We start from the raw sequence: 230686 nt of genomic DNA on the forward strand, positions 1-230686 counted from the left end.
TGGGAGGTCAAGTTGGATCTTTCCAAAAAAGAATCTGAAATACAAACACTCCAGACTGAAAATACTATACAGCAGCTTCAGCTTTCGAAAAAAAGAAACACCATTTTTGCGTTGATTTTATTGTTTGCGTTGATAGCTTCAAGCTTGATCCTTGTATTGCAAAATGTAAGAGAAAAGAAAAAAATCTCTGAGCAGGAATTGAAAATTAGCAAACAAGAAATTGTTCGCCTCGAACAGGAAAAACAAATCGCTGCAGCAGATGCAATATTGCGTGGACAAGAAGAAGAAAGAAGTCGCCTTGCCAAAGATCTTCACGATGGTTTGGGAGGTATGCTCTCCGGAATAAAACAAAATCTCAATGTAATGAAAGGAAATCAAATTTTATCAGAGACCTCAGCTACCGCTTTAGGACAGGTGATCGGAGATCTGGACAAATCAATCAACGAATTGCGTCATATTGCGCGCAATATGATGCCTGAAGCCTTACTCCGCTTTGGCTTGATAGATGCTTTAGCAGATTACTGCGATCATCTGCAACAAGACGGAAGGCTGCAAATCAAATTTCAATCTTATGGATTTGAGAACAGATTATCCCAGGATATGGAAGTGGTCATCTTTAGAATTGTCCAGGAGTTGTTAAACAATGTGGTCAAACACTCTGGCGCCAACCATGCTTTGGTGCAATTGATCAGGGATGGTGAAAGGATCAGTGTGGATGTGGAGGACAATGGTAAAGGAATGGATACAAATTTCTCCAACCATGGAATGGGAATCGGCTGGCTCAATATACAATCCAGGGTGGATTTTCTAAAAGGACATTTGGATCTTCGCAGCGCGCCCGGTGAAGGTTGTTCTGTACACATAGAGTTTAAAGAGAAATGATTCGTGTATTGATCGTGGATGATCACATGATGGTCATTGAAGGTATAAAATCCTTATTAATGGGTTCTGCCATCATCCAAATTTGTGGAACTGCGATGAATGGATATCAAGCCTTGTCTTTAATCCCCACCGATTCTCCGGACGTCATCTTGATGGACATCAACCTTCCTGATCTGAATGGAATTGATCTATGCGCGATGGTCAAAAAACAATATCCCAAAATTGGGATCCTGGGTTTAAGTACTTTTAAAGAGAGAAGCTATATCACCCGCATGATGGAGGCCGGAGCGATGGGATATATTTTAAAAAACGCGGACAAGGAAGAACTGGAAGAAGCCATACTAACGGTTCATCGGGGCAGAGTGTATATGGACAAAGAAGTGGCTTCTGTTTTGGCCGAAAATAAAAAAAATGAGATTTCTCAAACCCTTCTTACAAAAAGGGAAAAAGAAGTTTTGCAATTGATTTGTGATGGTTTGACCAATCAGGAAATCGCCAGTCAACTTTTCATTAGCATCCTCACCGTCGATAGCCACCGCAAAAATCTACTGACCAAGTTGGGGGTAAAAAATACTGCCGCCATGGTCAAAATTGCACTGGAAAATCATCTGATAGACTAAATCCAATCGGTCTTTTATAGCGCCTCCAAATCCCAATTATTCGTTAAAGACACTCACATCATTCCTTGAGACCGTTCAGCTTCTTCCCCACTCATTTAAATACTTTACCTTTGCGAATTATACACCAGCTATGCAGATTACAATTACTTTTCCAGACGGAAGAAAGCAAAATTACGAGAAAGGTGTCAGCAGCATGGATATTGCCAAATCCATCAGCGAGGGTCTTGCCAGAAATGTCTTTTCAGCCAAGGTAAACGGAAAGGTCATCGACGCAAATCGCCCCATTGAAGAAGACGCAACGGTCCAGTTGCTTACCTGGAATGACAAAGAAGGAAAAAGCACTTATTGGCATTCATCAGCCCACCTGATGGCAGAAGCTTTGGAAGCATTGTACCCTGGTACAAAATTTGGCATTGGTCCAGCCATTGAAAATGGATTTTATTACGACGTCGATCCGGGAGACCATACTTTGTCAGCTTTGGACCTCAATAAAATTGAAACCAAAATGCTGGAGCTGGCAAGGAATAAATCACCTTATGTTCGTAAGGAAGTTTCCAAAGCCGATGCCATCCGCTATTTTGAGGAAAGAAAAGATCCTTATAAACTGGAACTCCTGCAGGATTTGGAAGACGGACAAATTACTTTTTACAGCCAGGGAGGATTTACTGATTTGTGCCGGGGGCCTCATCTTCCAGATACTGGTTCTATTAAAGCTGTAAAACTACTCAATTTGGCAGGGGCTTACTGGCGCGGTGACGAATCTAGGCCTCAGTTGACAAGAATTTATGGCATTACCTTTCCGAAACAAAAGGAACTCGAAGATTACCTTGTTTTATTGGAAGAAGCCAAAAAAAGAGATCACCGCAAATTGGGACAAGAACTCGAACTCTTTTTGTTTTCAGAAAAAGTAGGTGCAGGATTGCCCATCTGGTTGCCAAAAGGGACCGCCCTACGACAGCGTTTGGAAGATTTTCTAAAAGCTGAACAAATAAAGCGGGGTTATACACCTGTTATTACACCCCACATTGGACACAAAAACCTTTACATGACCAGCGGACATTGGGAAAAATATGGTCAGGATTCCTTCCAACCCATCCGAACACCCAGAGAAGGAGAGGAGTTTATGTTAAAACCAATGAATTGTCCTCATCACTGCGAAATCTTTGGCCACAAACCCCGATCTTACAAAGAGCTGCCAGTCAGAATCGCTGAGTTCGGAACGGTGTATCGATACGAACAAAGTGGTGAATTGCATGGACTCACAAGGGTGCGGTGTTTTACACAGGATGATGCCCATATCTTTTGTACACCCGAACAAGTCAAGGATGAGTTTTTGAATGTATTGGACTTGACCATGCTGGTCATCCGTAAACTGGGTTTTGACAGTTTTACCGCACAGATCAGTCTAAGGGATCCGGACGATAAAGAAAAGTACATTGGATCGGATGAGAATTGGGCCAAAGCAGAACAAGCCATCATAGACGCCACACGGGAAGCTGGACTTGAGACCACAACAGCACTCGGGGAAGCAGCATTCTATGGACCAAAACTTGATTTCATGGTGAGAGACGCCCTTGGCAGAAGTTGGCAACTCGGGACCATTCAGGTGGACTACAATCTTCCGGAAAGATTCCAACTGGAATACATTGGTTCTGATAACGCAAAACACAGACCTGTCATGATTCACAGGGCGCCGTTTGGATCCATGGAGCGGTTTATCGGAGTCCTTACGGAACATTGTGCAGGAAAATTCCCTTTGTGGCTGACCCCTGATCAATTTGCCATCCTCACGGTAAGCGATCGATTCCAAAATTATGCTGAATCTGTCTTGGGAGAGCTGGAATCCCATGGATTTCGTGGATTTATTGACGATCGCACGGAGTCCATTGGCAAGAAAATCAGGGACAACGAGGTCAAAAAAATTCCTTTTATGTTGATCATTGGTGAAAAGGAGGTCAGTGGGAACGCAATCTCAGTGCGCAAACAAGCGTCAGGGGATCTTGGATCTATGTCTGTATCAGAATTCATTCAACAGCTAAATGAACTGCTTTAAGTTGATTTTATAAAACTTTGTTGGCTTTTGCCTCCATATATAATTTGTTTAAATATTTATAAAGTCTTTTTTTTCAAATATATATTCGTTAATGCCTTCTTAATTTTGTGATTAACGAAGCATTGACGAAAGATTAATCAGGCTTAACATGCACAAAATTTGGTCATCTTACCTTTGTGGAAAATTTATAAAAACATAAAAAATGAAAAACTTAGTTATTCTTTCCACGTTCGTTCTTTTCGTATTTGCTTGCAAAAACGCAGATCAATTCCGTGCTCCAATCGAAACCTTGGTAGCTGATTGGGCCAAAACAGCCACCATGGTTGGTGAAGTTAGCGCTGAAGTAAACAATACCATCAGCGGTCTTACTTCAATGACTGACAGCATGGTTGTTGCTCCAGGTACTAAATTGGCTGCAGATGCAACTACAATGTTGGATAGTTTGAAAAATTCTTACACTGCACAAGTTCAGGGATTGGGTGCTTTAACCACTGAAATCAATGCATTCAATGAAAAATGGACTGCAATGACTGCTGATGTTGACAGCTTGAGCGCTGGCTTAAAAGCAGGTAACCTTACTGGTGATGTTATGGCAAAAATCAATTCTTTGAATGAAGCCATTACAGGCGCAAACACTGCCGCAGAAACATGGAAAAGCACTGCTGCTGCTACCAAAGAAGCTGCAATGGGACTTTACAACATGTACAAAGAAAAAGCAATGGGTAAGTAATTTCCCGTTTCTTCTAAGAAAAAAGACAAAAGGCCTCACATGAGGCCTTTTTTATTGGTCTAAGTTCCTTCCATTCATTTTCTTTTGATCTGTTTACCTTTGCTTTTTCTCAAAAAATCGATTATGCAAGATAGACACGCCGACAGGGAGCAATATTTCAGAGAACAGGGAATTACCACGGAAAAATTTGTCATACCCTATATTGAGCAGATTAAAAAGATAAGCGATGATTCAAAAATTCTGGAAGTAGGTTGTGGCGAGGGAGGCAATCTCCTTCCGTTTTTAAACAAAGGCTGTCTTGTTACCGGAATTGATATCAGTGCAGAACAAATTCGTCTCGCACAAAAATATTTTCAAGATCATCCACAGCGCAATCGATTAAACCTGATTTCCTCAGACATTTATGAAGTAAAACCATCTGATTTGCCTGCCTTTGACATCATTTTTTTGAGGGATGTCATCGAACATATTCCAGATCAGGCAAGATTTATGAAATACATCCAGCAATTTATGGCTCCTGATGCTGTTTTGTTTTTTGGATTCCCCCCTTGGCGCATGCCTTTTGGCGGACATCAGCAAGTTTGCAGAAGCAAATATTTGTCGAAGTTGCCTTATTTCCATTTGTTGCCAAATTTTCTATACATGGGTCTTTGCAAATTTTTTGGAGAATCAAAGGCACTAATGGATGCCTTGCTTGAAGTGAAAGAAACTGGAATCAGCATTCGACGTTTTCACCAATGCATCCATCATGCACAATTTCAGATCCTAAAGGAAAGCCATTATTTCATCAACCCAAACTATGAGACCAAATTCGGATTAAAGCCGCGTTTGTTGAAGTCATGGCTTAGAATTCCCTGGTTAAGTGATTTTTATACAACGGCGGTTTACAGCCTTGTTGGAAAAAAAACCATCTGAGCACCATTGAGTCTGCTTCCATTTTCCAATTGGAATAAATAAACTTAATTTGCATCCTCAAACATCTCTTTTCCTACTTGGCAAAACTTAAAACCATATACGTCTGTAATTCCTGCGGCAATCAGGTTCCAAAATGGATGGGTCATTGCAATTCCTGTGGCAGTTGGAACAGTTTTGTAGAAGAAGTCATCGAGAAAAAAAATTCAGGTACGGATTTGGATACCTCTCAGATATGGAGAAAAACCAGCAAACAAGCTCTCTCTGCATCGACTGCATTGGAGGATGTCCATGCTGGACAAATCAGCAGAAAAGATACCTGTGATCCGGAACTCAATCGTGTTCTTGGCGGTGGTCTGGTCCGTGGATCAGTTACTTTGATTGCAGGTCAACCCGGAATTGGAAAATCCACCCTTCTCTTACAAATGGCCATGCAGTCGAACATGGGTAAAGTGCTATATGTCTCCGGTGAAGAAAGCGAAGAACAAATAAAACTCCGGGCCAACCGCATCCAGAAAAATCAGTCGGGAGTGTTTCTGTTTTCTGAAACAAGAGTGGATCTAATCCTCGTTGAAGCCACAAAGCTGGAAGCAGGATTAATCATTGTGGATTCGATCCAAACCATTGTCTCTGCCGATGTGGACTCTTCACCGGGCACCATCAGCCAAATCCGCGAATGCACGAACGAGCTGGTGCGCTATGCCAAAGAAACTTCTACACCGGTCATCATCATTGGTCACATCAACAAAGAAGGTGATATTGCAGGTCCGAAAATTTTGGAGCACACTGTGGACACCGTTTTGCAGTTTGAAGGAGACAGGCATCATAGTTTTCGCATTTTGCGCACCCTCAAAAATCGCTTCGGAAGTACCGACGAACTGAGCATGTATCAGATGGAGGAAGACGGATTGCATCCCGTCAGCAATCCAAGTGAATTATTGCTTTCTCAACACAGCGAGAGGCTCAGTGGCAGTGCTGTGGCTTGTACGGTTGAAGGACTTCGGCCTCTTTTGATAGAAACGCAAGCACTTATTGGTCCCTCAGTCTATGGCAATCCACAAAGGGTTGCCACCGGTTTTGATCAAAGAAGACTTGCCATGCTTTTGGCAGTCCTCGAAAAACGCTGTGGTTTTAGCCTGGGTATGCAGGATGTGTTTTTAAATCTGGCAGGAGGAATTCGCATACATGATCCGGGTTTGGACTTGGCTGTCATTGCTTCGCTCATTTCTTCCTTACAGGATCACCCACTCCATCGACAAATTTGTTTTGCCGGAGAGGTGGGTTTGTCAGGAGAAATCAGAGCCATTAGTCGGGTCGATCTTAGAATTCAGGAAGCAGAAAGACTGGGGTTTAAAGCAATCTGCATCTCAAAATACAATGGAAAAACCGACGCTTTAAAATCTTCCGGAATTAAAATTGTTGCCCTCGGTACCGTCAATGAATTTTTTGAAAAAGTATTTCAAGCATCATGAATCAAACATACAAAGCACTGGTCATCGACCCAGACTTAAAATCCTGGATTCAGTATTCCGAAAATACAGATTTTCCAATCCAGAATTTACCCCTAGGAGTTTTTTCCCATCAGCAAAATCCAAAAAGAATTGGTTCGATTATCGGAGATCAGATAATAGATCTATCCACACTTACCGGTTTGTCAGAAGCCCTGGGGATTTCAAATTCATTTTTTACGAACGACCAGCTAAATCCTCTATTGACCCTAGGCAAAGAAAAATTAAGGGGAATCAGAAGATATCTGTCGGAGGTTTTTTCAATTCAAAACCATCACCGAAGTGAGTTTGAAAAAAGTTTGATTCCTTTACATCAGGTGAAGCTTCATCTTCCTGTACATTGTGGAGATTATACAGATTTTTACAGCAGCAAAGAACACGCCACCAACGTCGGCATCATGTTTCGGGATCCAGCCAATGCTTTGCTACCCAACTGGCTTCACATTCCTGTTGGATATCATGGCCGTGCGTCTTCCATTGTGGTGAGTGGAACTCCCGTTGTGCGGCCGGCAGGTCAGATTGTGACAAAGGAAGGAGAAGCTCCCATTTATTCCAAATCAAGACAACTCGATTTTGAATTGGAAATGGCATTTGTCATCGGACAAGGAAATGAGTTGGCACATCCAATTCCGATTTCCAAAACCAAAGAATACATTCATGGACTCATCTTATTCAACGACTGGTCCGCTCGTGACATTCAAAAATGGGAATATGTGCCACTTGGCCCTTTTCTAGGTAAAAATTTTTGCAGCACGGTCTCTCCGTGGCTGATCGACCTCGATGCACTGGAACCTTTTATGGTTTCAGGTCCTGATCAAAATCCTCCAATTTTGGAGTATCTTCATCAAGCTGGAAAAAACAATTACAACATCGAATTGGAGGTCCTTCTCAATGGACATCCGATTTCACACTCAAATACAAAGTATTTATACTGGAGCATGTTTCAGCAATTGGCCCACCATACTGTCAATGGATGCAACATGCGCATTGGTGATATTTGTGCATCGGGAACCATATCCGGACCCACACCTGATTCCTACGGATCGATGCTGGAGCTTGCCTGGAAGGGCACTAAACCCATTGCACTTCCCGATGGAAGCACGCGGGTTTTTCTACAGGATGGCGACGAATTGGAGTTGAAGGCCTTTGCCCGGGGCAATGGTTACAGAATTGGATTTGGTGAGTGCAAGGGGATGGTGGTTTCGTAAGTTTGAAATTCTGTTATTGATTATGTAACCCTTTAAAAATTTTATGCGTCAAATGGCCACTATAGGCTGCAAACAATTTTGATCCAAAATATGGAACAAAGAATTTCACTTTTTACAAAGGGTCAACAACTATGATATTCTATTTAGGTGTTACGGATCTAAGTTGGTTCAGGTATTTAAGTGCTATCAATCCAGAGGATATTAATTTTTGGCAACCAGGAGGAAATGTTAGTTTCAAAGTTTTGCAAGCCGGCGCTCCTTTCTTATTCAAATTAAAAAGTCCGATAAATGCCATTAACAAAGGATCTAAAAGTTGAGGTAAGTTCAAGAATAAAAGAAGAGTTTCACAATGGTAAAGAATAGGATCAATACCACGGTAACACCTTATCGGTTCTTCCAGACAGGTCCATCGATCGACCAAATATCAATTTTATTGAATGGCACAATTCAAATATTTACAAAGGATGAAATCTGAAATCGGCGAAATTATTGAAAGAATAAAAAGATTTCGTGACGAAAGAGATTGGGAACAATTTCACGATGCAAAAAATCTTGCTATTTGCTTAAATATTGAATCCGCAGAACTACTCGAACTCTTTTTGTGGAAGAATTCTGAGGAAGCAAATAAGGAAAAAGTAAAAAATGAACTTGCAGATGTCTTTTATGCCGCATTTTTAATTGCGGACAAATATGACTTTGACGTAAAAGAATTAATTTTTGAAAAATTAAAAAGCAACGAACTGAAATACCCTATTGATCGATCCAGGGGTTCAAATAAAAAATACACCGAGCTTTAATTAAACCCAGAATAATACATTTAAGATCGTCATGATGGTATAATTGGCAATAAAAGGAGGGCTTTTGATAAGGAGCCTTTGTTGTCATATGCTGACGAATCAAATAAAATGCAAAGAATTCATTTTGAAGCCATTTTTGATGGTAATAGAATCTCTATTGGATCATTTGAGAGAATATCTTATCAAGCTTACTTTTTGCTTGTCTTCCTCTCCACTATGTACTCCGGCCTGCCTTTGACTTCATCAAAAATACTTCCGAGATATTGTCCGAGCAAACCTATACTCAACAATTGTATGCCGCCAAAAAATACAATGGTTATCAGCAAGGAGGACCAGCCTCCCACGACTTGATGGTAGTAATACTTCGACACCAAAACATAGGCCACCAAACCAAGACCCACAAAAACACAAAACAGTCCGATGTTCGTCGCCAATTGCAAGGGTTTTTTTGAAAAATACGTCATTCCTCTCAAAGCAAAACTGATCATTTTCCACCAAGAGAAATGGGTATGTCCGGCAAATCGGGCTTCCCTTTCGTAATGAAATGGAATTTGCTTGTAACCCACCCAACTCACCAACCCTCGGATGTATTTGTTTTTTTCTTTGAGTCCATTAAACTGTTCAATGACGCGTCTGCTGATCAGTCGAAAATCTCCCGTGTCCAGTGGTAGAGCCACCTCAGAAATACGGTTGAGAAGTCGGTAATAAATTTCCGCCGTTGTTTTTTTAAACCAACTTTCTCCGGATCTTTTTAGGCGAACGCCATACACCACATCTGCATTCTCTTTAAGGGCCAGCTCCAACATATCCGGTATTTTTTCCGGCGGATCCTGAAGATCTGCATCAAGGATGATTGCATAATCCCCTTTGCATTCATGAATTCCTGCTGAAATTGCGGGTTGATGGCCAAAATTTCTTGAAAAATGCAATACCGTAACTGAGTCATCCGCTGCCGCTATATGATCCAGAATCGAAGCAGTCTGATCCATGCTTCCGTCATTGATAAATACAAGGTCAAGCTGAAGACCGAAACTGTCTTTAAGTGCTCTGATCCTCCTATAGGTTTCTGGGATGACCTTTTCCTCATTGTGACATGGGATGATCAGAGACACTAGTCCGGTATAGGACATTATTGACAGTTTCGTTTAGAGACGATAAATCTTATTTTATGCCAAACGCTTTGCGCAGGGGCTTGACCATATCAAGTTTCTCCCAGGTAAAGAGTTCTACTTTCATTTTTTTAACCTTTCCTTCCGGAGAGACAAAGGTTTTTTCCACCACTTGATTTTCACGACCCATGTGGCCATAGGCTGCAGTTTCACGGTAGATTGGATTGCGCAATTTAAGTCTTTGTTCGATGGCAAAAGGTCTCAAATCAAACATTTTTTCGATCTTCTTTGCAATCGCGCCATCCGACATTTTCAATTTTGAGCTTCCAAAGGTATTGATGTACAAACCACAGGGCTTTGCAACTCCGATTGCATAAGATACTTGCACCAGCACTTCGGAACAAATGCCAGCTGCTACCATGTTCTTGGCAATGTGACGGGTGGCATACGCCGCAGAACGATCCACTTTGGACGGATCTTTTCCGGAAAAAGCTCCGCCGCCATGCGCTCCTTTGCCACCATAAGTGTCCACAATGATTTTTCGACCTGTTAATCCCGTATCTCCATGAGGACCACCAATCACGAACTTCCCGGTAGGGTTTATATGGTAGGTGATATATTCATTAAATAATTTCTGTATGCTTGTGGGCAATCTTCTTTTCACCCGAGGAATCAGGATGGTCTTTACATCTTCGGCAATTTTACCCAACATCTGTTTGTCTGCCCTGTCCTGTGCATTGACCGCTTTGCCTGGTTTGACAAATTCATCGTGTTGGGTAGAAATTACAATACTGTCAATTCTTTGGGGTCTGTTGTCATCGCTGTACTCGATGGTTACCTGACTTTTTGCATCTGGTCTCAAATAGGTCATCTGCCTTCCATCTTTTCTGATCTTTGCCAATTCCTCTAATAGCATGTGCGCAATGGTTAATGGCAATGGCATGAAATTGGCTGTTTCATTGTTGGCATAGCCAAACATCATGCCCTGATCTCCCGCTCCCTGATCTATTTTCTTCTTCCGGTCCACTCCTCGGTTGATATCAGCAGACTGTTCGTGAATGGCAGAAAGAATTCCACAACTGTTGGCCTCAAACATGTATTCACTTTTCGTATATCCGATGTCTTCAATCACTCCTCTGACAATTTTATGAATGTCGAGGTAGGTTTTGGTTTTTACCTCACCTGCAACGACCACTTGACCTGTGGTAACAAGGGTCTCACACGCCACTTTGGACTCTTTGTCAAAAGCGAGAAAATGATCAATCAATGCATCCGAAATTTGATCTGCAACTTTGTCTGGGTGTCCCTCTGATACGGACTCTGATGTAAATAAGTAAGCCATTTTTTTAAAATAAGGCTGCAAATATATTGCTTTTATTTAATTTAGCCCTTACACCTTCCGTTTATCCGCCTAGTCGATGTATTCTATGATTTGAAGAAACCGAAGATAGAGACTGATTTCAATGGTGAGGTTTCTGATGCTTTGCTCGCTTTGCGGACTAACCATATTGGTTCTTGGGTCAATAAATCGGACTCCCCGAACCCAGATTTGTCTGGATATATCCGGTGCTACGTTGACTTCCAATCCGCCCATGGTAAATTTTCCAAATTCAATTTCAGTTCCGACCCTGACATTGAAACCATAGTTAAATTTTTGGACGAAAGGCTCATATTGCTGATAAAAAAATTGCATTTGTTTTTTGGCCGTATATTCCGTCCTGATCCCAATACCGTAATAAGCTTTGAGCTGTTGCTTTAGAAAAAATTTTTTCATGCCGGCTTCCAAAGCAATGTTATGAAATTTCATCCCAAAAAAACCGCCCGGAAAATCATTGCCGTGAATATCAAAAAAACGCAGTACGCGCTCGCCTGAACCTCGGATATGATACCCCAATTGCCCATAAATCACGTTTCCTCCCTCTGATTCAAAATCGATCCCAAGTGCTCCATGGTGCGCGAGTACAGGACTTCTGCCACCACTCCCTCCTTGCCATCTTTGGGTGGCCAAACCTGTACCCCCCTTTATGGTATATCCATACTTTTGTGCCGTCGCCAATAACGGGATACAAATAGCGATAAGGAAAAGTTTTTTTCTCATACGCACAAAACTAATCGTTAAAAATTTCTGATTTAAAAATCTTTTAAGGTCATCAATTGTTTAACCCATTCACAAAATAATCAAAATGGACTTAAATCAATTGCTCTCAAAGTATTTACCAGATGAAACCCTGGCCAATCTGGCTTCTCAAGCTGGTATTCAAGATCAACACCAAGGTATTGCTGCCGCGAAAAGTATTATGACCACGCTGATGCAAGGCATGTCCAACAACAGTGCATCCTCTGAAGGGGCCGGTAGTTTGCTCAATGCTTTGGATAAAAATCACGACGGTAGTATTTTGGACAACCTCGCCGGTTTTATAAATATGGGCAATTCTGTTCCATCAACTCCGGCTTTTAACGCCGGCGGAATCCTGGGTCATATTCTTGGTTTTAAACAACAAAATGTAGCCAATGGCATCAGCCAGGTTTTTAAGTTGGATCTACCGACAGTCCTAAAGCTAATGGGACTGATCGCACCGGTGGTAATGGGATTGTTGGGAAAAGCAAAATCTGCACAGCAAATCAATCCGGCCAATGTTCAGCAAGTGCTCGGTCAGACAGTACAACAAACACAACAACAAAACAGTGGCTATGGTATTTTTGGAAAATTACTTGATTCCAACAATGATGGCAAAATTTCAGATGATCTTCTCAAAATGGGAATGAATCTTCTTCTGAAGAGGTAGTTTGTTTTTATTACTTTACCACCAACAGTCTGTAGAATATTTTCACACAAATTTTATTTCAGAAAGAGTTGAGTTAACCAAGAAAGACATCAAAGCCTTTGATTTGAGTCTTTTTAATTCCAATGGCGATTCTTAAAAGAATTGGTTAGGTTTGCATCTTGGATGGCAGGATCCTGCGAATTAAACAAACAGGTGGTCTAATCCATCCTTTAGATTATGTCAAGAAAACAAGCCATCCTGTTTTCTCCCCATTTGCTTGCATTTGCAGTATTTTTCTATTTGTGCCTGCGTTTTGAAACTTTGTCTGGTCTTTCTTCTCATTGCTTGAATTCTTTCAAATCGTCAGCAACCTGTGGTCTGTCCATTGATAAATTGGTTATTGGCGATTGTGAATATGGTGTCCGAACAAATAATCAATCCAAATTCATCCTTGCAGTTTTTCTGAGCTGGACCAACCCGCCTACCAATTCCTTGATAGAAGTTAAAGTCAACGGCCAAACCAAATTATTCGATCCATTTGAAAAAGCATGTCCTCCTTATGTACAGTTTATACTAGACCCCGATGGAAGTAATCAAATGGTAGAGGCATATTTCACAGGATCTGGCTGTTTGGCCAATCCTGTACAACTTAATTTTCCGGGTCCTTGTGATCCTCCGGTTTGTTCAGGAGTCCAAACGCTGGGTGGTAAGGTTTTTCAGGATTTTAACAACAATGGGACACAAGAAAGTTCTGAAATAGGAATTCCAAATATTGAAGTCAGGATTTACGATGACAGCAAAAATTTACTGAGTTCTACCAGCTCAAAAACTAACGGATATTGGGCCATTCAAAACCTGCCGATTGGAAGGAAAGTGAGAGTAGAATATCAGGTTTCTCAAGATCTTTATGATTCTAATCCGGGACCGGATAATAAAACCAGAACTCAAAAAACGCAGGTCGGTGATTGTAGAGCAGATTTGGGCATTTTTTCCAGGCAGAACCTAATTGAAGAAAATCCATGGATTGCAACCGCAATGTTTTCTAAAGGGGATGCCACCCAACCAACGCATTCATCCTTCAACAATCCTACCATTGTAGCGAATTTGTTCAACACAACCAATGGTGGTCCAAGGCTTGGACCCAATGGCAATCATTTTCTTGCAAGTGCTGGAGAAACTGGATCTATCTGGGGGCTTGCGTTTCAAAAAGAAACAAAGTCTTTGTTTTCTGCCGCCTTTTTAAAGCGGAACGCCTCTTTGGGACCACACGGACTTGGCGCCATTTATCTGACTGATTTGAGTAGTTTTTTACCCATTCCTAACCCTGTTCCGGGATTCCGTTATTATGGAAACACCTCACTCTTTCTGAATCTGGACAGCTTTGGAATTCTGACTGGACCAGAATCCATGCTTATAAGAAATTTGCCCGTAAATCCCCTGGACGGATCACATGATTCCCTTGTTTTCGATTTGGTGGGCAAATGGGGCTTGGGTGATATGGATCTCAATACCAGTGGAGACACATTATTTGTTGTAAACATGTACAACAGGTCTTTGGTCCGTATTGCAATTGGCAATCCCATTTCATTGCCTATTACAGCAGATCGGATTCAGGAAATATCGATACCTGATCCTGGTTGCAATCAGTCTTCGGATTGGAGACCCTGGGGACTTAAATTTGCGCATGGCAAATTGTACCTTGGGGGTGTTTGTTCTGCAGAGTCCACCGGCGTGGATTCAGACATGAAAGCTGTGGTGCTCACTTTTGCCAATGATCAGTTTGATGAGTTGTTGCGATTTGATCTGCATTATCAAAAGGGATTCCTTGAAGGAAACCTCTGCGGATCCTTTAGACCCTGGTCAAATCATTTTTACAATTTTTACAAGGGTGGTGATGTAGTATGTGGACCTGTGCCTGTCTTGTCTGACATCGAATTTGATTCCGAAGGAAATTTAATTCTGGCACTTGGTGATCGTTTTGGATACCAATCTGGCGGTCGTGATTTTGGAACACGCAGAACTGATCCTATTGCATACATTGCCTTTTCCGGTGGTGATAATTTAAAACTATTCAAACTCAAGGATGAATTTTTACTGGAAAAAAACGCCACTGCCGGTTTTTACACCACCAGAGGGGCTAACAATGGTCAGGGAATCTGTGGGGGTGAATATTATTACGAAGATGGATTTTTTAGTCATCAGGAAAGTGCCCAGGGGGCACTGGCTTTACACCCGAGCTATAACACCATTTTATCCACCATGATGGATCCTGCCAATATCTGGTCCAATGGATGGAGTCAAATCGACAATTCTTTGGGTACAAAAAGATTAAACTACAACCTGTTCACCGGAGAGAGGGGTACTTTTGGCAAATCTTCCGGATTGGGTGATATCGAAATATTGAATGGCTCCTCAACGCAAGAAGGGATTGGCGTTTCCATTGGTAATTATATCTGGTTGGACCGCGATGCAGATGGGTTACAGGATCCCGGCGAAGACCCTATTATTGGTTTACCGGTTCTCTTGCTTGATAGTACAGGAACTCTGGTCTCTGAAAGCGTCACCGATATCTCTGGTCTGTACCTGTTTAAATCTTTGTTTCCGTCCAGTCAATATTATCTTCAACTGGGCCGCGACAGCAGTTATAACAATGGGAAATTATTTTTGAACAGCATCCCTTATTCTACAAGCATCTTGCACAACAGGATGAACTTTGGAAACAAAGAAAATGATTCGGATGCAAATAAAATCGATTCAATTCTGACACCTTCACAAGAAAAAATTATTCTGCCATACTTCACCGGAAAAGATGGGGAAAATGATTTTTCGCTAGACTTTGGTTTGGTTTCTTGTGCCAATCTGAAATTAGATACTCTAATCATTCCTTTGTGCGCGGGGGATTCTATACAAATTGGTAATGAATGGTTTTCCAAAGAGAAAAGTGATGGCAACATCGTGTTTCCTGGTAAGGGTCTGTTCGATTGTGATTCAAGCCTTTTCGTCAAAATTGAAATTCTCGAACCCTCCAATTCAAGGATTGATACGACCGTTTGTGAAGGCGGATTCTTAATGATTCATGGCAAAAGATTTGATAAGGACAATTTACAAGACAGCATTTTGTTAATTGCGTCCAACCAGTATGGCTGTGATTCAACCCTTGTAATTCATCTGACCACGCAACCCGTGAGTCAATTTGTGCTGGATACTTCCATTTGTGCCGGATCAAAATTAATTCTGCACCAAAAAATATTTGACGAAAACAATCCCTCTGATACTGTGATTCTTCCAATTGCAAATCAATTCGGCTGCGATTCTGTAATTATTATCCATCTTAAATTTATTCCTTCTTCTTTGGCGGTGCTTGATACTTCTGTGTGCCAGGGTCACAAACTTGTTTTACATGATCGAACTTATGATGTAAATCATGTGGAAGATACCATTTTGTTATTGCAAAAAAATCAATTGGGCTGTGATTCGATTCTTCATGTCAGATTGAGTTTTCTTCCAACATCAAATTTTAAACTCGATACATTTACCTGCGAGGGATCATTTGTGCAGATTCACAATCAGGTCTTTGATGTCAATACAAATTCAGGTCCAATTGTGCTGAACAGTGCCAATCAGTTCGGATGTGATTCAATACTCAATGTTCAACTTCATTTTTATCCAAAGTCTGCATCCATTTTAGACACTGTAACCTGTCCCCGACAATCCGTGGTCATCCATGGTCATACTTTTCATGAAAATCATAAATCTGACCGTTTGTTATCCCCATTTCCTGATATGAATGGTTGCGATTCTACGATATTGGTTCAGTTAAGCATTTTACCGGAGTATTTTTTTATGGACACTGTTCGAGAATGTGGTGAATTCTTTTGGCCTGTAAATGGCGTTTTGTACGATCGGGGTGGACGGTATTTTTATCAGTCGAACACAATGGATGGTTGTGATTCGACCCACACTCTGTTTCTTGAAATTCTGCCTGAATATCAGTTTTATGACACCATTTGCACCATTGATCGATACACCTGGTCTGTCAATAACACAAAATATGAACACAGTGGATTTTATCAAGCCTCCCTGCGATCAAAAGATTTATGTGATTCCATTCACTACCTGGTCTTGGAAATCATCAGCACCGGAGAGATTTATATTCCCAACGTTTTTTCTCCCAATGGCGATGGTATAAATGATTTGGTCAGCGTGTTTTCCAACCCTGATGTCAAAATGATTCAGCACTTTAGCATTTATGATCGCTGGGGAGAGCGAATGTATGAGTTAAATAATTTCACTCCCAATATTCCTCATTTAGGTTGGGATGGTAGCTTTCAATCAGAACTAGTGAAGCCTGGCGTATTTGTTTACTTGGTGGTGTGGGAGGATAAACTCGGAGGTTTGCACAAGCAATATGGCGATGTGACTCTAATCCGGTGATTTTATTTTTCAACAAGGGCTCTGCAACGGTATTTTTTTATCTTTGCCTCTGACTTAATTTTGAAATACTCGGTTTTTTGTGGTTACCGTTTACATAACTTTTATGACCTTGCATTCTCAGATATGATGAGGGAGCAGCGCGCTAGATTGTTTTATGTGGATACTTTCGGGACGTGGCGTCCCCAAGTTGACTTGGGGAGTAGCGTACCAGATGTTTTTTTAAATGGTGTGTTTTTTTCGGGACGTGGCGTCCCCAAGTGGACTTGGGGAGTAGCGTACCAGATGTTTTTTTGAATGGTGTGTTTTTTTCGGGACGTGGCGTCCCCAAGTGGACTTGGGGAGTAGCGTACCAGATGTTTTTTTAAATGGTGTGTTTTTTCGGGACGTGGCGTCCCCAAGTGGACTTGGGGAGTAGCGTACCAGATGTTTTTTTGAATGGTGTGTTTTTTTCGGGACGTGGCGTCCCCAAGTGGACTTGGGGAGTAGCGTACCAGATGTTTTTTTGAATGGTGTGTTTTTTTCGGGACCTGGCGTCCCCAAGTGGACTTGGGGAGTAGCGTACCAGATGTTTTTTTGAATGGTGTGTTTTTTCGGGACCTGGCGTCCCCAAGTTGACTTGGGGAGTAGCGTACCAGATGTTTTTTTGAATGGTGTGTTTTTTTCGGGACCTGGCGTCCCCAAGTTGACTTGGGGAGTAGCGTACCAGATGTTTTTTTGAATGGTGTGTTTTTTTCGGGACCTGGCGTCCCCAAGTGGACTTGGGGAGTAGCGTACCAGATGTTTTTTTGAATGGTGTGTTTTTTCGGGACCTGGCTTCCCCAAGTTGACTTGGGGAGTAGCGTACTAGATGTTTTTTTGAATGGTGTGTTTTTTCGGGACGTGGCGTCCCCAAGTGGACTTGGGGAGTAGCGTACCAGATGTTTTTTTAAATGGTGTGTTTTTTCGGGACCTGGCGTCCCCAAGTTGACTTGGGGAGTAGCGTACCAGATGTTTTTTTGAATGGTGTGTTTTTTTCGGGACGTGGCGTCCCCAAGTGGACTTGGGGAGTAGCGTACCAGATGTTTTTTTGAATGGTGTGTTTTTTTCGGGACCTGGCGTCCCCAAGTGGACTTGGGGAGTAGCGTACCAGATGTTTTTTTGAATGGTGTGTTTTTTCGGGACCTGGCGTCCCCAAGTGGACTTGGGGAGTAGCGTACCAGATGTTTTTTTGAATGGTGTGTTTTTTCGGGACCTGGCGTCCCCAAGTTGACTTGGGGAGTAGCGTACCAGATGTTTTTTTGAATGGTGTGTTTTTTTCGGGACGTGGCGTCCCCAAGTGGACTTGGGGAGTAGCGTACCAGATGTTTTTTTGAATGGTGTGTTTTTTTCGGGACCTGGCGTCCCCAAGTGGACTTGGGGAGTAGCGTACCAGATGTTTTTTTGAATGGTGTGTTTTTTCGGGACCTGGCTTCCCCAAGTTGACTTGGGGAGTAGCGTACTAGATGTTTTTTTGAATGGTGTGTTTTTTCGGGACGTGGCGTCCCCAAGTGGACTTGGGGAGTAGCGTACCAGATGTTTTTTTGAATGGTGTGTTTTTTTTGGGACCTGGCGTCCCCAAGTTGACTTGGGGAGTAGCGTACCAGATGTTTTTTTGAATGGTGTGTTTTTTCGGGACCTGGCTTCCCCAAGTTGACTTGGGGAGTAGCGTACTAGATGTTTTTTTGAATGGTGTGTTTTTTTGGGACCTGGCGTCCCCAAGTTGACTTGGGGAGTAGCGTACCAGATGTTTTTTTGAATGGTGTGTTTTTTTCGGGACGTGGCGCAGTTTGGTAGCGTACTAGCATGGGGTGCTAGGGGTCGCTGGTTCGAATCCAGTCGTCCCGACTTTTTTCTGTTTTAAAAATTACGATTTTTGATCCTTCCAGAGTCCTATTACCAAAACGAAGATGTAGTCTGGATGGCACAGGACCTCCTTGGTAAAATTCTTCTAACAAATATAGAAGGCAAACATTGTTCAGGCATTATTGCCGAAACTGAGGCGTATCGCGCTCCGGATGATCGTGCCTGCCATGCTTATGCAAATCGCCTGACTCCCAGAACAAAGACCATGTTCGAAACCGGTGGCACAGCGTATGTTTACTTGTGTTATGGGATGTATCATTTGATCAATGTGGTTACGGGACCAGCATCCATCGCTCACGCTGTGTTAATTCGAAGTTTGATACCGCTAGATGGTAAAGAGCATATGCAAATGAGAAGGAATTTGGCAAGATCCGAGTCTCAGTGGACCAAAGGCCCTGGCGCTTTATCTATTGCGATGGGTGTAAATTTAAATCACAATGGACTGCATTTTTTTGATTCTCAATCAGCGGTTCAGATTCACAATAAGCCAATATCTGGACCTGAATTACAAATTTCAATCAGCAAAAGAGTGGGCGTTATAAATTCGGGAGAATGCGCCAATAGGATGTGGCGGTTTTTTATCAAGGATAGCCCCTATGTAAGTCATTGGAGACCTTGAATGGTTTTTTCGAATGAAACTTTGGAGGCCAATAATAAAAAGCGATACGCCAATTTTTCAATTTTGGAATTGGCATTGCTTTGATTGGCCAGCACGATGATGGCTATTTGTTTTTTAGGAAGAATACCTATGTAAGAACTGAATCCACCTGTTCCTCCATTGTGCCAAACGATGTCACCAAAATTGAATAGATACTTGGATCTGCTGTCTATATGCCAGCCTTTTGAAATCTGTCCTCCCGGAATGGCGCCAACCGGTTTCCTGGTGGCTGTAAAAATCTCTGACATTTTTCCCATGGCAAGCTGCGCTTTGCCAAATCTCACCAAGTCTTTGATATTGGATCTTATCGCACCAGCAGCCCCCAATACGGGAAAGTTCCAATAACAAGTGGGCTTTCCATTTGCATCATACCCCTGTGCCAGATTTGAAGACACAGAGTCTCCAACTCCAGTGGAATTCATGTTAAGGCTGGCTGTTATTTCTTCTTTAAGGAGTTGATCAAATGATTTCATACTGACTCTCTCCAGTATCATTCCCAAAATTCCAAAGCCCAAATTAGAGTATTGGTAATTTTTATCTGTTATTTCTTCAGGTTTTTGCAAATAGTCCAATAAATCTTGTTCCGTCAAAGATTCGTATGGTCTGCATTCATCCTTCATTTTGTCAAGAAATACTTTTGGTAATCTGGGTAGTCCTGAATGATGGCTCGCCAGATCCAACAAAGTAACATGGCTGAATTCCTCTTGCTTACAATCTTCCATCATATAATCTGCAACTGATTTCTGCCAGTCAATGATCCCTTTTTGTGATAAAATTTCTGCCAGTTCGGCGGTAAATATTTTTGTAATGGAACCTATTTCAAATACCGTCGAACTGTCAACCATTGTCTTTTTTTCTCTGTCTGCAAATCCAAAACCCCTGAAAAATGCTGTATCCTTTTTAATAACCGCTATCGCCAGTCCCAGCTGATGATTTTTATTTACAAACACCACACTCTCCTGATCAATTCTTTGTGCAAGATTTCCTGTGTCTTGGATTTTTTGAATTCTGTAATACAAAAATCCTGCTGTTGCAATAACCAAAAAGAAAAATGCCAGCAAGACAATCATCAATATTTTAAACATCTTTCTCATGATTGTTTTTTTCCAATTTACTTCTTGAGCGTTGCAGCGAAATGAAAAATATAGATCCTGTTATAATCAAAGAAAATCCAAAAAATGAGATGTACAGAATTTTCCAAATGGATTGCCATTGTGGAAATGCTGCTCTTATAACCATTGCATCGATATAAACCAGTAAAAGTGTAAGCAGAACCAGAACAACCACCATCCCAAAATACTTTCGAAATGAAATCAGATTGTTTTGAAAATACAAACCAAAAAGTATTCTTTTTATGGCTATGTCAGATTTATCGATTCGGTTCAAATCGGAATAAATCCTGATTCCGTCTTTCAGACGTTTTTGATCTATTTGATATTTTGCTTTGAGCATCAAGACTTCCTTGTACACGGATTTCAATTCTTCATCAAATGTCTCGTGATTTATAATTTCAAGAATCATCTGCTCTGCCGTGATATCAAATGCCTTGTTTTTCTCCAAATGGTACAATGCCGAAAGATATCCTAATTTGATTTGGATGTATTCATGGAAAGGAAGGGTTTTGATCTCTTTAAAATAATAAGAAAAGTATGCCAATTGATCATAATATCCTTTGTCCGGCAATTGCTTAAATCGTTGAAATATCGATGAACTACTTTTCATGCTCCGATCTCTTTACCAAAGGATAAATAACAGGACGGGCTGGCGCAGCATCTAGATCAATCGGCGCCAGTTGCAGATACATGAGGTAATTACCATCCCGGATTTCTTCGGGGATATAGATCAACTCTGTGATGGTACAATCCTGTTTTCGTTCTCCATTCCAAAATATCCTGTGCGCTACCAACTTTCCCTCGTCTTCCTCGCGATCGACGGAAGGTAGGTCAACCAACAAGTGCTTGACTTTAAGAGATACAATATACTCCATTGCCTCTTTTGAAAAATAGGCCGGGTTTTGCCCGGAGTATTTCTTAATTTTCTTATTGTCGGGATTGGGTAATGTCCTTATGGCAAGTGCTTCAATGATCTCATCTTGAAGCAGTGATTGAAGTGTTTTCCTTTCTATCACATAATCTCCTTCATGGGTTTTGGTGGGATAGAGACTGCACACATGGACTGGGAACCAAAATTGCTTTAACACATTTTGTATTGAGATTTTGTCCTTGGACAAATGACCATAACATTCTGTGTGGGTTCCATTTCCATGAACATTGTATTGCAGGTTCAAAAAATTGACAGGACCGCCCTCTGCAACAGATCCTACAAATGAACCCATTCTGACCGGTTGGGTGCTAAACAATGGTGCATAAAAGCAATTGGCCTGTTCTTCTCCTTCCCGAATGTAAATGCTTAAATCATGTCCCTGGGTTAAGTCTGCCAGCATCTCGGGATCGCCAAAATCAAACATTCCTTTTTTCATTCTTAATAGTTTCTTTGATCCAGGCCCCAACTTAGTTTGCTGTGTATGGTTTTCAAAAAGCTAACCGGTTGCAATTGGACCAACTGGATGGTGTAATCGCATTTGCGAATCGCCAATTGGTCTTTTTGCTGAATAATGGATTTTCTGGAATCGAGTGTGCACAAAAAACTATCTTCCCTTCCTTCCACTTCAAAACTTAAAATGGAATCATCTGGTATTACAACCGGTCTCACATTCAAATTATGCGGAGCCACTGGTGTAATGACAAAACTTGCATTGTTGGGAAATAAAATTGGTCCCCCGCATGAAAGAGAATATCCTGTGGATCCGGTTGGACTGGATACAATCAACCCGTCTGCCCAATATGAATTCATAAAATCTCCATTTATAAAAGTATGAATGGTGATCATGGATGAGTTGTCTCTTTTAGAAATGGTAAAATCATTCAGTGCGATGGGTATATCTCCAAAAAGCTTAGACTCACTTTCCAGTTGAAGTAAAGTGCGATTTTCTAAAAAATAATTGCCTTCAAGAATTTGGTATATTGCATCGGGTATAATTTTTTTTTCGATACTCGCCAGAAATCCTAGTCTTCCGGCATTTATTCCAATAATCGGTATTCCACCGTGTCTGATGTGGGTCACTGCATGTAGGATTGTCCCATCTCCCCCAAAGCAAATCATAAAGTCTGGTTTTTCTCTAATGATGTCTTCATGACTTGCCCAAACATCTGATTTCCACCTGGACTTCAATTCTAATGACAATTCATCATGGAAATATTGATAAATGGCAAATTGAATTTTATTCTCTTTGAGTTGATTGATCAAGCCAATCAGATGGGGAAGGTTCTCCTCCTTCACTTTCTGGCAGTAAATAAATATTTTCATCTGAAGGCGGATTTACTTTGAATAAAAAACCCCGATTGACCCAAGTGGTTTAAACTATAATTAAACTGTATTTTGAGCGATTGATTTACCAATAAGTCTGTTCCAATCGTAACACTTCTCAGAAGAGTGTTTGATAGTGTGTTTGATACTGCGGCCCATGGATTGACTACATAAGCTGTGTTGCCGTTTATTTTAATATCTCCAATTAGATTTATTTTTAACCTTGGCTCAGATCCTAAAATTTTAAAGAAACTCCTTTTATACTGAAAAATCCGGTAAAACAATCCAGTACTTGCATGGATAAAGTGAATTCCGTCGATGACATAATATTCATACCCTTCCGTATCATACAAATATCCCAGCGCCCTGGACATTAGGTATGGTGGTCTTTTGGAACCAATCGTCTGACCAAGATGCATATCTACCACCCACCTTAATCTTTTACCCATACTTTGAGCATACAATAATTCCTGGGTAAATTGAGCCATGTTTACATTTCCATTGGATATGGAGCTGAAATAGCTTAAAGACCCCGCCATCTTTAACCCGGTAGTTGGTCGCACCTCAAGATCTATCCCGGAATATTTTATAAAAATTGTGTTTTGCAGGTAATCCAATTGATCGTATCCCAGTAATAAAAAATCCGGGTTGCTTTCTGCAATATCCTTGTGTATTCGGTATCGGTGAAACTCTGTGGTGAATACATGGGTATAGTATCTGTCAGGCCTATATTTTATTTGTGCAAACAATGATGTGCGATACTGAAGTATTTGTTGTTCATTTCTGTAAAATACTTGCCGGTTGTTGTGTGTTTTTAAATTTAATTCACGTGTTGTGGTATGTAAGCCCCCAATCCAAAGGCCAAGGTTGTTTTTTCTGCTGATGTACGGATAATCATAGCTTAGTTCGTATTTATTGGTAAATCCTGTATGAATTTTCATTTTAAGCCTGTCCTTTCGCCCAGTAAGATTGTAGTGAAATACCTTAAATCCGTAATTGACCCGATCCAAAGATTGATCATATACATCCCACCAAACTGTAAAATTTTTATCCGCCAATTCAAAGATCGGAGACGCCATCAAAAGCCAGCTTTCATCCACATGACAGTGAATCCTTACAAGACATCGTTCTTCATCAATTATTTCATGATGACATCTGACGGAAGCAAATAGATTGGTGCGAATTAAATCGGTCTGAATTTCTTTCACCCTGTTGTCCAAATTCAAATAGAGTATTTTTTGCCCTTTCTCTACTCTTGCCTCCTGCAACATGACCCAAACCTTTGTTTTTTCTTTTCCGTGAATGATAATTTCTTCTACGGTGACACTATCACAGGCATTCAAGCAAATGCCATATATTAAAAAATTCAAAACCAATAATCCCGTTTTTAACCAAAAGTCAAACATTGAGATAATGCATAAACTCTTCCAATTTCTGATTCCACAATTCTCCGTTCTCTTTGGAAGTAAAAGACTTTAATATTTGGTAGTTCTCAGAAACCGGTTCTTCAAGATATTCCGGATTCCATTCTGCTTTCAACAAAAAAGTAATGTATTCATTTCCTGATTGGCCGGATGTGCTTCTCATTACTTCAACAATGTCCATATCTACAAATCCAGCAATCATTTCCTGAAGACTTAAGCTCTCTTTGTTTCTCTTCAATATCAGGATTTGTGTTGCCCTGGGACTGCTCAAGTTGTTCAGATACCAGTTCAACAGATCTTTGGTGTGCAAAACTCCCAAAAATTCTTCTCTATGATTAACAAAAGGAATTTGTTCGGTCATGTTTTCACAATAAAACAACCAGAAATCTGCAAATCCTCCTTGGTAGTCACAAGGTTTTGCTGTGAGCATTTGAATATTTCTTAGTTTGGTAGGATGATCATACTTCAACAGCAGTTCTTTTGTAAAATATCCTTTGTAAAACTTGCCCTCCACAAGCACCAAATCCTTTACATCGTGCAATTCCATTTTTTCCAATGCTTCGATTGCCGTATGCTCTGGTGATATGGTATATCCATTCTCAATTTCGGGAAACGGTATCATTTGAATTCATCTTTAAGTTTTTCCTGAAACATTTGTCCATAGGTGCCGCCGACTGGTGCTAGTACACTTTTCTCCTTTTGTTGACGGATGGATTCAAGTATTTTATTTTGCTCTTGTTCCACTTCTCTGTAAATTTCAGAATTTAGCCGGAATTGGTTTGCTTTAAACTTTTCAAAGGGCGGCAATATCCTGATAAATGCAAGTGCTTCGTGTGTCATTATTTTGCCAAAGTCTTTGAAACCCAATGCGACCGCCTGGTCCAAATGTTTAAACGAATCCAGTCCCCTTTCTTCAATTGATAACGCGCATGCGATGTGAAAATGTGTAATCGGATCTTCTGGATACAATTCCAGAGCCTTGGTAAAATCTTCAATGGCTCCTGTTATGTCAAAGTTTTTAAATTTTCTGATTCCAGATGATTTGAAGGATTCGCTTTCTTTCTTTCCTTTTCGCAATTCATACCAGGATGATGATCTTTTCTTGGTTGTCGTATCTTCATCTTCTATTACAATATAGCGACTTGAGGGCCGCTGTGGCGCTTGCCTCCGATTGCCATACCGATCTCTGAAATTTTGACTGTTGTACTTTCTGTCAAATTCATTATCATCCATCATTAAATATCTGTAAGCGTCCACCCAACCTAAAATCCGGCTCACGGGAATTCCAAATGAAAGAAAGAATCTGAGCCAAAAGTGTATAATTAAATACAATATACCCATCTCTGGTTGTCTTAGATAAAAGCGATGCACTCCAAATCCACCCAGAAAAACCGCCAGAAAAACTGCAATCCATTTTTTTTTCATCTGTTGTAATATTTAAAGATTAAGATAGCCACATCATCCGGAAGTTCACTTCCCTCTCCATGCTCCATCAAATCATCCATCAAACGCAAGGCCAATGCTTGTGCTTTGTGTTCTTTATGGCTCAAAATAAAATCACTGAGCTTTTCCATGCTATAATTTTTGCCCAATCTGTTTTTAATATCGACAAGACCATCTGTAAATGCCACCAGGACTACGTCATCATCTAAATCAACGACTCCCTCCTTGATCTCTGGTAATTCAGGAAAATGGCCGATGATGGTACAGCTGGCTTTGAGCTCTATGATATTGCCCTTTTTGAGCAAAATGGGAGGAACGTGACCTGCGTTGACGTAATAAAGTTTTTTCAATTTTAGATCAGCCATCGCTATAAAAAATGTCAGATATTTTTCTCCCCCGGTGATGCGAGAAACGGTTTGATTCAATGCAATGACCAATGTCTCCAAATCTCTGTATTGCATCCCCATATTCTGAACGAGTGCCTGAAAATTGGCCATAATCATAGCCGCCGCCATTCCTTTACCCGACACATCTGCGATACAAAAACAAATCTTGTCTTCAGAAAATTTTAAAAAATCGATGTAATCTCCTCCCACTTTATAATGGGGTCTATACACATTTGCGAGCTCAAATTGTTTTCCCTGTGGCATTTCGGCGGGTATCAACATTTTGGTAACCTCCGTTGCAAATTCCATTTCTTTTTCCTGTGCTACTTGTGTTCTGACCAATCGTTTGTTTTCAATGGCAACAGCAATTATGTTTGTGATGGAAGTAATCAACTGAATATTATTGAAAATATCTTCCCCTCTTTTCACCCCCTTCACCAGCGAATAAGCTATTGGATCTTTTTTGTGGTACACCGGTATGATAAATTCAAACTCCTGCAATCTTTTTTCATCTGATGGTTTTACAGTGTGAATTCTATTATAATGCATAAATATTTTGGGCAGCTCCTGAATTTCTGTTTCATTTTCAAGATTAAAGCTGGCGGAAAGTTTCCATTCTTTATCTTCTTTGATAAACAAAGCAATTTTTTCGATGCTGAGCTCCCAAGTTAAAAAGTCTTTATACATTCGAAATAAATCTTCCTGGGGTAAGTTTTCGTTAATCGCCTGTGTGATGTTTAACAAAGAAGTTATTTGAAGCTGCTTAAGACTCAACTCATTTTCCAGTCTGTTTAATATGCTGGTTTCTCTGTTCATAAATTTCCTACAGCTTCTTTCGTTTTCGTATCCATTCGTTCCCTTAAACTTTGAGTTATGATATGAAAGGAAACTATCAGCAAAACTAATACAATCACCGGAATAACTGCGAGTATTAAATCTCCCCCATAAGCAAGGGTATATTGCTCTTGCATGATATTTCCAAGTGTGGGTATGGGAGGCTGTAAACCTAGGCCTAGAAACGAAAGTCCGGATTCTAATAAGATAGCCAGGCCAAAATTAGCCGAGATTTGGATCCATACAGGTCCCATAATGTTGGGCAAAATGTGCAAGAATATGATTCTATAATGATGGAATCCCAAGGCCTTGCTGGCTGTGATATAGTTTAAAGCCCTTGCCTGTAAGGTCTGCCCCCGGACCAATCTGGCCATATCTCCCCACATGGTGAGTCCGATGGCCACCATAATTGAACCCAAATTCCTCCCAAATACCATGAGGATGACAAAAGCCAACAAAACAGTGGGTAAGGACCAAAACACATTTATGACGAATGAAATAATCTGATCCGTTATACCGCCAAAATAACCCGACAACGCACCCATTCCAATACCTAATATGATTGAAATCATTACAGATAAAATACCCACCAATATGGTATATCTCATTCCTACCACGATTCTACTGTACAGGTCTCTGCCAAAACGATCCGTGCCAAGAAAGTATCTTTTGCAATCCAGGTTTTTGCCGATATCCGATTTCTCAGATACAAGTGTTTTTGGGCTGATGATCTTCCTTCCACCAAGCCATATACTAAAAAGGGACTCTTCAGGTATCGAATCCTTTTGAAAGCAAGCTTTAAATCCTGGTTGTTGTAAAGCAAGGGTTGGAACCTGGGTGTTGCAATATTGCGTTTGGTCCGTGCATACGAGGTATCCAAAAAAGGCAAGGGTCAAACTAATTAGGATATAAATGGATGAAATATATAGGATCCATTTTGACTTTTTAGAAACCATTATTTGAGTTTTTCATTCATTAAATGTCTTCTTTGATCTCTCTCTGTTTTTTTTTGCAGGTTTTTCTGCAATTCGATTTCTAAATCAATATTCATTTGATTGGCAAGACAAATACACACGAAAATAATATCTGCCAACTCTTCGGAAATTTTTTCTTTGGAATCTGAAGATTCCTCTGTTTGCTTAAAGGATTGTTCACCATACACCCGGGCCATCACCCGGGCGAGTTCCCCCACCTCTTCCGTGAGTAAGGCCAGATTGGTTAACTCATTAAAATATCGCACTCCATAAGTTTTAATCCATTGATCAACTAATTCTTGCAGTTCTTTCATATCACTCTTTGTTTTTTGAATCAATGATAATCGTTACAGGACCATCGTTGATCAATTTAATTTTCATGTCCGCACCAAACACTCCTCTTTTAATCACAATCCCTGTCTCATTTGCAAGTTTTACACAGAATTCATCATATAGTTGTAGCGCCTGGTCCGGTCTTGCGGAATCTGTAAATCCTGGTCTGTTTCCTTTTTTGGTGCTTGCAAAAAGTGTGAATTGACTAACCACCATAATTTCTCCATTGATTTGCATAAGGTCTAAGTTCATCTTTCCCTCTGTATCTGAAAATATCCGGATTGAACTTATCTTTTTAACCAACCAGTTTATATCTTCTTCTTGATCCTCTTTGTGAATGCCCAACAATATAAGCATTCCGGTACCAATAGAACAGTGTTTTGTGTCATTGACCCACAATTCTGCTTCTGTTACTCTTTGTAAAACTATTTTCAAAGGTTCTTTTTTGACAAATGTATCATCTTTTGTTTAGAATGGAATGTACAGATTTTTCCTACCAATAGATAGAATGTTTATCTTTCTGATCGGTATAAGTTTTTCCAATTTGATCTGGATAAGGAGCAGAATTTATTCACATTCATATTTAATTATATATTTAATATAAAGTAAATCAGTATGGGAATTTTTTCACTGAAAATATATTTTCACTGGAATTTTAGACTTATCAACGGTTGTTTTTTTTATGATGAATTTTAATAATGTTTAATGTCTTGATTAATTTTTGCTGTTTCTAAAAAAGCTAAATTATTCACAATTTTTCTACAAGGACATTTCAACATAGGTATATTTATTAATAAGTTAATAACTATCGCAAAATACTCTTTGACAAGGAACAATATTCTACTTTGATGTGAATTAAATGTTGATAATTTAATATTAGTTTTTATTGAGCCATTTAACATGCCTATCTAATATTCAATTTATTTTTATATATTTAAAATACATATATTAGGTATGTGTAAATCAAAAAAAATATTTATTCATTGAATAGGCAGATCTTTGCAATATGAATTATGGAAAATGGCAGAAGTGGATTTATGCTTGGTTGCTGACTGGATTGATCATGATTCTGGTCCAAATATTTCTGGGTGGGGTGACTCGTCTCACAGGAAGTGGATTGAGCATTACCCGTTGGGATATTGTAACAGGGATCATCTATCCTTTATCGGAGGAGGATTGGGATTATCAGTTTGGATTGTACAAGCAGACACCTCAATACCAAAAAATCAACCAAGGCATAAGTATAGATGAATTCAAGTATATTTTTTTTTGGGAATATACCCATCGATTATGGGCCAGGATCATGGGATTTGTTTTTGTCATTCCGTTTCTCTTGTTTCTGGTGAAAAGAGTTTTGTCAAAGTCCTTGATTTTTGATTTGATGATGATTCTTTTTTTAGCAAGTATCGTAGCTTCCCTTGGTTGGATCATGGTAGCCAGCGGTTTGTTAAATAGACCTTGGGTCAATGCCTATAAATTGTCGTTTCATTTGATGGCTGCGATTGCCTTGGTGAGTTACTTAATTTGGACCATTTGGAAACTGGGAAAAAAACCTTCAGACGTAGTACCAATCACATCAAAGCGTTTTTACAGTTTGATTGTTTTATTTCCTATTTTGTTGTTTATTCAATTGTTTTTAGGAGGGATTATAGCTGGTATGAAAGCTGCAATGGTGGCACCTACTTGGCCCGACATAAATGGTTTCTGGATTCCAAGGGAAATCGTTGAAATAGGAAATTATTTTCCATTTTTATTTGATCAATATGAATCCAATGCTGCAGCAGGAATTATCATGCAATTCTTTCACAGATCTGTTGCCTATTTATTGACCTTGTTGGGCTTTATCCTCTTTCTGTGTAGTTACCAATTAGGGAATCTCAAAATTTTCAGAAACTCTTTCGTATTGTTCATTTTGTTGATCATTCAGATTATTCTTGGTGTGATCACTTTATTGGGTTCTGTTGGAGAAATTCCGATATGGTCCGCGGTGGGCCATCAGCTGGTTGGGGTACTTTTGTACTGCATGGGATTGTATAATTTGTTTGGTGCAAAAGCCGCTTTTTCAAAATAATTTATACTTTTGACTCTAAGTACAAAGAATATGTCATACGAGATACAGACTGAGGGCAGATTTAAGTTTATTGAAACTAAAAAGGAAGGACCGGCAATTGTTCTTTTACACGGACTTTTTGGAGCCCTCTCCAATTTTAAGGATCTTATCGAACATTTTGGAGACAGGTTCAGAGTGATAGTTCCGATCCTTCCTATCTATGAATTGCCAATTACACAGGTAGGATTAACGGGACTTGTCAAATATGTCTATGAATTTGTGCGCTTCAAAAATTTGACCGGTATTCATCTTTTGGGAAACTCTTTAGGTGGTCATGTAGGAATTTTATACACCCTGGAGGATCAGGAACGTGTGGCAACATTAACTTTAACAGGTAGCTCTGGTTTGTATGAAAGTGGTATGGGCAATACATTTCCAAAAAGAGGAGATTACGAGTTTATAAAGAAAAAGACGCAGGATACTTTTTATGATCCAGCTGTGGCCACAGATGAATTAATTGATGAGGTATTTGGGATTGTAAATGACAGAAACAAGGGGATTAGAATTGTAGCAACGGCCAAATCAGCAATTAGGCACAATGTGGGTGAAAAGCTTCAACAGATCAAAATTCCTGTATTATTGATTTGGGGAAAAGAGGACATTGTCACACCACCGTTCGTGGGAGAAAAATTCAAGGAACTATTGCCAAATGCAAGATTGTTTTTTTTGGATAAATGTGGCCATGCTCCCATGATGGAATTGCCAAAAGAGTTTAATAAAATATACGATGAATTTTTGAAAGAATTTGTCTCTTGATCAATTTCGTTTTATAGCATATCGCAGGCAACGTTTTTTATAGACAGAGTGTCTTATTGTTCAGGCGATTCCGGAATGGAAATCAACCAAGTCATAGAAGCTTGTATTTCAGGTGACAGAAAATCACAGAAAGAATTATTTGAACTGCTTTCAGGTAAAATGATGGCGGTTTGCATGCGATATGCCCGGCATAAAATGGAAGCAGAAGATTTATTGCAGGATGGATTTGTCAAAGTTTTTCAGAACATGAAGCAATACAAGTTTGAAGGTCCTTTTGAGCAATGGGTCAGAAAAATTATGATTCACAATGCCATTAAAAAGTACCACAGAAAAAGCAATAAAAATGAACTCCTTGTTATAGATGAAATTCCAGAACACGGAGACGATTACAATGCAAATAATTTATTGTATTATAAGGAATTATTAAATATGGTTGAGGAATTACCTGACGGATATAGAATGGTGTTTAATCTATATGCCATCGAGGGATACAACCACAAAGAAATTTCTGAGATGATGGGAATTGAGGAAAGCACTTCTCGCTCACAACTGGTAAAAGCTAGGAAAGTGTTGCAAGACAAATTATTAAAAAGAGAAAAACTAGAAATATGAGTTTCGACAATAGGGACCACATTACGGACCGATTATTTAAAGACCGTTTGGATCAACTGGATCTTGGGCCACAGAAGCATTTATGGGATGGAATCGAAAAAGCTTTGGATGCAGAACAATCCAATCGCAAAATTTTTGGTTTACCATGGTTTACCAACCTAATCATTGGTTTGAGTTTGGTTAGTTTCAGCCTTTTGGCAGCGTATAAGTATGGTTATCATGCCGCCACCAAAAAAATGGAATCAATTCATCAAACGAAAGCAGAGCCAGTTGCCAATGAGATTGATCCCGAAGCCACGATGGAAATTATACCAACCCAAAGGGAAACAGAAAATGGGCCAGACTCAAAGGAGTCATCTTTGGACATTGGCATAGAGCAGGAAAAACTGGGCATTGTTAAGGATTTAATGGCTACGGGTCAAAAGAAAACCCCTAAAGGCTCTTTAGAAAAAACAAAAGCTCTTGATAATGATTCATTTAAAGATATTTCGGATACCGAAAAAGAAATCAATGTCTCAAACAAGGACAATAAAGCTTTGGCCTTGGGGGATTTGAATGAGAACAAAGACGACTTAACCCATTCGTTTTCAAAAGAAGGTGAGATGATGGAATCCGGTTCTATTCATTGGAATACAACAGCTTCCAGAGAAAAAATCGAAACAGTTGAAAGTATTCCAAGCAGACCCTGGATGGTAGGTAATTCAAAAAGAAAGAAGCCAGTATTGCGAGGCCATATTAAAGACGACCCATGCAATTTGGTTCAGCGATTTGTAAAAAGAGATAAAATTTATCTAGATTTCTACTATGCCCCTGAAATTTCGAAAAGAACGATTGAAGCGGTCTATCCAAACTCACTTGAATATGCAGACAAAAGAAACACAGATGAGAAGTTTATAAAAGCATATTCAATGGGAATCAGAGGTTCCTACGCCTTTAAAAATGGTCTTGCCCTCCGAACCGGTTTTAATTATTCAGAGATTAAAGAAAGATTTGATTTTGTATCAGAAACCCAACTTATTCAAATTATTAGGAAAGACGATCAGGGCAATCCCATCGATACTGTCCATCAGGAAGTGGACATCATTGAGAATATTTACAATAGGTATAAATTTTACGATGTTCCTTTTGTAATGGGCTATGAAATGGACTTGGCAGATTTTCTTTTTTCCGTAAATGCCGGCGTGGCGGTTAATTTGATGACCCGGAGATCTGGATTTATTTATATGCCCAATGGAAAGGACCGGTTAAATCTGGAACATGGAGCATCGGAGGGTAATCAATATTTTAAGAACAATGTTGGAATGAGTTTGGTCGGTTCTTTTGGCCTTAATTATAAAATGTCCAGAGGCCTTATGTTGTTGGCAGAACCATCTGTGAGATACTATTTGGGATCCATCACAACTGACAAATATCCCCTAAAACAAAACTATATTCAGTTTGGTCTGATCGCTGGATTGCGATATCAATTTGTCCGGTAATCAATAAAGAAAATTAAATAAAAAGGGATTGAGGGTTTTACTCAATCCCTTTTTTGTTCCACGTGGAACATTTGATAAGATAAGTTCCTGACCTCTGAACTGTTCCACGTGGAACAATTCACAGAGGGCTTTCATTTGGATTTGGAGTAAGAACCACACGCGCAAAAAAGCCTATGCTTCTTGTAAAGATTAGAGCACTGGTCATTTGTATTTGAATGAGTTCGAAAGCCGAGCAGAGCCGTACTCAAATTAGATTTTGGGTTTAACTCTTTAAAAGGGCCTATTCTCCAACCCTTTTGCTTTCACTTTCAATTCCTGTACTCCTCTTTCTGGATTTGATATTTTTGTTTCCAAGATCATAATTCAGACTTAATGCCACCCGACGACTATCCCATTTTCCATAACCCGTCGTGTGAAGACCATTGAAAGAAGAATACCCGCTCCACCATGCCTGATAAAATATATCATTGACCGTAAGTCTCGCATTAAGGCGTTCGCTCAAAAACTTTCTTTGGATACCCAGATTAAGACTGTAGCAGGGATCAAAAAGAAAGATACCACCCCAAACACCAGGTCCGGAATACCAACCGGATACCTCCGCTTTCCATTTTTTACCCAATTGAAAAGTCTGTTGATGAAACAAATTGAAGTTATAGGCTTGTACATCTACCTGCGCATTGCCACCATAATTTGCCTGATTGTTGGTAAGATTAAAATTGAAAGTAAAATAGGCATTCCACCACTTGGTAAAATCCATGGGAAGCGATACATTCAAACCATAGATTTCTTGTGTGGCCAAATTGTCCCAGCTAATATAATTTGCCCTGGGATCTATAGGGTCTGGACTCATAAGACGAGTAATCTGATCCGTTGTAAGACTATAAGCCAGTTTGACAGAATATTTGAAATTATAAGTATAGCCCAATTCAATATTGTTGACGATTTCTGGTTTTAGAAACTTGTTTCCACTGCTATAAGAAAGCTCACTTAACTGTTCTTTAAATGGATTTAAGACATTGTAATCTGGTCGGTTAATCCTTCTGCCATATTGCAGAGAATAACTGTGTTTTTTAGCAGGTGAATAGCTAATGCCCCCCGAAGGAAATAAACTCAAGTAATTAAAAAGAACAGCGGGCTCTTCCAGTTCAGGGATAAAAGCACTTAAGTCTCCAGAAGCATCTGTGTATTCTGTTCTTAAACCGGCTGAAATATTCCAGCGTTCGCCCAATTTTTTCTTATAATTTAAATAGCCGGCATACACAGACTCACTGTAATCAAATAAATTTGAACGTCGGTCATTTCTTACCGGAATGGCATCGAAGACATTGTAAAATAAAAATTGGTTAGCGGTCTCTACTTTGGTCCATTTTGTGCCTGCACCAAGTTTGCCTCCCAATAAATCTTGTTCGTAATCTGCTTTAAATGAAAAAATGTCAATGTCTGCTCGGGTTTGATATTCAGTTAAATTGCTAGTGAGAATGGAGATTAAATCAGCTGTGTAATAATTATTTGGTTGGATGTAGTCAGATTGGTTGCGGAATAAACCGTAATCCAGATCCATGTTAAAGCTTTTTGTTTTATCGGTCCAGCTATAATTCAAATTTGCTGCTGTGTGTCCCCGATTTGCATCCGAACTATTGTTGGCAATAAGGATGCTGTCTATATTATTTATATCTATTTGTTTGGCAATCAGTGTTTTATTAATAGAACCATGGTCCGAAACATTGTACAACCCACTGATCAATATGCCAAATGTTGATTTCTTATTAAGGTAATAATCTAGCCCTAGCCTGCCGTTTACACCGTTGAATGAAGAGTTGCTGAGATGAGATTCTTCTAAAAAGATTTGATTCTGATAGCTTTGAAAAAACAAATCATTAAACCTCGTTCCTTTATTTAAAGCCGCATTGCCGAATATGTTTATTTTTTTATTTCTATAATTGCCGTTTCCACTAAGATTACCTGTAGCATAGCGTCCTTGGGAAACGGTCGAACTGATGGATCCACTGCCGCCAACATTGCTGTCCTTTTTTAAGCGAATATCTATGATACCTGCGTTGCCTTGTGCTTCGTATTTGGATCCGGGATTGGTGATAATATCGATCCGGTCTATTTGTTCAGCATTCAGGTTTTCCAGATAATTGCTCAACTCTTGCCCGCTCATAGGAATTCTTCTTCCATCTATGTAAACCAAGACTCCGGATCGACCCAACACGCTGATATTGTTATTGTTATCCACCATTACACCAGGAGCCTTCCGGAGGAGGTTGAGTCCATTGTCTCCCACTGCATTGATTGTACCCTGAACATTAAAGACCGTTTTATCTGCCTTCACCTCGACGATGGGCCTTAAAGCGACAACACTCACTTCAGCAAGCTGAGTGCTGTTTTCTGATAAAACCAATGTTCCCACATCCGCATTATTGTTGATAAGCTCAATGGAATTTGAAAAAAAATCTGTGAATCCAATGTATTTGACATGAATAAAATAAGTTCCTGGTGAGATGGATAAAAAGGAAAAAGATCCATCGTCCTGACCAACTGCGACTTTTACAAGACTGCTGTCTATCGATTTTTTTAACAACAAAGTTGCAAAAGAAACCGGCTCATCTTTCTTGTTTTTGATGGACCCGCCTACAGTATATCCCTGACCCAACAGACACAATGAGAAACCGAATAATACCGGGATGAAAAGGAATTTTATCATAAAGTAGGAGATTAAATTGAAAGCAACAAATGTCACAAGCTCCTCTCTAAAAAAATCAATATTTCGACCAATTGGTCGAATTCATCTACTTTACATACTGATCAAATATACGATTGAGCCATTTAAGCATTGCCAATAAGACCAAAGTTGCACCCATTAAAAGCCCAAAATTGATCCAAAAGAAATTAGCCTTGTCGTCATAGGTATCCCACATGCTGGCCAAAACACCACTCAATCGATTGCCAATGGATGTGGACAAAAACCAGCCCCCCATCATAAGGGCGGTAATTCGGGGAGGGCTTAGTTTGGAGACAATGGACAAACCCATTGGGCTCAGGAACAATTCACCCAAAGTAATGACACCATAACTGCCAACCAACCACCAGATTGATACTTTTTCAGCACCGTTGTTCCCTGCCTTCACAGCGGCCACCATTACCAAAACCGATAAACCCGAAATAAACAGTCCCCAGGCAATTTTACTGGGCGTACTGGGTTCCTTTTTCCTTCTTTTTAAAAAAGCAAACATGGCCACCACAAGAGGGGTTAGCAAAATCACCCAACCTGGATTAATGCTTTGACTCAGATTGGTGGACCACACACTGATGCTTCCACCTTCTACGGGTTTTTTGGAATCCGCCATGTTTCTAAAATAAAGCGGATAATTGTATTCCATTTTAACCACCCCATTTGATTTTTGCAATCGAAAAGCCTCGTCATAAAGTGCGACACTATCCTTGGAATGGTTTATTTTTTTAGATTGTTTTAAAGCAGTAAAAACCAATTCTGTTTTATCTGTGACTTGTCTATCTGTGTATCGATCCGCCCAGGTGTTGAGGGCAGAACCATTCTGTTTAAAAACAGCCCAAAACAAAATGACAACAGAGAAAATAGCAAGTAAGGCTAGAATTGGTTTCTTTTCTTCCGATGCAGCTTTGCGGTAAATATCAAAGTAAAAATACAAAACAGGCACACAGGCTAAAATAAAAGCATCGGTAGAATCGCTTCCAAACACATTGGAAGGAATCAACCAACCAATCATACCAAACACAAATGCAGGCAATAAAATTAAGTAAACAATTTTCAGAATGGGCATATCATTGGGACCCGCAGGTTTCAAAGTATCAAAACCACGATAGTGTTTTTGTCCAAGAAGAAAGATGACAACACCCAGGATCATGCCAACACCGGCAGCCATAAAAGCATAAGCCCAGCCCAACATGATCTGCAGGGCAGCACCAAAAAAATTGCAGATAAAAGCGCCAATATTAATACCCATGTAAAAAATATTATAACCTTCGTCCTTGAGATGTTTGTGCTGTTCAGTGTTGTATACATTGCCCAATAAAGTAGAAATATTGGGCTTAAAAAACCCATTGCCCAATATGACCAAGGTCATTGCAATGTACAAAACGGTAATGTTGTGAACACCCATCAAAAAATATCCAGCTCCCATCATCAAACCCCCAATGACAATGGATTTACTTAAACCCAAATAACGATCGGCCAACAACCCGCCGATAAAAGGAGTGAGAAATACCAAACCAATGAAAGTGCCATATAAATCAGCACTTTCAGCTTCAGTCATCGCAAATCCATCTGCTACATCTTTCAGATAGAGGGTAAAGATTCCAATCATTAGATAATAACCAAATCGCTCCCACATTTCTGAAAAAAACAGGTAGGGCAAGGCAACTGGATGTTTGGATTTGAATAGCATCTTGAGTTGAATTTAAATTTTAAGTGAAATGAATTTTATAGAAAGAAACTAATGATCACTATTAAAAATTCTTTTTTCAACAGCCTCTTCAATTTCTTTTACCGCTATGGAGGATTCAGCAATCAAGCGTTCTGCTTCGACGATGTATTTTCTTTTTTCATCTTCGTTCTCCAAACCAGTGGAATTTATTTTCACATTCAAACCGGCTCCTTTAATAGCGGCCAACAGACAAAGTGCACCAACACCGGCATCACTAACAGAGTTTGGATTTCCCTCTTTCACCATTGCAAGCACATGGGGCAGCTGTTGAAAAGCCAGCTGCATAGTCTTTAAAGGTACCTCAATGGCATGTATGGTTGCTTTTTGAATTTCCTTTTTCCGGGTCTTCTTTTCCTCCGGACTGTTTTTGGGAAGACGAAATGCGTTCATGATCTGATTAAAGGCTCTGGTATCTTCGTCCACAAGAAAAAGCAATTCCGAATAAGTTTCCTGTGAATGGACGGCATGAGAACTATAAAAATCAATTTTATCTTCATAGCCTTTTTTATGAGCGGTCAAATTTGCCACCATTGCGGTTAAGGCAGCGCCCAAAGCACCCATATAGGCACTCACCGAACCACCTCCAGGAGTCGGTGTATCAGCAGCAGTTTCCTGTATAAATTTTTGGAGACTCATTTCTGCCAAAGTATTTGAAACATTTTCAATCATAAATTCAATAATTCTTGTTTTTGGATCGAATAAGCCCAGGGAATTAAGCCCCAAAGATTGTATCGCTACCATGATAAGTTCTTGCTCAGGGACCCCAAGGGATCTTTTTTGCTTTTTAAGAAAGTACCGACCGGCCTCTAACAATGCATTTTTAGGAATCAGTCCAACCAATTCAGATCCGGTTACCAACAATCCATATTTTTCAGCAGATTTCCTGCATTCTTCAAAGACTTGGTGTAAGGAAGACTGACTGAGATTTGTTAAATTCATGGAGACCTGTGCCATACCATATTCTTCTATATACCAACCAATGGCTTTAACAGATTTGCAGGCGCCAGCTTCTCGCAAAACTTCACCGTTCTCATCGCGCAATAATTTTTGGGTAACAGGATCTTTTTTGACGCGTCCGTTTTCTCTAATATCGTAAGCAACTTCATTCGCCCATCTGACAGATTTGGTATTTAAATTAATGTTGTAAGCAATTAAAAAACCACGGGCGCCAATCACTGTTGCGCCAGATTGAGGATTAAATTCTGCAGGTCCGTAATCAGGAACCCATTCAGGATTGCTCATTTTTTGTTCCAGACCTTCATATTCTCCAGACCTTATGTCTGCCAGATTTTTTCTTTTTGGATTGGTGGCAGATTCTTCGTATAGATAAACAGGAATTTTCAATTCATTGCCCACCCGTCTAGCCAGTTTATGCGCAAATTCATTGGTTTCCTCCATACTAATTCCGGATATTGGCACCAAAGGACAAACGTCGGTTGCGCCCATTCTTGGATGAGCACCCTTGTGTTTGCGCATATCTATGTTTTCAGCAGCGGTTTTTATTGCCCAAAAAGCGGCCTCAATAACAAACTCAGGCTCACCTGCAAAAGTAAAAACGGTTCTATTGGTACTAGCACCTGGATCAATGTGAAGCAGACTTACCCCGTCAATGGACTTTATGGCGTCAGCAATTTTTTGGAGAACCACTTGGTTTTGTCCTTCACTAAAATTGGGAACACATTCAATAATACGCTTTAAAATCATCCTTTATTTCTTAAATTTGCAAATGTATCTATAATCGCCCAATGCGAAACATCAATTTGCTCTTTTTGTACGCTCTAATCGGGGCAATGGTTTTAACAAAGGCCTCTGCTCAGAACTATAGAATTTCACCTGAAATAAATATGCGAAATGATTTTGCATATTATTTGATCCCCTTTCAGAACACCTGTGTGCTGGTCAGGGACAAATCTTATCGAACCACTTTTCAAACGCTAAGAGAAGATTTTAATTGGAGTGTTGAAAAAGATCTTGAGCTAATTGGTAAAAAATGGAAGGTTCTGGATGCATTTAGTCATGATCTAAAAATTGGAATTATCTATTTGGCAAAGACAGAAGAAAAAACCCATTTGGTATATTCTACTTTTGATCAGAATGGGATCCCGGATCAACACTGGGTTCCTGATCTGCAATTCGATCCGGACTTTCAGGCAGAAGTGAATTTTGTAAATTCTGAAAACAAAAAATATGTATCTGTTGGGATTAAAGACAAACACGGAAAAAGATGGATTGTCTCTTTTGACAGAATGAAGCAAGGAAAAGCTTTTTGTAAACCTGCGAAAGAGTTATTTAATTTTGACGATTACACAGCCTCTTTTGCTGTCTTAAGCAACGAAGGTTTTCTCTACTTGTTGGGTACGGAGAAACACAAAGTGAAAAGAAAACAAACAGCCACTATTAAAGTACAGGGTATTGGACCAAGCGGAGAAAAAGTATTTAGTAAAATTGCCAGCTTGCATGAAGCCGATTTTTATGACATTGAATTTAAAATCAACAATCAAACTGGCGAACTTATCATGGCAGGATTGTATAGTGAAGAGGAAGAGAGCCAGGCTGAGGGATATATTTATTTCAATTTCACAAAAGGGGAGGAATTAATTATCACACCATTTGATAAAGAGCTTATGAAAAGCTGGGGACTAAAAGGAAATGAGTTGAAGCAAAGCCAAATAAATTTATCTGTTCGGGAATTAAAATTTAAAGAAGATGGGGGCTTGTTGGTTTTTTTTGAAAACAGCAAGGAACTCATGAGAAGACCTTATTTTAACAATGCCATGGATCCAACAGGGATTGGATCGGTCAGGTGGGTAGACTATTATTACGACGACATACTCGCATTGTCTTTTGATCAGAACGGAAAAAAACAATGGGAAGAGATCCTCCGAAAAAGGCAATTTTCACAAGACGATCAGGGACTTTATTCATCCTTCTACATCGTATCAAATCCGTCTTTTCTCAGAATTTTGTTCAATGATGAAATTAAAAACGAATCCACGGTATCCGAATATATCTTATTACCCGATGGCAAAAACTACCGAAAAAGTATTCTGAACACCGGCGCACTCAGTCTGAATTTAAGAATACAGGACGCGCAGCAAATTTCATCCAACACAGTTTGGGTTCCTAGTGAATCCGGGGGCAAAATGGTACTTGTGAAAATAGATCTGTAAGTAAAAACTGCTAATCAATCTTTTACATATTAAAGTAATAAAATTTAATACCAACATCGTGTGTATTAATACAACTCATCTATATTTGCAGTCCTTTTTAAAGGCATAATCAGATGTCTTAGTAATAATTAGGGAGCTTAGCTCAGCTGGTTCAGAGCATCTGCCTTACAAGCAGAGGGTCACTGGTTCGAACCCAGTAGCTCCCACAAATGAGAAGAGTTATGTCATATCACATAACTCTTTTTTTATATCGGGAGCTCAACTTCAATTTGTCATACGTTCTTATAAAAGATATGAAATTTAAACTGGAAAGGATTTTGTCATTGTCAGGAATTTTTCTTATCATCTTTATTGGAATGAGCTGTAATCCGGCCAATCATAAGGAGACCAAACCCACCGAAGGCAGGATGAGTGTTTATGTGGACAAAAGTCTGGCAGACCTGATCATCCAGCAAAAACAAATTTTCGAAAGAAATTATCCCAACGCCATCGTTGATTTAGAATTCTCTTCAGAACAAGAATTGAAGAGAAAATTTATGAAAGACTCTGTTGGCATTGTCATAGGATATCTAAAACTCAACAAGGAGGAAAAAGATTTTCTATTTAAAAATCAACAAAGCCAACCCAGGGAATTTGTTGTAGCCGTGAGCGCCATTGCATTTATTGCATCACCAGAGGCGGAAGACTCAAGCTTAACCTATGAATCGATCATAGATCTTATCAGGGGTAAAAGTGACCATGCAGCATCATTCAACAGTTTCGTAATAGAAGACAATCAATCTGGGATTGGGCCTGCCTTGTTACAGCTTGCCGGAGTGGAAATTGCGCCCGCAAAAATGTATGCTCTTCCATCAAAAGAAAAGATCATCGAACAAATCAATAACAATCCCCGTATTCTGGCTGCCGTCGATTGGACAGAATGGAGTGACTCTGACCGCACAGATTTATCAAAAACCTTAAATGGGCTCAAGGTTCTTAAGGTCTCCAGACCGAAGGATTCATTGAATGCAGGATATTTTGGACCTTACCAATATCATTTGGCCGAGGGATTCTATCCTTTTACCAGAGAAATAACCATTCTGACCAGAACAGGGAAAACAGATGTTGGACTAGGTTTTGCTTCTTTTATTGGTGGAGAAATAGGCCAAAAGATAATTTTGAAGTCAGGGCTTCTTCCCAAATTTCAATCTGATCGTTGGGTGGAATTGGTCCCAATATCTGGGCTGAAACTGGAAAAATAGACAAATTAATGATAATTTAACCAAAAGCATTAAGCCAATCAGGACAAAAGACGGTCGAAACCATTAATTGTTTAAACTCTAAATCTAAAAGTCGTTTACATGAAAAAAGCTAATTTTGTCGGCTTAAAATACAAAGTGGTTTCCATGAACAAATTAATCATCTTTTGCATAAGCTCTATCATTATTGCCATTCAATCTCTTAATGCACAGAGCCTGCAGGAAGGTATTCAAATGCTCCAAAATGAGAATTTTAACGGAGCCTTACAAACTTTCTCAAAACTGAACGCAACCGATCCGAAAAACCCAATTTATCCATACTACATTGGAGAAGTCCATTATGCGATGGACAACCCACAAGCTGCAAGAGTAGCCTATCAGATGGGCCTGGACATTAGTAATAAGTGTGATGAATGTAAAATAGGCCTTGGCAAATTGGAGCTGGACAAAGGAAATGAAGCAGAAGCCAGAAAATTTTTTGATTCAGCATTGAAAGGAAATTCGAAAAATCATCGAATCATTGCAATGGTTGGGGATGCGTGGCTGTATGGGAAAAAACCGAATCCGGAAGAAGCATTAATACACCTCACCAAGGCCCGCGATTTAGATCCAAAAATTGCGACGTATTGGATTCATATGGGTGATGCACATTACGTTAAAAGAGATTTGGGTGCTGCGATGACGGCCTATGAAGTAGCCGTTGAAAAAGATAAAAATGATCCGGAAACTTATTTGAAAATGGCCAGAATTTGGGCGGCTGGAAACAAATACGATTTAGGAATCGAGAGACTTCAAACAGCAATCGAAATAAAGCCTGATTACGCATTGGCGTATAAAGAACTTTACGAGCAACTGATCCGAAATAAAAATTATACCAAAGTGCTTCCGGTTTTGGAAAAATATGTATCATTAACAGGAGACGATGTTGATGCAAAAGTCAGGTTGGTCAAATTTCTTTGTTTTCAGGCGAAGGATTATGACCGGGCCATCACAGAGGGTTTAAAGGTTATCAAAAATCATCCTGAGCAATACACGATCCATCGCTGGCTTGCATGGTCCTACGGCGAAACCGAAAAGTATCAAGACTCTTATGATCATAGTATTTTGCTCATGACAGAGACTGCAAAAGATACCAGCAGAAAAGTTTATTCTTCAGATTTTGAATATCTCGCCAAGGCAGCCATGAAACTCAAAAAATACGATGAAGCCGAAGCAGCATACACAAAGGTCCTTGAATTTGATCCTACCAGAGCTCCTGAAATATATGGCGTTGTGGCGAAAGCTTTTTATGATGATAAAAAGTATGCCAAGGCTTCTCAATGGTATCTCAAGAAAGAAATTGCACAGCCACTTAACAACACAGAGCAATATTACTTGGGATTGAGCCGATATTATAACAGTGAATATAACTTAGCGGATTCGAGTTTTGCAAAAGTGGTCACATCAACACCGGCTTACGCACAAGGATGGCTTATGAGAGCCAGGTGCAATACTGCTCTGGATTCAGCTCAGCTCAATGGATTTGCAAAACCTTTCTACGAAAAATACGAGGAAATCGCTTCCGCTGATCCGGAAAAAAACAAAAAAAATCTGATAGAGGCATTCAGATATCTGGGTACCTATTTTGTTCAAAGAGATGATTACAAATCCTCGCTGGCCTATTTTGAAAAAATTATTGCCCTAGATCCTGCAGATAAAGAAGCAGAAAATGCGATCAAAATTTTGAAACAACGATAAGAGATCGCAGACAAGAGAACATATTATCTTTTGGATTGAATCATTAATTCAAAAATCTTTATCAATTTGTCGGAGGAGTCATTGACAACCTTTAAAACAGATTCGATGGTTGTTTTTTGATAGGCTTGGTTTTCCTTTGACTGATTGGAAACAATGGAAGCTGCCAATATTTTCATCTCACACTGATGCGCTACAATTACCTCTGGAATAGTAGACATTCCCACGATATCACCTCCCAATAAACGGATCATTTTATATTCAGCAGGTGTTTCCAGACTTGGACCTTGCAAACCAAAATAAACTCCAGTTTTAAAGGGCAATGACAGCGAGTGGCAGGAGTTTTGGGCCAATGCCAACAAGTCTTGATTATATACGTCTCCCATGTCAGGAAAGCGCTCTCCTAATCTTTGATCAAACAAACCTCTTAATGGATTTTCAGGGTGAAAATTGATATGATCTCTGATAAAAATCAAATCACCTGCGCTGAATTCAGGATTTACAGAACCGCTGGCATTGGTAAACCAGATTTCCTTTACTCCCAGAGCTCCAAGCACCCTTATCGGATAACAGACCTCATGCAATGAATAACCTTCGTAATAATGCAATCTTCCAGAAAGGAGCAAAAGCTCTTTTCCGAACCACTTTGCATGGATCAGCTTGCCGGAATGGCTCTCCACGGTTGTTGGAACAAATGATGGAATTAATTTGTATGAAATTTCCTTTATGATTTCGACCCTGGATTCTAAAACCCCCATCCCAGTGCCCAAAACGATGGCCATGGAGGGAAGGTGCCCCAACCGGTCTCCTATAAACCGGGCACTTTCCTGGATGTCATCAAACATACTATTGCTCATTTCTAGCCCTTAGTCAACAATCATACTCTTAGAATCCAACATTTGTTGTTCCAGCTCCAATGGAAGCGGGATGTGTTGGTATTGCTGGTTTCTCAATTGTGGAATATAACCGGCTTCCTTGATGGCCATTTGGATGCCATTTGCCGTAAACCGATGAGCAGCACCGGCTGCAGACACAACGTTTTCTTCAATCATAATGCTACCAAAGTCGTCTGCTCCGCCGTCCAGACAAATTTGGGCGGTGCCTTTACCAACGGTCAACCAGGAAGCTTGTATGTGAGGCACATTTGGCAACATCATTCTAGAAAGTCCTATCATCCTAATATACTCATCGGAAGTGCATTGATTTCTTGCCCTCTTGAGTTTGCGAAGCATGGTCCCTTCATCCTGAAACGGCCAGGGAATGAAAGCCAGAAAACCGTTAAACTCAGGGGGTTTTTGAGACTGTAGGTCTCTGATGGAAACAAGATGTTGCATCCTTTCCAGATTGGTTTCGACGTGGCCGAACATCATGGTAGCCGAACAAGTTATTCCTAGTTGGTGGGCAGCGCGCATTACATCCAACCACTCTTGTGCGCCACATTTACCTTTAGAAATAAGACGCCTCACCCGGTCATTTAAAATTTCTGCACCCGCTCCGGGTAAAGAATCAAGTCCTGCGTCGACCAGGGCAGACAAGACTTGATGATGGGATTTCTTCTCCAGTTTTGAAATGTGAGCGATCTCAGGAGGTCCCAAAGCGTGTAATTTAAGATTTGGATACAGGGCTTTTAATTCTCTAAAAAGCTTCACATAAAAAGAAAGCCCGAGATCAGGATGATGACCCCCTTGCAGGAGCAGTTGCTCTCCGCCAAGGCGAAACATTTCTTCTATTTTAAGCTTGTATTCCTCAATTGAGGTAATGTAAGCCTCAGCATGACCAGGAGGTCTATAAAAATTGCAAAACTTACAATTTGCAATGCAAACATTGGTCGTATTGGAATTGCGGTCAATGATCCAGGTCACCTTTTTGCCGGGAACGGCATCTTGTCTCAAGCGGTTGGCCACCCACATTATCTCTGCGGTGGGTGCTTTTTCAAAAATAAGGAGGCCTTCTTCGGCCGTAAGTTCCTTTTTGTCCAGGGCTTTTGTTAAAAGCTGTTCAATAAACATAGCTTAATCTAGAAAAACTATTATATTTGCGCTTGTTTTTCAGAGAAGGGAACAGAAAGGTTCCCTTTTTTGTTTTCTGAGCCACATGTTGTTAACAGAAGAGATTCATCAGAAGTTAATTGAAAAGTTTCAGGAAGAGAGCTTTCTGGATTGTTTTGTAGTTGCCATTGAAGCGAAAGGGAAGCAGGTGTCTGTTTTTTTGGACAGTGACAGCGCCATTACCTTCGAACGCTGCAGAAGCCTTAGCAGGTACCTGGAGAGTTGGTTGGATGAGAAAAATCAACTTGGAGAAGATTATGTGCTTGAAGTATCTTCCGCAGGCGTGACGAGACCCCTTATTTACCCCAGACAGTATGTAAAAAATAAAGGAAGAGGATTAGAAGTTAAAACCATGGAAGGGGAAAATCTGGAGGGGATTCTCGTCGAGGCAAACAATGAACAGATTGAATTGGAATGGATGGAAGAACGCAAAGAAAACAAGAAGAAAATTAAAGAGGTCAAGAAAGTTATAATACCTTATCAAAATATTAAAGAAGCTAAAATCATCATCAGGATATGAAATTGGTAGATTCTTTTGCAGAGTTCAAAGCTGGAAAAAACATTGACAGGCCCACCATGATGCGGGTATTGGAAGACGTTTTTCGGTCATTGATCAAGAAAAAATACGGATCGGATGACAATTTCGATGTGATCGTCAATCCTCAGAAAGGAGATCTTGAAATCTGGCGCGTCAGAATGATTGTCCCTGACGGAGAAGTCACGGATGATTTGAAGGAAATAGCCATATCAGAGGCCATGGTCATTGACGAGGACAGCGAAATAGGTTCGGAGTGTTATGAGCAGCTTGACATGGAAGACTTTGGTCGTCGTGCAATTATGGCCGCCAGGCAAACTTTGGTTTCCCGAGTGATGGAATTGGAAAAGGACGATGTGTACAAAAGGTATGCGGAAAGAGAAGGCAATCTTGTTATAGGCGAAGTCAATCAGGTGTTGAAAAAAGAATTGCTGATCATCGACGATGCAACCAACAATGAATTGCTTTTACCAAGAACAGAAATGATTAAAGGAGATCACTTTCGTAAAGGAGACATTGTCCGCTCAGTGATCAAAAAGGTAGAAATGAAGAACAACACTCCATTTATTACTTTAAGCAGAACAGATCCCAGTTTTCTTCAGAGGCTGATGGAGCAGGAAGTGCCTGAGATTGAAGATGGATTAATTGCCATTAAAAAAATTGTTAGGATGCCTGGAGAAAGAGCCAAGGTAGCGGTTGAGTCTTATGATGACAGAATTGATCCGGTCGGAGCATGCGTGGGAATGAAGGGTAGCCGAATACATGGTATTGTTCGGGAATTGAGGAATGAAAATATAGACATTGTCAATTTCACCAACAACTTAAATTTATACATTCAACGTTCTTTGACACCTGCAAAAATAAATAACATCGAGATCGATGAAAAAAACAAAAAGGCCAGTGTTTATTTAAATGCAGATCAGCTTTCTCTTGCAATAGGAAGGGGAGGAGCCAATATTAAACTGGCTACCAAATTGACTGGTTACGAAATCGATGTATACAGAGATCAGATAGGGGAAGAAGTGGACGATGTGGATTTAGACGAATTTAAGGATGAAATTGAAGAATGGATAATTGATGCACTTAAAAATATAGGATGTGATACGGCAAGAAGCGTTCTAAATTTGAGTGCTGAAGAATTGATCCGAAGAACAGATTTGGAAGAAGAAACCATTCTAGAGGTCATCGAAATATTGAACAAAGAGTTTGAAGAATAATTTTGAAACAATTATCTTTATCACAGGAAAATACAGAAAAGGAATAAAGGCCAAGTTTTAATGACGAGATTATTAATTAAAGTAGCAAAAGAATTCAATGTCGGCGTGAGCACGATTGTCGAGTTCCTACAATCAAAGGGGTTCGAGATTGAAAACAAGGCCACCTTTAAAATTTCTGATGATATGTTTGCAGAACTCCAAAAGGAGTTTCAATCTTCATTGGTAGATAAGGAACAAGCCAATCAGTTGGCTAAGACTGCACAAGCAGCAACACCGGTCAAGGAGAAAGTTTTACCCAAGCAAGAAATAAATCTTTTTGGCACGCCTAGCTCTACCCCCACAACAGCGGTCCCGTCTTCAACAACGTCTAAAACTGAGGTAGAGAAAGAAGAAGTGATCAAGGCAAAAATTGAAGAGTCGGACAAGCCCAAATTAAAAGTTGTTGGTAAAATTCAACTTGAAAAACCGGAAGGAAAAAAGAAGGGCGAAACAAAAAAAGAAACACTACCTGAACCAGAATCAGAAGAACAAAAACCAGCAGAAGAAGAAATCATTACTTCTGAAGAAGAAATTACAAGAATTGAAGCTCCAACACTCAAAGGACTAAAAATTCTTGGAAAAATTGACACAAACAAATTTAAAGATAGCCCCAAGAAAAAAGAAGAGCCTAAAAAACAGACAGAAGGTACTGGTAAGTTGGTCGTTGGGCCCAAAATCGTAGAATCTGCGGAAGACGCCCAAAAGAGAAAGAGGAAACGCAAAAAAGTAAATACGGTTGATTATCCATCCGACTCCAGAACAGTTGGTGCCAATAGGGGAAGAGATTTCAGACCCACCCAAGAGCCAGTTAAGGAGGTTAGTAAAAAGGAAATAGAAGATAAAATTAAGGCCACCATGGCCAGGCTTAATGTCGGTGGAAAAAACAAGAGACAAAAAATCCGCAGAGACAAACGAGAAGAATACCGAGAAAAAGCTGAATTGGCAGAGTCTCAAAGAGATGGTGGATCCATTCAACTTACTGAATTTATTACAGTTTCGGATCTTTCCAGTTTGTTTGATGTGCCGGTCACTGATATCATTATGACTTGCATGAATTTAGGCATTATTGTCTCTATCAATCAAAGATTGGATGCTGAAATTATCGAAATTCTTGCAGAAGAATTTGATAAGAAAATCGAGTTTGTTTCTGCAGAAGAGGAAGTAGATGTTGTCGAAGAAGAGGAAGACAATATAGAGGATCTCGAATCAAGGGCTCCGATCGTCACTGTAATGGGTCATGTGGACCACGGTAAAACTTCATTGTTGGATTATATCCGCGAAACCAACGTAGCATCTGGTGAAGCAGGGGGAATTACCCAGCATATTGGAGCGTATGAAGTAAAGGTTGGCCCTGAACAAAAGAAAATCACTTTTTTGGATACCCCGGGTCACGAAGCATTTACTGCGATGCGAGCCAGAGGTGCAAAAGTTACCGATGTGGCCGTTATCATCGTTGCAGCGGATGATCACATCATGCCCCAAACCAAAGAAGCCATTTCACATGCTCAGGCGGCAAATGTTCCAATTGTTTTCGCAATTAATAAAATTGACAAACCAGGAGCGGACCCAGAACGGATTAAAAATGAGTTGTCGCAAATGAACTTTCTTGTGGACTCATGGGGTGGAAAATATTCTTCCCAAGAAATTTCAGCAAAAAGTGGACTTGGTATTGATCAATTGCTTGAGAAAATATTGTTGGAAGCAGAAGTTTTGGAATTGAAAGCAAATCCAGGAAGACTGGCGACAGGTACAGTCATCGAAGCCTCTTTGGATAAGGGAAGAGGATATGTTGCCAAACTATTGGTCCAGAATGGTACTTTGCATACAAGTGATGTGGTTTTGGCCGGCGAAAATTCCGGTAAAATCAAGGCAATGTTTAACGAAAGAGGGCAGAAAATAAAAGCAGCAGGACCTTCTACGCCAGTTATGGTGCTGGGACTTACAGGAGCACCCACCGCGGGTGAGAAATTCAAAGTCATGGAAGATGAGGCTGAATCCAGGTTGATTGCCACCAAGAGATCCCAAATATCAAGAGAACAGGCCAGCAGAGCGACCAAAAGAATATCCTTGGATGAGATTGGAAGGCGACTTGCCCTTGGCAATTTTAAAGAATTGCGACTCATTATTAAAGGTGACGTCGATGGCTCTGTAGAAGCATTGTCAGATAGTCTTATTAAGTTATCTGTTGAATCCATTAAGGTGAGTATCCTTCATAAAGCGGTTGGACAGATCATTGAATCAGATATTTTGTTGGCGTCTGCATCGGACGCCATTGTGATTGGCTTCCAGGTCAGACCCTCACCAGCCGCAAGGACTTTGGCGGAAAAGGAAGGAGTTGAGATCAAAACCTACTCCATCATCTATGAAGCGATCGAAGAAATTAAGCTGGCAATGGAAGGAATGCTTGAACCCACCAAAGAAGAAAAAGTGATTGGCCAGGTTGAAATACGGGAAGTGTTTAAAATCACAAAAGTCGGTACTGTGGCAGGGTGTATGGTGATCGACGGAAAAATAACAAGGAACAGCCCTATCCGCGTGATCAGAAACGGAATTGTGGTCTATCCAAATAAGGAAGGAGGATTGGCAGAACTTCAATCTCTCAAACGATTTAAGGAAGATGCAAAAGAAGTGAAGGAAAACCTGGAATGCGGATTGACAGTTAAGAATTTCAATGACATCAAAGTGGGTGATATCATTGAGGCGTATGAGATCACAGAAGTAAAGCAAAAATTATAAAGCAATCTTCCTTAATTGCATCCAGTTAAAAACCGTTCTATCGTTTTTTCAAGGAGGGATTTGTCGGTACAACTTTCATATTTATTCTTTTTCTTCTGAATCTGTGTAGATGACGATCGTATCATTTCTAAACAATTGTTCCAATTCGACACTGTCTGTGAATTCCGAATGTCTTCTGAAATAGCCATTCTTCTTGTCATCTTTCATTTCGGCTGTAAATTTGATCCGTCCATTTTTATAAAACACAGTGTCTCCCAATTGCTGTAATCCAAATTCAAAATACTGCACCTCTTCAAGCTCACCGGATTTGTAGTATCTCGTAGCGCACCCATGCTGTTTGCCATCTTTAAATAAATAGATCGCTTTTAACTCCCCTGTATTGTAAAACTCTCTCATGGTATCCTGGACAAGATCATTGATCTTATAATATCTGCGTTTAATATTGCCATTTTCATATTTTTCTTCGATCCATTTTTTGGAATCGGAACTACAAAAATCAAAAAACACCAGACACAAAATGAAGAGGTATGGAAAATTAGATAAGATGTTTTTCATCGCTAGAACATTAAGGAATAAAAAAGCCGGCTAAATAATTAACCGGCTTAAAAATATACAGAATAATTATATTTTCTAAAAATTAATTTCTCCAAGGTAAGTTGGCAACTCTACGGGCTACCTCTTCTCCTAGCCTCACACCTTCTTCACAGTCCTGACGAATGTGAACACCCAGCGGTATTCTGGATATTGCATCTTCTCTACCCATGACAGAAAAAGAGTAATACGGTCTTGGAGTACCAATAAATTCAGTTCTTCCTTCGTGGCATCTATCAACAAAATTAACATTGTTGCCCCATACCGCAGCAAGCGCCCAAGCACCTCCACCACCAAATGTAGAATGGCCTGAAGGGTAAGCAGGGAAAGCCGGGGTGACTCCTTTCGCACCTGTGTAGGGATGATCGAGCATAGACTCCCAAGTTGGATCAATAAAGTCTTTAATATAGTGTTCTGGTCTTTCTGTGTTGTACACCCATTTGGAGTTCCAGCATACTACTGCACAATCATTTAAGGTAATTCCCATCAAGGCATTTGCATATACTGCTTCTTCCAGATTGGAATTTTGAATCTCAAAAACCTGATCCATAATGGCAAGCAATCTTGGGGGAGGGGCAAAAGTCAATCCAAACAAATCATCAGACCAAAATTCAGCGATCCATTCGTCTTCGTAGGAACGACCCGTGGTGGTGCTATAAACTTCTAAGTTTTCAGCATGCCATCTGGGATTAAGTTTACCGTCTGGAGTATGGTATGGAACAGGTGGTTTTGACAATTTTTGGTTGTTGTTCGTGGCAAAAGTTCTTACATTACCCCAAAATGGGAACATACCTCCATCCGGATTGTCATTGGTAGGGGTCCATTTACCAGGAATTCGATTGCCATTGGCATCAAGACTTTTTTCCCGCCAATTATAGTATGGAAATCTTGCCGGGTCGTTGTTGAGTGGGTTTAGATAGGCCTCATGTCCGTATTGATCAGTGGTAGACCATTGCCAGACTGCGCGGGCAACTTCTTCACCCCATGCTTTGCTGTTGTTAAATCGATTGGAGTTAGTCTCTTGCTTATATTCTGCTTCAAGACTATTTTTCAAGTTTTCAATCAGTTGTTTTGCTTCCGCGTTGGTCAAATGTTTACCGGGAGAGCCGGGCGCGGAGAAGAACTCCACTTTGTCAAAAAACTGAGTCATCAAATATGCATAAGAAGCGTTGATGGCGGTGGGATAATGCAATTCTGCAGAACCAGTATATTCCGGAATACCACATCCCTGAAACTGGGGCAAATTCTTGAGGCTTCTGTAATTGGGCATACCTGGAATACAAATTTCATAAGCGGCTATTCCTAAATAAGCCAAAGCCCTGGGACCAGGTCCGGGTCTGAAAGCAAGAGCATCTTTGTCAATCTGAAGGAATAATTCATTCCATTTGTGGATGACATCATAAGAATAATGTTCTACTCTTGGAAATTCTGTTGTAGGGGAGGGTTTACTACACGATGAAATAATTAAAACGCTGATAGCCAGCGCTATAAATTGGAAATTAATCCTAGGCTTCATAAAGATTAAAAATGAGTTAACAAATAGTAAAAACAGCTGAAAATTTAAACAATTAAAATTTCAACGTGCAAATGTAGTGATTTCAAGCAATTTAGCACTAAAATTCAAGCCGCCAACACATTTTTTTTATAGATATTCATTTCAATGTGTAAATGAACAAGATCAATATCAGGTTCTCAAATTTGGAATATCGGCTTTTGAATATTCATAGTACTTGTTGGCTTCATCTTCCTTGTACTTTTTGATGAGCTCCAGAGAATTGGTAATATCGTCGCTACTTACTACGATTAATGCGCCCTTGCTTGCTTTTTCTATGGCATAACCAATGGCTTCCTTCTCATCCGGGATATCTATGCAGGGTTTGTTCGGATCCGTTTCAAAAATTCCTTTTTTTACCAAAGCCAGCAATTCATGGGCCGGTTTGCCCCGTAGATTTTTATCCTGTCTGATGATGATCTCATCAAACATCTCTGCAGCGATTTTTCCAATACCAATGTTGTCTTCATCCCGTCTGTCACCAATTCCCGCGATAATTCCAATTTTTGGATGACCCTCCATTTTGTCGGTCAGGTTTTTCAAGGCTGAAAGACCAGCAGGGTTATGGGCATAATCAAGCAAGAGGTCAAAATCTCTAAAGTTAAACAAGTTTAATCTTCCCGGGGTCTGAGCGGGCGATGGGATGAAACTTTCAAGAGAACTGCTTAGGTCAGCTAAAGAAAATCCATGTAAATATCCGGCAAGTGCAACAGGAAGCACGTTTTGAATCATAAAGGATGCTTTGCCTCCAAAAGTCAACGGCACATTGACTGCTTTAATAACCCTCAATTTCCACTCGCCTCGACAAATGGTGATAAATCCATTTTCGTAGATGGCGCAAATACCTCCGGATAACATGTGTTTTTTGATTCGGGGATTGGATTCATCCATCGAAAAAAGCGCAATCTGGCAACTCGCTTTTTCTTTCATTGCATACACCAAATCATCATCCGCATTGAGAATTGCATAACCATCCGGAACAACAGATTCTACCAAAACCGCTTTCACCTTGGCCAATTGTTCTAAGGTATGAATCCCTTTCAGTCCCAGATGATCCGGGGCTATATTGGTGACAATCGCAGTATTGCAGTTTCTAAAGCCCAAGCCAGCCCGAAGAATTCCTCCCCTTGCGGTTTCAAATACGGCAAAATTTACAGTCGGATCCTTGAGTACAAATTCCGCACTCCCTGGTCCGGAACAATCACCAGACATCATTTTGTGATTTTGAATGTAAATTCCATCCGTGGTCGTGTACCCGACGGTATAGCCCATCATTTTCACCAGATGTGCCATAAGTCTTGTGGTAGTCGTTTTGCCATTTGTACCGGTTACCCCAATAATGGGAATTCTGGAAGGGACCCCGGGTGGAAACAACATATCGATGACGGGAGCTGCTACATTTCTAGGTAAACCTTCTGCGGGAGCAAGATGCATTCTGAATCCCGGACCCGCATTAACTTCAATGACAGCGCCCCGGGTTTCTTGCACAGGAGCACTTATGTCAGTTGTCATAAAGTCGATGCCGCAAATATCTAAACCGACAATTCTCGAAATCCTTTCGGCCATAAAAACAAGACTGGGGTGAACAGAATCAGTAACATCTACCGATGTACCACCCGTGCTGAGATTGGCTGTGTCTTTTAAGACGACGATCTGATCTTTTGGAGGAACTGAATCAAGGGTTAAATTTTGCAGATGGAGCTGTTTGATGGTGATATCATCAATGTGGATACTTGTCAAAACTTTCTCATGACCATAACCCCTCCGTGGGTCACTGTTGATAAGCTCAATCAATTGAGAAACATTGTGAATGCCATCGGCCATGACCTGTGCAGGTAAGCGTTTTGCAGCTGCAACCATCCGGTGATTAATCACTAAAATTCTATAATCTTCTCCTCTGATGTATTGTTCTACAATAACAGCAGGTGATATTTTTTTTGCCAAATCTAATCCCAGTAGAGCCTGATCCCAGTTTTGAATGTCTGTGGTTACTCCTCTCCCGTGATTTCCATCGACGGGTTTGATCACCAAAGGATACCCCAATTCTTTCACCACTTCTTTGAGACCTGCTTCTGTTCTTACAATGTCTCCTTTGGGTACTGGTATTTCCGCTTGCGCCAGAAGATATTTGGTATCTTCCTTGTCTTTTGCAATGTCAACACCAATGCTTGAGGTTTGACTCGTTACTGTCGCTTGGATTCGCTTTTGATTTCTGCCATAACCCAGTTGACACAGGCTGTATTTATTGAGACGAATCCAGGGAATTCCTCTGGATTCTGCCTCTTCAATGATCGAACCGGTGCTTGGTCCCAATCTTGAACTTTCGCGCAATTTGCGCATTTCGAGAATGTCGTCATCCAAAATATATTGCCTTGATTCCACCAATGATTCAGCGATTCTGACGGCGGCCCGGGCAGCAAAAACCCCTACTTTTTCTTCGATGTAGTCAAAAACTACATGGTAAACTCCGGGTTCGCCATAACTTCGGGTCCGGCCAAATCCAACTTCCATTCCTGCCAGACTTTGAATCTCTAAAGCAATGTGCTCAATCACATGCCCCATCCAGGTTCCTTCCTCCACACGATGGTAAAATCCCCCCGGTCCGGACTCTGAACATCTGTGTTCGTACATTCCGGGGAGCAGAAGTTTTAATCGATCCAAAAATCCAGGAATCAAATTGGTTGGTTTTTGCTCCAGATCTTCTAAATCAAGAACCATAACGATTAATTTCCTACGGCGAATAGACCAGTAATTTGGCCCACGCATAACATTGATTTCTCTGATGCGCATACTTTTCTTCTGTTGATTGGAAGGCCAATATTAATTAAAACTTATTGATTAGATAGCTTCTAATTAGTTTTGCAACTTGAAATATGGATTATTTGAGGAATATTAAAGGAACCCTGATTCCCATAGGAGGCAACGAAGACAAAGGAAGTGGTCCCAATGAAATGTATACCCATGATTTTATCCAAGAAGGGATATTGGCCAATGTCGTCAAAGAAAGCGGTGGCTTAGAAGCAGAAATCATTGTAATTACAACCGCATCGCAAATTCCAAAGGAGGTAGGAAAAAACTACCTCAGCGCTTTTAATGCATTGGGCTGCCGCAATGTAAGGATATTGGATATCAGGAGTAAAAAAGAAGCTGAATCACCTGAAGTGATCCAGTACATTGAAAGTGCTGATTGTGTCATGTTTTCAGGTGGAGATCAATCTGAAATCATAAAGCAAATAGAGGGAACCATCCTACATCAACTGATTTTAAATAAATTGGAGAATACATCTTTTGTTTTGGCCGGAACGAGTGCAGGCGCAATGTGCATGAGCCATGAAATGATTGCAGGTGGGTCATCTCCGGACGCTCTCAAAAAAGGGAATGTCAGGATGAAAAAAGGGATGGGTTTTATCCCACAGGCCATTATTGATTCTCATTTTATTCAAAGGGGACGATTTGGAAGACTTGCAGAAGCCATGGCTCAATTTCCGGAGTTGCTTGGAATTGGACTTGCTGAAGACACCGGGATTGTGATCAAGAATTCTGATCAATGCAAAGTAATAGGTTCGGGTATGGTTATTTTATTTGACGCCACCCATTTAAGTCACAATAGATTTGATGAACTTGGCCCGGACACCCCATTGTCGATAGCCAATTTGACCACACATATTTTAGCACACGGAGACCGATTTAGTTTGCAAAACAGAACCATTGATATTTTCAGATCAGCCAATCCAGTGACCTTTGTATAAACCCATGGATCGTCCATTTGAACAGGATAATCATCAATAGATGTTTTTTGGAAATAACCCGGTAAAAAACCAGGATAATTGCTTGTTTATAATGCAATATATTTATAAGGCGGGCTGTCTCAAGCCAGCTTTACCGGACCCATCTTAGATTGGATTCAGTCAAACTTTCATTCCACAAAAAAGTACTGGGCTAAATATTGATGCCAATGCATTTGGCAAACACAAAAGCATTAACTGCCACAATGACATGCCATCGACAACAAAACAAGACAAAGTGACAGGCGAATTATAAGTAAAAATGACATTTTATCTAATTTTTTGGCATGGTACGCGATTTGATCTGTTGAAATTATCAATTAATAAAAAACTAAAAAATTATGTGGAATCAAGTTATCAAATTCAGAAATCCTTACACTTGCAACACCGCGGTTTATAATGCTCCTTCAGAGGGGGTCCATTCCGAAATCATCAACATTCTACCCGTCAATGTTTTTGAAACGGAAAATCAATATCACTATCAATTTTTTGTTCCAGGATTTCAGAAGGAAGAAATCAGAATCAAAGAAGAAAATAAGATGTTGGTGATTACAGCAACTCCTGAATCCAACAGTTCTTCTGACCGAATGCTCAGAGAGGAGTTTGGTAAAAGCAAAATGAAACGGACCATTCGATTGCCAAAGGACGCAAACATTCAAAGTATTCAGGCGCAATTGGCGGATGGTGTATTGAAGATTAGTGTTCAAAAAGATGAAAATTTAAACAAGAGCATTCAAATTATTTAAGTAAACTAAAAAATAAAAATTATGAAACGTAATGTATTTTTTCCAATGTCACCAGTGACCAATCAAATTGGAACCATGGTTGAAGATTTGTTAAACAGAGGGCTCAATGATATTTTTGGAGGCCAGGTTTTTCAGAGCAGTGTTCCAGCGGTCAATGTAAGTGAGAATGATCAATCTTTTCTAGTGGATGTAGCAGCTCCGGGTCTTAAAAAAGAAGACTTCAAGTTATCTCTTGAAAAAGGATTCCTCAATATTTCTGCTTCGAAAGAGGAGAAAAAAGAAGAGACCAATGAACAGTTTTCAAGAAAAGAATTTAATTACAGTTCTTTCAGTCGCTCCTTTAAGTTACCCGAACATGCAGATGCATCAAAGATAACAGCTAGTTACAAAGATGGTGTCTTACACATCACCATTGATAAGAAGACGGTGGTAAAAGAGGAAAAGACGATAGAAATCCAGTAAAAGCAGAGTTTGAGTTTGTTTTCATAAAGGGGATTATTTTGAAGAAAAGGCCGGTCGTATGCAAATGCGGCCGGTCTTTTTATTGAAGTGAACCAAGAAGAATTCTTTCGAAGCCAGAAAATCAAAAAAGGGATATCAATCCAATCTGTTTTTTTTAATTAAACTATGGAATGAATTCGCCTTGAGAATTATCAAGCCTTAGAATGAGGTTTGTTCTGAATTTATTATTTTTCAAAAAACAATTTGTAATTCTGAATTTCTGAAGATTGATTGGAAACCAGAATGATGCTCAGATCGCAAGAGCCAAACTTAAGTAAATGCAATGGTAGTTCTTGCGAATCATAATGAATCAGTTTGTAAAGGAAAGTAAGAAAAACCCACCCCAATTCTTGAAAGTTGGATGTACCAATAAATCCACCAAAAAGAGGATTTTTACAAATGAAAGTTGGTCAATGGCAAACGAGTAAATTCATTTGGCAATTAAAACTTATATTATTGTATATATAAACAAAACATTTTCAACCAGATACACATTAATTATTTTTAATTAACTCATTTTCAACCAGTTTTACAATTTATTTGATAAAATTGGTCAGATTTTTCAGAACTTTGCTCTCCAGCCCATTGAAGGTCAACCACTAAAGCAAGTTTTTATTCGTTAATGAAGCATGCCAAATAAACCGTCAATTGGGATCATGTGAGGTAATCAGACAGACGAAATATGCAGGTTCAAAATTTGTTTAAAGTAATAATCCAGGGCAAACTGGATTTTGGAAATGAGAGATCGTTCCAAAAAGCACTTCAACTATACAATCAGCGCCTGGAGACTTTATATAAAAAAGAACTTGTTTTCAAATTGCCCGAGCAGCTTTTTGCTGAGACAGATCACACTTTGATTATTCAAAGGTTTATTGGCAATATTTCTGAAAAAGTCTGGAAAAATACCATTTCATCTTTGGAGCATACCGCACAATTTAGCATTTCTGGTAGCATCAATTGTTGGATGACCGACAACGGTAAAATATTGCATCATGTGCATATTGAACCACTGGGAGAAAAAAGCAGCGTGATGTTGTTTCAGGAAGGAAAAAAAGTGATGGATGAAGGTGGTTCAAAAGAAGAAGCGATAAAGCTATTGTCAGAAGTTATTGAAAAGTATGAAAAACATTCTCAGGCTTATGAGAGACGCGGCTATGTCAATTTTACCCTGAGAAATTATGAAGATGCCCTCTATGACTTTAAGAAAAGTATAGGATTTGATCACATGAATGCATCTTCCTGGTATGGAGTTGGGCGATGCTTGATGTTAAAAAAAGAATACTCAGCTGCTGCGGAGGCATTTGATGAAACCACCAAACAATCCATAGCCCTCCAACCCATCTATTGGGCGGCAAGAAGGGTGAAAGGTATGGCTCACCTGCAGTTGAAAGAATTTGACAAAGCGGCAACAGAATTTAAATATTTTACCACCCGTCAATATGGCAAAGAGGATCCTAATTTTAAACACTTATCCAATGTGTGGTTTAATTATGGAAAGGCTTTGTTTGCTCAAGGCAAAATAGATGAAGCCATTCAGGCATTTGACAAAAGTGTCGCATTGGAAATTAATCCAAATTCAGGTGCCAAAGCAGAAGCATTAATGCACAGGGGTCTTGCAAGAAAGGCGCTTGGAAAAGCGGATTTTATTTTGGACATTCAATTGGCTTCAGAAATGGGACACGAAGCTGCCACTCAGCTTCTCACAGAGATTCATTTGTCCTGATACTTCAGCTTGTTCTGATTTCGTTAGAATTATTATGAGATACCAGCTTTTTACTGTGGTGTTATTTTTATTTGTGCTAAAGGCATCGGCTCAAAACATCTATATTCACAATGCCAAAAAGAATCTGAAGATCCAGTACAGCAAAGCCTTAAAACTCTACCAAATAAACGAATTTGAGTCATCGAAGAAGGCGTTTAAAAAAATTCTTGCCAAAAATCCAAAATTTGTTGATCCATACATCCTTCTTGGATCAATCGGTTTTGATCAAAAGAATTTTGATGAAGCTGAGACATGGTTTCAAAAGGCCCTTGATTTGGATTCTTTTTATCAGATAAAAGTCTATTATACTCTGGCTCTTTGCCAGTTTGAAAATTATCAATTCACAAGAGCAAAATTAAATCTGGAGAAATTTTTGGAGTTGGAAAAATCAAACAAAGATTTGATTCAAAAGGCAGTTCATGTCTTACCAACATACCGCTTTGCGGATTCTGTCTATCGGATCACATTGGATATTAAATTGGAGGCGATTGCATCTATCAACACTGAGCAATCGGAATATTTACCAAGCATTACGGCAGACGGCAGGACCATGCTTTTTACAAGACGGATCGGAATAAAAAATGAGGATCTCTATTTGACGAATCTCGATGAAAATGGCAACTGGAGCGAACCAAAGGCTCTAACAGAAATAAATTCTCCATACAATGAAGGTGCACCCACTATTTCACCCGACGGAAACGCTATCCTATTTACAAGTTGTAACAGGCCAGAAAGCTTTGGAGGTTGTGATTTATTTATTAGCCATTTTAAAAAGGGAAATTGGACAAGACCGGTCAATTTGGGAGACAAGATCAATACACCTGCTTATGAATCACAACCCTGTTTAGCCCATAACGGAAAATGGCTCATTTTTACCAGCAACAGAAAAGGAACTTTCGGAGGAATGGATTTATGGCAAACAAGTTTTACCGATGAAAAAGGTTGGTCGATTCCAAAGAATCTGGGACCTGTGATCAACACAGTTGGACACGAGTCCTGTCCTTTTCTGCACCCGAATGGTATCACGCTCTTTTTTAGTTCCACCGGCCACACTGGAATGGGTAACAATGATATTTTTTATTCCAATTTGGATTCAAAAGGAAATTGGACAAAACCGGTTAATTTGGGATTTCCAATCAACACCCCACTGGATGAATCTTCATTTATAACAGACTTCACAGGAACCTTGGGATTCATGGCAACGGATAGACTTGCCAACGAAAGGCCAGGATCAAAAAATCAGTTGGATCTTTATACTTTTCAAATGCCACCACATTTGCGACCGATGCCCGCCGAGTATTTATCCATTCAAGTATATGATGCTGCAAGCAATCAAAAGATGGAGGCAAGTGTTACCATTTTCGAGCTAGAGAATTCAAAAACTTATTATAAAAATACATCGAGAACGGACGCCAGTTTGCTGGTCACTGTTCCCATTAAGCAAAAATATGCCATCCACATTGAAAAGGAGGCTTATCAACCCTATTTTGAACACATCAACACCTCTGAAATTCCTGGAAGTTTTTTAAACCCAAGAATTTTAAATATCTATTTAAATCAAGTCAAACAATTGACAAAACCCGTTGTGTTAAAAAATGTATTTTTCGAATTTTCTTCTGCAGAACTAAAACCAGAATCACATTACGAATTGAATCAATTAAAGAATTGGTTGTTGGCCAACCCAGGCCTCAAAATAAAAATCACAGGTCATACAGACAATGAAGGGGAAGATGAATATAATTTTAGATTGTCTTTTGCCAGAGCAGGGGCTGTAAAAAAATATTTATTGTCCATGGGAATCGCAGAAGAAAAAATTGCAGTAGAAGGAATGGGCTCCACCAAGCCGGTGCGAAGCAATGATACTGCAGAGGGAAGAGCACAAAACCGCAGAACAGAATTTGAGATCATTCATAACTGAGCATTATGCCAAAAATTAAAAAACCGAAACAAGTTGTTTTAAATATTCACAGTATTGGTCATAAAGGGCATGCCATCGGAAAGACGGAAGAAGGTATGGTGGCTTTTATCCGGGATGCTGTACCAGGAGACCAAGTTTCTGCTTTGTTGAACAAAAAGAGCAAAGGAGTCTGGCAAGGAAGGATGATTGAAATTATCAAGGCTTCAGAACACCGCACCAACTCCTTTTGCAGTTATTTTGGAATTTGTGGAGGTTGTAGCTGGCAGGAGTTAAACTATGAAGAACAGGCCAAACAAAAGGAAATGCAAGTTAAAGAAGCTGTAAAAAGAATCGGAGGATTAGAACCCATCTTATTTGAATCCATTTTAAAAGCTAAAGAAACTCGTTGGTATCGCAATAAACTGGAATTTACTTTTTCCAATCATAGGTGGCTTACCAAGGAAGAAATGAATTTCAAAGAGGAAGAAATAACTACAAAAGCATTGGGATTTCACAGACCCGAGTCCTTTCAGAAGGTCATTGATATTGAGATCTGTCACCTTCAAAGTGACACCAGCAACCGAATAAAAAACTGGATAAGAAGCAAAACATCCGGTCGGGAATGGAGCTATTATGATATCAAATCGCATGGAGGGCTCATGAGAAATATGATAATCCGAAGCAATCTGAAAGGAGAAGTGATGGTAGTGATCGCGGTGTATGATCGCGCTGATAAAAAATTGCATGAATTGTTTGAAGAGCTGCAAAAGGAATTTCCGGAAATCGTAAGTTGCTACGTTGCCGAAAATAAAAACCTGAATGACGCCTGGTCTAATTTGGAATGTCATAAAATTTTTGGAGCGGATTATCTCGAAGAATACATCGATAAAATTTGCTTTAAGATTGGCCCAAAATCCTTTTTCCAAACCAATACAAAACAAAGCGTCGCGCTGTATCAAACAGTAAAAGAGTATGCAGATCTTCATGGAAGTGAAACGGTGTATGATCTTTATTGTGGGGTGGGAAGCATTGGATTGTATTTAGCAGATTCTGCAAAGAAAATAATTGGGATTGAGGAGATAGAGGCCGCCACAGGGGATGCAAGAATTAATGCAGACACAAATCAAATCAGCAATGCACAGTTTATCTCAGGAGACGTAAGAAAAATATTGAATCATGAATTGACGGATCATTATGGTCATCCGGATTTGATCATAGTAGATCCTCCCCGCACAGGTTTGCACCCGGATGTTTGTCAAACGATTCTAGAATTCCAGCCCACAAAAATAGTTTATGTAAGCTGTAATCCCGCAACCCTTGCCAGAGATCTAAAATTGTTTTCTGAAAAGTACCAATTGATGAAGCTAAGACCCGTTGATATGTTTCCTCATACCAGCCATGTAGAAGCGGTGGCTTTGATGCATTTGAAAACTGTATAAAATTAGCAACGAAAACAATATTTAACTATACCTGTTTGAGGAGTATGGAAAAACCCAGCATAGGAAAATATCTTGCTCTGGAGGAAGATTTGCGACGCTACCGCAAGGCCATGAATGATGCACGGGAAATTATGTTAACACAAGAAGTAAGCATCTATCCTATTTTTATTCTTCATCAGCAGAATCTGGAAATGGGAATTCCTTTGATAGAAGCTTCAGAAAATACTGGCATTTGGTCTGTTCATGCCTCAAGTCTCGAAGAGTTTGTGGTAAAAAATATCATTCATCAAAACAAGATTGACGAATTTAAAATTTTGTACAAAAAACACGACAGACATTTGTGTTTGTTTGTGTTATCTGAGTTGGGAGCCCAGTTTATTTTCTATCCAAGACAGGAGGAAATATACAAGGAGTACGGAAGTCTGAATTAATAAACTTCAACCCTATAAGGCCAAGTGAAAATGGAAAAATTGGCTTTTACATCATTCTTTGAGTCTGATTTTTGAGTTTTGTTGACAAATCTACGGATGTCAAACTTGAATTGAATGGAATCGGGTATTTAAAATTTAGAATCTATGAGCTACATTTGTGTAAATTTCCTTTTTTGAAAACTGTATTCCTGTTAACACCTCCTTTTACACAATTGAATACACCTTATCCGGCAACAGCATATCTTAAAGGATTTTTAAATACAAAGGGAATATCATCGTACCAGATGGATCTTGGAATTGAAGTTATTCTTCGCATTTTTTCAAAAAACGGATTATCCCAAATCAAGCCAGCTGAAATAAATCCATCATGGTCTCCAAATGCCAAACGGATATACTCACTTTGGGAAGAGTACTTACACAGCATTGATTCTGTCATTGGGTTTCTGCAGGGTAAGCAAGCAAGTCTTGCAGCCCGTATTGTCCAGGGAAGCTTTTTGCCCCAAGCTTCGAGATTTGAAGATTTGATAGACCTTGAGTGGGCGTTTGGCAGAATGGGAGTTCAGGACAAGGCAAAACATTTTGCCACCTTGTATTTGGAAGATCTCTCAGATTTTATAAAAGAATGCATTGACCCTCACTTTGGCTTTAGCCGATATGCTGAAAAACTGGGACGCTCAGCAAACACATTTGATGAAATGCATGGCTACATGGAGAAGAGTGTAAGTCAAATTGATAAATTGAGCCTTCAGATTCTTGCCGATCGTCTGGATGAGCAAGGTGCTGAATTGGTATGCATTTCTGTACCATTTCCAGGAAATTTGTACTCAGCTTTCCGATGTGCGCAATTTATCAAAAGGCAATTTCCCAATATGAAAATTGCACTTGGAGGTGGATTTCCCAACACTGAATTAAGAGAATTGTCTGAGTCAAGGGTCTTTGATTATTTTGATTTCGTTTGTTTGGATGATGGGGAACGGCCATTGGAAAATCTATTGAACCACATACAAGGAAAGATAGGTTTGAATCATCTCAAAAGAACTTTCCACAGAATAGACAATCAGGTAATTTATTTTAATCAATCGCGGGACAGAGATTATCACCAGCACGAATTGGGAACTCCTGATTATACAGATTTGCCTTTGGAGCATTACATTTCTGTCATCGAAATAGCCAATCCCATGCATAGCCTTTGGACCGATGGAAGATGGAATAAGCTTACGATGGCACATGGTTGTTATTGGGGTAAATGTACTTTTTGTGATATTAGTCTTGACTACATCAAGCTGTATGAACCAATCGCTGCCAGTTTGCTGGCAGATCGCATGGAAGAGATGATTCAAAAAACGGGTACCACTGGATTTCATTTTGTGGATGAGGCCGCTCCACCGGCTTTGATGAGGGAATTGGCCTTGGAGATCCTTCGGAGAAATATGTCTGTCAGCTGGTGGACCAATATCCGTTTTGAAAAAAGTTTTACATTGGAATTGTGTCAACTTTTAAGTCAATCCGGATGCATAGCGGTCTCGGGTGGGTTGGAGGTGGCATCAGACCGATTGCTTCAGTTGATTCAAAAAGGAGTAAGCGTTGCACAAGTGTCTATGGTGGCAAACCATTTTAGTGCAGCAGGAATCATGGTACATGCTTATCTGATGTATGGATTTCCCACGCAAACGGTGCAAGAAACGGTCGATAGTCTGGAAATGGTCAGACAGATGTTTGCAGCTGGAATTATTCAATCCGGATTTTGGCATCAATTTGCGCTCACTGCACACAGCCCGGTAGGAATGAATCCTTCGGAATATGGATTGGCAGTTGAGAAAGTTGACATCAGCTTTGCCAACAACGATCTTGCTTTTAAGGACAAAACAGGAATAGATCACAATCGATTTACATTTGGATTGAGAAAATCGATCTACAATTTTATGCATGGAATCGGATTGGATTTCTCCTTGCAGGAATGGTTTGAATTTAAAATTCCCAAAACACAAATTCGTCCATCTTTTGTAGAAGATAGTCTTTTAGAAGAAGACCCTGAAGTCATCAAACCACATGCTAAATGGGTTTGGATTGGAAACATTCCCATCGTCGAAAATGAGAACACCGGGAAAACAAAGGATGTAAAGGAGAAACAGATCTTGCATTTTCATAGCAAACAAGATGAGTATTCGCTTCGATTGAAGAAGCACGACGCGGAATGTCTGATGGAGGCCCTTGATAAAATCTCATTCAGAAATTCTGGAGAACTAAAAACCTATGACGAACTAAAAAAATGGATGCAAGTGAAGTATCCGGATTTTGAGTTGTTGTGGTTTTCGAATCCAATCCGGGAATTGAGAAGTTACGGGTTGTTCTGTCTATAACGAAGATATTAAACCCAGATTATGTATTAGATAAAGAAAGGGTTTCATTTTCAATCCTCAAGATAACCTGTAAACCGGTAAATCAAATCCACTTTCACATTTTGCAGAGATGTCCAAAGTGATTTCGCCGGATTGTTTTCAAATCAAACATTCCAATGTTAAGCAAAGCACTTGGATCTAAGGATACTTGTATCGCGCTGTATTTTAATTTTTAACTCAATAAGGCGGATCTATTCACTCACATCCCGATCACCAAATTCAAATTGAATTTTCTTTGATATTTTTTAATTTTCGCTTTTCTAACTAAGAGTAAAATTATTTTCCATAGATAATACCGTCCATATTGTGCATAATCTTGAAATCATTAAGAGGAAAGCAAAAGCAGGAATATGAATTGGTCACTATTGCATCCAATGACAATGCTCTTTCTTTCAGACTGGGACTAGCAGGTCATTTTAATTGCTAGTTTAAGCGTTTTTTGGAAAAACCCACTTCAGTCATTTCCTTTCACATCAATGACCAATCCGCTTGGTTTTTTAAATCCTTTGAGATTGTAAGCGATTCCCAGTAAAAAATAACGACCCAGGACATTGGATTGAATAATGTCGGAGTAATTTGCCTGAGCAAGGCTGCGAATACCCTTGTTTTTATTTAGAATATCAAAACAACTGAGACTTATCCTCCATTTTTTATCCTTGGAAATGATAGTGGTCAATGAGGCCGTCCAAAGGGGAACAAAAAATTTCATATCAGAAAAAGTGGATTGTATCAATTGGTAATCGAAATTCGATTTAAACTGAACCCAGTCTTTAAAGTTTAATCCCATTTCTGCATAGACTGTTTGATCATTGAAGGATTGATTTAAATCCTTGTTTTGGGTCGATCGGGACTGTGTTTGGCTGATCCGATAGCCCACTATTGCATCCACGATGTCTTTGTTTCTATTTTCGATGGCAAGATGAAATCCATAAGCCATCCGATCGGTGGGAAAGGAAAGTTGATTGATGACAGAGATGGCCTTGTTGTAATTTCCCTTCAGCACCGTTCTAATTTTAATTTTCATGGGTCTAATGGGAGTGTCAAATTCCAATCTACCGGAAAGGGTAGTTTCATTGTTTGTGTTAACCGGTGTGAGATATCTAACGAGAGCACTGTCAATAATTATAGACTCTTTTATTTTTTGGCGGGTGTAATTCATTTGCATACTTGCGTACAACATTGTAAAATTGAACGCTGAGTATTTCATATAGGATAAATTGGCCATGTGCATCAGTTCGGGACGGAGATTCGGATTCCCCTGATATATGGCGAGGGGATTGCTATTGTTGACAATTGGCTGAAGTTGGCGCAATGCGGGTTCATTAAGTTCTGAGAAATAGTTAAAGTTTAAATTTTCTGAAATTCCAAATCGATACGTCAGAAATGCATTTGGCAGGAATGCTTTGAATTGGTTGTTGATGTTGTTTTTATTTTCATTGATCACCCCCGTTAGACTGGAATATTTGTATCTACTGCCGAGGGAGAAATTTAATTTTTCTCTGTTCAGACTGTAATGAATTCCAAGGTTACTTTGGGTATAATCTCTTTGAAAAAGGGTAGATAAAATCTGATTGCGAATGGGATGGTCATTGACAATGTCGAAGTAATCGCTGCTTGTTTTGTTGGATTGATTGGCAATGGATGTTTAAAATTCTAGATATTGTTTTTTACCCAGAGGCTCGGTATAGGAGCCTTCGGTCTTGTAAAAAAAACCATCGTCGAGACCAATTTGATTTTGTAAAAGATCGTTTGTTTGGAGCATGGGTTCAAAAATCCGGTAAGTAGAACTTATGTCACCCTCTGAATTGTTTTTTGTGAAATTGATTTGTCCATTGAAGCTATAGGTTCGCCCCGGTTTTCTTGTTTTTTTTTGCCACAATACATTCGTGTTCATCCGAAACATCTGGTCAGCCATGTCAATGGTATTTTGATTGTCGTTTATTAAACTTAGATCATTGTTATACACCATGCTTTGTCCTACAGATTTCGCAAAATTAATACCAAGCGCTCCTGTCGACCGGATGGTTATCATTTGGCTGGAGTCAAATCTGTTTTTCCATCGCAGAGAATAACTTCCAGAACTATTTCCCGAAAGTTGCTCATCATTGTTTTTATTGCTAAATCGACGATCCGTCAATAAATTTTCTCTAATGGATGTTTGACGAAGATCATTTTTAAAGTGATTGCCAAAGACAGATGCTTCTATAGTAGATTTCTTGGAGAAATCTTTGTTAATATTTAGACCGCCAGCATAGGAATTCTGGATCCCCTGGTTGTTGTCCATGCCAATTGGAAGTCCGGCGTTCTGATCAAGATCAATCGTAAATCCTCCAGAGCCTCCACCGTTCATAAAAGATCCCATCCCACCCATAAAATCAATGTAATCTCTGATGGAGAAATTTTGCTCGTTGATGTTGTTGGCCATTCCAATAAATGATGATCTGAGATTGGGAGTAAATCGATTGAGATTTGCCCGGCACTTTATTCTTTTTGAACTTCCGGCTGCGATTTCTGTGGTTCCAAAATATCCAACCTTTTTGTCTTCTTTTAATTTGAGATTGATGGATCTTTCTCTTTGTCCATCATCAATTCCGGTAAATTCTGATTTGTCAGATTTTCTATCAAAAACCTGTACTTTATCGATGGCATCCGCATCCAGATTTTTTGTGGCAATTTTGGTGTCTTTGCCAAAAAATTCCTTTCCATCCACCAAGACATTCTCTACTTTTTCACCAAGGGCTTTGACAGATCCGTCCCTTTCGACTTCAATACCTGGAAGTTTGCGCAATAAATCCTCTGCGACATCTCCAGGTTTTACCTTAAAGGCTGAGGCATTGTACTGAATGGTGTCTTTTCCAAAACTCATTGGACTCAAAAAATCTTTAACTTCAATTTCTTCCAACAAATGCGAACTCGTCTTTAACACAATTGAATCCAAATAAGTATCTTTGTCTATGTCGTGCAGGACTAACCAAAATTGTTCATACCCAAGATAGGAAATCTGCAGTAACAAATTACTTTTTTTATCAGTAGAAAATTCAAATTCACCTTTGCGATTCGAGTGCTTAAAATGGATTACGGTAGAATCGAATTGATTTAGCAGCACCACAGATGCGTACTCTATTGGTTGCAGATTTTCATCCAGGACAATCCCATGGATTTTTTGAGCAGTCACCTTGAAAAGACTGAGGAGGACAATAACATAAAAAACGAGATATGGACGCATGTTTCAGAATTAATGTCTCTCTTCTGTGATTATCATTTTTATGCTGCCATTCTTTCCATCTGTGGCCCCCATTTCTTTCATTTTGGCCTCTCTGATTTTTTCATATTCTGCTTTGCTTACTTTTTTACCTTTTGTTGGTCTGGTAAATTGGAAAGACTCGGGTAAATTGTCAATGGATGTTGCTATCGTCATACGGTCGCCATTGTCTGTTTCCAGGGCAAGTATCATGCCTGGCAAACCCGTCATTCCCGATGGTCCGAAGTTAACAGGTATTTGTGGTGTAAACCACGCGACCACGTTTTTTGAAGTATCCTGAAGGATTGCTTTCTGGCAAGGATAATTTAGAATTGATTTCTGCTCTCCTGTCATTTTCCATTTATTTTTTGGAAGTTTGTCAGTAATCAGAAAATCCTTTCCCATTAGATCCTGGGATTGAATAAATGTATTCTCAACCGGGTTAATGTAGATGATGCTTTCAGGAATTTTCATCACAATTTCAAATGTGCCACCACCTTCTTCATGTTTCAATTCCAAATCTTTTGGATTTTCATGGTTTTTATACAAGGATTCATCTTTGGTAAAATAAAGGACCTTATCCACTGACTGAGAAGCAGGCATCATTTTGGCCATTTGAGGATTATCATCTCCCAGGTCAAAATTTAGTTTGATGGTTTCTTTAAATATAATCTTCCCGGAGTGAATGTTCTGGGAAAAATTCGGAATGGTAATGGCTGCAAAAGCAAGAATAGTTACAATTAATTTCATTGTTTTAATTTTAGTGATGAAAGAATGGCACAAAAGTAGATCTAAGTTTGACAGCCACAGGTTAAACAAAGTTGATGCAAGGTTAAATAAGGTTAATGGAGGAACAGGGACCCTCAAAAATGATTAATTTTGTGAAGTTAATATAAGAAATGAAGGAAAAATCATTTCATAAAAATCATCAGATATCGGCAGGGATCAGTCTTTTGCTGCTTGCAGTTTTTTTGGTTTATTATTTAATCAATAGCTACAAAAACGAGAAAGCTCAATTACAGAAGGAAGTACATTATCTTCTCACCAATGCTTTCAAAACCGCGGAATCAGAAGTTTTGGATCAGATGATTTTTGAGTTGAAAGGTGTTTCATGGATCAACAAGGAAGAACATTTGCGCTTAAATATGGACAAGCCGGAAACAGAAATCCTAACGGTCGATTCTATAGGGAAGCACAATGGAGTGATGAGCCGAACATTGGTGATTTCAAGCAAAGATCATTCTTTGCAACACACAAAGGATTTGAAAGTAAAGGTCGAACTAAGAAGCGATTCAATTAATCTTGACTCCACAACCCGATTATTTAAATCAAATGAGTCATCAAGTTTTGAGGCTGTTGAGAAAATTTTTAAAGATAACCTCAGAAAATCAAATCTCAGTATAAAATATCGCATCCAGAAAGACACAGGGTTAAGTGAATTTAAGAATGGAGAAAGCTACAAAGATGTGTTTACCCAGGATTTTTACAGTATCGACACAGATCACAATCAAGTATATATTTTGAAAGAAATTTTGCCTGAACTCATTTTTTCAATATTGCTCTATCTTGTGGTAATCTTTGCATTTGTAAGTATTATACGCTCCGCTAAGAAAGAGAAGGAGTTATATGACATGAAGAATGATTTTATGAGAAACATGACACATGAGCTAAAGACGCCCATAGCGACCATAGGTGTGGCTCTTGAAGCCATCCAAAGTTTTCATGCTGGTCATGACAAAGAATTGAGAGATGAATATTACCGGATTGCTGAGGCAGAAAACAAAAAGTTGAATGGTTTGGTGGACAAAGTTTTGCAAGTTTCACACCAAATGGATTCGAACCGAATGGATCTGGAAAAGCTTGATATCTGTCAGATCACTGAAGAGATATTGGGTTCTTTTCGATGGAGGGCTGAACAAAAAGGGATTCATTTGCAGTTGGAATGCAGTGAAGACAAGCGAGAAATATGGATCAATGCTCAAAATTATATTTTGATTTTGCACAATCTTATTGACAATGCAATGAAGTACAATAAATCACAAGACGCGCAAGTAGTCGTTCAGATTATTCGAACGGATGATGAACTTAATGTTAAGGTAAAAGACAACGGAATTCCTATTCCTGAAGATCAGAAGAGTAAAATATTTGAAAAATTTTATCGGATTCCTCAAGGAGATGTACATGACGAAAAAGGACACGGACTTGGTTTGTATATTGTGGCTCAGCTTGTCAAATCAATTCATGGCAGAATTCAATTAAAGACTTCAGAGAGGGGCAATACGTTTGAAATTGCGTTTCCGTTTGAATTAGTACAATGATCAAGATCCTTTATATTGAAGACGAACCATCACTGGCGAAAATTGTAAAAGAGTCCTTACAGAGTAGATCTTATGAAATCTTGCACCTGTTGGATGGCATGAAGTTGCTTGAATCTTTTCAATCTTTTCAGCCCGACATCTGTCTGTTTGATGTGATGTTGCCGGTCAAGGATGGATTCACTCTTGGTAAAGAATTGCGCATTCATTACCCAAGCATACCTATTATTTTTATTACCGCAAAAAATCAGACGGCAGATGTACTGCAGGGATTTCAAGCAGGAGGGAACGATTATATTAAAAAACCATTTAGCTTGGAAGAGCTAATTGTTAGAATCAATAATCTTTATCAATTGTGTTATCAAAGTCAAACTCCAGCAGGGTCTGAAAATATGATCTCAATAGGTCGGTATAAATTTTCACCCACAAGGTTGGAGTTAATTTTGGAATCAGAAGTTAAGCGTTTATCCTATAGAGAGGCACAGCTTTTGGTGATGTTGATTAATCACAAGAACGAAGTGGTCAATCGAAAGTACATCTTGGATACGGTGTGGGGTGATGATCATTTTTTCAATTCTCGCAATTTGGATGTGTACATTACAAAATTAAGACAATATCTTAAAGAAGATAAGCGGGTGCAGATCCTTACTTTGAAAGCAGTGGGATACAGACTTGTGGATGGATGATTGTAAAGAGAAACCAAACGATAGAATTATTTTGTGTGATTTTAGAGGTGAAGTACAAATAAAAAGGATGGATCAATCTAAACTCAGCTGATAAATGCAACAAATTAATTATAAAATTGTCCTACTTAGCATTAAAAAATGACTCTATCCAGAAACATTGTTTAAAGCATTTTTTTCCTTATCCAGTTAAATTCAAATTATGAACAGAATTGCAATCGTTTTCATGATCCAATTGACCTTGGTTTCAGTTGTGACAGAATTAAACGCCCAGGCTTTGAGAATTCCCTATTCTACCAACCATGCCTGCATTTCAGGTAGAAAAATTGGAGTCACCGATATCCTCATCACATGGAATGCTCCTGGGGTAAAAGGAAGAGAGGGGAAGATTTGGGGAACCGAAATCGCATATTATGGTACTCAGGTGTTGGGTTTTGGATCCAATGTCCCATCCCCATGGAGAGCCGGTGCAGATGAGTGCACCACCATGTCATTCAGTACGGATGTAACGATCAACGGAAGAAATTTGGCTGCAGGTAAGTACGGATTTTTTATTGAATTGTATCCCGATTCTTCAATATTAATCTTTCATAAGAACCACCATAGTTGGGGAAGTTATTTTTACGATTCTACGGATGAGGTATTGAGAGTGGTGACCAGACAGATTAAGGACCAGAAGAATATGGTGGAAAGATTGGATTTTACCTTTCGAAATCAGACCGATCGATCCGTGGAAATATCCCTGGAATGGGAATATTGGAGAATTCCTTTTTTGTTGGAAGTAGACCACAAAGCAAACACATTGAAGTATATTAAAGATCAAATGAGTGGGGAGTTAGGTTTTGATCCACCCAGTTTGCAGGCTGCTGCCAATTGGTGTCTGCGCAATGAAATCAATTACGAGCAAGCGCTCGATTGGATCATCTCTTCGACCAATCCCAATTTGGGCGGCTTGCAAACTTTTTCAGCCTTGTCAACAAGATCTGGACTTTTGGAAAAGTTGGGCAAAAAAGAGGAAGCGGTATTATACATGAACCAAGCCATGGACAAGGCGACTGCGATCGAACTTCACCAATACGGAAGACAATTGCTGCAGCAAAGAAAAACAACAGAAGCAATGTCTGTATTTGAACTCAACTTTAAGAAAAACAAAGGAGTCTGGCCAACTCATGTGGGCATGATGCGCGGATTGTCTGCCACAGGAAATCTAAAAAAAGCGCTCGAACACGCCAGACTTGCCCTTCTACAAGCCCCGGACGAAATCAATCGGAAGAGTCTGGAGTCCGCGATTAAGAAACTTGAAGCAGGTGAAGCATTGGGAATTTAATTTATTGTATTATTAAAGATTTGAATTCCCAATTTTCAAACCATAACTAAGCTAACAATCATACATACTTGCAGGGTATATACTTTTTGAGTGTCTATGAATCAGGCAGAATTTTGTAAGCCATACCTATTTTGGTTTCAATCCATTTTCAATTTTCAAAACATCCGATCTATTCTGCTGTTTCCAACCGATATCCAATGCCGTGGACACCAACAATGTTGACACCAGGATCTGAAGCCAATTTTTTTCTCAATCGGGAGACAAAAACATCGATGCTCCGACCCACTAAAACGCCTTCATCGGCCCAAACTTCCTGAAGAATAAATTCCCGATCAAGAAGTTTATTCTTGTGCACAATAAACAAATGAAGAAGCTTGGCTTCGCGAAAAGTAAGGGACACTGTGATTTGATTGCAACTCAGTTTTTGATTGATAAGATCTAGTTTTGAATCTCCAAAATAAATCCAGTTTTGATTTTGGACTTCAGTCTTTTTTGGTATTGCTCTCTTTATTTTGTAAATCAATACACCGATAAAACCCATAAGGGCAAAAAGCAATACAGTCTCTTTAAGTCGCCAGACAGATGTAGATTGAGCAGAGGGCAAAAACTCAAGATCAATGTAATGACAACCATCTGGTGGAGTTCTTCCCGCACATGGAATTTCGGAGTTTATTGTTAAATCTAACTTGTGAAATCCCAAATCGATGCTATCGTCAGCACAACGTTTAATGCTCACGGTATAGCTGGAAGAAATACCGTAAAGATCCAGTGATGATTGTAACAATTCCGGCAGAGCCTCATACGAAAAAGTGTGGTTCAATTGAATGCGCCAGTTGGATGTTGCTTTTTGCTGAATGGCGGGTATCCTGCTCATGCTATCTCCGGATAAGCGCAAGAGTTGATCTGCCGTTCTTCTCAATGCCAAATTGATTTTATCGTTTTCTTGATTATTTTTCTCAGAATAAGCATTTAACTCACCAAGTAGAAAAACAGCTATTAACCAAAAATATTTTGATTGACTTACTTTGAAAGAATGCAAAAACATGCCATAAAAATAGCCATTTGGATCAACATCCATTGAATTTGATGCGTGCCGCAAAAATCCGGTTTTCAGAGACGGCCAATTGGAAAATATAACCTTCGTCTGCAGGTAATACCAATTGCCAAGATTTACCAAGGTCTGACGAGCGGAAAATACCAAGATCAAAACTACAGAACAAGTATTGACCTGCCTGAACCATCTCATACAGATCCTTTGATTGAGAAAGGTCTTTTTCAAAAATTAATGGTTTACAATTGGTTTTCAGACTTTTGTCCATTCTGGACCAGCTTCGACCTCCGTCCATCGATAGTCTAATTCTGCTGGTTATTCCTTCAGGATTCAAACTCGAAACGTCCTTGGCTCCTAGAATTGCTACCAAACCATTTTCGATCTTACTGGTGTGTTTAATCAGTGTATTTTCATTGAGCAATTCCTCCCAATCTTCTCCGCCATTTTTCGAACGGATCACCCCGTTCCTACCACCGGCAATGATGGCTCCATTGGCTTCGAAAATGTCAAGAATCAAGCCTTTGTTGTAAACCAATGACCACGAATTTCCCTGATCGGAAGACTTAAAAATCCCCTTATCACCTGTGACAAAAAGATGACCAGATTTGGATTCCAGAATCGTATAGATCGTTTGGGTTTCTAACCTGGGAAATTTTTTGGTCCAGATTCCGGTACCGGGAATGGATTGATAAATCCCATGGTTGTAGCAAACAGCATACAGACCATTTTTACCAGACACAAGATTGAATACAGGCATTTTCAAACCCAATTCTTTTTTCCAGGCCGGACTCGATAAGGCGGTACTTGTTTTGTATATTTCATCTTGGTGAGCGACAATGAGTGTATGGTCTTTGGCATGAATGCAATTAATTTGGATGTCAGTTGGCAAACCATTGCTGATGTCCTGCCAATGATCGCCAAAATCATTGGATTGATAAACCCAGTTAGAAGTATGAGGTAGAGTGGACAACTCGATACCCTTGATAAAAAAAGCCTGGCTTAGAAATAAGGCCAAAATCAATTGAATTTTCATCTTACAGTTGTTTAAGTGAATGAATGGCCCAAAGGTATTTGCCAATATTTTATGAGGCTTCTATTGGAGGTAAAACAATGTAAACGAAATGTAAAATACTGTTATGAGATTGGATTTCGAGTTTATCAGGAAGAAAAAACAGGAAGTAAATCCAGTTTTCTATTGATTGGAGAAAAATCGATCGGCGTAATATTCCATGACCGGCGTGAGGAATTATAGCTTACAATGGAGAGACTAATAAAAGAAGATTAAATTTATCAATTTATAAGTACTAACAAACTTTAGGCTTAATAAAAATCAATTAATTTTTAACGCACCTGCAACTTAATCCTACATTAAGCTCTGGAAAATTAAATTTTAGAATCTGGTTGTTGCTGAGTATAATGATAACATTGTTCAGATTGCTATCTGCCTGTGAAGCCCAAAACCCCGCATAGGAACCAAGTCCAATAAAACTCGTCGCAGCTCCAGGTTGTCTCCGGCCTCCGGGTAGTGCACTAAAACCACTAGAATTGCTTGCCGGCGAACCGGGGCTCCATAAATTATCCAGTTTTCTCAGACTTGCTCCAGCTTCATTGTATCCTCCCAAATGCGAGATCAACTTTTCCCAATCAGCCATCGTGGGAATATGCCAGCCATCCGGACATAATTTTATTTTGTTGATCGCATGCCGGTTGTACAATTTTCCAAACAAGGGGCCATTGTTTATATCATTTTCGTAATAACACCATGCAGGACCTGATGCTGCTTCCCATTCCTGGGTATTGGTTAATTTTTGCATACCCGCCTCCAGGGATAAATTGGATTGCATCCAACATTGAGTACCAATGGTGACGATGTCATAAAGGTTATTTTCACTGTCCTGCACCGCTGTAAATGAACCGCAACCATTTCCAGCGGATACAGTAAAATTATATGAAGCGCTACTTGTACACAAATTTTGATGATCAGTAACGGTCACCGAATACAGTCCTGATTCACTTACCGTGATTTTTGGAAAATCTCCAATACCATGACTCCATTCATAGGAAAAGGGTCCCAATCCATTTTCCTTATTAACTTCGAGTTGATCTGTACCAAGCTGGACAATAGTCACTTTAAAAGCATTGCACTCATCCGTTGATCCTAGTCTGCAGGCATGTATGATAAGTATTGAACCCAGCAAGGTCAGCCAAAAAGGATTGAAATTTTTCATCATAAGAAATATTCAGTTTTAGAAATTCCACATTACAAAAATAACAATTAATTGATAACTCTGAATAAAAGTACTACAAGGCAATAATAGAATTGAATGATTCTAAAATTATTCTAACCCCCCGGTTGAATCTGCATATAATCCTATAAGAATTGCGACTCCACCACTCCGGAAATGCATGCTGATATGATGTCCCGAAAAGTATTCATATAAGATACTTTGAAGAAAATCAAAAAAGGCTCATCCAAAATTTGTTTAGAAGCAATATTCCTGAAAACATAAATACTAATTTTTGCGGACTCGTAAGCCTATACCGCTGCGATTTACTCAATCCGAGTGCCAATGACCATCCAAAAGAAAATGTATGACTTATGATTTTTAAAATCAAAATCCAATCAGATCAATTTAGACCTGTTGGGTGATGGGATTTATTGCTTGAGCAACATCTCCGCAGCTTCGTTTCCAACCAAAGTACCTATTGCGATGCCCATACCACCCATCCTCACAGAGACACCTACCCTTTGACTTTGCATTTGGATGATGGGTTTTTTGACCGGGCCAAGCCCCATTATTCCTACCCATGAATCACAGATTTCATACCTGTTGTTTTCCAGCAGATGCTGCTCAGCAAATTCGATTAGAGAATGTTGTATTTTTGGATTGTATCCAATTTGATCGGTGTACTCGTTTTCCAAATCCAAATGTCTTCCCCCACCTATCAACAATCCACCTTTCACCGGTCTAAAATATACATAGCCCTTATGATGGTGGTAGGCTCCAGTTAATAATAGAGGATTTTGGGTTTTCAAAACCAGGACGTGGTTTCTGGCAGCTGTAAGCTGGAGTTCTGGCATCAGTTGTTTGGCAAATCCATTTGTGGCCAACAAAAGTTTTTGCGCAGAAAAGGTAAATCCATGGTTGCAAGATATGGTCAATTGTTCTGTTTCCTCCTGCCATTGGAGAACGCTCGTATTAAAATAAATTTGACCTCCCAATGCATAAAATTTCTTCATCAAAGACAAGATCATTTTCATTGGATCGAGCAGAGATTCATGTTCTGTTTTAATCATGCCCGCTACATTGGTAAATCCATGATTCGAAATTTCATCGTGGGCCATTGAAAAATAATTTTTCAATCCAGTCCACTTTTGGATTTCTGCATTGATTTGCTGCAATTGCTGATCAGATGGACAATCCATTTTGTTTTCATCCGTGAAAACTTCATATCCGCCTGCGGAATTCCAGCCTATATCTTCGTTTGGTAGTCGTTTTCTCAATGCGCCGATTCCATCATATCTCTTTTTAAAAAGCGCAAAAACCTCTTCAGCTGATTGGTTTTGCAGGTCATCCAGCAATTCACCCGCACTGCCAAAACAAGCAAATCCTGCATTTTTAGTACTTGCCCCATCAGGCCGCCAGCCTCTTTCTAGAATACACACCCTGGAATTTGGCTTATTCTCTAAGTAACTGATTCCCGCATTAAGTCCAACGATACCAGAACCTACGATGCAAAGATCATATTGAGTCTGAAGACCGATTCTTTCCCAGTAACTAATATTGAATGGAAAAAGCTGGTCCATCAACCGTGTTTGATTTGATTATTTTCTCGGATAATGACAACACTCGTGTAAGGCATTATAGGTTTCATCATTGGCCCTGTATTTTGGTGTATCATAACCTGCAGCAGCAATTCTGAGTTGAATTTGATCCAAGCTGATAAGGCTGGGGTTGTAGTAAAGATTGAGCAGTTTGGTGTTCACATCCCAGTTAGCTTTTTTTACTCCCTTTATTTTGATGGCTTTTTCAATATTTTTTTTACACATACCGCAGTTACCTCCTACCTCAAAGCTGGTCTGCTCAAAATTCTTAGATTGAGCGCAGACGATGGTCCCTAAGAATAAACACAAGAATAAGACCCATAATCCTTTCATTTCAATTTATTTTCTAAAAGAACGGGTGGAGTGGGTAATGAGTTTAAAACTGCAAGGACTATATGCAAATTACACAGGCTAATGGGCATTCAATAACGAAGGATCGTGTTAAAAAAAGTTGGTATTTTGCCCCTTAAAACCAAGCACGACATGATTCAAAGAATTCAAACCATATGGTTGTTTCTGGCATCTTTGGCCTTTTCTGTAGCATTGTGGCCCTCCATTTCACTGGTTAGGACACCGGTTTTGGAGGAATCTGTGCTTGCTGACGGCAGAATTCAAATCTGGGAAAGCCATGTCCTGAGTTCAGGAGCGGTGATTTCCCTGATCTTAACAGTGGCTGCCATTTTTTTATACCGTAACCGCCCCAATCAGGTTTTGATTGCGAGCCTGGCAGCCCTTGTTCAGATTGTATTGGTTTTATTGTCAACATTTTATACGACATATAAGCTTGGGCAGTTTGATCAAATGGGTTTGGATCTGGGTGTTTTCACAGGCTTTGCAGGCGTGTTTTTGGTATGGTTAGCCGCCCGCGCCATCCGTAAAGACGAGGAAATAGTCAAATCCATGGATAGACTTCGATAAATTTTTTCAGAAAAGGGTATTAATAATCATCACTTGCCTTATCTTTGCACTCCTTAAAAGAAAAAGCATGGCAAATCATAAATCTGCGCTCAAGAGAATACGTCAAAACAAGGTGACAAGAATGGCCAACAGGTATTACAAAAAAACAACCCGTACGGCTGTTCAAAAACTCAGAAGTCTTACAGAAAGCTCTGAAGCCAAGAAGTTATTGCCAAGAGTCATCAGTATGATTGACCGTCTGGCAAAGAAAAACACCTGGCACAAAAATAAAGCATCCAATTTGAAAAGCAGCCTGACCAAACAAGTGGCCAGGATCGCCTGATCCAGTGATCAGAGCTTCTCAATTCATTCATAAAAATCGTGCAAGGAAATAAACCACTTTGCACGATTTTCATTTTAAAGGTACAAATCAATCATTTTTTCGGCTCATGAGAATTTCAGTGTATCGCAAGGCCCATTTTAATTCAGCCCACAGATTGTTTAATCCAGATTGGTCCGAAGAAAAAAACAAGGAAATTTTTGGAATTTGTTCCAGCCCTAATTTCCATGGGCACAACTATGAAGTAGAGCTAAAGGTCACCGGCGAATTGGATAAAGAGTCGGGTATCCTCATTGATCTTAGAAAATTAAAAGACTTATTGAAGGAAAAGGTAGAAGATCGCTATGATCACAAAAATCTGAATGTGGAGTGTCCTGAATTTAAAAACAAAGTCCCTTCCGCAGAGAATCTGTGTATCGAAATTTATCAGCTTGTTCGCCCGGAAATACCTGCAGCCATGGACATTGCCGTCCGGCTGTATGAGACTCCCCGCAATTATGTCGAATTTCCGGCTTAAGGCCTTTCAGACCTTTTGTACAGCTTGAGGGTTTTGACTACTTGTTGGTTCTGGCCGACCAGTCTCACCATATAGATGCCATCTGTCAACATGGAAATATCATAAGATTTTCCTTGAATCGCATTAAAACCCAACAGCTTTTTACCCATGATGTTATAAATTTCGATTCGGCTCAAGCCATAATTAAAATCTACGGTAAAACTATTTTGGGTGGGATTGGGGTACATCCGGATAAGTTGGGTTCTGGCCGGACCTTTGGTACTTAAGGATTTATTAAATAGGTAGTCGACTTTGAGCTTTTGGGTGGTATCCTGACGTTCAAACACATAGACTTCCACGTGGGCGCTGCCCTCTATTTCATGGTCAGCGACGTGCACATCCAGATTCATCAGTGCATTTGGCTCTACCGCATTGTAATTTTCCTCAGGACATCTGGTCACAAAACTGGGATAACAATTGAGATTGTCGCAAACGTAAGCTTCCCAACCTTCTGTAAGGGATACATCAATCCGTTCCCATAGCAATTCGATGGAACGGGTGTGGCGATTGGCCACTTTATTGTAGCATACATGCTCAAATACATTGGGGTCTGTAATAAATTCGATTTTGCATGGATTTTCTAAGGCCTCAAATTTGGTAATCTGGGCGGATACCATCTTAGAAACCATGAAACAGAACAAGGTGCAGTAAAATATCTTCATGACCATCCTATTTTAAGTACAGGATACAAAGATAATGTGAAAATCAGACAATTGGCCAATTTGTAAATCTGAAAATTGGAAAATTCGAGAATTCAGATGAACCCATGAATCAAATGATACAAATTAGGGGGTTAAAAACTCCGAGTGGAGCAACCGGACGGATGGTCAGTTAAATATAAGAAAAACCACCAGCTTAGAAAGTCTGTATTGAAATGCTCAGATATTGGGGGAAAAAGAAAAAGCCTTCTGGAGATGACAGAAGGCTTTTTAAAAAGAGGTTTTGTTTTAGATCTGTTTATTAGAAAACAGTGATTTTTTGTGTTTGAAGCCCCTTGGCTGTGCGAACTTCCACAGAGTACACTCCGGACTCAAGGTCCACAGCATAACTGAGGTTGTTAAGACCAGCCTGAAGACTCTGTCCATTCGCAAGTTGAGACACAAATCTTCCCTGCATGTCGAACAATCTGATATCCGCTTTGGCGCTCTCCTCCATTCTGACATCCATGTTGATCCTGTCTGAAACTGGATTTGGAAAGACTTTCATCGATTGAACGATACCGGGATCTTGTGTGCCTGAAGTTCCGTTTTTAATATTGACATCGTCCAGGAAATAAGCCCAGCCATTGCCTCCGGTTCCTCTGAATTGAACAAGAATTTCCGGGGTACCATCGAAAGCTGACAAATCAACTTTCTGGGCTTTCCACTGATCGGGTAGAGGCAGCCAAAATCCAGGAATGTGGCTATTGACCACATCCACTACTGGTACTGAAGCCATGCTGCTTCCAAAATCTGAATAAACGGTAGTCCATGTATCTCCGCAATCTGTGGAGATGAGAAGTTCCATTTTATCATTGCTATTTGCATCTTTCACCGCATAGGCATAATTCCAGCTGGCCTCTGTATTGATTCCTTGTGAAAGATCAATTTTGTCAAAATACAAAGAGGCCACCAATCCTCCCGATCCAGCATCGGAAAAGGCAAAAAACATGTTCCAGGCAGATTGGCCAAAGCCCCCCATCATGTGTGGGAAGTTATTACCCTGTGCAGCACTCGCTCTAAAGATTCTAAGTCCATTGGTTTGGACATAGGTTTTTGCGACGGGTGTAGTCCCGCTGCCTGTTTCAAATCCTTCATTTAAAGTATTGCCATTGGTAGCATTTGGAAAGGTTAATAATCTAAGCTGATCTTCAAAATTATTCACCACATTGCGGTCTCTGATTGCTCCTCCATTGATTCGATCGATGTAAATGTTAAAGGTAGCAGATCCGAGGTTTAATGGGAGGTTGTTAAAGGTATGGCTTGCCTTGTCACCGGGAAGCAAAGATCCGCTCCAGTTGATGCGGGGTCTTGCGACACCTGAATTTAATTGTACAAAATCGATGGAAGTAATCGGAGTAGAATCAGTAGAAACGTTTTCAAATTCCAAATCATAGGATACGGAATTATCACATTGGTCCACCCGGTTTTTCATGGTACCGGAGATTAAGTTGATGTCGAAATACCCACCCTGCGCCTGTTTGGGGGCAGAATAAGCAGCTTGAAATACTTCCCTGGCGCCTGCTCCTGAAACCACTGCATTTTGGACAAATGCCACTACAGAAAGTTCGTTGACAGAATATATGTAAGAGGGCACCGGCACTCTGAAACTAAAGCTTTTGGTTTCTCCCGGAGTGATGGCGGTCGTCAAACGAGTACCTGATTGGTTAGGGATCATTTTACGCATTACATGGGAAAATTCAATTTCTCCATTGGTAGCGGCCTGTCGCGGGAATCTGATTTTGCTTTCTGTAATTACTGTATGAAGAACATAGTTAGTTCCAGTGAAATCAACACTGCTCACGTTCTTAATGTCCACATTGATAGACATACTGTCCTTGCCGGCATCGAGGGTCACTTCGTGATTAACATTGAGTTCGATCGGCGAAGTAACCGCCATTCTGCTGTCCAAAGGAGCAGAATTAATTACCAGATTGATCGGATGCCCGTTGTGAGGAATGGTACCATCCAATCTACAAGAAGGGGCAGAGTTGATTCCGTAAAACTGATGTCTTGCCTGTGATTCAGGTATATTATGTCCATACATTGGATCACCTGTTGTGGGGATGTAACTTTGATATTTAAGCGCAATTACATTGGGTCCTCGTGATTCCAAAAAAGGGTCAAAAATCGGATTGGTGGATGCACATGGTGGGCAGGTTGCACTGGTGTATTCCTCAATGAGGACTTTGCGCACGGCCTGAGCGTCCAGGCTAAAAAAAGCAACGAACGCCAACAGAATGAGTAAGGTAAATTTTCTATTCATTTTGATTTGATTTTGTGATTTTATTTTTTCAAACTGCAATATTAGCGATTTATTAAATACGGATTTGGATTTAATTTGATTTTTCGACGAGATTTGGAGATGAATTGATCAAAACTTCGAGTACGATTGATGAAGTTATTCCTACTCCATTATTTATCAATTTTTTAAACATTAAGATTATTTTTATGATTATTTCTGATACAAGTTTGCTTCTCGAAATTTATCGACCGATCTCTCACAGAACAACGTTTAATTTTGATTTTTGTAAATTTGTGAGTTTATCTTCCGGCCTTAAAACGCACCAAATTGGCTAGAATCTGTATTATTGGCAATGGTATTTCAGGAATTACAGCAGCCAGACATCTCAGAAAAAAAACGAATCACGAAATCCTGGTCATTTCTGAGGAGAGCGAATATTTTTATAGCAGGACGGCTTTGATGTATGTCTATATGGGGCACATGCAATGGAAGGATCTGATGCCCTACCCGCCCGATTTTTGGACTAAGAACAGGATTGAGCTGTTGAAGACAAGAGTTAAGACCGTAAATTTTGGTGCAAAGAAAATTCATACGACCGAAGGTCAGGCTTTGGACTATGAACATCTGATTATTGCCACCGGCTCCGTTCCGACAAAATACAATTGGCCGGGTATGGAGCTCAACGGTGTTTTTAGTTTATATCACCGCTGGGATCTGGATGCCATCGAACAATGGTCTAAAAATATGCAGGAAGCTGTCATTGTAGGTGGTGGATTGATTGGAATCGAACTGGCTGAAATGCTAAATAGCAGAAAAATCAAAGTCACCATGTTGGTCAGAGAATCGGAATATGGGTCCTACGTGCTTCCCAACGAAGAGGCTAAGATGGTCTCAATGCACATCCGAAATCATGGAATTGATCTTCGCTTGGGTACTCAATTGGAACAAATTTGCGGAAAGGATCAGGTGGGTTCAGTTATTTCGGATCAAAGAGAGGAAATCCCATGTCAAATGTTGGGTATTTGCATTGGTGTGCGACCAAACATTGATGTGTTTCAGGAAAGCGGACTGGAATGTGATTTGGGTGTTTTGGTGGACGATCAGTTGAGAACCAACTTTCAGGATGTCTATGCGATTGGAGATTGTGCGCAACTTAGACATCCCCAGCCTGGAAGGAGGGCCATAGAACCACTCTGGTACACAGGAAGAATGATGGGAAAAACAGCGGCAGCCAACATCGCAGGAGAGCACTCGTCCTATCTTCCTGGAATTTGGTTTAACTCCGCTAAATTTTTTGACATCGAGTACCAGGTGTATGGTCAGATCCTGCCCAAAACACCAGAAAATATCCAAAGCATTTACTGGAGACATCCCACCAAAGAAAAGTCGATCCGGATCAATTATGAAAGGGAAAGTCTGGTGGTTACTGGATTTAATCTGATGGGATGTCGTTTCAGGCAAGAGGTTTGTGAGCTGTGGCTGCAAGAAAAAACAATAATTACTCAAGTCCTTCAAAATATTCGGCTCGCTTTTTTCGATCCTGAATTTTATGAAGATGTTGCCGTAGAATTTTTGAAATCTGCAACGAATCAAACCGGTATAGAATTGCAAGCGCAGGCAAACTGGAAACTCAATGAAGTAATTCGATTTCTGGAGAAAACAACAAAATCATGATCGCGGATTTGAATAAAAAAATAACTGAAAAATGGATTTCTTTATCCGCTTTGGCTTCAGGAATCGCAGGGCTTCTTATTTTGATTTTGTGCACTTTCCATTCTTTAAAGCCTTCGCTTTGGAATCTTTTTCTTTCATTCTTTTTATTGACTTCAGGAGTCATCTTGTATGCTTTTCATTTGTACAAAGGCAAACTCCCCGGTATCAAAAACAATCAACTCTATACTTCTCCATTGACCTCAAGAGGATGGCTGGCATGGATTCTTGCATTTTTACTCACCGTATTTTATGTTTTGCTTTACTGGTATCCACAATATTTGGGCTTGAGAGAATCCAGCAATTCCGGACTTATCGCCTTGTTTGATCCTTTGAGCCGATTTTTAAAAAATCAGGATGCAAGTCAGTGGTTTGTTTACGGTGTTCTTTATACATGGGCAATTTTAATATTTGGAATCAAATATATTTGGAAGTACAGACACTCAAAGTACCAAATTGTCAGAACGATATCTGTGATGTTTTTTCAGTTTGCTTTTGCATTTCTATTACCAGAACTCATGCTAAGACTCAATCTTCCTTACAATGATTTAAAAAATATGTGGCCATTGAATTATTATTTTTTTGATGGTTGGCGCCTCAATGAATTATTGCAAGCTGGGAATATTGGCGGTTGGATGTTGGTGTGGGGCATTCTCATGGTGGTTTTGATCTCACCGGTCCTGACTTATTTGTATGGTAAACGGTGGTATTGCAGTTGGGTCTGCGGTTGTGGAGGACTTGCTGAAACAGCCGGAGATTCATTTAGACAACTTTCTGACAAATCAATTAGTGCCTGGAAAATAGAAAGATATTTGGTCTATTCGATATTGGTCATTGTGCTGATCATGACTGCAGGAGTTTTGTATTCTTATTTTACAGGTCAGGAAACTTTTCTTTTTATTCAAACTGCTGCGCTTAGAAGTTGGTATGGATTTTTAATCGGTGCTGCATTTTCGGGTGTCATTGGTGTGGGATTTTATCCTCTGATGGGAAGCAGGGTCTGGTGTCGGTTTGGTTGTCCAATGGCCGCTCTATTGGGTATCCAGCAAAAGTTTTTCTCCAGATTTCGCATCACCACCAACGGAGGACAGTGTATATCTTGTGGCAACTGTTCTACTTATTGCGAAATGGGTATTGACGTGCGTGCCTATGCGCAGCGGGGACAGGACATTGTTCGCGCCGCATGTGTCGGTTGTGGTGTTTGCAGTGAGGTATGTCCACGCGGAGTTCTCCGATTGGAAAACGGAAGTGTGGATATTTTTGAGCGAGCGGTGAAAGCAAGGAATGAGGAATGAATATTCAAAGTCTTCACATGGTCTAAAAATAAATAACTACACTTTGCTAAAAATTTGAACAGGTCAGATGCCCAGCTCAATTGGATAATTTCACAAACTATCGTTGGACAATGATCAGTTTTCCTTTTTTATTTTCAACATCCAGAATGTAAACGCCAGCTTGAACATGTTGAAGGTCCACCTTGATTGATTTGCCTCTAAGGATTAGCCCTCCATTGCAATCAAACAATTGGTAACCTGATTCTTTATCAAAAATAATTTGATCGGTCGCAGGATTCGGGTAGAAGTAAGCTGTTTCCTTGTTAGTATTATTTGTGGAACTAATGTTGCAAAATTCTTCGATAAACTTCATCGTGAATCCATGAAACTCTGCCTTTACATTGTGCTCTGCATTTGTCACATCGATTTGGTTTTCCAAATCATTTAACTGGGCAGGATTTAATGTAACAATAGACGGAAACGCGGATGGGTTGGCCAATAAGATTATTCGCAATGAATCACTAAAGTATTTTAAAAAATTGTTTTCATCCAAAAGATCATTGTTTTTAAGATCTTGAAATATATTTTTTGAAAGCGTTTCAGAAATTAAGGAAGACCGGTCGAATCTTTCCGGAAATAGCGGTGATTTTTTGTGTTCCAATAAATGAGCACACGCACCGCGATCCCGATAATTTTTTAAATTGGTTTTAGCCTGGCCATTCCCAACTGGGCCAACGCCAGGATTCCGGTCGTTCTCGCTGATAGAAACAATGTACGGTATTTTGGCGAGCTGGGATAAGATTTCACTGCCTGACGAATTGTGATTAATGGCAGCCTTCCATCCCATTGCATTGACCAGAAACTCTGTAAAAGCACCACCGGCTGAGTATCCAAAAGCAAAATGGTCGGTTTGGAAATCAAATCTTCCGCGAGCGATCAAAGTGTCTCTAACCGCTCTGATGTTTGCAAAATCAATAAGATTTGTATCCAGGCCATAACTCCATCGGAAATTTCCATCGTTGTCGAAATCGATGTCAAATTCACTTTCTTCACTGGTGATTCCAATAACTCCATAGTCTTTTGACATCAGACGGTCCACAAATTGTTTAACTTCTATATCATACATCATGTTGGTGGCGTTTCCATTGGTCCCGTGCAAGAACCAAACAACTCCTTTCAGTTTATCTTTGGACGGTAAATAAATTTGGATTCTCTTGTTATTTTCTTTGGCCTTGATGATCGTTGGCGTCAATCTCATATCATCTTCCAACACAGCATAGTTAGCACGAATGCTGATATTTTTACCAGGCATGGTACATACTGTATGGTATTCTTCTGGAGACTCCAGGTTTTCCACATCACCCGACCAATGGGTAAACACCATTCCATCTTTCTGTGCAGCCCAGACGTGCACAACCTCAGCTTCCTGATAAAATCCGTCTCCATATCCATCTTGTACGACCAGTTCAAAATCTTGGGCTCCATGATCTTCAAGTGTATATTGTTTCATCCATTCCCAATGAAATCGAGGTGAATCAAACGGATGGTTATCACCATTGGGATAGCTGTGGGCAAGACCTCTGACAAAAATATATTTAAACTCGTAACCCTTTTTCGCTGTATTGGTTTTTGGCAAGTAGGTCGCGACCATTACCCGATTGGTGTCTCCCTCTAAAGAGAAGGTATCCTGCAATTCAAAATATTTTTTGTGGGCTTCTGCAATTTGGTACAATCTTCCATTTTTATAAGGGAGACCAGGAGTACTGATTAGATAGGAGAACAGAGAGAGCGGAGCCGGTTCTCCATCCACTCCGGGACCGTAATCACGATCACCTAGCTGATAGAGCACGGGCAATTTTCTGATTGGGGTATAGTTGGTATCTATAAAAAAGCTAGAGGCATTCTGTGCTACCGCCGCCAAAACATCCCCCATTTCAATGCTGCATTTGGCAGCCATGTTGCCACCGTTTGAAAAGCCGTTTAGGTAAATTCTCTGTGGATCAATATTGGCTCTTTGACGAATGAGTTCAATGATCTTTCTTAAGAACAGAATATCGTCCTTTGGATCTTGCCCCGACTGAAATACAAATGAAGCATCCGGAGGGGTATTCCATTTGGTGGTGACCTTATCTCCTTCGTTGTCTGTAATTCTATATCGCAATGCGGAAGGAAAAACTGCAATAAAATTTTCTTCTTCCGCAAGCTCTTTCCAACCATGCGCATTGTAAAAGACTTCTCCATCTCCACCTGTCCCATGGAGCATAAACACCAGGGGAACAGCAATATTTGATTTATAGCTTAGGGGCACATGAACAAAAAACTCTCTTTCTACTCCTTCAGACATCAGGGTAATACGGCTTTTGCCATAGGGTATTTCCTGAGAAAAGAGCAGTAATGAGGCCCAAAGTGAAAACAGCGCGGTAGTGATGGTTTTCATTGTATTTTAGTTTTATAGATAGGTCAAAGTTAGTGAAAGAAAATAAGGAAAAGTATTTTTATTGAATTTTGGCTAAATATCCAAAATTGTATTTTTTAAACACTCCAAATGAAATTTCGATTTGATTTCAGATGATGATGAGTTTCTAAAATTGATATGGCATGCCACGGCATCGCTTTTACCAAAAGCAAGGATGGCTTTTGGTTCATCCTAAATTTTGAATGGACAGTTTTACACCTTAAATCTTCCTCAATAAAACTTTAATCTAAGGAATCTAATTTTTTAAAAAGTTTGAAACTGAATTCACAAATTGATCCTTCTGATCTATATGGATCCAATGGCCTGCTCCATTAAAAATTTCAAGTTGCGATGATTGAATATTTTTTTTCAATTGTTCATTGATGCATTGACAATGGTTGTAAAGGACCCATCGGTATATCAGTGAAGTGGAGAAGGTGAGTCCTGAGAAGCAACAATCACTGGCCAAATCATCCATCCATAAAAATATGAGAAAGTTTCATCTAGACATAACACCTGTAAAAAAGCGTAAGATTAAATCCAGTTAAGCTCTAAATGATAGACCTGAATTATTTCATTGCTCGAATGATCAATTATACTTGAAGTAATTATATTATTTTCTCACTCGATTAAAAATGACGGGTCAGAACTTAAATCAGAAATAGGTATTGCATGAATTTTGGGCAAAAGTCTTCCTCGATAATCTTGGTTTATGAATATGGACTTGATTAAATCAATATTTTAGACCAATTAGCCGGAGAATAGAGATGTTTTAATGGATGAACACATATCTCCATTTTCATCATCTTCTCATTCCAATTCTCCACGAACTCTAAAATCCATCAGCCGATTTTCACCGAAGTCATCGTCAATGAACCAGCAATTGCTTTGTCATTGAATAAACTAAGCTCCTCATTTTTATTTCTTAAAGCCAATGAGTAGAGCAAAGGCAGGTAATGTTCGGGAGTGGGTATGGCCAATTCGAATGCTCTGCCCTGTGAGCGAAACTGAATCAGCGAATCATGGTCGCCATTCAGTATAAATTTGTTCATTTTTTCTCTTGCTTCCATTGCCCAGTCAAAACCGTATTCAGAGTCATTGAGTCTATCCCATGCCACCATCCGAAGATTGTGCACCATGTTGCCGCTTCCGATCACCAATACACCTTTTTCACGAAGCGATTTTATTTCCTGCGCCAATTCGTAATGATATCGCGCGGGTTTGTTGTAATCCAAACTCATTTGGATCACCGGAACGTCTGCATTCGGATACAAGTGTTTGATCACACTCCAGGCCCCGTGGTCAAGTCCCCATTTATCATCCAAACCAACTTCGGTTTTTTTAACAAGCGCCTTGGTATCCTTTGCCAATGCAGGACTGCCTGGAGCAGGGTACCGCACCGCAAAAAGTTCTTTGGGAAAGCCACCAAAATCGTGGATGGTTGGAGGATTCTGCATGGCAGTTACAAATGTGCCGTTTGTTTCCCAGTGGGCTGAAATACATAAGATGGCATTGGGCTTTGGAATTTCTTTGGCGACATTTCTAAAGCCTTTTACAAATTCGTTTTCTTCAATGGCATTCATCGGACTGCCGTGTCCAAGAAACAATACAGGCATTTTGTCTGTATGGCCCATAGGTTCAGTCATTTTGGAAAGTTCATATAGTTTCATGGTTGCTACTGTTAAGGGTCCCGCTGTAATGAGCGGGACCAATGATTTTAAAAATGTTTTTCTGTTCATTCCTTTTTTCTTTTGAATAAGTCAAATACTCAGCGGATTTTATTTTTCCGCCTGCATACGCTCCATTTTTGCTTAAGTTTAATTTGAATGTTTGATAAGTTCACCATATTTGCCGGCATGAAAATCTCTGAAAGCCTCAGCAATTTCAGCTTCCGAATTCATCACAAAAGGGCCATGTGCAACAATTGGCTCGGTGTATTTTTCTCCACCAAATAAAATTAGATCGACAGCTGAATCGAAGGGATTGTTTATTTCAATGATTCCCTCTTCTCTTCCAAATTCAATAAATTCACCAGATTTATAATTAGTATCGTTGATGACAACATCGTGCTCAGGTAGAAATGCAGCGTATTCCAAATCATTTTCAGTAGAAATTGAACATTGCTTTCCTCTTTCCAAATGAAGATGATAAACAAACTGTTTGGAATAATTAGGAATTTTTGACTTTAAATGTTCGAATTCACCAACAATTACTTTCAACCAGGATCTTTCATCATCTATAATGTATTTTGGAACTTCCTCGGCTGCTATCGAAAGATATTCAGGTGGCTCTGCTTTTATTTTGGCAGGCAGATTAATCCAAAATTGAAAACCGTGGGTCATTCGATCGTCTGTTTTGGAATCCACTTTAAATGTTTCATCGTGGACAATTCCGTTTCCTGCTTTCATCCACTGAGCACCACCTGAATGTACTTTGGCATGATTTCCTCTGCTGTCAAAATGTTCACCTTCACCTTGCAATATATATGTCAGGGTGGCAATTCCCCTGTGAGGATGCGGTCCTGTACCTGAATTCATGAACTCTTTATTATATGGGTGTTTGACGGGAGCAATGTGATCCAGAAATACAAAAGGGCCGACAGCATCCGCATATCTGTTGGGTAAAATACGTAATATGCGAATGTCGCCAATGTCGGCTCTTTTTCCCTGGGCGGAGAAACTTATTTTCTTTTTATCCATGACTTTTCAATTTTATACATTCTAAATAAATCAACACCTAAACAACTTAAATATTTCCATAAATGTTTGATTCACCTCCATCAATTGCAATAGTCTGTCCACTGACATAGCCATTGTCTTCACTCAGTAGGAAGGAGACCAGTTTGGCCACCTCATGCGGTTGTCCTAATCGTTTGGTAGGATTGCGTTGTGCGTACTCATTTTCTGCAGCTTTGGGGTCAGACGGATTTACTTGCCTGAAGGCTTCAGCCACCATTGGGGTGAGAATGGCTCCGGGAGCAATGGCGTTTGTAAGTATTCCATCCCTGCTGTATTCCAATGCTGCGTTTTTTGTCATACCTGATACAGCGTGTTTACTTGCCACATAAGGCATCTGATTGAGAACACCGCGAATACCACCCACAGAAGCTACATTCACGATACGACCATACATTTGTTTTTGCATTACAGGAATGACATATCGCAGACCATAATAAACACCCATGAGATTGATGTCGATGACCTTCTTAAAGATGTTAACATCGTATTCAGTGATGCTAGCTTGTTTGCCTTCAATTCCGGCGTTGTTGTATAGTCCGTCAATTCTGCCAAAGGTTCTAACTGTCTCATCCACATAATTTTTGACAGACTCTTCGTTTGAAACATCTGCTACAAAGGTGATAATTTTTACATCAGGAAACTCTTTTGAGATTTCCATTTTGGCTGTTGCAAGACTTTTTTCATTGTAGTCCACCAGAGCCAGATTGGCTCCTTTGGAAGCCAATTCTTTTGCTGTTGCATATCCAAGTCCTAAACCGGCGCCCGTAATTATAATTACTTTATTTTTCATGTTTTTTAATTTTTATTGTTGATTTACAAATTGAAATTCTCCTGCTATTTTCACTTCTTCACTGACTAAAACACCACCTGTTTCCAAAGCGGCATTCCAGTTTAAGCCCCAATCTTTTCGGTTTATGATTCCCTGAATGGAGTAACCCGCTTTTTGATTTCCCCAGGGGTCTTTGTGGATGCCTCCGTATTCCACATCAAATTCGACTTCTTTGCTAATTCCTTTGATGGTCAGCATGCCCTTCAATCGAAAATCTCCATTTTGTTTTTTTGTAAAGGAAGTGCTTTTAAACTTAAGTTCCCTGTGGTTTTCCACATCAAAAAAGTCCGCTGACTTAAGGTGTCCATCCCTTTGTTCGCTGTTGGTGTTGATGGACGATGCTTCTACCCTTGCAGCAATGGATGATCGCTCGAGATTGTCATCCTTTAAGTCGATCGAGAAATTATTAAATGACCCTTTCACGTTGGAGATCATCATGTGCTTTACTTTAAAAGTAAGTTCGGAGTGGGTAGGGTCTAAGACCCATTTTGTTTTTGATCCTGTTGCCATCTTTTTTTGTTTTTAAATGAATAAAATAATTGACAATGCAAAGATGGGGGCATTGAAAAGCCAAAAGGTATCGGTATTTGGAAAATAGGTTGTAAAATCAGGAAAGCAGGGTTTTCATCTCTTCCCGAAATTCAGAAGGGGTCTGCCCCGTTCGTTTTTTAAATACGTTGGTAAAGTAAGCTTTCTCATTAAAGCCCAGATCAAAACCAATTTCTGAGATGTTTTTGTCGGTATGCGTCAGTTGGTTTTTGGCTTCGATGAGCTTCCGGGTTTCAATGATTTCGCTGACAGTTTGGTGAAGTATGTTTTTGCAAATCAGATTTAAATTTCTGGAGGACATAAATAGTTTTTCGGCATAAAATTCAACCCCAAGCGGTCGGTGATAGTTCTCTTCCAAGATTTTGAGAAAATTTTGAAAAGTGTTGTTTTGTGTGAGATTCCACGGCTCCTGATTGACAACCATTTTTTTTCTTTCCGATTCGATCATGATAAAAAGGGCACTCAGTAAATGCTTTACCACACCGAGGTCCGGGTTTACTTGTTGCATTTCTCCATCAATGATCTCACAGAGGATTACAAGACGATGGAAGCAACTTCCGGCTTCCAATTTTAGACTTGCGTGGTCGTGATAGTGTGCGTATAATTGGAAAGTGATTTCCGGAATAAACTCGCTTTTAAAGCGGAGCACCCACATAGCGCATTTTCCTTGGACCGGCTTTGGGATGACCCGATGTACCTTTCCTTTGGTCACGAAACTGACCAGAGGTGCCTCCAGACTGGTGGTTTTGAAGTCTATAAAGTGCTCCAGTTGCCCTTCTGTTCCAATGATCAATTCCTCAAATTCATGTTTATGCGGTTCGTCCGGACTGGCCGATATTTTGTTTGCTTCCGCTACATCCACTTTAAATATTTTGAAAAGTTGGTTCATTGATTTAATATCGTTCTTTTTTTCAATAAAATAGTCATTGTACAGCAAGTGCAGTTTTTACCAGGAATAGATCGTATTTGTACAAATGTACAATTTCAGAAAACATTGCGCGAAGAATGTAGCAGAATAAAAACTGGAAAGAAAAAATGTTAGCTTATTTATTTTACATTTAACTGTCTATTCGATCGTTGGATGTAATTTAATCTTAAAACACGCATCTATATAATTTTGCCATTGTCACCTGCTCAGATTAGTAACACCCTAATTTAAAAACAATTGAATCTTAAAAGGAGCAAATCCAATGAAGGGTTCATTTGATGAAATACCAGTCTTTCGTGAAAATTCAATACATTCACTATTCACTTTTCTCCTCTCCTTTGAAGGTATATTGGATGTCGTCTTGTCCGGCTTTTATCCAGACATATTTACCGCTGATTGAGCTTCCAGCTACCTGACCTTCCCAATCCATTTTGCCTTCTTTTTCACTGGTAAGTGTAAATTTGAACATACCAGATTCATCCACTGAGTATGGAGCTTTTCCAAAACCCCACTGGGTGCAGACGTCATTTTCGACCTGACCTTCGGCAAACATCATGTTTTCAGTGCCCTCCATTTTTCCTCCGGTAGAGGTTTCAATTTTGAATTTGCGACCGTCCAGGCTCATTTTGGCTTTTGAATTTTGGGAATTACAGGAAAAGCCGAGTAGCAATACCAGAAATAAAATCAGATTTTTCATTTTGCTAAGTTTTAATTAAAAAAGAAGAAAGATACAACTTTTAGAAAATAGAATTGAAATATAAATGAGATGGACATTTTCCCGCGGTATTTGCCAGAATAAAGTTTATTATGATTTGACAAGGGAGCTATCTCAGATTAAACAATTCTAATTATTGCATGAAGCTCATTTTCAAAGTTGGGGTCCTTTGTCGACAATTTCGATTTAATCTTAAAATGTACCCAAATTCCATTCACTTTTTTTTCAAATTCATTTCACTTCGAAATGGGAATCTTTTATTTGATGTAGGAATTCCGTTTAAAACTATTTAGCAGCCTGTGCAATGACAATTGCATGTACCCTAGCGGCAAAACATGTTGCAAGCTCTTTACTTTCAATCATTTCAATGTGTATTTGCCATTTCTGTGGGTATTAAATTCCTATAACATTAAAAGCATGGAGAGACTCATGGCTATCATTAAACCATCTTCAATGATTGTAACTGTACTCATTGGCAGATTAAAGACTGCTCCCAGACAGGCACATTGAATTTTCTTTTTGTTAAGTACCGTTTGCAACACGCCAATTATACTTATCGACATTACCACCGATGTAACCAGGTTGGTTACAAAAGGATTGAAGTTGACCAGATATGCTATTCCTAGACTCAGTTCAATAAAAGCATAAACGTAGGCCCAGGAGGGTATTTTTCTTGCGATCACATCATACATGGCATAGCTTTCCGCAAAGTTTTTCAGATTTAGCATTTTAAAGAATGAAAACACCAAAAAGAAACCAGCCATAAAGTGTCGCATCCACTTCATGTAATCAAAATCTTGACCAGCTATCTGAATGATGAGGCTTACTGCTAAAATATACAAAAAAATGAGCAAGACAGGTTTGTAACTTTCAAACCAGGATTTGGCCATCTCAAAAGTCTCGTTGTGATCAAAGGAGGAAATTTGATACTTGCTGTCCAGTGCCTTTTGCAAATCAGCCAGTGCGATGTGTTTATCCATGGTGACGATGGCTGAGTTGTCTAAAACAGATACTTCCACGGCCGACACATTTTCTACCATCAACAAGGCAGATTTTACTTTTGCTTCGCAACTTGTACAGGTCATTCCTGTAATCTGATATTTGTGAGTCATATTTGAATAGAACATTTTTGTCGGTACAAAGGTCTACCTCCATGTTAAAGCAGTTGTTACACTATTTTGGGAAAGTGTTGCAAGATTTACAAATGGTCAATTTGTCTGCGCTTTTTGACTTTAAGTTGTTTAAAATAGCTGGGTGAAAAGCCTGTCACTTTTTTAAACTGATTGCTTAAATGAGCCACACTGCTATAATTGAGAAGATGGGCAATTTCATTTAGAGTCATTTCATCATACAATATAAGTTCTTTTACCCTTTCCAATTTCTGATGGATGAAATACTTCTCAATGGTAATGCCCTCCACCTCAGAAAACAAATTGCTCAAAGTGCTGTAATCCTGATTAAGTTGTTGAGCAAGATAATCAGATAAATTGATATTGATTTGATTGTTCTTTTTATGTACCAGATCAATGATTAGATGTTTTATTTTTTCAATAACCTTGCTTTTTTTATTGTCAATGAGATCGAAACCCACCGATTGAAGATTGTGCAACAATTCTGATTTTTTATCATCTATGTTGCTTTCCTGAATTTCCACTTCGCCCAATTCCACAGAAAGAGGGTGCAGTCCCGATTTCAACAATTTTGATTTCACCACCATTTTGCAGCGGTCACAAACCATGTTTTTGATGTAAAGTTTCATTCTAGCAAGATAGAGAATGGGATAACTATCAGTTCTTAAAAAAGTTTTCTCCAAAATATGACAAGGACTCGTTTAGGTAAGATCAAAAGAATGGAAACATCGCGCCTGACATTAAATATTTCAATTCAATATATTTTAAAAGTGAATTTTTTTATTGGACATTTATTTGGAAATCGCAGCATCAAAACTTAAGTTTTAAATGTTCCAAAGTATGATGATCCAATACAGCTATTTTTCATTTAGACAATTTTAAGGAATCTTAAAAATCCTTTTAATTCCCTTGGTCTTTGCTTTATTTTCAACGGTTACAATCCCTTTTTCCAGTACCTGCTTGTCACAAACACACTCATGTATTCTGCGGTACCGTAATGAGATTTTAAGGCCAAGCCGGTTGCGAGGTATATTGGTTGCAAGAAACGGAGGGGAATGTAATATTGAACACTGAGGCGGCTGAACAAAGGGACATTGGTGAGCACTACATTTTGCAATAGTTGATAACCAAGTCTTGCTTCCAACCCAAGTCTACCCACCAGCCATTCGTGCGAAGCAAAGACTTGCAATCGTGTGCCCAAAGCCCAGGCAGACCGGATATCGGTTCGCAATTCGGTGTGTGCCGCAAAATACGAACCCAGCCGATGCTGTTCTCCCTCGAGACCTAGTCGTATCAATTGATATTGCCTGTAATGATAGGATACATCCAGAGCCAAGATCTGAACCGGAAATCTGGGGCCCCCCGGAATCCTAAACTCCCTGTAAGCCTTTCCCCAACTCAGACCATAACTCCACCGGGAGATTATTTTTGGTTTTGGGAAAGTTTCAGCGATAGGTTTTGTCCAATGGCGGCTGGCTCTCCAGCCCGCCATAACACCAAGATAATTGAGACCCAGGTTGGGGAGTTGAAAGCCACCGTTGGACAAATGGTCAAGACCAATTCCGGTGAAAATAGCGCCAAGCTTTTTCATTTGTTTTTCATACCTGATCTGAAAGGATACATGGTTGTTGAATGGAAGGCTGATGGTCGTGTTTAATGAATTGGAAATCGGATCGTATTTTTTTAAATGATAACTCAGCCCACTTCCTACGATCAGCCGCAAGGACTGTTCTCCAAAATGTTTTAAACCAAAATCAACATAGGGTATGATGCTATAGGCCATACCGAGTATCTCAAACGGATGACCCAGATGCATGATGTTGATTCGGGCTCCCAACCTGGGGTATCCGTATTCCCTGTGCCAAGCCAATGTGCCGCGGGTCTGATATTCCAATCCTGCCTGTATCCAAACGCCGATACCTTTTGGTTTAAATAAAAAGCTTTGGGTGTGCGGACGCAAATGAACCATTTGGATGGATCCGGTCCCTGCTATTTGACATTTAGAGGACAGTGATGATGACACTATCAATGGTATAAGGACAATAATTCGGATCATCAAGCACAAAAGTATCTTTTAATTTTTATTTCTTATCACATGGTTTCAGAATTCCATAAAGAGCTTTGATGGATGGTCGTGGAATGCAGATTTTACACCAAAATTTTACTTACTTTCTTATAATCGCGAAGTTAAGATCCATAAAACAATTTTGATCAAACGTTAAAAAAAGGATCTCTTTAACCGAAGTCATGAAAGAGTCTCCTAACAGACAGGAACAGAGATTGGGTTTTATCCATCGACCCAAACAGTCAGAATCTTAGAGTGGTCAATCTTTAAACAGAATAATTGATCATTTAAAAAATTCATTGATAAGATAAATGTCCGTTTTCTCGCCAATGAGAATACAGGTATCGATTGGAAAAGTGCAGCTACTTTTCTAATAATAGTTTTTCTTAACAACAAAAATTAGAAAGAGAAAATTATATTGATAACCAATAATTGTAAAGGAATGCAAATTCATTCATCTGTCAATCAGAAAAATTAAAAATAGGATTCTGAATACAGATGTATCCTCATGAGGGTACCCAATTATTCTTGAAAAAATTAAAATAAAGTAAGGTAAAAATCAAGTTTACTTTATCGCCCTCTCCAAAAAGTCAATCGTAGATTTAAATTGATCAGAAGGAATGTGATCCTCCTCAATAAAAGGAACCTCGTTTAAGTAAGAATCTACCAAAGTTTGTAGTTGCATTGGCAATTTCCAACTTGGTCTATATTGCCAAGCACGAACAGCCGTCATCCACTCCATCGCCAAGACCTGACGGACGTTCTGCACCAATTCCAAACACTTTAAACCCGCGTTGGCTGCCATGCTGACATGGTCTTCTTGTCCCTTGCTGGTGACAATCGAATCTACACTTGCGGGAGTGGCCAGTTGTTTGTTGGCACTGACCAATGCAGCAGCGGAATATTGCACAATCATATAACCAGAATTCAATCCGGGTTGGGAGGTGAGAAAATCAGGTAAGTCACGACTTCCGTTTATCAACTGGTATATTCTCCGCTCAGAAATATTGCCTATTTCCGCCATCGCAATGGCCAAATAATCAGAAGCGAGGGCGAGCGGCTGGGCATGAAAATTTCCACCGGACAGGACTTTGTCGTCAGATAGCAAAAGGGGATTATCAGTCACGGCATTGGCCTCTCTTTCTGCAATCGAATGAATGTATTCCAAGGCATCTCTGCTGGCTCCATGCACCTGAGGTATGCAGCGAAAACTATAGGGATCTTGTACGGATTGTCGGATCCGTTCTGGCAGTTCTCCATTGGATAAAATCTCACGTAGCCTCTGGGCTGTTTGAATTTGGCCTTTTTGAATTCTGAGGGCGTGGATTTCAGGATGCAAAAAATCCATCGAACAATTGAAAGCTTCCATTGATAGGGCAGAAATCCAGTCCGATTGAAGCATTAGGTTTTCGGATTGTCTGAGGGCAGCTACCAGTAAAGCAAGAGAATATTGACTGCCATTGAGCAAAGCGAGGCCTTCCTTGGCCGCCAAACCTACCGGTATAATGTTTTTCTCAGCAAAAACTTTCTGGCAACTTTCAGCAGCGCCATCCTTCCAGATGGACCCTTCCCCAATAAAGGGGAGCGATAGATGGGCCAATGGAGCCAGATCGCCGGAAGCCCCCAGCGAACCATACCTGGGAATTACCGGAATCAAATCATCATTGTACATCTTAATTAAAAATTCCAGACTGCTCAAACGAACCGCTGAATTTCCTTTGGAGAGAGAAAGGATTTTGAGAAGCAGCACGAGACGGGTGATTTCCTTTGAAATGGGCTGACCAGTGCCACAAGCATGAGATTTGACCAGATTGAACTGAAGATGGGTTAATTCGCTATCAGGAATGACCTGGTTACACAGAGACCCAAATCCGGTATTGACCCCGTAAATAGGTCGATCGATAGATTCCATGCGTTTTTCAAGACGTTGTCTTCCTGATTTTACTTTTTCAATAAGTGGATCAGATAATTTCAAAACGGAAAAATGGGTCCAGATCTTAATTATCTCATCCAGCCCAAGCTGCTCATCCATTAAAATATATTCCTGCTTCATCATTGCAAAGATAGAGGAGTGATTGGTTTTAAATGACGGCTTTCTTTACTGCAACTAAGGGATGGACAAGTTTGCTGGTGGATGATTACAAGCTGTAAAGGCAAACTTTTAAGCAGTTGCAATTAATTACATCGGATAACTCAGGATCATATTACATTTGTGCAAAATATTTAAATCCATTAAAACATGTCAAAAGAACGCGATGAAAAACTAAAAGCACTCCAGCTTACCATGGACCGGTTGGACAAAACTTATGGGAAAGGATCAATCATGAAGTTAGGAGACAAACCTGTCCTGGATGAAGTCCCAGTGATCTCTACAGGCTCTATTTCACTGGACGTTGCCCTGGGAGTGGGAGGATTTCCAAAAGGAAGAGTGATTGAAATATATGGCCCCGAAAGTTCTGGAAAGACCACCCTTGCCATTCACGCCATTGCAGAATGTCAGAAAAAAGGCGGTATTGCTGCATTCATTGATGCCGAGCACGCCTTTGACAGGACTTATGCAGAAGGACTTGGGGTCAAGACAGAAGATTTGTTGATTTCTCAACCAGACAATGGGGAGCAAGCACTTGAAATTGCCGAAAATCTGATTAGATCGGGAGCCATAGACATTATCGTCATTGATTCCGTAGCTGCCCTAGTGCCAAGAAGTGAAATCGAAGGGGAGATGGGAGATTCCAAAATGGGATTACAGGCAAGACTGATGTCTCAGGCTTTGAGAAAACTCACAGGGACCATTGGAAAAACAGGTTGTTGTTGCATTTTTATCAACCAGTTGAGGGAAAAAATTGGTGTCATGTTTGGAAATCCTGAAACCACCACCGGAGGAAACGCTTTAAAATTCTATGCTTCCATGCGCCTTGACATTCGCCGCAGCGGTACCGCCATTAAAGACAAAGACGGCAATGTCACAGGCAACAGGGTGAAGGTCAAAGTTGTGAAAAACAAATTGGCCCCTCCTTTTAAAGTGGCAGAATTTGACATCGAATACGGAGAAGGAATCTCCAAAATCGGAGAAATCGTTGATCTTGGTGCAGAACTCAATGTTTTGACCAAAAGTGGAAGCTGGTATGCCTATGAAGGAACAAAAGTGGCTCAGGGGCGTGACGCTGCAAAACAATTTATGACCGACAACCCCGAACTAGCTCTTGAAATTGAAAATAAAATCAGGCAGAAACTTGCCAATTCCAAGGTGGTCAAAGTGGAAGCAGGTGCTGACGAGGAATGAAGTTGAGTGGATAAGGACTGTTTATATATCGCAAACTTGAGCAATTTACGATTTGGTTTGGCTATAAGGAAATTGAAAAAAATAGATAATTAATTTATTTACAATAGTTTATAGCATTTCAAAGCCTTTGTAACGGAAAATTAAATTATTTTAACGCAAAAAAATTTGTTGAAAAAGATATTTCAGTACTTTTGTTGCAGAAATCTTCAGGGCCGACAATGAAAGGTAGGCCGCATAGCATGAATCTTACCGATGTCCGATGATATTTTCTGTTTTTAGCAGAAGGTGTAAATCGAATCAGCGGATGTCTTTTTTCTTATCCTATTTATATATCTGATAGCGGGATTATTTATAATCTCGCTATTTTTTTTGATAGGTCCTGGCTATGCTGATCTTTGAAAAGAACAGCTTTGAGTGGCAAGTCTTGAAAGCGGTGTTTACGCTTTACCCAATACGACGGTTATGTTTAACAGGTTTCAAGTATTTTTCCATTGCAAACATGCCTGTTCGGTAAATTGATCTGATCGGATCCTTCATCTCTCCATTTTAGTATCGAGACAGCGGATAGAAGCTTGTGATTTAACCCATTGAAATCGAAAATATAGAATCTGCTTCAAAATCAAATACTTCAACAAACATTCAGAATATTTTCCTGTATTTCAATCCATTGCAACTATTTTTTGAAAAAGTTTGTTTATATTGTGAAATAAAAGTAGTATCTTTGCGCTCCATTTTAGAAACGAAGTAAGAGGTTTAATGAGCAAGAAAAAGGTTTTGTACATCACACAGGAGATTGACCCCTTCGTCAACCATGACGGATTTGGCGAAATGATTCAGAAACTCCCGGCTTTTGCCCAGGAGAGCGGAATGGAAATCAGGATTTTAATGCCGCGTTTTGGCACGATCAACGAAAGAAGACATAGACTTCATGAGGTTGTTCGATTGAGTGGTATGAACATCATCATCGATGATGACGACTATGCACTGATCATCAAAGTTGCATCTCTTCCGGGATCCAGAATACAGGTTTACTTTTTGGACAATGACGAGTTCTTCAAAAGGAAATTTGTGTTTGAAGACGAGGAAGGAAGACCATATGACGACAACCAGGACAGAATGATTTTTTTCTGCAAAGGCGCATTAGAAATTGTGAAAAAATTTGGATGGCCGCCTGACATTATCCATTGTCACGGCTGGATGACGAGTTTGATACCATTTTATCTAAAAACAGTGTATAAAAATGATCCGGTATTTAAACAGTCCAAAGTCATACTATCACTTTATGAAAAATCGCTGGAGTCAAGTTTTACAGATAGTTTTTTTAAGAAAGCCGCAATCAACAATCTGAAAGCAGATCAACTCAATGTTTTTAAAAATGGGACAGGAATTGCTTTGCAAAAGGGGGCCATACCCTACGCTGATGGAATCATCAGGGGTTCGGGCAACCTCAGCGAATCACTGATTCAGGCTGTGGAGGCCAACAACAAACCCAACATACTCACCCAGGAAGAAAATTTTCTTCCTGATTATATCGACTTTTATAAGACTATTATCTCATAATCAGCGTTTGAGTCTGATGATAAACCGATCGATAAAAGCCTCTGCCAGAATTTTGGTAATTAATCATTTCTTGTCCTGTTTGCTGCTGATGTTTTCAATATCTGCATGCGACAAAGGATCAAATCTGGGAAGTGATTTGATCAGTGATGAGTGGATTAATGCGAAGGGAGTTGACAGCTTTGATTTTGACATTGATTATTACAAGGTGGACAGTCTCCTTTTATCTTATGGTGGACTTCCGGTCAATTATTTTTTGGGAAAAATAAATGATCCCATATTTGGTCATTCTGAAGCTGCCATTTATACCCAGATCAGGTTTATCAATACCAAAAATTTTGAATTTTTGAGGGTACCCATCGATTCGGTTGTACTTGCACTTAGATATGATCAAACTGGGATTTACGGAGATACTTTATTGCCGCAGACCGTTGAAGTTTACCCGCTTTTGGATACACTTGGAGTCAATGTCCGCTATTACGAAGGCTTCTCGGCCAATGTAGGCAATACTTTGTTGGGCAAATTGGAAAACTTTGTTCCCAATCTCAGCGACAGTGTCAAAGTTCAGATAAATTCCGTGACCAATGCTTTTGGTCCTCAATTAAGGATACCTTTGGATACTGGACTGTTTATGGACATTATGCGGAATTTACCGGACACCCCTTTTTCCAATGTGGACACTTTTGTCAAAGTATTTCCAGGAATTGCAATTGTGGCAAAGCAAAACGCTTCTATGCTCTCCCTGATTCCAGCGAGCGAACAAAGTAGAATCACCATCTATTACCACATCGATACCGTGCAATATGAATTTATTTTTAACATGGGCACCAACGCCGCAAAAGCTCCCTACATCAAGGTGGATCACAGTGGAACTCCTGTTCAGCAGTTTGTTGAGGGACTGGTAAATGGCGATAGCGTATTTTATATTCAGGGTTTGATAGGTCCGGATGCCAGGCTTCTGATGCCGTATTCCACAGACTGGGATAGAAAATTTTTAAATTATGCAGTGATCGAATTGGATGTGGTGATACAGGACGAATCCGATACCACCCATTTTAAACCTGTAGATTTATTGTTTGTCCAGGATCTTTCTTCTGGAACTCCCAAGGACATCAGGGATTTTGAAATCGCCAGGAGTTATAGCAGCCAACTGGCCAATCTCAGTGATTTTGCCGCGATCTTTGGAGGTATTCCCAGGAAAATAGAAGTTGATGGTCGAAAAGTGATTAGATATAGTTTTAACATTACAGCACATTTTCAAAGCCATCGCAAAGAAAAGAAAGACCTTGATTTACTAATTAGCCCTATTTTTAAGACAGAAATTGCCCAAAGGGTGGCGCTTTACGGACGCAAGCACGGAACTCAGCCTGCGAGACTGAAGCTAATATACTCTGAGTAATAAGACAATATACGATTTTAGATATGTGTGGAATAATAGCCTACATTGGCCCAAAAAGAGCATACAATGTTCTCATCGAAGGTCTAAGCCGGCTGGAGTATCGCGGTTATGACAGTGCCGGAGTAGCTCTTCTCAATGGAGAGATGAACATTTATAAGAAAAAGGGCAAGGTTCAGGAACTGGTAGATTTTGCCTCTACCAAAAACACAGAAGGTCATATCGGTATGGGTCATACCCGTTGGGCAACGCATGGCAAGCCGGATGACATCAACGCGCATCCTCATTTTTCAGGATCCAAAAGCCTTGCCATAATCCACAATGGAATTATTGAAAACTATTCTACACTCCGCGAAGCACTGAGTCGTCTCGGCCATCAATTTGAATCAGAGACAGATACAGAAGTGCTTATCCACCTGATAGAAGAAATTCAAAACAGAGAAAATCTTTCATTGGCAGATGCTGTAAGACAGGCACTCAGCAAGGTGATCGGAGCGTACGCCATCGTTGTTATGGATAGAAACAATCCTGATTTGTTGGTGGGTGCAAGAAAATCAAGCCCACTGGTAGTAGGTATCGGCAACGATGAATTTTTTATTGCCTCTGATGCGACCCCGATTATTCAGCACACCAATAAAGTCATTTATCTCGAAGACGAGCAGATCGTTGAAATTTCACTCAAAGATGGAGTAGAAATCACCTCCATCGAGAATGAACTCCAGACTCCTGTCATCCATGAATTGGATCTCAACATCGATCAACTGGAAAAAGGAGGGTTTCCTCATTTTATGTTGAAAGAAATCTTTCAACAGCCACAGACCATTTCTGATTGTATGCGGGGAAGATTGAGTGCCACAGAGGGATGGGCAAGGTTGGGAGGATTGGAAGAGCATTCCAATAAAATAATCAACGCGAGCAGAATCATCATTGCAGCCTGCGGAACAAGCTGGCATTCTGCATTGATTGGAGAATATTTGATCGAGGAATTGGCAAGAATACCCGTTGAGGTAGAATACGCATCTGAATTCAGATACCGCAATCCCATTCTTGGTCCTCAGGACATCGTTATCGTGATTTCTCAATCAGGAGAAACCGCAGATACCCTTGCAGCAGCTGAACTCGCCAAACAACGAGGCGCACTGGTGTATGGTATTGTCAACGTGGTGGGTTCATCCATTGCGCGAATGACAGACGGAGGTTCCTATATTCACTGTGGTCCTGAAATTGGAGTGGCTTCCACCAAGGCGTTTACAGGACAGGTCACATTGCTATCGCTGATGGCCATTGTACTTGGGTTCAAAAAAGGAGTGCTCAGCAATAGCTATTACCATCAGTTGATTGCAGAACTCGGCCAGATTCCGGACAAAGTCAAACAAACCCTTGCCTCCGATGATCTCATCAAAAGCCTGGCGTCGAGATTTGCAGAAACGAACAATGCCCTGTATCTCGGAAGAGGCTACAATTTTCCGGTGGCACTGGAAGGAGCCCTTAAACTAAAAGAAATCTCATACATCCATGCTGAAGGATATCCGGCAGCAGAAATGAAACACGGACCCATTGCTCTGATTGATGAAAATATGCCGGTCATTGTCATCGCAACCAACCAAAGCGCTTATGAGAAAATTGTATCCAACATCATGGAAGTAAAAGCAAGGAAAGGGATTGTCATTGCAGTGATCGATACGTTGGATCAGGAAATCAGAAAGATTGCAGACTACTGCATCGAAATACCGGGAACGATCGAACCACTAACTCCTTTGTTGTCTGTAATTCCGCTGCAACTGCTGTCTTATCACATTGCAGTGCTCAGATCTTGTGATGTCGATCAACCCAGAAATTTAGCCAAATCAGTAACCGTCGAATAAAATAAAAAAATGCAAGACATTAGTTTTAGCTACAATACACAAGAAGAAGAATTGATCATGCCGGAATATGGCAGAAGTGTTCAGAATTTAGTTCAATATTGCAAAACGGTTGTGGATCCTGTATATCGTCAGGCGGTCGCCGAAGGGATTGTAGAAATCATGCAAATCATGACGCCTTACAACAAGAATTTTGAAGAGCATCGTAAAAAATTATGGCACCATCTGTTCAGAATTGCGAAGTATGAAATTGAAGTGGTTCCGCCGGGTGGACAAATTCCCACACCGGATCTCGATGTGGTCAAACCCGAAACGGTGGAATATCCTGCGGCTGTTGAACGCAATCGTCATTATGGTGGTTACGTCAATGCAATGATTAAAAAAGCAATGGAATTGGAAGACAAAGCCAAACAGGAAGCTTTTGCGGTGATCATTGCTTCTTATATGAAGTTGGCTCATAAAAACTGGAACAAGGATAACTTCATCAGCGACGAACAAATCAGAGAAGATCTTTCACACATGAGCAAAGGCATCTTGAATGTTCCCGAAGATGCTGTTCTGGATATCAGCTCAGGTTTTACAAGACACCAACGCCAAAGACCACCCAACCAGTACAAAGGAGGAAAGGGCAGCAAACACAAAAACCGCAATAAAGGGAGAAATCAAAGTCAGAAAAGATATTACTGATCATACCCTTCCAACAAATTTCCTTGCCAGAGTTTCATTCTTTTTGTCTGAAAGAATAGATACCGTCCTAATGGATAAAACAGCTTATAAAAATTTGAATTACATTTGGGCATTAATCCAAATACAATATGGCTTTATTAACAGGTAAAACTTCCATCGTCACCGGAGGAAGCAGAGGTATCGGAGCTTCAATCGTTGAGAAACTGGCTTCCGAGGGATCCAACATAGCTTTCACTTATCTCAGTTCACCAGACAAAGCGGCCCAGCTCATCGAAAGGCTGGCTGTGTATGGGGTCAAGCTTAAAGCTTATGCATCCGATGCCTCGGATCATACCGCAGCAAAAGATCTTGTAGCCAAAGTGCTGGAAGATTTTGGATCCATAGATGTATTGGTCAACAATGCGGGTATTACCAAAGACAATTTAATTCTTAGAATGACCGAAGAGCAATGGGATCAGGTCATGTCAGTCAATTTGAAGTCCGCATTTAATCTTTCAAAATTTACAGTAGGACCCATGATGAAACAACGTTCAGGTTCTATTATCAACATTACTTCTGTGGTGGGGGTTTTTGGGAATGCTGGCCAATCCAATTATGCGGCATCCAAAGCCGGAATGATTGGATTTACAAAGTCCATTGCCAAAGAGCTGGGTCCCCGTAACATTCGTTGCAACGCCATTGCTCCCGGATTTATCGAGACAGAGATGACCCATGTATTGGATGAGAAGACCAAAGAAAACTTCTTAAAGGGAATTCCCCTTGGCCGACTGGCTCAGGCTTCTGAAGTGGCGAACCTCGTGGGTTTTTTAGCATCTGAGCAATCCTCCTATATTACCGGACAGGTTATCAATGTATGCGGAGGACTCAGTATGTAAACTAAATTACAAATGATGAATTTACAAGAAAAGGAGCATTTTCTCAAAAATGAGTTGATTCATAAATTACACCAATTGGATCCAGAAGCCAGAGGATTGTGGGGAAAAATGAATGCCCATCAGATGGTAGAACATCTCGTGGATGCTTTTAAAATAGGAAATGGAAGAACTGTTGTGAAAGATATTCTTACCCCGCTGGACAAAATCGAAAAAATTCAGGCATTTGTTTTATCAGATATCCCGTTCAAAGAGAACACCAAAAATGTCTTGCTTTCAGAAGAACCAGAGCCCATTCGCAACCCCAACTACCAGGAAGTGATCCATTCACTTGCATTTGAAATAGAAGAAGTTTTTCGGGTCTATGATCAGAATGAAAAACTCTTGTTGCGCAATCCCATTTTTGGAGACCTCGGCCGCCAATTGCAAATTTCGCTATTGCACAAACACGCATCGAATCATCTAAGACAATTTGGTGTTATGGAGTGATCATACCCCATCACCTATTTTAGTTTTTTCAATGCTTTTCTAAATTCTATTTCTTCAGGATTCAAACCAATGGCTTTTTCATAGTCCTTACGGGCATTTTCAATCTCGTTTCTCTTTTGATAACACTCTGCTCTTGCAAAATAAGTGTAAGCTTCTTCCGGATTGAGTTCAATGGAGCGACTGAGCATTTTAATGGCCTGAGGTAAGGAATCTAGGTTTTTGTACAGAATGCCTAGATTGTAGTAGCTGAGTTCAAAACTGCTATCCGCAACAATGTTGCTTTTGTATTGTGCGATAGCTTCATCCGTTCTTCCCAAATTTTGTAAGGCAAATGCTTTGTTGTGTCTGGTTTCAAGATCAGACGAATCGAGTCGGAGAGCGTTGTTGTAATATTGGATTCCCAGGGGATTATTCATGTGACTCAATAAATCACCAAGTTGAACCCAACCTACTCTCAATTCAGGATCAAGGTCAACCGCCTTCTGATAACTATTGACGGCTCTTCCGGTATCTTCGGATTCAATGAATACATGTCCGGCCAAATAATATCCGTAAGCGTTTTGTGGGTCCAACATAAACAAATGGTCCAAAGACGCCATGGCTTCCATGTATTGCCTTAGGATAATCTGAAGTCTGATTTTTTCTTGAATAATCTCGATCTTGTTTGGAAAAAGCAACAGGGCAGAATCGAGAATTTCGATGGCTTTTTTTGACTCATTGGCCAATAAATAATTTTCTGCAAGAAGGGTATAGTGAGAATCGTTTTCAGGGTCAATTCTTATCGCAGTTCGGATGTCAGCCACCGCAGAGTCATGGAGAGAGGCAAGCATATAGAGATTGGCGCGCAGAATGTAAAAACTGTCGTTGTTTGGATTATTTTCAATCAGTTTGCTGATTCCGGAAAGATCATTTGCAGTTATTTCAAGCGGTTTGTTTTCTACCTTGGATTTGTTGCATTGACTATTCAACAAAATCAGAAAAAATAACAAACTGTACAAATGTATTTTTTGACGCATGACCGAAACTTAGAATGAAATGTCTTGAATATTTTTTTGAAGTCTGCTTTTTTCTGCAGCAAATCCCATGAGATGACTTTCGATTGAAGCCTCTATGGTGGATGTGAGCAGACTGGCATCTTGTCTACTGACCGCAGCCACCCAGTCGTGCATCAATCGGAAATCACCGCTGCCATGTCCGGAATTCTTATAAATGCCAGTCTCGTCGACATGGATATCCCAATCCGTCGAAATACCTGTCCTAAAATCGGTATAAATGAATTTTTCCATATCGCCTACGATGTCTCCCATACTGCCCATCACTCGTGTTCTTCTTCCACCATAAGAGGTGAGGGCCTCCATATTGAAGCCGGCAGTGATTCCATCTTCAAATAAAATGGAACTAACAACGTGATCGGGTTGATCATTTTCCATCTGGTAAACACATCGACCGTAGTTCGTGGTTTTTAAATACTGAAGTATGGCGTCTCCATGTTCTTCCTTGTTTTCCGGTAAATCAAAAACATAGGTCCAGCTTCGTTTTCGGTGGTATATTTTTAATGCAGAATAAGGGCAATCAGATTCAATCTTGCATCCATCGGTGCATCTAAGGGTGCTTCCGGAGGGTGCATTCTCTTTTTTAAACCATTTAAGTCCTCCAAAAGCTGCAATGCTTTTTGCATTTTTTCCTACCAGCCAGCGCAGAATATCGAGATCATGACAAGATTTTGCCAAAATAATCGGAGTTGTTTTTTTTGAATCGTGCCAGTTGCCTCTCACAAAAGAATGTGCCATGTGGACATGTTCAATGGGTTCCAGATGCTGAATGCTGACCAAGGTGCCCACTGCACCACTGTCAATCATGCTTTTGAGTTTTATGAAATATGGTGCATATCTTAGCACATGACACACTGCGACAATGCGCTTTGTTTTTTGAACCCTCTCAAGAATTTGACGGCATTCCTGTTCTGTTGGAGCGATTGGTTTTTCCAGTAGAACATCGTATCCCATCTCAAGTGCTTTCATGCAGGGTCCAAAGTGTAAATCATCCGGTGTGGTGATGATCACAGCATCTGCCCATTTTGGCCGGTCAAAGACATGCTCCCAGGTAACCATCCTGTTTTCTGCCTGTATTTGGTGTTTGGATGCATATCTCTCGTTTCTCAGAGGGATGGGTTCTGCAACCCCAATGATTTTAATCTGATCCGGATTTTGAAGTGCATACCTACCATACGTATTTCCTCTTGCGCCGGCACCAAGTGTAATGGCTGTGATGCCGCGCGGATTACAGGAATGATGATCCGGCGATTTACTCAAATACTGATCGACATGTGCTTTGAGTTTTTCAAAAGGAAATGCAGATGCGCCAAGCGACCATCCAATTATTTTAAGCAATTCTCTTCTTGAATATTCATTGGACATAAAAGGATGAATTTTATAAACGAATGGTAATTAAAAATATCATTTGGCTGAAATTATTGGTATTTTATGGATCAAATGATGAAAGTCAATACACACAAGAAAGTGCAATAGAATTTTATTCAAACGATTTAAAAATTTTTCAGCATTAAAAAAAATTATAAATTAAGCCATACAGAAAACCCATTTTAGCCCATCATTCATTGGATGGATATTTTTTGGAATATTTTCGATAAAGCTGTTTATGTACATCGTCGAGTTCAACCGGACATCCCTGAATCCATGCGTGGATGATCTCCTGGCTGCGCATGTCCAGCGCTTTCCCTTTGCTGATAAACAGGCTTGCGTCTTTCCCCACTTCGATGGAGCCCATCCGGTGGTCAAGTCCGATGATTTTCGCGGGATTGAGCGCAATGCTTGCCAGTGCCTGTTCTTCTGACATACCATACCCAATGGTATGACCAGCCTGAAATGCTAAATTTCGCTGTTCCCAAAAACCACTTTGACTGATGGCAAATAAAATCCCGGCATCTTGCAAAATTTTAGGCGTCTTATAAGGTTGCCAAACATCTTCATCTGTTCGACTTGGGAGGCTGTGTGGTTTCTGTAAAATGATTGCAATTGATTTTGCTTTCAAGAAATCAACAATTTTCCATGAGTCAGCAGCTCCCACCAACACGGGCTTAATTCCCAACTTCTCCATCAACTGTACACATTGAATCATTCCTTTGGCTTCGTTAACCCTTACATACAATTTCTTTTGTCCACTCCACAAAGCCCTCATGCTTTCATAGGCCAAATGGGTTTGTAATAAAGCAGAATCTTTGCCACTGAGGTAGGCCCTGGCTTTGTGGAAATATTCACTGATGGCTTCTGTTTCTTTCTTGTATTTATCATTTGGATTTGATCGTTCAGGTTCAGCCCACCACCCTCTTTGCTGATTGACCTGCGGCCAATTGAGCCAGATCCCATCATCCGCCAAAACAACGGCATCTTCCCAATTCCAGCCGTCCAGTTTAAAGACAGACGATTGTCCGGACACGATGCCTCCTTCCGGAGTTGATTGGACCACCAGAACACCGTTTGAGCGCAGGGTTGGAATAATCTTAGAATCTGTGTTATAAGCCACCATGCTGCGAATGTTGGGGTTAAAGTTTCCCAATTCTCTTTTGTCAATGGTTGCTTTAACCTGAGAGATTTCTTCCAGTCCTACTTCCGTATTCAACGCAATAAAACCAGGATATAAATCCATTCCTTTGGCCTGAATTCGCACCGCATCATTGATATTTGAGCGGACTGGTTCCTGTCCAACATAAGCGATTTTTTGACCCTCGATCAAAAGATTTCCCTCTTCGATGATTTGACCGTTTCCGACGTGGATGCGGACTTGCTCGATGATGGTTTTTTGATTTTTGGGAATGCATGGAACCTGTGATTGCCCGGGTGGGATACAAGCAAGAATCAACCATAAAAGTGAGCAACTTTTATTCCACATGTTAAATTTATTTCGAATGCATTTCATTTTAATCTTTTGTTTAATACGGATTAATGTGAATCTTCGTGATCATCTTCAACAGTATCACAGTGGTAGAGTCTTCTTCTTTGAGATTTAAAAGGAGAAGTTTTGACTCCGCTCTCTTTTAGTTTGAGCATTTTCTGAACGATTCTATTGCGTTCTGCCTCGATCATTTTGCGAATGCCCTCTTGCGCATGGACGTCAAAATATTTAATTCCATCAACGAAAGTCATGTCCGGTCTGCTGCTAACGGATAGAGGATGTCCATTCCACAATACCAGATCTGCATCCTTTTTGACTTTGATACTTCCCACCCGGTGATCGATGTGTAAAAGTTTTGCAGGATGAAGCGTAACAAATTTTAATGCGTCTTCTTCACTCACCCCACCATATTTTACAGCCTTTGCTGCTTCCTGGTTAAGACGGCGGGCCATTTCTGCATCATCGCTGTTGAAAGCGGTAACCACTCCTTGCTGGTGCAGCATGGCACCGTTGTATGGTATGGCTTCGTAAACTTCAAATTTGTAGGCCCACCAGTCTGAAAAAGAAGATCCGCCGGCTCCGTGATTTTTCATTTTATCCGCGAGCTTATACCCTTCGAGAATGTGGGTAAAAGTGTTGATTCGGAAGTCAAATTTTTCTGCCACTTTCATCAACATATTGATTTCTGATTGCACATAAGAATGACAAGTGATAAATCTCTTCTTTTGCAAAATTTCACCAATCGTTTCCAGATCCAGATCCCTTCTTACATTGGCTGCGCCTTTTTCTTTGATGTCTTTCAAATATTGTCGACCTCGTGTAAAATAATCCATGTACAGCTGCTCCACACCCATCCTCGAATCCGGATATCTAAGATTCGAACTGCCACTTGATCGTTTGACGTTTTCTCCAAGTGCAAATTTGATAAACGGATCTGCACCTTCAAATTTCATTTCTTCCGGAGATGATCCCCATCTCAATTTAATCAATGCAGATTGTCCGCCGATGGGATTGCAGGAGCCATGCAACAATTGTGCGGTGGTAAGCCCTCCTGCCAATTGCCGATAGATATTGATATCTTCAGAATTTACCACATCTCCTATTCGCACTTCTGCGGTCGAAGCTTCTGTACATTCGTTGACACCCCGACTGATTGCAATGTGGTTGTGTTCGTCGATCAAGCCGGGAGTGAGGTGTTTGTTCAGTCCATCGATCATTTCTGTGTTGTTGTCTGGAGCCACCAGGTTTTTTCCAATTTTTTCAATTTTGCCATTCATCATGAGCACATCAGTTTGTTGGAGAATCCCTTCTTTTTCGCAGGTCCAAACTGTCGCATTTTTGATGAGATAATTTTTGAGTTTTGGTTTTTCTGTCCACCCATAGGCCATAAATGGATATAGGATTGAAAAGGATTCCGGGTTTTCCTCTTTCGATGTATTTTTAATTTCCCCTGTTTCCAAAGACCCGATGTAATTCATTGCAAATGGAACTCTTGATCCATTGGATAAATTGGCAAATCCTGTCCAGTTTTTACCGCTGGCCGCAGCATAAATCAAATGGATTCTTTGTTGCCTGTCTCTCCATCTTCCGTTGAGATAATCGTTTTCAAATTTTACAGAAATTTGCGGAGGAATGGAATCTTCTGTCAGAATTTTTAGCTCGTATTTTCCGTCTTTGCGAGAAAGGTCACCCATGTACTCATCAGTTCCCAATGCTATACGAAACTTGCCCATATAATCTGTTGGATCTAAACCGTGGACAGGATATGGTGTGCCCTTTACCCATGTTTCCAAAATTCGTCCACTGTCAGAAAAAATATCCGATTGTGTAATCAACAAATTGGCCCATTTGCCGATGGCTATGGTTCCTGTTTCATGATGGATTCCCAACCATTCCGCGGGAGTGGTCGTAAGTGATTCAAGAGCCCTTGTTTTGCTGAGGCCCGATTTGATTGCTTTTCTCAGATTTCCCCAGAAATCTTTCGGATCAGTTAACCCGTCCATTGTAAGGCAAAAGGGAATTTTATTTTCTTCAAGAATTCTCGGATTGTAGGGAGCCAGTTCCCAATGTTTTAAATCAGAGAGATCAATTTGTTCTGCGTCAAATGGATCTTCAACATCATATAGTGCTGGAAATTTGAGGGGCACTATCAATTTGGCTTGGATTTTTTTGAGCTGCTCTATATTTTGATATTCAGAACCATTGCTTCTGATTAGGTAATTTTTTCCAAACTCTCTGGCAATCTTGTCTGCTCGCAAAATATCCAGTTTGTCTTCTACCGCAAAAATCTGCAATAGCGTTTGCAGCTGATTCCATTGTTGTAAAGAGAGATTTTTTTCTTCCGGCCTGATGGTTTTTTCATAATACATTCCGTCCAGATAAGTTTGTCTCAGAAGCGCAATACTTCCCATGAGACTACCGGGATAATCCTGAGCCGAACTTCCTTTCTGAAAGCTCAAATGATGTGCAGACTGTTCTTTAAAAACCATCTCGTGCTCAGGACCTTCACCTGTAAATACCACAGAAGAACTTCCTCTGCTAATTCCATCCGGCATATGTGTGTTGACCATGGCAAATCCATTTTCTCGAAGCACTTTGCCTTCTGCAGCTTTGGTTTGAAAAAGAATAAAGGCAGATTGTTCCGTTTTTAGGGCATCGTTCCAACCATAAGAACCAGGTCTTGATTTGTCAAACTGACCCCTACCCTGATTGCGTCTATCTGGCAAAGCAGGCATTCCATAAGAGGAATATAGATCAATAAAAGCAGGATATACAAACGATCCTTTCAAATCCTTCACTACGGCGTCTGCCGGTTTTTTTAGCGCTGTCCCAATGGCTTGAATCTTTCCATTTCTGATGATTAGTTCAGCAGCTACTGGTTCAGAAATAGGATTGGCAATCAACTTTGCGTTGATCAATAGATAACAAGATTGATCCGGATGTCTGACACCATTGTATGGAAAGGTGATCTGGGCATAAAGCTGAAAGCAACAGACAAAAAATAATAAGGAAACTATAAACCTGATTTTAAAAACCATTTTATTGTATTTTGCGTGAAAATAGGACTTATTTTTAGAACCAGACATTTGGAAATCAAACCCATTTTCCACTTGTTTGAAAAAATTGACGGGTCTCTCGCCCAAAGCCTTGGATAATAACTACCTTTGAGCCTGATCTTATGAAAACGATAACCGAACTCAAACAAATCGCTTCTCAAGTGCGAAGAGATATCATCCGCCAAACATGGAAAGCCAAAAGCGGCCATCCGGGAGGCTCATTGGGTTGCGCTGATTTCATGACGGCACTTTACTTTCACTTTCTCAATTTTAAACTGCCATTTAAAATGGATGGACAGGATGAAGATATGTTTTTCCTATCCAATGGCCATATTTCCCCGGTTTTTTACAGCGTGCTGGCAAGAAGTGGGCACTTTCCGGTCAGTGAGCTGGCTAGTTTCAGACAACTTAATTCAAGATTACAGGGTCACCCGGCCACCCATGAGGGATTGCCTGGTGTACGAGTAGCCAGTGGCTCCTTGGGTCAAGGGCTGAGCGTAGCCGTTGGTGCTGCCATGGCAAAAAGAATTCAAAGGGATTCTAATCTTGTATTTGTGCTGACGGGAGATGGAGAGTTGCAGGAAGGTCAGAATTGGGAGGCCATTATGGCTGCTGCTCATTACAAATTGGACAGACTTATTGCAACAGTAGATTGGAATGGACAACAAATAGATGGACCCAATGAGAAAGTAATGTCTCTTGGGGATCTCGATGCTAAATGGAGGGCTTTCGGTTGGGAAGTTCTGCACGCCAATGGCAATTCGATGGAAGAGGTGATCAAAGTCCTGGAAATTGCCATCTCCAAAACGGAAAATGGCAAACCAGTGGTGATACTGATGAAGACGATAATGGGCTTTGGAGTAGATTTTATGATGGGTACACACAAATGGCATGGTGTTGCACCGAATGATGAACAGGCACAGATAGCACTGTCACAATTGCCGGAAACATTGGGAGATTATTAGAACATGAGTCATTGGGATAAATATCAAAGTACAGTAAAAAAGGCCACCAGGAACGGTTTTGGGGATGGATTGCTCGAAGCAGGTAGATTAAATGAAAATGTAGTTGCCTTGTGTGCTGATTTGGCGGGAAGTCTGAAAATGGACCTCTTTGAAAAAGAGTTTCCTGATCGATTTGTTCAGGTAGGAGTCGCTGAGGCCAATATGATGGGAATGGCTGCGGGGATGGCCACCTGCGGTTTGATTCCATTTACCGGGACCTTTGCCAACTTTAGCACAGGTAGGGTATTTGACCAAATCAGACAATCCATCGCTTATTCGCACAAGAACGTAAAGATTTGCGCTTCTCATGCCGGACTTACGCTCGGAGAAGATGGTGCCACCCATCAAATCCTCGAAGACATCGGATTGATGAAAATGCTACCTGGAATGACCGTCATTAATCCAGCTGATTATGCCCAGACCAAAGCTGCTACCATCGCCCTCTCCGATCATCGAGGTCCGGCCTATTTGCGTTTTGGCAGACCCGATTGGCCGGTGTTTATGGAGGGACAAAGCTTTGAAATCGGGAAGGCCATCCGACTCAAAGAAGGAAGTCAGGTGAGTATTTTCGCCACCGGACATCTTCTATGGCAGGCGGTAGAAGCCGTCCGCATTCTCGAGAAAGAAGGAATTGATTGTGAACTCATCAATATACACACCATTAAGCCGCTCGATGAGGAAGCTATTCTGAATTCAGTACGAAAAACTAAAAGAGTGGTGACCTGTGAAGAGCATCAGCGCAATGGAGGATTGGGAGACAGCATTGCACAATTATTGGCCCGAAATTTTCCGGCACCAATGGAATATGTTGCAGTGAATGACAGCTTTGGAGAAAGTGGAAGACCCACAGATTTATTGGTCAAATATGGATTGGATGTGCCCGATGTGGTGACTGCGGTTAAAAAAGTTTTGTAGCGAACTTTAAGCTCGGCAATTCATTCGTTGATTTTTATGATCCTCACCATTAATGCAATTATGTTTTTAAACATTTGGTCTATTTATTGCTTGAATTAAGTGCTCATTGGGGTACAGATTTATAGAAAACCCAAACATTATTTTATTTATAGCAAAACAATATTAGTAAAAAATGAAATTCGCCACCAAAGTCATACACGCAGGGGTTGAACCGGATCCATCTAGCGGAGCCATCATGACCCCTATTTTTCAAACATCCACTTATGTGCAGGATGGTCCGGGAAATCACCAGGGCTATGAATACGCCCGCACCCAGAATCCCACCCGCACAGCACTTCAAGAGAATTTGGCGGCCCTGGAGAACGGAACCGATGCCATTTGCTTTGGTAGCGGTTTGGCTGCCATGGATGCAATCATCAAGCTTTTACAATCAGGTGATTCTGTACTTGCAAGCAATGACTTGTACGGAGGTTCTTTTCGATTGATGGAAAGGGTTTTCAAACAATTCGGAATTCAAAATAAATTGATTCCGATGCAAGACATTCAATTGATTTCAGACAGTATTCAGGAAAACACCAAAATGATTTGGGTGGAGACACCAACGAATCCTCTCTTGAATATTGTGGATATCGAAATGGTGTGTCAGTTGGCTAAACAAAAAGGGATTCTTGTCTGTGTAGACAATACTTTTGCTTCCCCTTATCTTCAAAACCCTCTGGATTTGGGAGCTGACCTTGTCCTACATTCTGCCACCAAATATTTGGGGGGTCATTCCGATGTAGTCCATGGTGCAGTCATAACAAAAACCAAGCACTTAGCAGAAAGACTCTATTTCATCCAAAATGCTTCAGGAGCTGTCCCGGGTCCAATGGATTGTTTTTTGGTGTTGAGAGGTATAAAAACCCTGCACATTCGGGTCCAAAGGGCTTGTGAAAATGCAAAGGCCATCGCAGAATTTCTCAAAACCCATCCTAGGGTATCAAGGGTTTTGTATCCTGGTTTTTCGGATCACCCTGGACACGAAATTGCAAAAAAGCAAATGAGAGGTTTCGGTGGAATGGTTTCTTTTGATCTGGTAGGGGCTAGCGAGGAGGAGGCCAGAACAGTCCTTTCTAAAACAAAACTCTTTGCTTGTGCAGAATCTCTTGGTGGAGTTGAATCCCTAATAGGTCATCCCGCTTCCATGACCCACGCTTCACTCCCCAAAGAAGAAAGACTCAAATCAGGTTTGACCGATTCCCTCATGCGACTCAGTGTTGGCATAGAAGATGTGGAAGATTTAATTGCAGACCTGGACCAGGCTTTGTCATAAACCGGATCCTTTTTATATTTGCTTCATGAAAAAACATTTTATCCTGATGTTGATCTGCGGGTTATCAGTTGACCTGCCTGCTCAACACCTGCTCAAAGATCTAAACCCTGGAAATGAAAATGGAGTTCAATCTTCTAAAAACATTGTTTTTAAAGGAAAACTTTATTTTCATGGTTCCGATAAGCCCAACAATGCAGGCACAATATGGACGACTGATGGCACCAGTGAGGGTACGATTGCCTTGCCCAATTTGTCCCTTGTCAATAATTTTGATTTTATGACAGACGCAGGATCCAAATTATTTTTTCAGGGATTTGGATTTGTAAAAGTACTCTATGTGACGGATGGCACTCCTTCTGGCACCCTCAATCTGATTGGATTGGAGACGATGCCGATGACTCAGATGCTAAAATTGGATGAGGGAAGGGTGTTGATGTTGATAAAAAGCAATACAACATTAACCCATCCCGACCAGCTGTGGGTTAGCAATGGTACCCTCGCTGGAACTTTTAAAATTCGCGATATTCTGACCAGCTCATCTGATACCTATATCAGTTCGAATTTCAACGGCAAAGCACTTATTTATGATTTTAGCAGCAACAGCACTTTCGAGCCTCTCATTACAGATGGCACCGTGGAGGGAACCAAGCCCTTGTTGGATGAGTTACTGAGTAAAAATGTGGACGAGCTTCAATCCATTAGCAATTGCTATGGCCTGAATGACCTGTTGATTGTTGGAGGAAAGACAAAAAATGGTGCAGAAGAAGCGATTCTTCTGAACCAACAATTTCAAAAAATAAAGGAATTGAAAGCGCCAGAATTCAATCTTTTTGGAAGAGTCCGACTCTATTCTCTCAGTGGGCATTTGTTGATCCAAAGCGGTAGTCACCTTTATAGCTATGAGACCGCCACAGGAGATTTAAGCAGACTTAGCACTTTCTTAATTGCTGCAACAGACAGCAAAATTTTGAAGGACAGATTTTACGCTTATTTCAAGGAGACCAGCGGTATAAATTACTTCGCCGTGACCGATGGAACCCAACAAGGAACACATAAAATTGATGGATGGCAATCTTCCGTCATATCCGAGTACAACATACAATTCCGCGGAGATTCTATTTATTACCTAACTGAGACCAATACGCAGATAAAAGAAATTTATACTTGTCATATAGATAGTCTAACGGGTAGGTATTTTTCTGATTTTGGGGGAAGATTCAGACCAACGGTAATGAATGTAGTGAATGATATTTTTGTATTTTCAAGAAATACCGCAGAGGAAGGCGTAGAGCTCTACAGATTTCCCATGGCTGAACCATCGTCTAGCCGCGAAGAAAAAGAATTGGGATCAGAGTGCAGGCTCGTACAAAATCCGGTCCGAGATTATGTACAATTGGAGTTTGGAACTACCATACCGACGAATGGAAAATTGACACTCATCGACGGCAATGGGCGTACAATCCGTCAGATGAATATCAATGGAGAAAGCAGGTATTTTATTCCAGTAACTGATCTTCCTTCAGGATGGTATTATATAAAAATCTATACGACAAATGGACAGGAATCAAAAATAATTTTCAAAGAATAACAATATCATTACACCATGACAACACCACCTTTAAAAAACTCCATCAAACTTTGGGCAGAAGATGACAGACCCAGAGAAAAGCTCGCTGCCAAAGGAAAAGAGGCCTTAAGCAATGTAGAATTACTTGCCATTTTGCTTGGTTCAGGAAGCAGAAATGAAAGCGCGGTAGATCTTGCCAGGCGCATTTTATTTGGATGTCAAAACAGCCTATTGGAATTGAGCAAGCTGGGAATTAACGGACTTAAAAAGTACAAAGGAGTCGGCCTGGCCAAGGCCATCAGTATTGAGGCCGCATTGGAACTAGCCCGCAGAAGACCGCTAGAAGAGGCGATCAACAGATATGCGGTAAAAGCCAGTGTGGATGCTTACGATCACCTTCGACTGAGGATGGAAGATTTAAAAATCGAGCAATGTTGGGTGATTTATCTCAATCGCGCTTCTGCGATCATTCATTCCGAATGCATCAGTACCGGCGGTCTTTCAGGAACTGTGGTGGATCCGCGCATTGTTTTCAAAAAAGCACTTGAGCTGAGCGCTTCTTCCATCATTCTGGCGCACAACCACCCATCTGGCAATCTGCAACCCAGTCAACAGGACGATCGACTGACTGATCAGGTCAAAAGTGCGGGTGCTTATCTTGACATCAGAATGACAGATCATCTGATTATCTCTGAAAAAGGATATTATAGCTATGCAGATGAGGGGAAATTGTAATAACAGAATTAAATTCTGATATTATTGATTTTGACATTATTTATTTTTATAAAATCTAATATTGATTTTTTAATTCTAAAAATTATTGTCTTTCAATATTATATTAATAATCAATTACTTTTGAAAAGCCCGAGAAATATATTTTCAGTATAACTTCTGTTATTTGGACTAAAGAAAAGTTCAAAATAATTTGGATTATTTGATCTTTAGCCTTCACTTTGTACTTTTATTCAAATCTAAATCCCCAATAATGATACACACAACACAAAACAAGCCAGCGCAACTCCCATCCAGTTTCTTTCTGGAGAACAATTGGTATTGCATTATTCAAATCCAAATGTCATTTTTGGATATGAATATTTAAATGGTATTTTTACAGAAGTTAAGACGGGTACATCTACTGACAATAATGCAGGAATAATGGAAAGGTACGCCTGCCTCATGAATAGGATTGATGTCTATGAAGAGCTCAATCCCAAGTTCCAACCAAGTGTTAAGGAAGTTTGCCCCGGACTCGGGACATTTGATGTCTGTTTAGAAATGGATATACCCAATCAGGGTCGGCCAATGCAACCAGATTACTATTATGAATGGGCATGGAATAACAGCACAACATTTCCCAATCCCAATGAGCAGTTTAAGTTTTTTTCCGGGTATGAAGAATGCAACACCCTATCCGTCTCACAAATTCTGACAAGTCAGCCATTTCATATTATTGTCAGAGTCTGTTCAGAACACGATCAGAATGATTGTATCACATGGGTTTCAAAACAGATCACAAAGAATTCTGATCCTCAATGTTCTGATCATATCAATTATTTGAAAAGGCAACTTGCAGATTTTGATGAAGAAAATTGGTCATCAAATGGAAGTGTTATAGAAGATGTTGAAACCAGTAGCATAGAAGAATTTAGTATTCGATCTATATTCAATCAATTTGGCCAACAGATGTCATTGAAAAATTTGGATTTAACGAATCTTTCAAGTTACACAATGCAACAGTCACTGCCAGCAGGACTGTATTATGTAAATTTTAGTAACAATAATAAAATAGAAACACGCAAATTTCTTGTTTTGCCCAAATAAAATATGCAATATGAAAAATCTAATTTCAATAGTACAGGTTATTATTATTCTCTTTTCAATTTTATCATGCCAAAAAGGCATTGACATTCCTATACCACCGTCAGATCCTGATCCTGTAGACAGCACGCAAAAAGAACCTGAAGAAAACTTACCTTATGCCAATGTATTTTACCCGAAGGACACCTCCAAGGGTGCAATGTATGCGGTAAAAAACAATCATCCCAAAAAATTTGTGGCAACTTGTAATTGTTATTTTTATCCCAAGGAAGTACCAGCTAAAATTTATATTGGAGGATCAACATCATTGGACCCTTGGCCACGGGTTTATAATTATGAAATATTCACTTTTGGCGGATACGAATTAAATTATAATATAAACCAAATACCAACAGTTTATTACAATAACAATAAGGTTGTTTATAGAACATTGCAGCACGACACTTTTGAATCGTATTATCTACTTGATACTAGTTATAGAAGGAATGTTTTTCGTTTTATCAAGTTAGATACCAGTTTAGACATAGCAGAAGGGGAATTTAATGTACAATACAAACTTGATCGATTATATGACTCGACTGCAGTTAACCCGCCATCTGTCATTCGTTTGGCCAATGGCAGGTTCTGGTGCAAGTTACAGAGAAGATAAAACTACATCCATCTATTTAACTCAAAATTGTCATTAGAATCCAATTACCAGCCAAAATACCTTCAAATATTGTCCTCTTCTCGAAATTTGTCCTCAATGAAATTATACTGGCCAAACAATGTTTTGTTTGGTTCTCTCCTTAGCGAGTGAAATCATTCACTCGCTTTCCGACATAATCGGAACCGGTCGGCCATGGGCAAATTTCTTGCGAGGAGTCCAGTCTTTATTGGTATTTTGACTTTCATAACGAATCCTAATGACATTTTTGGGTTTAATATGAAGCGTAAGTTGCTTTGCTTTATTCCAAATGCACCATTTCTTTAAAATAAATATGGAGATCCTGTATTCAAAGGATAAATGGTTTGACCATTCACCCTAACTTTGCGCCATGATGCCATCTGCCCAGACCAGCCCGAATGGTTCCATTCTCAATAGATTGTTTTCGTTTACAAGGCCCTATCGAATGCTTTTGGCTACATCAGCAGTTCTTGCTGTGGTGCTCGCACCCTTGGGCGGTCTTACCCCCTGGCTCACCCACATCATGGTGGACGAATACATCATGAGGTCGGATCTGCCCGGTCTCCAAAAAATGGCATTCATATTTATGGGGATCCTGATCATCACAACGGTGCTCCGGTATTATTTTGCCATCCTGACAAACCGGCTGGGTCAAAGTGTGGTGAAGGATATCCGTCTCAAAGTTTTTAAGAAAATCATTTCTTTCAGACTGAGTTATTTTGACAAATCGGCCGTTGGCACCAACACCACCAGGACCATTAACGACCTTGAGTCAGTGCAAGTCGTCTTTTCTGAGGGCTTGATTACCATCGTGGCTGATATTTTAAGTTTGCTGATGGTGTTGCTTCTAATGTTTTACACCAGTGTGATGCTTACCCTGATCACCTTAATCAGTTTTCCCCTGCTATTGATCGCAAGTTATATTTTTAAAGAAAAAGTAAAAGAGTCCTATCAGAGGGTGCGCAATCAAGTGGTCCGCATGAATACTTTCTTGCAGGAACATATCAGTGGCATGAAAATCGTGCAGGTATTTACATCAGAACAAAAGGTAGGTCGCAAATTTAAAGAGATCAACCGCGAATACACACAAGCCAACCTGGACGGAATCTTTTATTACGCTGTTTTTTTTCCGGTGGTTGAGATCATCTCTGCGGCTTCATTGGGATTTATGATATGGTGGGGGGCCCAGGGTGTTTTGGATGATAAAGTGACTGTCGGACAACTGATCGCATTTCCCATGTTTTTAGCAAGACTCTTCCAGCCAGTGAGGATGTTGGCAGATAAATTTAATACTTTACAAATGGGTCTCATAGCTGCGGGGAGAGTATTTCAATTATTGGACAAGGATGAAACCGAACAACTGTCAGAGGAAAGATTAATCCAAAAGTTAAAAGGCAAAATTGAGTTCAGAAATGTTCACTTTTCTTATGATGGAGAAACCCCGGTCTTGAAAAACATCAGTTTTACCCTGGAGCCAGGACACTCTTTGGCCATTGTCGGCCCAACAGGATCCGGTAAGTCAAGTATCATCAGCATATTAAACCGTCTCTATGAGATCAAGGAAGGAAAAATCCTGATGGATGATCAGGATATTTGTACATACCCATTGTCTATGCTACGTCAGAGAATAGGGTTTGTTTTGCAGGATGTTTTTTTGTTCAATGGCACCATTCGTGAAAATATCAGCTTGTATGATCCAGAAATTGGTCTCGATAAAATACAAGGAGCTGCAAAATCCATCGGAGCTGATGAGTTCATCACAAGACTACCCGGAGGTTATAACTTCAAATTGGCAGAGAGGGGAGCCAATTTGTCTTTGGGACAAAGGCAATTAATTTCTTTTGTGAGAGCTTTGGTTGCCGAACCCGATATTTTAATTTTGGATGAGGCGACCTCCTCCATAGACACCCAAACAGAAAAAATAATTCAGGAGGCCATTCCCAAGATGATGAAAGGGAGGACTTCCATTTTAATTGCTCACAGACTTTCTACCATCCGTAATTCAGATCAGATTATCTACCTTAAAAATGGTGAAATTAAAGAAAGTGGTACCCAGCAGGAACTTTTAAGCCTTTCTGAGGGTTATTTTAGACGACTTTACGAATCCCATTTTCAGTTGGCTCAGGCAAATTAGTGTTTGCTTCCAATACTGTTGTTTACAATTGATGATCGGCATTGTATTCAAAAAACAGCTTGGTGCACAAATTCTGATGATTCATTGATAAAAAATGAAAAATTGAGAATTAACACATTATTAATTTGTTTAATGTATAAATTTATTGTAAATTTGCTCCTCTGAACATGATCCAGCAAAAAACTTTTTCCATGCATTCCGGAAGAAATATCTTCCAAAGGATTTTGGGCTCCCTGGCCCTTGTCACCATTGTGGCCTTGGTGTTTTACCTCTTTTACCAAATCTATAAGTTACTTTACCTGATCAGTCCTGTCTTTTTATTGATTGCTGTGATCTTATACCCCAGAGTCATTCTTCACCATTTGAAGGTTATCCAAAGGACCTTCCAGACAAGTCTGATGGGTGGACTTTTGACGGTAGGCTTGCAGGTTATTGCTTTACCATTTGTGGCCATAGGTTTGATCTTTAAGGCCTGGGCTTATCGTAAATTTGGGAATTTGCAAGAAGAGGGTTTGAACGATCAGAACACCAATTTTAGTTCTTATGAAGAAGTTCTTGAAAGGTCAACTGAAATTCCCAACAAAACAGAACAGCGCAGGAAAGAAAGTGAAAAGCTCTTGTCCACCTATGATGATTTATTTGAATAAGGTCTTGGTTTGGAGATCTATCTTTTCATAATCGATGTTTTTTTTGGAATAGCTTATGTATTTTTATTGATTTGGCTATTCCGTAATTGGCGCCTAACTCCTAATCTAAATCCTTCTGATTTTGACCAAATCCCTTTTAAGACAAGGCTGAGTGTAGTCATTGCTGCCCGAAACGAGGATAAAAACATTAAATCCTGCATTGAATCTGTCTTGTCACAGAACTATCCATCAGAATTGATGGAAGTATTGGTGGTGGATGATCAATCAGAAGATGATACACCTGAAATTCTGGAAGACATCAAGGATCCTCGATTGAAAGTAATGCGTTTGGGTGTTTACAAAAAGACCACCATCCAGGGATCCAAAAAGAAAGCGATTGCCTATGGGGTTATTCATGCGCAAGGAGATTTAATAATTACCACAGATGCAGATTGTATAGCAGGCAGTCAATGGGTCAGCACCATTGTTCGTTATTATGAGACCTATCCGGCTCCACTCCTCATTTTACCGGTCGAAATCGTCGGTTCGTCATCATTCCTCTCCCTTTTTCAAAAATTGGATTCAATGAGCACCTTTTTTATACAAAAAACAGCACACGATGCTGGTTTTTTTCAGTTGGGGAGTGCAGCCAATCTTGCCTTTGAAAAAAAGGTTTATCTGGAGTCGGATCCTTACGGCGACAATATGCAAATTGCTTCTGGAGATGATCTGTTCTTAATCAAAAAAGTAAACCAATTGTACAAGAAGCAAACAGTAGTTTTGAAATCAACGGATGCCATAGTTCAAACTTCGTCGGTTCAAACTTTAAGTGAATTCATATCCCAAAGATTGAGATGGTCCTCCAAAGTAAAAAAGGCTGGAACCCTAAGCCTTATGGTTGTTTCTTGTTTTGTTTGGTGTTCAAAATTTTTCACTTTTTTATCACCTGCATACTTCTACATAGTGCAAAATATGCAATTTTTTTGGGCATCCATTGCATTGCTGGTCCTTCATCTGATCGCAGATTTTATGGTCTTGTATGAATCAACGGGTTTTTTCAAGAAGAGAAAATACCTGTGGTATTTCTTGCCCATGGAGATAATGTATTTTGTTTATTTATTCACCATCGGTTTACTCTCATGGATTCCGTTTCAACTTGAATGGAAGGATCGCAAAATCAATGTTTGATCCTGAGAATAGGATCTATTTTCAATCTTCTCTTTTCTCCTCCTCTTTTTTGTAATCTGTCGAAGGTGGTGCTGGCGGTTGAGGGCTACTTGGCTCTGTGATCACTGGTTGCTCAGTTGGAGCTGGCACATCAACCTGCTTTTGTTTGTTTGAATTATTCCAAAAGAAGTAAAGCAATAGCAAAATTACAATGAGCGCAATCCACCACCAATTAAATCCCTGGTCATTATTTTTATGGTTGGTTCCTGATTGATCTTCTAAACTTGGACCTGTTGAATGTACTACCATTGGTGTAGGTCCGAATGCGGGAGCCAAAGGATCTGTGCTAACCCCGCTTTCATTGGTCCAAGAACTTGTCGCATTAGAAGAATTTATGGAAGCTTCGGATTTAGATTCTGTAATTGCCACTCCTCCAATTAAATTCCAAAGGGAGGCTTCATCATTTTTTGGACAGGATCTGCCTATTTCTTGGTGATTGGCAGCCCGGAGGGTCAGAAAATAGGCACCATGACTTTCAATCATGAGATAACGTTCCTTTAGAACACGATTTTGCAAGACCGACTCCATTCCCCGGTCTCTTGAATCAGCTGAAGGATAAGCTTCACTCCGTAATACAATTTGATCGACTTCATTAATCCAGGCAAAATAATACTTGCCGTTGTGGTGCTGAAAAGTAATCATGTCCGGATATTTCTCAGAACGCATCCTAATTTGTTCCTCGTATTCTCTACAAATCAGGTAATCATCATTTTTATGCTCAGTAGAACTCATTTTTTGATTTTTATTGGTTCAAATGTAAAGATATTCAATTAAATTTAGATCAAGAAATGATTGGTTCTATTGAATTTATTTTTTACCCAACCCCCTAAAGCTTTATTCAATGCACTGCTGGTTTCATTTATCTCAATCCAAGCTGAGTATGGATTAAATTGATATTTAAAACTTATTTGATCTATTGCATTATATGTATTATTATTAAGCCTCTGCGAATTCTGAGAAACGGGTTATTTGGTCCCGCTGTCCACAACAATTAGTTCAGAGTAATTGGATCTTTTTCCAGCAGGATGAATCAGAGATAAGCGCAAAATGTAATTACCGGAAGGTAGAATTCTTTCCATATTGTCGTCTCCAGCCCAGATCAACAGATCTTGGGTACCAATAATTTCATTGGACAATGTTTTTACCAACTGTCCCGAAGGGGTAAAAACTTCTGCCCTGAGTTTGTATCCAGCCTGATCCAAATCAAATTCTATGCTGAGAAAGTCCCTGTAAGCATCTCCGTTGGGACTGATCACCCGGTCAAAGTCCTTGTAGGGTTTTTTTGAATCACCCGATATGGTATCCAGGTATTGGCTATTCTTCAATCCTGGTGTGCCGTAATTTACCCGTGATGAAGCAGATTGCCAGTGATTTTTTTCCAATGAACTCAACACCGGTCGGATTTTTTCAAGACTGACGCCATTCTCGTCGCGCACCAGCGGATGGTGCCACGAATTGGAATAGGAAAAAGAATCAATCAAGACCTGCCTTCCTCCAATGGGGGTACTCATTACCAAATCGCCTTCCTTGTCATCAAAGCCTGGAAGACTGATTTGAAAAATTTTAAAGCTGTCTGCGTATGGGAAATTATCCAGTATATTTTTTCGGTCTGGTGTAAAAACCAAATAGTCATCGGGAGCTATGGTCAGATCGAGATTTACCTTATAAAGCAAAGTTGAAGTCCTTGGATTGGAAATAAAGATATCCTTCACCAAAACTATTTTTTGACTCACGTTGACAATTTCCACATAATCACTACCACCTGACACCGGATTAAAAAGAACTTCATTCCAAAGCAGATCTCCAGCTGATGGTGCAGAAGGCAATTGAAATTGTACTGTTTGAGTGGGAGCCATATTTCCACTACAATCTTTGGCATCTTTAAAGATCAGACTGTACTGCACTGAATCCAATAAAGCTTGATTCAACAACAATAAAACACAATGCGGATTATCAGGATCCACATCTGCTGTCGCAATGGTGATCCCCTGATCGATCATGTACAGATCTGTGACATGATTCAAATCTGCATGCAAAGCTTCATTCAACAAAAGCTTGATTTCCCATTTGCTTACAGCGGTCACATTGATAATCTCAGGACCATTTAGATCAAAACTTTGATCAAAGACAGAATTTATTTGTCCGGGTGTACCACCAATGTTACTTTGCGTCACTGCCCAGCTGGAAGATCCCTTGCAATATTGATTGGGTTTTTGAAGTTCAAGGGAATAACCACCCTCTTTTTTTGGAGTATTCCCGTACCAATTTTGATCAAAATTCAGCTGATGCAAAATCATTTTACTCGAACTAAGCAGTATAATTTCATCACCTGTATTGTTGAGTGCGGGTAGCGATCGGATACCAAGGGTATTACCATACTGTTGAAAGCTCGTGGTATCTGCCACATTGCATAGAATCAAATATTCGCCTGGCCCTATAAGGTAATAAGGAAAAGGAGAGGATGATGAGGAGGCATCTGCAATGACAAAGTTGCTTATATCAAAGATACGATTAGAGTTGTTATATAATTCTATAAACTCTGCATCAGGAAGACCTGCTGAAGGGGTTGGGTCCGCCATAAATTCGCTGATCAACAAATCTCCGATACCCGGCAGATCTGGCCATTCAGATCGAAAAGCAATTTCTGCATCATCGGTTTGTTTGTTGCCATTTTTATCTTCCAAATTTTGATATTTGAGAATATAATTTTTTGAGTTTTCGAAATCAGATTGAAAAATTAAATGATATATTTTGTTTGATGCCGCCTCTTTTATTATACTGGAGGGGCGTCCAAAATCCACCACCCAATAATTGTCTGATTTGAGGGCTGCAGAGTCAATTGGTTCTTCATCGAATTCAATTTGCAAACGGTTTCTTTCTACCGCCTGGGCTCTAATAATCCTAGGAGGAAGAGTATCCAGCGCCGGAATAGCAATTCCCAGATCATCCAAAATAAACTTGTCTTTTCTGGTTTCAGTATAGGTACATAAGATCCCCATGAACGATTGATTGAAATTCATCTGAATGGTATCCACAAAAAGTCCTTCAAGTGAAAACGATTTGTGTCCGGAATAATCAGATTCGACCATCCAATTTAAATCTTCATTTCTTTTGATTTTTAACCGCACTACTGCCGGTTCTGAAGCAAGGACGGATTTGACACCTTCACCGAGAAGTCTCGAATTATTGCCCGATTTGACATACAGCTTCCAATTGTCTTCGCTGCCATTTTCACCAATTTCAATATAATAGCCATCTGCTGTCATTGGGTCTGCCTGATTCATCGACAACCACCAGCGAAATTTATTGGTATTGGATGGACTAAAATCGAGTTTAAGATAGACAGTCCAAACTTGTTCAGATGAAATATAATCGTAGCTACGGTACAAAAAGCTGCTTCCAGCGCTTGGAGCAGAAAGCATGAGTTGTTGGTTTGAATTAATGGTAAAATGGTTTGTATCACCTGACCAATGACTCAAATCCATTTCAAAAAAGTCAATCCATTGAGCGGACAATCGGCTGACTGAGCCACCAATTACTACACCAGTCAAAGAAATCAATAAGAAAATACATCTCAAATAAAATGTTTTCATAGTTTCCAAAAATGATGAAATTCGATCTTAAAGTTAATTTATGCCATATATTTGGTACACAAAATAATTAATTTCCCGGATTCAAAGATAGAATTGTTTTATAAAGCCTTTGTTAATTTGTTCAAGGAGCAAAGAGTAGCAACTATTTTTGCAACAAATCAAACGATATGCCTAAAATTGCCATCGTAGGAGCAACCGGAATGGTGGGACAGGAAATGCTCAAAGTACTGGAAGAATCAGGAATTAAACCGAAGGAGCTGTTATTGACTGCATCAGACAAGTCGATCGGTAAGAAAATAGATTATCAAGGTCATTCCTATACGCTGCTTGGGATAGACGAAGTGATTCGATATAAACCTGACATCGCAATTTTTTCAGCAGGAGGATCTACTTCCTTGCAATATGCTCCTCAGTTTGCCAATTTGGGTTGTTATGTCATTGACAACAGTTCAGCATGGCGCATGGATCCTCAGTGTCCTTTGGTAGTTCCGGAAATCAATGCCAATGCCATTCACCCCGGTAGTTTTATCATTGCAAACCCCAATTGCAGTACCATCCAAATGGTGATGGCTCTGCATCCATTGCATCAAAATTTTGAAATAGATCGAATTGTTGTTTCTACTTACCAATCATTTACAGGTACCGGGATGAAGGCAGTAAGACAATATGAGTCTGAAAAGAATGGTCATTTATTGGTTGAATTACCGGCATACCCACACCCTATATTCGAAAATTGCATTCCACAATGTGATGTTTTTCTTGACAATCTCTACACCAAAGAGGAAATGAAATTGGTCCACGAAACCCGAAAAATTCTGGATGCACCTTCATTGCGAATTACTGCAACAGCGGTAAGGGTGCCTGTGTATGGCGGTCATTCAGAATCCATCAATGTGAGTTTCAAAAAGGACATTGATTTGGGACAAGTCAGACTGCTTCTAAACAATACAAGAGGATTGAAGCTATTGGATGATCCCAATCAAGCCATTTATCCAACCCCCTTACAAGCCAGAGGAAGAAATGAAGTGTTTGTAGGCAGAGTTCGGATGGATGAATCACAGGCAAATACTTTGAATTTATGGGTCACTGCAGATAATCTCAGAAAGGGAGCTGCTACCAATGCAATACAAATTGCTGACTATTTAATTAATAATTCATATATAAATAACTGATTAGGTTTTGTTTAAATATTTTTTATTCCTTCTTGTTTTTTTTTATCCTTAAATAGATTGAAATTTGAAGAAATGATCGGATTTTTGCAACCCCTTTACCAAAAACCGGAATTAAAAACTGCCTGACGTTTTTTCTTTTTCGGCTTACATTTGTAAAAAAGAAGGGGTCTAATTTAGAAGTAATTGAAATGCGCAATAGGATTGTAGTTTGGGGTGAAGATGCAGAAGAAAACAAAGTTCTGTTAGCCATCGCGTTGGATGCCGACGAGAATAAAATTCACATTTGGTCGATCGCTGATCGCGACTGTACGGAAGAATTTTACAACCAGATGATGGCTGATTGGAGAGAAGGCAAGGATCTTGAATTTCCAGGCAATACAAAGCATATTATCAGAGAACTTACAATGGCTGATAGTATCTTGCCCGATGACCTTAAGGTAGAAAAATCGGATGTTATTTCAAGAGCGCAAATGGAATGGCACTTTGCGGTTTTGACCGCAAAACTTTATCGAAATTTTAAAAATGAAATGGAAGAAATTTCTGATAAAGTAAAAAGATTAGAGGTTTTTGACATTGAGGTATGGGATGAAATGAAAAACTTATGGTCCAATGTGCAGAAACAAATTCTCGACAAGAATTTATTCCGCGATCACATTGACAGCCTTCGGAAGAAATCCGATTCCATTTTTGAAGAACTCAAAAAGTTAAGGGAAAGTCAAAAAAATGAAACACTTGAAAAATCAAAAGAAATACTAGATCAATTCACTGAAAAGATTCAAGTACTTGCCGAAAGATTAGACTCTGGTGGTGTTATTAAAAATATATTTGACGATCTTGTTAAAATACAAAACGATATCAAAGGAGTTGATCTGTTGGACAGAGCGCACATCAGAAAGCTTAAGGTCAAGTTGGATCATGTGTTTCAGGCTATAAAAGCTAAAAGAGAAGCCAAATCCAACCAATCTTCCTCTCACCAATGGAAGGACCACGTCAATCAAAGAATGGAGGGTATCAATCAAGCCATTCAGAGAATTGAACACTCTCTTGGCCTGGATCAGAAAGACATTGATTTTGAAAATAAGCGAATCGCGAGTACAAATGGGCAATTGGAAGCTCAAATCAGGGTTGCCAAAATCAAAATGATCGAGGAAAGGATGCGGCAAAAGCAAGAAAAACTAGATGAGCTACTCAAAGTTCGGGAGGGTTTGGAGAAAAAGCAAGAAAAATTGCAGGTTAAAGAAGAGAAGGAAAAAGAAAAACAGGAAGTCAAGCGAAAAGTAAAAATTGAAGAAAAAAAGATAAAGGAAAAAATCAGTCAGGAAATTCAGCAACATCAGGTAGAACTCGCTGGTTCTGAAGATAAACTCCTGAAAGCAGCGGAAGAAATCATGGAATCTAAGAAAACAATAGGGAATGTCAATGAGACCAGCCTTGCTGAATCAGATGATTTGCTTCTTCAAAATGACATTCCAGGGCCTGCTGATCCTGATTCTGACAATCAATCCCAGGAATCTTTTTTAGAACCACAGGAATCTAAAGACACGGTTGCTCAGGATCCTGATTCCGATAAATCGGAATAGGTATCAGATTTCATTGGATTGAAATTCCAATTCTAATTTTAATTATTTAAGCCAATTGCAAAACATCCAAAAACAGGATATTTTGGGATTCAAAGATTACTTACAATTGATACGAAAATCCCTTAGGGGGGAAGATTATGATTACACCAAGGGTGATCTTAAATCTGCCATTGTATTGTTGTCCATTCCAATGATTTTAGAGCTGTGTTTGGAGTCTGTTTTTGCTGTGGTGGATATGTTTTTTGTGAGCAAACTAGAAAACAGTCAGGTAGCCATTGCAACAGTGGGATTGACAGAATCCATTTTGACTTTGGTGTACACTTTGGGAATAGGTTTGAGCACGGGTGCCACCGCCATCGTTGCCCGCCGAACGGGAGAGAAGGACATTGAAGGTGCTTCCCATTCAGCAGTTCAGGCATTGATGGTCACCGTTGCACTCTCCATTTTAATTTCAATACTCGGAATCATATATGCGCCACAATTGCTGACCATGATGGGGGCAAGATCTGAGGTAGTTTCAGAGGGAGTTGGATTTACCAGGATCATGATGGGTAGTAGTATCTTAATCATATTATTGTTTATGATCAATGGGATTTTCAGAGGTGCAGGAAATCCACTCATTGCTATGAAGAGTCTTTGGTTGGCAAGTATTTTGAATATTTTACTGTGTCCAATCATGATTTTTGTTTTGGATTTTGGTTTGGAAGGAGCCGCAATTGCCACCGCCATCGGTAGATCGGCCGGTGTCATGTATCAATTGTATTGGCTAAAAAAAGGATCTTCACAGCTCGATATCAAAACGTCCTATTTTCAATGGGACAAAAAGCTTAGTTTGGATTTTATCCAATTATCCTGGCCGGCAACCCTTCAATTTTTTATTCAGAGTGGATCCTGGGTATTTATGGCATATTTGGTGTCGAGAACAGGAAGCACCGAAGCGACTGCCGGCTATCAGATTGCCATTCGAAATATTGTCTTTTTCATATTGCCCGCTTGGGGATTGTCCAATGCAGCGGCTACCCTTGTTGGACAAAATCTTGGTGCAAAACAGGCGGATCGGGCCGAAAAAAGTGTCATACTCACCACCTGGTACAATTCATTTTTTATGGCACTTGTGATGTTATTGTTCTTGTTTTTTTCACAACCAATTGTAGGTATTTTCTCCACAGATGCGCAGGTTTTAAATTACGCGGTACAGGCTCTGCAAATCATTGGCTCCGGATATATTTTTTACGGCATTGGAATGGTGATGGTACAAGCTTTAAATGGAGCAGGTGACACAAGGACTCCCACCTGGATTAACTTAATTGGTTTTTGGCTATTCCAGATTCCGCTTGCCTGGATATTGGCGGTGGAGGTCAATTGGGGTCCCACAGGCGCGTTTGTTGCAGTGCCTGTTGCAGAAACGCTCGTGGCACTGCTAGCATGGTATTATTTCAAACTTGGCAAATGGAAAGAGGTCCAAGTCTAAGATTTTTACTTTAACCCAAACAAAAATTTTCTCATTTTATGGTAGAGTGCGGTATTCTCATAGATACCGGAAAAGTTTTCTGCGCCTGGCCCAAAAGCAAAAACCGGAATTAATTCAGCCGTATGGTGCGTTGTGCTATAACTTGTCGACAGTTGTCCCATCCTTGACCCAGGATTGATGGCCATTCCACCGGTTTCGTGATCACCTGTGACAATGACCAGGGTATTTTTATCTTTCTCAGCAAAATCAAGTGCCACTTTAACCGTCTTATCAAAATCAAGCATTTCAGCCACCACATACTCAGTTTCGTTGGCATGTCCTCCCCAATCAATCTGTGAACCTTCAATCATTAGAAAAAATCCATTGGATGGATGAATTCTATCTAAAAATTCGATGCTGTGAAGACTTGCTTTTGGTAGATAATCTCTTCCCTTATTGACAGGTAAAGGATCTCCATCCGCAGTAAAATAGACCATTTTGTCTGATTGGGGAAAAATATATTGCCTGAAATCACTTTCAAAATAATCTGTGACCACATACCCATTTGAAATCATCAATTGGGTTAAATTCAAACTGTCTGAAATCCTTCTGTCAAAATATTTTTTTCCACCACCAATCATTAAATTACAGCCAGATTGGCTCATGTTCATTGCAATGTTCTCATACATATCCCTGCTTGGTTGATGCGCTGCAAATGCAGCTGGAGTAGCATGAACAATCGAAGAGGTAACTACCAATCCTGTCACAAATCCCTTTCTGTTGGCTTCTTCCAAAATCGTCTCAAGCTTTTGACCGTTTGGGTCCATTCCTATGCTTCCATTTTTTGTCTTTTGTCCCGTACTAAAAGCAGTAGCGCTGGAAGCAGAATCAGTGATCAGGTCATCGGCTGCATGGGATTTTTGCAATCCAACATGGGTGCAGCGCTCAAGTGCCAATTGGTTGTTGTTCATATAAAGGGCGGCGCTGATTTGAGCAATGCCCATTCCATCACCGATAAGAAGAATAATGTTCTTCTTTTTTTGGATTGATTCGGATTCACTCTGAACAGACTTGGTGCTGTCTATCTGTTTCTTTGCTGTGGAACAAGATCCCAGAAGGAAAAACAAACAATTTATAAATACGAAAAAGCGAAAGACCATACGCAAATTAAGATATAAGACTATACACTTTACCCGGTAATTCTTTGACCAGTCCTTTCATTTGTAGCTCCAATAAAATTCCTGCAAGCATTCCCGGGGTAAAGGTAAGTGAATGATGGAGCATATCAATGTGAACTTTTTGTTTATCTTTTAAAACATCCAACAGACATTGTTCTTCGTGCGAAAGTTCTAAAAAAAGTTGAGATTTATGAGATACCAATTTGTCCAAATCTGTTTTGTTCCAATTCATTAATTCAACCAGATCCTCTCCGGATTCAATGAGATGGGCTTTGTGATCTTTGATTAATTGATTGCATCCGGAAGAATTGATATCTTCTACCCTCCCTGGAAATGCAAAAACATCTTTGTTATAGTCATTGGCCAATTGTGCAGTAATTAAACTTCCCCCTTCTTTTTTACTTTCGACTACGACCACTGCATCAGTCATTCCCGCTACGATACGATTTCTCATGGGAAAATTTTGTTTATCCGGACGTGTTTGCACATTGTATTCGGTCAACAATCCACCATGAAGACACATTTTTTTGGCAAGAGATTTGTTTTGTGACGGATAGAGGATATCTAGCCCATGACCCAAAACACCAATGGTGGGTATTTGTAAACCAATGCTTGATCTGTGGGCTAATGTATCCACTCCATGGGCAAGTCCACTGACAATGGTCACATTGTATCCCTGCAAAAATGAAACCAGGTTTTCAGTAAGTGATATTCCATATTCGCTGACCATTCGCGTGCCAACGATGGCTATCATTCTGCTTGCGTTCAAATCTGCATTGCCCTTGTAATACAAGAGAAGTGGACTGTCATTGTAATTTTTTAAACGGCCAGGGTATTCCTGATCGGTGTAAAACAAAATCTGGATTTGGTGATTTTCACAAAACTTCAATTCTTTTTCAACTTTTTCCCAGGCTTTAAAATTTTTAATAGAATGAGCGACACTTTCTCCGATCCCGGGGATCTTGAGAAGTTTTGCCTTTGGTGTTTTAAAAACCAATTCGGCCTCCCCACAAAAAGCCATGAGAGATCGTGCAAGAATAGGCCCAACCAGATCAGCCTGGTGCAGGGCTATCTGATAAAATTTATTGGACATTATTTATTCAGGTGAATTTCAGAAAGTGGATCTCTTAACTGATTTGCCTTCTCAATAAATTCTGCTTTTTGTTGTGTTGATACACTGCTTCTTCTGGACCAGGCTTCGTATATTTCTGCAAGCTCATTGGAGTATTCCTGATTAAATGGCCTAAGCTCTTTGGCCATGGACATATACAAGATACCCATATCGTACCGCAACTTTTGTTTATAGAAAATATCATATCCAATCTCTCTGCAAAATGTAGCCAAAGCGTGTTTATTGTTTGGGTCTTTCATAATGTATCGGAAATATTCCTGAATAAAAGCCAAATCAGGTTTTTTAAGTATAATCTCTCTGATGTTTTCTAAAAACAAGCTTAAGTCTTTGTCCATTTTATGGTATTCTGCGAGGATACCAGCTTTCATGTTGAGGGCTTGGCCATAATTGGGAAAAATAAACAATGCCCTGTCAATGTATCTCAATGCCTGATCTAAATTTTTTCTTTTTGTTTCCAGATCCGAATCCTTCTGATAGAGTTGAAAATAACTAACACCGGTAAATAAGTTGATTCTGGCACTGTTTTTTGAAACATTGACCCCTGCCAGATTAAGGGTCATACTATCTTTCCAATCTGGAACTCTGGTCATGGTTCTTCCAACATAGAACAATAACAATAGAGTTGAAAAGATCAATGCGATTCTCCTTTTCAAGCTGGATAATCCAAAGAGGTAATGATGTAAAATGTAGACAAGTACAAGTACAAATCCAAAGGAAGGCATAAACAAAAACCGCTCATTCATAAAAGTACCAACAGGAAAAATGAGGTTGCTTACAATGGAGATGGTGAACCAAAAATACAGAACAGCAAACCAAACGGGCTTGTTGTTTTTTCTTTGTCTATAACCAGCTATAGTAACAGTTACTAATAGGATCAATGAGATCAAGGTCATGATGTCCGTAGGATTCATTTTGGGTACGTGATAGGGATAGTAATCATGGGTCAACGGATGTGGGACAAAAAGCAACTTAATGTACCAGGCAAGTGTAAGTAATATGGTCGAGAATTTTTGACCTGCATTCATACCTACAAAAGGATTGTTCATTAAGTCTGTTATTTTTTGTCCGTTGTCAAAGAAAAATCCAATCACAGAGCTTCTGATTATCAGAAAAAGAACGGCGGGAATAAAAAGCCATAAGCAAGATCTGATAGACGTCCCAAGACTCATATTTCTAAAAAAGACAAATACCAGGGGCATAACTGCAAGAAAGGTGATGGCGTTTTCCTTTGACAACAGAGCCAGGAAAAACCACGCACCAGACTGATATTGGTCTCTGGTGGAAGGACCATCAGGTTGGCGAACAAGACCAATCACACTCAGTAATGAAAACAGCATGCACATGATTTCATCTCTTCCTTTAATATTGGCCACAGCTTCAGTATGGATTGGATGTGCAAGGAAAAAAATGCCTGCCAGCAGAGCCATCCATGGAATTTCACTGGATTCTCTTTTGATTTGAAGCAGTTTTACAAGCAAAAAGACCAACCAACAGCAAATGCCATACAACAGAATATTGATGAGATGACTAAGCCAGGGCAATTTGCCGAAAATTCCCTGTTCAATGGCAAAAGTGACAATGGACAAAGGCCTGTAACGCGCTCCGGCCACCAGCTGTTGTTGTTCTCCAAAATAACCGGTAAAACTCTCTGTGGACAAAATGTCCCAAATTCCGGCAAAACCTTTGGCTACAAACTGATTCTGGTCCAAAACAATGGTATCGTCCAGAACATAACCAAATCCAATGCATTGAAAATACAGGGTCAAGCTTAAGAGAGAGAACAAGACAGGATAAAAAAATCGACCTTTTTGCAATTGGGTTAAATCCATATCGTGTAATTTTCGTGTGAAGCGGCAAAATTAGTTTAACCAAGTTAATTTACCGGAAGATACAATATATAAATCTTAGTTATATGTATATATTGCTGTTAATCTTGTAAACCCATGTTTTTAGTTGCAGAACCGGATTGTAGAGAAGGCATATAAAATCATTTTCGTCCCATTGGTGTGTAGTTTTCACCGTCTTTTGACTCAAAAAAATGTAGAAAAAATTTGGATTTCAAAAACTAATGATTACCTTTGTGGAACTATATGTTTAAATGTATTGTTTTATCCTGAGAGTTTGAAAAGCCCTAAACCATATTTAATCACTTCGTAATTTTTTTTATTTCTAATATTTTTTATCATGAATCTTTATGTAGGTAACCTGGATTATACAATCAGGGAACAACAAATTTCCGACCTCTTTTCAGAGTATGGTGAGGTATCATCAGTTAAAGTCATCACAGACAAAATGACTGGTCGTTCCAAAGGATTTGCTTTCGTCGAAATGCCAAATGACGAAGAAGCAACTGCAGCCATCAACAATCTGAACCAAGCTTCCGTCAGAGATCGCAACATCTCTGTCTCAGAAGCCAGACCACCAGAACAAAGAGAAAGAAGGCCTTTCAGACCTTCCAATCACGGTGGAGGCGGCGGCAACAGGTTTAAAAGAAACTGATGCTACCCGCTATAAATCTTTAGGTCAAGTCTTGCGTTTTTTCTTCTTCTTTGTTTAAGTAGTTCGGAAAGAATTTTAAGAATTTCATTAAAAGATTTATAAAATGGAAGACCTGCCGTCCAGAGGCGGCAGGTCTTTATTTTTTTAATTGCCTCTGGGAAAGTCGCTTTTCAGCAATTGCGGTCAATGAGACCGGTTCATGATGTGGGTGCTGATCAGTGATGCGTGTTTATCATTTTATTAACTGATCAATTTTAGCCAATCAATGAATCCTTTTTTAACCTTGGGTATTGAGCCCCGTATTTGTAAAGCCATAGAAGAGCTTGGGTTTGAAAACCCAACCGACATTCAGCAGAAAGCCATACCTTTATTTTTATCTCAATCTTCCGACCTGATTGCCCTTGCTCAAACAGGTACAGGAAAAACTGCTGCATTTGGATTACCTATCCTGCAGAACATCCAATCAGAAAATAAAAATACGCAGGCACTGATCATTTCTCCTACCAGGGAGCTGTGTATGCAAATAGCCTCAGATCTGAAAAAATATGCAAAGAATTTACCAGCAATGGGCATCGTGGCTGTTTATGGAGGCAGCAGCATTACCATGCAAATCAAAGACATCAGAAAATCTGCTCACATCATTGTGGCCACCCCCGGTAGATTAATTGATTTAATGGAAAGGAAGGTCATCAGATTGCAAGATGTCAGAACTGTGGTATTGGATGAAGCAGATGAAATGCTCAATATGGGCTTTAGGGAAGACATGGAAACCATATTGGCCCAGACACCAGAAGATAAAATCACTGGACTATTTTCAGCAACCATGTCACCGGACATTCGCAAAATAGCTTCCACCTATCTCAACAATCCCACTGAGGTGACCATTGGGAAAAAGAACACAGCACAGCAAAATATAAGTCACCAATATGCAGTGGTGCAGGCCCGTGACAAATTCACCGCATTAAAACGCATAATGGATTTTCATGAAGATTTTTATGGCATTGTTTTTTGTACCACCAAAGCTGAGACCCAGGAGCTTTCAGATCATCTGGTCAGAGATGGTTACTCAGCCGATTGTCTGCACGGTGATTTGGCTCAGGCGCAAAGAGACAAAGTGATGCATCGCTTTAGGCACAAAGCCATTAAAGCACTTTTGGCTACAGATGTGGCAGCCCGGGGAATCGATGTAAAGAATATCACCCATATTATACACTACCATCTACCGGATGATATTGAAAATTATACCCACCGAAGCGGCCGGACCGCCAGAGCAGGGCAGAAAGGAATTTCTATTGCGCTGCTGCATATCCGGGAAGCCTATAAATTGCATCAAATCGAAAAACTCGCTGGTGTAAAATTTGAAAGATATCTGATACCCAACGGAGATCAGGTGATCCATTCAAGGATTAAAGCCTTTATTGATTTTTTTAAAGAAAATGTGTCTGATGATGTTCATATTCCAAAATTTAAAAATGAATGGATTTGGCCATTGATGGAAATGGAAAAAGAAGAATTGGTTCAGAAATTGCTCCAGGCAGAACTTATGAGAATGGGAATCAATTATAAAGATTCAACCGATATAAATGTAGATGAAACAGTCAGATCTGGTAGATCAGACAGTGGACGTTCTGAAAAATGGGAAGGAAAAAAATCCGGTGGCAAAACAAGGTCCGGCAGATCTGATCGGGCATCTCATGGTAAAATGCACCGACTCTTTATCAATGTTGGCAAGAAAGATGGAATGAAGTACGACGAAATTAGAGAATTGATTTTTAAGCATACCAGAGTGAGTGGAAGAGCTGTGCGGGATATTGAAATGAAAGGTGTTTATTCTTTTTTCATCACAGACGGAGAATCTGCTGAGCAAATGAGAAAAATGAAAAATGCAAGCTTTAATGGAAGACCACTCAGAATCGATCTTGCCTCTGAGCAAAAGGAGGGCCGCAAATATGGAAAGGAATAGGAGTGGTTGGATGGATCAATAATCCTTTCTCAGTGATTTGATTTTTACCCTCCAATTGGTTATTTGCAATTTGGCAATAGACGAAGGTTTTGAACATTATAAAAGTAAAGCTTGGGCTTTGCATTTCCGATGAATACTTGGTTTTCATTTGTCCTGAAAATTTAATTGATCCTCAGATACAAGAACAAACAGTCACAAAACTGTATTGATAGATTCAGCTTTCATACTTTTTTGATATATTTACACCAGAATCAAAAGCAGGGAGATGAAAAACAGTTTTTTAATCTTTAGTTTTATTCTGGCCGGGTTAAGCTTGCCACTGATTGCCCAAACCAATTTCAGTATTTCTGATCCATTTTGTTTTAAATTGCTGAAAGGCGAATATCCACGCGATACATTTGCTTCTGGCAAATCAAAGATTGGCCCTCAAACGAAATTCTTGCTTTCACAGCAAATTCAGTCAGACTCGCTTTTCCAACATTTAGAGTCCATTACCGCTTTTCGCAACAGAAATACCATTTCTGATTTTCCGGAGTGGCCGGAATTTGGAATACGGGGTGCCAGAAATAAAATTAAAAACACTTTAATCCGATGGAATCAAATACCAGGAAACACCATTTTTCCCTGCGAGTTTGAATTTGATTACACCATGTGCGGGAAAACCAGGCATACACAATTGCTTGCCATTCTACCTGGAAGTTCTGAAATTCAAGATGAAATAGTTCTTGTGGAAGCGCATTTGGATAGTCGTTGTGAAGCGCTTTGTGACACTTCCTGTAGGGCTGAAGGAGCTGATGACAATGGTTCCGGATCTGCATTGATCATGGAACTCACCAGAGTCCTCAGCCAATTTGAAATGAATCGCACCATTGTTGTTCTTTGGACAACCGGAGAAGAGCAGGGTCTGGGAGGAGCAAGGGCATTTGCTTTGTTTTGCAAACAGAATGGTATTAAGATCAAAGCTGTTTTTAACAACGATATTGTGGGTGGTATAGAATGTGGCAACACCAGCTCTCCTCCCAGCTGTCCCGGACCCGGACAATTGGACAGCACTCGTCTCAGAATATTTTCATCAGGCACTACCAACAGCATGTCCAAAAATCAGGCAAGACTCACCAAATTGATCATTGACCAGACCATTAGAAACGAATCGATACCCGTTCCATTCATTGATGTGATGTTTGCAGAAGACCGAACAGGCAGAGGAGGGGATCATATTCCCTTCAGAGAACAGGGATATACCAGCATCCGTTTTACCTCATCTTATGAACACGGAGACGGAAATCCATCACAGGCCAATTATCATGACCGACAACATACGACCAGAGATCTTGTTGGAAAAGATCTCAATGGGGATGGTCAATTTGACAGTTTGTTTGTAGATTTCAATTACCTGAAAAGAAATGTTTTCGTCAACGCATGGACAGTATTACACGCTGCAACGACGAAAGCCCAAGCACTTCAGCTGTCTGTGATCCCCGGAAGTGGTCATATCAAAATAAATATAGAAAATCCCCAGGGATTGAGCAGGTTTGTCTACGCCATTCGTCGGATCAATTCTGCCTATTTTGATACAGTGATTCTTTCAGATCAAACCCATTTGACCGTTGAAGGATTGGCTCCAAGTTTGTATTATGTTACAGCCGCCGGGATTGATGAGCAAGAATGGTATTCGATGTTTGGCAATGAGTATCAGGCCAGAGTCACCACATCCACAGAGGACAATGTTTCACAACACTTTATTGAATTGTTGCAGAACAAACCGAATCCTTTTGATGAATTTACCCTTATTCCAATCATCGTACACCAAGCGGCAAAAATACAGGCAGCCATCCTCGAAATAAGAGATGAGCGAGGTTTGATAGTCCATTCCACTTCTCTTCATTTGAAGGATGGAGTCAATGAGATTTTGTTGAACATGGGCAATTGGGTTGAGCCCCAAGGAATTTATTTCTATACCCTGGTCATCAATGGTAAGCCTTTTACCACCCGCAAAATGTTTATTCATTCTTATTAAACCAGGCCAGCTCGTGAACTAGCAAGCTGCCTTGCTTTACAGAAGGCCCCATTGCATTTTGAATTCCTGTTGGTGTGGAGTATGGACCAACGAAACCAATTTACCAAGTAACAAAGATTTGGCTGCTTTTATATGGATTTAGCCACTACTTTTGTGACCAATACATTGGATTTATGCAGGTCATTTCTAATCAACTCATCCGACAGATCGTACTCATTGGATTGATTCTTTTGTTATTGGGAATTGTGTTTTGGGAACTGAAGATGTTTTTGCCTTCTTTTTTAGGAGCATACACGCTCTACATTCTTTTGAGGAGACCCCATTTTTATCTGACGGTCAGAAAAAAGTGGCCTCCATTATTGTCTACACTGACTTTAATTCTTGGGACACTTATAGTCTTGGTTTTACCGGCACAAGCCATGCTGAGAGTTTTCAGTACCCGACTCTTGCCCCATTTGCAGAATTCAAGGGAAATCTTTAGTTATCTGGAGCAATTTTCCCGTGACCTGGAGCTGCGAATTGGAATTGATGTGGTGTCCGAAGAATCCATTGTTTCAGCAAGAGATTGGTTGGTCAAAGAAGGCGGCAATATAATTTCTGCCACTCTTAATAGCATTGCCATTCTGCTCATCATGTATTTTATTCTCTATTATTTGCTCATGAATACCAAGAAAATTGAAAAGAGAATCACCCATCTATTACCCTTGGATCAAAATGTTGGCGAGCAGCTAAAAAAGCATCTGAATAGTATGGTCTTCAGCAATGCGGTGGGAGTGCCCTTGGTCTCTTTATTCCAAAGCTTGGTGGCCATGGTCGGTTATATGATTGCCGGAGTTTCGGAACCTCTGTTATGGACTTTTATGACATTTCTTACATCTTTTGTACCAGTGATTGGCTCCATGTTGATATATATTCCATTATCGATCATGTTGATGTACAATTGCAATGAATACTATGGCATTTTTTTATTTCTGTATTGCTTTTTATTGGTGGGGTCCGTGGACAATGTGTTCCGTTTTTGGTTGCAAGATAAGATTGGGAATACGCACCCACTGATCACTATTTTTGGTGTAATCATTGGGATAAAAGTGTTTGGATTTTTGGGTTTGATTTTTGGTCCAATTTTAATTTCTTCCCTTATCTTGTTGATTGACATTTATTCCAAACATTATACGGGTAGAATGCCCACCTGACCAAATGACTTTGAGTCATTTCTCTCTCATTGGATTTGTTGATTTTTGTTATATTTTAAGGCTTCTTTTTCATAGTATTATTCTTTGAAAATAAGCGTTCAATTCAGTATCTTTGCAGGCATTTTTAAAAAATACAATGACAGCTCAGAAAGGAAGTGAATACAGTGCCAGTAGCATTCAGGCACTCGAAGGATTGGAGGCCGTTAGACGGAGACCGGGAATGTACATTGGCAGTACCGATGTAAAAGGATTGCATCACCTTGTCTGGGAGGTGGTTGACAACTCCATCGATGAGCATTTGGCGGGACATTGCAGCCATATTTATGTGGTCATAAATAAGGACAACTCCATCACGGTCAGTGACAATGGGCGAGGTATTCCGGTGGACATCCATGAAAAACTGGGTAAATCAGCCCTAGAAGTGGTAATGACGGTATTGCATGCGGGTGGAAAATTTGATAAAGATTCCTACAAAGTATCAGGTGGTTTGCATGGTGTCGGGGTTTCTTGCGTAAATGCTCTTTCTTCATACGTCAAAGTTGAAGTCAGAAGAGAGGGTAAAAAATACATGCAGGAATATGAAAGGGGAATTCCAAGATCAGAAGTAAGCTTAATTGGTGAAGCCAATGACCGAGGCACAACCGTTACATTCCTGCCCGATGAACAGATATTTGAAACTTTAATATTCAACTATGATACTCTGGCTCATCGTTTAAGGGAGCTTTCATTTTTGAATTCCGGTTTGCACATCTATTTGAGAGATGACAGAGATGAAAATTCAAAAGATGAGTTGTTCTATTCGGAGGGTGGACTAAGAGAATTCGCTCTTTACCTGGATCAGAGCAGAACTCCACTGACAGAACAACCGATTTTTGTTAAAGGGAAGGAAGACAATGTAGAAGTCGAAGTAGCATTGATGTACAATACAGGCTATCAGGAGAATGTTTTCTCCTATGTCAACAACATCAATACCAGAGACGGGGGTACCCATGTGTCAGGTTTTAGAAGAGCACTTGCAAGAGTGTTTAAGCAGTATGGCGATGACAATGGTCTGTTTTCAAAACTCAAAATGGAAATCAGTGGGGATGATTTTAGGGAAGGGTTGACGGCAATCATCTCCGTCAAGGTGCCGGAACCACAATTTAAAGGTCAAACCAAAGGAGAATTGGGGAATTCTGAAGTGGTTGGAATCGTATCGAGAATCCTGGGTGACGCACTGAGTTCTTTTCTGGAAGAAAATCCAAGAGAGGCCAGAAGAATCATTGATAAAGTCATCCTGGCAGCGACGGCCAGAGAAGCTGCCCGAAAAGCCCGCGAATTGGTCCAGCGTAAGAATGTTTTGAGTGGTGGTGGTTTGCCCGGCAAACTGGCTGACTGTTCATCAAAGAATGCAGAAGAATCAGAACTGTTTCTGGTGGAAGGGGATTCAGCAGGTGGCACGGCCAAACAAGGCCGTAATCGGCACTTTCAAGCCATTATGCCGCTTAGAGGTAAAATTCTGAATGTCGAAAAAGCCCTGGAGTACAAAATTTACGAAAACGAAGAAATCAAAAATATCTTTACTGCCTTGGGGGTTTTCATTCAGGAAAATGAAGAGGGCGAGAGAATATTAAATACCAGCAAGTTGAGATACCACAAGATTGTCATAATGTGCGACGCTGATGTGGATGGCAGTCATATCGCGACATTGATCCTCACATTTTTCTATCGGTACATGAGACAATTGATAGAGCAGGGATATCTGTACATTGCCAGACCTCCATTGTACCTGATCAAAAAGGGCAACAAATCTGAATACGCCTGGAATGAGAAAGAAAGAAAAGAAATTACAGAAAAACTCTCAGGAGGCAAAGAGGACTCGGTCCATATTCAACGTTACAAAGGTCTTGGAGAAATGAATGCCGAACAACTTTGGGAAACCACAATGGATCCATTAAAGAGGTCTCTGATTAAAGTTGCTATAGAAAGTGAAATGGAAGCAGATCAATTCTTCAGTATGTTAATGGGGGATGACGTGCCTCCACGCCGTGCATTTATTGAGAAAAATGCGCAATATGCAAGAATTGACATCTAATCTGCTCCGATATCAGATTTGGATTTTGTAAGTTCAAGTTTCAAATAGTAATTCTTTATCCATTTTACACAAGCTTCCATATTTTCAAATACATTGTCATCGCTAATTAAATCAGGGATAATGTTAATGGATCTAAACCTGGCTTTGGGTTGGGCTTGTAATCCCACCAACAGGATGTCCACACTTTTGGTTTCGCTGCTTAATATGACTTCCTCCATGGCGTACAAACCAGATTGATCCACAAAAGGCACTTTTTCCATATTCAGGATCATAAATCTGGCCTCGGGGACTTTGGCAAATTTCTTTTGAAATGAATTGGCATATCCAAAAAACAAAGGCCCATCTAGATAATCAATTACTATATTTGGCAAATGCTGGCTTGGAATTTCATTGCGTATCAGAAATTGGTCTTCGGGATGGGCTGAATCAATGGATTTTAAGGTGCTCCTTTCTTCCATTAGTTCACCCAGCTGAATCATAAAAAGGATGCTCGACATGACGACACCAATACCCACAGCCACCAATAAATCCAAAAAAACGGTTACAATGAAAACCAGCACCATTACGATGGCATCATGTCGTGGTACTTTAAAAACATGGCGGACTCCCTTGTAATCCAATATTGACAATCCCACCGCAAATAGAATTCCAGCAAGAACCGATTTGGGAATTAATGCGGCATATTTACCCAATCCCAATAAAATCAACAAAAGAACCAGACCGTGGATCATCCCTGAAGATCTGGTTTTGCCTCCGGAGCTCACATTGACAAGTGTCCGCATGGTTGCACCCGCACCGGGTATTCCTCCAAACAAGCCAGCAAGGGAATTACCGATTCCTTGACCAATCAACTCCTGATTGCTGTGGTGACGTGTCCTCGTCAGATTGTCTGCCACCACAGAGGTCAGGAGAGAATCGATGGCACCCAAAGCAGCCAGTGTAGCAGCGGAATTAATGATCAATAACCATGCATGAGAAGGAATATCGAACCAACCACCCATTCGGGGTGATGGAAATCCATTTGGTACTTGCCCGATGATTGGTACCTGCCAAAAAGTCAACTGAGCCAGGCAGGAGACCACGACCAATGCCACAAGACTACTGGGCACTCCGGTTTTTAGTTTAGGGAAAAGATAGATTATGACAATGGTCAGAAAAGTGTAGAATATGGCATAAGGGTTAAATCCATTTGGGATCTGGGAGATTTTTTGAATAACCTCAACCGTGGTCTGTGGAGATTCCATTCCAAATGCCGGAAAAATTTGCAATAAAATGATAATCAAACCTATCCCGCTCATAAATCCGGAAATGACCGGATATGGAATGTACTTGATATAGTCACCAAGTCGGATCAATCCCAAAATGATTTGTATTAGGCCTGCTAAAACGAAACAAACGATGATAGCGGGTAAGGCTTTCTCAACACTTCCGACTAAACCCACCAGAGAACCAATCGTAGCAGCAGTAATGACAGTCATTGGACCCGTGGGCCCACTAATTTGAGCCGGTGTGCCACCTAACCAGGCCGCAAAAAACCCCAAAATGATAGCTCCGTACAAACCAGCGGCAGGGCCCAAACCAGATTGTACCCCAAATGCCAACGCCAATGGCAATGCAACTATTCCGGCAGTCAGACCGCCGAAGAAATCTCCTTTAGAAGGTATTGGAAATAATAACTTTTTCAATTTTAAATAATCCTGGATAATCACAAAGAACAGACCAAATCAAATGATTCAAATAATGCCTTGATTTGAATTCCCAAAGATAAAGAGGATTCTATTTAAATACTTTCATGATTGTTTGGGAATTGCTATGGATGAGAAACTTGGTTTGGTTTTTTCAGATTACTTTTGCCATATATCAATGATGCAATGGAGTTGAAGAATTTAAAAATTGAATTTAAGTGGGCTTTGCTTTTTATTTTTATGACCTGGATCTGGATGTTTTTGGAAAGACTTGCCGGTCTGCATGATCGTTATATTGATGTCCATCCAAGGATCACGATGCTGATAGTTGCACCCTCATTGTTAATTTATTTTCTTGCTTTGAAAGAGAAAAAACAGAATATGCTCAGCGGCAAAATGACTTTCATGGATGGTTTTATTTCTGGATTATGGATCACGGGTTTTATCACCCTTTTGACGCCTTTGAGCCAATACATCATTTCAGTATGGATCACTCCAGCATATTTTCAAAATGCCATTGAATACAGCATTGGAAAAGGAACTTCCCGCACGGACGCTGAAGCGTATTTTAATCTCAAAGTTTACATGTACCAGGCTACATTTTCAACTCCGGTGATGGGAACTTTGACATCCGCCGTATCGGCATATTTTATGCGAAGCAAATAATTTTATTTTCCTTTGCAGCAATCTGATCAAAAAGAAGGTCCTATTTAAAAATATCCAATGATGAAAAACACAATAATCCTTTTTTTAATTACTAGTTTCTGCTGTAAGAACTCAGACCTTCTGGCTCAAACAAACATCCTCACCTTGGATTTTAACAGACGCCTGCACACCATTGATGGATTTGGAGCTCACCAATCTGGTGAGGTGCTCAATCAAAGTTGGTGGAACCAGTTATTTTTCGAAGACATGGATTGCAGTATTTTTAGGGTGGATCTTACACCTGTGCTTGTGTCGCCTTACTCTGATCTCAGTTATTATTCTCCTTGGTTTATGGGATCTCAGACACGTTCGGTTTTTAATCTGGAAGATCCAGCCAATCCAAATGGACCTGAAGGAAACAGGGTCAGAACTTATACCAGCGCACAGGATTATGGGAGAACTTTTGGAGGCAGATCAGCTCCAATAGCAGTCATGGGACCAGATTTAGAAAGGAATATTCCTTTGTTCAGATATCAAAGCAATCAGGCTCTCCTCAAACTTTCGGAAGAACAAGCGGCTGGGAATCCAAGAATTCTGACAGGATCTATTTGGTCTCCATTACCTTGGGTAAAAATATCTTCGGGCAATCGATACAACCAAAATTGGTGGCCTGGTCCGGTACAAAATACACCCTGGCCTTTTGTATGGGGAGGTAATTTTGCAGGAGGAAGATTGGATGTGTCCAATACACCATTGCAAGTATTTAATGATCAATCCATGGGAGGCAGTGGTCCAACCAGTGCGTTGACTCAATTTGCCCGAAGCACCGCAGCTTATATTGCAGGATACCAAAGATTTCACAAGGTAAAATTCTATTCCATCAGTATTCAGAATGAATTGAATTTTGAACAATTTTACAACAGCGCTACGTATCCACTTTCTTCCCAATATATCGCGGCATTAAAGTTGGTAAGAACTGAGTTTGACAAATACCCGGAATTGAAAGACATTAAGATCATGGGCCCGGAAGACCTATTGGGTGGAGATGCGTACGGTTTGTGGGAATACGGTGGCCCAATCCACAAAAATCTTCAATATCTCAGAAATATTGACAACGATCAGGAAGCAAAAAATGCACTCGATTTTTTTTGTATTCACGGGTATGCTTCAGATGGTGTTAGTTCGGCCGGATCTGACCCGAGAACCTGGCAATGGTGGGCCAATGGTTGGACCAGCAGTCCTGCAGCCGGAATCCCGTCCAATGTAAATGGCTTTACCCATTTTGGCAAGAAAAGTTGGATGACAGAGACCTCCGGAGAACATTACGATTGGATCTTTCCTAAAACTGGATTCCCCGGGCAAGGAGGATTTAGCATAGCCCTTAAAATTCATCAAGCGCTGACGACAGGGGTGGAAAGTGCATGGATTTATTGGACTTTTTCTGATGTAGATGCCAACGGCAATGTTTCTGATCAGGGCCTCACCAGTCCAACTCTCAGAGAAAACTCACCGAAATATGTGGCGGCAAAACATTTTTTCAAATTCATAAGACCCGGTTCGGTATTATTGGGTTCCCAGCTAAACGCAGCACAAGGGATCCATTCCTCCAGTTATTACAATGAATCCTCCAAAACTTTAGTTACCGTAATCATAAATGCAAGTTCTACTCAGCAGGCATTGAGCATCCTTTGGCCTGCCAACTTTCACAATCCGAGGGCTTTTTATTCTTCAGAAAACAACTATTGGCAATCTAGAACGGTAACTTTACAAAATAACGAATCACGTATAATGATCGACAGATATTCTGTGATGACTGTGCTTACTGAGCTATCACCCAGTGGCCAATTAGAATGGTCTGGAAAAAAGAAAGCCGGATTTCATTCTTGGATTGGATCAACAGGCACAAGCAACAAAATATTGATTCATGCAGAAACTTCTCAAATCTGCCATATCACTTTGTTGAGTCTTGAAGGAAAAACATTATTCACAAGCAATCGGTATAGCTTGAATCAAGGATTGAATGAACTGGATTTTGATCTACAAAAATTAGGGGGAAGTACAATACTTCTTTCGATTCAAGGCCAGGATGAAAAATATATCGACAAAATCGCAATACCTTAAGGGCTTGACTCAATTATAATGTAGTTCTTAATCTAGTTTGTACCTTTGTACTGATGTACGAGTTTGAGTCAGGTCCTGTAATACCGGATGCTGTTTTATCTGAATGGATTCATATCATGCTGCCTTTTAAAATATGGTGTCTCGAATCAAATCTTGGAGGTGGAAAAACTCATTTGGTCAGACAGTTTGGAAGGATGATTGGCTTTGAACACGAAGTGAGTAGTCCCACTTTCTCCATCGTGAATCAATATTCCTGTAAGCCCAATCCTTTTGGATTTGAAACCATTTATCACGCTGATTTATACAGACTAAATAGCTTAGAGGAGGCACATGACTCCGGATTGATGGAATATCTATTTGCGAATAGCCTTATCATTATTGAATGGCCCGAGTTGATCCGGTCATACCTGCAACATGAAAAATATGCCTGGATTCAAATTTCCCCGGTTGGAATTGACTCTAGAAAATATACTTTAAACTTGATATCATGAGTCATCCAGTTTATTTTCCGGTTGAAAAGAATTTTACCCAGACACAAGTAGAAATGAAGGATTTTCTAAAGGCCAAAAATTCAATAAGCATCGGTATTCCTAAAGAAAGTTTTTACCACGAGAATAGAGTGGGCTTGGTACCGCATTCGGTTCACAATTTGGTGGCAAGAGGCCATCAGGTCTGGGTGGAAGCAGGGGCAGGCGAAAAATCCAATTTCAGCGATCACAATTATGCGGAAGCCGGGGCAGAAATCTGTTCATCCAAACAGAAGGTATTTGAAGCCAATGTGATACTTAAAGTTTCTCCTCCTACCCTGGAAGATTTGAATCTCTTCAAAACAAATCAAATTCTCATTTCCCCTTTGCATCTTCCAATGATTCAACCCGATTATATACAAATTCTTCGGCAGAAAAGAGTCACAGCGTTGGCGATGGAGTATATGCAATCAGAAGACAATAGTTTTCCTTTGGTTCGTGTTATGAGCGAAATTGCAGGATTGGCGGTGATTCACACTGCGGCAGAACTACTCACCAATACCAATAAGGGACGCGGGGTATTGTTAGGAGGAGTTAGTGGTGTGCCTCCATCCAAGGTGTTGATCCTGGGTGCCGGAGTGGTGGCAGAATTTGCCACCAGGGCAGCGTTGGCCCTTGGAGCCTCGGTGCGTATTTTTGACGACGAAATACACAAGTTGACTCGTATTCAAAGCAGAATTGGAATACCCTTGTACACTTCATCCTTAAATCCGGTTTCATTGCTTCAACAACTGGTTTCAGCCGATGTAGTGATTGGTGCCATCCATTCGAAAATAGGTCGCACTCCTGTCGTGGTCACTGAAGAAATGGTCATGCAAATGAAACCAGGTTCTGTCATTATTGATGTTTCCATAGATCAAGGTGGCTGTTTTGAAACAAGTCAATTAACCACGCATGACCAGCCCACACGAGTAATGCATGGAGTGATTCATTATGGAGTTCCCAATATCGCTTCAAAGGTATCCCGCACCGCTTCTATTGCCATTAGCAATATTATAACACCCATTCTGCAAAGAGCCGGAGATGCAGGTAGTATTGAAGAAATACTGTATCAGTATAAGGGCTTGAGAAATGGAATCTATACCTACAAAGGATGTTTAACCAATGAATACCTGAGTAAAAGATTTGGAATTAAATACACCAATTTAGAACTCTTGCTTACATCCATTATTTAATCTTCTTCCGTTTCAAAATCAGTTTCGGGAAGACTAAGTTTCTTTTGTTGGTAATACCGACACCATACACAATCTTCCTTCCCGCATCCCGGTGTAAATATTCCATTTTTTATTTTGTCGTAAGTTTCGCTTATCAAATTTCCCACCAAGGCAATATCTTGTGCACTGGGCGCTAAATGCGCGCTGTGATATTCACCGTATTGGTCAGGTGCAATGTTGTAGAAAACTCCATCCAGCAAGGATGGATACAAATGAGATTCTGTTTGGAGAAGAATTTTGTAAAACACCATTTGCAACCAGTAGTCACCGCCATGGGGATTTTTTTCATTCGGTGCTTTTATTTTAGATTTTAGATAATTGGGGTTACCGGTTTTGTAATCCACAATGCGAACACCGCTTGGTAAAAAATCAATACGGTCTATTTTTCCCGATATTGGCACAGACAAATGTCTTCTGTTCTTAAAACTTAATTCGATGGAATGGCGTATCACACCTGTCCAGTCAGATGACTTTTTCTTTAAAAATCCGGAAAGATGCACAATTCCTTCTTGCAGATACTTCACATATTCAGAATCCGTAAAGTGAGATTTGTATTTTCTCATGGCGTTTCCAAATAGAAATTTGAGTCTCTCCTCATTGAGATCTGACCGTTGTAGATTTTCAGCGAAGTACTTTTCAAGAGTCTGATGTACAGCATTGCCATATCCAAGATAAGCTGTCCGCGCACCGGGAATTCTCAATACTGTTTCATGGTAAAATTGCAATGGACAATTTAGATACTTTTGCAAAGAAGTAGCAGACATCTCGTATTTCTCTAAAAACCGGTCAAGCAATGCTCTTTCGATCTGCTCAAAATTTCTGTGATGGTACTGCAACTGCTGTCCTATGTGATCCGTGAGCTCTTCAGAAGAAATGGTCTCCTTCCTCAATTCCACCAAACCAGATTCCAAGAGTTCGTTGACAAACCTGGAGGGGTTGCTTGTTTTATCTGATATGTTTTTGTCTGGAAAGGAAATGTAAAGCTGTCTCTCAGCTCTGGTCATTCCCACGTAAAATAATCTTCGGTCATCTTCTGCTGAATGCGTCTCTTCCCATAGATATTTATCGGGCAAAATAAAATTTTTATTGGGCAAAGGTTTCCAGGAAGCTTCTGTCTGATTAACGATAAATACGGTATCAAACTCAAGGCCTTTGGCGCTGTGCATCGTACCTAAGAAGACACTCTGTGATGATCCTGAAAAATAAGATACTTCAAGAGATATATTATAGGAAATGAGTTTTTGAAAAATCAGGAGCAATTCTTTCAAACCAAGGTTTGTTTGCTTTGAGCTTATTTTTTTTACAAAATCAAAGATAGCATTCAAAACTTGCAAAAGATGCTGTTTATCTTCATTGGCAAGAATGTACTCCAGGATTTTTAATTCATACAAAACTTTTTCTATCAATACCTGTACCGTGCAAATATTTTTTTCCGCGATGAGTTTTTCAATAGATCGTGAAAAGTCAAGAACAGTTTGAGGGAATTTCAATTGAGCAGATCTAAGAAAATCTTCTTCCGCGATACAGAGTCTTAAACTGAGCGGCTTGTTATCCTGCGATGGATCGGCATAAGTTTCTTCCTTGAGTTGGTTGAATCGCCAGAATAACTTGGCAAGATCAATCGTATCCAGTCCTAAAAAAGGCTGATGCAGCAAATGGGATAAAATGTGATCATTGGTTAAGGGAGTATTTTCTTCATTTTCGATGTATTGTAGGATCTGAATGATGGACCCGGTCAAAGGTTCTTTTAATGCATCGATTGACCTGCTGGTTTGGTAGGGAATACCCATGGAACCAAGTGCTTTGGCATAGGCTTCTGATTCTGCATTCTTTCTATACAGAACAGCAATGGCATCAGGAGAGATTCCTTTTGAACTGATTAACTCCTTAATTTTTCGGCACACCAGATGAACCTCAGAATGCGGATCTGTATTTTGCAGAATCACGGGCTTGTGCTCAATGGATTGGTATTTGCCGGATGCTGTCAAATCTTTACTAAGGTCTTGGATGTAATTAACCAATCTTTGATGATTGTGAGAAATGCAATGAGATGCAGCGTCCAGAATCGTTTGAGAGGAACGGTAGTTTTCTTGCAATACGATGAGTTGGGCTTGATATTGTTTGATAAATTCGGACATGTTGCTGAGATTGGCCCCTTGAAAGCGAAAGATGGCCTGATCGTCATCACCTACCACAAAAACATTGGGCGAGTCCCAATATGAAGCCAACAAACGCACGATTTCCATCTGCGAACCATTGGTGTCCTGGTATTCATCTACCAGAATGTATTGGTATTTCTCCTGATAATCCGCCAATAGGTCTGGGTTGGAGCTGAATTTTTCAATAACCCATAAAATCATGTCGTCAAAATCGTATAGATTTTTCTTACTCAGCGCATCTTGATAATGAATATAAAGGTCCACAGCAGCAAGTGTTTTCTCGAGATCGAGCCGGGCTTTTTTATATCTGGATGGGTTGAGTTCGCCTTTGGCAAATTCTTGATGTTTTCTCTTGTATTGTAGATCTGGATTCAGATGTAAAAGTTCTATGGTGTTCTCCAGATTTTTTTTCATTTCTGTCGCATTCCAGTTTTCTTTTTTGATTTCTCTGAATAGATTTTTTAATTTTTTAATCGTGTCATGGTAGTTTTCTTTCAATGAGTACAAAGGGTTGGATGATGGAAGCGCATTTAAGAGTTCCAAAAACAACTCAATGATATCCAAATCGTCAGCCAACGCGTGATCCCCATACAAATTAAAAAGATGTGGATTCTCTACAATCACCTTATTGCAGAAAGAGTGATAGGTAAAAATACCGACATCATAAGATTCAGGTCCGATCATTGCATTTAAGCGTTTTTTCATATTGCCTACTGCAGCATCGGTAAAAGTCAGGCAGAGAATATTGGATGGCAAAACGGTATTATTCAAAAGGATGTTGGCGATGCGACTAGCCAGTATCTGAGTTTTACCGGTACCCGGTCCGGCAATCACCATGACAGGACCTTCTGTGGTATCCACTGCTTTTTTCTGAGCAGAGTTCAGCTTCGCATATTCCCTTTCAAAATTCTTCAGATGTTCTTCGCGGCTTCTCATTGAGTGATTTTGTGGTCTATCTTTCTCTTTCAAAGATAAAATCCTTTACAATGAATTTTAATTTTTCACCAGCATCCAAAATCATATTTTCATTGGAAGGAAATGGCATCGCTCTGCCGCGCAAAATTTTTTGAACTTCTTCGTGGATCTTTTCTCGGTCTCCTTTCATTAGCCTTCCAAATTTATTGTCAAATACAGCTTCAACATTCAGGGGTCTTGTAAATTCAATGTTTTTATTGCTTAGATTAATCCATTCCAATCTTCCTCCCAGAATGGCAGATTTGAGTTGGGTGATTTCTTCAACAGTATAGGGATATTTCACTTTAATTTTGGTGTATTGTTTCTTACCGAGACTATCCAGGATGGGTTTGCCTTTTTTATCAACAAGCAACTCTTCCTCTTCTATTTCAAATACATCTTCTATTAGTCTTATTCTTTCTCTTTCCGGGCTAAAATCTAGATTGGTCAGATTCATGATAATATGATAGTCATATTTGATATTGGGGTTTGGTCTCATATCAAATTTTTTCCAGTTTTTATCCAGTTCAGCCACAGATATATTTAATAAAGCATTTTCCATCTGTATCGGCATCACCGTCTGAGTATTGTTGAGCATTCTGACCAGGTAATAATTGGTTCCCAATTCTTGTGCTTGTCTTTTAATGTTGTTGACATCTTTGTAATTGGAATACAGATTTTGTATTTTAACCGCAAAATCGTATGCTTCCCTGGCTGACTGCTTATCTCCAGTATTTTGGCTTTCGGTGAGTAGCCTCACCGCTGATTTGTAAAAGTATTCCGCAGAATTTGATTTTGATTCTTTTTTTCTCTCGCTGGTATTGATAAAATGAAAACCAGCTTTGTATCCATCTTTGGAAACAAGAGGAACCAGAGCTTCTACCTTTCGTTGCCTGTCTTCTATTCTCGTATGGATGTTATAAATCTTCTCCCATTTTACATCATCGTCCTCCAACAAGAATTCAGACTCCAGATTGAGATCCCTTTCCTGTGCTTTTTTAAAAGCAAATTCCAAATCAACCACATCCTCCCTGCTTTTATTTCGGCTCCCGGCCAGTTTTTTACATAGCTTCTGGATGGCTTGATCATAATTACCCGTTTCGATCAACTTGTGGGCTGAGGTGCAGGCACCAAAAAATAAAATGAATGAAAAATAAAGGATTACAAATCTCATGAATAAAGTATTTCAATTAAAGGATAGATACAAAGGATTAGATCTGATTAATTCCAGTTTGGTTACATCAAAATGGAAGTCAATTTATTTAAAAATACATTAAAATTGGAAATTGTACCCGGAACAGGACTTGAACCTGCAAGCCTCGCGGCATACGCCCCTCAAACGTACGTGTCTACCAATTCCACCACCCGGGTAAGCAATGAGAAATGCAAAGTTATGGCATTTGGGCAAATCCCACAAGAAAATGGAAAACCAAATCCAGAATGAACCCGCAAACGCCATCGCCCTAAGAAATACATGTAATATATTGAATATCAATTATATATATACATTATGGTTTATTGTTGAACAATATGCACAACATATCAATTCTTTATATATAAATTTTTTTTAAATATTTTAGTCCAAATGCTTGTAAATTTGAGCTGCGTGACATACCTTTACGCCAAATCCCAATACAGTGTCTTTAAACGTAATGGACACCTCCCCGATTTTCAAATTTATATTAGACTTAATTAGAGGTTTTGGTCACAAGCCGAAACCATAAAGAAATTATTCCAATGGATTCATTTCCTGGATAAAGATCGTAGTTTTCTTATTTTGAGACCTTAGTCGAAAGAGCCTGAATTTGCGCCGTGCAAATTTGGGCTTTTTTTTTGCAGGTATTAAGCTGCCACTGATACGAAGCTTATGCTAAAATGGTCAGACGATTGAAAATTCCTATTTCAATCAAATTTTATGGAAGGATGCAAATAAAGTGGGTGAAAGGCTGCTCCATTGTTCTTAGCCTTTCTGGAATATAATTTGTATCCCACCAATTTAGAGTCAATGGTAAAAAGATGTCATGGCCTGGTGCTTGGAATAAAAGTACTTTAAGCCAAAATGGCCATTCAAATATTAGAGTTTTGGGAAGTTGCTTCGGTTTAGTAGGCCAATTATGGAATAACAACAGGATTACAAATCAATAATTTGGTGCTGTCACCTTTTAATGTGAGGGTTTTGAGATCAAGCACTTTATAGCCTTCTTCTCCCTCCGTAATGGAAATAAACTGATTGGGTTGAATATCTTTCAACTTGAGGGTCTTTTGGGTCTTTTGCCAGGTAATTTCTATTTCATCGATCATTTTCGCTTGCCCAATACCAATCTCCCTTCGAATGGGACTGCAGCCAAAACTACCACCGGTATTGACATCTCTGTAAACAGACCTTTGTTTTCCTCTATCTTTGAAGGTCAATTTTATTCTGGACCCAACTGCGGAGGCATTGGTTTCTTTTCCTGTAAGCTGGATTTTAATCCAGTTGTTTTTATTTTGTCCTGGATTCGTATACAAGGCACTGAAATAAGCATCTCCCGGATAAGCTCCACCAATTTCATGAAAAATATCCTGATCTCCATCATTGTCAATATCCGCGATAGATACCCCATGACCTTTTTGAAGGTTTCCAAGTCGGGTCGCGTAAGTGACATCTTCAAAGGTCTCATCCCCTTTGTTTCTGAATAATTTGTTGGGCGTCAGTGAAGTCAATCCTGGATTTCCCGTGGTCAAATACATGTCCAAATGTCCATCATTGTCAATATCTCCAAAATTTGCACCCATCGTTAAAACAGTTTTATGTAGATCTGCCTTTTTTGAAATATTGGTAAAAGTACCGTCTCCATTGTTTTTATATAAATACAAATGGCTTGCTTCGTTGGGAATCTGAAGTGCTTCTGTACAAGCAGCATGTGCAATGTTTATTCCAGGTTCATATCCACTAATAAAAATATCCAACCAGCCATCGTTGTTAAAATCCCAAAACCAGGTGGGGAAACACCGAATAACGATATCAAGTAAACCTGCTTCCTTTGCCACATTTGTAAATTGTGGAATACCATCTTGAATTCCTGTATTTTTCAAGAGAAAACGCTCACCATAAGCGCTGGATAGAAAGATGTCCATAAGGCCATCGTTGTTATAATCTCCGGCAGTAGTGCCTTTAATGAAATGAACTATATCGCAGCCTGCTTTTTTAGCCACTTCTGTAAATGTACCATCCCCTTTATTGATAAATAACTCACACGGTTGGGGATCGTCCATTTGAGAAGATTCATTTCCAATAAAGAGGTCAAGAAATCCGTCATTGTTAAAATCCTGGAATACACCTGTCTGAGTAGGATGAAAAGATAAAATTCCACTTTCGACCGTGACATCTGTAAATGTATTGTCGCCATTATTTCTGACCAGTGAATTGGGAATTTTGCCTAATTTTTCATACCAGCCGCCACGCAAGACCAATATATCGGAATCTCCATCATTGTCATAGTCCGCACACAACATATTCAAGCCCCCTGTTATTTTTGATAAACCAGATGACTCCGAAACTTTTGTAAAACCACCGACACCATCATTTATAAAATATTCCAGTTTACTATCCAATCCCCAATCTGAAAGCACAATATCCAATAATTTATCATTGTTAAAATCCTCTATGATGACTCCCCCGGCCATATTTCTTCTATTCAAACCAAGTTCCGGCGCTACATTTTCAAATGCCTTCAGTGGTGTTTTGGATAGATTTTGGTCTAATCCCGGCACCAACCATTTTTTCGGAACATTGTCCGGATATTCACCAATGGTCATATAGGCAATGTTTAATAACCATCTGGAAGCATAATCTGTCGGATTTTGCTCTAGTAATTTAAGAAAACTTTCAATCGCAATTTTGTTGGCAGACTGGTCTTTATGAATGCCCTCTCCCATTATTGGAAGAATACAGGATTCATTTGAATGGTTATTGAGACAATTCTGTTGTTCGGCAAGACGCAGGTGTGCCAAGGCATACATCTGACCAATCACCTGGTATTCGGGTTTATATGGATCCTTAATTTGTTGAATAATAAAATTCAAGGACTCAATGGCTAAATTGTTGAGGCCTTTTTTTAAGAGTGCATCAGCCCGATTCAATTCCATTTGTAATCGATCCTGCATATTCAAATTGGTGAGTAATTGGGCGTCACAGTGGGCTATAATAGCATCTAATGCATAGGTATTTGACTTGTGGTTAAATTGATTCCTGACTTCAGAAATATATTGCTCGATGCTCTTCGAATCTTCCTTTTTCTTGTCTTCCAGCTTGCAGGAACCACTTGTTATAAAACAGGCAGATACAAAAATGAGTAGTTGTTTTTGAACCATCAAACTCATTTTATTCGATCCGATAACATTTGTATAAGATGTTTGCATTTTTTTGTAAGCTAAAATTGAATTATTAAAACTGATAATATTTAAAAACCATTCTTGTCAAAATGGCACAATTCATTGGTAAAGTTTGAATAACTTAAAATAGGTCCCATAAAGTAGAAAAACTTTCAAAATCACTTAACAAGAATATCGAAAATTGAGGTATAAATATCAAAGGTACAAAGAAATAAAAATAGATCTGCGGTGGTTGGTTCTAATTTTAGTACAAATCCATGAAATCCCAAAACTGAAGGATGAAATGGGATTTTTGAAAGTTGAAATTCTTTCAATGCGTTGACTTCAGACGAGATATTATTTAAATTCTTCATGGGATTGAGTTCTCGCTGAATGGAAAAATACAATCACTCGTTGGAATGACTTAGCTCCTGCCAGTATTCAGCGGCCCTTCGGGTATGTGGAATGCAAATAGATCCTCCCACCATGTTGGCAATTGAAAATACCTCGTATATCTCTTTTGTTTGGACTCCCAATTCAAAGGATTTACCAAGGTGGTATTTGATGCAATCGTCGCATCGCAAAACCATGGAAGCCACCAATCCAAGCAACTCTTTGGTTTTCACGTCCAGTGCCCCTTCCTGATACATTTGATGGTCCAAAGAAAAAAAACGCTTAAGTGCTAGATTATCCTGCGATAAAATCAGATCATTCATTCTTGATCTGTATTCGTCAAATTCTGATTTTAATGACATGTTTTAAATTTTATTGACCAATCCCGTAATCACGCAATGCATCATTCAGGGAAACCTTTTTATCGGTGCTTTCTTTTCTTTTACCGATAATTAAGGCACATGGAACCTGAAAATTACCAGCTGGGTATTCCTTGGTATAACTACCAGGTATAACGACTGATCTGGAAGGCACTCTTCCCCGATAATGCACCGGTTCATTGCCAGTGACATCAATTATATGGGTGGATGCAGTGATAACAACGTTGGCCCCAAGCACTGATTCTCTTTCGATGATGGTACCTTCCACAATAATGCAACGTGAACCAATAAAGCAATCGTCTTCGATGATATTGGGCTGAGCCTGGGGGGGTTCTAGTACACCTCCAATACCCACCCCACCTGCGAGGTGTACATTTTTTCCAATTTGGGCACATGAGCCTACCGTTGCCCAGGTATCTACCATACTGCCACTACCAACATAAGCACCTATATTGACGTAAGACGGCATTAAAATGGCTCCTTTCTCTACAAAGGAACCATACCTGGCGATGGCGTGAGGTACTGCGCGTACACCCAATTGATCAAAATCAGTTTTGGTGCAGATTTTATCATAAAACTTCAAATCACCTGCATGAATAATCTTGTTTTCTGAAATAGGAAAATACAAAAGGATGGCTTTTTTGATCCATTCGTTGACTTCCCATACACCAGTATCCTTTTGTTGGGCAACCCTTACTTGCCCTTTATCCAAAAGTTCAATTACCTCGCGGATAGAATTCTTTGAATCGTCCTGATGCAAAAGACTTCTGTCCTCCCATATTTTTTCAATGCTCTTTTGTAAATCTTTCATATTAGCTCCAATGTGAAAACCCCAGCAAAATTGCAATTATTCCGGATACGAATCCCAAATAAATTTCCATCCTGTTATGGACACCCAAATACAATCTCGAACTCAAGACCACTCCACACATCAGGAGCCAAAAGGAAATCCAGTGATTTAAATGAAAAACGCTGATTGAACTTTCATTGAAGCGAAAATAATGATCTGCCAAAAAACCTTCACCCGTTCTAATTTTCCACCAGAAAGTCAAAGTAGCTCCCATGACCAGGGCATGCAGGCTAATTTTAATCCAGTTGTTGATCACAAAAGCCAAACCTATGGCAATAATGCATCCCAATAAAAAAGCCAAAAAAGCAGTTGGTTGGGTCGTGTCATTTTTTAAATTAATGTACATCCAGAGGTAAAAAATGAAGCATACCATGAGGGGAAGTATTCTCTCCGTTTTTTCCACCATCTCAAAACTTTTGACCAGCCCAACAAATTTCATCAATCCTATGGATATCATTGGAATAAAACAGGTGTAGATCAAAACCAAGAAAAACAAAAGACCTGCTTCGCTAAAATGTCTTATGCTAAACCAGTGTGGTTTTAAACACAGAAGCATGAAAAAACTGAAGGGAAAACCAAACAATGGATGAAACAAATAGGAAAATAATTTGGCAACAAACTTCAATGTCAAATTTTTGCAAAAATAAAGAGACTTGGGAGATCATAGCCGGTTCTTTCTAAACGATTAAAATCTTTGATCCAAATTTTAGTAAATCCAAGCATGCCTTAGGGATGAAAATTAATCATTTGGCTGATCCTCAAAGCTTTCTGCTGAGCAACTAATTGCCCTTTTCAAGATCTTTATTAATACCTTTGCGCGATAATCAAAGTACCATTTTTTCGTTATATGGCTTGTTTTAATTGTGAATCTATGAGGATTGTTGGTTTTTTAACTCTTTTAATAAGCTGCAGCTTTGCAATGGCTCAGGAAACAGAGTTTTTGGATTACAATAAAAAAACCTATGAAATTACCAGTGTTTTGGTCAAGGGCAATAACTTCAGTGATGAAAAAGCAATAATTGCCATCTCAGGCCTTCGACCCGGGCAAAAAATAAGTGTACCTGGCACAGAAATTCCTCAGGCCATCAGATCAATCTACAAACAGAAATTATTCAGCAATGTAGAAATTGTCTTTTCAAATATTACTGGCGAATCGGTTATAGTCGAAATAAAAGTCACCGAAAAGCCCCGATATGTAAAACATTCTTTTAAAGGCGTAAAGAAAGGTGCTCATGAGGAACTTAATGAATTGGTTAATAGTCAATTATCAAAAAATAGCATTGTTACAGATGATGTAAAGGAAAACATTGTGTACCGCATTAAAAATCACTACATCGACAAAGGATTTTGGGACTGCAGGGTGAATATTTTTGAGTTTAACGATGAAAAGAAGGACAATGCAGTCAGGTTGTTGATCGACATCGACAAAGGACCAAGGCTTAAAATTTCAAACATCAGCTTTGATGGAAATGAGAAAATTAAATCCTGGAGACTTCGAAAACAACTGAAGGAAACCAAAAGAATTTGGCAGGTTTTTTCAAAATCCAAGTACAAGGAAGATCTCTATCGAGAGGACAAGCAGAAACTAATCGACTATTATCACAACAAAGGATATCGGGATGCCCGGATTATTAGCGACAGTGTTTGGAGAAAAAGCCGCAAGAGGCTTCGCATTCATCTCTCTTTGCATGAAGGTCACAAGTATTATTTTCGCAATATTGTCATTAAGGGAAATTCCCTTTATTCGGAAGACCAGATACGCAACGTGCTTGCCATTCAAAAAGGAGATGTGTACGATCAGGAACTCTTAAACAAACGATTGAGTTTTAGTCAGGATGGTCGTGATGTGAGTAGTTTGTACATGGATGAAGGTTATTTGTTTTTCAGAGCAGAGCCATTTGAAAGTGGAATAATAGGAGATTCGGTAGATGTGGAAATTAGAATTACAGAAGGTCCGCCGGCTACCATTGACCGCGTTTTAATTTCAGGGAATGATCGGACCCATGAGCATGTGGTTAGAAGAGAAGTGAGGACCCGTCCGGGACAAAAATTCAGTCGGTCAGATATCATCCGTTCTCAAAGGGCTATTATGGCCCTGGGTTTTTTTAATCCTGAATCCATGGGAATCAACACACCGGTAAATCCAAGAAGAGGGACTGTAGATGTGGAATACAAAGTGGAAGAAAGACCCTCTGACCAATTGGAATTATCAGCGGGATTTAGTGCCTTTGGTTTGATCGGAACGCTTGGAGTCGTTTTTAATAATTTTTCCACCAGGAATATTTTCAAGAAATCTTCCTGGAGACCTTTGCCACAGGGTGATGGACAAAAGTTATCTTTGAGAGCCCAGAGCAACGGGAAATTTTTTCAAACCTACAACTTCTCATTTACAGAACCCTGGCTGGGAGGTAAAAAACCCAATTCTTTCACCATAGCGGCCAGTTATTCTTCCTTTGATCAAACCACCATACAGGGTGGAAAATTTACCAGCATGAGACTTACCTCGGCACTGGGTTCACAATTGCGTTGGCCAGATGACAATTTTATCCGATCTACTTCTGTAAACCTGGAGCGAATTAGCTTGGTGGACAATCCTCAATTTGGAGTAAGCGATGGGACATTTTACAACCTATCTCTAAAACACAATATTACAAGAAGCACAATCAACGAGCCCCTTTATCCACGGACAGGTTCCAGAATTAGTTTATCCGCACAATTGACCCTTCCATATTCTTTGTTTAGAAAAACCACCAATTACGACGATCTTCCACTGGAAGAAAAATTTAAATTTGTAGAATATCACAAATGGAGATTTGATGGTGAGTGGTATTACAATATTATTGATAAATTGGTTTTTAGTTTTAATGCCAAGATGAGTTTTCTTGGCTATTACAACAAAAAATTAGGTCCTCCACCCTTTGAAAGAGTTCAGATGGGCGGAAACGGATTAAACAACCAGGCTTTCGGTCTATTGGGCCGGGATATTGTGGCCATGAGAGGATATTCGATTGAAGACATCGCTTATCGCACCACCAATGATTACAATAACAGAATCGATCGGGGTTTTGCTACCATTTTCAACAAATTCACTGCAGAGTTAAGATATCCTCTGTCACTCAATCCCAGTGCTACCATATTTGTAACAAGCTTTTATCAGGCAGGAAATTCCTGGTATTCTTTCAAAGAATATAATCCATTTGATTTAAGAAGGGCTGCTGGATTTGGGGCAAGGGTGTTTTTACCCATGTTTGGCTTGTTGGGTTTTGATTATGGTTGGGGCTTTGACAAACCCTGGCTGACCGATCAAAATTCATCCATCAAAAGCTACGCGCAATTTAACTTTATTCTTGGCTTTGAACCAGATTAATTTGCATCGATTAGCACAAAATCCGAGCTATCAATTTCAATTTTTTCCAACTCTGCAAAATAGTTTTCTAATTCTAAACTATCCTTGTTGAGTTCATTGTTGTGATGAATTTGTGAATCCATTTTGGTAAGTTTCAAATCCACTAGATCCATGGAATCCGCCAGCTCTTTGGTATTTGTACCAGATGGATCTTTCACAACATATTCTTTGGATTTTTTTGTAACACTCTTTTTTACTTTATGAACTGCTACAGTCTGGCTCTTATCGTTACCTTTTATAGCATTGCCATGATTTTGAGATTTTCTGGTGCAGAATGTCAACAAGGTAAATGAACCCGCCCACAGCAAGAGAATGTATAATCTTCTGGTGGAATTAAGGAACGACTTTTTCATAAGGAATTGCATTTGAGACTTTGACAAAGCAGATAATCGTTTGTCCAATCCTTTTTGGTTAAAAAGGGCTTAAGAAATTTTAGCCATAGAAAACATGAAAGTCTGAAACTGGAAATTTTTAAAAATAGAAAGCCGGTTTAAACTATAACAAAACAATTCCTATCTTTGCCATCCGTTTTGAACTATTAAACTATTAAGCAGTTCATTATCAGGTCTTTAAATGGCGTGGTAGCTCAGCTGGTCAGAGCGTGCGATTCATAATCGCAAGGTCGGGAGTTCAAGCCTCCCCCACGCTACATTTTTACCTCCGCTAGATTGCTTTCATTTTCCTTGACCCTGTTCCAAAACTTAAGTCCTCTAGTTACAATTGGAATATATAAAATATTTATTTTCAACGGTTTTCAAATAGAATGGTGGTTTCCTTAGCCCTTTCGGAATAAAAAATTATATTTGCACAAACAAAACAAAAATACCATGGACAAATCAAATTTGACCTTAGGCGAAGTGCTGCCATCTGACATGAGATCCCAATATCCTTCTGAAGTTCTGGACGTCTCTATGGAGGAAGCCATTAATATCGCCAAATACGATATGCCACCTAGTTCTGATCTCAGTGCTTCTGATATTGAAGATATCAAATCCATCTATTCAGCCTATATGGCCAATCATGATGACCACTCCAATTCTGCATATTGGAATACGACTCCAGACAAGAATCAGGCATATTGGAATACCACCACCTGATACTTTCCAATTTATCATCCTGACATCTCAACCATTGAGTTGTTTTGGAAAAAAATACTTTACATAATACAAGTAGTACTCTATGCGACGATCTTGTTCTTAAGGACATTATCCAGCATTTTAGATTCTGGGGTCCCTTCGCTCGCATCCAGGATGATTATTTTGCCCATGTTCATCTATTGTTGAAGGACATACCGTGCAGTGTCAGCGATTATTTCGGCTTCGAATTCCATTTAACAGAAGGAAATTTCACTCCTGACTTATTAATTTGTATTCACAAACCTGATCAATTGATCCAATGGATTCAAACATTTGAAAATAGGACCTTACACGAAGATAAATTTGTTGTAAATTTACAATCACTTGCTAGTTTGCATCGGTATTGGAATCATAATTTGAATGGGGTCATTCAAAATATATGGTTTGAATTTGATGCAAAAGATCTTCAGACCAAACTTATACCATACAGTTTTTTCTTTGGCCCTTCCCTCTCATCCAACAGGTTGGAAATATTATTGGCCTGTGAAAAAATATTTAAGATGATTATGGCTGAAAACATTCAAAAGGATTGTTTGCAAAAATTGTTGGATTGTTATTCTCTTCTGGATGGGGTAGGAATCATTTCTCAAATTGGATTCATGAAAGCAAGAAATCAAGCAGGCTTGAGACTTTTTATCGAGAAATTGAATCCTTCAGATATTGTCTCATTTTTGGACAAAGCTTCTCATTCAATTGAGCAATACAAAGATTTGGAATCAATTCTTCAACTTGCCACAAATTGTAATTCAATTATTGCATTAGATGTGGATATTACAGAAAAACTCTCTGAAAAAATAGGTTTGGAATTTTATTTTAAGAACGTAGATAAATCAAAGGAATTTCTTACGCAGTGTATGATTAACAAGCTCTGTGATGGTATATTGGCGCAAGAATTTTTAAAATTGAATGCGCTCCATTTTTTAGAACAGGACAATCCTTATCATATTTGGTTTAGCCATTTTAAAATTGTTTTCCACCCGATGAATGGGGCTAAAATGAAAGCTTATACTGGATTTAAATTCAAGAATGATTTTTAAAATATATTTGGAATGACAAAAATTATAAACATTTATCACATCGCCATTTCAATTTTTATGGCCATTGTGATTCTAAGCCAATGCAAATTTGAGATAAAGGAAAATCAACCCAATGTCTTAGGAACACAGAATCCATTTTATGGCATGTTTGAGGTGCCTACGGATTTAAAACTTCCCCTCATCCAGAATGTACCTAATTTCAGAAATCAGGACAGCCTAGTGCTCTATTTACAAAACAACGCAGATGAATTTTCATGGAGGACTTTTGTTGCGATTTGCTGGCCTTCCAATGAAAATGGGAAGCCAGATACCAATTCCAGTTTTGCCCTTGAATCAAATCATGTTGTATTTGAGTATTGGATGCCCGGAGCAAAAGTCTATCCAAAGGATGGTAGAATACCTCAGAGTTGGGAGGAGCACATTGGATCAAGGGGGAATAACATTGTTGCTTATGTTGCCTCTGAGTTAAGAACAATCGCAAAATTGAATACTTTTGAGAATAAGGAGGCAGACCATCATTTACTGACAGATCAAAATCATAACCATACCCTTTATCAAGTTTTTTACAACAGGGAGGCATTCGAATATGTGGTTCGGGCTAAATTGTACAACTTAGATGGACAGAAAGAATTTGTTAAAAATTGGCCCTCGGCCACAAGAGGATTAAAGGTAATTGAAAATGGAAAGGAGATTGGAATAGAAGAGAGATACAAGAGAGCTTATTTCTCTATTGGAAATTCAGTAGACTCTTCTTTTAAATTGTTGGGTGGAGATTATTACTTTTTGAAAAACCCCAACTCGTCTATCATTAAATCTGCATGGAGAATCATGACTCCAAATGACGACAAAAGAAGGTATTTTATTCGAAAAGTTTTTAATGACTCAAATACAATCATTGAGATCGGACTTGTTGGTATTCATATTGCACAGAAAGTATCTGAGGCTACCCAATGGGTGTGGAGTAGTTTTGAGCACATCGACAATGCACCATTATTAGGTCCCGATGGAAAGCCTATGGTGGTTGATTCAATGAAATACAGCTATTATAACAAAGAAAATTTGGATACTTCAACATATAACCAAGCCTTCACGATAAAAATGCACCAGGATGTTCAAAAGAAAACACCAAATCAGGTAGTCAGAATCAATCCGATCGCTGCAAGTACACAAGAGATCACCCAAAAATACTGGGAAAAAATAAGAGCTGTCAATCCAAATTCTCCCTGGCAATATTACCAGTTGGTGGGGACTCAGTGGCCCTTTGATCCTACTTTATTTACCTCCGGTGATCGCTATACTCCAACACTCATGGCCAATACTGTATTGGAGACTTTTGATCAAAAGACTTCCAGCTGTATGGGTTGTCACAGCCAGGCCAGATTTATGACATCAGATACCTCAACAAATGGCTATGGTTACAACGCTGATTTCATCTGGGGTCTCACCAATGTAAAATAGAAAAGACCAAATCACAAAACTTACACTTAGAGATCTAATGACTTTTGCCGATCAGGTAGTACATCTCTATATCACCCAATCCTTTGGCTGGTAACTTACCCCTTGATTCGCAAATGAAGGATGTATTTACCAATTCATAAGTGGTAGAAGAAAGGTTGACCCTTCCGGCTTGAGAGTTTTGTTCCATTCTGGCAGCTACGTTTACGGCGTTTCCCCATATATCAAACTGAAATTTCTTGATACCAACAATTCCCGCAACAACAGAACCCGTATTGATTCCAACTCTTATTTCAAAGCCTTTCTGACCATTTTTATTTCTTTCTTCAGCTCGGTTTTTGGTAAATTCCACCATTTTCATTGCCGCATTAACCACATCTGTTGCTGTTGCTTTGTTGTTATCTGGCAGCCCTCCAACGGCAAGATAAGCATCACCCACTGTTTTTATTTTTTCCAATCCATATTCGACAATGATCTCGTCAAATTTTTTAAAACAGGTATCCAATTCTAATACCAATTCCTCAGGTTCCATCCACTCTGAAATTTCAGTAAAATCTTTTATGTCTAAAAATAGTATAGTGACTTTATCATATTTCTTGGCCTTAAAACTACCCTTTTCTTTAAGCTCAATGGCAATTTCTTCAGGCAATATATTTAACAACAACTCTTCTGACTTATTTTTTTCAATGGTCAATTCTTCGTTTTTTTGCTGAAGCTGAGAAGTTCTCTCGATCACCTTATCCTCCATTCCTTCATAGAGTGCAACATTTTCCATTGAGATGGCAAGTTGTGATACAATCGTTTTGAAAAACTCTACTCTTTTCTTGTCAAAAGCATTTTCAGTAAGGTTATTTTCAAGATAAATGGCTCCTAAGATATTTTTATTGAAAATTATGGGCAGACACAAGACAGAAATGGGCTGTGTAGCGTTCACGTATGGATCCTGGTAATATGGTTTTTCATTGCTCAAATTAGGACTAACAAATTCATTTTTGGAATGAGAGACATACATAATAACAGATTGAGGAACCTGCAAGGTCAATTGATGAATATTGGGATCCAAAATATTGATTTCTTCTTGTACGGCTTTAACGTAAGGAATAAATTGTCCATGTTTATCCTTGTACAAAACAACTACTTTGCTGCAGCTTGCATTGGTCATTACAAGTTCCACCATTTTAAAGAGAAGTCTGTCCAGATTATTTTCAGAGGAGAGAATTTGATTGGATTTGATGATGGTGTTTAAATCAAAAATATTTTGAAAACTGGCAATGGAATTTTCAAATCCGGAATCTGCAGGGTTGCCTAAAATGGCTTTGTACTCATCCAGCATTTGAAGACATTTGTTTCTGGCACCCCAATTGTTATAACATTGGTAAGCTGCATTGATCATCATTTCACCATATTCGATTTCTCCACTGGCAATAAGATGATTTCCAAATAATTCTCTGCAAATAGCCTCTTCACCTATGAAACCTGAATTTTTAGACAGCTGAATGGCTTCTAAGAAGAAGCTAAATGCATCTTTGTTTCGCCCTTCAAATTTTGCCATCAATGCCTCCAGGAGACGCAATTTATTTTTGTAGTTTTGAGGAGCATCGGAAGAATGAGAATGAAGAATTTTCAACTTTTTACGAATGTTTTTTATTGCTTTCGTTCTCAAAGAAGCTTCTTTGTTGGAAAGATTCATCATTTCAACGATACCGGAGTAGAATAAGTAGGATGAGTAGTTTATTTGTCGCGATGTGGACTCGTCCTCATAAGTAGATGCAAATTCAAGAAATTCTTCAGCAATATCATATCGGTTAAAGATACATGCGATCACCAATTTATTGTGAAATAAGCCAAATGTACTTGCTTTGTCACCTAAATTTGCCAATTCCTGAATGGCATGTTTTTCATCAAAACCCTCGCTATTGAATACCCATGGTTCATCAAAGGGTTGAGTAAGATTGATAACCAGTTGCCTCTGATACTCAGCAATGATATAAACCAGGTTTTGTTTTAAGTTTTTAATCAGCAGACAATCATTTGATTGATCGGTTAATAATTGGGAGAGGTGATCGCCTATGTAAAAGCGAATTTCATTGTGAAAGGCCAAAGCGAAAGAAGCATAAAGCAAATCACCTGTTTGCCTTCCGAGCAGATAAGCTTCCTTGAGTGGCGCTTTGCTGGCCACGATTGGGTTTTTCCAATACGAAAGAAAGCCATAATATATCACCATCACCCTTGCCTTGATCAACAGTGCATCCGGTCTTTCTGTCATTTGCAAAGCGGTTTTTGCCAAATCATGTCCTTTTGCCAAATCACCCATAAAAACGGTAATGGCGAATCCATGGGCTGCCAGTGCATAAGGTAAGTAGGGTGAATTACCATATTTGAGAGAAAGTGAAACCTGCTTGAAGTTTATGATAGGAAGGATGTCCGGAGCACTTCCGAAAATAGCAACTTGAGCCATTCCGGTCAATTTGATAAATGCCAATGGCTTTTCTTCCTTCATTTCAGGCAAGTGTATCAATTCATCTACTTGCTTTCCAATGAAAAACCATTTGACATAAATAAATTCTTTGAGGATTTCTAGCTTACTGGGGTTTCTCCGTACCCGATAACCAATTTCTTTTAAGACATCCAGTAAATATTCTATGGCTGAAGGAAATTGATGGGTTTCACAAAAATGCAATAGTTTTATTTCATGTGCGAGAATGCGATCCATTGGATCTTTTGAATTGTTCAGGGATTCATCCAAGAACTGATGTGCTTGCTTGTACTTGCCGATCTTCATTCCGGATTCTGCGGCAGCGTGATGTACCGATAAACAGAATTCATAGTTAGTTCTCCAATCGGACTTACTAATCAAACTGGTGGAATGAAGAAAAAAATTGAACGCCAAATCAAAGTCAGTTGCTTTTTTGGCAATTTGTCCCGATTGGAAATTCAACTTTGCAACATTGATTTTCTCAGCAGATTGTAAAAGACTTTTGCATTGATTGTACTGATTGGTCAACTGGAAAAGCATGGTATCTGAGGTATTTTCTCCCAGATTATTTTTCCATTTTGAGGCAATTTTGTAATGAATTAATTCCTTTTTCTTTGGTTCCAGCAATTCGAGTGCATTTTGAAAAATAGACTCATGTTCAAAATGATATTCATCTATGGAATAGTCATTTAGTAAATTGTTTTCAACCAGTATTTTTAAAATTCGGTTAATTTCAAAAGGATCTACTTCCGAAAATTCAATTAAATCTCGCTTTTTGAAATGATATCCAAGACAGGATGCTATTCCAAGAATTCTCATGCACTCAATGGGCAATTTTTTTACCTGTTCGTTGAGATAGGCAATTACATTTTCAGCCCATTCTGCATCTTTAATGGATTCTGTTTGAACAGACCACTTTTGCGTTTTGCTATTGAAGCTAAGATACTTTTTATGAAATAGACTGTCCAGATAGTTTTGTAAATAGAATGGATTTCCGTGTGTTTTGCGATAGGACATTTCCACCAACGAAGGAAGATCTTCCAATTCAAAAGAATCTGAAAGAAAATCTTTGATTTCTTCAGGAATCAAATTTTTTAATTCAATCAGTCTGGGATCTACCTGATCCTTCAAGAGTCGTGTTATATTTTCTTTGAACTGGGTTTCATTTTTTAATTCACCGTTCCAGAAGGCTCCCAACAGCATTAGATGAGGAATACCTTTTCCATTCAATAAAATTTCTAAATTTTTCCAGGATGCATTATCAGTCCATTGCATGTCATCAATAAAAAGGACGACCGGATGATCTTCGGCAGCAATGGTTGAAATTATATTGTGAAATAGAAAATTAAGCCTGCTTTCTGATTGAGTGATACTCAGTGCAGGAAGAGGATCTTGATCACCAATGATCCATGAATATTCAGGTACCAATTCAATCAACAATTGACCAATATCCTGTACAGAATCTTGAATGATGGATTTCCATTCAGACATCGATTCATCTGATTGTGACAAAATATAGCTTGCTAAATTCTTTAAGATGTCGACGACAATCTGATTGGGAATCGGAATTCGGTGTTGGCTTAATTTGCTGCTCAGGAATAAACCAGACTCTTGTATGACGAACTTCGAAAACTCGTTCGCAAGTCTAGATTTACCTATTCCGTTGGGTCCTGTGAGAAATGTAACAGCATCTTCCTGTTGACCTGAACGAATTTTTGTAAAAATATTAGTCAGTTCTTGCCATTCTTTTTTGCGACCATAAAATCCCGTAGAAATGCTTAAGTAGGTAGGAACGTCCAATTCTCCCGGAGTAAAATCGATGCCGGATTGTGAAGATTGATGGAATTCATAGGATTGATTTAAATCATGCATCAATCCTTTTGCACTCTGGTATCTCCTATCCGGATTTTTTAACAACAATTTCTCGATGATGAGTTGAAGAACTTTGGGCGTTTCTGATCGAATTTGTACAAGTGGAGTTGCGTTTTTAACGAGATGATCATGCACCATGTCAGGAGCATTTTCACTGGTAAAAGGAAGTCTCCCAGACCACATTTCATACAAAATGATCCCAATGGAGTAAAGATCAGTTCTTTCATCAACTTTTTTGTTCAGATGTCCTGTTTGTTCAGGCGCGATGTATGCCAATTCTGATCCCCATTCTGCAAAATGAATGGACTTGACTTCTTTTGTATAACTGGCAAGACTGAAATCAATGATGCAGGTATTCAAATCATTTGGATGGATTAGAACATTATGGTTATTTAATCTTAAGTGAATAATTCCTTTTTCATGGATGGAAATCAAAGTTTCAATCAAATTTTTGGCAATTGCATAAAAGGATTCAAAATCCAGTGTTTTTGTTTTTATAAACTCTGACAGGGAACAACCTTCCACAAATTCATAGACAAATGCATCCTTGTTTAGATAAACCGTTTCTTTAATGGCTTTTCTGACATTGGAAAGATCTAATTTTTTACATATTTCAAACTCATTGACCAATTCAGACTTGGATTGTCTGGCAGAATTGCAGGTTTTCACCAAATAAGAATGTGGATCATTGTGCTCTTTCTGGATGAATAATTTAGATCGAACACTCTCATTTAATAATTGGTACATATATTAAATTATACGATTGAGGCTTCGGAATTTAGCTGGAACATGCAAATATAATAAATGATTACCTATATTTTGAATGATTTCAAAAACCGTTCATGGAAATGTATGGTTGATTTTTAAGGTATTTATCAATTAAGATTTACGTATTTAATCGTGATTTCGGTCCTGCAATGAAAGATTTTGATGGAATATGATTTAGTATCTATGTAATCTTACTATTTTTGCTTATTATACTGAAAAATGAACTATACAGGAATTTTGGGGCTATTGTTGACGATTCAACTGGTTTATTCATCTTCAAATTTGATTTTGGCACAGCATACCTGTCTTTTTGATAGCGCACATGCCCAACTTATTTTAAAGAACCCTGCTTATCGCAATCAAGTAGAGCAATTAAATCAACAAATTTATTTGCGAACAAAGGAAGGGATAAATGCAAGATCTTCCGGACAAGTTATGTATGTTTTGCCTGTAGTGATCCACCTGGTCATTCCACCTGGAACAAGCATTGGTACTGGCAACAATCTCACAGATCAACAAGTGGAACAAGGAATGCAATTTCTCAACCAGGCTTTCTCCAATTCTGGCCCTTTTGCTGCCGCTAAGGGTGTTGATGTTGGTATTCAATTTTGTCTTGCCAAAAGGGATCCGTTGGGCAGACCTACCAGTGGTATCACGCGTACGGAGAGTATGCTTACGAATGATCCAATGTGTTCACCCGGTACGAATTCATCCTCTGATAATTTGATTAAGCAATTGGTTTCATGGGATTGCAGGAAGTATATAAATATTTGGTTGGTCACCGATCTTTTTAATGGAACGTTTGGTTGCGGATTAGCAGGTTATGCCTATTTTCCCGGTGCACCTTGTTCTGTTGATGGGATCGTACAAGAAGCACGATATTGGAATACCGTTGGCGGTACTGTGGTCACTGCCCATGAGATGGGTCATTACCTGGGACTTCACCACACTTTTAATGGAGGATGTAATAACCAGGATTGTCTCCTGGATGGAGATCGGGTGTGTGATACTCCTCCGGACAATTCTGCTTCTTTTGCAGCATGCAATACCAATTCGTGCAATACAGACAACCCTGATTTACAAGATGACAACGACAATTTTATGGACTATTCCAATTGCAGACCCGCACATTTCACATCAGGTCAAGCATCGAGAATGATTTCTGCATTGGAAATTTCAAGAAATGGTTTGATTGGCTCTGACGGTTGTTTGTTGGTAGGAGAATACGATGCCGTCATACATGAGTTTAATATTTCTGGTGATTATTGTCTGGATACAGTTTGCCCTTCTCTGATTTTTGGAAACGCCGGTTTGAGAAATATCAGCAGCTTACGAATTTATTATTCTGTAAATGGATCGCCAGAATTGAATTTAAGCTGGAATGGCCTTGTTGCACCGGGACAGAAAGACAGCATTTCTCTTCAATGTTTCTATTTACCCTATGGTACACATTCCATCAAAATTAGAATCGAACTTCCAAATCCTTCCGATGATTTATATTCAGACAACAATGAGAAAGTTTTGAGTTTTTCAAATTTTCCAAAACCGGAAATAAGTCTTCTTGCTACAACACCAACAAACTGCAGGAGCGACGGAACCATCACTGTCGAAACGAGAAATGGTAGTTCACCCTACTCCTATCGTATTTCCAATAGAATCTTTGCCCAGAATGATCCCTATTTTCAATTGTTAACTGCAGGTGGATATACCATTACAGTAACTGACTTGAATGGATGTACCGATACCATTAGTGTGTTTGTTCCGGATAGCTGTAAATCTACCACCAATAAAAATTTTATTCTTAACAATGATGCAGTGAGTACCGGGGGAGATTGTTACAGACTTACCCAAGCTTTGAACAATCAGGCAGGCTCAATGTGGTATGAGGACAAAGTAGATTTTACAAATAGCTTTGATGTCTTTTTTGATTTCAATTTGGGTTGCATTGACCGGAATGGTGCGGATGGGATGGCTTTTGTTTTACAACCCATTTCCACTTCCATTGGAATATTTGGAGGTGGAATCGGTTACCAGGGGATAGTCCCAAGTCTTGCCGTTGAATTTGATACCTGGGACAACAATGAATTTAATGATCCTTTTTACGACCACCTGGCCATCATGAGAAATGGCACTGTAGGACACAATACACCAGACAATCTTGCAGGACCAGTTGGCATTTTTCCTACTTTGGCCAATGCAGAAGATTGTATGTGGCATAAAGGTCTAATCCGATGGAATGCAATCAGTAAAACCCTGGAAGTATATGTGGATTGTAACCGTAGATTGAGCTTAAGAATTGATCTGGTTCAGGATATTTTTCGCAATGACCCCAATGTATTTTTTGGATTTACTTCTGCTACAGGTGGTGCAGTAAATGTGCATCAAGTCTGTCTCAATTACATCACAGGCATCAACAACATTGCAGATCAGGTAATTTGTGCAGGAGAATCCATTCAGTTGTCTGCCCCTTCTGTTTTTAATACCTACCTATGGTCTCCGACGAATGGAGTCTCTGATCCATCCTCCAGAAATCCCATTTTTACACCGGACAGTACTACCACTTATTTTTTGAGGATGAATGACCAATGTGGCTTGATCTATCTCGATACTGTTACTATCGAAGTAAAACAGGCTGACCTTAAAGTCAAAGCAAGTTTGCAGGATTCATGTAGCTCATTGGATGAAATTATACTCGAAGTACTCAATCCGGAAGATTTTCCCGGTGCGGAATATTCTTTAAACGGTCAGGAATTTGGTCCTGAATACCAGTTTAGGGTTAGGTCACTTTCCAGTGTCACTGTTTATGCCAAAATAGGAAACTGCATCATACCCCGCATTTTGGATTTAAGGGATCAAAGAATTCCACTAAGAGATAGCATTATATTTACCCAATCACTTACCTGCAAAGATTCTGGAATTATTGTGATTCAAGGCATTGGTGGGCTGCCTCCCTATGAATTTAGTTTGGACAGAACAAACTGGAATACTGATGGTCATTTTGAAAAATTAAGCCCTGGCCTTGTTCGTGTTTACACCAGAGACGCATTGGGATGTGAAGTATTTAGGGATGTGGAAATAGTAAATTTTGGAAGGAAAATAAATCTAAAGGTAGATTCTTCAAAATTGTCGGTCAATTGTTGTGATCGAACAAACTATATTTCTGTTTCTGCATCCGGAACCTTCCCGTTTTATTATTATAGTTTAAATGGGCAACGTTGGGTCCATGAACCGCTATTTTCTAATCTTGAACCTGGAACTCATTTTATAGTGGTCCGGGATGAGTTTGGTTGCACTTCAGACAGTCTCCATTTTATCGTAGAAGATTTTCAGCAAAAGGATAGCACGGCACAATTTGTTGAGATTTGTGCAAGAGACAGTTTTCCATTTAATGCCAATGTATATTTTGAATCAGGTGTTTATAAAGATGTGTTTCAGAATATTCATTGTTGTGATAGTGTAGTCCATACTTTTCTGAATGTTTTACCGGAGATTGTTGTACCAAATCCGGTAAGTCTGTGTAGCGGAGCTTCTTATCAGATTCATGGAAAAGAGTATTCTGTGGAGGGTTACTATTGGGATACCTTAAAAAGCTCATTGGCCTGTGATAGTATCGTGGTCACCCATCTTCAATTGTTGGCTGCCGATTCCATTTTGCAAAATATTGCACTTTGTGAAGGAGAATATTTTGAGGTAGGTACGAATCGGTACGAACAACTAGGTGTTTACCGGGATACCCTTCAGACCATCATGGGTTGTGACAGTGTATTGATCACTGAGATTGAGATAAATCCAGTGGATAGAATGAATCAAAATTATCTTATTTGTGAAGATGATGTCATACAAATTGGAAATAAAGTGTATCATTTGCCCGGAACTTATATTGATACCATTTCTAACCGATTTGGTTGCGATAGCATCATACAGACCCATTTAAAAAAGGACAGCATCCATTTTAATCCACTGCTTTTTCCACCCAAGTGTTATGGCATCAATGATGGTGTCATTGTAATTCAGGTACTAAATGGATTGGAACCGTTTGAATATTCCATTGATCCAAACCAAAATTGGGTCAACAATGTGCGGTTTGATCAACTTTCTCCGGGTTCTTACCGCATTCAGGTTAGAGATTCTCTCGGTTGTATAAAATCATTGTCTGCCATCTTGCCAGAACCATTTATTCCTTTGGTCTCTATTGCTCCGGAAATCCAAATTTCTTTGGGTGATATGGTAAAACTAGAACCCACTGTCAATTTTGTTCCAAGCTTGATAGAGTGGAGTCCTGCTGAAGGATTGAGTTGTACGGATTGTTTGGAACCCTATGCAAGTCCTTTACGCGATATGCTGTACAAATTAAAACTCTTGGATGAGAATGGATGCGAAATATTTCTCGAGATTGCATTGAAGCTGGACTTGGATGGACAAATCTATGTGCCCAATGTTTTTAGTCCGAATGGAGATCTGGTCAATGACAGAATAACGGTTTTCGGAACGGAAGCCTTTAAGGAAATCGAAAATTTTAGGATCTATTCCAGATGGGGCGAATTGATGTTTGAAAACAGCTTCTTTCCTCCCAACGATCTTAATTCGGGATGGGATGGACAAATGAATGGCAAACCAGTCAATCCCGGTGTTTTTATATATTTTGTAAAGGCAAAAAGATTGGATGGAACAATCATTGAATTAAAGGGTGATCTCAGTCTGATCAGGTAAATGAATGGATATAATTATTTACTTTTTGAGTTCGGTTAAAACTATGTTAAATTGAAATAGGTACAAAACTGATTGAAAAGTGTCTGCGTTAAATGGAGCATTAAGTTAGAAAAAAATACACTATTATGAAGAATATTTTTTCAAATTTATTGGCTGGATTGATCGGAGGATTATTGGTCGCAGCCACGGCCTATTTTTATCTTCCTGAATATTTGACCATGCATGAAAATCCGAATGAAAAGGCGATGCATGTCAACAATGAATCTTTCGTAAATAGATTGCCTTCCCCGAATACCGGACCGGATTTCACCTTGGCTGCCAGTAAGGCATTGGAGGTGGTGGTTCAGATAAATGCCCAGGAAAGCGAACAAAAAGTGAGACAGAAGGAACAAAGGTATTTTGGAAACGATCCTTTTTTTAATCACCCGATGTTCAGAGATTTTTTCGGTTATGGTTTTCAGCCTCAAAAAGGCAGCGGTAGCGGGGTAATTATTTCCAATGACGGATACATCGTTACCAATAATCATGTGGTGGAATTTGCGGATGACATAGAAGTTATTTTAAAGAGCGGTAAAAAATTCAAAGCGAGTAAAATTGGGACTGATCCAAGAACAGACCTTGCCGTACTTAAAATAGAGGAGAATGGACTTCCAGTACTTCCCATGGCCAATTCTGATTTGTTGAAAGTCGGAGAGTGGGTTTTGGCGGTTGGAAATCCATTTGGATATCTGACCTCGACCGTTACAGCCGGTATCGTTTCTGCCAAGGGAAGAGATCTAAATATAATCGATGATAACCGGGATTATTCCCCTTATTATGGAAATCCAGCAAACCCTTCCCAAAAAGGCATTGAAGAATTTATTCAGACTGACGCAGCCATCAATCCGGGCAATAGCGGAGGTGCTTTGGTGGATGGCATGGGAAGATTGGTAGGTATTAACTCTGCGATTGCCACGAAAACTGGCTATTTTAATGGGTATTCATTTGCCATTCCAGTCAACCTGATGAACAAGATTGTGAAGGAGCTGATCGCCAATGGAAATTTCGAAAGGGGCAGACTTGGTGTGGTGGTTTCTGAGATTGATGAAAATTATTTAAAAGAATTAAACCTTTCTTCGAAAGATGGTGTTGTGATAGAAGAACTTGAGGATAATAGCTCTGCAAAATACGCCGGATTGCGTCCCAAGGATGTGATTATAGGTGTTAACGGAAAGTCGGTGAAAAATTATGATGACCTCATAAAGGAGGTTGGCCTGACCAAAGTTGGTGAGACCATTCAAGTGAAGATTATCCGAGATGGAAGCTCCAAAGAGATTCCAGTTAAGATTCGGAAAGGTTTGTAAACCAAGGTTTTTGTAGCTTTCTATAAAGTTGGTTTTTCGTTTTGTTTGAAGATCCTTCCCGAAAGGGAAGGATTTTTTTTTGTTGGAATTTATGAGAATTAAATCACTCCTGGATTTTGTGAAGTACAATTGCAACGCCTTCTTAGATTTGGTTTATCCAAGTTTGTGCCTTTATTGTGGTCTTAAGAATGACTCCGAATCAGATATCTTTTGTCTTAATTGCCGGAGCAAAACCACTCCCACCGATTTACATTTACGTCAACCCAACGAATTCACCCGCCATTTTGATGGGAGAATTGAAATTGCAGCTGGTTCAGCCTTGTATTATTACAGCAGAGAGGGTATTATTGCCACCCTTATAGAGTTAATCAAGTACAAAGACAGAAAGGATTTGGCCCTACAGCTGGGGAGTTATTATGGGAAAATGCTCAGAGAATCTGTATTTTTTCATGAGGCTGAGCTCATTATTCCTGTTCCACTTCATGAATCGAGATTGAGGGTCAGAGGCTTTAACCAAAGTGAGGAATTTGCCAGGGGGCTAGCTGGATCAATGAATCTTCGATATTCCCGGGATCACTTAATACGGACTGGTTTTACAGAGACACAAACAACGAAGGATAGACAAGAAAGAATACAAAACATACAGGGTGTCTTTCAACTTCAAAACCCAAAGGAACTAAGCAATAGACATGTATTGTTGGTAGATGATGTTCTGACCACCGGAGCAACCCTGGAGTCTTGTGCGATGGAAATCTATAAAGCCAATCCCGCTTCAATCAGGATGGCAACCATGGCCATGGGATTTTAAAGCGTTCAGCAAGCCTTTCGGATCAGATAATAACCCAACAAACTTGCCAGCACTGAAGCGATCAGAATGCCTAGCTTCGCGGTATTCACCAAATCATCAGAATTAAATGCCAGACCACTGATAAACAATGACATGGTAAATCCTATGGACGCCAAAAAGCCAATCCCCGGCAAATGGGCCAATTTCATACCTTCCGGAAGCGATGCTAGTTTTAATCGAATGACCAGCCAGGAAATAAATGCGACCCCGACCACCTTACCCAAGAGCAATCCCAGCATCACCCCCAAAGTCACAGGATGGGTTAAAATTGAAGAAATCTCCAAATCAATGGAAATTCCAGCATTGCTAAATGCAAATATGGGCATTACGATAAATGCAACAAATGGGTGCATTCCGTTCTCAAGTCTTTGCAAGGGAGTGAGGGCTTTAAGTGAAAGATCTTTAATTTCTTCTAATATTTGAAATTGATTGTCACTGACGGTGGGTAGATTGTTGGGTTTTTCTGAGTCAAATCTTGCGATTAATTTAGAAAGATGGAGGCTGAAATTATTTTCATCCAACTTTACAGAAGCTGGAATGGTGAATGCGGCAAGTACTGCAGCGATGGTAGCATGCACACCAGAAAGGAGAAATGCCACCCAGAGACCTCCTATTCCAATGATGCCATAATAAAGTGTGTTCCTGACACCCAGTAAGTTGGAAGCAACCAATATCATTAAAAAACCCGTTGCAAATACCAAACTTTCGGTATTGATATTGGAAGTATAAAAAAATGCGATGACCAAAACTGCACCCAGATCATCAGCAATTGCTAATGCAGTAATAAAAATTTTAACAGCCGCAGGGACCCTGTTACCAAGGAGATACAAGACCCCTAAGGCAAAAGCAATGTCCGTAGCCATAGGAATTCCCCAACCATTGGATTCCTCTCCGGTCGGATTGAAGAGCAAGTAGATGCATGCTGGAAAGATCATTCCACCTACAGCTGCTATCAGTGGCAGAATTGCATCTTTTGGTTTGCTCAAAGCTCCAGCGACGATTTCTCTTTTGAGCTCTAGGCCAACGACAAAGAAAAATACAGCCATCAGACCGTCATTGATCCAGTGATGTAAATCTTTGTCAATGACAAATTGATCAAAACCAATGACAAAGCGATGCTTCCAAAATGAATGGTATCCATCCGCCCAGGCTGAGTTGGCCAATACCATTGCAATCAATGCCGATCCAAAAAGAACGATCCCGGAGGTGGTGCTGTTTTGAATAAATTCGTTCAATGGTTTTATAAGCCATTTATCAACGGGAGTCAGGATTTCGCCCTCGAAAAAAGTTTGTTTCTTTTTGTGCGACATTGAAATAAATTGAACTAAATAAAATCAAACAGAACTCAATCACCCAGGTTTAAATGCAAATCAATTTCATCCAGCCCAACCCTCTCGATCCAGACTTCTGAAATGGATGGCCTCTGCCAAATGTTCTACTTTAATTTCTTCACTTGCATCTAAATCTGCAATTGTTCTTGACAGCTTGAGAATCCGATCGTAAGCTCGCGCTGATAATTGCAACCTCTGCATGGCAGTTTTGAGCAGTTGTAATCCGGCCGGGCCAATCTGGCAGATCTCGTCCACCATCTTAGCGGTCATCATTGCATTCGAATGCACACCTGAATAATTTTTATAGCGGATCTCTTGAATTTTTCTGGCCCTTATTACCCTTTCCCTGATTATTTGAGAACTTTCTGTGCTTTTGGGACTGTCCATTAATTCGGTACTGGAGACCGGAGTTACTTCAACATGGATGTCAATGCGATCCAACAAGGGTCCGCTGATTCTTGACAAATACTTTTTCACAACTCCGGGGCCGCAGACACAATCTTTGTCCGGATGATTGTAAAATCCACAAGGACATGGATTCATTGAAGCAATCAACATAAAACTCGCGGGATAATCCAGACTTAGTTTGGCACGACTGATGGTAACTTTCCGTTCCTCCATGGGTTGGCGCAAAACCTCCAATACGGTTCTTTTAAATTCTGGCAATTCATCCAGAAAGAGTACCCCATTGTGTGAAAGGGAAATTTCGCCCGGAGATGGGTGGCTGCCACCACCAACAAGAGCAACATCGCTAATGGTATGGTGTGGAGCACGGAAAGGGCGTATTGAAACGAGCCCGGATCTGCCGGGCAATATTCCTGCTACGGAATGAATTTTAGTAGTTTCAAGGGCTTCATGAATCGTCAGAGGTGGCAATATGGAAGGCATTCTCTGAGCGAGCATGGTCTTTCCGGCACCCGGAGGCCCAATGAGTATCACATTGTGACCACCAGCAGCTGCAATTTCCAGGGATCTTTTGATGTTTTGCTGACCTTTTACATCTGAGAAGTCTTTTGCAAATTGATCGTTTTGGAGTGAAAATTCTTCCCGTGTATCAAATACTGTGGGCGATATTTTTCTTTTGCCTTGAATATATTCAACGGCTTCATGAAGATTGTTGATGCCAATAATATCCAATTGATTGACTATGGCTGCTTCTTTTGCGTTTTGTTCCGGAAGTAAAATCGCTTTAAATTTTTCCTTTCTGGCTTGAATTGCGATGGGAAGTGCCCCTTTGACAGGTCTTATTCCACCATCAAGAGACAATTCCCCCAGAATTAAGAAATCTTTCAAATTTTCTCCGTTAATCTGTCCGGTTGCTGCAAGAATGGCCAATGCTATGGGTAAATCATAGGCAGAACCCTCCTTTCTCAAATCAGCCGGAGCCAGATTAATAATCAATTTGACTCTTGGAAACTGGAAACCCGAGTTCTTAAAGGCTGCTTCGATTCGTTGGTATCCTTCGCGGACGGCGTTGTCAGGCAGGCCGACTAAAAAGTAATTGTTTTTGCCAGCCACAACGATACCTCCTGCATTGACCTCAACTGTAATGGTGCGCGCATCGACGCCATGCACCGCGGCGGAAAATGATTTATAGAGCATTGTATAATGTTACAGACAAAAATACATTGCTTTGGCCTGATCGGTGAGAAAAGGCAAAATAAATTTTGAATTAATTTTTATTAATATATTTAAAGTTCAGAGTACTATTTTGTAATTTTATCCCTCAAACAAATTATTCTTAACCAACTAAATTAAATTTTATGTCAACAAAAACAATGATCGCAGGTCTTTTGGGCGGAGTGGCCAGTTTTTTAATAGGCTGGATTTTGTATGGTTTCGTTTTCAAATCGACTATGGCAGGAATGGAGGGTATGGCAGGTGTGACTAAACCGGATGAAGAAATGATTATGTGGGCTCTTGTGGTCGGTAATCTTTCCCTGGGGATGATGTATGCCTATATTTTTGGAACCTGGACCAACATCAGCACTTTCATGGGTGGACTTAGAGCCGGAGCCATTATTTCCTTTTTCATGGGCTTGGGTTGGGACATGGTAGGATACGCAACTTCAAACGCCTTTACTTTAAATGGAGCCTTGATGGACGTGGCCATCTGTGTAGTAATGGGTGGAATAGTCGGGGGTGTCGTTGCGTGGTGGCTAGGTAGAAACTAAAGAACTAAAATTAATTGCTCGAATAGTGTCCGGGATAGATTCCCCGGGCACTATTTTTATTTTGGTCTCAACGACTACCAATATCTCGATATTTGGATTGCGGGTTTTCGGTCAGATGCAGGCAATACGTCCGGTGCCCAACCCATGTAATAAATTCCCAGGCACTCTTCCGTATCCCTCAATCCCAACAACGGTCCCATGGCTTTGATTGCGACAGGTGTACTCCAATATGAGCCGATGCCCAAAGCAGTACAGCTCAGCCAAATATTTTGGACAGACATCGCCAAAGCGCTGGTTTCCTCCCAGGAGGGTATGAGATCGGCTGGACTTCTTTCAATGCAGATGGCCAAGATATAAGCGCTTTGCAATGGTTTTTCACCAGCTTTGCGCCACTTGAGCTCAGAGAACTGATCCGGTGGAGTGTTATTTTTATAATAATCTGAAAGGAAAGCAGACAAAACCACCAGCTTCTCTTCCTTAATTCTAACGAATCTCCAGGGTTGGGTTTTTTTATGGGTAGGAGCCCATATTGCATTCTCAATTATTTGATCAATCAATCTTTCCGGTATCAAACCAGGTTTGTATTGATTGGGAAATACCGACCTGCGGGTACGGATAATTTCTGAAAGCAACTCAAACTTTACATTCATTTTTAAACTGGTTTAAAAAATATTTTAACTTTGCTTAAATTTTATCATGCAACTTACCAACACCGAAGAAAATTACCTGAAGGCTATCTACAAAATTTCTGAACGAACGAGCGACCAAAATAGTTCCACCAATGCGATTGCTTCAGAAATAGGTACCACTGCGGCTTCAGTGAGCGACATGCTTCGTAAGCTGGCTGACAAGGGTTTGGTTCATTATGAAAAATATTACGGGGCCAGTCTGACCAAGGAAGGTTTGAAAAATGCCCTTCAGCTAATCCGCAAACACAGAATCTGGGAGGTCTTTCTTCACGATGCACTTCATTTTAGTTGGGATGAAATTCATGAAATGGCTGAAGAGTTGGAGCATGTCCGCTCCGAGGAGTTGATCAATCGCCTGGAAGTTTTTTTGGGTCATCCTAAATTTGATCCGCATGGTGATCCCATTCCCAGTCAAAGCGGAAGTTTTACCTACAGACCTCAGGTGCCTTTGTCCAATATTAAATCCAAGGATATTACAGTTTCCATTCTCGGTGTAAAAAATTCAGATCAGGAATTTTTAAAATTTTTGGATAGTTTGGACATCAAGCCGGGAGTTGTCCTCAGAGTCATCGACTACACGCATTTTAACAAATCAATTACGCTCATCAACGAAAACCACAAGACAATGACACTTGGATTTGAAATCACCAAAGACATCTTGGTTAAAGAAAGTGGATCATGAAGATAAAGTGGATCATAATATTTCTGTCCTTTGGTATGATTTCTTTTGGCCAGTCTGACAAACCGAGGGTTCTGGCAACTTGCTCAATATGGGCAGATATGGCAGCCGTAATAGGTGGAGAATTGATCGAATTGGATTATATTGTGCCCATCGGATCAGATCCTCATTTGTACGAACCCACACCTTCCGATTTGGGGAAAGTGACCAATGCAGATTTGATTCTCATCAATGGTTTGACATTTGAAGGTTGGTTGTCCAAATTAATCAAAAGCAGTGGGGCTCGTTCAAAATCAGTTTTGTTGACCGAAGGGATTATTCCCATTCAAAACAAAGAACATCAAAATGCCACAGACCCGCACGCCTGGATGGATGTGCGCAATGCGAAAATTTATTGTCAAAATATTTTTAGAAGTCTTTCAGAATTCGATCCGTTGCACAAAGAGGAATATAAATTTAATCTGGATATTTATCTGCGGGAATTGGATCAGCTTCATGAATATATTACAAAGGAAATTGACAGAATTCCCAAAGACCAGAGAATTCTGATCACCAGCCATGATGGATTTCGTTATTTTGGAAATGCCTATGGTTTAACATTAGAACCCCTTCAAGGTACATCCACTGAGGGAGATGTTCAATCTGCAACAATGATAAGAATCAATCAATTGATCCGCAAATCAAAGATCCAGTCAATTTTCGCAGAGAGCACGATCAATCCAAAATTGATCCAGCAGATCCGACAAGAAAACAAGATCCAAATAGGAGGAAAATTATACGCGGACTCATTGGGAGATCCGAAAGGAGAAAGCGGATCTTACATCGGAATGATGAAACACAACGCAAGAACCATTGTAAGTGGTTTGTTGCTGGAAAGTAAAATGGCAGATACGGGTTCAAAAAATAATGCAAAGTTTATCTATTTTGGTATCGGACTATTTTATCTGATCACCTTGTCGCTCCTCTATTTCATTAATAGAAAATAATGTCTTGATCTGATGCACAATTTACCTACCATCGAGATTAGTGGACTTACAGTAGCCTACGGCAATAAACGAGTACTGTCCAATATCTATTTAAAAATTGAACCCGGACATATCTACGGATTAATCGGACCGAATGGTGCAGGAAAGTCAACCCTTTTTAAATGTTTGTTGGGCCAAATTGAACCCAATGCTGGCAACATTCGGATTCTCAACAATGATCTACATGCTTCCATCACCGGCATTGCCTATGTACCTCAAAAAGATCATGTGGATTGGCAATTTCCGGCGACTGTTGAAGATGTTGTTCTCATGGGTCGATACGCACATTTGAAATGGTATCAAAAACTGACTTCAAAGGATTATCAGTTGGCAGAATCTGCCATGAATGAACTAAATATTCTAGCTTTTAGAAACAGGCAAATTGGTGAATTGTCCGGTGGACAACAACAAAGATGTTTTTTAGCCAGGGCCCTGTGTCAGGATGCAGAAATTTATTTGATGGACGAACCTTTTGTGGGAGTGGATGTCAAGACCGAAAGTAAAATTATTCAAATTCTAAAATCCTTGGCATCAAAAGGGAAAACCATTTTGGTGGTACATCACGATTTGGATTCAGTCCAGAATTATTTTGACAAAGTGATCCTGATCAATCAGCGTTTGGTGGCTCATGGCTCTACTGCTGATGCATTCACTAAGGAAAATATATCGGCCACCTATGCCAGTCAATCGCATCTGATACAGAAAAATTTTTAATGAATTGCTTGCTTATAATTTGGAAATCAATTTTCCCTGTAACTTTTCTGCTGCCTGGAGAATGGTTTCTTCTTTTTTAGCAAAACAGAATCTGAGCATTCCCGGATCATAGCAATCATGATAAAAAGGTGAAAGCGGGATTGCAGCGACACCACATTCTGTGACCAATTTTATAGCAGCTTCTTCATCGTCACCCTGAAACCAGGACTTAAAATCAGCCAAAGCAAAATAGCTACCTTGTGGTATGTGAAAATGGAGCGCTAATCCTTCCATGCATTTCAGAAAAAAATCTCTTTTGTCCTGATAGAATTTTGGAAGATCATTAAAAAATCTTGGATGGGCTGACATAAATTCAGCAATGGCTTGTTGGGCAGGGGTGTTCACAGAGAACACTGTAAACTGGTGTAATTTTTTAATTTCTTTTGCGATCTCTGGGCTAGAAACAGTGTAACCAACTTTCCATCCAGTATTGTGCAGTGTTTTTCCCATGGAATAAATCACCACACTTTTTGTCATCAAATCTTCGAACAATAATGCGCTCTGATGTTGCAAATCGTCATACACCAAATAATCATACACCTCATCCCAAACAATGATACCCTGGAATTCTGCAAGAATAGTCCTAAGTGATTCCATTTCTATCTTACTCAATACACAACCACAAGGATTGTGAGGATTGTTGATCAAAATCATTTTGATGGAATGTCTTTCAATGCTGTCTTTCAATTCTTGTAATGGAAATTTAAAATCAGGTGATTTGAGAGATATAAAAACCGGTTCTCCACCATTGGAAATTACGGCAGGCACGTATGAATCATAAGCTGGTTCTATGATGAGCACTTTGTCATTTTTAGAAATGAAAGCGCTGATGACAGTAAATAAGGCTTGGGTGGCCCCTGCCGTAATTACGATATCACTGTCAGGGTTCGCCTTGAAATGATATCTATCCAGCAAACGTTCACAAATAGAATTTCGCAGACTTAAAACCCCGGGCATCGGAGCATATTGATTAAAGTTTGAGGAAGCGGCGTTGTATAAATTTTCAATCAGTTCTTTCGGAGGGTTAAAATCAGGAAAACCTTGTGCCAAATTGGTGGCTTGATGTCGATTGGCCAAGGCTGTCATTCTGGCAAATACGGATTCTTTTACATTGGGTAATTTTGAAATAATATTCATGCTTGGGTCCATTAAATTAATCTCAAATTTAGACTCTATTTATCTATTTTCGTCTGATTATTTTTTAAGCAATTGATCAAGTTGATCCATTCATTTTGAATAGTTTTTATTTCATCCAAATTGGGTTCAATCTTAGCATTTCTATTTTTTAAAATATAATCAAGTATATTTTTCACACGAGGTTCTGATATATTAATATGACATATTTTCGGATAATTTTCCAAATATCTTTCAATGGCTAAGTGGTCTTCATATTTAAAATTGAGAATTGGTAAACCTGTAGCCCTGTATTCGGAAAGTTTGCTCGGCATTCCCGGATAATTTAAATTTGCAAAATTCACCAGAAAACTTGCTTTTTGATACCAATGGATAAGTTCTGACTCAGGTGAATGATTAAAAAAAATGATGTCTTTATGGTCTTTGAATTTCTCCTTTAATGATATGTGCTGATCACCCAATAGAATAAATTTGGCGTCGTAATCCTGTTTTTTTAGTTGATGGATAATATCCAGAATAATCTGAGTTTCTTTTATTCCTTCTCTGATCGGAGTATAGCTATTGCCGGCATAAAGGAATATAATATGATCCGATGGATTGGAAATTACATTTTTAAAATCGATGGAAGGACCATTGTAAATGGTGCTAATTTTGTCCGGAGGAATCTTGTATTTTTGAATAAAATGTTCTTTAATGGACAAGGAATTCACCACGATCTGATGTGCAGATCCGAGAATTTTAGTTTCTAATCTAAAAGCCCATGTTTCCAGGAACTTAAAAAAATGATTGCCGGGGTTGTGGTGAAAAGGATCTCCAATATCTGTAATCCAGATGGCTTTGGGCATCCGTTTTTGAATCAAATAGAACATCCAATGTGTACTAAATGGTGGAGAAAAGCTAATAAATAGGCAGGGTTGATTTTTATATTCATTCCAAATTCTAAGCATTAAAATAAAGTTCTTAAAAATATAGCGATCAGGAAATACAAATAATCTAAGAAACGCAAGAGTCGTTCCAGATCCTTTTATGGATTGAAGAAAAGCGGGCATTCCGGGAACTCCACTTTTTAACCGTACTTTCGCCTTATTAAACCATATAACATCATATTCAGTTTTTAAACAATGGTATATATTATTCATTCTGATCAATCTGGGATTTCGCTCAGATCTGACGATTGGACTGATCAATACAATTCTATTGGATTCTATCATGGTAAATTCCAATCAATTCATTTTTAGTGATTTCTCCTTCTAACTTCAATCGAACGGATTCGAATGCTGATGAACAAAGTCGATGATAGTCAGATGCAGAAAGAGACGCGATGTTTTCCAATGAATCGATCATGCCGGAGGTATCTCGCTCCTGATGAATAAATCCATTGTATTCATGAGAAATCCAATCCGTAATATCACAATGTGCAGTCGTAAAGACAGGTGTTCCTGAAGCAAGCGCATCTTTCAATACCATGGGTACCCCGCCTTCTGTATCATGAGTTTTACTTCTTTGACTGAGATTGACGATAAAATTAGCTCTTTGCAATAATTTTCCATACTCCTCAAAGGAAATTTTATTACCCAATGTCACCTGCTTTAGATTTCCCAACTTGATTATTTTCTGTAATTCTTTGTAATAATGAATGTCTCCTATTTCACCATACATTTGGACCACAAAACGATCTCTATATTTAGAACTGGCCAGGGCATTTAGAAAAGCATCCTGCCCTTTCTTTTCCGTGTAAGTGGCTGGTTGAGACAACAGAATTTTGGAATTTAAGAATGATTTTTCTCTTCTAAATTCATGGGGAAACAGCATATGCAACTTCTTGATACTTGATTTTGGAATTTGAATGGATTCAAGCCAGCTTTTGCTATAGTTTCCTTCCACCACAAAATGCACCCCACAGGATGCCATTTCCTGATAGTATTTTTTGGTGGAGGCATTAAGATGATACAAATATTCATAATCAAATCCGTAAAGTGAGACAATGGATTGATTTCCAAATTTTCTGATGAGTCGTATGTTTTCGATGCCTATATTGCCAAAATGATAATGTAAAATATCAATATTTTCTTGTTGAATAAATTTTTCAATTTGATGTTCGAATGATCGTTTGAAGAATAAGTGGATTATCTTATTTAAACTTTTAACAGGATAGGAACTGGCAATTCCGAAATATTTGTATCGGGAATCCAGTTTAGCTTGTTCAGGATTGTAATATTTAGAACAGATATAATGTGTAGCATTGTCCTGTGTAATGTCGATTAATCGAGCGATCCAATTCATCGTTACAGGTAAGTAATAATCTAAGATGTGCATCACTTTCATTCAGCCATATTTTGCAAGCTAGATACATAATGCTGCCAACTGAGTACCGATAAATATCTTAGAAGATAAGATTTTTCTTTTGAGGTGCGAAGCGGAAGCAAAGGCTTTAACTTTGACAAATGGATGTCAATTTGTTTTTGGATTTTCGGCTTAATTTTATCGTAATTGTAAAAATCTATTTTGTATCCAATCCACAATTTAATCTTTCTCAACAAAACATCCATTTTGGTATATTGGATAAGAGTGTTTAAAAAGACAAACGAAATAGGGAATCCGGTTTTTTGCCAGGGAATTTTTGATAACTCTTTGCTCAGATCCAAATGGATGGTTTTAGAATAGCGGTATTGTTCCTGGAAAAATGATTTGTGGGCACGATAAAAGTGTTTTAACCATGGTATATGGTAGAAAGGAGTGGCCAAAATATAATACCTCGATAGAAAGTATAAATGATGTGCGGCTAAGTTGCGCAGCTTTTGATCGATGAAGTAAGGATGTAAACTATGCTGACCATAAAATTCAACATCTTCTATGGAATAATTTTGGTACAATTCGTTTCTTTTCTTTTCATCATAACCTTTGTTTGGAGCAAAGCCCCCCATGAAACCTGTTAGGACAATACTGGAATACTTTTGAATTTCAGCATTTAATTTTCCTTCATGAAAATGTTCGAGACTCAACATACCTCCACAGCTTAAAAATCCTTCCACGCGATCTTCATACCAGCTGGAGTAATTTAAATGGTATTCCCTGTGTTTTTGATTCAATACATGAGAAACATTTTTAGCGATACAGAGATCTGCACAAGTTGGTTCGCCAAATGAAAAAGACTCGGTAAAATGAAATTGTGTTGTCACCCAATTAATCCATCTGCTGTCACGCCCTCCACTAAGTGCTATGGTGCATATTTGCTCTTTGGGATCAAATTGTGCAATGTGACCATGCAGTATGTCTTTTGACTCCCGGCAAAACTCTTGGGTGTTTTTTATAAGGGGTTTTAGGTCCTTCCAGCTAGAATATCTTCGATAATGTACACTTTTACCATCGTAGGTATATACACAGGCTGCTTTTAATTTTTTGACTTCTTTCCACCAGCAAGCACTATTTTCAAAATATCCGTCCTCAACAAATTTTTGAATGGCGTCTATATCCCATTGGAGTGGATAGGCTTGACAGATAAAATGCTTCAACTGGGTAGTCATGGCAATTCTCTGTGATGTATGGTAAATATAGACTGGCCACATACCCAAGGGGTCCGTGATTATTTGCACCCTTTTTTGCATAAAGTCCACTACCAGAATTCCACAAATTCCAGAAATTTCATTGAAAATGCTTTCTAAGAATGAATTGTCATTTTGGATTTTATTAAGATCCACTGAATTCCAAATGGCATTAAATCCTCTTTTAAACAATGGATTTCCAATTAAATAAAGTTCAAACTCCGATGTCTTACGGATTAAGTTGCTCTCCGGAATGTTTGTTTGAAATCCCAGCTTGAGCAATTTTAAATCCAATATTTCGTCAAAATGAAATTCTGCTGCTTTTGAATTTTTAAATAGATCATCTGTCAGTAAAAAGTCGATCATGATAGAATTCTTAATTGCAGAAGATCTGTCACCCGATCTTTGTTTAGAATATAAAGCAAGAGGGCAAATGTGATCACCGAAAAAGACAAGCTGAAAAGATTATTTCCTTGCCACATGACCAATCCAAATGTAATAAGAAATCCAATAAATGCACTCAAGACTACCTGAAGGGTTGATGAATTTACTAGGAGTTGAGGGCACTTTAATATAGATTGAAGATAATAGATTCCAATACCCAAATACAGCGAAGAATAAAGGATGCTAAAAATCAGAAACACACCAAGTTCTATCTTTAGAAAATAGAAGAGAATGCAAATGATATAATTACTTATAAATATCCATAAATTCAATTTTAATATAAATCCTGCTTTACCCAAGGCTAAAAGGAAGGTCGTAAATTGATTGTTCACTGATTTAATAAATGCGATCATTAGAATCATCCCGGCCATCCAAGCCAATTCTTCACTTTTTTGTCCGTATGCAAGATTCAATAGGGTATTTCTGTTGACCCAAAGTAACATGTAAATGGGTAACATCACAAAAAGGAATTGAGTGATGCTTTTCTGTATAAGAGTCGCTGTATCTTCCTTGTTTTTATGGGCTTTGCTCAGATGTGGAAAAAATGCTTTATGAAAAAGTGGATTGATCTTTGAAAAGGCAAGATAGCTGTATTCTGTGGCAAGATTGTAAGGACCAAGAACATTCAGACCAAATAAAACCGTGATCAAAACGGTATCGTATTGACCTTGTACAAAGCTCAATGCCTGAGACAACATATTACTTTTGCCAGGTTGAATATGCTGATGTTTTATTTCTTCATCTGAAATTTCAAGCTGTATTCTCTGCACTTTTTTCTCTTCCCAAAAACAAAATCCATAAAACAGGATATACCTCAATACAACCCCAAAAACAAAAACAGTCAGGGGATCAATCCAACGGATCAAGGATAAGATCCAAATGAATTCTAAAAAATAAGCAATCGACTGAAATTTTGCAATTTCTTTCTGTTTGTTATATAATATAAGAAGGTTGTGAAAAAGGGAACCCAGTCCTATGCACCAAATGACCAGAATAGCTGCAATAATAATTCTCCACGATCGCACATCTTCACTCCAAATACTTCCTGCAAATACAAGGATTACGGGAATCCATAAATACCAAATCTGCTTTTTGGTAAGTAAACCCAAAAGTTTAGAATTTGAACTGTGCTTTTGTACAATGGAAAAATACATTCCCGGTTCAAAAACATAAAGTGCAAATCGGAAGGCAATCTGGAACAAAGCATAAGCGCCAAGTTCTTTAAAATCAAGGTATCTTCCCAATAACACCAGACCAACTACCTGAACAATGGTAATAAAGACAGAAGAGGCAAATTGCCATCTGAATGTGCTGTTAATGGATCGTGTGGTAGAATTCAAAAATTGCCTTTATTCGGCAAAATTAGTTCAATTTGGCTGAATGGGAGAATAACTAAACCGCCTGTTGTAATTCAATTCAAATGCAGAATCAGAATTCGAAATTTGACCTTAATTGGAGAAAGAATGTGCAATCCTTAGACCAAAGATCAATGTAAAACAATGGCTTTTTCTTCCATCATTTTACGGATATTGATCAGTGCGTAACGCATACGGCCAAGGGCCGTGTTGATGCTCACATTCGTCAGTGCGGAAATTTCTTTGAAACTGAGATCGGCATAATGTCTCAGAATGACCACTTCCTTTTGTTCGTCGGGCAACATATCCACCAATTTTCTGACTGTTCCATGCACTTCACTGAGGATCATCTGATCTTCTTTGTTGTGATCCGGGAGTTCCAATACATTAAATATATCAAACTCATCAGATGGTTGAACTTTGGTGTGTTTTTTATTTCTTCTGAACTGATCTACACACATATTGTACGCGATCCTGGTTGCCCATTGAGAAAATTTGCCTTCGTGATTGTAGGCTTTTTTGCGCAAAGTATCTATGATTTTGATAAAAACCTCCTGGAAGAGATCTTCGGCCATTTCTCTGTCCTTGACAAATAAATAAATGGTAGTATAGATTTTTTTCTGGTGTCTCTCGAGAAGCTCCTTAAAAGCTGAATCATTTCCATTTAGATAGTGGGAGATCAACTCCTGATCGCACAATTGAGATACTTGCATACTACTTTTTTTAATAATCTGATAAAAAAGTGTAGAAGTTTTACTCGATAGGCGAAATTCTGTTTTAAATACTTTTTAATGAATTGACCCTGTAAAGATAGGTTCTTTTTAAAATTTGAACAAAAAATTTGTTGTTTAACTCAGATTTAACCAAATAAACTCTATTCAGATGGATCAAAAACCATACCAAAAGAACCAAAGTCCGGTCAAAAATAATTTTTATATTATTGTGAATCAGAATTTTATAACTTATTTTGCTTGTGTACAAAGATTATTTTATCCCAAATGAAAGAAAGGACTTGTTCAAGTCATCAAAATGTGGTTTTTTGGTGTTTTTAATGCTTAATTCAATCCATGACCAATCCTCCCGAATCCAATCAGATTATCATCAAGGGCGCCAGATCCAACAATTTGAAAGGGATTGACCTCGGGATTCCCAAGCATAAACTGATTGTCGTCACCGGACTTTCCGGTTCAGGAAAATCGTCCCTGATCATTGACACCCTTTATGCAGAAGGGCAGAGAAGATACGTAGAAAGCTTATCATCGTATGCCCGACAATTCTTGCACAGAATGAAAAAACCGGATGTCGATTACATCAAAGGATTGTGTCCTGCCATAGCCATCGAACAAAAAGTGAGCAGTTCGAATGCAAGATCTACTGTAGGCAGCATGACAGAGATCTATGATTTTATTCGTTTGCTCTATGCCAAAGTAGGGAAAACCTATTCTCCGATTTCAGGTCAGGAGGTGAAAAGGCATTCAGTCACCGAGATCGTTGATTTTATTACTCGTCTGAAAAAAGGCACAAAGGTCTATTTGGGATTCACATTGAAAATCCAGCCCAATCAGAAATCGGTGATTCAGTCACTTGAATTTTTATTGCAAAAGGGATTTACCCGTATTTGGATTGATGGCAAATTGCTGGAGATTCAGGATTGTATTGATTCTACACAAAAGGATGACTTTTTGAAAAGTACGGCAAAGGGTCAACAGATCATTGTCCTGGTTGATCGGTTTGTACTAAATGATTTAGATGAAGAATTTGACAAGAGACTGGCTGATTCGGTACAAACCGCCTTGGCAGAAGGCATGGGTCGCTGCAAAATCATCACGGATGATCTGGAATTGCATGATTACAATACCAGGCTTGAGTTAGATGGAATGGAATTTTCTGAACCCACTCCTGCTCTTTTTAATTATAACAATTCTTTAGGAGCCTGTCAAAAATGTGAAGGTTACGGCAGAATTTTGGGATTGGACGAAAACAAAGTCATTCCCAATCCTTCCAAATCTTTGTACGAAGGAGCGATCGCCTGTTGGAATGAAGAGAGGGGCAAGGAATGGTTGAGTCCTTTGTATCAATCTTCAAAAAAATTTCCGATCCATCGTCCGTACAAAGATCTCTCAGAAGCTGAAAAAGAGATTGTATGGAACGGTCAAGGGAGCTATCGCGGAATCAGAGCCTTTTTTCAAGAACTCGAACAGCAAAGCTACAAAATCCAAAACCGGATTATGATTGCCAGATTTCGCGGGCGCACCAGTTGCGATGCCTGCAAAGGAGGCAGGTTGCGGCCTGAGGCATTTTATGTAAAAGTATATGGAAAAACTTTCAGGGACATGATGTTTGTCCCATTGGAAGAGTTGCTTGAATTTTTTGACAAAATCCAGTTGGATTCGAATGATGCATTGATCGCAGCCAGAATCCTGGAGGAAATCAGATCTAGACTGAGAATTTTGTGCACCATGGGATTGTCTTATCTTACTTTAGATCGCTTGTCCGGAAGTTTGAGTGGAGGCGAGTCCCAAAGGATTCACCTCACGAGAACCCTCGGATCCAACCTTTGTGAATCGCTTTATATACTGGACGAACCCAGTATTGGCTTACATCCCAAGGATACCGCCAGATTGATCGAAGTACTTTTTCGCTTGAGGGATTTAAAAAATACGGTGATCGTTATTGAGCACGAAGAAGAAGTAATTCGTCGGGCGGATTATATTGTAGATATTGGTCCGGGTGCAGGAATACATGGTGGTTTTCTCAATTTCAGTGGTGAATACAAAGAGTTTATTTCAGGATCTCTACAAAACCTGACCGCAGCATATTTGACTGGATTTAAAAAAATTGAGAAGCCGGATTACAAAAGACCCCAGAGAGATTTTTTGAGTTTGCGTGGAGCGCAGTTGCACAATCTAAACAATATTAACGTCAGATTTCCCCTCCAAAATCTGATCTGTATAACAGGTGTATCCGGATCGGGAAAAACCACATTGGTCAAACACATTTTATTTCCTTTGCTTCAGCAATCTTTAGAAGACGCAATTCCCGAAGATGCTCTTTTGGGAGCGAGTCTCCAGGGTCCTGTGCAGCTCTTGTCACAGGTGGAGATGGTGGGTCAACAAGGGATAGGTCGTTCTTCCAGATCCAATCCGGCCACTTATGTAAAAGCCTACGACGACATCCGCGAGATCTACAAAAACCAACAACTTTCCAGAATCAGAGGATACCTGCCCAAACATTTTTCTTTTAATGTGGAAGGAGGTCGCTGTGAGGCCTGCAAAGGAGACGGACATATCGTGGTTGAAATGCAGTTTTTAGCAGATGTCAGTCTTTTGTGTGAGGATTGTGGGGGAAAAAGATTTAAAAATGAAATCCTGGAGGTTTATTATCAGGACAAAAATATTTTTGAAGTGCTCGAGTTGAGCATTGAGGAAGCACTCCATTTCTTCCATGACAAAAAGGAAATTGTAAAAAAATTAAAACCACTCTACGATGTAGGTCTTGGATATTTAAAACTAGGACAATCCTCTTCGACACTTTCCGGAGGGGAGGCTCAGAGATTAAAACTGGGATATTATCTTGGATTGGAAGATTCTGCTCAAAAAATCTTTTTTATCTTTGATGAACCCACGACTGGCCTTCATTTTGAAGACATCCGCAAATTGTTGTATGCTTTGCATGCTCTGGTCGAAAAAGGACATACCGTGTTGGTGATTGAACACAATATGGAGGTCATCAAAACTTGTGACTGGCTGATTGATTTGGGTCCGGATGGAGGAAAGTCCGGCGGAAAATTATTGTATGAAGGAATAACGGAAGGAATTCTTCAGATAAAGGAATCCCATACTGCGCATTATTTAAAGGAAAAATTGATTTAAGCCATAAAATTCCACCCAGCAAATCATTGCAATGAATAAGTCCATAACATCGATCGCCATTCACGGAGGAGCGGGTACGATTCCGAGAGGAAGTCTGACCGCTGAAAAGGAAAAGATGTATTTGGAAGCGCTTAGGGTTGCGCTTGAGGCAGGTAATGTAATTTTAAAATCTGGAGGAAGTTCGCTGGATGCGGTATGCAGAGCGGTGATGGAATTGGAAAACTGTCCATTGTTTAACGCAGGTCGCGGATCAGTGTTTACCCACGATGGCAAGATCGAAATGGATGCTTCGATCATGGACGGATCCAATCTCGATGCAGGAGCGATCGCAGCTTGTACCGGTATACAGAATCCCGTATTGTTGGCACGCCTGGTCATGGAGAAAACAGATCATGTGTTGTTGGTGGGTGAAGGAGCCAACCGCTTTGCAGAAGAGATGAACATTCCGAGGTGGCCGGATGAATATTTTCACACTGAATTCAGATGGAAACAATTGGAATCCATTCGTCACACCGGCAATACCATGTTGGACCATCAGGAAAAAGAAAAAAAATTTGGCACGGTCGGCGCTGTTGCATTGGATCAATTTGGAAATCTAGCTGCAGCCACCTCCACGGGAGGTATGACCAATAAAAAATATGGCAGGATCGGAGATAGCCCAATCATTGGTGCTGGCACTTATGCCAACAATTCGAGCTGCGCGATTTCCTGCACCGGTTCCGGAGAATATTTTATCAAATGCAGTGCAGCTTTCCAGGTGCATGCTGCGATGAAGTATGGAGGCCTTTCGCTCGAAGAAGCCTGTCATCAGGTGGTCCACAAAGAATTGGTAGCGATGGGTGGTGACGGGGGATTAATCGCCATCGACTCTTCAGGAAATATCTGCATGCCCTTCAATACAGAAGGAATGTATCGCGCCAGCATTGATGTCGATGGAAAGATGGAAGTTTTGATCTATTCTTAGTTTTGTCAAAGTATTTGATTTTATGGTGATGCGAGCAAGTGAATAACATTTGGTAAAATATAGAATCACTTTCCATATAATTCTTAAATGATCCCAATTATTGATTCTTAGAAGAAATGAGTTGAACTTCAACCAATGATTTTAGACAGGATCAATTGATCTGGCAAAATCTTCATTTAAATTTAACAATCGACATAATATCAAATTTAAGCATCAATTGTGCTAGGAATAACGAATCTTTAAACTTAGCACTTAAAACTGCATCTCCAATATCCATTAAAAAAATAAAAAAATATAAATTCCAAAATAAAAATTTAGTGAAATTGGAATAAAATGTATTATATTTGCCAACGGACTGCTTCCAATTGTTGCAAATAGGACTCTTCATGAATTTTATTTGAGCTGGAAGTTGTTATAAGCATTGTAAATTTATTTTATATGTTTTTATACAACTCAATATTCTCAAAATCTGACAAGGTCTGCCAAAGAGACGTACTCGTAGTACTAAATTCTACCTCCCTTGAACATGCCATTTGGCTAACAAAACCTTTGGTTTAACAATTGGAAATGTTGAAATGGAGGAACCGGGATCATCTTCATAAAGGAGTTTATTTCATTCAGAGAAATCATATTTTGAAGAAAGGATGATGAAACTATTGATTCACTAGACTTATGCTAAGATTTATCATATTTTCCTTTTGGATGGGGATAATATTTTCCCCATCCTTTTCTCAGATTGTTTATTTGCGGGCAATTGACACCATGTCAGGATCTCGAGACATATATAAAATGGATTTAAATCAGTGCATTCTTGATTTGCATTGTGATGATATTCAAAATACTGCTAGAAGTATAAGTATTAGACCCAGAACGTCGGATTTAATCTTTGTTAGAACAATAAATGAATTGTCAGAGTATAAAGCCGATTCTAATTGTAATTTTAATGGGAATAGGATCATTATTAGGCCCATACAAAATTTGTTTTTACACATAAATATAGCTAGCGATCGATTTGGAAAAATATGGATCTCCGGTGATGATGGAATTGTAAAAATTGATCCTCCTTCTACCTTTTATGAATACAAGGGACCCTTTAATCTTGCAGATTATAATTACGTAAATGGTAATTTCATTAACGGCAAGTTTTATGCATTGATGTCAAATCAAAACCGCTTTATTGATGAAGAGTACTTTTTTGAGATTGACACAACAGATGCTTCTATTACAAGAAAAATACTTACCCAAAAAAGATTAACTTGGGGTTTCAGTGGCTTTATACCAGTTCATTTAAGCTGTGGTGTTAGCTATTTTTTAGTTTATCGAGCCAGTAATTCGACATTTTACTATTTAGATCCACATGACGGACAATACTATTTTATTTGTGAGATTCCTAAAAAAGAAGGAGGCTTTTTAGGACCTACTGGCGGTGCATCAGAATGGATGTTTGATCCGAACGACTGTGATGTATTTATTGATCTGGATATCAACAATAGCAGTGGGGATATGCTTAATGGGTATACTACAAAGTTGGGATGCTTTGATCAGGAAATATATATCACGGACCAGGATGTGGATGTATATTCTGATTATGGCATCATGGATTCTATTCAGATCAGTTTGCTCAATCCTTTAGATGCAGCAGATGAGTTTTTAAGTATTTCATTCTGGCCTGCTGCCACGCATATCTCTAGTCTTCATAGTATTCGCATTTTTCCACTTCCATCCACTGTCAATAGAGATTTTTGGCAAATCATTAGATCTGTAAAGTATCACAATGAAGCTTGCTCACCTACGATTGGGCTGCGACAAGTTCGATTTATTGCTTACAAGAACGGAATTACTGATACTGCGTTTGCTTCTATTTATCTGGATACTCCATTTTACAATGCAGGACAAAATGATACGATCTACATTTGTCGAAATGATCACTCCCTGATCATTCTAGAATCTCACTTGGGTTCTTGTTATTCATCTGCCGGACATTGGTCTAATGTTACTGGAATATATAACCCAGCTTTTGATTCTTCCGGGATTTATACATATACTGTTGGGGATTCTATCTGTGGATATGATACCTCACATATTTTAATTGAGTTTTTAAATCCTCCCAACTTTGATTTAGGTCCAGATATCGCAGTTTGTGAAGGAAATACAGTTGAATTGAAGGTACCTAATAGTCTTCAAGTGATCTGGCAGGATGGATCACAGTCCAATCAATATTTGGTTTACCAAACAGGAGTTTACAGCGTCCAAATTTTGAACGAATTAGGTTGTAAAATTGAAGATTCCATTTTTATTCAATTTCTACCAAATCTTCTCACAGAAATAAAAATCGAAATTTGTGTAGAAGATAGTTTCCTTTACAAGGGTAAATACTATCATACTGGTGAAACGGTGCATGATACGATTTCATCTATGAATAGTTGTGACACTATATATAAGATTCAAGTATCTGCATTGGCAAAACCTACCCTGTCCATTATAGGAGATAGTTTAATCTGCCCTGGAGCAAGAGCCAATCTAACCGGCCTAGGAAATGGGCATTTTAATTGGTCGACTTTGGAAACAAGTAGCAGTATCAGTGTACCTGAAGGCAAATATTCAATGACCGTCACGAACGTCAATGGCTGCACCAATACGGCAGTACATCAAGTGCAACAAGCACCAGAAATCTTGTATGATGCAGAGCTGTATGATCCAATGTGCAATGGAGATTTAGGGAGCATCGCTGTACAAGCATCGGGAGGTATAGCGCCGGTCAGATTTTTCTTAAACGGAATGGAATCCAGATCAGGATGGTTTGATCAGTTGACTCCTGGTTTGTATATTTTAAGAATAACCGACTTGTTGGGTTGTGAAAAAGCCGACACCATTCAAATATTGTCTGCGTCTGCGTTTGATGTGGACATCACCGATAAGGTAGAACTGGATGAAGGGTCGAGTGTATTGATTAAATACCAGACTATTGCAGGATTTCTCAGCAATCTGCAAATCATACCTGATGATGGCGGAATCGTGATGGAGGGCTCAGAACTAAGGATCTTTGGACAGGCTGACCGCGAGTACACTATCCGATTTATTGACCATCAGGGTTGCGAAATCGAAAGGAAATTATTGATTCGCATCCGTAGAAATATTGAAATTTATGTTCCCAATGCCTTCTCTCCCAACGGAGATCATATCAACGATTTTTGGCAACCAGTCATCGGCAATGCATGGACTCTCCGCTATGTGTCCGTTTATGATCGCTATGGCTCAGAGGTTTTTCACAGCAGCAACGCAACTTTCTTTTGGGATGGTCGCAGCAAAGGCCAAGATCTACTACCCGGAGTCTATGTCTGGCATTTAAGTTTAAGATCTTTCTCAGGAGAAGAGAAGGAAATGTATGGAGAGCTGACCTTGGTGAGGTAGGGAATAGACTTTGACTTTGACGTAGACTTTGACGTAGACTTTGACATAGACTTTGACGTAGACTTTGACATAGACTTTGACATAGACTTTGACGTAGACTTTGACATAGACTTTGACTCAATTCCGGTAATAGCGGAAGAATCAACCAAAACGGAATAAATTCATGGGTTGGAGTTTTCTATTTAGGTACTAAATAGTCTTAGTCTTAGTCTCGGTCTTAGTCTTAGTCTCGGTCTTAGTCTCGGTCTTAGTCTCGGTCTTAGTCATTCCTCAACAACTCATTCCTTTTTATTAATTGTAGAAATAAAGCCACTAATTCGTTTTTGCAAAGATTGGATTGGCTCTTCTATACTATGAAATTGTTCTAGTGAAATATAACCAAATTCCAAACAAATGATTAATTGTGTTTCTAACTCAAATAGTGAACCAAGTGATATTTCTAAATAATGGTTTAATTCCTTTTGAGATGACCTTGATGTTCCCTCTGCTATGTTGGAGGGAACAGAACATGTTGAATGCATGATCTGACTTGTTAAATTAAATCTCTCAATTTTTGGAAATGTTTCTATCAATTTATAGACCAATTTACATAAAGTTATTCCATCTTTCCAAATATCATAATTTCTAAAATTACGCATAAATTAATTTTTTAAAATTTTAAATAAAGTCATGAAATACGGCTTAGACTATGGCTAAGACTATGACTCATTTGCAGTAAAGAATGACCTAGACATTGACTATGACCCATTTGCGAAAAAAACGGGATACTTAAGCAAAACGGAATATATTCTTGGATGTTGTAATTTTAAATTTTATCGGTAATAAATGGTCTTAGTCAATGTTCTTCCTGGTCATAGTCTCTCTTTAAGTTCATCCTAGTCATAGTCTAAGTCTTGGTCTAAGTCATAGTCTAAGTCTTGGTCTAAGTCATAGTCTAAGTCTTGGTCTAAGTCATCTTAGTCTTTGTCTAAGTTCTTCCTAGTCTAAGTCTTGGTCTAAGTCTTAGTCTAAGTCTTAGTCTAAGTTTTAGTCTAAGTCTTAGTCTAAGTCATCCTCCATTCAACCCCCAATCATAATCTCTGTATTTTATCTTAAGCTGATTTGTATGAACAGAAGCAGGGCCAAATTTTTTAATAAATTTTCTTACCCCAGTGCTGCCGCCAAAATCAGAATGATACCATTTAAAAATCATGGATATTTCGGCCTCATTATTGGTAAAAGAATTTCTGTAAGCATCGGATAAAAATTTTCTGCTTTGGGCATCCAATTGCGCATCGAGCGAATTTTCATCATAAGCTTCGTTGAGAAGAATCGGACATGATTTGGATGCACAAACCAAGGCCATGTGCAGTCTGGGATCCTTGAAGTTTTTACGAAGTTTGCTGTGTTCGATGTTGTTTAGATCCAGATGCTCCGAACCAATGGTAATAAATTTGATATCCCAACTCGAATTGACAAATGGAATTTTACCACCAATTTCTTTTATGCTCATGATGGGATAATGACGAATTACAAGTTGAATGGTATAGGCATTGTAGGCGTTGATCCAGTAAGCGATCTTTTTTTGATCAGACCAGGAGGATCTGGGTGGTGTGGACTCAAGTGTTTTTAAATATTGATTGAGTTGATGGCTGTCTTTTTGAAATCCTTTATAATCAACGACACCATCGGAGGAAACATATTTTTGCAACAAACGGGTCCATTCTTTATGTTGGGGTTGAGAAAAGGAATTCCAACTGCTGAATAGAAGCATTATGCAGCTTAAAGTCCATTTGGGAGAAATCATTCCAACATGTTTACGAGATTAGACAACGTAAATTAAAAATGGTTGTGTGGATTTTAGATGAAATGTACAATGTGCCATATGGATTCAATGTCTATTACTCAAGCTTTTCTTTCAAGAATACATGCAAACCAGCCAGTTTGCAGAAAAAAAACCTCCTGGATTTTAATATTCAAGTTCTATATTTGCGATTCATTCTTTATAAAACTGAACTGTTATGAAAACATACTACAATCCGGAAGACCTTAAGAAATTTGGGAATGTCTCAGAATTTGAACCCAATCTTGCAAAAAAGTATTTTGATTATTATGGAGATGTGTTTAAAACCGGAGCTCTGACCGAAAGGGAAAAAAGCTTAATCGCACTTGCAGTGGCACACACCATCCAGTGCCCTTATTGCATTGATGCTTATACGGTGGATACCCTTGAAAAAGGTTGTGATGAAACACAACTCATGGAAGCGGTGCATGTGGCTGTAGCCATCAGAGGAGGCGCTTCTTTGGTACACAGCGTGCAAATGATGAATAAGGTGAAAGAAGTAAGCATGTAAATTATTTTGCTTAAAACATCGTATGAATTCATCGACCAAGTCTTTAAAAAGTAGGCACAATGCCTTGTCAGATTCTTATTACCAATTGCAGGTAATCGCGTCTACCGCTCAAAATGGGGATTCACACAAGCAATTCGCCCACAAGCTGGAAGAGTCCGGACTCTTTCCCCTTCGGCCTACTGCTCTGGAGATTTTTCAGATGAATCTTGGCAAAATGTGCAATCAGACCTGCAAACATTGTCATGTGGATGCTGGTCCTGATCGCAAAGAAATCATGGACATAGAAACGATGCGACTTTGTCTTCAGGCCATTCAAGCATCCGATGTACACACCGTCGATCTCACGGGTGGCGCTCCCGAGATGAACCCACATTTCAGATGGTTGGTGGAAGAATTGTCCAAATTGAACATCCAAAAGATCATTGTCAGATGCAATCTCACCATTATTCTAGCCAATAAGAAGTACCACGATCTGCCTCAATTTTTTAAAAATCACAAGGTCGAAGTGGTCTCTTCACTCCCATTTTACAATTCAATCAGGACCGATGCCCAAAGGGGTGATGGCGTGTTTGAAAAATCCATAGAAGCATTGAGGATGCTCAATGCAGTGGGATATGGAATAGAAAGCAGCGGCTTAAATCTTCATCTCGTGTACAATCCCAGCGGAGCATTTTTACCTCCTTCACAATTAACATTGGAGGCAGAATTTAAAAAAAGGCTTTTGGAGCAATTTGGAGTATCATTTAATTCCCTGTACACCATCACCAATCTTCCCATCTCCAGATTCTTGGAATATTTGATGGATTCGGGCAACTATCAGGAATACATGGACAAACTCATTCAGGCTTACAATCCGATAGCGGCAGCCAATGTCATGTGCAGAAATACGATTTCGGTAGGATGGGATGGCTATTTGTACGATTGCGATTTTAACCAAATGCTGGATTTAAAAGTAGAACATAACATCCAACATGTCCGAAATTTTAGTCAGTCAGATTTACAGGAACGGAGCATTGTAATAAATCAACATTGCTATGGTTGTACAGCCGGAGCTGGCAGCAGTTGTGGAGGAGCGACTGCCAATTAAAGTTTGAAAAATGTATCTGAGCATCGTCATTCCCACATTGAATGAAGAAAGATACATTCTCCGCATATTGAATTATTTAAGAAGACATACAGATCCAAAATCTTGCGAAATAATTTTATGCGATGGAGGCAGTTCCGATCAAACTGTAGCCTTGGCTAGAAATTTTGGATGCATTACTATACTTGATCAATTGCCGGCCTGCAGGGCGATTCAAATGAACCATGGTGCGATGAAGGCCCGCGGAGAGGTTCTCTACTTTGTGCACGCCGATGTGCTTCCACCTGACAGTTTTTATTCTGATATTAAATCCAATTATCAAGCTGGACACTTATTTGGAATGTACCGCCAGACATTTGAAGGAGGAAGTTTTCTTTTAAACATCAATTCATTTTTTACACGCTTCGATTTCGAATGGACGCGAGGTGGTGACCAAACCTTGTATGTGCAGAAAAAATTGTTTGATGAGCTGAATGGTTATGATGAAACCATGGTGATCATGGAAGAATATGAACTTCTTCGACGTTTGCGCAAGAAATCCAAACTTCGGATTATGCCCAATTATACCTTGGTCTCAACCCGCAAGTATACTACAAACTCCTACTGGAGAGTCCTCCTGGCAAATCGGAATGCTTTTAAAATGTTTTTGAAAAATGAGAATCCGGATAAGATTCTAAGAACATATAAGTCTTTTCTATATCCTTATTGAGGTTATCATCAGGTATTTTTATTTTATTAATAAACAAATTAAGCAAATATTATTTGTTTTGACATATTATTATTATATTTGTAATCTCTAATCTCCCAATATGAAACAGTCTTCAAATTTTTCGATCAGATTTACCTCTTTGTGCATTGGAATATTTTTCTTTTTTTCAACCCATTTTATTTCAGCCCAGCCTTCGCCGTGCGATGATTTTAAATGTCATAAAAATGTCAATCTCACCATCCAGAGGGGCGAAATTAGACCCATCGATCTGTCCGATTTTTTAGTGAATGGCGTATGTCCCGATCACAACTATAGGTTGACCATCTATAAAGATGGAAAGTATCTGCCCCTTACTGAAATCAGCTACCATTTTCCTGCTGAATTCAATTATAATATTTTTGATGTAAACCTTCACCAAGGTTGCAATGGTACTGTAAATTTAAGCTTTATAGATTGTGATACCAATGAGCCCCCTCAGAAAGGCGTTAATAAATTTTCTGAATTGCTTTGTTTAGAATTTTCCAATTATAAAAATATTCCCTTCAATGTGCCCGAACACGTGAGCATAGTGATTGAAAATAAAAAAATATTGGCCTATGATTGGGCTAAGTGTGGTCCTGTAGAACTAAAAATCGTCAGAGAAATTACGAATCCCGGAGGTTGTGCATATGATTTTGGAGCGAAGTATTATAGAACCTGGTCAACCAGCTGGCCTGATAAAAAGACCTATTTCTTTATGGACAGCGTTACCTATCTTAAATTTAGAATTGATTCATTTTTGGTATTACCCAATTTTGATAATGTCCAAAACCCTGGGTTTGATTTTGAGGATAAAAGCTGGGTTCGGGATAAAAAAAATCATCCAAATGGTGCTGAAACAAGTTTAAATTTTTTTGATAAATGGTCCTGCTCCAATGTGTCAAAAACTTATAATGACAAAATTTTAGAAATTAATAAAGTGGATTCTTGCCACAGTCTAAAAATAATTGAAAGGGAGTGGACGGTGATTGATTGGTGCACAGGTGAAATCTTAGGATATCCTCAAATTATTCATTTAATAGACATTGACGATCAGGAAGTTCCCAGCATTGTATGCCCGTCCGGGATCATTGAATTTGTCTTGCCAAAATCGAATTTATTGAATGTGAATGCAAATGAACTGGGACTCACTTCCACCGACAACTGTGGCATCAACATTTATACCTTTGACAGAAATGTTTTAGATACTTTTAAGACATTTACTTTGAGCGATACGGGGATTGTTCATGACATTGAAGTTTGGGTGCACGATCATAAAGGAAATAGAGCAAGCTGCATGATTAAAATTTTGATAAAAGCGGATCTTTCGTTGGACGTATTTGATCCTTCTATTTCCCAAAATGTAAAAATTTATCCCAATCCATTTACGGATGAATTGTCCATTGATACCAAAGAATTCCGTGGACCCGTGCAAGTGGACATATTTGATGTGTTGGGTAAACAAATTTGGAGGTCAAATATTTTAATAGAATCTCAAGGTCCAACCAGTATTCGACCTTCCGGATTACGAGAGGGCGCAGTCTACACTTTGACCTTGAAAAATCAGGATCAATCGTCCTCAGCGAGAATTATCAAATGGTGAGATTTTGGATCAAAGAAAAAATCAGTAAATCATATTAAATACTGATAATCTTAATTTCGACCCTTTGGTTTTTATTTCGACCCTCCTTGGTGTCATTGGAAGCAATGGGCTGGCGCTTACCATATCCTCTATAACTGATTCTTTTTTCAGCAATTCCTTTACCAACGAGATAGTTTTTGACTGCTTTTGCTCTTTCTGTGGATAGCTTGTCGCAAAACTCATGGGAAGGTTGGCCGTTGGTATGGCCACCTACCTCGATATGGATTCTGGGATTCCCGATCAGAAATTCATAAATTTCATCCAGTGAAGGGTACGATTCCGTCCTGAAGTTTGTACTGTCTGCATCAAAAAACAACTGTTCAATTTTGACAACCTGACCCAGCTTTACTTTTTCTGCGCTCAGGTCTTTCATAATCTTGCTTTTGTCCGGAACATTGGCGGCAGCTTTGGGTGGATCTGCGACTCCGCGGTTGTCCGGTACTTTGCGGGGCGCGGTCGCCAAGGTTCTGATTTGCTGTGAATCTTTTTTTTGCTTTTTGTAGGCTTTGTATGCAGTTGAATCCTGAGGGCAAGGAATTATGGTCAAATGGGAAGCGTGGTCCAGCAGCATATTTCCATTGTATGGGTAAAGAACTGGAGTCTTATAAAAAACTTCCAACTCCAGATAAGCCATGTCGGATTTGGGCTGGAACTCAAATTCATATTTTTTCCAAACCGTATCCTTGACGGGAGGAGACTCCGCCAACAATTGTTTTTGATGACAATAACCATCTCCGCCATAAATTCTTAGAACGATGGGAGTGGTAAAAGGTCGCGGTGTATTGAAAGCATCACCTTTTAAACCGCTTAGATAAATGGGGGATTTCATTAGATGAATTGAAAAAACATAACATCTCCCTTTCCGCAAGGGTGCGGATAAATGTTGAGATACCCTTTCATAGGTGTCGTTTTCCCGGGCGACCATCCCTAGGTATGTCTGTCCGTGATAGGCATCTTTGGTTACACCAAATAATGGTTCAGCCGGGGGAGGTGCTGGCTGGACATCCGGAGGAGATTCTGTTTTAAATCCACAGTCGATCCATCCATCCGGGGTACTACAACATCTGGGGGACCCTTCAAAAGATCCATTGATTAGGTAAATGGTGGTTGTATCTCTCTGAGCCAACACAAAAAGCTGAGCTAGTAATAGACCCGATATCACCAATAATAACTTTCTCAAAAACCTAAGAGTTTGTAAAAACAGCTTCTAAACGTAAAGATCGTTTTTTTTGTTGGTTAAAGCAGACTTAAATCCCTGCCAATAAATACATAATACTTTACAACAGATCAGCGGATTAATCTGTTCTGCATGGCTATGAAAATATTAATGGTTTGTCTTGGAAATATCTGTAGGTCTCCAATGGCACATGGGTTGATGGAAGAGGAAATCAATCGCTTGGGACTGGACTGGTTGGTCGATTCTGCAGGAACCAATGGTTATCATGATGGAGAAGCTCCTGATCCAAGAGCCATCAAAACCATGAAGGACAAAGGGTTTGATATTTCAGCCCAAATTTCTAGAAAGATTCAAGCGAATGATTTGGAGCAATTTGATTTGATCGTGTGTATGGATTCTTCGATCCAGCGTCAAATTTTGAATACTTTCAAGGGACATCCAAATTTAAGCAGAGTTAGGAGAATCATGGAGTTTGCCAAAGATCAGGAACATTTAGAAGTAAAAGATCCGTATTATGACAATGGCTTTGAAGAAGCATACCAAAGAATTAGAATGGGTGTGGGCGGAATCATCCACAGTTATTGTAAACAAAACTGATTTACAAGCTGTTTTATGGTTCTTTATACGATCCATAAGCAGCTGATTATGTTAAACAAAGATTTGGAAAGAGCCCTCAATGAGCAAATTTTAAAGGAAGCAGAAGCCAGTTTTTCCTATTTGAGTATGGCTGTATGGTGCGATCACAAAGGATTGGAAGGAAGTGCCCGTTTTTTTTACCGACAAGCCAACGAAGAAAGATTGCACATGATGAAGCTCATCAGCTATATGCTTGAAATGGACACCCATCCAATGGTTCCATCCATTCAAGTATCTACCAACGATTTTCCATCCGTGCAGTCGATTTTCGAAAGAACCCTTGCCCAGGAGCAATCTGTCACCCAATCCATTCATAACATCATTACCCTCGCCAATAAAGACAACGATTATGCCACCCAAAATTTTCTCCAATGGTATGTGGCTGAACAAAGGGAGGAAGAGTCTATGATCCGAAAAATTCTGGATAAGATAAACTTGATTGGAGAAGGACCGATGACCTTGTATTACATCGACAAGGAAATGGAGAGAATTAATCAGGAAATCGTGGCTCAAGAGGGGGAAACTCCCGCCTAAATCCTCCGATTTAGTTCATAAAGTTTTAGTATTTAATTTTGTATTATTTTAAATATCAAAGTTTTATATTGAGAATAAGCCATAATTGGCCTATTTTCAATATTTAATATTGAAAACTATTTTAATGAGGTGTTTCCGAATGCACCGCATTTTGTGGATTGGGATTTTCCTTGTATTTTTAGCCTCTCAAAATACAATACAAATGATCAAGAATCTATTTTTTACCATCTCTGTCAGCCTAATGTCATTGTTGGCCCAGGGACAAAAACTGGCCCCACAAGTTGTTGCCAATGCAGGGGCCGTGCAAAAAGCGGGCAATTTTTCCATTGAATGGACTTTGGGAGAAATGGCTACTGAATCCTTTTCCAGCGGCAATTCCAAACTCACTCAGGGTTTTCACCAGGGTAATTTGCTGATTAGTTCTGTGGGTGATCTTGAACTGGAGGGTATTAAAGTGTACCCCAATCCTGTCAGTGAGCAATTGGTGGTTGAGAATAATTCAGGGAAAGAAGTCCGTTTTGAATTGATCGATATGAATGGTCGGTTGATTTCCACAAAACAAATGGCACATGGGATCCATCAGGCAGAGACATCCAATATGATTCCCGGCACTTATCTGATTCAAATTACTTCCGGAAAACAAAAATCTGTACATCAAATTCAAAAAATAAAATAAGTCAATTTCAAAAAAAATTAGATCATGAAAAGTAGTTTAATTATCACATTTCTTTTCTCCATCATGGGAAGTCTTTTGATGGCTCAATCTCCAGCTTTTAAATATCAGGCTGTTGCACGCAATGCCCAAAATGCTCCCTTGCTAAATCAGAATATTTCCCTGCGATTGTCCATTCTGAATACAGGTGGATCAACGGTTTATTCTGAAGTCCATGCAGCAACTACCTCAGAACTCGGGATCGTTTCTGTCAATGTTTGTCAGGGAGCGAATCCTGTTGGAAGCTGTGCCACCATTGATTGGAAAGCTGGCGGATTTCAATTAAAAGTAGAATTGGATCCTGCAGGAGGCAGCAATTATATCAACATGGGGAATTCACCCATTTTGACCGTGCCTGTTGCTGCGTATGCCATGACTGCCGGATCTGTTGCCGGCGACAATGATGGGAACCCCACGAATGAGCTCCAATCTCTGACATTCAATCCGAATAACAATAGTTTAGCCATTTCAATGGGAAATAGTGTGGATCTTACAGGATTAAAGAACGACGCTGATTTTGATCCGACCAACGAAATTCAAACCATTAGTCTGGATACCACCAACAATGAAATTTTATTGAGCAGGGGCGGAGGAAGCATCCTATTGCCATCCAGCGGCAACAGTTTGTGGAAGAAAACAGGCAATGAGTTGTCCTACAATCACACCAACCTGATTTATCAAACTTTTAATCCTGCCAAGTACGAAGTTTCATTCAGCAATACTTCAAAAAAGAGTTTCAACAGTTTTACCAACAAGTGGGGAGAAGAATACACGACCTTGCCTACCAATTTAGGTAAAACAACTGCATACGGTTCAGAAATTATTGAATATCCTGTGACACTTAACAGACATTATTTAAGAATGAACAATGATACCATGTGGAGGACAAACTCTTATGGTTATTCATTTATCCCCGGTTCTTCTCCAGGAATTATCACCCAGGATGAAATATTCAGTCAGGCTGTCAATAACAACCAACCTGTCAGAGTGCTTTCTACCATGGCGGAAGGATCTGGTGGTATTGGTAATTACCACGCTTTTATTGGAGGTGCAAGAGCGAGTACGCATGGCGCGCTCAATATTGGAGGAATTGGACTTACACCATTTATTGGTCTATACGCCAGAAACAATCCCAACAGTATTGTAGCTGGTTTTTGGTTTAATGCCGGAGGTCAGGCGCAGATGGTTGCCCAAGTGAAAAATTTTGTGGAAGATCATCCCACAGATCCAAGCAAACAAATATGGTATGCCTGCGTCGAAGGACCAGAAGCAGCTGCTTATGAAAGAGGCTCTGCACTGTTGACCAATGGGGTGGCTGAAGTTAAGTTTAGTGAGCATTTTGGTCTGACAGTGAATCCATCTACGATAACCATCCAATTGACTCCGGGATCTGCGGATTCTGAAGGATTGGCAGTGGTTGAAAAAACGGCCACAGGATTTAAAGTAAAGGAATTGAGGAAAGGTACGGGAAGCTATTCTTTTGATTGGGAAATTAAAGGAGTCAGAAAAGGTTATGAAAATTTTGAAGTCATAAGGGATAAAATCAAAGTGTTGCCACACGATAAGATGGTGGTAGAAATAGATTAATCAATCAAAGAAATACCTAAATAATACCCGGTTGTCTGAATAAGGTAACCGGGTTTTTTTATGCAAATTATGTAAACCCGCAATCACCATCACCAGCCTGGATTTTATCCAGCCCTTTTTCTAATAGCGGTTTGAATGCATCCGGTGACAAAATTTCGCGGCTGGTTTTTTTGCGGAATATTTCTCCCCTCATTCGCGGGCTGAAAATTTCACAACTTTTCTCACCAAATATTTTTAATAATTCGAGTTTATTTTGAATCATGTATTCTGAAATAAAATTACTGATGTCTGATGGATTGGCATTTTTACCGACAAGTAGGTAGGGAATGTTTAATGTAAAGTCTTTGACAAATAAAATCATATAAATGCTGTATTCTCCGGACGAATCTGTGGCACAATATTGTTCGAATTTGACCCGCCTCGCACAACTGGAAAAATAGTATCTATCGTCACAGTTTTCATCCGAAACCTTCTCTTTGATCCAAGGATATTTTTGCATCCATTCAAATTCCAAAGATGTCCGATAGAAAGGATTCGATTTATTTTGAACCCCGATCCATTCAGAAATTTTTGGAATGGCTCCATCCATTTGAATCAATTTCTTATGATCCTTGCCAGGTTTGAATCTTAATCGGAGCAATTGATTGATACTTTGGTCGATCTTATGGAGTATGGGTTTGATTTTATGTAAGATTTGATTTCTTCTGGGCAACCAATCTGCGATGGTGCTTCCATAGTAAATTCTAATACCAGGAATAACAAGACTGGTATGAAATATTCCACTGCGCTTGTAAAAATTTTTTAATCCGGGCACAAATTCAGTGGCCATCAAATTACCTTTCCAAAATTCGTTTGCTTTTTCCAGCAATAATTTCGAAATTCCTTTACCTTGGTATTCTCTATGCACCCAGATGCAAGACAACCAACCAAATGAAGAATGCCTACTCCATACGCCATTGGAATCATAACCATACAATTCATCAGGCAAGATTCCCAAATATCCGATCAGTTGATCGTTCTCATGACAATGAATCATCACGATAGAGTGTTCATCTGATCTTGGGTTGTGAAAATAGGACAGTGCCCTGTGTCTAGAAATGGAAATATTGCCCGCAGCTTTGAATTCAGGAGAATTGGTGTAGGACAACAATTCTAATTTGTTATACCATTTTAATTCCACTTCTCTCGGTTGATGAAGTTTCTACCCATTGTTTTTAACAATGCATATTTGATATGTTGATAAGTAAGAACAGTTTTTGCATCCAATCCTGACGATTCCATGGGGATCCTTTGGTGTAGAAAAGCCATTTTTTCATCCCTTAAGCCCGCAGAACCAAAACAATGGTCTAATTTACCAATTTCCATTATTTTTTGTAATGAAATTGTACCTATATTTTCATCGGTAAATGGAAAGGAGAACACTGATTTATCAGACTTGTATGGCTTAATAAAATCCATGCATTTTTCAGTTTGTGCTATTCGCTCGCTTACATCAATTTCAGAATAAAGAGGATGAGAATGACTGTGTCCACCGATTATAAAACCCAGTTCGTACATTTTTTGAATTTGCTGAGAGCTAAGATAGGGCTTTTGGCTTAATAAAAATTCATCAAAATTCAAATCAAGGACTTTGGCCAATTGATCCAAAAGTTGTTGTTCTTCCCATTTGATGGAAAACAATACCCGATGGATATCCTCGATATTCTTACACTTTAAAAGTTGTTTGGCCTGACTCCATTTTTGTTCCTGAACTTTCGTTTTTATCAATTCCTCCCATAGAAGGGAAATTTTAAATCGATAAAATAAATTCCGGTTGTCAACAAAGGCTGAGTTGACAAAAAACATGGCTTGTAGATTTCTCTCCAGCAGGATAGGAACAACTGTTTCCAGACATTCTCTCAAACCATCGTCAAAGCTAAGTAAAAATCTATGGGTTAGATTTTGATCAAAGGTCCAACATTCGTCCAGTCTTATTGGATTAAAATGTTTCATCAAAAAATCCAAATCTTGTTTGAATTGTTCAACCGTCTTGACTTTGTATAAATGTTTGATATGGGGTAGGTCCCTGTTACTGACCGTGTGGTAAAAAGGCAATATCATTTTGTTTTTAGAGAAGCTTTTACACCAGCTAAAAGGAATCATTTTTAATCCTTGCTTCAAATGTCGCATGCAAGTATATGTCCAATATCGTTGATTAAACATGATTTATCAAAGAGCTGCTCTAAAACCTGAAATTTGATCCACATCAAACACTGGATACTCTATATCAGTCTTAGAAGTTGCGGTTGTAGCTGATCAATAATTGTTGGATGAGATTGGTTCTCTTTCCGGTAAATGCCTTTACTCCACCGGGTTCACTATTGTCTGTGATTAGATTGAGCTTATTGTCGTCATAAAAAATATCCGTTCTAAATTGAAGATTAAGGCCTTTGAAAATTTCAATACCCAAAGAATTAAACCAGCTAAGGTCCACGTTTTTTGGTTTGTCCAGGTAATCTGAGAATAGAATGAGCTCAGAGCTGTAATTCAATCTTTTCAGAAAGGTTCCTCCATAACCGGCTCGTGCTACGGCACCAAGCCCATACCATAATTTTTCATATTCCGTCGTGCTGTTCTCTTTCAAGGCTGTGCCATGTACTCCCAGATTGGCTATGTTTTGATCACCAATGTAAATGGTTTTGAGCGCTGCCGGACTGAGAAACAGATACCACTTGGGATCCTTCTGGTATTTCATCCCAAGGGCAAATGAAATATTGACAGGCGAAAAAAGTTTTGAAAGCAAGGTGGTATTGTAGCTGCCTTCTTTGACTTCAGAGAGGTATATTTTTTTTGTCGCACTATCCATATGAGATCCTAAAAACTGTGTGATCAAAAACAAATCTGCAGAATAGGACCATGGCGACGCTTCTTTGATCTGATATCCGAAATTGGAAGATATGCTTAAAATATCCAGGGCTTTTTCAAAGGGTAATTTCTTATCTGAACCAGCAGATACCGTTCCTGATCCAATTCTCTGGGTGCTGAGATTTAGCATAAAATCATTCTTCCAGTTCATTAGATTCTTCTTCAATTTGGCAGAGATTCCCAAGGCACCTCCTAGACCCAATCGGTTGGATCCTGCGCCTACATAAGGATTTATATTGACCAATTGACCCAGGTCTAAACCTATGGCAGATTTGTACTGCCATCCTTCGGAATCTCCCAATGTCGTGGCGCTTTCCATTTTCTTTTTTCTCTCTGCTTCCTGAGCAGCTCTATTTTCTTCGGTTTGGGAAAACAAGAGTACATTTGAAAATAAGAACAAAAAAAAGAACATCGATTTTTTCATAAGTTAAGATTTAATTTTTTAAAATTTTTGTCGCTTGAGGATTTTATATCCACGAATGGTTTTGCATGAAGGGCAGTTTTGAAGCAAGGTTTTACAAAATCATAAGGGATTTGGATCTAATTCAATCAAGCAGATCCTGATATAATTTTTAGCTTTGTCGCACCAACTCAGATTGACATTTCAATCCGAATAGCAAATATTACATTTTTTACAATAAAGGACCTAATGGACCGATCATTTTCATGTAAATTTACCATAGTTTTTATGGTTGGAAGCAGCTTATGTTTTCCTCCCTCTCTTCAATCTCAGGTGCAAAATACTGACAAGCAAGCTTTTGTTATCAAAAGTTTTTATGACGAAGCATTGTCCAAGCAGCATTCCTATCAATGGTTGCATTATCTTTCTGAAGAAATAGGGGGCCGGATAGCTGGTTCCCCCCAGAGTTTGGCTGCCATTGAATTTACACATCAAATACTGGATACTTTGGGGGCCGATACAGTTTGGAAACAGACCTGTGAAGTAAATTACTGGTATCGCGGCGATAAGGAAGTTGTCCGGTTGATTGGACATCCTAAGTATGGGGATCGCAACTTCAGGGCATTGGCTTTGGGAGGCTCTGGTGCTTCTCCGCAAGGAGGTCTCTCGGGAGAAATCATCGAATTTACAAGCCTGGATGAAGCCAGAACTGCGGGCAATAAGCTTAAGGACAAAATTGTCTATTTCTCCCGGCCCTTTGACAATAGGCAACTGAAAACTTTTCACGCGTATGGTGGTGCTGTTGACCAAAGGGCTTATGGCCCCAGCATTGCCTCCAAATTCGGAGCAAAGGCCTGCATTATTCGATCGATGACAGGAAGACTGGATACATTTCCGCATACGGGTGGTACCTTATGGGAAGAAGGAGTCAAGCCCATTCCGGCCCTGGCGATTAGCACAGTGGATGCCGAATTTCTCAGTCAAGCCCATCTAAAAAGTCCTTGCAAGTTGTTTGTTGAAACCCAATGTGAAGATCGGGGTAAAAAAACATCTTACTCGGTGATTGCAGAGATCCGTGGTACAGAAAAACCAGATGAAATTATTTTGGTAGGTGGACATTTGGATTCATGGGATGTTGGAGGCGGAGCACATGATGATGGAGCGGGTTGTGTACAATCGATGGAAGTGTTTTCAATTTTTAAAAATTTGAAATACCGACCAAGAAGAACTTTAAGGTGTGTTTTATTTATGAATGAAGAAAATGGTTTGGCGGGTGGAAAAACCTATGCAGAAGTATCCAATAAAAATGGTGAATTTCATTTTGCTGCCATTGAAAGTGATGCGGGAGGCTTCACTCCCCATGGCTTTGGATTTGATGCAGACAGCTCCTTCATTAGAAAATACTCTTCTTATTTTGCAAAATGGGATGATATTCTATCTCCCTATGGACTTAAATTGACCAAGGGTGGTGGTGGAGCAGACATTGGTCTCCTCAAAAGTCAAAAAGGAATCTTGTTTGGTTTAAACCCGGATTCCCAAAGATATTTTGATTATCACCATACCGAACAAGATCGGATACACGCGGTTCATCCCCGGGAATTGGCATTGGGCTCAGCAGCTATGGCGAGTCTGATTTACCTACTGGATCAAATTCCATAAATGGGTTTGATATCTCCGGTGGTATTTAGAAGAAAGTTGCTTCGTTGGTCGGAGGAAAATCCAAGAAATCTGCCGTGGATTGGCCTAAAAGATCCATATCCCATCTGGATTTCAGAAGTTATCCTTCAACAAACACGTTCTGCACAGGCAGTGCCTTATTATCATAGATTTTTAAGCGAATTTCCCGATTTGAAAAGTCTGGCAAATTCCTCATTGGATCATCTGCTCATTGTGTGGGAAGGATTGGGATATTATTCGAGGGCGCGAAATCTGCACAAAGCGGCAATTTATATTCAAAAAGAATTAAATGGAAAGTTTCCGACCAAGTTTGAAGAAATCTTAAACCTTCCCGGAGTTGGAGAATATACGGCTTCTGCCATTGCTTCCTTTGCATACAAAGATACTCGTCCGGTAGTAGATGGCAATGTGATCAGAGTTTTGTCGCGTATTTGTGGTCTGGAATTGAATTTTTACACCACAAAAGGTCGTAAACTATTCTATGATTGGGCAAAGAGGTATTTGGATGCAAAAAATCCGGATTTGTACAATCAGGCCATCATGAATTTTGGAGCGACCCAGTGCATTCCTCAGCAACCTTTGTGTGGAAATTGTCCATTTATGGAAAATTGTTTGGCTTACGCAGAAAATCGAATCAAAGATTTGCCGGTGAAAAAAATCCGAAAGAAACCGCTCGAGGCAAACCTGCATTATTTTTTGGTAGAGGATGTCCATCGTTGCACTCTGGTCAGACAAAGAGATGAAAATGGAATTTGGAAGCAGCTCTTTGAACTTCCTGGTTTTGAAAGAGATGAATCTGGAACAATCCAACAAGGTCAAATGGCCAAATTTTTAAATGGAATTGGCATTGGCAAAAACAAGTATAAATTGTTGAAAATCAGCAATTATAATCACCAATTAACCCATCGTAAACTGAATCTACATTTCTATTGGATTGAATTTAATGGATCGCTTGGTCAAGTACAAACCCTTCCATTTCAATTGGCTTCATTAAAAAACTTGAAGAAATTTGCCTTTCCTAAAATAATTCGTCTATTTTTAGACCAAAATCTAAATCGGGGCTATGATAAATAAAGTGTTGCTCATTGGTAATTTGGGAAAAGATCCGGAATTCAAAACCACCGAATCCGGTATTGTGAGAGCACATTTGGTGATTGCGACAAACGATACCTACAAAGACAAGAGCGGTCAGATTCAGAAGAAAACAGAATGGCACGACGTGGTCGTTTGGCGTGCATTGGCTGAGAAGGCAAGGGTTTTAAGAAAAGGCATGCTGGTCTATATTGAGGGAAAACTCAGTCACAGAAAATGGACAGACAAAGAGGGAAAAGATCACTATGGTACTGAAATTTCTGTGGACACATTAAGAATTTTAGAAAAAAGAGAAAACTCCGGAGGACATTCCCAAAAAAAGGATGAACATCGGGATGTTTCAGATGAAATCCATGAAGAGGGATTGCACGAAAGTGATGAACCAGGCTATTGATACTTTGTTCAATTATCTTTAATACAATAAATTGGAACCATCAGACCCTTATTCGTGGAGTTACATTTTTGGCCTATTGGGCTTTTGGACATTTGATTTTTATGCTTTTGGTTTAATTCTCCTCTTTATTTGTTTGATTATTTTATCTGGTTTGTTCAGTGGCTCAGAAGTCGCGTTTATGTCTTTATCCCCTGCAGATCTTGAAAATCTAAAGGAAGAGGAAAGTGAATCATCCAGAAGGGTAATACGTCTGCGACATAGGGTCAAGAACTTCCTTGCCTTAATTTTGATATGCAATACATTCGTCAACATAGGGATTGCCTTGTTATTGGAACATCTTCTTTCCAGGTATATCCCACCGGAAAGTTATGAGGGAATTTCTCAATGGATCATTTCACAATTTGGGATGGTCCAGGTGGAATCAAAAAGTATCAATGGGATTTTTAATTTTATCATTGCGGTCATTGGAGCCACTTCGATCATCATTTTTTTTGGTGAAATCATGCCCAAGATTTACAGCCAAATTCACAATATCCGATTTGCGAAAAACATGTCCTTGCCTTTGAGAATTCTTGAATTTTTCTGCTTCCCTTTTTCATATCCCTTGGTGCTACTGAGCACAAAAGTCGAAAAGCATCTTCTTGAACGCAAGATGGGCATTAGCAGTACTGCCAAAGAAGATCTTGATGCAGCCATTGATCTGGCGGTAAGTGATGGAATCAACAATTCCAATCAGGTTGAAATGTTGAAGGGTATCATCAAATTTAACGATGTATCAGTATCTCAAATAATGACTTCACGTACAGCCGTGTGTGGATTGGAAATCACTTCCAGTTTTGAAGAAGTGATAAAGACTGTCAAGGAAAACGGATATTCCCGTTTTCCCATTTACGTTGAAGACTTTGATAAGATAACAGGCATTTTATATGCCAAAGATTTGATTGCTCATCTGGACAAAGGCAATGAGTTTGAATGGCAGTCACTGATTCGCACCAGTCTGTTGTATGTTCCGGAAACCAGAAAAATTCATGATTTGCTCAATGACTTTCAGGTAAAAAAAATGCATCTGGCGATTGTGGTAGATGAGTATGGAGGCACATCCGGGATCGTTACCCTTGAAGACATTATGGAGGAAATCGTCGGAGAAATTTCTGATGAGTTTGATGATCTTGCTGATTTAAATTATACCAGACTTGATGCAGATAATTATGTTTTTGAAGGTAAAACATTAATCAATGATATGTGTCGTGTCGTAGGAATAGACTTGTCTGATATGGATTTGCACAGAGGATCTGCAGACAGCATCGCGGGATTGATTTTAGAACACACCGGTGAAATACCCAAGAAGGATCAGGAGATAACTTTGCTCAACATCAAACTGAAAGTCCTTTCTGTCAGCAAAAAAAGGATTGAGAAAATTCAAATCACCACTCTTCATCTATGAAAAGGATTTTATTGTTATTGATTGATCATAATTCATTGGTGATTATTTTGATGATGTTTTCTGTTTTTTCCTGTGATGAAAAAACATACGTTCCCAAACCGCGCACCTATCCAAGGGTGATATTGCCGGAACATGAGTACAAAGCTTTTGTGGATGCGGATTGCCCCATGATTTTCGAAATTCCGGTGTACACAGAGGTAAAAAAGGATTCCACTTTTTTTGATGAAAAGGCGCCAAGCGATTGTTGGTTTAATATTGACTTTCCTACCTTAAATGGGAGTCTGTATTGTTCCTATCAACCCATAAGACAAGCCAAGGAACTCGAAGATTATATCAATGAATCTTTCAGGATGGTCAAAGAACATCATATCAAGGCTGATTATATCGATGAATATCCATTCTCAAAGCCAGAAAAGGTATATGGAATGATATTTAATCTGGAAGGTCCTGCTGCTTCTTCTTTTCAGTTTTATCTTACCGATTCATCAGAGCATTTTATGCGGGGCTCATTGTATTTTAACACACAAGTCCGTCCGGATTCATTAAAACCCTTTTATGAATTTATAAAATACGACATCATTCATTTGGTGAATACTTTTGAATGGAACAAGTAGCCTCTTTTTGAATTTGTATCAATTGAATTAACTACATAATTGGACTAAATATCCTTTCTTCCAATCATCATCCAGTTAGCCTCAAGCTTCAGTATGCTGGCAGATGGAAAAGCGGGTAAAAAAATATTTTGGAAGAAAATTTCATTTTCCTTTTCGTCCTTTTCATTTTCTGCAAGTCTGTTAAAAATCAAAATACCATTTGGCGAAAGCATTTTTTTTAGATTTTCCGCAAAGGAAGTGCTCAAAAATTCTGATGGCACTTTGGAGTCCACAAAGATGTCCATACAAATGAGATCATATTGTCCAACGTGATTTTCAGCAAACTGCAGCCCATCTTCATGGATAATCTGGATTTTTTTTGTAAACTTGGCTGAGATGTATTTTTCATAAAGCTCAATGATGCTTTTGTCCAGTTCAATCGCGGTTATCTCTGCATCTGAATGATAGATTTGTCGAAGCATTTGCGGAATACTGCCTATACCCAAGCCTAAAACAAGCACCGTTTGGAGCTGGGGTATTTCAGTTTTTATCAATTGAAAAGCTTTGAGAAAATTGGTGTATTTGTCTTCAAAAGAATACACGGCTCCTTTTGTGACCAATTTGTATCTCCCCGAAGACCAATACAACTTCAAATCCGGATTTAATTCGGATTGTCTCGATTCGATGAGGACATCCATCAGATAACTCAACCAACGACGGAACAACATAAATATATGATTGATCCGAATTTATTTGACCGTGTAACCGCAGGGCCAGTTTTTTTCGGGAGACACGAAAGAGAGTTTGCCATCCTCTTTTTCTGCCATCAGAATCATACCTCTGGATTCAATACCCCGGATGGTTCTCGGAGCCAGGTTTGCCAGGATTAAAACTTCTTTACCCAAAATTTCTTCTGGCTTAAAATGCTCTGCAATGCCACTGACCACCATTCTTTTTTCATATCCTAGATCCAGCTGTAACTTCAGCAATTTATCGGCTTTTGGGATGGCCTCTGCTTCCAGAATACGAGCGGTGCGTATGTCCATTTTCATGAATTCATCATATGTGATCTCATTTTTTTGCGGAACAAAATTATTGGGTGGCTGATCGCTTTGGTCCATATTTGGTTGATGAAGTTTGTCTATTTGTTTTTGGATGGTAGCGTCATCTATTTTGGTAAAAAGGTATTCAGCGGCATTTAATTTATGCCCAGTGGGCAACAGACGTTCCCCTTCTGCAAGTCGATCCATCATTTGAAGAAGATCGCCGGATTGAATGTCAGGCAAGTTGAGAATGTGACGCAATTTATTGGAAGCAAATGGTAAAAAAGGATGCATGGCAACTGATAAAGCTGTCACATAATGAAGTGCTAAATTCATAACCACTTCGACCATTTCTGGATCTTCTTTTTGATTTTTCCAGGGTTCGTTGAGCTGCAGCAATTGGTTACCCTGGCTGGATATTTCCATCAGACATTTTAAAGCCGCCCTGAAATCAAAATCCCTGTGATATTGATTTAACTCGTCCAACTTGTCAAACAGATAAAGACATTCGGTATCATGAAATCCCCCCATGTCATCCGGAGCCACTCCGGTGAAAATAGCATCCTGATCAAAATCGCTTACAAATCCATCGTAATATTTGTGGGTTAGCACCAACACCCTGTGCACAAAATTGGATAAATTATTGACCAACTCATTGTTGTAAGCATCTTGAAATCCCTTCCAGGTAAATTCACTGTCTTTTTGTTCGGGCATATTCTTGATGAGATAATACCGAAGGGCATCTTCGTGACCGGCCAGATCAGTGAGATATTCGTGTACCCAGATGGCCCAATTGCGTGAGGTTGAGATCTTCTGATCTTCCAAATTCATAAACTGATTCGCAGGTACATTGGAAGGAAGAATAAAATCTCCATGCGCTTTTAACAGAGCCGGAAAAATAATGCAATGAAAAACGATGTTGTCTTTTCCAATAAAATGGATGAGTTCCGTGTCTGGATTCATCCAATAATCTTTCCAGTTTTTTTGATGATCCTGGGCCCATTGTTTGGTAGCTGAGATATAACCAATCGGTGCATCCATCCACACATAAAGTTTCTTTCCTTTGCTTCCTGCTATTTCTTGCGGTACATCCACACCCCAATCCAAATCTCTGGTCATGGCACGGGATTGAAGACCATTTTCAAGCCACGATCTGCACTGACCTGTGACATGGGTTTTCCATTTGGATGGATCGTGATGTTCTCTTTCATCAAGTTTTCCATCCTCAATAAATTCTCGCAACCATAGCTCATCCTTTTCCAAAGGCAGGTACCAATGGGTGGTTTTTTTAAATACAGGTGTTTCTCCACTGAGCACGGATTTGGGATGAATAAGGTCTGTTGGATTCAAAGAACTTCCACACTGCTCGCACTGGTCACCATAGGCGGAATCATAATTGCATTTAGGACAGGTACCTGTAATATATCTGTCCGCTAAAAATTGCTGGAGTTTTTCATCAAAATATTGCTCAGACTCCTTTTCTTCAAAAACCCCTTTTTGATGTAAGACTCTAAAAAACTCCTGCGAGGATTCATGATGAATTTTGTCTGAAGTTCGACCATAATAGTCAAAGGAAATTCCAATTCCTTTAAAAGTGGATTCAAAGAGTTTGTGGTATTTGTCAATGATCTCCTGGGGACCGATGCCTTCTTTCACCGCCCTCATGGTGATGGCAGCACCGTGCTCATCAGAACCACAAATAAATACAATGTCCTTGTCCATCAACCTCATGAATCGAACATAAACATCTGCCGGCAAATAGGCGCCTGCCAAATGTCCTATATGCAGCGGCCCATTGGCATAAGGCAGTGCTGCAGTAACTAAATGGCGGACAGGTCCCATTTTATGGCAAGGCTCGTTTTAAAAATAATGCGAAGATAAGCTGATCCGACAATGTAAAAGATCTTATATAAAAAAATTATCAATATGAAATGTTAACAATGCCGAAGCGGATGAATAAAGCAGAAAGAGCATCTGAATCATTTATTTTGCAAATCCGGTGATTTGCGATCTCGATTGATTAATGGATGCAGAAATACGGAACTCAGAATCAACAATACACCCAAATAAAACCAGGCATTCATCTCTTTGTGTTCTTTGAGAATAAGGATGGACAAAAGAATGCCGTAGACAGTTTCCATATTAAAAGCCAGCATGGCACTGAATGCCGAAAGCTTTTTCATGGATTGGAGTGCCAATGCATAAGGGATCACAGTACAAAACAAAGCCAGAATCAGCAAATACAACCAATCCATTTGACTTGGATAAAATTTGAGATTGGGATCGGATAGATACATAAATGGAAGAATGAGAGAAATGAACAGCCAAACAGAAAGCAGCTCGACCCAGGTAATCACCAAAGGTTCGGAATTCAGAATGTACTTTTTGTTGAGTGAGGCAAACAATGCGGAAAATGCCGCAGCCAACATCCCTACGAGAAATCCAATTCTGTAATCTCCTGAAATATTTCCGTTGATAAGAATAATACCTGGGATTATGGCTAGGCCAATCAAAGCATCTTTCCACAAGACAGGTCTTTTTTGAAGCCATGCTTCCATAAAAGCTGTCATGACGGAGATTGTTGAGAGACAAATCATGGCAATGGACGCGTTTGCAAGTTTGATAGAACCGTAAAAACAGATCCAGTGCAGTGCCACGATAACTCCAATCGATCCGAATATTTTAAAATCTTTTGTTGTTAAATTTGAAAACATGCGAACATGAATCATCCAGGGCAACATCATGACCCAGGTCAACAATGACCTCCACCACACCAGAATCACAGCAGGCAGGTCTATCACAAACCCAAGCACTCCTGTAAACCCAAATAAAAATACCGCAAGGTGGACATAGAGGTAAGAGCGGGTGAAGGTATGATTCATTTTAATCTAAAATTTGGAGTTCCAATTGGTTAAATACCCGCTTTTAGAATTTAAATAGTTTAATTTGCAAAATTGTCACAAATATCTATTTTTGTGCCCTCTTAAAAAGACCTAATTTGAAAATCTTGCAAACGGGAGACCTGGCTCCTGAATTTTCTGCGGTAAATACGGATCGAAAAATGATTTCTTTATCAGATTACAAAGGAAGAAATGTCTTGTTGTTGTTTTTCCCTTTTGCCTTCACCGGGGTATGCACCAAAGAATTGTGTATGATGAGGGATGATATGGCTCGATATTCAGATTTGAATGCTGAGATTTTTGGAATTTCGGTTGACAGCCCTCACGCTTTGAAAAAATTTAAAGAAGAGCAAAGTCTACCTTTCCAATTACTTTCAGACTTCAATAAAAACATATCTGCTTCATACGGATGTCTTTATGAAGAATTCCATTTGGGTCTCAAGGGTGTATCCAAGAGATCGGCATTTGTCATTGATAAAAATGGAATCATTCGGTATGAAGAAATTTTGGAAAATGCAGGAGAACTTCCTAACTTCGTGCAGATAAATCAAACCCTTCAATCATTAACTGAGCATTAAAATGATGAATTCTCAATCCAAACCCTGGCAAGATCTCGATGATGATGTTTTGGTAGAAGAGATTACCGGAGATATCTCAGAGATTGTTGTTTACAATGATGATGTAAATACATTTGATTGGGTCATCGAGAGTTTTATGGAAGTTTGCAAACATAGCTTTGAGCAAGCTGAACAACTCTCCATGATGGTCCACTTTAAGGGCAAGGCATCTGTCAAGAGGGGAGTATTTGACATTCTAAGACCCATGAAAGATGCACTTTGCGAAAGAGGTCTTTCCGCAGTTATTGAGACCATCAAAGTATAATTTTTGTGCCGGTATTTCTTTTGCCGGATGAATTTTCTTTATTTCCCGATCCTGCTTTGGCAGACCGCACAGGCCTTTTGGCAATCGGAGGCGTATTGACTCCTGAAAAACTTATACAAGCCTATCAGAATGGAATCTTTCCCTGGTACCATTATGGAGAGCCTGTGCATTGGTATTGCCTTACCCCTAGATTGATGCTTGTGCCATCTGAAATTAATGTATCCAAGAGCATGCGAAATTTAATGAATAGGAGCCTGTATAATGTAACCATGGATAATGATTTCATGGCTGTCATGCACGCTTGCAGATCGATTGATCGAAAAAACCAGGAGGGTAGCTGGATTCATTATGAGCTGATGGAGGCTTTTTCAAAGTTGCACGACAAAGGGATTGCTCATTCAGTTGAAATTTGGAGAGAAAGTCAATTGGTGGGTGGATTGTATGGACTTGCGATGGGTAAAATGTTTTGCGGAGAATCTATGTTTGCCAAGGAACCCAATACTTCCAAACTTGCGCTCATCCATTTATGTCGGTTTTTAGAATCTAAAAAGTTTGATTTTATAGATTGCCAGCAGGATACAGCCCATTTGCGGAAAATGGGAGCAAGGTTGTATCCCCAAAAGGAGTTTTTCCATTTCCTGCAAATGAACAGGGAAAATGACATCGTTCAGGAGTCCTGGAATGATATCCGATTTTAAAATTTAGAATTTAAGACAATTTAATTCCGAAAGGAAAACAATCAGGAAAAGACAGATTTTAAAAATCTTAAAGCATTTCCCTCAGTTTCTTATCTAAATTTTTTTCATCACCCGGGGTATAGCCAGAATGAGAATACACAATATTGCCTTCCTTATCTACCACGAAAGTTTGTGGTACCGATTGAAATCCCAATTTTTTCAAGCTTTCTCGATTGACATCAGATAAGATGGTATAACTCCATTTCTTTTGTTCTACCATGGGTTTTACCTTATTGAGTTGTTGAATATCGTCAATGGTAATAGCCACTACCTCTATACCAATGTCTTGCCATCCTTTGTAGATCGTTTTCATGGCATCCAATTCTTTTTTGCAGGGAGAACACCAGGTCGCCCAAAAACTAATCACAGTGAGTTTGTTTTTCGAAAAATTCTTGTTGACGTCATAGGATTTACCATCCAAAGTTTTAAGAGTAAGGGCTGGAAACTTTTTGACTGAAGGAGTAAAGGCAAACATTCCCAAGGTGATACAGATAACAGCAAATCTTAATAAAGTCATTGAAATTAAATTTGATTAATTAGACGTAAAGTTGGTCTAAAAATTACACTAATTTGGGCCGTCAAACGCGATTTAACGAATGATTAACCAATTGTCTAAAATTTTAGTTTTCAGTATATTAAGTCTTTGCACCTCATCGGTTCAGGCCCAGGAATCGCTCCTGGTTTTTGGTGGATTTCAGTCCAACGCAAACGTTTTTTTACGGGACAGTCTGATCGGAGCTGCCGGAATACCGCAATATGACTACCAATTGTTTGGAGCGGAAGCATGGCTTGATCTGAATGCCTCCTACGCAGGCTTTAATGCCGGAATCCGGTTTGACCTGTTTAACAATTCCAATTTGCTCAATCCACTGAGCTCTTATACGGATCAAGGCATTGGAAGATGGTTTATCAACAAGGAAATAGACAAATTGGATATAACCGTGGGGTATCTGTATGATCAAATCGGATCAGGGATCATCTATCGCGCATTTGAAGAGAGGGCGCAATTGCTGGACAACGGATTGCTGGGAGCTTCTGTTAAATACACCATGAATCCCAACTGGAGTGCGAAGGTATTTACCGGAAAACAGCGAAATCTTTTCACGGTCTATAACTCCATTGTTAAAGGGGCCATGTTGAATGGTTTTTATTCTCCCAGCGACACTGCCAAATGGTCCATCGTTCCCGGGATAGGATTTGTCAACAGGACCTACGGAGATGAAATTGTGGCCGATCTGGCCAATATTTCCGGTGGGTATCTTCCGGTGGATCAATTTAAACCAACTTTTAATACCAATGCATTCACCTTTTACAACACCTTGAATGCCGGACCCATCAGTTGGTATGCAGAAGCAGCATTCAAGCCCAAGGATGTCATTTATGATCCACTTGCCATACGTTCTCTGCCCAAAGGCGAGACCAGCATTGGAAAATACCGTGAAACATCCGGTTCTGTTTTCTATACCAGCATTGGCTATGCAGCCCACAATCTCGGAGTGACCCTGGAAGCTAAGAGAACGGACGGTTTTGATTTTAGAGCAGAACACCAGTTGGCCCTCAACAGAGGTTTGATCTCTTACATCCCACCCATGGCGAGAATCAATACCTTCCGCCTCACTTCATATTATTTTCCGGCTACCCAGTTTCTAAACGAAATGGCTTATCAGTTTGACATCAAATACGGATTGGGCGAACATTGGAATTTTTCTTTCAATTATTCTGATATCAGGGATTTAAAATTTGAAAACAAATTTTACAGAGAATACAATGGTGAGGTAGTGTACAAAGCAAACGACATCTGGCAGGCATCCATTGGTTTGCAAAGACAGGAAGTTGATGTCAACTTGTATTTTGGAAAGGCCGCAGAACCCGAAGTGAAGACCTTTACACCTTATGCAGAATTGCTGTATTATTTTAATGAAAGAACCAGTCTGAGGTTTGAGACTCAATACATGCACAACAAATCAGATATAGGTTCCTGGATTTATGGTTTGGCAGAATTGGGAGTAAGTCCTCATTGGTTGTTTGAGTTGTCGGGAATGTACAATACCTTTCATCCAAAAGATGGAAAGAAAATATTTTACCCAACGGCCGGCGTGGTTTACAATTTTGGCAACAACAGACTTGGATTGAGATACGTTAAACAGATACAGGGTATTGTTTGCTCTGGTGGAATATGTCGTCTCGAGCCTGCTTTTAGTGGTTTCAGGGCTTCCATAACATCGACTTTTTAACTTATAAATTATTTAGCCATGACAATTGTGCGAAATAAATATTCCTTCTTTCTTTTGTTGAGTCTTCTGGGATTGTTTTTATCCTGTTCAGATTGGGAGCAAATGGTATTGATACCGAACCAAGGTGGCATCGCGTCGAGTAAGGTGATCCTAGTTGAAGAATTTACAGGAGCATCCTGCACAAACTGTCCGGCTGGAAATGCAGAGCTCGTCAGTATCATCGACAAATACCCCAACAATGTGGTGGTGGTAGGAGTGCATTCCAATTTTCTGGGCAATCCTGCCGTGGCAGGCGAACCTGATTTAAGGACAAAGGACGCTCAGGACATAGAGACTTTTCTGGGAACCTGGTTTGGAAAACCGGAAGCTGCTTTTAACCGTAAAAAATTTCCCAACAAAACCAATATCCGCGTCAATAGACCCGACACCTGGATCACCTTTGTGGAAGAGGAACTCAAGCAAAGTCATTTGGCTGATTTGAAAATCAACATTACATTTGATTCAAGCAGTCGCAAACTTCAGGTCACTTTGACGGCAACTGCTGTGGAAAATATAGACAAGGCACTATATGCCCATGCAATGATCACCGAATCAGAGATTTTTGTCACACAGCTTGATCTGACCGGCAAAATTCCCAATTATAAACACGAACACGTGCTCAGAAAATTGTTGAGCCAGGTGGGAGGTGATAAGATGGCCGACAAATTATCCAAGGGGGAATCTGCGATCAAAGTATTTGATTACACCCTCCCTGATGAAAACATCTTATGGGTGGCTGAACATTGCACAGCAGTTGGATTTATCTCATTTGATTCTTCTGAGAAATATGTGCTCCAGGCTGCGGAAGGAAAGATAGTGAAGAAGTAAAAATGGGACGAAGCATTCTTGATTAAACCTATTGTTTTTTAAAATTCAATTTTATTCTTTTGAATTATTGTCTATTGTTTGTAATTATTTCCATGAAAATTATTCTGGATCTTACCATATATTGATTTAGATACATCATAAAAACACACCTGTCCAAAATAATTTTTACAAATCAACATTCCCACTTTTTGTCGCGCACGACTGAACGATCCAAGCTAAAAGCTTGGTGGAGTGCGACAGCACTCTAAGTGAAGGAGCCGCGAAAGCGGAGTACCAAAAAACGCAGCCTTTTCTAAGGCGGCATCTTTCTTGGTTCTATTGATCTTTATTTGGTTCATTTTGCAAGGGTATCTGTTGGGACAGATTTTGGGCGCTGTATATTGCCGCTCCATAATTTAATTTCACTATGATAGTTTGTTTGATGGGTGCATCATATTAGTTTCAGTTAAAAGAGCGACAATATAAGGCGCTATGTCCAAAATCTGTCCTTCTTGGGCCGCTGACGAAAAGGCTCTTAATATTAATCAATATTTAGGTTGAAATATCAGGAATAATGATGGTTTTCATGCATTTCAATGCGGCCTAGGGCTCCGTAGCTCGGGTACCCAACCAGTGAATTTCGCGGTCATGCTAAAAACTGTCTGAGCCCAACGGAGGAGCTACCCACAATGACGGAGTTTGCGAAGCGAAGATTGTGGAGCCCAGTAGGAGAGGTAGAGGCGAGTTTTTTTAGCATAGCGAAAGAGCTGCAGTTGGGTGAGCGAGGAGATCGTAGCGAAGTATCCTGCCAGGCAGGATACCATCGTACGACAGTGCGATGGCGAAGTGAACCGCGAAAGCGGATAATTGAAACAGCGAACTATCTTTGTTTTATCCCTAGCGCCTTGCCCCCAATTTATTGGTGGGGGCTCCTTCACTTTTTGAGCTGTTCCCGCTATGGCGCATACGCGTCAACTTAATTAATAATAATTATTCGAAAAAATATTGTAATTACTTGTATTACAATATAATATAAAATTTTTATATATTTGCAAGGTCCTAAAAAATAGGAGCTCTTGGAATTTACCATAAAACTGCTAAATTATGTGTTCCGCAAGCTCCAAGTCAAAGAAACATAAAAATTGTGAAACTCCTTCCAAAATTTTTAAAAAGATACCATTTTTAAAATTGGCAAAGGCGACTGGCTTTTATTGTCGAAAAAGTAAAAAGTTGAATCCTAAATACCTGGTTATTGGATTTATCCAAATGATTGCTCAAGGAAATATCAGCTTTTCAAATTGGGCTTACCATATAAATTTGCTTAGTGGGAGTTTGGTATCAAAACAAGCATTGCATAAAAAAGTAAACCAAGCATTTGTAGAATACTGTTTAAGAGTACTTCATCAGCTAATGATTAATATTATTTCAAAAGCGAAACAAGACAGTAAAATTATAAAAGGAACACTTTCGAAATTTAGAAATGTATATATACAGGATAGTACAACATTCAAATTACCAGCAAGCTTGAGCTGGTGTTATCCAGGCACAATAGTTAAAGGGGCATTAACATCTCAGTTAAAAATTCAGACAATTTACGAACTAAAAAATAACTTATTTAAATACTTTAAAATAACATCATTTAGAGTCAATGACCAATCATGTACAAATGACATACTTTCTATTGCAAAACACAATGATCTTGTAATAAGAGACATGGGATATTTTAATCTATTATGTTTCAAAAAGTTAATAAATAAAGGTGTTTCCATTATAAGTAAAGTAAAATATGGAGTTGTTATGCTTGATGAAAAAACAGGCAAGCGGATTGATATTTTTAAACTAATGAAGGGAAAATCCAAAATTGAAAAATGGATATTCCTTGGAAAAGATGATAAAGTTAGAGTGCGATTATTAATAAATAGAGTACATCCCATTATAGCTAGTGAAAGAAAACGAAAAGCCAGCAAGGATCGAAATAATAAAATAAATCATAGTGATGATTACTATAAATATTTAAACTTTTCAATTTTAATCACAA

179 protein-coding genes and 4 tRNA genes (2 of these 183 only partly in view) are annotated in these 230686 nt (G+C 39.5%); 102 read left to right on the forward strand and 81 right to left on the reverse strand.

Features of this window, described 5'->3' with window-relative positions; translation table 11 throughout:
* The 8 genes from IPM48_04730 to IPM48_04765 form a co-directional block, all read left to right on the forward strand.
* On the forward strand, nucleotides 1-882 hold the 3' portion of the coding sequence (locus IPM48_04730) for a sensor histidine kinase (GenBank protein ID MBK9270880.1). The gene continues 1104 nt to the left of window position 1, outside the view; 882 of the gene's 1986 nt are visible here — the last part of the coding sequence; its start codon lies off the left edge, out of view; the stop codon is at nucleotides 880-882.
* The gene (locus tag IPM48_04735; GenBank protein MBK9270881.1) at nucleotides 879-1502 is read left to right on the forward strand and encodes a response regulator transcription factor; all 624 of its coding nucleotides are present in this window, start codon (nucleotides 879-881) and stop codon (nucleotides 1500-1502) included. The genes IPM48_04730 and IPM48_04735 overlap by 4 nt, the downstream gene beginning before the upstream one ends.
* A gap of 130 nt (nucleotides 1503-1632) precedes the next feature.
* Entirely contained in the window at nucleotides 1633-3555 is a 1923-nt protein-coding gene (thrS, locus tag IPM48_04740) for a threonine--tRNA ligase (GenBank protein MBK9270882.1), read from the forward strand.
* A 202-nt stretch (nucleotides 3556-3757) separates the two neighbouring features.
* Nucleotides 3758-4285 (forward strand): hypothetical protein, encoded by a 528-nt coding sequence (locus IPM48_04745; protein ID MBK9270883.1) that lies wholly within the window; start codon nucleotides 3758-3760, stop codon nucleotides 4283-4285.
* Between the two features lie 123 nt (nucleotides 4286-4408).
* Entirely contained in the window at nucleotides 4409-5200 is a 792-nt protein-coding gene (locus tag IPM48_04750; protein ID MBK9270884.1) for a class I SAM-dependent methyltransferase, read from the forward strand.
* Between the two features lie 77 nt (nucleotides 5201-5277).
* The gene (gene radA / locus IPM48_04755) at nucleotides 5278-6669 is read left to right on the forward strand and encodes a DNA repair protein RadA (GenBank protein MBK9270885.1); all 1392 of its coding nucleotides are present in this window, start codon (nucleotides 5278-5280) and stop codon (nucleotides 6667-6669) included.
* The gene (gene fahA / locus IPM48_04760) at nucleotides 6666-7913 is read left to right on the forward strand and encodes a fumarylacetoacetase (protein ID MBK9270886.1); all 1248 of its coding nucleotides are present in this window, start codon (nucleotides 6666-6668) and stop codon (nucleotides 7911-7913) included. The genes radA and fahA overlap by 4 nt, the downstream gene beginning before the upstream one ends.
* A gap of 464 nt (nucleotides 7914-8377) precedes the next feature.
* Complete coding sequence (locus IPM48_04765; GenBank protein MBK9270887.1) at nucleotides 8378-8710, forward strand: nucleotide pyrophosphohydrolase; 333 nt, start codon at nucleotides 8378-8380, stop codon at nucleotides 8708-8710.
* 188 nt (nucleotides 8711-8898) lie between these two features.
* Here the strand turns inward: IPM48_04765 and IPM48_04770 are convergent, their stop codons facing one another.
* From IPM48_04770 to IPM48_04780, 3 genes are all read right to left on the reverse strand, one after another.
* On the reverse strand, nucleotides 8899-9840 hold the full coding sequence (locus IPM48_04770; protein ID MBK9270888.1) for a glycosyltransferase family 2 protein: 942 nt from the start codon (nucleotides 9838-9840) through the stop codon (nucleotides 8899-8901).
* Nucleotides 9841-9871: 31 nt separating this feature from the next.
* Nucleotides 9872-11161, reverse strand: coding sequence for a methionine adenosyltransferase (locus IPM48_04775; GenBank protein ID MBK9270889.1), 1290 nt, complete (start codon nucleotides 11159-11161; stop codon nucleotides 9872-9874).
* Between the two features lie 69 nt (nucleotides 11162-11230).
* A complete protein-coding gene (locus IPM48_04780; protein ID MBK9270890.1) occupies nucleotides 11231-11917 on the reverse strand; it encodes a hypothetical protein in 687 nt (228 codons plus the stop codon).
* An 85-nt stretch (nucleotides 11918-12002) separates the two neighbouring features.
* Between IPM48_04780 and IPM48_04785 the strand changes: the two genes are divergently transcribed.
* The 4 genes from IPM48_04785 to IPM48_04800 all read left to right on the forward strand — a co-directional run bounded on the left by IPM48_04785 (nucleotide 12003) and on the right by IPM48_04800 (nucleotide 19518).
* The gene (locus tag IPM48_04785; GenBank protein ID MBK9270891.1) at nucleotides 12003-12605 is read left to right on the forward strand and encodes a DUF937 domain-containing protein; all 603 of its coding nucleotides are present in this window, start codon (nucleotides 12003-12005) and stop codon (nucleotides 12603-12605) included.
* A gap of 216 nt (nucleotides 12606-12821) precedes the next feature.
* Nucleotides 12822-17018: a gliding motility-associated C-terminal domain-containing protein gene (locus IPM48_04790; protein MBK9270892.1), complete on the forward strand. Its 4197-nt coding sequence runs from the start codon at nucleotides 12822-12824 to the stop codon at nucleotides 17016-17018.
* A 1789-nt stretch (nucleotides 17019-18807) separates the two neighbouring features.
* Nucleotides 18808-18881: transfer RNA gene (locus tag IPM48_04795), tRNA-Pro, on the forward strand.
* A gap of 28 nt (nucleotides 18882-18909) precedes the next feature.
* Nucleotides 18910-19518 (forward strand): DNA-3-methyladenine glycosylase, encoded by a 609-nt coding sequence (locus IPM48_04800; protein MBK9270893.1) that lies wholly within the window; start codon nucleotides 18910-18912, stop codon nucleotides 19516-19518.
* Here IPM48_04800 and IPM48_04805 read toward each other — a convergent pair.
* The 11 genes from IPM48_04805 to IPM48_04855 are packed head-to-tail and all read right to left on the reverse strand — an operon-like array spanning nucleotide 19503 to nucleotide 28752.
* Nucleotides 19503-20651: a serine hydrolase gene (locus tag IPM48_04805; GenBank protein ID MBK9270894.1), complete on the reverse strand. Its 1149-nt coding sequence runs from the start codon at nucleotides 20649-20651 to the stop codon at nucleotides 19503-19505. The two genes, IPM48_04800 and IPM48_04805, sit on opposite strands and share 16 nt — an antisense overlap.
* Nucleotides 20635-21279 (reverse strand): hypothetical protein, encoded by a 645-nt coding sequence (locus tag IPM48_04810; protein MBK9270895.1) that lies wholly within the window; start codon nucleotides 21277-21279, stop codon nucleotides 20635-20637. Before IPM48_04810 ends, IPM48_04805 begins: the two co-directional genes overlap by 17 nt.
* On the reverse strand, nucleotides 21269-22036 hold the full coding sequence (locus IPM48_04815) for a cyclase family protein (protein ID MBK9270896.1): 768 nt from the start codon (nucleotides 22034-22036) through the stop codon (nucleotides 21269-21271). The genes IPM48_04810 and IPM48_04815 overlap by 11 nt, the downstream gene beginning before the upstream one ends.
* A gap of 2 nt (nucleotides 22037-22038) precedes the next feature.
* The gene (locus IPM48_04820) at nucleotides 22039-22923 is read right to left on the reverse strand and encodes an NAD kinase (protein ID MBK9270897.1); all 885 of its coding nucleotides are present in this window, start codon (nucleotides 22921-22923) and stop codon (nucleotides 22039-22041) included.
* Nucleotides 22920-24293 (reverse strand): hypothetical protein, encoded by a 1374-nt coding sequence (locus IPM48_04825; protein MBK9270898.1) that lies wholly within the window; start codon nucleotides 24291-24293, stop codon nucleotides 22920-22922. The genes IPM48_04820 and IPM48_04825 overlap by 4 nt, the downstream gene beginning before the upstream one ends.
* 28 nt (nucleotides 24294-24321) lie before the next feature.
* Complete coding sequence (locus tag IPM48_04830; GenBank protein ID MBK9270899.1) at nucleotides 24322-24969, reverse strand: hypothetical protein; 648 nt, start codon at nucleotides 24967-24969, stop codon at nucleotides 24322-24324.
* Nucleotides 24966-25772: a TM2 domain-containing protein gene (locus IPM48_04835; GenBank protein MBK9270900.1), complete on the reverse strand. Its 807-nt coding sequence runs from the start codon at nucleotides 25770-25772 to the stop codon at nucleotides 24966-24968. The genes IPM48_04830 and IPM48_04835 overlap by 4 nt, the downstream gene beginning before the upstream one ends.
* Nucleotides 25769-26992 carry a SpoIIE family protein phosphatase gene (locus tag IPM48_04840; GenBank protein MBK9270901.1) on the reverse strand — a complete coding sequence of 408 codons (1224 nt, stop codon included), beginning with the start codon at nucleotides 26990-26992 and terminating at the stop codon, nucleotides 25769-25771. The genes IPM48_04835 and IPM48_04840 overlap by 4 nt, the downstream gene beginning before the upstream one ends.
* Nucleotides 26989-27966: an ABC transporter permease gene (locus IPM48_04845; protein ID MBK9270902.1), complete on the reverse strand. Its 978-nt coding sequence runs from the start codon at nucleotides 27964-27966 to the stop codon at nucleotides 26989-26991. Before IPM48_04845 ends, IPM48_04840 begins: the two co-directional genes overlap by 4 nt.
* Nucleotides 27966-28298, reverse strand: coding sequence for a nucleotide pyrophosphohydrolase (locus tag IPM48_04850; GenBank protein ID MBK9270903.1), 333 nt, complete (start codon nucleotides 28296-28298; stop codon nucleotides 27966-27968). Before IPM48_04850 ends, IPM48_04845 begins: the two co-directional genes overlap by 1 nt.
* A 1-nt stretch (nucleotide 28299) precedes the next feature.
* Nucleotides 28300-28752, reverse strand: a complete 453-nt coding sequence (locus tag IPM48_04855) for a D-tyrosyl-tRNA(Tyr) deacylase (protein ID MBK9270904.1) — start codon at nucleotides 28750-28752, stop codon at nucleotides 28300-28302.
* A gap of 571 nt (nucleotides 28753-29323) precedes the next feature.
* On the opposite strand from IPM48_04855, the gene IPM48_04860 reads away from it, so the two are divergent.
* The 4 genes from IPM48_04860 to IPM48_04875 all read left to right on the forward strand — a co-directional run bounded on the left by IPM48_04860 (nucleotide 29324) and on the right by IPM48_04875 (nucleotide 33273).
* Complete coding sequence (locus tag IPM48_04860) at nucleotides 29324-30388, forward strand: COX15/CtaA family protein (protein ID MBK9270905.1); 1065 nt, start codon at nucleotides 29324-29326, stop codon at nucleotides 30386-30388.
* A gap of 30 nt (nucleotides 30389-30418) precedes the next feature.
* The gene (locus IPM48_04865; GenBank protein ID MBK9270906.1) at nucleotides 30419-31183 is read left to right on the forward strand and encodes an alpha/beta hydrolase; all 765 of its coding nucleotides are present in this window, start codon (nucleotides 30419-30421) and stop codon (nucleotides 31181-31183) included.
* A gap of 75 nt (nucleotides 31184-31258) precedes the next feature.
* Nucleotides 31259-31795, forward strand: a complete 537-nt coding sequence (locus IPM48_04870; protein MBK9270907.1) for an RNA polymerase sigma factor — start codon at nucleotides 31259-31261, stop codon at nucleotides 31793-31795.
* Nucleotides 31792-33273 (forward strand): hypothetical protein, encoded by a 1482-nt coding sequence (locus IPM48_04875; GenBank protein MBK9270908.1) that lies wholly within the window; start codon nucleotides 31792-31794, stop codon nucleotides 33271-33273. Before IPM48_04870 ends, IPM48_04875 begins: the two co-directional genes overlap by 4 nt.
* Before the next feature lie 280 nt (nucleotides 33274-33553).
* On the opposite strand, the gene IPM48_04880 is transcribed toward IPM48_04875, so the two are convergent.
* The 3 genes from IPM48_04880 to ftcD all read right to left on the reverse strand — a co-directional run bounded on the left by IPM48_04880 (nucleotide 33554) and on the right by ftcD (nucleotide 39443).
* Nucleotides 33554-35980 carry a TonB-dependent receptor gene (locus IPM48_04880; protein ID MBK9270909.1) on the reverse strand — a complete coding sequence of 809 codons (2427 nt, stop codon included), beginning with the start codon at nucleotides 35978-35980 and terminating at the stop codon, nucleotides 33554-33556.
* Between the two features lie 85 nt (nucleotides 35981-36065).
* Nucleotides 36066-37700: a peptide MFS transporter gene (locus IPM48_04885; protein ID MBK9270910.1), complete on the reverse strand. Its 1635-nt coding sequence runs from the start codon at nucleotides 37698-37700 to the stop codon at nucleotides 36066-36068.
* A gap of 48 nt (nucleotides 37701-37748) precedes the next feature.
* Nucleotides 37749-39443, reverse strand: coding sequence for a glutamate formimidoyltransferase (gene ftcD, locus IPM48_04890; GenBank protein ID MBK9270911.1), 1695 nt, complete (start codon nucleotides 39441-39443; stop codon nucleotides 37749-37751).
* An 86-nt stretch (nucleotides 39444-39529) separates the two neighbouring features.
* On the opposite strand from ftcD, the gene IPM48_04895 reads away from it, so the two are divergent.
* From IPM48_04895 to IPM48_04910, 4 genes are all read left to right on the forward strand, one after another.
* Nucleotides 39530-40909 carry a hypothetical protein gene (locus IPM48_04895; GenBank protein MBK9270912.1) on the forward strand — a complete coding sequence of 460 codons (1380 nt, stop codon included), beginning with the start codon at nucleotides 39530-39532 and terminating at the stop codon, nucleotides 40907-40909.
* 131 nt (nucleotides 40910-41040) lie between these two features.
* A tRNA-Val gene (locus IPM48_04900) sits at nucleotides 41041-41115 on the forward strand.
* An 87-nt stretch (nucleotides 41116-41202) separates the two neighbouring features.
* Complete coding sequence (locus tag IPM48_04905; protein ID MBK9270913.1) at nucleotides 41203-42150, forward strand: substrate-binding domain-containing protein; 948 nt, start codon at nucleotides 41203-41205, stop codon at nucleotides 42148-42150.
* Nucleotides 42151-42249: 99 nt separating this feature from the next.
* Nucleotides 42250-43884 carry a tetratricopeptide repeat protein gene (locus tag IPM48_04910; GenBank protein MBK9270914.1) on the forward strand — a complete coding sequence of 545 codons (1635 nt, stop codon included), beginning with the start codon at nucleotides 42250-42252 and terminating at the stop codon, nucleotides 43882-43884.
* Nucleotides 43885-43907: 23 nt separating this feature from the next.
* Here IPM48_04910 and IPM48_04915 read toward each other — a convergent pair whose 3' ends face one another.
* Both IPM48_04915 and IPM48_04920 read right to left on the reverse strand, forming a co-directional pair.
* Nucleotides 43908-44738 carry a purine-nucleoside phosphorylase gene (locus tag IPM48_04915; GenBank protein MBK9270915.1) on the reverse strand — a complete coding sequence of 277 codons (831 nt, stop codon included), beginning with the start codon at nucleotides 44736-44738 and terminating at the stop codon, nucleotides 43908-43910.
* Between the two features lie 9 nt (nucleotides 44739-44747).
* Nucleotides 44748-45890, reverse strand: a complete 1143-nt coding sequence (locus IPM48_04920) for a CofH family radical SAM protein (protein MBK9270916.1) — start codon at nucleotides 45888-45890, stop codon at nucleotides 44748-44750.
* 85 nt (nucleotides 45891-45975) lie between these two features.
* On the opposite strand from IPM48_04920, the gene IPM48_04925 reads away from it, so the two are divergent.
* Genes IPM48_04925 through infB form a run of 3 tightly spaced genes read left to right on the forward strand, consistent with a single transcriptional unit; the run spans nucleotide 45976 to nucleotide 50456 of the window.
* Complete coding sequence (locus tag IPM48_04925) at nucleotides 45976-46449, forward strand: hypothetical protein (GenBank protein MBK9270917.1); 474 nt, start codon at nucleotides 45976-45978, stop codon at nucleotides 46447-46449.
* Nucleotides 46446-47681 (forward strand): transcription termination/antitermination protein NusA, encoded by a 1236-nt coding sequence (gene nusA, locus IPM48_04930; GenBank protein MBK9270918.1) that lies wholly within the window; start codon nucleotides 46446-46448, stop codon nucleotides 47679-47681. The genes IPM48_04925 and nusA overlap by 4 nt, the downstream gene beginning before the upstream one ends.
* 60 nt (nucleotides 47682-47741) lie before the next feature.
* On the forward strand, nucleotides 47742-50456 hold the full coding sequence (infB, locus tag IPM48_04935) for a translation initiation factor IF-2 (protein ID MBK9270919.1): 2715 nt from the start codon (nucleotides 47742-47744) through the stop codon (nucleotides 50454-50456).
* 81 nt (nucleotides 50457-50537) lie between these two features.
* Here the strand turns inward: infB and IPM48_04940 are convergent, their stop codons facing one another.
* The 3 genes from IPM48_04940 to cphA all read right to left on the reverse strand — a co-directional run bounded on the left by IPM48_04940 (nucleotide 50538) and on the right by cphA (nucleotide 55389).
* Entirely contained in the window at nucleotides 50538-51011 is a 474-nt protein-coding gene (locus IPM48_04940; GenBank protein MBK9270920.1) for a hypothetical protein, read from the reverse strand.
* 82 nt (nucleotides 51012-51093) lie between these two features.
* Nucleotides 51094-52563 (reverse strand): vanadium-dependent haloperoxidase, encoded by a 1470-nt coding sequence (locus IPM48_04945; GenBank protein MBK9270921.1) that lies wholly within the window; start codon nucleotides 52561-52563, stop codon nucleotides 51094-51096.
* Between the two features lie 168 nt (nucleotides 52564-52731).
* The gene (gene cphA, locus IPM48_04950) at nucleotides 52732-55389 is read right to left on the reverse strand and encodes a cyanophycin synthetase (protein MBK9270922.1); all 2658 of its coding nucleotides are present in this window, start codon (nucleotides 55387-55389) and stop codon (nucleotides 52732-52734) included.
* Between the two features lie 83 nt (nucleotides 55390-55472).
* Between cphA and IPM48_04955 the strand changes: the two genes are divergently transcribed.
* From IPM48_04955 to IPM48_04990, 8 genes are all read left to right on the forward strand, one after another.
* A complete protein-coding gene (locus IPM48_04955) occupies nucleotides 55473-56348 on the forward strand; it encodes a cyanophycinase (GenBank protein MBK9270923.1) in 876 nt (291 codons plus the stop codon).
* 377 nt (nucleotides 56349-56725) lie between these two features.
* Nucleotides 56726-57130, forward strand: a complete 405-nt coding sequence (locus tag IPM48_04960; GenBank protein MBK9270924.1) for an Hsp20/alpha crystallin family protein — start codon at nucleotides 56726-56728, stop codon at nucleotides 57128-57130.
* Nucleotides 57131-57175: 45 nt separating this feature from the next.
* The gene (locus IPM48_04965; protein MBK9270925.1) at nucleotides 57176-57592 is read left to right on the forward strand and encodes an Hsp20/alpha crystallin family protein; all 417 of its coding nucleotides are present in this window, start codon (nucleotides 57176-57178) and stop codon (nucleotides 57590-57592) included.
* A 736-nt stretch (nucleotides 57593-58328) separates the two neighbouring features.
* Nucleotides 58329-59354: a tetratricopeptide repeat protein gene (locus IPM48_04970; protein MBK9270926.1), complete on the forward strand. Its 1026-nt coding sequence runs from the start codon at nucleotides 58329-58331 to the stop codon at nucleotides 59352-59354.
* A 34-nt stretch (nucleotides 59355-59388) separates the two neighbouring features.
* Nucleotides 59389-61311 carry a PD40 domain-containing protein gene (locus IPM48_04975; GenBank protein ID MBK9270927.1) on the forward strand — a complete coding sequence of 641 codons (1923 nt, stop codon included), beginning with the start codon at nucleotides 59389-59391 and terminating at the stop codon, nucleotides 61309-61311.
* Nucleotides 61312-61316: 5 nt separating this feature from the next.
* On the forward strand, nucleotides 61317-62729 hold the full coding sequence (rlmD, locus tag IPM48_04980) for a 23S rRNA (uracil(1939)-C(5))-methyltransferase RlmD (GenBank protein ID MBK9270928.1): 1413 nt from the start codon (nucleotides 61317-61319) through the stop codon (nucleotides 62727-62729).
* Between the two features lie 44 nt (nucleotides 62730-62773).
* Nucleotides 62774-63160, forward strand: a complete 387-nt coding sequence (locus IPM48_04985; protein ID MBK9270929.1) for a hypothetical protein — start codon at nucleotides 62774-62776, stop codon at nucleotides 63158-63160.
* A 173-nt stretch (nucleotides 63161-63333) separates the two neighbouring features.
* Complete coding sequence (locus tag IPM48_04990) at nucleotides 63334-65520, forward strand: radical SAM protein (GenBank protein MBK9270930.1); 2187 nt, start codon at nucleotides 63334-63336, stop codon at nucleotides 65518-65520.
* A 493-nt stretch (nucleotides 65521-66013) separates the two neighbouring features.
* Here the strand turns inward: IPM48_04990 and IPM48_04995 are convergent, their stop codons facing one another.
* The 3 genes from IPM48_04995 to IPM48_05005 are packed head-to-tail and all read right to left on the reverse strand — an operon-like array spanning nucleotide 66014 to nucleotide 69550.
* Nucleotides 66014-67198 carry a TonB-dependent receptor gene (locus IPM48_04995; GenBank protein MBK9270931.1) on the reverse strand — a complete coding sequence of 395 codons (1185 nt, stop codon included), beginning with the start codon at nucleotides 67196-67198 and terminating at the stop codon, nucleotides 66014-66016.
* Nucleotides 67199-67204: 6 nt separating this feature from the next.
* Nucleotides 67205-68785, reverse strand: a complete 1581-nt coding sequence (locus tag IPM48_05000) for a hypothetical protein (GenBank protein ID MBK9270932.1) — start codon at nucleotides 68783-68785, stop codon at nucleotides 67205-67207.
* Nucleotides 68786-68794: 9 nt separating this feature from the next.
* Nucleotides 68795-69550 carry a GLPGLI family protein gene (locus IPM48_05005; protein ID MBK9270933.1) on the reverse strand — a complete coding sequence of 252 codons (756 nt, stop codon included), beginning with the start codon at nucleotides 69548-69550 and terminating at the stop codon, nucleotides 68795-68797.
* 149 nt (nucleotides 69551-69699) lie between these two features.
* On the opposite strand from IPM48_05005, the gene IPM48_05010 reads away from it, so the two are divergent.
* From IPM48_05010 to IPM48_05020, 3 genes are all read left to right on the forward strand, one after another.
* Nucleotides 69700-71118, forward strand: a complete 1419-nt coding sequence (locus IPM48_05010; GenBank protein ID MBK9270934.1) for a HAMP domain-containing histidine kinase — start codon at nucleotides 69700-69702, stop codon at nucleotides 71116-71118.
* On the forward strand, nucleotides 71115-71801 hold the full coding sequence (locus IPM48_05015; GenBank protein MBK9270935.1) for a response regulator transcription factor: 687 nt from the start codon (nucleotides 71115-71117) through the stop codon (nucleotides 71799-71801). The genes IPM48_05010 and IPM48_05015 overlap by 4 nt, the downstream gene beginning before the upstream one ends.
* A 199-nt stretch (nucleotides 71802-72000) precedes the next feature.
* On the forward strand, nucleotides 72001-73125 hold the full coding sequence (locus IPM48_05020; protein MBK9270936.1) for a DUF2911 domain-containing protein: 1125 nt from the start codon (nucleotides 72001-72003) through the stop codon (nucleotides 73123-73125).
* Nucleotides 73126-73294: 169 nt separating this feature from the next.
* Here the strand turns inward: IPM48_05020 and IPM48_05025 are convergent, their stop codons facing one another.
* The 5 genes from IPM48_05025 to IPM48_05045 form a co-directional block, all read right to left on the reverse strand.
* Nucleotides 73295-74203, reverse strand: a complete 909-nt coding sequence (locus IPM48_05025) for a response regulator transcription factor (GenBank protein ID MBK9270937.1) — start codon at nucleotides 74201-74203, stop codon at nucleotides 73295-73297.
* Complete coding sequence (locus IPM48_05030) at nucleotides 74193-75209, reverse strand: hypothetical protein (GenBank protein ID MBK9270938.1); 1017 nt, start codon at nucleotides 75207-75209, stop codon at nucleotides 74193-74195. Before IPM48_05030 ends, IPM48_05025 begins: the two co-directional genes overlap by 11 nt.
* A gap of 301 nt (nucleotides 75210-75510) precedes the next feature.
* Nucleotides 75511-76407, reverse strand: coding sequence for a fibrobacter succinogenes major paralogous domain-containing protein (locus tag IPM48_05035; GenBank protein ID MBK9270939.1), 897 nt, complete (start codon nucleotides 76405-76407; stop codon nucleotides 75511-75513).
* 425 nt (nucleotides 76408-76832) lie between these two features.
* Nucleotides 76833-77984, reverse strand: a complete 1152-nt coding sequence (locus tag IPM48_05040) for an FAD-binding oxidoreductase (protein ID MBK9270940.1) — start codon at nucleotides 77982-77984, stop codon at nucleotides 76833-76835.
* 18 nt (nucleotides 77985-78002) lie between these two features.
* The gene (locus IPM48_05045) at nucleotides 78003-78335 is read right to left on the reverse strand and encodes a heavy-metal-associated domain-containing protein (GenBank protein MBK9270941.1); all 333 of its coding nucleotides are present in this window, start codon (nucleotides 78333-78335) and stop codon (nucleotides 78003-78005) included.
* A 150-nt stretch (nucleotides 78336-78485) separates the two neighbouring features.
* Between IPM48_05045 and IPM48_05050 the strand changes: the two genes are divergently transcribed.
* From IPM48_05050 to IPM48_05060, 3 genes are all read left to right on the forward strand, one after another.
* Nucleotides 78486-78920, forward strand: coding sequence for a DUF4293 domain-containing protein (locus IPM48_05050; protein MBK9270942.1), 435 nt, complete (start codon nucleotides 78486-78488; stop codon nucleotides 78918-78920).
* A gap of 67 nt (nucleotides 78921-78987) precedes the next feature.
* Nucleotides 78988-79242: a 30S ribosomal protein S20 gene (locus IPM48_05055; GenBank protein ID MBK9270943.1), complete on the forward strand. Its 255-nt coding sequence runs from the start codon at nucleotides 78988-78990 to the stop codon at nucleotides 79240-79242.
* A gap of 106 nt (nucleotides 79243-79348) precedes the next feature.
* Nucleotides 79349-79756 carry a 6-carboxytetrahydropterin synthase gene (locus IPM48_05060; protein MBK9270944.1) on the forward strand — a complete coding sequence of 136 codons (408 nt, stop codon included), beginning with the start codon at nucleotides 79349-79351 and terminating at the stop codon, nucleotides 79754-79756.
* On the opposite strand, the gene IPM48_05065 is transcribed toward IPM48_05060, so the two are convergent.
* Nucleotides 79753-80457: a T9SS type A sorting domain-containing protein gene (locus IPM48_05065; protein MBK9270945.1), complete on the reverse strand. Its 705-nt coding sequence runs from the start codon at nucleotides 80455-80457 to the stop codon at nucleotides 79753-79755. The genes IPM48_05060 and IPM48_05065 overlap by 4 nt on opposite strands.
* Before the next feature lie 298 nt (nucleotides 80458-80755).
* A complete protein-coding gene (locus IPM48_05070) occupies nucleotides 80756-82759 on the reverse strand; it encodes a T9SS type A sorting domain-containing protein (protein MBK9270946.1) in 2004 nt (667 codons plus the stop codon).
* A 306-nt stretch (nucleotides 82760-83065) separates the two neighbouring features.
* Between IPM48_05070 and IPM48_05075 the strand changes: the two genes are divergently transcribed.
* Both IPM48_05075 and IPM48_05080 read left to right on the forward strand, forming a co-directional pair.
* Entirely contained in the window at nucleotides 83066-84412 is a 1347-nt protein-coding gene (locus IPM48_05075) for an FAD-dependent oxidoreductase (GenBank protein ID MBK9270947.1), read from the forward strand.
* The gene (locus tag IPM48_05080) at nucleotides 84409-85743 is read left to right on the forward strand and encodes a 4Fe-4S binding protein (protein ID MBK9270948.1); all 1335 of its coding nucleotides are present in this window, start codon (nucleotides 84409-84411) and stop codon (nucleotides 85741-85743) included. Before IPM48_05075 ends, IPM48_05080 begins: the two co-directional genes overlap by 4 nt.
* Nucleotides 85744-85840: 97 nt before the next feature.
* On the opposite strand, the gene IPM48_05085 is transcribed toward IPM48_05080, so the two are convergent.
* The 11 genes from IPM48_05085 to hutH form a co-directional block, all read right to left on the reverse strand.
* Nucleotides 85841-88159, reverse strand: a complete 2319-nt coding sequence (locus IPM48_05085; protein ID MBK9270949.1) for a hypothetical protein — start codon at nucleotides 88157-88159, stop codon at nucleotides 85841-85843.
* Nucleotides 88160-89019: 860 nt separating this feature from the next.
* Nucleotides 89020-89916 (reverse strand): 4,5-DOPA dioxygenase extradiol, encoded by an 897-nt coding sequence (ygiD, locus tag IPM48_05090; GenBank protein MBK9270950.1) that lies wholly within the window; start codon nucleotides 89914-89916, stop codon nucleotides 89020-89022.
* A gap of 78 nt (nucleotides 89917-89994) precedes the next feature.
* Nucleotides 89995-90876: a pirin family protein gene (locus tag IPM48_05095; GenBank protein MBK9270951.1), complete on the reverse strand. Its 882-nt coding sequence runs from the start codon at nucleotides 90874-90876 to the stop codon at nucleotides 89995-89997.
* Between the two features lie 46 nt (nucleotides 90877-90922).
* Nucleotides 90923-91705, reverse strand: a complete 783-nt coding sequence (locus IPM48_05100; protein ID MBK9270952.1) for an SDR family oxidoreductase — start codon at nucleotides 91703-91705, stop codon at nucleotides 90923-90925.
* A gap of 12 nt (nucleotides 91706-91717) precedes the next feature.
* On the reverse strand, nucleotides 91718-92254 hold the full coding sequence (locus tag IPM48_05105) for a YceI family protein (GenBank protein ID MBK9270953.1): 537 nt from the start codon (nucleotides 92252-92254) through the stop codon (nucleotides 91718-91720).
* A gap of 97 nt (nucleotides 92255-92351) precedes the next feature.
* Entirely contained in the window at nucleotides 92352-93182 is an 831-nt protein-coding gene (locus IPM48_05110; GenBank protein MBK9270954.1) for a helix-turn-helix transcriptional regulator, read from the reverse strand.
* A gap of 355 nt (nucleotides 93183-93537) precedes the next feature.
* Nucleotides 93538-93918, reverse strand: coding sequence for a hypothetical protein (locus IPM48_05115; protein MBK9270955.1), 381 nt, complete (start codon nucleotides 93916-93918; stop codon nucleotides 93538-93540).
* Between the two features lie 419 nt (nucleotides 93919-94337).
* The gene (locus tag IPM48_05120; GenBank protein MBK9270956.1) at nucleotides 94338-95048 is read right to left on the reverse strand and encodes a cation transporter; all 711 of its coding nucleotides are present in this window, start codon (nucleotides 95046-95048) and stop codon (nucleotides 94338-94340) included.
* 86 nt (nucleotides 95049-95134) lie between these two features.
* The gene (locus tag IPM48_05125; GenBank protein ID MBK9270957.1) at nucleotides 95135-95695 is read right to left on the reverse strand and encodes a helix-turn-helix transcriptional regulator; all 561 of its coding nucleotides are present in this window, start codon (nucleotides 95693-95695) and stop codon (nucleotides 95135-95137) included.
* A 305-nt stretch (nucleotides 95696-96000) separates the two neighbouring features.
* Nucleotides 96001-97089 (reverse strand): acyloxyacyl hydrolase, encoded by a 1089-nt coding sequence (locus IPM48_05130; GenBank protein ID MBK9270958.1) that lies wholly within the window; start codon nucleotides 97087-97089, stop codon nucleotides 96001-96003.
* Between the two features lie 607 nt (nucleotides 97090-97696).
* A complete protein-coding gene (hutH, locus tag IPM48_05135) occupies nucleotides 97697-99184 on the reverse strand; it encodes a histidine ammonia-lyase (GenBank protein MBK9270959.1) in 1488 nt (495 codons plus the stop codon).
* Between the two features lie 186 nt (nucleotides 99185-99370).
* On the opposite strand from hutH, the gene recA reads away from it, so the two are divergent.
* The 7 genes from recA (at nucleotide 99371) to IPM48_05170 (ending at nucleotide 107277) form a co-directional block, all read left to right on the forward strand.
* Entirely contained in the window at nucleotides 99371-100414 is a 1044-nt protein-coding gene (recA, locus tag IPM48_05140; GenBank protein MBK9270960.1) for a recombinase RecA, read from the forward strand.
* 756 nt (nucleotides 100415-101170) lie between these two features.
* Entirely contained in the window at nucleotides 101171-101974 is an 804-nt protein-coding gene (locus IPM48_05145; protein ID MBK9270961.1) for a glycogen/starch synthase, read from the forward strand.
* An 88-nt stretch (nucleotides 101975-102062) separates the two neighbouring features.
* Nucleotides 102063-103370: a DUF4270 family protein gene (locus tag IPM48_05150; GenBank protein MBK9270962.1), complete on the forward strand. Its 1308-nt coding sequence runs from the start codon at nucleotides 102063-102065 to the stop codon at nucleotides 103368-103370.
* A 23-nt stretch (nucleotides 103371-103393) separates the two neighbouring features.
* Entirely contained in the window at nucleotides 103394-105232 is a 1839-nt protein-coding gene (gene glmS, locus IPM48_05155; GenBank protein ID MBK9270963.1) for a glutamine--fructose-6-phosphate transaminase (isomerizing), read from the forward strand.
* 9 nt (nucleotides 105233-105241) lie between these two features.
* The gene (locus tag IPM48_05160) at nucleotides 105242-105916 is read left to right on the forward strand and encodes a DUF4290 domain-containing protein (protein ID MBK9270964.1); all 675 of its coding nucleotides are present in this window, start codon (nucleotides 105242-105244) and stop codon (nucleotides 105914-105916) included.
* A gap of 128 nt (nucleotides 105917-106044) precedes the next feature.
* Nucleotides 106045-106791 carry a 3-oxoacyl-[acyl-carrier-protein] reductase gene (gene fabG, locus IPM48_05165; GenBank protein ID MBK9270965.1) on the forward strand — a complete coding sequence of 249 codons (747 nt, stop codon included), beginning with the start codon at nucleotides 106045-106047 and terminating at the stop codon, nucleotides 106789-106791.
* A 15-nt stretch (nucleotides 106792-106806) separates the two neighbouring features.
* Nucleotides 106807-107277: a hypothetical protein gene (locus IPM48_05170; protein MBK9270966.1), complete on the forward strand. Its 471-nt coding sequence runs from the start codon at nucleotides 106807-106809 to the stop codon at nucleotides 107275-107277.
* A gap of 14 nt (nucleotides 107278-107291) precedes the next feature.
* On the opposite strand, the gene IPM48_05175 is transcribed toward IPM48_05170, so the two are convergent.
* From IPM48_05175 to IPM48_05190, 4 genes are all read right to left on the reverse strand, one after another.
* Nucleotides 107292-108293, reverse strand: coding sequence for a tetratricopeptide repeat protein (locus tag IPM48_05175; GenBank protein MBK9270967.1), 1002 nt, complete (start codon nucleotides 108291-108293; stop codon nucleotides 107292-107294).
* Between the two features lie 9 nt (nucleotides 108294-108302).
* Nucleotides 108303-109694, reverse strand: a complete 1392-nt coding sequence (locus IPM48_05180; protein MBK9270968.1) for a Gfo/Idh/MocA family oxidoreductase — start codon at nucleotides 109692-109694, stop codon at nucleotides 108303-108305.
* Between the two features lie 193 nt (nucleotides 109695-109887).
* The gene (locus tag IPM48_05185) at nucleotides 109888-111186 is read right to left on the reverse strand and encodes an amidohydrolase family protein (GenBank protein MBK9270969.1); all 1299 of its coding nucleotides are present in this window, start codon (nucleotides 111184-111186) and stop codon (nucleotides 109888-109890) included.
* A gap of 50 nt (nucleotides 111187-111236) precedes the next feature.
* On the reverse strand, nucleotides 111237-114227 hold the full coding sequence (locus tag IPM48_05190; GenBank protein ID MBK9270970.1) for an amidohydrolase family protein: 2991 nt from the start codon (nucleotides 114225-114227) through the stop codon (nucleotides 111237-111239).
* Nucleotides 114228-114367: 140 nt separating this feature from the next.
* On the opposite strand from IPM48_05190, the gene IPM48_05195 reads away from it, so the two are divergent.
* The 10 genes from IPM48_05195 to IPM48_05240 all read left to right on the forward strand — a co-directional run bounded on the left by IPM48_05195 (nucleotide 114368) and on the right by IPM48_05240 (nucleotide 125476).
* The gene (locus IPM48_05195) at nucleotides 114368-115210 is read left to right on the forward strand and encodes a transketolase (protein MBK9270971.1); all 843 of its coding nucleotides are present in this window, start codon (nucleotides 114368-114370) and stop codon (nucleotides 115208-115210) included.
* A 3-nt stretch (nucleotides 115211-115213) separates the two neighbouring features.
* On the forward strand, nucleotides 115214-116164 hold the full coding sequence (locus IPM48_05200; GenBank protein ID MBK9270972.1) for a transketolase family protein: 951 nt from the start codon (nucleotides 115214-115216) through the stop codon (nucleotides 116162-116164).
* A gap of 172 nt (nucleotides 116165-116336) precedes the next feature.
* Nucleotides 116337-117476, forward strand: a complete 1140-nt coding sequence (locus tag IPM48_05205) for a cystathionine gamma-synthase (protein MBK9270973.1) — start codon at nucleotides 116337-116339, stop codon at nucleotides 117474-117476.
* 25 nt (nucleotides 117477-117501) lie between these two features.
* Nucleotides 117502-119064, forward strand: coding sequence for a T9SS type A sorting domain-containing protein (locus IPM48_05210; protein ID MBK9270974.1), 1563 nt, complete (start codon nucleotides 117502-117504; stop codon nucleotides 119062-119064).
* Between the two features lie 15 nt (nucleotides 119065-119079).
* On the forward strand, nucleotides 119080-119778 hold the full coding sequence (gene radC, locus IPM48_05215) for a DNA repair protein RadC (GenBank protein MBK9270975.1): 699 nt from the start codon (nucleotides 119080-119082) through the stop codon (nucleotides 119776-119778).
* A 318-nt stretch (nucleotides 119779-120096) separates the two neighbouring features.
* Complete coding sequence (locus tag IPM48_05220) at nucleotides 120097-120864, forward strand: T9SS type A sorting domain-containing protein (protein ID MBK9270976.1); 768 nt, start codon at nucleotides 120097-120099, stop codon at nucleotides 120862-120864.
* A 10-nt stretch (nucleotides 120865-120874) separates the two neighbouring features.
* Nucleotides 120875-121510: a hypothetical protein gene (locus IPM48_05225; GenBank protein MBK9270977.1), complete on the forward strand. Its 636-nt coding sequence runs from the start codon at nucleotides 120875-120877 to the stop codon at nucleotides 121508-121510.
* Between the two features lie 391 nt (nucleotides 121511-121901).
* Nucleotides 121902-123662 carry an ABC transporter ATP-binding protein gene (locus tag IPM48_05230; GenBank protein ID MBK9270978.1) on the forward strand — a complete coding sequence of 587 codons (1761 nt, stop codon included), beginning with the start codon at nucleotides 121902-121904 and terminating at the stop codon, nucleotides 123660-123662.
* Between the two features lie 167 nt (nucleotides 123663-123829).
* Entirely contained in the window at nucleotides 123830-124309 is a 480-nt protein-coding gene (locus tag IPM48_05235; protein MBK9270979.1) for a hypothetical protein, read from the forward strand.
* 9 nt (nucleotides 124310-124318) lie between these two features.
* Nucleotides 124319-125476, forward strand: a complete 1158-nt coding sequence (locus IPM48_05240; protein MBK9270980.1) for a glycosyltransferase — start codon at nucleotides 124319-124321, stop codon at nucleotides 125474-125476.
* A gap of 21 nt (nucleotides 125477-125497) precedes the next feature.
* Here IPM48_05240 and IPM48_05245 read toward each other — a convergent pair whose 3' ends face one another.
* Together IPM48_05245 and IPM48_05250 are read right to left on the reverse strand one after the other, a co-directional pair.
* On the reverse strand, nucleotides 125498-126247 hold the full coding sequence (locus IPM48_05245; GenBank protein ID MBK9270981.1) for a YegP family protein: 750 nt from the start codon (nucleotides 126245-126247) through the stop codon (nucleotides 125498-125500).
* Between the two features lie 233 nt (nucleotides 126248-126480).
* Nucleotides 126481-129108 (reverse strand): lamin tail domain-containing protein, encoded by a 2628-nt coding sequence (locus IPM48_05250; protein MBK9270982.1) that lies wholly within the window; start codon nucleotides 129106-129108, stop codon nucleotides 126481-126483.
* 167 nt (nucleotides 129109-129275) lie between these two features.
* Between IPM48_05250 and IPM48_05255 the strand changes: the two genes are divergently transcribed.
* From IPM48_05255 to IPM48_05265, 3 genes are all read left to right on the forward strand, one after another.
* Entirely contained in the window at nucleotides 129276-130280 is a 1005-nt protein-coding gene (locus tag IPM48_05255; protein ID MBK9270983.1) for an aspartate-semialdehyde dehydrogenase, read from the forward strand.
* Between the two features lie 188 nt (nucleotides 130281-130468).
* Nucleotides 130469-131860 carry a hypothetical protein gene (locus IPM48_05260; GenBank protein MBK9270984.1) on the forward strand — a complete coding sequence of 464 codons (1392 nt, stop codon included), beginning with the start codon at nucleotides 130469-130471 and terminating at the stop codon, nucleotides 131858-131860.
* Nucleotides 131861-132050: 190 nt separating this feature from the next.
* The gene (locus IPM48_05265; GenBank protein ID MBK9270985.1) at nucleotides 132051-133331 is read left to right on the forward strand and encodes an MATE family efflux transporter; all 1281 of its coding nucleotides are present in this window, start codon (nucleotides 132051-132053) and stop codon (nucleotides 133329-133331) included.
* 5 nt (nucleotides 133332-133336) lie between these two features.
* On the opposite strand, the gene IPM48_05270 is transcribed toward IPM48_05265, so the two are convergent.
* The 3 genes from IPM48_05270 to IPM48_05280 are packed head-to-tail and all read right to left on the reverse strand — an operon-like array spanning nucleotide 133337 to nucleotide 137449.
* Nucleotides 133337-134470: an alkaline phosphatase gene (locus IPM48_05270; GenBank protein ID MBK9270986.1), complete on the reverse strand. Its 1134-nt coding sequence runs from the start codon at nucleotides 134468-134470 to the stop codon at nucleotides 133337-133339.
* Nucleotides 134471-134477: 7 nt separating this feature from the next.
* A complete protein-coding gene (gene dprA, locus IPM48_05275; GenBank protein MBK9270987.1) occupies nucleotides 134478-135581 on the reverse strand; it encodes a DNA-protecting protein DprA in 1104 nt (367 codons plus the stop codon).
* A complete protein-coding gene (locus IPM48_05280; protein ID MBK9270988.1) occupies nucleotides 135581-137449 on the reverse strand; it encodes a hypothetical protein in 1869 nt (622 codons plus the stop codon). The genes dprA and IPM48_05280 overlap by 1 nt, the downstream gene beginning before the upstream one ends.
* Nucleotides 137450-137804: 355 nt before the next feature.
* On the opposite strand from IPM48_05280, the gene IPM48_05285 reads away from it, so the two are divergent.
* The 5 genes from IPM48_05285 to gyrB all read left to right on the forward strand — a co-directional run bounded on the left by IPM48_05285 (nucleotide 137805) and on the right by gyrB (nucleotide 145366).
* The gene (locus IPM48_05285; GenBank protein MBK9270989.1) at nucleotides 137805-138119 is read left to right on the forward strand and encodes an RNA-binding protein; all 315 of its coding nucleotides are present in this window, start codon (nucleotides 137805-137807) and stop codon (nucleotides 138117-138119) included.
* Between the two features lie 265 nt (nucleotides 138120-138384).
* Nucleotides 138385-140082: a DEAD/DEAH box helicase gene (locus IPM48_05290; protein MBK9270990.1), complete on the forward strand. Its 1698-nt coding sequence runs from the start codon at nucleotides 138385-138387 to the stop codon at nucleotides 140080-140082.
* Nucleotides 140083-140347: 265 nt separating this feature from the next.
* A complete protein-coding gene (locus IPM48_05295) occupies nucleotides 140348-142099 on the forward strand; it encodes a M28 family peptidase (GenBank protein MBK9270991.1) in 1752 nt (583 codons plus the stop codon).
* A 173-nt stretch (nucleotides 142100-142272) separates the two neighbouring features.
* Entirely contained in the window at nucleotides 142273-143292 is a 1020-nt protein-coding gene (locus tag IPM48_05300; GenBank protein ID MBK9270992.1) for an AI-2E family transporter, read from the forward strand.
* A gap of 136 nt (nucleotides 143293-143428) precedes the next feature.
* Nucleotides 143429-145366 carry a DNA topoisomerase (ATP-hydrolyzing) subunit B gene (gene gyrB, locus IPM48_05305; GenBank protein MBK9270993.1) on the forward strand — a complete coding sequence of 646 codons (1938 nt, stop codon included), beginning with the start codon at nucleotides 143429-143431 and terminating at the stop codon, nucleotides 145364-145366.
* On the opposite strand, the gene IPM48_05310 is transcribed toward gyrB, so the two are convergent.
* Nucleotides 145363-147030: a SulP family inorganic anion transporter gene (locus tag IPM48_05310; GenBank protein MBK9270994.1), complete on the reverse strand. Its 1668-nt coding sequence runs from the start codon at nucleotides 147028-147030 to the stop codon at nucleotides 145363-145365. The genes gyrB and IPM48_05310 overlap by 4 nt on opposite strands.
* A gap of 213 nt (nucleotides 147031-147243) precedes the next feature.
* Between IPM48_05310 and IPM48_05315 the strand changes: the two genes are divergently transcribed.
* The 4 genes from IPM48_05315 to IPM48_05330 are packed head-to-tail and all read left to right on the forward strand — an operon-like array spanning nucleotide 147244 to nucleotide 151519.
* The gene (locus IPM48_05315) at nucleotides 147244-147717 is read left to right on the forward strand and encodes a DUF4199 domain-containing protein (protein ID MBK9270995.1); all 474 of its coding nucleotides are present in this window, start codon (nucleotides 147244-147246) and stop codon (nucleotides 147715-147717) included.
* A gap of 60 nt (nucleotides 147718-147777) precedes the next feature.
* Nucleotides 147778-149817: a hypothetical protein gene (locus tag IPM48_05320; protein ID MBK9270996.1), complete on the forward strand. Its 2040-nt coding sequence runs from the start codon at nucleotides 147778-147780 to the stop codon at nucleotides 149815-149817.
* A 53-nt stretch (nucleotides 149818-149870) separates the two neighbouring features.
* Nucleotides 149871-150308 (forward strand): tRNA (adenosine(37)-N6)-threonylcarbamoyltransferase complex ATPase subunit type 1 TsaE, encoded by a 438-nt coding sequence (gene tsaE / locus IPM48_05325; GenBank protein ID MBK9270997.1) that lies wholly within the window; start codon nucleotides 149871-149873, stop codon nucleotides 150306-150308.
* Nucleotides 150305-151519: an alanine dehydrogenase gene (locus tag IPM48_05330; protein ID MBK9270998.1), complete on the forward strand. Its 1215-nt coding sequence runs from the start codon at nucleotides 150305-150307 to the stop codon at nucleotides 151517-151519. Before tsaE ends, IPM48_05330 begins: the two co-directional genes overlap by 4 nt.
* Here the strand turns inward: IPM48_05330 and IPM48_05335 are convergent.
* From IPM48_05335 to IPM48_05365, 7 genes are all read right to left on the reverse strand, one after another.
* A complete protein-coding gene (locus tag IPM48_05335; protein ID MBK9270999.1) occupies nucleotides 151516-154653 on the reverse strand; it encodes an ATP-dependent helicase in 3138 nt (1045 codons plus the stop codon). The two genes, IPM48_05330 and IPM48_05335, sit on opposite strands and share 4 nt — an antisense overlap.
* Nucleotides 154654-154669: 16 nt before the next feature.
* Nucleotides 154670-155845 (reverse strand): hypothetical protein, encoded by a 1176-nt coding sequence (locus tag IPM48_05340; protein ID MBK9271000.1) that lies wholly within the window; start codon nucleotides 155843-155845, stop codon nucleotides 154670-154672.
* A gap of 115 nt (nucleotides 155846-155960) precedes the next feature.
* Nucleotides 155961-156042: transfer RNA gene (locus IPM48_05345), tRNA-Leu, on the reverse strand.
* Between the two features lie 741 nt (nucleotides 156043-156783).
* On the reverse strand, nucleotides 156784-159024 hold the full coding sequence (locus IPM48_05350) for a CRTAC1 family protein (protein ID MBK9271001.1): 2241 nt from the start codon (nucleotides 159022-159024) through the stop codon (nucleotides 156784-156786).
* Between the two features lie 407 nt (nucleotides 159025-159431).
* On the reverse strand, nucleotides 159432-159779 hold the full coding sequence (locus IPM48_05355) for a carboxymuconolactone decarboxylase family protein (GenBank protein ID MBK9271002.1): 348 nt from the start codon (nucleotides 159777-159779) through the stop codon (nucleotides 159432-159434).
* A gap of 10 nt (nucleotides 159780-159789) precedes the next feature.
* Nucleotides 159790-160608, reverse strand: coding sequence for a 2,3,4,5-tetrahydropyridine-2,6-dicarboxylate N-succinyltransferase (locus tag IPM48_05360; protein MBK9271003.1), 819 nt, complete (start codon nucleotides 160606-160608; stop codon nucleotides 159790-159792).
* A gap of 1 nt (nucleotide 160609) precedes the next feature.
* Complete coding sequence (locus IPM48_05365) at nucleotides 160610-161089, reverse strand: hypothetical protein (protein MBK9271004.1); 480 nt, start codon at nucleotides 161087-161089, stop codon at nucleotides 160610-160612.
* Between the two features lie 429 nt (nucleotides 161090-161518).
* Between IPM48_05365 and bamA the strand changes: the two genes are divergently transcribed.
* Nucleotides 161519-164014, forward strand: coding sequence for an outer membrane protein assembly factor BamA (bamA, locus tag IPM48_05370; protein ID MBK9271005.1), 2496 nt, complete (start codon nucleotides 161519-161521; stop codon nucleotides 164012-164014).
* Here bamA and IPM48_05375 read toward each other — a convergent pair.
* Nucleotides 164011-164406, reverse strand: a complete 396-nt coding sequence (locus tag IPM48_05375) for a hypothetical protein (GenBank protein ID MBK9271006.1) — start codon at nucleotides 164404-164406, stop codon at nucleotides 164011-164013. The two genes, bamA and IPM48_05375, sit on opposite strands and share 4 nt — an antisense overlap.
* Before the next feature lie 222 nt (nucleotides 164407-164628).
* Between IPM48_05375 and IPM48_05380 the strand changes: the two genes are divergently transcribed.
* The 4 genes from IPM48_05380 (at nucleotide 164629) to IPM48_05395 (ending at nucleotide 167684) form a co-directional block, all read left to right on the forward strand.
* Nucleotides 164629-164702: transfer RNA gene (locus tag IPM48_05380), tRNA-Met, on the forward strand.
* Between the two features lie 178 nt (nucleotides 164703-164880).
* Complete coding sequence (locus IPM48_05385; GenBank protein ID MBK9271007.1) at nucleotides 164881-165150, forward strand: hypothetical protein; 270 nt, start codon at nucleotides 164881-164883, stop codon at nucleotides 165148-165150.
* A gap of 44 nt (nucleotides 165151-165194) precedes the next feature.
* Nucleotides 165195-166226 carry a hypothetical protein gene (locus tag IPM48_05390; GenBank protein ID MBK9271008.1) on the forward strand — a complete coding sequence of 344 codons (1032 nt, stop codon included), beginning with the start codon at nucleotides 165195-165197 and terminating at the stop codon, nucleotides 166224-166226.
* A gap of 12 nt (nucleotides 166227-166238) precedes the next feature.
* Nucleotides 166239-167684, forward strand: a complete 1446-nt coding sequence (locus IPM48_05395; protein MBK9271009.1) for a hypothetical protein — start codon at nucleotides 166239-166241, stop codon at nucleotides 167682-167684.
* A 34-nt stretch (nucleotides 167685-167718) separates the two neighbouring features.
* Here the strand turns inward: IPM48_05395 and IPM48_05400 are convergent, their stop codons facing one another.
* Nucleotides 167719-172776, reverse strand: a complete 5058-nt coding sequence (locus tag IPM48_05400; GenBank protein ID MBK9271010.1) for an AAA family ATPase — start codon at nucleotides 172774-172776, stop codon at nucleotides 167719-167721.
* Between the two features lie 240 nt (nucleotides 172777-173016).
* On the opposite strand from IPM48_05400, the gene IPM48_05405 reads away from it, so the two are divergent.
* The 3 genes from IPM48_05405 (at nucleotide 173017) to IPM48_05415 (ending at nucleotide 179658) form a co-directional block, all read left to right on the forward strand.
* The gene (locus tag IPM48_05405; protein MBK9271011.1) at nucleotides 173017-177507 is read left to right on the forward strand and encodes a gliding motility-associated C-terminal domain-containing protein; all 4491 of its coding nucleotides are present in this window, start codon (nucleotides 173017-173019) and stop codon (nucleotides 177505-177507) included.
* Between the two features lie 125 nt (nucleotides 177508-177632).
* On the forward strand, nucleotides 177633-178850 hold the full coding sequence (locus tag IPM48_05410; protein ID MBK9271012.1) for a trypsin-like peptidase domain-containing protein: 1218 nt from the start codon (nucleotides 177633-177635) through the stop codon (nucleotides 178848-178850).
* Between the two features lie 91 nt (nucleotides 178851-178941).
* Entirely contained in the window at nucleotides 178942-179658 is a 717-nt protein-coding gene (locus IPM48_05415; GenBank protein MBK9271013.1) for a ComF family protein, read from the forward strand.
* A gap of 5 nt (nucleotides 179659-179663) precedes the next feature.
* Here IPM48_05415 and nhaA read toward each other — a convergent pair whose 3' ends face one another.
* Nucleotides 179664-181007 carry a Na+/H+ antiporter NhaA gene (gene nhaA / locus IPM48_05420; protein MBK9271014.1) on the reverse strand — a complete coding sequence of 448 codons (1344 nt, stop codon included), beginning with the start codon at nucleotides 181005-181007 and terminating at the stop codon, nucleotides 179664-179666.
* A 66-nt stretch (nucleotides 181008-181073) separates the two neighbouring features.
* Entirely contained in the window at nucleotides 181074-182630 is a 1557-nt protein-coding gene (locus IPM48_05425; GenBank protein ID MBK9271015.1) for a YifB family Mg chelatase-like AAA ATPase, read from the reverse strand.
* Nucleotides 182631-182791: 161 nt separating this feature from the next.
* On the opposite strand from IPM48_05425, the gene IPM48_05430 reads away from it, so the two are divergent.
* Nucleotides 182792-183202 carry a hypothetical protein gene (locus IPM48_05430; GenBank protein MBK9271016.1) on the forward strand — a complete coding sequence of 137 codons (411 nt, stop codon included), beginning with the start codon at nucleotides 182792-182794 and terminating at the stop codon, nucleotides 183200-183202.
* A 74-nt stretch (nucleotides 183203-183276) separates the two neighbouring features.
* Here the strand turns inward: IPM48_05430 and IPM48_05435 are convergent, their stop codons facing one another.
* Nucleotides 183277-183852 carry a nitroreductase gene (locus IPM48_05435; protein ID MBK9271017.1) on the reverse strand — a complete coding sequence of 192 codons (576 nt, stop codon included), beginning with the start codon at nucleotides 183850-183852 and terminating at the stop codon, nucleotides 183277-183279.
* 46 nt (nucleotides 183853-183898) lie between these two features.
* On the opposite strand from IPM48_05435, the gene IPM48_05440 reads away from it, so the two are divergent.
* From IPM48_05440 to IPM48_05450, 3 genes are all read left to right on the forward strand, one after another.
* The gene (locus tag IPM48_05440) at nucleotides 183899-184573 is read left to right on the forward strand and encodes a metal-dependent transcriptional regulator (protein ID MBK9271018.1); all 675 of its coding nucleotides are present in this window, start codon (nucleotides 183899-183901) and stop codon (nucleotides 184571-184573) included.
* Between the two features lie 98 nt (nucleotides 184574-184671).
* Nucleotides 184672-185556: a zinc ABC transporter substrate-binding protein gene (locus IPM48_05445; protein ID MBK9271019.1), complete on the forward strand. Its 885-nt coding sequence runs from the start codon at nucleotides 184672-184674 to the stop codon at nucleotides 185554-185556.
* 12 nt (nucleotides 185557-185568) lie between these two features.
* The gene (locus tag IPM48_05450; GenBank protein MBK9271020.1) at nucleotides 185569-186309 is read left to right on the forward strand and encodes a metal ABC transporter ATP-binding protein; all 741 of its coding nucleotides are present in this window, start codon (nucleotides 185569-185571) and stop codon (nucleotides 186307-186309) included.
* A 12-nt stretch (nucleotides 186310-186321) separates the two neighbouring features.
* Here IPM48_05450 and IPM48_05455 read toward each other — a convergent pair whose 3' ends face one another.
* The 6 genes from IPM48_05455 to IPM48_05480 all read right to left on the reverse strand — a co-directional run bounded on the left by IPM48_05455 (nucleotide 186322) and on the right by IPM48_05480 (nucleotide 193536).
* Nucleotides 186322-187485 carry an aminotransferase class I/II-fold pyridoxal phosphate-dependent enzyme gene (locus IPM48_05455; GenBank protein MBK9271021.1) on the reverse strand — a complete coding sequence of 388 codons (1164 nt, stop codon included), beginning with the start codon at nucleotides 187483-187485 and terminating at the stop codon, nucleotides 186322-186324.
* Nucleotides 187486-187520: 35 nt separating this feature from the next.
* Nucleotides 187521-188693, reverse strand: coding sequence for a glycosyltransferase (locus IPM48_05460; GenBank protein MBK9271022.1), 1173 nt, complete (start codon nucleotides 188691-188693; stop codon nucleotides 187521-187523).
* Nucleotides 188677-189798 carry a glycosyltransferase family 4 protein gene (locus IPM48_05465; GenBank protein ID MBK9271023.1) on the reverse strand — a complete coding sequence of 374 codons (1122 nt, stop codon included), beginning with the start codon at nucleotides 189796-189798 and terminating at the stop codon, nucleotides 188677-188679. Before IPM48_05465 ends, IPM48_05460 begins: the two co-directional genes overlap by 17 nt.
* Before the next feature lie 5 nt (nucleotides 189799-189803).
* Nucleotides 189804-191390 (reverse strand): hypothetical protein, encoded by a 1587-nt coding sequence (locus tag IPM48_05470; protein ID MBK9271024.1) that lies wholly within the window; start codon nucleotides 191388-191390, stop codon nucleotides 189804-189806.
* A complete protein-coding gene (locus tag IPM48_05475) occupies nucleotides 191387-192808 on the reverse strand; it encodes an oligosaccharide flippase family protein (protein MBK9271025.1) in 1422 nt (473 codons plus the stop codon). Before IPM48_05475 ends, IPM48_05470 begins: the two co-directional genes overlap by 4 nt.
* 146 nt (nucleotides 192809-192954) lie before the next feature.
* A complete protein-coding gene (locus IPM48_05480; protein ID MBK9271026.1) occupies nucleotides 192955-193536 on the reverse strand; it encodes a sigma-70 family RNA polymerase sigma factor in 582 nt (193 codons plus the stop codon).
* Between the two features lie 354 nt (nucleotides 193537-193890).
* Here IPM48_05480 and uvrA point away from each other — a divergent pair, with 354 nt between their 5' ends.
* The 3 genes from uvrA to IPM48_05495 all read left to right on the forward strand — a co-directional run bounded on the left by uvrA (nucleotide 193891) and on the right by IPM48_05495 (nucleotide 201070).
* The gene (gene uvrA, locus IPM48_05485; GenBank protein MBK9271027.1) at nucleotides 193891-196695 is read left to right on the forward strand and encodes an excinuclease ABC subunit UvrA; all 2805 of its coding nucleotides are present in this window, start codon (nucleotides 193891-193893) and stop codon (nucleotides 196693-196695) included.
* A gap of 31 nt (nucleotides 196696-196726) precedes the next feature.
* Nucleotides 196727-197659: an isoaspartyl peptidase/L-asparaginase gene (locus tag IPM48_05490; GenBank protein MBK9271028.1), complete on the forward strand. Its 933-nt coding sequence runs from the start codon at nucleotides 196727-196729 to the stop codon at nucleotides 197657-197659.
* Between the two features lie 978 nt (nucleotides 197660-198637).
* Nucleotides 198638-201070 (forward strand): gliding motility-associated C-terminal domain-containing protein, encoded by a 2433-nt coding sequence (locus tag IPM48_05495; GenBank protein MBK9271029.1) that lies wholly within the window; start codon nucleotides 198638-198640, stop codon nucleotides 201068-201070.
* A gap of 278 nt (nucleotides 201071-201348) precedes the next feature.
* Here IPM48_05495 and IPM48_05500 read toward each other — a convergent pair whose 3' ends face one another.
* A complete protein-coding gene (locus tag IPM48_05500) occupies nucleotides 201349-201708 on the reverse strand; it encodes a four helix bundle protein (GenBank protein MBK9271030.1) in 360 nt (119 codons plus the stop codon).
* A gap of 410 nt (nucleotides 201709-202118) precedes the next feature.
* The gene (locus IPM48_05505; GenBank protein ID MBK9271031.1) at nucleotides 202119-202856 is read right to left on the reverse strand and encodes a DUF547 domain-containing protein; all 738 of its coding nucleotides are present in this window, start codon (nucleotides 202854-202856) and stop codon (nucleotides 202119-202121) included.
* A gap of 214 nt (nucleotides 202857-203070) precedes the next feature.
* On the opposite strand from IPM48_05505, the gene IPM48_05510 reads away from it, so the two are divergent.
* The 4 genes from IPM48_05510 (at nucleotide 203071) to IPM48_05525 (ending at nucleotide 206817) form a co-directional block, all read left to right on the forward strand.
* Complete coding sequence (locus IPM48_05510) at nucleotides 203071-203403, forward strand: carboxymuconolactone decarboxylase family protein (GenBank protein ID MBK9271032.1); 333 nt, start codon at nucleotides 203071-203073, stop codon at nucleotides 203401-203403.
* A gap of 22 nt (nucleotides 203404-203425) precedes the next feature.
* Nucleotides 203426-204490: an arsenosugar biosynthesis radical SAM protein ArsS gene (arsS, locus tag IPM48_05515; protein ID MBK9271033.1), complete on the forward strand. Its 1065-nt coding sequence runs from the start codon at nucleotides 203426-203428 to the stop codon at nucleotides 204488-204490.
* Nucleotides 204491-204500: 10 nt separating this feature from the next.
* A complete protein-coding gene (locus tag IPM48_05520) occupies nucleotides 204501-205196 on the forward strand; it encodes a TIGR04283 family arsenosugar biosynthesis glycosyltransferase (GenBank protein MBK9271034.1) in 696 nt (231 codons plus the stop codon).
* 100 nt (nucleotides 205197-205296) lie between these two features.
* Nucleotides 205297-206817 carry a T9SS type A sorting domain-containing protein gene (locus IPM48_05525; GenBank protein ID MBK9271035.1) on the forward strand — a complete coding sequence of 507 codons (1521 nt, stop codon included), beginning with the start codon at nucleotides 205297-205299 and terminating at the stop codon, nucleotides 206815-206817.
* A 34-nt stretch (nucleotides 206818-206851) separates the two neighbouring features.
* Here the strand turns inward: IPM48_05525 and IPM48_05530 are convergent, their stop codons facing one another.
* Nucleotides 206852-208036: an OmpA family protein gene (locus IPM48_05530; protein MBK9271036.1), complete on the reverse strand. Its 1185-nt coding sequence runs from the start codon at nucleotides 208034-208036 to the stop codon at nucleotides 206852-206854.
* A 129-nt stretch (nucleotides 208037-208165) separates the two neighbouring features.
* Here IPM48_05530 and IPM48_05535 point away from each other — a divergent pair, with 129 nt between their 5' ends.
* From IPM48_05535 to IPM48_05550, 4 genes are all read left to right on the forward strand, one after another.
* Nucleotides 208166-208630: a low molecular weight phosphotyrosine protein phosphatase gene (locus IPM48_05535; GenBank protein MBK9271037.1), complete on the forward strand. Its 465-nt coding sequence runs from the start codon at nucleotides 208166-208168 to the stop codon at nucleotides 208628-208630.
* 48 nt (nucleotides 208631-208678) lie between these two features.
* Nucleotides 208679-209203 (forward strand): ferritin, encoded by a 525-nt coding sequence (locus tag IPM48_05540; GenBank protein ID MBK9271038.1) that lies wholly within the window; start codon nucleotides 208679-208681, stop codon nucleotides 209201-209203.
* A 202-nt stretch (nucleotides 209204-209405) separates the two neighbouring features.
* Complete coding sequence (locus IPM48_05545; protein ID MBK9271039.1) at nucleotides 209406-209879, forward strand: T9SS type A sorting domain-containing protein; 474 nt, start codon at nucleotides 209406-209408, stop codon at nucleotides 209877-209879.
* A 24-nt stretch (nucleotides 209880-209903) separates the two neighbouring features.
* Nucleotides 209904-211502, forward strand: a complete 1599-nt coding sequence (locus tag IPM48_05550; GenBank protein MBK9271040.1) for a hypothetical protein — start codon at nucleotides 209904-209906, stop codon at nucleotides 211500-211502.
* A 67-nt stretch (nucleotides 211503-211569) separates the two neighbouring features.
* Here the strand turns inward: IPM48_05550 and IPM48_05555 are convergent, their stop codons facing one another.
* From IPM48_05555 to IPM48_05565, 3 genes are all read right to left on the reverse strand, one after another.
* Nucleotides 211570-212682: a GNAT family N-acetyltransferase gene (locus IPM48_05555; protein MBK9271041.1), complete on the reverse strand. Its 1113-nt coding sequence runs from the start codon at nucleotides 212680-212682 to the stop codon at nucleotides 211570-211572.
* Nucleotides 212673-213602 carry a polysaccharide deacetylase family protein gene (locus IPM48_05560; protein MBK9271042.1) on the reverse strand — a complete coding sequence of 310 codons (930 nt, stop codon included), beginning with the start codon at nucleotides 213600-213602 and terminating at the stop codon, nucleotides 212673-212675. Before IPM48_05560 ends, IPM48_05555 begins: the two co-directional genes overlap by 10 nt.
* A gap of 172 nt (nucleotides 213603-213774) precedes the next feature.
* Nucleotides 213775-214830, reverse strand: coding sequence for a DUF3078 domain-containing protein (locus IPM48_05565; protein ID MBK9271043.1), 1056 nt, complete (start codon nucleotides 214828-214830; stop codon nucleotides 213775-213777).
* 264 nt (nucleotides 214831-215094) lie between these two features.
* Between IPM48_05565 and IPM48_05570 the strand changes: the two genes are divergently transcribed.
* Genes IPM48_05570 through IPM48_05590 form a run of 5 tightly spaced genes read left to right on the forward strand, consistent with a single transcriptional unit; the run spans nucleotide 215095 to nucleotide 220027 of the window.
* On the forward strand, nucleotides 215095-216465 hold the full coding sequence (locus tag IPM48_05570; protein ID MBK9271044.1) for a M28 family peptidase: 1371 nt from the start codon (nucleotides 215095-215097) through the stop codon (nucleotides 216463-216465).
* A complete protein-coding gene (gene mutY / locus IPM48_05575) occupies nucleotides 216466-217557 on the forward strand; it encodes an A/G-specific adenine glycosylase (protein ID MBK9271045.1) in 1092 nt (363 codons plus the stop codon).
* Nucleotides 217547-217969: a single-stranded DNA-binding protein gene (gene ssb / locus IPM48_05580; GenBank protein MBK9271046.1), complete on the forward strand. Its 423-nt coding sequence runs from the start codon at nucleotides 217547-217549 to the stop codon at nucleotides 217967-217969. Before mutY ends, ssb begins: the two co-directional genes overlap by 11 nt.
* 31 nt (nucleotides 217970-218000) lie before the next feature.
* Nucleotides 218001-219413 carry a gliding motility-associated protein GldE gene (gldE, locus tag IPM48_05585; protein ID MBK9271047.1) on the forward strand — a complete coding sequence of 471 codons (1413 nt, stop codon included), beginning with the start codon at nucleotides 218001-218003 and terminating at the stop codon, nucleotides 219411-219413.
* Nucleotides 219410-220027 carry a hypothetical protein gene (locus tag IPM48_05590; GenBank protein MBK9271048.1) on the forward strand — a complete coding sequence of 206 codons (618 nt, stop codon included), beginning with the start codon at nucleotides 219410-219412 and terminating at the stop codon, nucleotides 220025-220027. The genes gldE and IPM48_05590 overlap by 4 nt, the downstream gene beginning before the upstream one ends.
* A gap of 44 nt (nucleotides 220028-220071) precedes the next feature.
* Here IPM48_05590 and IPM48_05595 read toward each other — a convergent pair whose 3' ends face one another.
* The 3 genes from IPM48_05595 to IPM48_05605 form a co-directional block, all read right to left on the reverse strand.
* The gene (locus IPM48_05595) at nucleotides 220072-220734 is read right to left on the reverse strand and encodes a fused MFS/spermidine synthase (protein ID MBK9271049.1); all 663 of its coding nucleotides are present in this window, start codon (nucleotides 220732-220734) and stop codon (nucleotides 220072-220074) included.
* A gap of 21 nt (nucleotides 220735-220755) precedes the next feature.
* Nucleotides 220756-222891: a methionine--tRNA ligase gene (gene metG / locus IPM48_05600; protein ID MBK9271050.1), complete on the reverse strand. Its 2136-nt coding sequence runs from the start codon at nucleotides 222889-222891 to the stop codon at nucleotides 220756-220758.
* 137 nt (nucleotides 222892-223028) lie between these two features.
* A complete protein-coding gene (locus IPM48_05605; protein ID MBK9271051.1) occupies nucleotides 223029-223931 on the reverse strand; it encodes a DMT family transporter in 903 nt (300 codons plus the stop codon).
* 122 nt (nucleotides 223932-224053) lie between these two features.
* Between IPM48_05605 and IPM48_05610 the strand changes: the two genes are divergently transcribed.
* From IPM48_05610 to IPM48_05620, 3 genes are read left to right on the forward strand one after another with little or no spacing between them, the layout of a single operon-like run.
* On the forward strand, nucleotides 224054-224527 hold the full coding sequence (locus tag IPM48_05610) for a redoxin domain-containing protein (protein MBK9271052.1): 474 nt from the start codon (nucleotides 224054-224056) through the stop codon (nucleotides 224525-224527).
* A 1-nt stretch (nucleotide 224528) separates the two neighbouring features.
* Nucleotides 224529-224831, forward strand: coding sequence for an ATP-dependent Clp protease adaptor ClpS (locus IPM48_05615; protein ID MBK9271053.1), 303 nt, complete (start codon nucleotides 224529-224531; stop codon nucleotides 224829-224831).
* Nucleotides 224832-224836: 5 nt separating this feature from the next.
* Entirely contained in the window at nucleotides 224837-225529 is a 693-nt protein-coding gene (locus IPM48_05620) for a leucyl/phenylalanyl-tRNA--protein transferase (protein ID MBK9271054.1), read from the forward strand.
* Between the two features lie 67 nt (nucleotides 225530-225596).
* Here the strand turns inward: IPM48_05620 and IPM48_05625 are convergent, their stop codons facing one another.
* Entirely contained in the window at nucleotides 225597-226085 is a 489-nt protein-coding gene (locus tag IPM48_05625; GenBank protein MBK9271055.1) for a TlpA family protein disulfide reductase, read from the reverse strand.
* 91 nt (nucleotides 226086-226176) lie between these two features.
* Between IPM48_05625 and IPM48_05630 the strand changes: the two genes are divergently transcribed.
* The 3 genes from IPM48_05630 to IPM48_05640 all read left to right on the forward strand — a co-directional run.
* Entirely contained in the window at nucleotides 226177-227802 is a 1626-nt protein-coding gene (locus tag IPM48_05630) for a hypothetical protein (protein ID MBK9271056.1), read from the forward strand.
* A gap of 18 nt (nucleotides 227803-227820) precedes the next feature.
* Nucleotides 227821-228669: an Omp28-related outer membrane protein gene (locus IPM48_05635; GenBank protein ID MBK9271057.1), complete on the forward strand. Its 849-nt coding sequence runs from the start codon at nucleotides 227821-227823 to the stop codon at nucleotides 228667-228669.
* Between the two features lie 1083 nt (nucleotides 228670-229752).
* A protein-coding gene (locus tag IPM48_05640) for an IS4 family transposase (protein ID MBK9271058.1) crosses the window boundary here: on the forward strand, nucleotides 229753-230686 show its 5' portion. 398 nt of this gene lie beyond the right edge of the window; 934 of the gene's 1332 nt are visible here — the first part of the coding sequence; the start codon lies at nucleotides 229753-229755; its stop codon lies beyond the right edge, outside the window.

Source organism: Saprospiraceae bacterium, assembly GCA_016715965.1.
GTDB lineage: Bacteria > Bacteroidota > Bacteroidia > Chitinophagales > Saprospiraceae > Vicinibacter.

What these genes read in the sequence shown, in the direction of transcription:
- IPM48_05030 (MBK9270938.1), bottom strand. Translation starts at nt 75,209, where the DNA reads ATGAAAATTCAATTGATTTTGGCCTTATTTCTAAGCCAGGCTTTTTTT.
- IPM48_05625 (MBK9271055.1), bottom strand. Translation starts at nt 226,085, where the DNA reads ATGACTTTATTAAGATTTGCTGTTATCTGTATCACCTTGGGAATGTTT.
- IPM48_05070 (MBK9270946.1), bottom strand. Translation starts at nt 82,759, where the DNA reads ATGAATAGAAAATTTACCTTACTCATTCTGTTGGCGTTCGTTGCTTTT.
- IPM48_04880 (MBK9270909.1), bottom strand. Translation starts at nt 35,980, where the DNA reads ATGATAAAATTCCTTTTCATCCCGGTATTATTCGGTTTCTCATTGTGT.
- IPM48_05080 (MBK9270948.1), top strand. Translation starts at nt 84,409, where the DNA reads ATGATCGCGGATTTGAATAAAAAAATAACTGAAAAATGGATTTCTTTA.
- IPM48_05190 (MBK9270970.1), bottom strand. Translation starts at nt 114,227, where the DNA reads ATGGTTTTTAAAATCAGGTTTATAGTTTCCTTATTATTTTTTGTCTGT.
- IPM48_04770 (MBK9270888.1), bottom strand. Translation starts at nt 9,840, where the DNA reads ATGTCCTATACCGGACTAGTGTCTCTGATCATCCCATGTCACAATGAG.
- IPM48_05435 (MBK9271017.1), bottom strand. Translation starts at nt 183,852, where the DNA reads ATGAATGTAAAGTTTGAGTTGCTTTCAGAAATTATCCGTACCCGCAGG.
- IPM48_05055 (MBK9270943.1), top strand. Translation starts at nt 78,988, where the DNA reads ATGGCAAATCATAAATCTGCGCTCAAGAGAATACGTCAAAACAAGGTG.
- IPM48_05545 (MBK9271039.1), top strand. Translation starts at nt 209,406, where the DNA reads ATGATCAAGAATCTATTTTTTACCATCTCTGTCAGCCTAATGTCATTG.
- IPM48_05550 (MBK9271040.1), top strand. Translation starts at nt 209,904, where the DNA reads ATGAAAAGTAGTTTAATTATCACATTTCTTTTCTCCATCATGGGAAGT.
- IPM48_05505 (MBK9271031.1), bottom strand. Translation starts at nt 202,856, where the DNA reads ATGATTTCTCCCAAATGGACTTTAAGCTGCATAATGCTTCTATTCAGC.
- IPM48_04915 (MBK9270915.1), bottom strand. Translation starts at nt 44,738, where the DNA reads ATGAGCAATAGTATGTTTGATGACATCCAGGAAAGTGCCCGGTTTATA.
- IPM48_04780 (MBK9270890.1), bottom strand. Translation starts at nt 11,917, where the DNA reads ATGAGAAAAAAACTTTTCCTTATCGCTATTTGTATCCCGTTATTGGCG.
- IPM48_05180 (MBK9270968.1), bottom strand. Translation starts at nt 109,694, where the DNA reads ATGTCCAATGAATATTCAAGAAGAGAATTGCTTAAAATAATTGGATGG.
- ssb (MBK9271046.1), top strand. Translation starts at nt 217,547, where the DNA reads ATGATAAATAAAGTGTTGCTCATTGGTAATTTGGGAAAAGATCCGGAA.
- IPM48_05510 (MBK9271032.1), top strand. Translation starts at nt 203,071, where the DNA reads ATGAAAACATACTACAATCCGGAAGACCTTAAGAAATTTGGGAATGTC.
- IPM48_05595 (MBK9271049.1), bottom strand. Translation starts at nt 220,734, where the DNA reads ATGTTGTTCCGTCGTTGGTTGAGTTATCTGATGGATGTCCTCATCGAA.
- IPM48_05565 (MBK9271043.1), bottom strand. Translation starts at nt 214,830, where the DNA reads ATGAAAAAATCGATGTTCTTTTTTTTGTTCTTATTTTCAAATGTACTC.
- IPM48_04875 (MBK9270908.1), top strand. Translation starts at nt 31,792, where the DNA reads ATGAGTTTCGACAATAGGGACCACATTACGGACCGATTATTTAAAGAC.
- infB (MBK9270919.1), top strand. Translation starts at nt 47,742, where the DNA reads ATGACGAGATTATTAATTAAAGTAGCAAAAGAATTCAATGTCGGCGTG.
- rlmD (MBK9270928.1), top strand. Translation starts at nt 61,317, where the DNA reads ATGCCAAAAATTAAAAAACCGAAACAAGTTGTTTTAAATATTCACAGT.
- radC (MBK9270975.1), top strand. Translation starts at nt 119,080, where the DNA reads ATGACAACACCACCTTTAAAAAACTCCATCAAACTTTGGGCAGAAGAT.
- nusA (MBK9270918.1), top strand. Translation starts at nt 46,446, where the DNA reads ATGAAATTGGTAGATTCTTTTGCAGAGTTCAAAGCTGGAAAAAACATT.
- IPM48_04905 (MBK9270913.1), top strand. Translation starts at nt 41,203, where the DNA reads ATGAAATTTAAACTGGAAAGGATTTTGTCATTGTCAGGAATTTTTCTT.
- IPM48_05235 (MBK9270979.1), top strand. Translation starts at nt 123,830, where the DNA reads ATGATCCAGCAAAAAACTTTTTCCATGCATTCCGGAAGAAATATCTTC.
- IPM48_05320 (MBK9270996.1), top strand. Translation starts at nt 147,778, where the DNA reads ATGAAAAACACAATAATCCTTTTTTTAATTACTAGTTTCTGCTGTAAG.
- IPM48_04805 (MBK9270894.1), bottom strand. Translation starts at nt 20,651, where the DNA reads ATGAGAAAGATGTTTAAAATATTGATGATTGTCTTGCTGGCATTTTTC.
- IPM48_04955 (MBK9270923.1), top strand. Translation starts at nt 55,473, where the DNA reads ATGGATTATTTGAGGAATATTAAAGGAACCCTGATTCCCATAGGAGGC.
- IPM48_05300 (MBK9270992.1), top strand. Translation starts at nt 142,273, where the DNA reads ATGCAGGTCATTTCTAATCAACTCATCCGACAGATCGTACTCATTGGA.
- IPM48_05250 (MBK9270982.1), bottom strand. Translation starts at nt 129,108, where the DNA reads ATGAAAACATTTTATTTGAGATGTATTTTCTTATTGATTTCTTTGACT.
- IPM48_05060 (MBK9270944.1), top strand. Translation starts at nt 79,349, where the DNA reads ATGAGAATTTCAGTGTATCGCAAGGCCCATTTTAATTCAGCCCACAGA.
- IPM48_05255 (MBK9270983.1), top strand. Translation starts at nt 129,276, where the DNA reads ATGCCTAAAATTGCCATCGTAGGAGCAACCGGAATGGTGGGACAGGAA.
- ygiD (MBK9270950.1), bottom strand. Translation starts at nt 89,916, where the DNA reads ATGAACAGAAAAACATTTTTAAAATCATTGGTCCCGCTCATTACAGCG.
- gyrB (MBK9270993.1), top strand. Translation starts at nt 143,429, where the DNA reads ATGACAGCTCAGAAAGGAAGTGAATACAGTGCCAGTAGCATTCAGGCA.
- ftcD (MBK9270911.1), bottom strand. Translation starts at nt 39,443, where the DNA reads ATGATTTTAAAGCGTATTATTGAATGTGTTCCCAATTTTAGTGAAGGA.
- IPM48_05115 (MBK9270955.1), bottom strand. Translation starts at nt 93,918, where the DNA reads ATGAAAAATCTGATTTTATTTCTGGTATTGCTACTCGGCTTTTCCTGT.
- IPM48_05095 (MBK9270951.1), bottom strand. Translation starts at nt 90,876, where the DNA reads ATGGATAAAAAGAAAATAAGTTTCTCCGCCCAGGGAAAAAGAGCCGAC.
- IPM48_04835 (MBK9270900.1), bottom strand. Translation starts at nt 25,772, where the DNA reads ATGAAAAAAAAATGGATTGCAGTTTTTCTGGCGGTTTTTCTGGGTGGA.
- IPM48_05105 (MBK9270953.1), bottom strand. Translation starts at nt 92,254, where the DNA reads ATGGCAACAGGATCAAAAACAAAATGGGTCTTAGACCCTACCCACTCC.
- IPM48_05405 (MBK9271011.1), top strand. Translation starts at nt 173,017, where the DNA reads ATGAACTATACAGGAATTTTGGGGCTATTGTTGACGATTCAACTGGTT.
- IPM48_05540 (MBK9271038.1), top strand. Translation starts at nt 208,679, where the DNA reads ATGTTAAACAAAGATTTGGAAAGAGCCCTCAATGAGCAAATTTTAAAG.
- IPM48_04910 (MBK9270914.1), top strand. Translation starts at nt 42,250, where the DNA reads ATGAAAAAAGCTAATTTTGTCGGCTTAAAATACAAAGTGGTTTCCATG.
- IPM48_05040 (MBK9270940.1), bottom strand. Translation starts at nt 77,984, where the DNA reads ATGGACCAGCTTTTTCCATTCAATATTAGTTACTGGGAAAGAATCGGT.
- IPM48_05360 (MBK9271003.1), bottom strand. Translation starts at nt 160,608, where the DNA reads ATGAAAGATTTACAAAAGAGCATTGAAAAAATATGGGAGGACAGAAGT.
- dprA (MBK9270987.1), bottom strand. Translation starts at nt 135,581, where the DNA reads ATGTCCAATAAATTTTATCAGATAGCCCTGCACCAGGCTGATCTGGTT.
- IPM48_04885 (MBK9270910.1), bottom strand. Translation starts at nt 37,700, where the DNA reads ATGCTATTCAAATCCAAACATCCAGTTGCCTTGCCCTACCTGTTTTTT.
- IPM48_04965 (MBK9270925.1), top strand. Translation starts at nt 57,176, where the DNA reads ATGTCACCAGTGACCAATCAAATTGGAACCATGGTTGAAGATTTGTTA.
- IPM48_04940 (MBK9270920.1), bottom strand. Translation starts at nt 51,011, where the DNA reads ATGAAAAACATCTTATCTAATTTTCCATACCTCTTCATTTTGTGTCTG.
- IPM48_05430 (MBK9271016.1), top strand. Translation starts at nt 182,792, where the DNA reads ATGTCAACAAAAACAATGATCGCAGGTCTTTTGGGCGGAGTGGCCAGT.
- IPM48_05465 (MBK9271023.1), bottom strand. Translation starts at nt 189,798, where the DNA reads ATGCACATCTTAGATTATTACTTACCTGTAACGATGAATTGGATCGCT.
- IPM48_05110 (MBK9270954.1), bottom strand. Translation starts at nt 93,182, where the DNA reads ATGAACCAACTTTTCAAAATATTTAAAGTGGATGTAGCGGAAGCAAAC.
- IPM48_05260 (MBK9270984.1), top strand. Translation starts at nt 130,469, where the DNA reads ATGCGCAATAGGATTGTAGTTTGGGGTGAAGATGCAGAAGAAAACAAA.
- IPM48_05265 (MBK9270985.1), top strand. Translation starts at nt 132,051, where the DNA reads ATGATTTTAGAGCTGTGTTTGGAGTCTGTTTTTGCTGTGGTGGATATG.
- IPM48_05045 (MBK9270941.1), bottom strand. Translation starts at nt 78,335, where the DNA reads ATGAAAGGATTATGGGTCTTATTCTTGTGTTTATTCTTAGGGACCATC.
- IPM48_05520 (MBK9271034.1), top strand. Translation starts at nt 204,501, where the DNA reads ATGTATCTGAGCATCGTCATTCCCACATTGAATGAAGAAAGATACATT.
- IPM48_04765 (MBK9270887.1), top strand. Translation starts at nt 8,378, where the DNA reads ATGAAATCTGAAATCGGCGAAATTATTGAAAGAATAAAAAGATTTCGT.
- IPM48_05400 (MBK9271010.1), bottom strand. Translation starts at nt 172,776, where the DNA reads ATGTACCAATTATTAAATGAGAGTGTTCGATCTAAATTATTCATCCAG.
- IPM48_04810 (MBK9270895.1), bottom strand. Translation starts at nt 21,279, where the DNA reads ATGAAAAGTAGTTCATCGATATTTCAACGATTTAAGCAATTGCCGGAC.
- IPM48_05015 (MBK9270935.1), top strand. Translation starts at nt 71,115, where the DNA reads ATGATCAAGATCCTTTATATTGAAGACGAACCATCACTGGCGAAAATT.
- IPM48_04840 (MBK9270901.1), bottom strand. Translation starts at nt 26,992, where the DNA reads ATGAACAGAGAAACCAGCATATTAAACAGACTGGAAAATGAGTTGAGT.
- IPM48_05425 (MBK9271015.1), bottom strand. Translation starts at nt 182,630, where the DNA reads ATGCTCTATAAATCATTTTCCGCCGCGGTGCATGGCGTCGATGCGCGC.
- IPM48_04785 (MBK9270891.1), top strand. Translation starts at nt 12,003, where the DNA reads ATGGACTTAAATCAATTGCTCTCAAAGTATTTACCAGATGAAACCCTG.
- IPM48_05025 (MBK9270937.1), bottom strand. Translation starts at nt 74,203, where the DNA reads ATGGATGTTGATCCAAATGGCTATTTTTATGGCATGTTTTTGCATTCT.
- hutH (MBK9270959.1), bottom strand. Translation starts at nt 99,184, where the DNA reads ATGAAGCAGGAATATATTTTAATGGATGAGCAGCTTGGGCTGGATGAG.
- IPM48_05270 (MBK9270986.1), bottom strand. Translation starts at nt 134,470, where the DNA reads ATGGTCTTTCGCTTTTTCGTATTTATAAATTGTTTGTTTTTCCTTCTG.
- arsS (MBK9271033.1), top strand. Translation starts at nt 203,426, where the DNA reads ATGAATTCATCGACCAAGTCTTTAAAAAGTAGGCACAATGCCTTGTCA.
- IPM48_05145 (MBK9270961.1), top strand. Translation starts at nt 101,171, where the DNA reads ATGAGCAAGAAAAAGGTTTTGTACATCACACAGGAGATTGACCCCTTC.
- IPM48_05560 (MBK9271042.1), bottom strand. Translation starts at nt 213,602, where the DNA reads ATGATATTGCCTTTTTACCACACGGTCAGTAACAGGGACCTACCCCAT.
- IPM48_05285 (MBK9270989.1), top strand. Translation starts at nt 137,805, where the DNA reads ATGAATCTTTATGTAGGTAACCTGGATTATACAATCAGGGAACAACAA.
- IPM48_05330 (MBK9270998.1), top strand. Translation starts at nt 150,305, where the DNA reads ATGAGTCATCCAGTTTATTTTCCGGTTGAAAAGAATTTTACCCAGACA.
- IPM48_05005 (MBK9270933.1), bottom strand. Translation starts at nt 69,550, where the DNA reads ATGAAATTAATTGTAACTATTCTTGCTTTTGCAGCCATTACCATTCCG.
- IPM48_05230 (MBK9270978.1), top strand. Translation starts at nt 121,902, where the DNA reads ATGCCATCTGCCCAGACCAGCCCGAATGGTTCCATTCTCAATAGATTG.
- IPM48_05445 (MBK9271019.1), top strand. Translation starts at nt 184,672, where the DNA reads ATGGCAGCCGTAATAGGTGGAGAATTGATCGAATTGGATTATATTGTG.
- IPM48_05500 (MBK9271030.1), bottom strand. Translation starts at nt 201,708, where the DNA reads ATGCGTAATTTTAGAAATTATGATATTTGGAAAGATGGAATAACTTTA.
- IPM48_05050 (MBK9270942.1), top strand. Translation starts at nt 78,486, where the DNA reads ATGATTCAAAGAATTCAAACCATATGGTTGTTTCTGGCATCTTTGGCC.
- IPM48_04790 (MBK9270892.1), top strand. Translation starts at nt 12,822, where the DNA reads ATGTCAAGAAAACAAGCCATCCTGTTTTCTCCCCATTTGCTTGCATTT.
- IPM48_04750 (MBK9270884.1), top strand. Translation starts at nt 4,409, where the DNA reads ATGCAAGATAGACACGCCGACAGGGAGCAATATTTCAGAGAACAGGGA.
- IPM48_05210 (MBK9270974.1), top strand. Translation starts at nt 117,502, where the DNA reads ATGAAAAAACATTTTATCCTGATGTTGATCTGCGGGTTATCAGTTGAC.
- uvrA (MBK9271027.1), top strand. Translation starts at nt 193,891, where the DNA reads ATGACCAATCCTCCCGAATCCAATCAGATTATCATCAAGGGCGCCAGA.
- IPM48_04945 (MBK9270921.1), bottom strand. Translation starts at nt 52,563, where the DNA reads ATGAAGCCTAGGATTAATTTCCAATTTATAGCGCTGGCTATCAGCGTT.
- IPM48_05525 (MBK9271035.1), top strand. Translation starts at nt 205,297, where the DNA reads ATGAAACAGTCTTCAAATTTTTCGATCAGATTTACCTCTTTGTGCATT.
- IPM48_04960 (MBK9270924.1), top strand. Translation starts at nt 56,726, where the DNA reads ATGTGGAATCAAGTTATCAAATTCAGAAATCCTTACACTTGCAACACC.
- IPM48_05350 (MBK9271001.1), bottom strand. Translation starts at nt 159,024, where the DNA reads ATGGTTCAAAAACAACTACTCATTTTTGTATCTGCCTGTTTTATAACA.
- IPM48_05355 (MBK9271002.1), bottom strand. Translation starts at nt 159,779, where the DNA reads ATGTCATTAAAATCAGAATTTGACGAATACAGATCAAGAATGAATGAT.
- IPM48_05470 (MBK9271024.1), bottom strand. Translation starts at nt 191,390, where the DNA reads ATGATCGACTTTTTACTGACAGATGATCTATTTAAAAATTCAAAAGCA.
- IPM48_05605 (MBK9271051.1), bottom strand. Translation starts at nt 223,931, where the DNA reads ATGAATCATACCTTCACCCGCTCTTACCTCTATGTCCACCTTGCGGTA.
- IPM48_05410 (MBK9271012.1), top strand. Translation starts at nt 177,633, where the DNA reads ATGAAGAATATTTTTTCAAATTTATTGGCTGGATTGATCGGAGGATTA.
- tsaE (MBK9270997.1), top strand. Translation starts at nt 149,871, where the DNA reads ATGTACGAGTTTGAGTCAGGTCCTGTAATACCGGATGCTGTTTTATCT.
- IPM48_04820 (MBK9270897.1), bottom strand. Translation starts at nt 22,923, where the DNA reads ATGAAAATATTTATTTACTGCCAGAAAGTGAAGGAGGAGAACCTTCCC.
- IPM48_04815 (MBK9270896.1), bottom strand. Translation starts at nt 22,036, where the DNA reads ATGAAAAAAGGAATGTTTGATTTTGGCGATCCCGAGATGCTGGCAGAC.
- IPM48_05535 (MBK9271037.1), top strand. Translation starts at nt 208,166, where the DNA reads ATGGCTATGAAAATATTAATGGTTTGTCTTGGAAATATCTGTAGGTCT.
- IPM48_05225 (MBK9270977.1), top strand. Translation starts at nt 120,875, where the DNA reads ATGAAAAATCTAATTTCAATAGTACAGGTTATTATTATTCTCTTTTCA.
- IPM48_04735 (MBK9270881.1), top strand. Translation starts at nt 879, where the DNA reads ATGATTCGTGTATTGATCGTGGATGATCACATGATGGTCATTGAAGGT.
- IPM48_05415 (MBK9271013.1), top strand. Translation starts at nt 178,942, where the DNA reads ATGAGAATTAAATCACTCCTGGATTTTGTGAAGTACAATTGCAACGCC.
- metG (MBK9271050.1), bottom strand. Translation starts at nt 222,891, where the DNA reads ATGGGACCTGTCCGCCATTTAGTTACTGCAGCACTGCCTTATGCCAAT.
- IPM48_05150 (MBK9270962.1), top strand. Translation starts at nt 102,063, where the DNA reads ATGTTTTCAATATCTGCATGCGACAAAGGATCAAATCTGGGAAGTGAT.
- IPM48_05450 (MBK9271020.1), top strand. Translation starts at nt 185,569, where the DNA reads ATGCACAATTTACCTACCATCGAGATTAGTGGACTTACAGTAGCCTAC.
- IPM48_05375 (MBK9271006.1), bottom strand. Translation starts at nt 164,406, where the DNA reads ATGAAAAAGTCGTTCCTTAATTCCACCAGAAGATTATACATTCTCTTG.
- IPM48_05085 (MBK9270949.1), bottom strand. Translation starts at nt 88,159, where the DNA reads ATGAAAACCATCACTACCGCGCTGTTTTCACTTTGGGCCTCATTACTG.
- IPM48_04895 (MBK9270912.1), top strand. Translation starts at nt 39,530, where the DNA reads ATGGTTTTAACAAAGGCCTCTGCTCAGAACTATAGAATTTCACCTGAA.
- IPM48_04975 (MBK9270927.1), top strand. Translation starts at nt 59,389, where the DNA reads ATGAGATACCAGCTTTTTACTGTGGTGTTATTTTTATTTGTGCTAAAG.
- bamA (MBK9271005.1), top strand. Translation starts at nt 161,519, where the DNA reads ATGAGGATTGTTGGTTTTTTAACTCTTTTAATAAGCTGCAGCTTTGCA.
- IPM48_05635 (MBK9271057.1), top strand. Translation starts at nt 227,821, where the DNA reads ATGACAATTGTGCGAAATAAATATTCCTTCTTTCTTTTGTTGAGTCTT.
- IPM48_05205 (MBK9270973.1), top strand. Translation starts at nt 116,337, where the DNA reads ATGAAATTCGCCACCAAAGTCATACACGCAGGGGTTGAACCGGATCCA.
- IPM48_05185 (MBK9270969.1), bottom strand. Translation starts at nt 111,186, where the DNA reads ATGTGGAATAAAAGTTGCTCACTTTTATGGTTGATTCTTGCTTGTATC.
- IPM48_05195 (MBK9270971.1), top strand. Translation starts at nt 114,368, where the DNA reads ATGAAAACGATAACCGAACTCAAACAAATCGCTTCTCAAGTGCGAAGA.
- IPM48_05175 (MBK9270967.1), bottom strand. Translation starts at nt 108,293, where the DNA reads ATGCGTCAAAAAATACATTTGTACAGTTTGTTATTTTTTCTGATTTTG.
- IPM48_05020 (MBK9270936.1), top strand. Translation starts at nt 72,001, where the DNA reads ATGAACAGAATTGCAATCGTTTTCATGATCCAATTGACCTTGGTTTCA.
- IPM48_05125 (MBK9270957.1), bottom strand. Translation starts at nt 95,695, where the DNA reads ATGAAACTTTACATCAAAAACATGGTTTGTGACCGCTGCAAAATGGTG.
- IPM48_05335 (MBK9270999.1), bottom strand. Translation starts at nt 154,653, where the DNA reads ATGAGAAGCCGCGAAGAACATCTGAAGAATTTTGAAAGGGAATATGCG.
- IPM48_05065 (MBK9270945.1), bottom strand. Translation starts at nt 80,457, where the DNA reads ATGAAGATATTTTACTGCACCTTGTTCTGTTTCATGGTTTCTAAGATG.
- IPM48_04870 (MBK9270907.1), top strand. Translation starts at nt 31,259, where the DNA reads ATGGAAATCAACCAAGTCATAGAAGCTTGTATTTCAGGTGACAGAAAA.
- IPM48_04850 (MBK9270903.1), bottom strand. Translation starts at nt 28,298, where the DNA reads ATGAAAGAACTGCAAGAATTAGTTGATCAATGGATTAAAACTTATGGA.
- IPM48_05010 (MBK9270934.1), top strand. Translation starts at nt 69,700, where the DNA reads ATGAAGGAAAAATCATTTCATAAAAATCATCAGATATCGGCAGGGATC.
- IPM48_05615 (MBK9271053.1), top strand. Translation starts at nt 224,529, where the DNA reads ATGATGAATTCTCAATCCAAACCCTGGCAAGATCTCGATGATGATGTT.
- cphA (MBK9270922.1), bottom strand. Translation starts at nt 55,389, where the DNA reads ATGCGCATCAGAGAAATCAATGTTATGCGTGGGCCAAATTACTGGTCT.
- IPM48_05100 (MBK9270952.1), bottom strand. Translation starts at nt 91,705, where the DNA reads ATGAAAAATAAAGTAATTATAATTACGGGCGCCGGTTTAGGACTTGGA.
- glmS (MBK9270963.1), top strand. Translation starts at nt 103,394, where the DNA reads ATGTGTGGAATAATAGCCTACATTGGCCCAAAAAGAGCATACAATGTT.
- IPM48_04985 (MBK9270929.1), top strand. Translation starts at nt 62,774, where the DNA reads ATGGAAAAACCCAGCATAGGAAAATATCTTGCTCTGGAGGAAGATTTG.
- IPM48_05120 (MBK9270956.1), bottom strand. Translation starts at nt 95,048, where the DNA reads ATGACTCACAAATATCAGATTACAGGAATGACCTGTACAAGTTGCGAA.
- IPM48_05035 (MBK9270939.1), bottom strand. Translation starts at nt 76,407, where the DNA reads ATGATGAAAAATTTCAATCCTTTTTGGCTGACCTTGCTGGGTTCAATA.
- IPM48_04775 (MBK9270889.1), bottom strand. Translation starts at nt 11,161, where the DNA reads ATGGCTTACTTATTTACATCAGAGTCCGTATCAGAGGGACACCCAGAC.
- IPM48_05480 (MBK9271026.1), bottom strand. Translation starts at nt 193,536, where the DNA reads ATGCAAGTATCTCAATTGTGCGATCAGGAGTTGATCTCCCACTATCTA.
- IPM48_05245 (MBK9270981.1), bottom strand. Translation starts at nt 126,247, where the DNA reads ATGAGTTCTACTGAGCATAAAAATGATGATTACCTGATTTGTAGAGAA.
- recA (MBK9270960.1), top strand. Translation starts at nt 99,371, where the DNA reads ATGTCAAAAGAACGCGATGAAAAACTAAAAGCACTCCAGCTTACCATG.
- IPM48_04845 (MBK9270902.1), bottom strand. Translation starts at nt 27,966, where the DNA reads ATGGTTTCTAAAAAGTCAAAATGGATCCTATATATTTCATCCATTTAT.
- IPM48_05395 (MBK9271009.1), top strand. Translation starts at nt 166,239, where the DNA reads ATGACAAAAATTATAAACATTTATCACATCGCCATTTCAATTTTTATG.
- thrS (MBK9270882.1), top strand. Translation starts at nt 1,633, where the DNA reads ATGCAGATTACAATTACTTTTCCAGACGGAAGAAAGCAAAATTACGAG.
- IPM48_05490 (MBK9271028.1), top strand. Translation starts at nt 196,727, where the DNA reads ATGAATAAGTCCATAACATCGATCGCCATTCACGGAGGAGCGGGTACG.
- IPM48_04925 (MBK9270917.1), top strand. Translation starts at nt 45,976, where the DNA reads ATGTTGTTAACAGAAGAGATTCATCAGAAGTTAATTGAAAAGTTTCAG.
- IPM48_05170 (MBK9270966.1), top strand. Translation starts at nt 106,807, where the DNA reads ATGAATTTACAAGAAAAGGAGCATTTTCTCAAAAATGAGTTGATTCAT.
- IPM48_05590 (MBK9271048.1), top strand. Translation starts at nt 219,410, where the DNA reads ATGAAAAGGATTTTATTGTTATTGATTGATCATAATTCATTGGTGATT.
- IPM48_04920 (MBK9270916.1), bottom strand. Translation starts at nt 45,890, where the DNA reads ATGTTTATTGAACAGCTTTTAACAAAAGCCCTGGACAAAAAGGAACTT.
- IPM48_05385 (MBK9271007.1), top strand. Translation starts at nt 164,881, where the DNA reads ATGGACAAATCAAATTTGACCTTAGGCGAAGTGCTGCCATCTGACATG.
- IPM48_05200 (MBK9270972.1), top strand. Translation starts at nt 115,214, where the DNA reads ATGAGTCATTGGGATAAATATCAAAGTACAGTAAAAAAGGCCACCAGG.
- fabG (MBK9270965.1), top strand. Translation starts at nt 106,045, where the DNA reads ATGGCTTTATTAACAGGTAAAACTTCCATCGTCACCGGAGGAAGCAGA.
- IPM48_04860 (MBK9270905.1), top strand. Translation starts at nt 29,324, where the DNA reads ATGAATTATGGAAAATGGCAGAAGTGGATTTATGCTTGGTTGCTGACT.
- nhaA (MBK9271014.1), bottom strand. Translation starts at nt 181,007, where the DNA reads ATGTCGCACAAAAAGAAACAAACTTTTTTCGAGGGCGAAATCCTGACT.
- IPM48_04865 (MBK9270906.1), top strand. Translation starts at nt 30,419, where the DNA reads ATGTCATACGAGATACAGACTGAGGGCAGATTTAAGTTTATTGAAACT.
- IPM48_05295 (MBK9270991.1), top strand. Translation starts at nt 140,348, where the DNA reads ATGAAAAACAGTTTTTTAATCTTTAGTTTTATTCTGGCCGGGTTAAGC.
- IPM48_05000 (MBK9270932.1), bottom strand. Translation starts at nt 68,785, where the DNA reads ATGCGTCCATATCTCGTTTTTTATGTTATTGTCCTCCTCAGTCTTTTC.
- IPM48_05440 (MBK9271018.1), top strand. Translation starts at nt 183,899, where the DNA reads ATGCAACTTACCAACACCGAAGAAAATTACCTGAAGGCTATCTACAAA.
- IPM48_05570 (MBK9271044.1), top strand. Translation starts at nt 215,095, where the DNA reads ATGGTTGGAAGCAGCTTATGTTTTCCTCCCTCTCTTCAATCTCAGGTG.
- IPM48_04745 (MBK9270883.1), top strand. Translation starts at nt 3,758, where the DNA reads ATGAAAAACTTAGTTATTCTTTCCACGTTCGTTCTTTTCGTATTTGCT.
- fahA (MBK9270886.1), top strand. Translation starts at nt 6,666, where the DNA reads ATGAATCAAACATACAAAGCACTGGTCATCGACCCAGACTTAAAATCC.
- IPM48_05280 (MBK9270988.1), bottom strand. Translation starts at nt 137,449, where the DNA reads ATGGATTTAACCCAATTGCAAAAAGGTCGATTTTTTTATCCTGTCTTG.
- IPM48_05460 (MBK9271022.1), bottom strand. Translation starts at nt 188,693, where the DNA reads ATGATAGAATCCAATAGAATTGTATTGATCAGTCCAATCGTCAGATCT.
- IPM48_05340 (MBK9271000.1), bottom strand. Translation starts at nt 155,845, where the DNA reads ATGAGATTTGTAATCCTTTATTTTTCATTCATTTTATTTTTTGGTGCC.
- IPM48_05160 (MBK9270964.1), top strand. Translation starts at nt 105,242, where the DNA reads ATGCAAGACATTAGTTTTAGCTACAATACACAAGAAGAAGAATTGATC.
- IPM48_04830 (MBK9270899.1), bottom strand. Translation starts at nt 24,969, where the DNA reads ATGATACCGTTTCCCGAAATTGAGAATGGATATACCATATCACCAGAG.
- IPM48_05455 (MBK9271021.1), bottom strand. Translation starts at nt 187,485, where the DNA reads ATGAATATTATTTCAAAATTACCCAATGTAAAAGAATCCGTATTTGCC.
- mutY (MBK9271045.1), top strand. Translation starts at nt 216,466, where the DNA reads ATGGGTTTGATATCTCCGGTGGTATTTAGAAGAAAGTTGCTTCGTTGG.
- IPM48_05290 (MBK9270990.1), top strand. Translation starts at nt 138,385, where the DNA reads ATGAATCCTTTTTTAACCTTGGGTATTGAGCCCCGTATTTGTAAAGCC.